The following is a 222,303-nucleotide window of genomic DNA, read 5'->3' on the forward strand; positions in this document are numbered from 1 at the left end:
ATGCTGTCCGAGATGACGCGGGATATGATCAGGGCCGGGTACAAATCCGTAGGCGGGACCTGGATCGCGGATGAAAACGCCGCCAGCCTGCGGCAAACGGAAAAAGCGGGGGCCGTGGCGCTGCACCGGCTCCACCTGTTCTCCAAGGAGTTGTCGTGATGGAACGCGCAGAGTTCGAAGCCATTGTCGCCCTGGCGATGCTGGCACCCTCGGCCCACAACACCCAACCGGCCCGCTGGAGGATGCGCGACGGCGGGATCGAGGTTCTGGCCGATCTGTCCCGGCGTCTGCCGATTGGCGACCCAACCGATCGCGATCTGGAGGTGTCTTGTGGTGCGGCGGTCGAAGGGACGGTGCTGGCATTGGCTGCGCAGGGAATAGGTGCCACGGTGATCTGGGCCCAAGAGGCAGATCAGGCTGGCCTGCGCCCAATCGCCCGGATTGTGCCGGATGGATCTGCGTTGGCCGAAGATGTGGCATTATCGGCTGCGGTTCCAAAACGTCTGACGCACCGCGCGGGTTTTGCGCCTGCGGCCAAGGATGCCTTTGCCGATTGGGCCGCGCCGCATTTGACCTTGGTCACGGACCGGGAACAGATTGCGTGGCTGGCTAAACAGGTCGACATTGCATCTGCCCGTGTCATGCACCCTCGGGCCTTTCGGTCAGAGCTGCTGAACTGGATGCGCCTACGCAGGGACGACCCGCGATACAATCTGGATGGTCTGAACCGCGAAGTTCTAGCCATGGACGCCGTCACCGCGCGTCTGGTTCCGACCGTTCTTGGGGGCAGGTTGTACAGCAGATTGTCCGCGCTGGGCCTTGGCCCACAATTGTCAGGCGAGGCTGCGCGCAGTCAGGGCGCAGGGGCAATTGCGTTGTTTCACTGGCCGGAACAGGAACCGATGACACAGGCGGGGCAGGCGTTTTACCGCAGTTGGTTGCAGGCCACGGCGCGTGGGCTTGTGGGTTGGCCCGCGGCGGCTTTGGCGGATGATGCAGCAACACGCAGGACGATCACAGAAAGGTTCGCGTTGCCCGAGGGCAGGGTGTTGTTCAACGCGTTACGGCTGGGGGCCGCCAACAAAGCCACCCCCAGCCGCGCGCGCCTGTCTGTGCGCGATGTGATCGTTTAAGCGGCGATATTGTCGCCAACTTCTTTCAGAAGTTTCTCGGTCTTCGCATCCTCGATCCGGTTATGCAGACGCTGCGATTCTTCACGGTCCCGCAGGGTTTTGGTGATCGAGACGGTCGTGTGCACCAGCATCAGCGCGGACATCGAGTAAAACCCCTTTGCGGCAAAGCTGGCCTCAAGGAAATAGATACCGCCCGCCATCATCGCAGCGGCGACGATGAATGAGCCGATCGTAAACATGTTCCAAGCGTTCGACTGGGGCAGGTTCAGGTTTTCTTCGGTGTTCATTGGTCTTTTCCTCTCTTGTTTTCAAATGTTTGAATGGGGCTGTTAAGGTTACTTTGATTTCTGTTTTTCAGATTTCGCGGCCTTCTTCTTCAGCCGTTCCAGAACTTCATCAGCGCTGGATCGCAACGGCTTGCCGCAGCCCGCGTCGGCCAGACGATCGCGAATGGTTTCGGCAGACCCGGTGGTTTCCAGCTCGGTCATGGCACGGGCTGTGGCGTCCATTTCGCTTTGGCGCTCCTGCAACCGATGCAAGGTGTCTTCGGCTTCGCGCAGGGTAGAGAGGCCGCTGTCGGGGGCCACTTGTTGCAGGCGCTGTGTCTTGTCCGTGGCCGTGGCCAACCGCTGGCCGCGTTGCAACTGACGCAGCCGGGTTTCGGCCTCACGCAGGACAGTGCGCAGACGGGTGATTTCCGTATCAAACCGGACCTGCGCCTGGGTCGAGACGTCACGCTCGGCCTCAAGATGGGCGATGGTTTCCGCTGCATCCTGCGCCAGATCCTCGCGGTCTTGTTGCAGGGCGGCCAGGGTGCGCACCTCAAGGTCGGCGATTTGCTGGGTCAGGCGGTTGTGCTGTTTCTTTTCCTGTTCATTCTGGGCCATCGCAACGGCCACCGCCTTGCGCGACATCTGGACGGCGTGGGCGCAATCGCGGATCTGCTGGCGTAAAATCGGCAGCGCATGGCGGTCGGTGACAGCGGTTGCTGCCTCATAGCTTCGGCCGCGTAACAATGTGGCAAACTGTTTGAACATCTTTGGCTCCTCGTTTATGAACATTGTTCATGAGGTGAATATGTGCGATTTGTGAACGGCGTTCAATATTAAAAATGAACATTGTTCAACAAATATCGCTGGCGGAGGATCAAGTGGCTAATAACAAAAGAGAAATTCTGAAAAAAAATCTTCTGACGGCTGCCGAAAAGAGGATCGAGGCCGATGGTTTGGCCGCTTTGCGGGCCCGTGATGTGACCAAAGATGCGGGATGCGCTCTGGGTAGCCTGTACAACGCCTATGAGGATTTGGACCTGCTGATTCTGGCCGTGAACTCGAAAACCCTGGCCAGATTGCATACTGAGTTGCAGGCCGCATCCGCCGCGCAGAAAACGCCCGAGGATCAGCTGCAAGCGCTGGCGCTGGCTTATCTTGATTTCGGAACACGCAATCCGAACCTCTGGGCGGCTTTGTTCGATCACCGCATGCCGCCGGGCGTTCCTGTGCCGGATTGGCATCTGGAAGAACACGCCGTTCTGATTGCCGAGGTTATGACCCCGCTTGCCGCGATCAGCCCGGCGTTGGACCAGCCCACCTTGGCCTTGCGGGCGCGCACGGTGTTTTCGGCGGTGCACGGCATTGTCAAACTGTCGCTTGAGGGCCGGTTCGTTGCCCTTGACGCAGATGCGCTGCGGGTTGAGCTGTCGGGTTTTCTCCGTCAGTTTTTGCGGGGGTACAAATCCGAGCAACAGGGGTAAGGACGAAAAACCAATGGCTACGCAATCCGACGCAAAGGCGGTTTTTCTGACCGGCAGCCTGATGGGGCATGTCACCCGCATGTCCCTGACCACCAGCATTGGCCTGATGGCCATCTTTGCCGTGGATTTCGTCGACATGATCTTCATCTCGATGCTGGGCAATGACGCGCTGGCGGCGGCGGTGGGGTATGCCGGGACGCTGCTGTTCTTTACCAACTCGGTCAATGTGGGCCTGTCAATCGCGGCGGGGGCCTTGGTGGCGCGCGCCCTGGGTGCCGGACAGCCCGAACAGGCCCGCCAATTCGCAACCAGCGTTGCGGTGTTGGGGGCGTTGATCGGCTTGGCGGTTTCAATGGCGGTGATGTTCAACCTTGAGCTTTGCCTGTCCCTGCTGGGGGCCGAGGGAGAGGTGCTGCGTCTTGCCGCGCGTTACATGTCGATCATCCTGCCGACCATGTGGGTGATGGCGATTGCCATGGCTGGTATGGCGGTATTGCGGGCCCACGGGGATGCGCGGCGTTCGATGCAGGCGACGATTTACGGCGGAGTGGCGAATGCGGTTCTGGACCCGATTTTGATCTTTGCCGTTGGGCTGGGGCTGGACGGGGCAGCCATTGCGTCGGTCATTGCCCGGATATGTATGCTGATCGCCGCCATCCGGCCCGCGGTACGGGTCCACGGGGGCTTTGGCAAACCATCCCTGCCGCAACTGGCCGCGAATGTGCGCCCCGTGGCGTCGATTGCTGTTCCCGCTGTCCTGACCAATATCGCCACGCCCATCGGCAACGCCATTGTCATTCGCGAGGTGGCGCAATTCGGAACCGACGCCGTGGCCGGAATGGCTGTGATCGGGCGGCTGATGCCCGTGGCCTTCTCGGTGGTCTTTGCGCTGTCGGGGGCCATCGGTCCGATTGTGGGCCAGAATTTCGGAGCAGGGCAGTATGATCGGGTTCGGCAGAGCTTTGTGGCCGGGGTCAAGTTCACTGCGGTCTATGTCTGCCTGATGGCTGCCACGTTGTTCCTGTTACGCGCACCGATTGCCGACCTGTTTCAGGCGCAGGGAGAGACACGGGCGCTGATCTATCTGTTCTGTGGTCCGCTTGCGCTGGCGTCGTTCTTTAACGGGGTGATCTTTGTTGCGAATGCCAGTTTCAACAATCTGGGCCACCCGGTCTATTCGACCTGGGTGAACTGGGGGCGGCACACTTTGGGCACTTGGCCCTTTGCTGTTGCCGGAGGCTTTATCGCAGGCGCGCCGGGCGTGTTGCTGGGGCAGGCGTTGGGCGGGATCATCTTTGCCGGGGTCTGCTGGGTTCTGGTTCGCCGGGTCGTGTCCAACCTTGCGGCACCGCAACCGGTTGATCCCTTTGCGGGTCAGACCCGGTTGCAGGCTTTATTCGGGCGTCGGGGCTGGTAGATCAGTTGCCCTGATTGCGCGCTTCGAGCCGTTCGAGGTTGACCACGGTGGACAGCATCAGCCGGTCATGGCTCCAATCCTCGGTCTGCTGGACCGAGGCCGCGCCGAATCCCAGCATCAGAGCAAAAATCAGCGCCAGCCCCACGAACAGAACCGGCTGCGTTGCCTGAGTTGACGGTGCATCGGCCAAAGCAATCACGCGCTGACGCAACACACGTTTGGCCTTGCCGCCCGTTACCAGAGCCACGTTCAGGACACGCGGGCTGCCACGGGTGACGGTGCGCGCGCAATAGTCCAGCAGGCAGGTGGTGTAGTCCCGCGCATCAATCCCCTTGCGCGCCACGACCGATTGGTCGCAGGCCAGTTCCCGCAGCCGGTCGAACTGATACTTCAGCGCAATGTAACCCGGGTTCCAGAACAGCAGGGGGCGCAGCAGTTCAAAGCCCAGTTCCCACTCAACATCTCCGGCGCGGATATGTTGCAGCTCATGCGCAAGGGCAAAACGCAGCTCGCGCGGGGTGTCCAGCAGGTGGCTGGGCAGAACGACATGCCGACGGCGCAGGCCACGCACGGCGAAGGGCACTGAGATCCGATCTGACAGACGGATATCGACCTTGGCGGACTGACGCCAGAGAAAGCTGGATTGAATGGTCTGCCGGATCGCCAACCCGTCGCGAAGGACGCGCAGCAGGTAAACCGCAGACACAAAGGCCAGCAGCGCCGCTACTGCCGACACAAGGGGATATGCACCCGCCAGCAGCACTTCGACCCAGCGTTCGCGGGTGTTCAGAAGGGCTTCGAACTGGGTGGCTGGCATCGCGATTTCACCGCGCAGATAGGCGGCGACGGCAATGTCTCCGATCGCGATGGTGCCATGGGCCGAGGTCAGGGTCGCAACCGCACCGATAGCCACGGCCAGAACAGGGCTGAGCAGAACGCACAGGCACAACAGTTTGAGCACCCTGAGCTGCGCAATGAACCCATATTGCATTGAGGTCTTGGTCAGAACACCCCGAACCGCCAGCCATATCATGGCCGCAAGGCCAAGTACGATGTTCAGTTCGAGATACGCATCGAGAACCGGTTTAACCGCCGTCATTTTGCAGTCTCCTCTCTACCAGTGCCCGAATTTCCTCCAGATCGGCTTCGCTCAGGCCCGCATCGTCCACCAGACGCGCCACCAATGAGGCGGGCGTGTCATCGAACAATGTACGCGAGAGGTTTTGCAGCGACCGCGCCTGATACCTGTCTTTCTCCAGCAGCGGCGAATAGATCAGTGTCTTTCCGTCCTTGCGGCTTTCGACGAAGCCTTTGTCGTCAAGAATCCGCAGGATGGTCGCACCGGATGTATAGGCCAGATTGCGTTCTGGTGGCAGGCGATCAAGCACGTCACGGACCGAGCCCCGACCCAGTGCCCAGAGTTCATTCATGAACTCAAGTTCAACCTCGGTCAGAAGGTTTGTTGTCTTTTTCTTTCGCATCGGTCTTTCGTGTCGCATTTTTTAGTATGCCTGACAGACAAGCATCCTTTCGCTGTTTCGCAAAGCTCAAACTTTCCAGAAGACGAAAATACCCCAGCCAATAGACAGGAATAGCGGTGTCCAGACGGGTTGCCCGACGATCCCAAGCCAGGCGAGGAAGATATAAGCCGATCCCAGCAGGGTGATGAACAGCCGGTCGCCCAGGGTGGTCGTCAGGCCAAGCACGCCGCGCCGTTCGATCCCGTCGCGGAATTTGAACCCTTCGAGCACGCCAATCAGGGCGATGGCCGAAAAGATGCCCACAAACAGCGCCAGCGTTGCGGGCGTCCAGGCCATCCAGAAATCGGGCCACAAGGGGTCGGTCCAGGAAAACCCTTTTTCCTCTTGCTGGCCGACACTGCCCCAGCCCGCCTGTTGGGCAAACGCCATCGAAGGAAGGAAGGGGAGGGTGAGAAGGAGTTTACGCATATCGAACCTCACACACGGCCCATCGCGAAACCACGCGCGATGTAGTTGCGGACAAACCAGATGACGATGGCACCGGGGATAATGGTCAGCGTCCCGGCGGCTGCCAGCAGGCCCAGCTCATACCCCGCGCTGGACGCAGTACGGGTCATGACGGCGGCGATGGGTTTCGCCTCGACCGCAGTGAGCGTTTTGGCCAGCAGCATTTCGACCCATGAGAACATGAAGCAGAAGAAGGCAGCGACACCCACGCCCGCTTTGATGTTGGGCAGGAAGATCGTCACGAAGAAGCGCGGGAAGGAATAGCCGTCAACATAGGCGGTTTCGTCCAGTTCCTTTGGGATGCCGCGCATGAAGCCTTCCAGAATCCACACCGCCAGCGGCACGTTGAACAGCGTATGCGCCAGAGCCACGGCCAGATAGGTGTCGAACAGGTGGATCGACGAATAAAGCTGGAAGAACGGCAGGGCAAACACCGCCGCCGGAGCCATCCGGTTGGTCAGTAGCCAGAAGAACAGCTGCTTGTCGCCCAGAAACCGATAGCGCGAGAACGCATAGGCCGCAGGCAGGGCGACACAGACCGACAGTACCGTGTTCAGAGTCACGTAGGAGATCGAGTTGATGTATCCCCAATACCATGTCGGATCGGTGAAGATGGTGATGTAATTTTCCAGCGTAAAGGTCTGGGGAAACAGGGAAAAGCCCGACAGAATCTCGTTCGTGGTCTTGAAGGACATCGCCACCAGCCAATAGATCGGCAGCATCAGGAACGCGATATAGAGGATCGGGATGATGGACCGCTTTTTCATTCTGCGTCATCCTTTGTCATCAGAGTGTAGAATAGCCACGACACAAGCAACGTGATGGCGAAATAGATCAGGCTCATCGCGGCCGCAGGGCCAAGGTCGAACTGCCCCAGCGCGATCTTCACAAGGTCGATCGACAGCAAGGTGGTTGAGTTGCCGGGGCCGCCGCCCGTCAGCACGAAGGGCTCGGTATAGATGTTGAAACTGTCCATAAAGCGCAGCAGAACGGCGATAGTCAGAACGGTTTTCATCTTGGGCAACTGGATATAGCGGAAGACCGACCACGGGCTGGCCCCGTCGATCTTGGCCGCCTGATAGTATGCGTCGGGGATCGACACGAGGCCCGCGTAGCACAGCAGTACCACCAGCGAGGTCCAATGCCAGACATCCATGACAATGACCGTGATCCAGGCGGAAAGCGGCTGTTGCGTCATGTCATAGTTGATGCCCAGCACGTCATTCAGAAAGTATCCCATCAGACCGATTTTCGGCAGGGTGAAGATGTTCCACATCGATCCCACCACGTTCCACGGGATCAGCATCGGCAGGGCCATCAGCACCAGACAGACCGGCACCCAGAAGCCTTTGCGCGGCATGGACAGGGCGACGATGATGCCCAGCGGCACCTCGATCAGCAGGATCAGGAAAGTGAACAGGAACTGTCGTCCAAGGGCGGCCTGAAACCGGTCAGATCGCAGGATCTGTTCGAACCAGCCCAGACCTTCCCAGAAGAACTGATTGTTCCCAAAAGTTTCCTGCACCGAGTAGTTGACCACCGTCATCATCGGCACCAGCGCGTTGAACGCGACCAGCGCCAGCACAGGCAGGACAAAGAACCACGCTTTTTGGTTTTCTGTTCTCATCAGCTGCGCTCCTCGGTTGCGATCCAGCCGTCGCGATAGACGCGGGATTGTTCTGGTTTGAATTGCAGGAAGACCTCTGATCCGGGCTCGGGTACCTCATGTTCCGTGACAGCCTTAAGGGCGGTATTGCCGACCATAGCGCTGACCACATAGTGGCGACCGATGTCGGACACTTTGGTCACATGTGCCGGGATGCCGGTGTCGCCAAAGCCCACATATTCCGGGCGGATGCCCAAGTCGGTGCGACCACCGTCGCCATGGGTTGGGCCTTCCAGCATGACCTCGTGGCCTTCGAACACCGCCCGGTCGCCTTTAGCTTCACACGGCAAGACGTTCATGCCCGGTGAGCCGATGAAATGGCCGACGAATGTGTGTTGAGGCCGCTCGAACAGTTCAACCGGCGTGCCGATCTGCACCACTTCGCCCTCTTGCATCACCACCACTTCGTCGGCAAACGTCAGTGCCTCGGTCTGGTCGTGGGTCACGTAGATCATCGTGGCTTTGACGCGCTGATGCAGCTCTTTCAGCTTGGACCGCAATTTCCATTTCAGATGAGGGTCAATCACGGTCAGCGGTTCGTCGAACATCACCGCGTTCACGTCATCACGCACCAGACCGCGCCCCATCGAGATCTTCTGCTTGTTGTCCGGGCTCAGTCCCGAGGCACGAGTGTTCAGCATATCCGTGACGTCCAGCATCTCGGCGATTTCATCGACGCGACGCTTGATCGTTGCCGGGTCAACGCCGCGGTTTTTCAACGGAAAGGCCAGGTTTTCACCCACGGTCATCGTGTCGTAGATCACCGGGAACTGGAAAACCTGCGCGATGTTGCGCTGATCGGGGGGCAGGGCGGTGACGTCCCGGTCATCGAACAGGATTTGCCCTTCGGACGGGGTCAGAAGGCCCGAGATGATGTTCAGCAAGGTGGACTTGCCGCAGCCCGAGGGCCCTAGCAGCGCGTAAGCCCCGCCGTCGCGCCACGTCACGTCGATTTCCTTGAGCGCATAGTCATCCGGGCCTTGCGGGTCAGGCATATAGCTGTGTCGCAGGTTCGAAAGCTTAATCTGTGCCATGTCAGGCCACCCTTTGGCCGTCTTGGCCGAAATACCGGCAATGGGCCGGGTTCATGTAGAAACTGTGATCCTCGCCCACCTGATAGGGATGCACGCCAACAGCCAGCGAGACCCAGTCATCTGATCCATGCCGGAAATGCGCACTGGAGTCTGATCCCGACAGCTCGGTCACGATCACGCGGCCCGTCAATTCGACATCGGCGTCCGAGGTGCGGAACGGTGTAACCCGGTGCGGGCGCACGGCGACCATGTAGTCTCCGTCGGCCATGTTCGGGACAGCCCAGCCTCCGCCACCTGCCAGTTGCGCCTGCGCGCCTGAAACGGTGATCCGGGCCACGTTGATCGGCGGGTCTGAAAACACGCGCGCCGCGGCGATGTTTTCGGGGTTGCGGTAGATGTCGGCGGTGGGGCCGAATTGAGTGACGCGACCGTCCTCCATCAAGGCAGTGTAGCCGCCCAGCAGAAGCGCCTCTTCGGGTTCCGAGGTCGCATAGACCACCACAGCCCCGCGCCCTGCAAACAGATCGGGCAGCTGTTCGCGCAATTCTTCGCGCAGTTTGTAGTCAAGGTTGGCCAGCGGTTCATCCAGAAACACCGCGCGGCTTTCCTTGGCAATCGCCCGGGCCAAAGCCGTGCGCTGTTGCTGCCCGCCCGACAGCTCATGCGGGCGGCGATGCAGCATCGGGCGCAGTTGTAAAAGGTCGGCGGCCTCTTCGACGCGACCTTCGATCTCGGATTGCGCCATGCCCGCGACGCGCAGGGGTGAGGCAATGTTGTCGAAAACGGTCATATGCGGGTAGTTCACGAAGAACTGGTGCACCAGGCTGATCTGCCGTTTTTGCGTGTTCAGCCGGGTCACATCCTGCCCGTCCATCAGCACCTTGCCCGACGCGATCGGGTCCAGCCCGGCCATCATCTTGATCAGCGAGGTCTTGCCTGCCCCTGTGGCGCCCAGCAGCACATTGAAATGGCCGGTCTGCAGCGTCAGATTGGTAGGCTTGATATGAATTACGTTGCCAACCCGTTTGGTGGCATCTTGAAGTTCGATCATGTCCGTGGGTTCCGGTCCTTCAGTGCCGCGCACTGGTCGTAGGGTGGGGATGCCGCGCACGGCACCCCCGGTTGCATTGGCTTAGTTGGCCTGCCAGCGCGCCACCAGCTCGTCATAGTTGACGGTCTGGCCCTGCGGCTTTTCGTTTTCCAACTTGGCCTTGGGCGAGCCTGCTTTTTCCAGCCAGAAGGCGGCGTCCTGCGGCTCGTTCAGGCGGGGACCACAGCCGCCATAGACGTTGGCGGCCTCATCCGCGGCCTGCATCCGGGCCATGGTGATGTCCATTTCCTCGGCCAGACGGTCCATTGCCTCTTGCGGGGTGAACGCGCCCGAGTTCACGTCACCGATCTGCTGCCACCAGATCTGGGCCAGCTTCGGATAGTCCGGAACGTTGATGCCGGTCGGCGACCATGCCACACGATCAGGCGAGCGGTAGAACTCGACCAGACCACCCAGCTTGGGTGCGCGTTCGGTGAACGACTCGTGGTTGACCGAGCTGTCGCGGATGAAGGTCAGACCCACATGGGACTTCTTCACATCGACAGTTTTCGACGTCACGAACTGAGCATACAGCCACGCGGCCTGCGCACGATCCGAAGGCGTGGATTTCAGGAAGGTCCAAGACCCCACGTCCTGATAGCCAACCTTCTGGCCGTCTTCCCAATAGGGGCCGTGCGGGCTGGGCGCCATCCGCCACAGCGGCGTGCCTTCGTCATCCACGGTGTTGTTGCCTTCGGATTTCGGCTTCACCATGTCGGCGGTAAAGGCGGTGTACCAGAAGATCTGCTGGGCCACGTTGCCTTGGCTAAGCGCCGGCAGCGACTGGTAGAAGTCATAAGACGCCGCACCCGGAGGCGCATAGTTGCGCAGCCACTCATCCCATTTGCGGATCGCATAGACCGCAGCCGGACCGTTGGCCGCACCACCGCGCGACACGGAGGCACCAACAGGGTTACAGGTGCCCGCTTCCATGCGGATACCCCATTCGTCGACGGGAACGCCGTTCGGCTCACCCACGTCACCGGCACCGGCCATCGACAGCCACGCGTCGGTCATACGCCAGCCAAGGTCAGGCGCGCGCTTGCCGTAATCCATGTGGCCATAGATCGCGACGCCGTCGACTTCCTTCACGTCGTTGGTGAAGAATTCAGCGATGTCCTCATAGGCCGACCAGTTGACCGGAACACCCAGATCATAGCCGTACTTTTCTTTGAACGCGGCTTTGTTGGCCTCGTCGTCAAACCAGTCCTTGCGGAACCAGTAGAGGTTCGCAAATTGCTGGTCAGGCAGCTGGTACAGGTTACCGTCCGGGCCGGTTGTGAACTGAATGCCCATGAAGTCATCCAGATCCAGCGTCGGCGATGTGGTCGCCGCCCAGTCACCACCCATCTGTTCGGTCAGGTTATAGGCCAGTTGCAGGCGCGAGTGCGTACCGATCAGGTCGCTGTCATTGACGTAGCCGTCATAGAGGTTCCGGCCGGTCTGCATCTGGGTCTGCACCGCCTGAACCACTTCGCCCTCACCGAGGATCTGGTGGTTTACCTTGATGCCGGTGATTTCCTCGAACGCCTTGGTCAGAACCTCGGATTCGTACGAGTGGGTCGGGATACCTTCCGACAGGACGTTGATTTCCATGCCGGCATAGGGTTGTGCAGCTTCGATGAACCACTTCATCTCACCCATCTGTTCGTCTTTCGACAGGGTCGATGGCTGGAATTCGTCGTCAATCCAACGTTGTGCTGCGGCTTCGTCGGCCCAAGCGGACCCGTGCCCCGCAATGACGGCAGCCGCCGCCACTGCGGAAAGTAGATGTCTCCGCATCTGTCTCCTCCCAAAGATTATGGTTTCCGGCGTGAACCGGATGCCGGACAGCATCGGCGATTTTTTGCATATGTGTCAAACTAAATTTTTAGTAAATGAAAAATTCCTGCGTCGCTAACGATGAAGACGCCCTCGGTTGCCAATTTTTGAATTCATTGTAAGCTGCAATGAAGATTATAGAATTTGCCGCTGACCGCTGCGGCGCTGATTATCTAAAATCACCTGGACGCATGAGGATAGCCAATGTCCCGTAGTCTGTTGAAATACACGCGTGTACTGGAAATTGTGGGTGACACGATCAAGGTCAGGGTGCCGGTGGACGGGACCTCGGACGCTGCGGTTCGATTCAATGATCTGGCGGTGATCGAGACGGTTGACGGCCATAAAACCTTGGCTCAGGCGATCTTCATCGACCGGGACGTGGTGACGTTGCAGGTGTTTTCCGGGACCAAGGGAATCTCGACCGAGGCGACGGCCACCTTTCTGGGCCATCCCATGCAGACGCCATATTCGGCCAACATTCTAGGGCGCGTTTTTGACGGGGCAGGACAGGCGATCGATGGTGGTCCGGACCTGTCATCCGAGCCGCGGATCGAGATTGGCGGGCCAACCGTGAACCCTGCGGAACGGGCGGTTCCGAACAAGATGATCCGCACCGATGTGCCGATGATCGATGTGTTCAACACGCTGGTCGAAAGCCAGAAAATCCCGATCTTTTCCGTCTCGGGCGAGCCGTTCAACGCGTTTCTCAGCCGAATCGGTATTCAGGCGGATGCCGATATTGTCGTCTTTGGTGGGCTGGGCTTGATCTTTGACGACTACCACACGTTCCGCACCTCGTTCGAGGATGCGGGCGTGTTTTCCCGCACCGTGATGTTCGTCAATCAGGCGATGGACCCTCTGGTCGAGCGGCTGTTGGTGCCCGACATGGCGCTGGCCGTGGCCGAGAAATTCGCGGTGGAAGAGGGCAAGCGCGTGCTGGTTCTGCTGACCGATATGACCGCCTATGCCGACGCAATGAAAGAGGTGGGGATCAGTCAGGAGCGCGTGCCCTCGCAGCGCGGCTATATGGGCGATCTCTATTCCCAACTGGCGCGGCGGTATGAAAAAGCGTGCGATTATGCCAAGGGAGGATCAGTCACGGTGCTGACCGTGACGACCATGCCCGGCAATGACGTGACCCACCCGGTGCCGGACAACACGGGCTATATCACCGAGGGGCAGTTTTATCTGCACTCGGGCGTGATTGATCCGTTCGGCAGCCTCTCACGCCTCAAGCAGAACGTGATCGGCAAGACCACGCGCGAAGATCACGGGCAGATCATGAACACGATGATCCGATTCTATTCCGAAAGCCGCGATGCGGCGCAGAAACAGGCGATGGCCTTTGATCTGTCAGACTATGATCACCAGTTGCTGAAATTCGGCGCGCTGTTCCGGGCGCGGTTCATGGACATCAACGTCTCAATCCCGCTGGAAGACGCGCTGGATCTGGGCTGGAAAACGCTGGCCGAGTGTTTCAAGCCCGAGCAGTTGTTGATGAAGCAAGCCCTGGTCGACAAGTATTTCCCAAAGGACAGTGATGGCGCGGTTGCAGCTGAATAAATCGTCGCTGGCCCGCCAGCAGACGCAGCTGAAAAGCTATGAGCGGTTTCTGCCGTCGCTGGACCTGAAGCGCCAGCAGTTAATGGCCGAACGCGCCAAGGCCCGCGCGGATGTACACCGGCTGGAACAAGAGGTTGCGAACCTGGCCCAGCAGGTCGGGGCCAAACTGCCCATGCTGGCGCAGCAGGGCATTGATCTGGATGGTCTGGTTGAACTGAAGGACTACAAGGTCAAAGAGGTCAACGTTGTGGGCGTCAAGATGCCCGCGCTTGACCGGATCGAAGTTGCCGTGCGCCCTTATTCCAGACTGGCCAAGCCGCATTGGGTCGATGCGGCGGCGCAGTTGCTCCACGATATGATCGAGGCACGTTTGCGCGTCAAAGTGGCCGAGGAACGGGTTAAGATTTTCGACAAGGCGGTTGCCACAATTACCCAACGGGTCAACCTGTTCGAAAAGGTTCTGATCCCGCGTGCCAAGGCCAACATCAAGAAAATCCGCATCTATCTGAGTGATGAGCAGATGCAGTCTGTTGTGCGCTCGAAAATCTCCAAACGCAAACATGCGCAGGAGGCCGTGTCATGAGTGTTGCCCGCCTCAAAAAACTGTCGCTGGTCGGGCCTGCCGCTGAAAAGACCCCGACACTTGAGGCGCTGCAAAGGCTTGGCTGCATGCATGTTCTGCCGCTCGCGCCACCCCCGGCCGAGCCGGAAAAGATCAGCGAACGCGGTGCAAAAGGCGCTTATAAAGCATTGCGATTCCTTGCGGATATTGTCGACCCCCGACGCCAGATTCAGCGTGATCCAGTGTTTGATATGGACCAGTTCGTCACCGATGTGCTGGACCTGATGCAGCGCACGCGCGATATGACCGACCGGCGCGATTTTCTGGCCCATCGCATTACGCAGGTGCGCCCATGGGGCGATCTGGATTTCCCGCCCGGAGACGTTCTGGCGGGCAACCGGCTGTGGTTCTATCAGTTGCCCCTGAAACACCGCGATGCGTTGCAGGGTCTGACGGTGCCTTGGGCCATTCTGGAACAAGACCATCGCTTTGTTTACGCCGTGCTGATCGCACCGGATGAACCCGCAGATGACATCCTGCCGGTTCCGCGCACGCATACCGGATCGCTGCCCATCCACGAACTTGAAGCCCAACTGGAAGAGGCCGAAATCGCCATCGAAGCGCTTGAGGCCGAACGGGTTGCGCAGACCCGCTATCTGACGCTGATGCGCCGCAATCTGGCGGTTGCGGAAAGCGCGGCGGAACTGGCTCATGCGACGCAGAAGGTGCGCGATGAAGGGGCGATGTTCGCCCTGCAAGGCTGGGTGCCCGAGGACCGAGTGGACGCGGTACTGGATATGGCTCAGGCCAAGGGTGCCGCCGTTCTGATCGAAGAACCAGGACCTGACGACACTCCGCCCACATTGTTGGAGCAGCCGGAAAAACGCAGTGCGGCCGTGGACTTGGCGCTGTTTTATCAAGTGCCCGGTTACAAGGATTGGGACCCCAGCGTGATCGTTGCGGCCTCGTTCGCGTTCTTCTTCGCGATGATCGTGGCGGATGCGGGGTATGGGGCCGTGATCCTGCTGGGTCTGCTGCTGTTCCGGAAGCGGATGGACAAGACGGCCCAGCAAAGATCATGGCGGCGCTATGGGCTGGTCGTTTCAGGGGCCACGGTCGTGTATGGGGTTCTGGTTGGCAGCTATTTCGGCGTGGCTCCGGCGGATGGATCGATCCTTGGGAAACTTAAACTGCTCGACCTGAACAATTTCGCGGCGATGATGATGGTCTCGATTGTGGTTGGCGTGCTGCATCTGGTGCTGGCGAATGCGCTGGCCGCCCGCGCGGCGTGGGGGCAGCGAAAGGCCATCGCAAATCTCGGGTGGATCGCGGCGCTGATTGGCGGGTTTGTTCTGTGGCTTAGCTATATGAAAGGGGATAGCCCGACACCGGGCGCGGCCCTTCTGATCATCGGCATCCTGACGATCTTGTTGTTCTCAAGCGAGCGGGCGATCAAGAAACCCACCGACTGGCTGTGGCGTCTGATCGACGGCATTCAGGCGCTGGCCGGGGCGATGGGCGCGTTCGGAGATGTCCTCAGCTATATGCGCCTGTTTGCGCTGGGGTTGGCCTCGGCCTCGTTGGCGATCACGTTTAACGATCTGGCGATGTCGGTGATTCACGCGCTGAAAGGGCCGGGCATTCTGTTCGGTCTGCTGATCCTGATCATTGGCCATATTCTGAACTTCGCCCTCGCGATGATGAGCGGCGTCGTCCACGGATTACGTCTCAATTACATCGAATTCTATAAATGGGGTCTGCCGGATGAAGGCATCGTCTTTCGCCCGTTCGCCCGCAAGGAGGTTCAGGAATGAATGAGCTTGTTCTGACATTGGGTTGGCTGGGGATTTATGCACCCATGGCATTGGGTGCGGCGGCCAGTGCGATTGGCTGCTCGATCGCGGGGATGGCCAGCATCGGCGCGATGACCGAGACCGAGGGCGGCTATGGCCGGTTTGTCGGCGTCTCGGCCTTTCCCTCGACCATGGTGATCTATGGGATCGTCATCATGTTCACCCTGAACCGCGACGTAACCCCCGAAAACGCAGGTGGGTTGTTCGGGATCGGCATCCTGTCGGGCATCGCTTTGATGTATTGCGGCATATGGCAGGGCCGGGCCTGTGCAGCGGCGATCAACGCGACCAAGGAAAAGCCTGAAATCTTCGGCTTGTCGCTGGCCCCTGCGGCGATCATCGAAGGCTTTGGTGTGTTCGCCTTTGTCTTTGCCCTTGTCATCAGTGCGGGGATCAGCTGATGGCTCAGGATGGGATGATCTCTCATGGCGTTGACGCGCTGATCGACAAGCTGCGCAACGATGGGGTGGCCGCCGGTCAGGCCGATGCGGAAAAGCTGCGCGCCGAGGCCAAGGCAGAGGCGGCAAAGATACTGGCCGACGCCAAGCGCGAGGCGGATGAGTATCAGAAAAAGGCCCGTAGCGACTCCGACAGCTATCGTGCGGCGGGTGAAGAGGCGCTGAACACCGCCATGCGCGACGCGGTTCTGACCATGAAGGCCGGTCTGACGGATCGGTTTCGTCAGGATGTCGAACGGCTGGTGACCAAGGAAATGGCGGACCCGGACCTGTTGAAACAGATGATCCTTGAGGTGGTCGGCCGTGCCGCCACCGAGGCAAAGCTGGACGGTCCGGTACAGGTCATCTTGCCCGCCAGGATCGCCACGCAGGAAGAGATCAAGCAGAACGCCGATGACATTCAGTCGGGCAAGCTGACGAAATACGTGCTGGGCCTGACTGCTGATATGTTGCGCGAACAGGTCGAGTTGCACGCCTCGGACGACGCGCAGGATGGTATCCGCGTCCGGGCCGAGGATCAGGGCGTGGTGCTGGACCTGACGGACAAGGCCGTGGCTGCTCTGTTGATGGAGCACCTGCAACCCCGCTTCCGCGCAGTATTGGAGGGGGTGATCCGCTGAGATGCCCAACCCCGACGCGTATATCGCGCTGATCAGCAGCCTGCCGGGTTCGGAACGGTTGTTTGTGGCCAAACAGCCGCCGCTGTCCCGGTTGCGGCTGGATCGCCGACTGACCGCGCTGACCGCTGAGGATGCGCGGGTTTTGAAGGTGTTGGAACACGCTCTGAACTGGAGCGATTATGACATGGACGTCACCGACGCTCAGGCGATTGAACGGTGCAAAAGGGCACTGGCGGACATTCCGCAACCAACCCTGCGACGGGTTTGCACAGAGCGGATGGACCTGCGGACAGCCGTTGCCGCGCTGCGCCTGCGCAAGCAGGGGGGCAGCCCGCCGACCAGTACATTCGGCATGGGCCGATGGAGCCGCCACATTCCGGCCAATTGGGGCGACCCGACCTTTAGGCTGGACGGGCCGATGCCCTGGATCAAAGAAGCGAAACAGTTGTTGGATGCCGAAGACCCCTTGGGGCTGGAACGGCTGCTTTTGTCCGTCAGTCACAAGCAACTGAAACGGCACGCCTCGCGCCACTATTTCGATTTTGAGGCGGTGGCGATCTATGTGCTGATCTGGAACATTTTCGACCGCTGGGCGCAAAGCAATGCGCAGGACGCGGCCAAGCGATTTGAACATCTGGCGCAGCAGGCCATGGCCGATTTTGACTTTGAGGGAGCCTCAGCATGACCGCCCCAACCCCAGCCGACCAAACCACCACCGCCCGCGTTGTTTCGGTGCAGGAGGGGTTGGTACAGATACAGGCCAACACGGACGCATCAGGCCAGCCCGGGCAGTTGGTCAAGAACGAGGTGGTCTTTATCCTACCCACGCGCCCGGGTCCCGGTGGCCGTCAGGAACGTCTGAAGGCCGAAGTGCTGCGCGTGCGCAGCGATACCGCTGATGTGCAGGTCTACGAAAGTACCGACGGGGTGGCCGTGGGCGACCCTGTGGAACAATCGGGGCAGTTGCTGTCGGTTGAGCTTGGCCCGGGGCTGCTGGGGCAGGTGTTTGACGGGCTGCAATCGCCTTTGCCCAAGGTGGCCGCTGAGTTTGGCACTTTCCTGCCGCGCGGGGCGGATGTGGCCCCGCTGGATACGCAGGCCAAATGGTCGTTCACGCCCTCGGTCAAGGTCGGCGATACGGTCACCGCAGGCGACAGTATCGGTACGGTCCCCGAGGGTCATTTCAGCCACAAGATCATGCTGCCCTTCAACTGGGTCGGTGAGTACAAGGTGGTCTGGGTCCAGAAAGGCGCCGCCACCATCCACGATATCGTGGCACGGCTTGAGGACGTGCAGGGCGGTGAGCATACGCTGACCCTGTCGCAGAAATGGCCGGTGCGGCGGCCTCTGCCCGAAAGCATCCTGAAACGTGCTTTGTCCGAGCGGCTTTACCCGACCGAGCCAGTGCTGACCTCGCAACGTCTGATCGACACGTTCTTTCCCATCGCGCGCGGCGGAACGGCCTGTATTCCCGGCCCGTTTGGCGCCGGTAAAACCGTTCTGCAAAACCTGATCGCGCGCAACGCCAAGGTGGATATTGTGATTGTTGTGGCCTGTGGTGAACGCGCGGGCGAGGTGGTCGAGACCATCCATGAATTTCCCAAGATGACCGACCCGACCACCGGCGGCAGCCTGATGGACCGGACAATCATCATCTGCAACACATCCTCAATGCCCGTCGCCGCGCGTGAGGCGTCGATCTTCACCGGCATCACATTGGGCGAATATTACCGCCAGATGGGCTATGACGTGCTGCTGATTGCCGACAGCACCAGCCGCTGGGCTCAGGCCATGCGCGAAACCTCTGGTAAGCTTGAGGAAATTCCGGGCGAGGAGGGCTTTCCCGCATATCTGGAAAGCTCAATCAAGGGCCTGTATGAGCGCGCAGGTGCGATGAAAACCAACGATGGCGCCTTGGGCAGCCTGACCTTGATCGGCACCGTCTCGCCCGCGGGCGGGAATTTTGACGAACCGGTCACGCAGTCGACACTGTCTACTGTGAAATGTTTCCTCGGGCTGTCATCCGAGCGTGCCTATAAACGGTTCTATCCGGCGGTCGATCCGATGCTCAGTTGGTCGCGCTACACTGATCAGCTGTCGGACTGGTATGACAAAAACGCCGAACCCGACTGGACCGGAAAGGTGCGCGATCTGATCGAACTGATCGAAAAGGGCGAACAGGTCGACCAGATGATGCAGGTCACTGGCGAAGAGGGCGTGACGATCGAAGACTTTGTAACCCAGCAAAAGGCGCTGTTCGTCGATATGGTCTACCTGCAGCAGGACGCGTTCGACAAAGTGGACGCGACCGTGCCACTTGAACGGCAGAGGATGACCTTCAAGCTGGTTTATGACGTAACCCAATCGACGGCCAGCTTTGCGGACAAGGCCGACGTTCGGCAGGTCTTTACACAACTGACGGGTTTGATGAAGAATTTTCACTATGCAGCCGAAAACACACCGGAATTTAAATCCTCATGGGACCAAATTCAGGACCTGTGCCGCGAGAAATTCGGAGTGTGACGGAAATGGTAGCCCGTAGGGGAATCGAACCCCTCTTTCCAGGTTGAAAACCTGGCGTCCTAACCGATAGACGAACGGGCCATTTAGGCCAAACAAGCACAAGTGGTAGCCCGTAGGGGAATCGAACCCCTCTTTCCAGGTTGAAAACCTGGCGTCCTAACCGATAGACGAACGGGCCACGCTGGCTTGTGGAGGGCCTTTTACGGTTTACCTCTGACCCCCGCAAGCCGAAAAATGCAAGGATGTGAAAGTTTTTTGGACCCCCGGAAGGCGCCTCATTTGGCCTCAGCCGCATCCTCTAGTCTAAGTTGCACCGATTGCCGCCCGCCCCATGTATTCACCTCAAGCCGTCCGGCGAAATGAAACCGCGCGCCGCCATGGTTGGACAGTTTTTCCCCCATCGGCCCGTCGAATGCGCCAAACGCAATAGCGTCCAAGCCGCCGCCCATCCCATCGGCCAGCGAGAGCTTCAGATGGGATTCGCCGACGCGCTTGGCGAATCTGATCTGAAGGTCTGGCAGAGCATAGCGCGGGGCAGGGGCGCTGGCCCCGAACGGACCGGCCTGTTCGATCTGTTCGATCAGGTCGATCGTGGCGGCCCCCGGCATCAGGGTGCCGTCCAGTTTCAGGTCCGCCGGGCCACCTTCACCCGCGCCCTGTTTGGCCAGCAATTCACCAAGTCGCTCCATCGCCGGCTCCAGTTTGTCGCGCATAACGGTCAGACCGGCGGCCATCTTGTGGCCTCCGCCCTTGACCAAAAGCCCCTCAGCCGCCAGACGCTGGATCGAGGCCCCCAGATCGACCCCAGTCACAGATCGGCCCGAGCCCTTGCCCTCATCCCCATCAAAGCCGATGACAATCGCGGGGCGGTTGGCGTTTTCTTTCAGGCGCGAGGCCACGATGCCGACCACGCCGGGATGCCACCCTTCGCCCGCCGCCCAGACCAATGGCGCGTCCAGCCCGCGTTCTTCCGCCTGTTCCAAAGCGGCTGCGCGGACAGCATTCTCAATGTCGCGCCGCTCGGTGTTCAGTTCGTCCAGCCGCTGCGACAGAGCCTGTGCTTCGTGGACCGATTCCGTGCTGAGCAACCGCGCACCCAAATCAGCCTGACCAATGCGCCCTCCGGCATTCACACGCGGCCCCAGCATGAACCCAAGGTGATAGCTGTTGGGGGCTGAATCCATTCTCGCCACATCAGACAGGGCGACTAGCCCGGGTCGCTGCCGCTGGGCCATCACCTTCAACCCCTGCCGCACCAGCGCCCGATTTGCGCCGATCAGCGGCGCGACATCCGCCACCGTTGCCAAAGCCACCAGATCCAACAAAGAGATCAGGTTGGGGCCTTTGGCCCCAGCCTCACGCAATTGCCGCCCGGCCTCAACCAGCATCAAAAAGACTACACCCGCCGCGCAGAGATAGCCCAGATCGCCGCTCTCATCCTGCCGGTTCGGGTTCACCACGGCCACACAGTCGGGCAGGGTCTCGGCGCCCAAATGGTGATCCAGTACGATTACATCCGCCCCCTTTGCAGCAGCAATGGGTTCGTGGCTGAGTGTCCCGCAATCCACGCAGATGATCAGATCGTGGCTGGCCGCCAGCTCCTGCATGGCGGGAACGTTGGGGCCATAGCCTTCGTCAATCCGGTCGGGGACATAAAGCGTCGCCTGCAGGCCCATCTGCCGCAGCCAGACCAACAGCAAGGCCGCCGAACTGCCCCCATCTACATCGTAATCCGCAAAAACCGCGATCCGCTGCCTCGCGCGCACCGCCGCCAGAAACCGCGTCGCAGCGGTCTCCATATCCTTCATGTCACGCGGATCAGGCAGCAGCTCTTTCAGTTTGGGCTCCAGAAACCCCGCAGCCTCCATCGCCGGAACACCGCGCCGTGCCAGCACCTGACAGACCGCGCGCGGCAGCCCTGCCTGCTGAATCAGAACCTCGGTTGCGCGTTCCACATCCGCCGAAGGACCAACCCAGCGCCGCCCGGACAAAGACTGTTCAACTCCAAGAAAACCCATGACCCGCCTCTGATATGACAAGGCCGGACCCTGCGCGGACCCGGCCCTTCTTCTCGTTTAAAATACGGCCGCCGGAGGCAGCGGCGCAAGCCGCTAGTTGTCGTGCGACCACATCGGCGTGCGGTAAGACATGCGACGCACCGAACCAGTTTTCGACCGCATCAGCAGGGTGGTGGTCTCAAGCCAGCCCGGCTCGCGCTTGATACGCGGCAGCAGCGATCCGCCGGTCACACCGGTTGCGGCAAAGATCACGTCGGCTGTCACCATCTCGTCCCGCGCGTAGATGCGGTCCAGATCGGTAATGCCCGCCTTGGCGGCGCGGCCGCGCTCGTCATCGTTGCGGAACAACAGACGGCCAAAGATCTGACCACCCATGCATTTCAGCGCCGCAGCCGCCAGAACACCCTCGGGCGCGCCGCCTTGGCCCATATACATGTCGATCCCGGTGACTTCGCTTTCGGCGCAGTGCATCACACCGGCCACGTCGCCATCGGTGATCAAACGGATCGAGGCACCGGTTTCGCGCACTTCGGCAATCATCGCTTCATGGCGGGGGCGCTCCAGAATGCAGACGGTGATGTCGGCAGGCGCGCAGCCTTTGGCTTTGGCCAGCGCTTCAACCCGTTCACGCGGACTCATGTCCAGGCTGACGACACCTTCGGGAAAGCCCGGGCCCACGGCCAGCTTGTCCATGTAAACGTCGGGGGCATGCAGCATCGAGCCGCGCGGGCCCATCGCAATCACGGTCAGCGCGTTGGGCATATCCTTGGCGGTCAGCGTGGTGCCTTCCAGCGGGTCCAGCGCGATGTCCACGCCGGGGCCATTCCCGGTGCCGACCTCTTCGCCGATATACAGCATCGGGGCTTCGTCCCGCTCACCTTCGCCGATGACCACGACACCGGCAATATCCAGCAGGTTCAGCTGTTCGCGCATGGCGTTCACAGCGGCCTGATCGGCGGCTTTCTCATCGCCGCGACCGACCAGAGAGGCCGAGGCCAATGCAGCCTGTTCCGCAACCCGCGCAAGCCCCAGGGACAGCAGGCGGTCGTTGAAATCTACTTTGGCAGCACTCATTTTGGCATCCTCAGGTCAGTAAAGGCGTTTTATTCGGCATAGCTTGCGTTTTGGGCGGGCTGCAAGGGTTAAACCTCTTCGATCCGCAATGCGACGGGGTCTCCGTCCACCACATCTGTCTCGCGCAGACCGTTCAAGGCGATGTCCAACGTGGCGCGCGTGGTCTTGTGGGTCACGATCAGCACTGGGGCGGTGCTGTCGGAATGCCCGTATTGACGCATCCGGTCGATCGAGACACCGGCATCGCCCAGAATGGCGGCGACTTTGGCCAGCGCGCCGGGTTTGTCCAGCAGGGCGAGGCGCAGGTAATACGGGGCGGGCAGGCCGGTGATGGCTGGGGCCGCGTCTTGGAGCGATGTGGCGGGGCGTCCGAAGGTCGGGATTTGCAGGCCACGGGCCAGATCACAGACATCGCCCATTACGGCGCTGGCTGTCGGGCCCTCACCGGCACCGGGGCCGCGCAGGACAACCTGTTCAACCGCGTCACCTTCGATCACGACCATATTGGTGCCGCCTTCCAACTGACCCAGGGCCGAGCCGCTGGGCACAAGGCAGGGCTGCATCCGCTGTACTAGACCGCGCGCGGTTTTCTGCGCCACGCCCAGCAGTTTGATGCGATAGCCCATGTCGTCGGCCTGATGGATGTCATCCAGACTGATCTGCTGAATGCCCTCAATCTCGATCCCGTCGAAATTCGGCTTGGTCCCAAAGGCGATCGAGGACAGCAACGCCAGTTTGTGCGCGGCATCGATTCCGCCCACATCCAGATTCGGGTCGGCCTCAAGATAGCCAAGCTCTGCGCATTCTTCGAACAGCGCGTTATAACCCAGCTCCTGCGATTGCATACGGGTCAGGATGTAGTTGCAGGTGCCGTTCATCACGCCCATGACGCGGGTGATCTCATTGCCTGCAAGCCCCTCGGTCAGGGATTTGATCACCGGGATACCGCCTGCGACGGCGGCCTCAAACCGGATCACGCGACCGGCGGCCTCGGCCTTTTCAGCGAGCTCTTGACCGTGGATTGCCAGCAGTGCTTTGTTCGCGGTGATCACATCCTTGCCACTGGCCAGCGCCGCCTCGACCGAGGATTTGGCCGGGCCGTTCTCGCCCCCGATCAATTCGACGAAAACGTCGATGTCATCGCGCTTTGCCAGCGCAACCGGGTCCGTCTCCCAGGCATAATCCGAAAGGTTCACGCCACGGTCCTTGCTGGCATCGCGGGCCGAAACTGCAACGATTTCGATGGACCGGCCGGTGCGTGCCTGCAACAGATCCGCATGACGCCGTACGATCTTGACGACACCCACGCCGACCGTTCCCAAGCCCGCAATTCCCAGCCGCAGCGCCTGTGTCATCCCGTGGGTTCCTTTCGCTCGAAAATCTCATGGTATCGGGCCTGTCGCCCGTTCAGCGCTGCCTTAGCGGGTTCGGCGCGAGGGTGCAATGCGTCGCAGACCCGGACAGGGCCTTATTCGCAAAGGGTCAGTTGATTTCAGCGTCCTGAAGCTCTTGCGCCTTTTTCTCAAGCGCTTCGCGTCGTGTGTTCAGGTCTTCTTCGACGGCGGTGGCCTCTTCCACGGGATCAACCGTCGGACCGAGCGCTTCTTGAAGGGGAACCAGCTTGGGAAAGCGGGTCGTCTTGACGTCGGCCAGCTCTCGCCCTTCGAGCTCGGGGAAATTGGTGCATCCGGCACAGGCGAGGACAATAAACAGCAATTGCAGGGGCTTCATGCAGAACCCTTTCAAACTCGGTTGCATCGGTGATGCACCTTTTGGCGCGTTGGTTCAAGCGGGGTTCTATCTGAACAGACGTTCAGATACAGTGGGGCCATGGCACGCACGCAAGGTTCCCATTCCGATATTACAGGTCCCCGCATCCGCAAGGCGGCGCTGGCGCTGTTTGCGCGCCACGGGTTCGCCGCGGTCTCGATGCGTCAGATCGCGTCCGAGGTTGGCGTGCAGGCCGGTGCGCTGTACAACTATACCCCCGACAAGCAAAGCTTGCTGTTTCGGTTGATGCACGACCACATGCACGAGCTTTTGGCGGCCTATGTCGAGTTGCCGGAGGCCAAGAATGCGTCGGACGCGTTGCGGCAATTCGTGGGGTTCCACATCCGCTTTCACCTACAGCGCCCCGATGAGGTGTTCATCGCCTATATGGAGCTGCGCAATCTCACGCCTGAAAACTTCGCGGAAGTCGAAGCCTTGCGCCGCCGCTATGAGGACGCGCTTGAGGCAATCCTGCGCGCAGGGCAGGGGAATGGGGTTTTCGATATAACGGATACCAAAATCGCAACGCTGGCGGTCATCGCCATGCTCAACGGTGTCATGACTTGGTACCGCGCTGGCGGACGTCTGTCGCTGGATGAGGTTGAGCAGGTTTATTGGGACATGGTCCGCCGGTCGGTCTCGGCCTGACTGGTTTAATGCGCGGGGCGGATGAAGGTCCCGTTGCGCAGCTCACGAAAGGCTTGCTCCAACTCGGCCCGCGTGTTCATGACGATGGGGCCGTGCCAGGCGACAGGCTCATCAATCGGCGCGCCCGAGATCAGCAGAAACCGCACGCCCTCAGACCCGGCCTGAACCGTGACCTCATCCCCGGTGCCGAACCGCACAAGGGTTCTGTCCCCGGACATGTCGCGGATGTTGACCTCTTGCCCGGCGACCTCTTTTTCCAGCAGGATACCAGCGGGTTGCGAAGCGTCTGCAAAGGCGGCCTGGCCCTGAAACACATAGGCAAAGGCGCGGCGGTGCGTGTCGATCCGAAAGGTCTTTTTGACCCCGGCGGGGATTGAGATATCCAGATATTGCGGATCGGCAGCGATCCCGTCCACGGGGCCGGTCTTACCCCAGAACTCACCCACGATCACCCGCACGGTGGTCCCGTCATCATCGGTGATTTCGGGAATATCCTTGCTTTGCACATCCTGATAACGCGGCGCGGTCATCTTTTGGGATGAGGGCAGGTTGCCCCATAACTGGAACCCGTGCATCTGGCCGGTAGTGTTTCCGCTTGGCATTTCCTGATGCAAAATGCCGGACCCTGCAGTCATCCACTGGACGTCCCCGGCCCCTAGCGTTCCGCTGTTGCCCAGCGAGTCCGAATGCTCGACCGACCCGGCCAGAACATAGGTGATCGTCTCAATCCCGCGATGCGGGTGCCAGGGAAACCCGGCCTGATAATCCTGAGGCCGCTCATTCCGGAAATCATCAAACAGCAGGAACGGGTCCAACTCGGACGGGTCCTGAAAGCCGAACGCGCGGTGGAGTTTGACGCCGGCACCCTCCATCGTGGCGATAGCTTTGCGGGTTTCCAGTACGGGACGTAGGGACATGATCGGCTCCTGTGCTTACGCAGCAGCATCTAAGGGGCACAGGCGATCCGTCAATCCGCAGAAAAGAACGGGGTATGTGCGAAAATCCGTGACAGATTCGGCCTCTGTCCTTTTGCGGGTAAAGCCGCTAAACCAAAAGAAAATCAGCAGGGGGTCCCATGCAGGAAGATGTTCTGGCCGTCATTAAGCCGTCGCCCGCCCGACGTGGTCTGGGTGTGGCGATGCTGGGCTTTGTGGGCCTTATGGTCTTCTATGTTGTCCTTGCGCAGCCACCTGCGTTTGGGTGGCAGGTTTTCCTGATCGCGGTCGGTGGCGCGGCATTCTGGTTGGCCTACCGCATGTGGACCGCGACAAACGACTGGATCGAACTGACTCGATCCGAGCTGAGAACCGGGGCAGGGCAGGTCATTGCCAAAATCGAAGATATTGAGGGTATCGACCGTGGTGTCTTTGCTTTCAAACCATCAAACGGGTTTTTGGTGAAAACACGTAAGCCGGGCCCGAACAGTTGGGCGCCGGGCCTTTGGTGGCGTCTTGGACGCCGCATTGGTATCGGCGGAATGACAAACGCCGCCGAAACCAAATTCATGACCGAAGTGCTTCAGACTATGTTGGCAGATTAACCTGCCGTCGCCACGGCGACTGAACCGTTGTCACAAAACACGGGCGACACATTTCCAGGGACCAAGGGAACAAAACGCGGTCGGGTATATACGAACGTGTCGAAGGTTTGATCCGGTTCCAGCCAGGTCGTTGTGAGCGACGGAATATAGTCGTTTGTGGTTTCAACAAGGATCAAACTGTCCAATTCCGCCATCGGAGGCAGCCTGTTGCTCAGTTGATCAACGTTGTCGTTGGTCCAGTTTTCGTCGTACCCACACCGTGTCGCCCATTCCACAAAGTGACGCGGCTCGTCGCTATTAGAGCTTTCGTCCTTTTTGAACGTGATGGAGGTCAAACGCATTTCCAGCGGCGAATTGTTGTCCAGAATGCGATAGAACAGCAGATACATCGACGCGGCATAGGCGTCATTGATCGGGACTTCACCGCCTTCGCGCGAGATCAGGTCGCCCACCGTGTAGGCCGCCTTGAGGTTTATGGTGCTCTCGCGGAAGGCATCGAAATACGTGTAAGTTAGCGTAATGGCCCAGACAAAAATCGGAAACGTCAGCACGGCTTCCAGTGACAAGCTGCCATGCTCACGTCGTTTGAAACGGCTCAAGAAGCGTTTTATTCTTATTGCTGTAAGCATAATCAAGGCTCCTGAACAAAGGCGGTCGTCGCGGTGAGCTGGACAAATCCATCGTCGCCACTCACGGCGCGACCCATGTTCGTTGTCGGAAATACCGGGTCAACTTTTGCACATGCACGCAGGACCATAAGTTTGTTTGAACCACCGGTTTGGAAGTCGCGGACCGGCGTTACCTCTTCTGCCCTGTCCACACAGTCCGGGGTGGGCGGCAGGTTGATACCTGCATAAGGGTCCTGAACAATCATTTCCAACTGCAAGTTTTGCGAGCAGTTGCGGACCACGACGGTTCTGTTGCAGATGGCATCCTTGATGTCATCATGCGTCACGCTGGGTGCCGTCCCCAAGCGTATGTCACGCACGACCACATCCATGGAATGTTCGATCATCGCCTGCTGAATTGTCACCAAGGCATACTCGACGACACTCAGGATAAAGAAGGCGTATAGAGGGAAGATAATAACGAATTCGACTGTCAATGAGCCGTCTTCAGAACGTTTGAAACGCCTTATTCTCCGGAACATGTTGCGGATCATTGCGTGAGCCTCAGGCGCTTGATGTTTGTGGCGATGACCTCGAAGACCTGCGTGAGGGAAAGGTTGTCTTCACCCAGATTGCCATTGGCGTTGACTTCGAAAAAGAACCCCGCTCCGCTTGAACAGTTTCTCATCGCAGTCACGCCAACATCCGGCGCTTCGAAAGCGATACCATAGACTTCAACATCCCGGCCCTTGATCGCAGTACAGGTTTGTTGCAACCGCGTGTCTTTGTCTGTCCTGCTGGTCGTGGAAAACGCGTTTGAGTACCAGTTGGTATTGTTGTTGGGCTCCTGGGACATGTTGTATGCCGCATTCCAGTCTAGGCTCACCATATTCCACAGTTGCGGATAGGTCAGACGTACAGATTGGTCAGCAAATTCACCTCCAAAAGGTTCTGCGTGCCCTCTTGTGTTTCGCCGGGTGTAGTAGAACTCGCGTGGGTTCTCTGCGACAAGAACACTGAATTCACCGGAGCGGGTGATGTCTCCGAAACGTTCACAACCCCACCACCTTCTTCTTACGCATTCGCGCCGGGTATGTTGACCTGCGTTGGGGTTGAACCAAACATCTGACAGACCGTCCCGCAAAGATTCGTCCAGAATCCAGTTTTCGGTGTTTTCACCATCGGTCATCACAATCATGATCTTTTTGACGTTGCCTTCGTAGGCCACCGGACGGTTGTCAAAAATCGCGGGAACGACTTTTTTGGGTTTCTGGTCCGTACCAGCGACGTTGCCAGTATCTGGGTCAATGACTTCGTTCGGGTTGGCGTTCTGTCTGGACAGTTGGTCGATGACCGACTGAAACTGAGGATCAAGCAGAGCAGCACCCCATTTCACGCCAATATCAATCGATGTGTTGCCACCGGGACTCATGGCATTGATCTGATCATGCAAATCCGAAATGACGTTCGTTACGGGCGTAATATCGCTGCCTGCGCGGGTGGGGCAGACTGAGGTGCGATGAAATTCGTCCGCGTAGTCGTCCCCATAGTTGCGATTGTCGAAGTGCGCAGTACGATTCAGGCTTGCCGATGGGTTAACCCCCGGCTCGCGGAACTGAGAGTCCCGGAAGTCCACACAATGCGAATAGCTGTGTTCGGTTGTGACACCCGACATTTGGTTCAGGATATTTGCGCCCGCACTCACCTGATTGTTGTATGGCACGATTGAGATCGAAATCTTGTCGGGGTTTTCCTTTTCATACATCGTATTGACGAATTGAATGGCTGCTTCTTGAAGTGCGGCCATCTTTGACTTGTTCTCGGTCGCCGATGGCCAACTCATTGAACCTGACATATCCAGAACAAGAGATATCTCGATCGAGCCGACGGACTCCTCCGCAACGCTGGTCACATTGGCCGTCAGCGAATCCGTCCCAAAGAACCGCATGAAATGAGTTCTTACTTCGACTTCGGCATTTGCGGTCACCTTGCGCGAGCCGATGTCCTCGACGACAATCGGCTCTTTCGTCAGGTCACCCCGGACCCCGGACTTTTCGATGTAGGCTTTCACAACGTCTTTGGGTGGCAGCGTCTGCTTGACGTTCGCCGCGGCAAGCACGGCGCGGTCCAGCGTCGCCTGCAGGTCTGCGCGGTCGCGCTCAAAGTTCATAATGTCCACGCCGATGCCAGCGGTGCCCAGAATAACGATGAACCCCAGAACGACAAAAATCGTGAACACGCCGCCATCTTCATCGCGGGAGAATTGACGCGCGAATGCGACGGTGCTTTTGAGTTTCGTAATGCGGCTTTTAAAAACGCGCGTAATCATAGTGCCGACCTCGCTGAGCAGACATCCAAACTGCTAAGGAAATATTAACTCTCAGAAAATTAACGCCGAATCATGGCGGGATTTAGGCAAAAAAGCCGCTGAGCTGGCCCATTTACAGGAAAAAGCGGGATAATTTTGGGGCGTTGATGGGTTCTGTTGTCGTCTGGGCGACAATCTAAGGCTGGTCCTGAAACACTGGCGACTCACAGTGGTTTGAAATCTTTCTGCCTGAGTTTTCGAGTTTTTTTTGTGCTTAATTATTGATCGTTAACGCATAGGGTGCGACAAAACGGCAGAACGCAAGTCGTTCGTCGGCACGGAGGTTTAAATGACGGCCAAAAATGAACCCAGCTTTCGCGAGAGTGTGGACCTGATGTTTAACAGGGCGGCGTCCCTGATGGATCTGCCGCCCGGGCTGGAGCAGAAGATACGCGTTTGCAACGCCACTTACACCGTGCGTTTTGGTGTTCGCTTGCGCGGTGACATTCATACTTTCACCGGGTATCGCTCGGTCCACTCCGAGCATATGGAGCCGGTCAAAGGCGGTATTCGTTACGCTTTGGCCGTGAACCAGGATGAAGTTGAAGCGCTAGCAGCGCTGATGACTTACAAATGTGCCCTGGTCGAAACGCCGTTTGGCGGATCGAAGGGCGGGTTGTGTATCGATCCGCGCCAGTATGAAGAGCATGAGCTTGAGCAGATCACGCGTCGCTTTGCCTATGAGTTGGCCAAACGCGATTTGATCAATCCCTCGCAAAACGTGCCGGCCCCCGACATGGGTACGGGTGAGCGCGAGATGGCCTGGATGGCCGACCAATACGCCCGGATGAACACCACGGACATCAATGCGCGGGCCTGTGTCACGGGCAAGCCGCTGAATGCGGGGGGCATCGCCGGGCGGGTCGAGGCCACGGGCCGCGGTGTGCAATACGCGCTGCGTGAATTCTTCCGTCACCCGGAGGATATCCAGAAAGCGGGCCTGTCAGGCAAGCTGGATGGTAAGCGCGTCATCGTTCAGGGGCTCGGCAACGTGGGCTATCACGCTGCCAAATTCCTGAGCGAAGAGGACGGCGCGATTGTGACCGGCATCATCGAATGGGATGGCGCGCTGTATAATCCGGACGGTATCGATGTCGAATCCGTTCGGCAGTGGATCGTCAAACACGGGGGTGTCAAAGACTATCCCGACGCGACCCATTCTGCCGAGGGTGCAGCCGTGCTTGAGGAAGAGTGCGATATCCTTATCCCTGCGGCGCTTGAAGGGGTGATCAACCTGTCCAACGCGGATCGCATAAAAGCCCCGCTGATCATCGAGGCCGCGAACGGCCCGGTGACGGCTGGCGCCGATGAAATCCTGCGCAAGAAGGGCACGGTGATCATCCCCGACATGTATGCCAATGCGGGCGGTGTTACAGTGTCCTATTTCGAATGGGTCAAGAACCTGAGCCATATCCGCTTTGGCCGGATGCAGCGCCGTCAGGAAGAAGCGCGGCACGAGTTGATCGTCAGCGAGCTTGAGCGTCTGGACCGCTACCTGGGCGATGCGTGGTCGATGTCTCCGGACTTCAAGGCAAAGTACCTCAAGGGCGCGGATGAGCTTGAACTGGTGCGCTCGGGCCTCGATGACACGATGCGTATTGCATACCAGTCCATGCGCGAAGTCTGGCACAGCCGGGACGATGTCGAAGACCTGCGGACCGCGGCCTATATCGTGGCCATCGACCGGGTCTCGAAAAGCTACCGCGCCAAGGGTCTTTGAACACAGGCCGGGGCGGGTGGCATCATCTGCTCGCCCCGGTGCAACACGATGGCGCGAGGTGCAAAACGGGAATGGAAGGGGCGTCGTGCTGCGAGTAAGCTGCTGCGAAAGACATGATTCCCGGAGTTCCCAATGTTGCGTATCGCCCTTGCGGCCGTTTTTCTGGCCACCCCTCTGGCCGCTCAGGAAACCAAAGAGCAAAGCTGCCAATTTCAGGCCGAAGTTGTCGCGGCGATTCAGCAGGCGCGTCTGGACAAGGTCAAAGAGCGGGACGTACCGCAAGCGGTCGCAGATACTGGCCCGACCTGGCCCGAAAACTATAATGCCGCCATTCCACTGATTACGCCTTGGGTCTACGAGCAAAAGATGCGCGACGTCCGTAAGAAAGACCTCGGTGCCGCTTGGCTGGAGCTGTGCTTGCAGCAATAATCCACAGATAGGCCAATTCCCTGTGGACAACCGCGCGCCATCCCCTTGGCGTGCGTTTTCATTTCTGGCAGGTTTAAGCCATGTCTTTGCCCCCCGGATTTCTTGATGAGCTGCGCACCCGTCTGAGCCTGTCTCAGGTCGTTGGCCGAAAGGTCATGTGGGATCAGCGCAAGTCCAATCAGGGTAAGGGGGACATGTGGGCGCCATGTCCGTTTCACCATGAAAAGACGGCCTCGTTCCATGTGGATGACCAAAAGGGGTTTTACTACTGCTTTGGCTGCCACGCCAAAGGGGATGCGATCAGCTTTGTGAAAGAGACCGAGAATGTCTCTTTCATCGAAGCGGTCGAGATACTTGCGCGCGAGGCCGGGATGCCCATGCCGCAGCGCGATCCCAAAGCGCAGGAAAAGCAGGATCGCCGCACGCAACTGGCTGAGGTGATGGAGCAGGCGGTGCAGTTCTTCCGCCTGCAACTCAAAACCGGGGCAGGGGGGGCTGCACGTGACTACCTGACCCGTCGGGGCCTGGACGCGCAGGCGCTGGACCGGTGGGAGATCGGTTTTGCCCCCGATGGCTGGCAGAACCTGTGGGATCATCTGACAGGCAAGAACGTGGCCGAAGACCTGATCCTGGGGGCCGGTCTGGCCAAGCCCTCGAACAAGGGTAAGAAACCTTATGACACGTTCCGCAACCGGATCATGTTCCCGATCCGCGACCCGCGCGGGCGCTGTATCGCGTTTGGCGGGCGGGCGATGGACCCCAATGACAACGCGAAATACCTGAACTCACCCGAGACCGAGTTGTTCGACAAAGGCCGCAGCCTCTATAATCACGGCCCCGCGCGACAGGCGGCGGGGAAGGGGCAGCCGCTGATCGTGGCCGAAGGGTATATGGACGTGATTGCATTGGCCGAGGCCGGGTTTGGTGCCTCGGTTGCGCCACTGGGTACCGCGATCACCGAGCATCAATTGCAATTGCTCTGGCGGGTTTCAAACGAGCCAATCATCGCGCTGGATGGCGACACGGCGGGCCTACGCGCGGCGATGCGGGCGGTTGATCTGGCGCTGCCGCTTCTGGAGGCGGGCAAGTCTCTGCGCTTTGCCCTGATGCCCGAGGGCAAAGACCCCGATGATCTGCTGCGCGCCGAAGGGCCGGGGGCCGTTCAAGCCGTACTGGAAGGCGCGATGCCCATGGTCAAGCTGCTGTGGCAGCGCGAGACCGAGGGCAAGGTGTTCGACAGCCCGGAACGTAAGGCTGCACTGGACAAGGTACTGCGCGACAAGATCAAATTGATCCGCGACCCTTCGATCCGGTCGCATTATGGACAGGAAATCAAAGACCTGCGCTGGCAGCTGTTCCGCCCGCAACGCCAGCCGCAGAACCGCCCCTGGCAACCGCGGGGCAAGTGGCAGCCCAAACCCGCGGCAACTCCGGGCGCGCGCGCCTCGTTTCTGGCCTCGTCCGAAGGGGCGGAAATTCAGCTGCGTGAGGCGGCGATTCTGGCCATCGCAGCCCTGAACCCCGAGGTCGTGGTTCAGTTCGAACAAGAACTGGATGACATGGAATGTCGCGATCCCGATCACGCGGCCCTGCGGGATGCTATCTTGCGCCACGCGATTGACGACCCCGAGAACCTGAAAGACCACATTGCAGAAACTTTGGGACCCGAGGCCCTTGAAAACCTGCTGGCCCTTCGCCATGTCGCAGTGATCCCTTGTGTGTATAAACCGGGCGATGTCGAAAAGGCGCAGATGACTCTGGCCGAGGAACTCGCAAAGATCAAAGCTCTCAGGGGGTTGGACGCAGAGATTGCCGAAGCCGAGGAGGAACTGTCCGAGCTGGCAGATGAGGCGCTGACATATCGGCTGGCCCAGGCCGCCGAAGAGCGCAATCGCACAAGCCGAAGCCAGAACGAAGACAGGGCGATATTCGACGTGGCCGACAACGGTGCGCGAATCAACCGCGACGAGAAAGACGCGTTTCAGGCAATCATGTCCGGTATCAATTTCGAGCGGAAACGCCGGTAAAGTGGTGTTTTCGTAAGGCACTGGAAAAGAAAAACGGGTAAACGGGTGGCCGAATCACTTCTACGCGCTAATGATTCGGACCTAACGAATCACCCATCCCTGCAGGAGCATTGAATGGCCGCCAAGGATACCAACGAAGACCGCAAATCCGACGAGCAGGAACAGGAAATCTCGCTGGACATGAGCCAGGCCCAGGTCAAGAAGATGATCGCCGAGGCCCGCGAGAAAGGTTACATCACCTACGACCAGCTCAATCAGGTTCTGCCGCCTGATCAGGTCAGCTCGGAACAGATCGAAGACGTGATGTCGATGCTGTCCGAGATGGGCATTAACATCATCGAAGATGAAGAGGCCGAAGAAGAGGAGAACAAAGGCTCGACCGAACTGACCACGACCGAAAGCAACCGCGAGGTTGCGCTTGCCGGGGCGGCGACCGAAAAGCTGGACCGTACCGACGACCCTGTGCGCATGTATCTGCGCGAGATGGGGTCGGTCGAACTGCTGAGCCGCGAGGGCGAGATCGCCATCGCCAAGCGGATTGAGGCTGGCCGGAACACCATGATTGCCGGTCTGTGCGAAAGCCCGCTGACCTTCCAGGCGATCACCATCTGGCATGACGAATTGTTGTCCGAAGACATTCTGCTGCGTGACGTCATCGATCTGGAGGCCACTTTTGGCAATCAGTTGGACGAAGACGGCGATGTGGAAGAGCCTGTGGTCGACACGTCAGCTGTACAGTCGAACAAGCCCGCCAAAGAGGACACGGGCCCTGAGCTGGATGCCGACGGCAACCCGCTGAACACCGACGATGACGACGACGAAGACGATCAGGCCAACATGTCGCTGGCCGCGATGGAAGCTGCGCTGAAAGATCAGGTTCTGACGACGCTGGAGCGGATCTCGACCGATTTTGCGATGCTGTCGGAAATGCAGGACAGCCGGATTTCGGCCACACTGAACGAAGACGGCACCTTCAGCGAAAAGGACGAGGCGACTTATCAGAAGCTGCGCGCCGAGATCGTGGAACTGGTGAATGGTCTTCACCTGCATAACAACCGGATCGAAGCTCTGATCGACCAGCTATACGGCATCAACCGCCGTATCATGTCTCTGGACAGCTCAATGGTGAAGCTGGCGGATCAGGCGCGGATCAACCGCCGCGAGTTCATCGACGCCTATCGTGGCCGCGAGTTGGACCCGAACTGGCTGTCGGATATGGCGGAAAAGCCGGGCCGGGGCTGGCAGATGTTCATCGAACGCTCGACCGCCAAGGTTGAGGAACTGCGCAACGACATGGCTCAGGTCGGTCAGTATGTCGGGCTGGATATCTCTGAGTTCCGCCGCATCGTGCAGCAGGTTCAAAAGGGCGAGAAAGAGGCGCGGCAGGCCAAGAAAGAAATGGTTGAAGCCAACCTGCGCCTGGTGATCTCGATTGCCAAAAAGTACACGAACCGCGGCCTGCAATTCCTTGATCTTATTCAGGAAGGTAACATCGGCCTGATGAAGGCGGTGGACAAGTTTGAATACCGCCGCGGCTACAAGTTCTCGACCTATGCGACCTGGTGGATTCGTCAGGCGATCACGCGGTCTATCGCGGATCAGGCACGCACGATCCGTATCCCGGTCCATATGATCGAAACGATCAACAAGCTGGTTCGGACTGGCCGCCAGATGCTGCACGAAATCGGCCGCGAGCCGACGCCGGAAGAACTGGCCGAAAAGCTGCAAATGCCGCTGGAAAAGGTCCGCAAGGTGATGAAAATCGCCAAGGAGCCGATCAGCCTCGAAACGCCGATTGGCGACGAGGAAGACAGCCAACTGGGCGATTTCATCGAGGACAAGAATGCCGTGCTGCCTCTGGACAGCGCCATTCAGGAAAACCTCAAGGAAACCACCACACGGGTTCTGGCCTCGCTTACCCCGCGCGAAGAACGGGTGCTGCGGATGCGGTTTGGCATCGGCATGAACACCGACCATACGCTGGAAGAGGTGGGTCAGCAGTTCAGCGTGACCCGCGAACGTATTCGTCAGATTGAGGCGAAGGCGCTGCGCAAGCTGAAACATCCCAGCCGGTCGCGAAAGCTGCGGTCTTTCCTGGATCAATAAAACCAAGGGCGCCTCGACCGAGGCGCCTTTTTTCTTTCGATTACGCTGTTCACAATGACCGGTTTGGCGATGACTTTGGCGCGAAATCACAAGTCATGCACCCAGCCTGTCCTTATATCACCATCGTCCACTCATGGGACAGGCCGGGGCGAGGTTGTGCCACTGATGACCCCCGGCCACCCGCATCCATCAGTCAATCAAAGTCCAACCGGGTGCGGAATGTACTCGGGGCCTTGCCGGTCCAACGTTTGAAGGCGGTAGAGAAGGCCGGCTGATCAGCATATCCCAAGGAAAACGCGATCTCGGACAAGGGCATGCCGTTTGTGATGAAGGTTTGCGCCAGATCGCATCGAAGATCATCGACGATTTCGCGATAGGTGATCCCTTCGTCTTTAAGACGGCGGGCAAAGGTGCGCGCGCTCATCCCCAGCGCGGTGGCGGCCTCGTCCGCAGTGATGATCGTTCCTGGCAAAGAGCGGGTGATCAACCCTTCGACCTGACCACGCAGTTTTTGTTTGGGGGAACGCCGCTCGGACAGAACACGCTCGGCATATTCTAACAGATGCGTCCGCAGGTTTGCATCGTAGGTGGGGACGGGCATGTCCAACGCCGAGGGGGCCAGAACGATTTCCATACGCTCTGCGCCGAACACAACCGGGCATCCGGCCAGTTTCTGAAACAGGGCTTGGTTTTCTCCGACTTCGTGCTGAAATCGAAGCTCGATTGGAAAAAAGGTGGTCTGCGTCAGGGCGCGCATGCGGGCAAGGCCCGAGAACAGCAGAAACTCGGTCCTGCGATGGTATCGGGCGAAACTGGCATCCTTCCAATCGGCTTCGATCGTGGCAAAGTTTCCCGCGAGCCGCAGGCTGAACATCAGCGCGGGGTCAATCATTCTGTGAAAATACGATGTGTTTTCCATCACCTGCCGCAGATCGCGGGAATACTTACTGATATAGGCCGTCAGGCTGGAAGAGGATCGGAATTGCAGCCCAGCCTGGGCCGCAAAGGTTATGTCGCCAAGGGCGTCGCAGGCATAGCGTACAAATAGGGCTTCTTGATGAGCACTGTAGGCTGCTGCAGGCGGCGCGATGCTGTCCCTGCTGAGGTCGCATTTTCGCAGGATACGGTCACTCAGCCCGGAGTCATGGCTTTTTTGATCAAGCGCTTTGGTCAGCAATCGGATGCGGGCAATATCAACTTCCATAACTCATCATACCCTAAACCTGATGCGCAAACGCGTCTGAAATCGGATGTATTGAAAACATGAATTGTCCGGAATTCGAATGGTTTTGGCAGATGAACACAAGACCAAAGCTTGGCACATTCCTATTTTTCGGTTGTTGTCGGGTCTGTGCCTTTTTTTGGGGATGAGGTCCGAGCCCCGGAAACCCACCTACCCCCGGAGGCTCCCCGACACGCCCTTTCCTTTGTTCAACGCCGGATGTCCTCTTGTCGCATTGTGCAGGGTGCAGGGGGATGGAAAGGTCCTGGCAAGGAAGGGGTGAGCCCGAAAGACATGCAGGACACCGAGCTTATTCACTTGAAAGATATCCGCGATGCCATTGTTTTCGATGGGGAGTGTGTTTTGTGTTCCAGCTTCTTCAGGTTCATGCTGAAGCATGACGCCGCGCATCGGTTCCAGTTTGCCACGGCGCAATCGCCACTGGGGCAGCGCCTGTATCATGAACTTGGCCTGCCCACGCAGGAGTTTGAAACCAATCTGGTGATCGTGGATGGCCAAGTTTACCAGCACTTGGATGCCTTTGCCGCGGCAATGCGAAACCTGCCCGGGATCTGGCCCGTTCTGTCTGTGTGCAAGCTGTTGCCGCAATGGATCAAGATGCCGCTCTATAAATCCATCGCCAGAAACAGATACGCGGTCTTTGGCCGTACTGAAACCTGCCTGGTACCGGATGAGGCGCTGCAATCCCGGTTTCTTCCCATGGGGTTCTGAGTGCTTTCTGACCCGTTTCTGCAATCTCTGCCTGATGGGGCGGAGGCCCCCATGGCGGTCAGGACGTTGCATCAGACCACGGGGCGCTTTGCTGGCCGTTGCAAAATAGCGCGCGGGCAGGGTTGGATGGTCGCAGTCGCGCTGCGCCTTGGCCGGTTTCCCTCCAACGCTGAGGACATCCCGGTCAGTGTGGAAATCAAACACCTGGGGGGCGTGTGGACGTGGCGGCGCGATTTTGACGGTCATGTCACCGAATCCCGGATAACCTATGATCACAGCGCCGCCTGCGTTCGTGAGCAGCTGGGGTGCATTACCCTCTGGCTGACCGTCCAACCGACAGAGGGTGGTCTGTCTATACACATCAGGCAGCTAAGCGTTCTGGGCATTCGCTGCCCCGCATTTCTGCTGCCAAGGTCCGCAACAACAGAATGGCAGGGTGAAACGGGGCAGTTTTGCTTTGATGTGTCAGCAGATATGCCGGGGCTGGGGCGGTTGATCCGGTATCGCGGCTGGTTGAAACCTGTTCACGAGACGCGCCATCCGGACTAAATTCATCGTGAAGCGGCTTTGTCACGTTATAAAGTAAACTAGGTCGACACTTACCTTGTAACAGGAAAGAGTATGATCATGAAAAAGCTTATGACTTGCGCAGCCCTTGCTGCAATTGTGCTGAGCACTCCGGCCTCGGCGACCTTTGCCCGGTTTGGTTACCAGACCGCTGGTCTGAACAGCACTGATTTTGAGGTGATCCCACGCGGACGCACCGATATTGACGGGTACTGGTGTGCGGCGTCCGATTTTGCGCGCAGAACACTAGGGGCCAGCTGGAAGCAACCCATCTACGTCAAACGTGGCTATGGCCCAAGCGAAGCAACAGGGCGCAAAACGGCCGTGCAGTTCACACTGAAGGCTCCTGCAGGCGCGCCCCAGCAAAAGGGCGGGTTCAATACCTATACCTTCCAGCCGGGTAATAGCCTGTCTGTGTCGGCCGCCAATGCGCGCTGCAGCACACGGCAAATCTTCGACTGATCCGGACCAACGCCTGATGCAGACCGAGTTTATTATTTCGACGCAAGGTGCGGGGCTCTATGAATTCACCCCGGATGTGCGCAACTGGCTTAACTCGGTCCAAGGCGATGGATTGTTGACTTTGTTCGTGCGGCATACGTCATGCTCGTTGGTGATACAGGAAAACGCGGACCCTGAGGTGCAGACGGACCTGCACGCCTTTTTCAACCGGCTGGTGCCGTCGTCAGATCACCCTTCCATGGCATATCTGCGGCACACCTATGAAGGACCCGACGATATGCCAGCCCACATCAAGGCCGCGCTTTTGCCTGTATCCGTGTCGATCCCGGTTGCATCCGGACGGCCCGTTCTGGGCACGTGGCAAGGGATATACCTGTTCGAACACCGAACGGCGCCCCATCAACGCAAGGTCGCGGCGCACTTTGCATAGAGTCATTATCTTGCGGTTAAAAATTCCGACTACCCAAATCCTAGCGTCTGCCCTATAGTTGTGGATAAGTAGGCCACAGCGCTTACAAAAAGAGGCGGAACAAGGGACGAGGAGACGGCGGATGCGCTGCCCGTTTTGTGGGAATATCGACACTCAGGTCAAAGATTCACGTCCGGCAGAGGATCACGTCGCGATCCGTAGGCGCCGGTTCTGCCCCGCGTGTGGTGGGCGATTTACCACCTATGAGCGCGTGCAACTGCGTGATTTGGTGGTGATCAAGACCAACGGAAAACGTGAGGATTTCGACAGGGACAAGCTCGAACGCTCTATCCGCATCTCGATGCAGAAACGCCCGATTGAGCCAGAGCGCATTGATCAGATGATTTCGGGCATCGTCCGCCGGCTCGAAAGCATGGGCGAAACCGACATCCCCTCAAACAAGATCGGCGAGATCGTCATGGAAGCTCTGGCGCGGATTGACACCGTGGCTTATGTTCGCTTTGCAAGCGTGTATAAGAATTTCCAGGCGGCCGATGATTTCGAGGAGTTTGTCCACGAACTGCGCCCGCCGCAGCCTTCGACGGACGAGTGAGCGAAACAGATAAGCGATATATGGCGCTGGCCTTGTCTTTGGGTCGGCGCGGTCAGGGGACGTGTTGGCCAAACCCTGCTGTGGGCTGCGTTATTGTGCGCGATGGCCGCATTGTCGGTCGTGGTTGGACGCAACCCAGTGGTCGCCCGCATGCCGAACCGCAAGCCTTGAACCAGGCTGGTGAGGCCGCGCGGGGTGCGACGGCCTATGTCTCGCTAGAGCCGTGTTCCCATCATGGAAAAACACCTCCTTGCGCCGAAGCATTGATCAAGGCGGGCGTGGCGCGGGTGGTGTCGGCGGTCGAAGACAGCGATCCGCGGGTGGCTGGGCAGGGCTTTGCCATGCTGCGTGAGGCAGGGATCGACGTCACCACAGGTGTTCTGGCCGAGCAAGCCGCGCGGGACCATGCGGGATTTTTCCTGAAGACCGAACAGGGACGCCCCTTTGTGACGCTCAAACTGGCCAGCAGTTTTGATGGGCGGATCGCAACCGCCACCGGGCACAGCCAATGGATCACGGGGTCGCAAGCGCGTCGGGCGGTGCACGCCATGCGAGCGTGCCACGATGCGGTGATGGTCGGGGCAGGGACAGCGCGGGCGGATGATCCGTCGCTGACGGTGCGCGACCTGGGGATCGCGACGCAGCCGGTTCGGGTTGTCGTCTCACGCCATCTGGATATTCCACTTATGGGGCATCTGGCCCGCACGGCGGCTGATGTTCCGGTCTGGCTCTGCCACGGCCCGTCCCCCGATGCCGACCGCGCCCGCGCTTGGGAGGGGTTGGGCGCAAAGCTTATCCCTTGTGCGTTGCGGGATCATCATATTGATGCGGCCGACCTGCTACAGCAGCTGGGGAATGCAGGCTTGACGCGCGTATTCTGCGAAGGCGGTTCGGCACTGGCGGCGTCTTTGCTGGCCGAGGATCTGGTGGATGAGCTGGTCGGTTTCAGCGCCGGTCTGACCATCGGGGCAGAGGGGTTGCCCGCCATCGGCGCTCTTGGCCTGGATGCGCTAGAAGCAGCGCCCCGGTTTGAGCTGATGGAAACCCGCGCTATCGGACCGGATGTCTTGCATCGCTGGTCGCGGGCGCTGCGCTAAAGCGTCTCGGGTTTAACTTGAGACACGAATACCCTGCCACGCCTGCGGCGTTCTCGGGACATTCGTGTCGCAGAGTGACTCAGGTAAAACCCGGAACGCTCTAGGTGCGACGCCACAGATGCGCGTGGGTTGCCAGCGCCCCCTGCAGTTTGGACAACAACCGAAGTGACGGGCCACTGTTGTTTGCAGTGCCGTCAATCAGGCGATCCACGGCAACTTCCACCGGGCAAGGCTGTCGCGTGAGCGGGTCCAGATAGCGCGGATAGTCGATCAGGGCTGCGTGTACCAATCCCAACATGGTCGGTTGTGCTCCGCGTCTGGCGGGCACTGATCCCAAATCCTGTGTCAGGCCCCAACCTGCGTAGAAGGGCGCCCCCAAGGTCGTGACCCGCACCCCGCGCATCAGCGCCTCGAACCCCAAAAGCGATGTCATGGTCCAGACCTCGTGCACCTGTGACAGCAGCGATGCGGGATCGGTGCCGGTCACAACCAGATCGGCCAGACCGTCCTCGACCGCGCCTTCGCGCAGACCGGCTTCGACATCCGGGTGCGGTTTGTAGATCAGGATTGCATTCGGATTGGCCTCGCGCGTGGCGCGCAGCAGGTCAGTGTTCGTGCGCACCGCCGTTGTTCCCAGCAGGACCGAGGCATCGTCCTGCACCTGTCCGGGAACCAGAATGCGATGCCCGGCAGGAAGATCAGGGGCCTCTGCGCCGGTGTTATACTTGCTCAGATGGCTGTCGATGATCCGGGCGACCAGCCGTTCGGCCCGCAATTCCTGATCCGGCCGCAAATGCGCCCGCGCGGCGATCATGTCTTCAATCTGGCTGGGATGGGTGGGATCGTAATAGATGCCCACCGTGTCGGTCGCAAGGGACAGGGGCGGGACAAGATCGGCACCCAGCCCGCGCGACCGCAGAAATCCGTCTTCGATCCGAACCGCGTTGTCCATATCCCGCGCCTGGTTTGCCCAAACCATATGGGGGCGGTCCGCGTCAGCCGGGGGTAGATCCGTGAACCTGACCTTTTCGACACTGCCGAACATCTGCTGCAGATGCTTGCGTTTCCATAGGCGCATGCCAGAGGCGGTCCACCCTTTGTGGTCCTGCCGCCATGCGCGCGTCTGTGCCTCTAGCGTATCCAGCACCGTTTCTAGGGCGCAAAGCTGGTCCCGAAAGGGATCGTACCACGTGGGATAAAGGATCATGCACGCGGCAAACAACTGCGCGCGGGTCAGGTTGCGTTGACGGCGCGCCACGGGGTCTTCGTCATTGGTCAGGCCCCAACCGGCATAGAAGGGCTGGCCAAAGACCCGCGGTTTATGTCCGGACAGGATGGCCTCAAACCCCAACTGAGACGACAGGGTGTAAACGCCCGTCGCCCCTTCGAGCAGGGTCCAGGGGCTGATCTGGCTGTCAATAATCGACACGCGGGCCGAGGCGTCCTGATCTGAGAAGTAACCGGTGCGATGCCCCGATGTGGTTTCCGGGTGTGTTTTGATCAGGATGTGGGCACCGCGGTTTTCCTCTTGTGCGATGACCAGCATCTCGCGAAAGCGCGCGTCATTGCCCTTGCTGGCCGTGACCGAGGCATCGTCGCGGACCTGATCCACCACCAGCACATAGCCAGGATCGGGGGCAGGCAGGGCTGGATCAACGGCTGAATATTTGCTGAGGTGAAGCTCGCGCATGCGGTCCATACAGTAGCGTGCGCGATTCAAAAGCGCGGTGTCGTCCAGTGGATGCGTGGCCAGCAACTGTTCAAGATCAGATGGGTGCGAGGGGTCGAAATGCACGCCGGACCGGTCAAGCAGAAGGCCCAGAGGGGGCTCTCCGTTACGGCCTGGATTTAAGGAGCGGAGAAAGGCATCTTCGACCCGCAGGAGTGGTGCGTTGTGCCTGGCGGCCATGGTCAGACCGCGATGTGCGGTCGGGCTATTGCCCCAAATGCCGACCATATCCCCTGTCCGGGGAATGCCCAGACGAATGTCATAGCCGGACAAATCCAGAATGCGCCGAAGACGCCGTTGGGTCAGAAAGCCACCATTATAGACGCACAGCCGGGTACGTTCAGGGCCGGCTGAAGCGTCGTCGGTCTGCATCAGCCGCCCGTCAGCGTCGCAACGTTTGCAACCGGAGTCAGACCGCCCGCAATCAGAGAGATCGATTTGCTCCACTGTGCATAGGGCGCTTCGGTGACATAGATCGTGTCGTCATCGCGGATCACGAAGTCGCGGGCCACAAACAGACCGTTGGGCTCGGTCAGATTCAGCAGGTAGATCATGCGCTGATCGCCCTGCAGGTCCTGCCGCCCCATGACGGTGCGCGCGATGTCCTGCCGCTCTTTGCGCAGGACAAAAATGCCGGTCGGGTCCGAAGACAGGGATTGTAGACCGCCCACCTGGGCCAGCGCCTCAAGCGCGGACAGGTCTTGTGTGTCAAAAGCCACGCGGGACTGGCCTGTCGCCCCCAGCGCGATGTAGGACCGGCTGTCGGCTTCGACCAGAATGCGGTCTCCGCCGCGCAAGGCGACATCCAGACCGGGGTTGCGGAACAGGTCATCATACCACACGGTGCCGCGATCATTGCCCCGGATCAGCGTCACCTGCGCAATATCGGACCCAACAGCGACGCCACCGGCCTGGGAGAGCATGCCCAACAAGGTGCGGCTGGGGGATTCAATCGGATAAACGCCCGGCGCGCCGATCTCACCGGTTAGCGAAACGGTCGAGCCATTGCCCGCCTGACGACGCACTTCGACCTGCGGGTCAGGTGTCTGATCCTGCAACTTGCTTGTGATCAGTTGGCGCAACTGTTCCGGCGTGTTTCCAGCGGCATGAATACGTCCGGCATAGGGGACAAAGATGAACCCGTCGCTGTCCACCTGCATCTGTTCCAGTGCCGTGGCACCCGAGAGCTCACCAGACAACAACCCATCATCGACATTTTCCCAAACCGTCAGGCCCAGAACGTCGCCCGGACGCACCGTGTCAGCGGTCAGTTTTGGCGCATTACGGAACGTGCTTGAGAACCCGAATTGCTGGATCGCGGATGTGGCGCGCGCAACCCGGTCGTCCACTTCGACCACAAACGCATTGCCGCCTTTGGTCGTAGAACCTGCCAGAATCTCATTCTTGTTGGGCCCGGCCTTAGGCAATTGGCAGGCCGCCAACAGGCCGATTGTGACCGCAAGGGAAAGGCCCCTCATCCATCGGATTGGAAAGCGCTGCACTGCCGAATATCCTCAGTCATTCTTGTTTAGTTTTTTCTTTTGCGCAGGCTACCCGTTTAGACGGGCAACTTCCAGTTCCAACGCGCTCAAATCACTCAACCAACCGCAACTGTGGCGTCTGCGCCTCTGATGCGGTGAGAACGGATTGGTAGGGATCGCTGGTGCTGAGCATTCTGTCAGCCACCCCGCGCAAGAGTTGCCGCCGCCCACGGCGCGAGTAAAATCCACCTGGAAGCTGGCTGGTTTTCAGCAAAAACTGGCGGTAGCGCTGATAGGCCTCCTGATCCGGCAGCATCGGGTCCGAGAAGAAGGCAGGCAAGGGCTGGTGCGAAACGAATTCGGGCTTGTCATAGACCGACCGGCCAAAGATGCGCAGCGGGATACCGCGCCACAGCACCTGCTGCCCGGCTGTGGAATTGATCGTGACGGCCGATCGTGCGTTGTCCAGCAGATTGGCGAGCTTGCCGCCGGGCACATAGTGGACCCGATCCGAGACGCCGTAGGTTTTTGCCAATTGCTGCACCCGCCATTGAAGCGGCTCGCGATGATTTTCAAGCGGATGCTCTTTGACGACCAGCCTGTGGTGGGATGGGGCACCTGTGGCGAAGCCTTTGAAGACGTCTTCCAGAAAATCGGACATGCAGGAATAGTCCGAATGGGATTGCACCGACGTGTCATGGCCCAGTTGAAGCAGCACCAGATGATAGGGATGGCCGCCGCCAAGAACCCGCGCTGTTGCCCAACCCCGTTTGATCCGGTGAAACGGCATAAGCATCAGGCGTTTAAAATAAAGCTGGAATTCTTTCGAGACGGGCAGTGCCCTGTGTCTGCGGAAATTGCGATAGCGCTGGTTCAGAAACAGGACGAACCAGTGGTACAGTGCCCCGTAAAAGATATGCTGCCGCATGTCGCCCCAGTGTGACGGGGGCGGAACCTGAGCGCCGCTTTCCTCCAGCGCGCGGTCCATCTGTGCGACATCCAGTGACATCAGGCGGGAATTTCCGTTCGAGCCGAACCTCTCATACGTCACCCACCAGGGGCGCAGGTAACCCTCTTCGAAGACGTGGACCGTGACACCTTTGGTCCGGGCAATCTCAATGGCGTTGGCATGGACGGGGCGCGTATCGCCATAGAGCACGATGTCGGTGACACCGCGCCTGTCAATCAGGTTGGCCAGGGAATCCGGCCAGCGTTCGATCGCGTCGCGAAATGGGATGTAAGAGGTTTTGTCGAACCAGAACGCCCGATCCCCAGCATTGAAACCAACACGCCAGACCGCAGCTCCGGTATCCCGCAATCTGCGGGCCAGCCTGTAAAAGAACGGGCCATGCGGTCCTTGGAGAAACAGAAAAACGCGGCGTTTCTGATCCATGGTTGGGGATGATTTCACTGCTGTTCTTGCCTTTTGTTGATGAAATTATGCCTGTTTCGGTCATTCGCGGCAAGGTTGGGCTTGTTCGTTCGGCTGGTTGGCCTTACCTCGGCGTGGAACACTGGGCCAAGGTATAAGACAGGGGTTAGCGGAATGTTTACAGGGATCGTCACCGATGTCGGCATCGTTACTGAGCTTGATCAACAAGGTGATCTGCGGGCCCGGATCAAAACCGCCTATGACACGGCGGGTATCGATATCGGCGCGTCCATTGCCAGTGACGGCGTCTGCCTGACCGTGATTGCATTGGGCGATGACTGGTACGACGTTCAGATCAGCGCCGAGACCGTGTCAAAGACCAATCTGGACAGCTGGCAGCTGGGTAAACGCGTCAACCTTGAGCGCGCGCTCAAGGTCGGGGATGAGCTTGGCGGCCACATCGTATCCGGTCATGTCGACGGCGTGGCCGAAGTGGTCGGCTTGAAGGATGAGGGCGACAGCACGCGCGTTACCCTGCGTGCGCCCAAGGATTTGGCAAGGTTCATTGCGCCCAAGGGATCAGTCGCTCTGAACGGCACGTCTTTGACCGTCAATGACGTGGACGGGTGCGATTTCGGCATCAACTTCATCCCCCACACCAAAGAGGTGACGACCTGGGGTGATGTCTCTGTCGGGGACAAGGTAAACCTTGAGATCGACACGCTGGCCCGCTACGTGGCCCGTCTGGCCGAAATGTCCTGATTTAAACGCCGCGTTCTGACCGGTTCGCGGCGTTTGCAGACTGGCCTTTGCGCGCGCGGTGGTCTATCCACCCGTGCAAACTTGCTCAGCGAAAGGCTGCCCAATGAGCTTTGAAACCCCCGGACCCGTCGAGGCGCAATTGCGCGACGCGATCAGCCCGATTGAAGAGATCATCGAAGAGGCGCGCAAAGGCCGGATGTATATTCTGGTCGACCACGAAGATCGCGAGAATGAAGGCGATCTGGTCATCGCGGCCGAGTTTGCGGATGCTGAGGCAATCAACTTCATGGCCACCCATGGGCGCGGGCTGATCTGCCTGCCGATGACGGCAGAGCGGGTGGATGCGCTGGGCCTGCCGATGATGGCGGTGAACAACTCGTCACGTCATGAAACTGCGTTCACCGTATCGATCGAAGCCCGCGAGGGTGTCTCGACCGGGATTTCTGCCGCAGACCGTGCGCTGACCGTGGCGACGGCGATCAACGAACAGAACACGATGGCGCATATCGCGACGCCGGGCCACATCTTCCCCTTGCGCGCCAAGCGGGGTGGGGTACTGGTGCGCGCGGGTCATACCGAGGCCGCCGTGGATATCTCTCGCCTCGCTGGGCTGAACCCCTCGGGTGTCATCTGCGAGATCATGAAGCCCGACGGCACCATGGCGCGTCTGCCCGATCTGGTCGAATTCGCCAAAACCCATGACATGAAGATCGGCACGATCAGCGACCTGATCACGTATCGGTCCCGCAATGACAATCTTGTGGTTGAAACATCGCGCGAAACCGTCACCTCGGAATATGGTGGCGAGTGGGAGATGCGCCTGTTCACCGATCAGCTTCATGGCATCGAACACGTGGTCATGATCAAAGGCGACATTACCACGCCTGAACCTGTCCTGACCCGCACCCACGCCCTGCACGAAGCGCCCGATATTCTGGGCCTCGGGCCCAAATCCTCGCGCGAACTGCCCCGCGCGATGGAGAAGATTGCCGAGGACGGTCGCGGCGTCGTCTGCCTGTTCCGCCAACCTCGGAATTCGCTTTATGCGGTCGAGGATGAAGGCCCGCGGACAATCAAACAAACCGGGCTGGGGTCTCAGATCCTCTCAAAACTGGGCATTCAAGAGCTGGTTCTGCTGACCGACTCGCCCGAAACCGTATATCTGGGGCTCGACGCCTTTGGTCTGTCCATCGTCGGCACCCGTTCCATCCTCAAGGAAGACTGATCGTGGCTGAACAAGACAAACACGGCGTCCTGCCGACCCCGACCTTCGACAAACCGGTGAAACTGCTGCTGGTGGTGGCCCCGTTCTATCGTGCCATAGCCGACAATATGGTCGCCGGTGCCAAGGCCGAGATTGAAGCCGCTGGTGGTAGTTGCGACGTGGTCGAAGTTCCCGGTGCGCTGGAAATCCCGACGACCATCGCCATGGCGGATCGTCAGTGCAATTACGATGGTTATGTCGCGCTGGGCTGTGTCATTCGCGGCGAGACGACGCATTATGAAACCGTGTGTAACGATTCCAGCCGGGCCATTCAGTTGATGGGCCTGCAGGGCCTTTTGATCGGTAACGGCATCCTGACGGTCGAGAATGACGAACAGGCCGAGGTCCGCGCCAATCCAGAAAAGATGAATAAAGGCGGCGGAGCGGCCGCTGCGGCCTTGCATCTGATCGCGCTCAGCCGTAAGTGGGGCTCTTCCAAAAAGGGCGTGGGTTTCAAGCCCCCGTCCGAGTCCATCCTGGTGGCGGGCGACAGCAACGGATCCACGACAGCATGACCCAGACAGACGCGCCGAAACCGGCCAACCAGAAACGCCTTATGAAATCCGCCGCACGCCTCTATGCCGTGCAGGCGCTGTTCCAGATGGAGCAGTCGGGCCAGACGACTGAACAGGTTGTGAATGAGTTTCTGGATCACCGGTTTGGCGCCGTCTACGAGGGCGAGGAAATGCTGGACGGCGACATCCGCCTGTTCCGCAAGCTGGTTGAGGATGCGGTAAACTACCAGGCCGCCATCGACCAGATGACCGACCGCGCGCTGGTGGCCAAATGGCCTATCGCGCGTATCGACCCGACCCTGCGTGCCACGTTCCGCGCGGCAGGGGCTGAACTGACCCAAAGTGACACGCCCCCCAAGGTGGTCATCAATGAATTCGTCGATGTGGCCCGCGCCTTTTTCCCTGAAGGTAAAGAGCCTAAATTCGTCAACGCCGTTCTGGACCACATGGCGCGCGAGGCCCAGCCCGAGGCGTTCTGACGCCTTTACTCGGGCCTTACATGCGCTAAGCTGAATGTCAGAGCGCAAGGAGGCCCGTCATGCCCAAACTCATCCGCCTTTACATCACTCAGGTCGCCTGGGGATTCGTGATCTCAGCCGTGTTTGTCGGGGTGCTTCTGGCGCTGAACGTCGCGAACCTGCGCGGCCTGATCTGGGGCTCGGATGTGGGTCTTATCGCCTTGGCGATGATCTGGTTCATGAACGGGATTGTGTTTGCAGGGGTCCAGTTCGCCTACAAGATCATGAGCATGGCGGAAAAGCCGGGCGGGCCGCGTCGTGGGTGGCCGGTGGTGAACATGTTCAAACCTGCGGTGGCCAAGCAAGAAGCCCGCGCAGAGCGCTGAATTTTATGGAAAATGTGGCGGGACCACCAGTCAACCGTGCGGTGTGATTCCCGAGGACCTGTATGTACAGGTGGGCGCCAGGTAATCAGGCCAGGACCTGAACAGAGCCAGCCCCCTCGGAATTGCTTAAGGCCACCAGAATGCTACCAGTCACAAGAAGGGCAGAACCCGCCACGGGTTTAACTAGGGCGTGTGATCGGGTTTCACAAGGGGCTGCGCTCAGAACACGTCCTGAAATCGCTCGGGGATTTCAAATGTCCATTTCTTGCGCGTGCGCGCATGCCGCCACAAACCACGTGCATTCTTCGACCAGGTTTTCTTGATCTGGTTCCGCACGCGACGGAAATTGAGGTCCACCTGACGTGGCGGGCCCGATTCAGCCAGCACCTGCAACTGATCGGAAATTTGGTCCAGAGTCTGATACCAGCCTTCACCCGCGATCCCCGGCACCATCTGCGCGTCTGAATCGCTGATCTGATGCAGCCGATGCCTTTGCCTGTCCTTGAGCATGTCGTGATCGATGAATTTCAGGTGGAACAGGAACAGCTTATCCGACAGCAATCTGTCAGGGTTAGATGAGAAATGCTGCCCCAAGCTCCATCTCACCGGTTTGCGGATGATGCTGGGCTTGCAATAGAAGGTGTTGACGCGCCCATAAGACCGCTGAGAAAGGATGCCACGCGATGAATCGAGCCGTTCCTCCAAGTCGATGCGGTGGATGATCTCGATTGCGAACGGGGCGATAACGTCTTCGGTTGTTTCGTTCAGAATAAACGCAATAGGGTCTGGCCCATATTGCGGGTCCAGCGTGATCAGTTCATCCACGTCGCCACCCAGCACCACGTCGAAACGCATGGTCAGCGAACTGGCGAATTGTGACAGGAAATCCCACCTGCGCCGGTCCCAACCGATGGTCGCCTCGTCGCGGGGCAGGGTGATGATCTGACATCCTTCGGTGTTTTGCGGAAGAGAGCTGTCTTTTCCATCCACCAGAATGAACAGGTTCTCGCGGGGCACAAAGCGTGAATAGTAGTCGATCCAAAGCTTCAGAAAGAAGTCCTCATTTCGGATCATGGTCCAGATTGCGACGTTCGAATGCACCCGAGGCAAACCCTTTTTCCAAAGCTTTCGATTGGATAGCGCGACAGGGTTACGTTGTCCACAACAGCCATCGTGACGGATGACCTCTGAGCAGCAAACGCGACACCTGTATGTACCTGAGGATCAATGAGGGAAAAATCTTGAGATTTGTTCCCGTATTGTTCACATTGATAGCATGACTCTTGATCTGCAACCCGGACAAAAACTGGCGCGTGGTGTGTCCCGCCACTTGCTGACGCATGGATTTGTTTCCGTTGAGGAATTCGTTCCAGCCCGTGGTTTGCGTGTCGATGTGATGGGGCTGGGTCCAAAAGGCGAACTGTGGGTGATCGAATGCAAATCCAGCCGGGCTGATTACCAGTCGGATTCAAAATGGCAGGGGTATCTTGAGTGGTGTGATCGGTTTTTCTGGGCTGTGGATACCGATTTTCCCACCGAACTGCTGCCCGAAGAGACCGGGCTGATCATCGCCGATGCCTATGACGCTGAAATCATACGTATGGCGCCCGAGGACAAGCTGGCCCCGGCCCGGCGCAAGAAGATGGTGCAGAAGTTTGCCTGTGACGCTGCGCGTCGGTTGCAGGCGCTGCGGGACCCCAGGATTTAGCTTTTGACCGCAAGCGCGGCCTGAACAGCTGCGCGGATTTCCTCGGCGATTTCTTCGGCCTCTTCGGGTTCGAAATCCATGGGAATTTCGACGCCATCCGCCTCGATGAACAACCGCACCATGCCTTGATCGGTGGGACCGATCTGCAAATTGGCCTGAATGTCGCGTTCGGTGTTGATGCCCATATGCGCCTCCGGAGATGAGCATTTGTGCTAACGCGCAAAGGGTTGAGAATCAAGCTGCCTTTGCGCTCAGATACGGTATGGATGATATTCGGATCAGAGCGTTTCACGCCGGGGATGTAGCCTGGCTGGTTGAGCAGCACGGCTTTTACTATGAACGTGACGAGGGGTTTGATTCCAGCTTTGCCGAATTGGTCCAAAACATCCTTCGCGGTTTTGTCGAATACCATGACACCAATACCGAACGCGGTTGGATCGCGGAACGGCAAGGCCGAAGGCTTGGCAGCATCTTTTGCGTCAGGCTGAATGACAACACTGCAAAACTGCGCCTGTTTTTCCTATTGCCCGAAGCGCGTGGACTTGGCCTGGGACAACGTCTTTTGGATACGTGCACAGGCTTTGCCCGCAGCGCTGGTTACTTGCAGATGCAGCTCTGGACACATGAAAGTCACCGCGCCGCCTGTGCGCTGTATCGGCGCAATGGTTGGCAGTTATTGGACAGTAAACCCGTGCGTTCCTTTGGGGTCGATCTTGTCGAACAAAGCTGGAAAATTCGGCTTTAATCCTCTTGCAATCCCCCGGCGCGTTCGGTACATCGCCCCTCACGAGTGCCGCCTTAGCTCAGTTGGTTAGAGCGCTGGATTGTGGATCCAGAGGTCCCCTGTTCAAGCCAGGGAGGCGGTACCATCTCCTTCAAATCGGTCACTATACAGCGCGCAGATTGAGTTGTTGGGCGTGTTGGTGTGTTTCTATTGGAAAACCCAATAGCGCGCCAAAAAATCAGCGCGCCAGGTTCAGTTTCAGCTTCATTTTGCTTCGCTTGGCCGTAGGCAGATGGCGGTTTAACCGCTTGTTGACCAGTCCAAACAGCCCGATCACTGCCAGAGTCAGCAGGATGAAATAAAAGGCCAGAATCGGGTAGGGTATGAACGGGTTGAACGTCTTGTCCGCAAAATAGCCCGCGTAATACAACGCATCGCCCCGTTGCTGCCAGACCGGAAAGGCCGAGAAGAAGACCAGCGTGGTGGCGTGGAACAGAAAGATTGCCTCATTGGTGTAAGCAGGCCAGGCCAGCCGCAGCATGGTGGGCCAGACGATGCGGCGGAATCGCGCCCAACCGGTCATGCCATAGGCGTCTGCGGCCTCGATATCGCCCTTGGGGATCGACCGCAGGGCGCCATAGAAGATTTCTCCTGAATAGGCGGCCGTGTTGCAGAACAGCACGATCAGAGCGCCCAACCAGGCCGAGGTCAGCGCGTCGAGAAACGGAAAGCTCTGTTTCAGCGACAGGAAGAAAAAATAGGCAAAGAAGAACTGGATGAACAAGGGTGAACCACGGAACAGAAAGATGAACCACTCGGACGGCTTGCGAAGCCACTTGTTCGTGGATGCCTTTCCAACGGCCAGTGCGGTGGCCAGAAAGAACCCGGTCGCTAGCGCCATGATCCCGAAATAGATGTTCCAGATCATGCCCGATCCGATCAGGGTGAACTGCTCGCACAGGGTATAGTCATTGCGGGGCAGAAGACGCTCGCCAATGCCGATGGACCGCAGGGCATAGTCCTGAATGGTCTGGATGCAGCTCATGCCGTTGTCTCCTTGCGCAGCAGTTCCCCGCCCGAGGTCGCCTGACCGTGGGCGAGGCGGCGCATCAGCCTTTCAAGGCCGATCTCTGAGACACGGGTCATGCCCAGGTAAAACACGAGCAGGGCAAGGAAATACCACATGCGCCAGTCGCCATGCGGGTATTGGGTGAATTTCGGGTTCTTGAACGATCCCAATTCGCGCGCCCAATAAACGATGTCTTCGATGCCCAGCAGAAACAGCAGCGGTGTGGCCTTGATCAAGACCATCCACAGGTTCGACAGGCCGGGCAGGGCATAGACCCACATTTGCGGCACCAGAATGCGCCAAAAGGTCTGGCGGCGGGTCATACCGTAGGCCTCGGCGGTTTCCAGCTGTGCATGTGGCACAGCGCGCATGCCACCAAACAGAACGTTTGCGGCAAAGGCCCCGAACACGATGGAAAACGTCACGACGGCCAGAAAGAAGCCGTAGGTTTCATGCACCCATTCGGGCGCGCTGCCCAAGGGCAGCTTGGCCGCCTGACAGACGATAAAGTCATTTCCCTGCCGGATCGGATCGGTCCATTCCGGGCACAGGATCTGATGCCGCGTCCATTCAAACGCCTGATCCAGCGCAATGACAAAGAACATGAAAAACGCGATGTCAGGCACCCCGCGCACAATGGCGATATAGCCTTTGCCCAACAGGGCCACCGGCGGGAAATGCGACCGGGCGGCCATTGCCCCCAAAAAGCCGAACCCCAGCGCCACCGGTGCTGTAATCGCCAGCAACAGCAGGACCTTGAAGAAGGATAGGTAAAACAGCCAATGAACGCCGTTGGTCAGGTAACAGGAAAACCAACGGACGGTGCCGAGCGTTTCGGGATCAGTGCAGAACGAGAAAATGGCGGGCCTCTTTGACTTGCAAGGGCTCTGAGGCGGCGCGCCCTAGGGGAGGCGCGCCGCAGAGTTATCAGAAGGTCGAGGACACTTCCCACTTGGTGATCAGCGTGTTCAGGCTGCCATCGTCCTTCATGGACTGGATCGCCGCGTTGAACTTCTCTTTCAGCTCACCATCGGATTCACGGATGCCCATGCCGACGCCACCGCCCAGCGGAACTTCGTCACCCACGAAGACCAGGCCCGAGCCATCTTCGGTGAAGGGGGCGAGGAAGGATTTGTCAGCCAGAACCGCGTCAGCTTCGCCGTTGCGCACAGCGGCGATGGTTTCTTCGGGGCTGGCAAACTCGACCAGAGTTGCACCGGAATCGGCAACATAGCCGGCCTGAATGGTACCGGTTTGCGCGGCAATCACGCCGCCTGCCAGATCAACGCCGTCGGACATGGCGATATAGGCCGACGGATCCGGCGGCGTGTAGTTTTGGGTAAAGTCGATGACCTCGTCCCGCTCATCCGTGATCGACATGCCTGCGATGATGGCGTCGTAGTTGCCCGAGACCAGGTTCGGGATGATCGAATCCCAGTCGTTCTTGACCCATTCGCAATCCAGGCTGGCACGCTTGCACAGCTCATCGCCCAGTTCACGTTCGAACCCGTCGATCTCGCCTGCGTCGTTGACGAAATTCCACGGCGCATAGGCGCCCTCGGTGCCCAGACGGACGGTGTCCGCCATGGCCATACCAGCGCCAAGCGCCAGGGCCGCAGTGGTCAGAATCAGTTTTTTCATTGGATACTCCCCAGTTTGTTTTCTGTCCTGAAGTTAAGCCGCCTGAGTGGCGGATAGAAAGCCCCGAAGCCGTTCGGATTCGGGGGAAGTGAAGATATCTTCGGGCAGACCTTCTTCCTCGATCAAGCCCTGATGCAGGAACACGACATGGCTGGAAATATCGGCCGCCATTTTCATGTCGTGGGTTACGATGATCATGGTGCGGCCCTCAGCCGCCAGATCCTTGATCACCTTGATCACCTCTTGCTCAAGCTCGGGGTCCAGCGCCGAGGTCGGCTCGTCGAACAGCAGCGCCTCGGGTTCCATGCACAGACCGCGAGCGATGGCCGCGCGTTGTTGCTGACCGCCAGACAGTTGCGCGGGATAGACATCGCACTTGTCGCCAATGCCCACTTTGTCCAGATACCGGCGCGCGCTATCCTCAACCTCTTGCGGGTCGCGGCCCAGAACGGTGACCGGGGCCTCCATAACGTTTTGCAGGATGGTCAAATGAGCCCACAGGTTGAATTGCTGAAACACCATCGACAGGTTGGTGCGGATGCGCAGAACCTGTTTGGGGTCTGCAGGGCGGCGGTTGTGCATATCCCCGGACCAGCGCACAGGTTCGCCCTTGAACAGAATCTCGCCCTGCTGGCTGTCTTCCAACAGGTTACAGCACCGCAGCAAGGTCGATTTGCCGGACCCGGACGAGCCGATCAGCGAAACAACATCCCCGCGTCTTGCCGTAATATCGACCCCTTTCAGCACTTCCAGATTGCCGAAACTTTTGTGGAGGTTTTTGATTTCGATTACGGGAGTGGAATCTGTCACGAAGGGCCCATGTGTTAGCGGTGTTGGTGCGGTAATAGGGCTTAAAAATCGGTGCAATGCAATGCGCAATTGACATCATCGCGGGCTGAAACAGTCAAATTGACCAAACGTAGTGCTCAATTTGATCAGCGGTTGGGCCCGGTGGTATAATCCTGGGACGGATTGGGAACCGCAAGATAAGCGCTGGCGGGAATGTCGATCAGGCCGCGCAGATGCAGCGCTGCACGGTCCGCCTGAGACAGATCACCAATCGCTGCCCGCAGGGCTTGGGCGATCAGGGGCGCGTCCTGATCCTTGGCGGTGATAAAGGGCAGGGCGGGGGTCGGCGGTGTTGCGCAGACTTCGCGCAAATCCGTGCCAAGTGTGCTGTGCTCTTTCAGCAGTTCCCAGGTCAACGCGTCCAAAGCCGCGACATCAGCCCTGCCCGATGACACCGCACAGGCCGATTGTGCATGGCTGCCTGTGGCGAGAAAGGCAGCAGGGCGCTGCCCCGCCTGTTCCAAGTGCACGATCGGAGCGGCCCAGCCGGATTGGGACAGGACCTCATTATAGGCGAAACGACCGGCGATCAGCTGATTCAAATCGCGCGTATCGTCCTGACGGACAACGAAAATCGATCTGTAATAGCCCGGTGGGCAACCTGCCAGACCATAATCGGGTGTTCCGACCAGTCGCACTGTGCTGTGCAACCGGGTGCGATAAGGCATTCCGCAGGTTTGGGCCAGAACAAGCGCGGGGTGTTGCCAGATTTGCCATGGATCTGCGTCGCGGGTCAGAGACTCTGGCCCATAGCCCAGATGGCTGCGCACCAGTGACCAGAACCGGTCATTCACCGGCTGTAGCGCGGGCATGTCATACATGCCCAGCGCAGCTATCACGATTTTGCAGCCTTTTGCCGGGCCAGCGCCGAATCCACGTCGCTTACACCCAAAAGGCTGACCACCAGCCGCAGCAGCGAGTCCTCTTCGCCGGTGCGCTGCCCATCGGCCAGCGCGACCGACCACATGGCCTGTACGACGGCGAGACGGTCGTCATAGGGAACGGCCTCTTTTATGGCGCGGGTAAAGCGGACGGTGTCGGGGGCCTCGGCCTCAAGATCTTCGGCGCGGGCGCGCAGGGCTGCGGCTTCGAACGGCGACAGGCCATAGCGTTCGGCCGAAATCTTGTCGATTCGGGCCATTTCCGTATCGGCGTAATCGTTGTCGGACCGGGCGATACGGACCAGCAGGGCCGTCAGGGCAAGGCGGGCATCATCATCGGCAAGTGGGGCGGGGGCGGGCTGTGTCAGCCGGGCCAGAAAATCACTGAACATGAGTTAGATATAGAGGGGCTCTAACGCTCTTCCAAGCTTCTTTGCACACGCTCGCGCGCGGCCTTGCTGTCGTTAAAGCTCAGGCCCATGGCGATACGGGCCTCTTCCACGATCTCCATCTCGCCCTCGTCGGAATTGCCATCGGCCAGCACCACCTCCCACAGGGCGTCCAGTGCGGCAAGACGTTCATGCAGATCGGTGGTCTCGCGGATCAGCTTGCCGAACGTGTCGGTATCCGGAGCCGCCGCATGCAGCTTTTCACAGGTTGCGCGGACCTTGGCGGCCTCAATCGCGTTGTGCTGGTACAGCCGCGCCAGAATGCGGTCGATCAGGCTGATTTCTTCCAGCTTGTAGTCCCGGTCTGCCTGCGCCACGCGCACCATCAGCGCCCCAAGCGCCAGTTCGGCGTCCGGGTCCGGCAGATTGTCGTGTTGCGGTGGGCGAAAAGCCTGCAAGAATTTCTTCAACATACCGTGAGGATATTCCATATTTTGTAGCCCGCCAAGCGCGGACTACCCCTCATAGGTCCAAATTGTCGGTCTTTGGCCGGGCAAGGCGAAAACACGCCTAACGCGATCCAAAGGTGCAGGCATCAACCGCCCTGCAAGGCTTGCGCGGCCTGTTCCTGCAACCATCCCAGCATTTGACGATAGGGAACCGGGCCGTAACTGATCCGCGCGACGCCCAGCGACGCCAGCGTCGCGGTGTCGGGGGTGCCGGGCAGGGCGATGATATTCACCGGCAGATCGGTCGATTCGCACAGCCGGGCGATCATCGCCTCATTCTTGAGGCCGGGCGCAAAGAACCCGCTGGCCCCGGCGTCGGCATAGGCTTTGGCCCGCGCGATGGCCTCATCCAGCATCGCGTCACTATGGGTTTCCGGCTTGGCCTTCAGGAAGATATCCGTGCGGGCGTTGATAAAGGCGGGAACACCGGCCAGATCGCACCCTTCGCGCATGGCGCGCACGCGGGCTTCCTGCGTTTCGATGTCATAGAGATCACTGGTCCCGATGATCTGGTCTTCGAAGTTAAAACCGATCACGCCTGTCTCAAGCGCGCGCTGGACATTGGCGGCAACGCCGACCACGTCGACCGCATAGGCCCCTTCGAAATCCAGCGTTACAGGCAGGTCAACTGCCGCGACGATTCGGCGGACATTGTCCAGCGCGGCCTCCATGGGGATGTTTTGGCCATCGCCATACCCCTGCGCCATGGCCACGGGCGCACTGCCGGTGGCAATCGCTTTGGCCCCTGCATCGCGGACGGCACCCGCGCTGCCTGCGTCCCAGATGTTGTACAGGATGACCGGCTCGCCCTTTTTATGCAGGGCAGCAAAGTCTTCCGCTTGCGTGATTTGATTGGTCATGGCGGTCTCCTGTCACTGGGGTGAGGACAGTTAACCGTGGAAAGGGCGGGCGCTCATAGGTTTTTTTGCGCCCGCCGTCACAATGCAGTGATTGATCGGGGATCAGACCAGACGTGAACTGTCTTTCGCTGCGCGCACAAAGTCGCGGAACAGCGGGTGCGGGTCGAACGGTTTGGATTTCAGTTCGGGGTGGTACTGAACGCCAATGAACCACGGATGATCCGACCATTCGACGATTTCCGGCAACCGCCCGTCCGGTGACATGCCCGAGAAGTTCAGGCCCGCCTTTTCCAGCTTTTCACGGTACTTGATGTCCACCTCATAGCGGTGACGGTGGCGTTCTTCGATCTGAGTGCCACCATAGACATCCGCAACCTTCGACCCTTCGGCCAGAACCGCGTTATAGGCCCCCAGACGCATGGTGCCGCCTTTGTCGTCGCCGACCTTGCGTTCAACCTTGTGATTGCCCTGCACCCATTCCTTCAGGTGATAAACCACCGGTTCGAAACGTTTTTTCCCGGCCTCATGGTCGAATTCCTCGGAGCCAGCCTCGGCAATACCCGCCGCGTTTCGGGCGGCCTCGATCACGGCCATCTGCATGCCAAGGCAAATGCCCAGATAGGGCACTTTGTGCTCGCGCGCGTATTGCGCTGCCTTGATCTTGCCTTCGGTGCCACGCTCGCCGAACCCGCCGGGGACGAGGATGGCGTGGAAGCCCTCAAGATGCGGGGCCGCGTCTTCGGTATCGAAGACCTCGGCATCGACCCATTCGACCTTGACCTTTACGCGGTTGGCCATGCCACCGTGGGTCAGCGCCTCGGCGATCGATTTATAGGCGTCCTCCAGCTGGGTATACTTGCCGACGATGGCAACCTTCACCTCGCCCTCGGCGTTGTGGATGCGGTCACTGACGTCTTCCCATTTCGCCAGATCGGGCTTGGGGGCAGGGCTGATCTGGAACGCGTCCAGAACTGCCTGATCCAGACCTTCGCGGTGATAGGCCAGCGGGGCGTCATAGATGGTGCTGAGGTCCTGCGCCGCGATCACGCTGTCGGGACGGACGTTACAGAACAGCGCGAGCTTCTCACGCTCTTTCTTGGGGATCGGACCTTCCGAGCGGCAAACCAGAATATCCGGGGCCAGACCGATGGAACGCAGTTCCTTGACCGAGTGTTGGGTCGGCTTGGTTTTCAACTCGCCCGACGCTTTGATATAGGGCAGCAGCGTCAGGTGCATGAACAGGCACTGGCCGCGCGGCTTGTCCTGGCTGAACTGACGAATGGCCTCAAAGAAGGGCAGGCCCTCAATATCGCCGACGGTGCCGCCGATTTCACACAGCATGAAATCAACCTCATCCTCGCCGATGGCGATGAAATCCTTGATCTCATTGGTGACGTGCGGGATCACCTGAATGGTTTTGCCGAGGTAATCGCCGCGGCGTTCTTTCTCCAACACATTCGAATAAATCCGCCCCGAGCTGACCGAGTCGGTTTTGCGCGCGGCCACGCCGGTGAACCGTTCATAGTGGCCAAGGTCCAGATCGGTTTCGGCCCCGTCATCGGTGACGAACACTTCGCCATGTTCAAAGGGCGACATCGTGCCGGGATCGACGTTCAGATAGGGGTCCAGCTTGCGCAGCCGGACCGAATAGCCCCGCGCCTGCAGCAAAGCGCCCAAAGCCGCCGAAGCCAGTCCTTTACCCAAGGACGAAACCACACCACCGGTGATGAAAATAAAACGCGCCATGTTGTTCGGCTAGCTCCCGTGAGACGTCAAAATCAGCTGCCCGACGGTTTACAAAAAACCGCTGCATCACGGGACTTCACACATAAAGGATTCGCGCCAATAGCGCAAGAGAACCGCAAGATGCTGTTGCAGTTCTCTTTTGTATTTCTAGGTTTTGTGGATCAGTTGGCCTGAGGGATCAGTGGCGCGTCGTCGCCCTGTGCCGGAGGCAGCAGATCATCCGCCGACGGAACCGCCGGTGCGCTTTCTTCGGTCGCGGCCGGGGCGGGGACGCCCAGACGGTCGATGACCGAGCTGCCCGAGGATTTCTGAGCCGCCAGAATCGTCAGCGTGATCGAGGTGACGATAAAGCATGCCGCCAGAATCCAGGTTACCTTACCCAGGGCCGTTGCTGCCGCGCGGCCGGTCATGGCGCCGCCGCCACCGCCACCCATGCCAAGGCCACCGCCTTCGGATCGCTGCATCAGGACGACGGCGATCAGGCCCAGAGCCAGAAGAAGATGGATGATGAGAACGACGTTTTCCATGGTGGTCCTGTACAGCGTGGCGTGTATCGCGTGGTACTTATGCAAGTTTGCCATCGGGGGCAAGTCACGAGTTTCCATCACGCACTGTGATAGGCCGTATCACGTCAAAGGGACTGGACAGATCGGTGAATGGTAGCGCAACCTGCGCCCATGCCACATGACGATCACGACCACCCGCACGCCCTGTTGCCGCCCGAGCCCGCGCTCCGCGTCAAAGCGCTCGAAACGATTCTGACCCGGAAAGGGCTGATCGATCCGGCGGCACTGGATGAAATCATCGACACCTATCAGAACAAGATCGGGCCACAGAACGGGGCGCGTGTCGTGGCTCGGGCCTGGGCTGATCCCGAATTCAAGCGCGCCCTGCTCGAAGATGCCACGCCGGTCGTCGCCGATCTTGGGTTCTACGGTCGGCAGGGTGAGCATATCGTGGTCGTCGAGAACACGCCTCAGCAGCATAATATGGTCGTCTGTACCTTGTGCAGCTGCTACCCTTGGCCTCTGCTGGGCATTCCGCCCGGTTGGTACAAGTCCGACGCCTACCGCGCCCGCGCCGTGCGCGAGCCGCGCAAAGTGTTGGCTGAATTTGGTGTGATCCTGCCGGCCGAGACCGCCGTCCGGGTGTGGGACTCGACGGCCGAGATTCGCTATCTGATCCTGCCGATGCGACCAGAAGGAACCGAAGGGTTCAGTGAGGATGCACTGGCCGCGCTTGTGACCCGCGACAGTATGATCGGCACCGGTTTGCCAAAGGTGCCCGCATGACCCGCGTGCATGATATGGGGGGGCGCTTTGGCGACGGCCCACTTCACCCCGAAGCCGAAGATGCCCCGATTTTCCCGGAAGAGTGGCACGGTCGGGCACTGGCCGTAACGCTCGCCGCCGGGTTTCTGGGGCAGTGGAACATCGACGTCTCGCGCCACGCGCGTGAAAGGTTGTCGCCCAAGGACTATGCGCGATTCTCCTACTATGAAAAGTGGATTTCGGGCCTTGCCGATCTGTTGGTTGAGTCCGGCGTTTTGACCCGAGAGGATTTGTCGGGGGTGGAAACCAACGATCCGCACCCCTTGGCTGATCGCGTTCTCAAAGCCGAGTCCGTCGCCACCGCCCTTGCCAAGGGCGGCCCGGCAGATCGGCCTTCGGACATCCCTGCGGCTTTCGAGATTGGTCAGACTGTGCGCACGGTACACCCGGCTGCAAATCGTAAGGTCGATGGCGGTCATACGCGCCTGCCGATCTACGCATCGGGTGCAACGGGGCGCATTCTGCGCCTGCACGGCACGCATGTGCTGCCGGATTCCAACGCTCATAGGCTAGGCGAGGCCCCCGAGCCACTCTATGCAGTTGTGTTCCCTGCATCTGAACTTTGGGCCGACCCCGAAAATCCGGGCGACGAAGTCGTTCTGGACCTGTGGCAAAGCTATCTGGAACCGGCATGAGCGAATGCGTCATCCATTCCGCCCCGGAACCCGTGTTTGCCGAGCCCTGGCACGCCCAGGTGTTTGCCGTGACCGTGGCCTTGAACGAAGCAGGCCGATTCGACTGGCCCGATTGGGCGGCTCGGTTTTCCCAAACGCTCAAGCGCCGGGGTCTGGACCGGGAATTGGATGGTGGTGACGACTATTTTCAAGCCTGGCTTGAAACGCTTGAACATTTGCTGCACGAACAGGGTTCTGCGACACCCACCGAGGTCACTGCGTTCAGTTCTGCGTGGGAGGAGGCTTATCTGACAACGCCTCACGGCCAGCCGGTGCATTTGGCACAGGGTTAGGGCAGGGGGCGCTGCCCCCGCCGCCCTTTCCGGGCGACTCCCCCGGGATATTTCTGGACAGATGAAGCAGGGGATCCTTTCTTCATCTGTCTAAAAATATCCCCGCCGGAGGCACCGCGCGCAGCGCGGTTTCTGACTGCGGCGAATTATCGGTTTCCCTGCTGCTTTCTCCTCGCTATACGAGCGAGGTTTGATAACTCAGCGCAAAAGGACCGGATATGGCCAATGTGGTTGTTGTCGGCGCCCAATGGGGCGACGAAGGAAAAGGCAAGATCGTCGACTGGCTCAGCGAGCGGGCAGACGTCATCGCGCGTTTTCAGGGCGGGCATAATGCCGGGCATACGCTGGTTATCGATGGTGAGGTTTACAAGCTGCATGCGCTGCCCTCGGGTGTTGTACGCGGTGGTAAGCTGAGCGTTATTGGCAATGGCGTCGTGCTGGATCCTTGGCATCTGATCAAGGAAATCGGCACCATCCGTGCGCAAGGAGTTGAGATCACGCCAGAGACGCTGATGATCGCAGAGAACACACCTCTGATCCTGCCGTTCCACGGTGAGCTGGACCGGGCGCGCGAGAGCCAGAACTCGGTGGCCAAGATTGGCACGACCGGTCGCGGGATCGGTCCCTGTTACGAAGACAAGGTGGGGCGCCGGGTGATCCGCGTTGCTGATTTGGCTGATGATGCGACACTGGCGCTGCGGGTAGACCGGGCGCTGGTGCATCATAACGCGCTGCGCAACGGGTTGGGCCTGGAGCCGATTGACCGCGATGGCCTGATTGCACAGTTGAAAGAGATTGCACCGCAGATTTTGCCCTTTGCTGCGCCTGTTTGGAAAGTGCTGAATGAAAAGCGCAAGGCGGGTAAGCGTATTCTGTTTGAAGGCGCGCAAGGTGCGCTGTTGGATATCGATTTTGGCACCTATCCGTTCGTGACGTCGTCCAACGTGATTGCGGGACAAGCGGCAACGGGCGTTGGGATCGGACCGGGATCGATCGATTTTGTTCTGGGGATCGTGAAAGCCTACACAACCCGTGTGGGTGAGGGGCCTTTCCCGACCGAATTGGACGACGACGACGGTCAGCGCCTGGGTGAGCGTGGGCACGAGTTTGGAACCACCACCGGGCGCAAGCGCCGGTGCGGCTGGTTCGATGCCTGTCTGGTGCGCCAAACCTGCGCCACCAGCGGTGTGAACGGTATTTCGCTGACCAAGCTGGACGTTCTGGACGGGTTCGAGACGCTGAAAATCTGCGTCGGTTACGATTTGGACGGTGAGCGTCTGGATTATCTGCCCACCGCTGCAGATCAGCAGGCGCGCTGCACACCGATTTACGAAGAGATGCCCGGTTGGAGCGAGTCCACCGAGGGGGCCCGCAGCTGGGCCGACCTGCCGGCCAACGCAATCAAATATGTGCGCCGGGTCGAAGAACTGATCGAATGCCCGGTTGCCCTTTTGTCCACCAGCCCGGAGCGGGACGACACCATTTTGGTGACCGACCCGTTTGCGGACTGATGAGCGGCGGCGACAAGCCCGGCCTCAGCTATAAGGCCCGGCGGCGGTGGTCGCTGGTGCTGTTGCTGATCGGGCTGCCCGCCTACATCGTGGCGGTGGTGACCGTTGTGAATTGGTTGGACCGCCCGCCGATCTGGCTGGAGTTGCTGGTCTATATTGCCCTTGGCGTCATATGGGCCTTGCCCTTCAAGTTCGTCTTCAAGGGTGTTGGCAAAGAAGACCCAGATCAGGGTTCTTGAATATTTACTGGATTGCCCGGCCTCATTGGGCGTGCCAATCGTTTGGGAAATGGCACTTTTTCGGCTTAGAGGCTGGGTGAATATGAAAAAATCGATTTTGGGCGCATCGCTTGCTTTGATGGTCGCGGGGCCCGTGCAGGCCAATGATTGGGAATACACCGTCGTTCCTTATCTCTGGGGGCCGGAGTTTCGCACCTCGCTGGATATTGGGCCCAATCCGCCGGTCGATGGCAACGAATCCATTTTCGACATTCTGGACGGCCTTTTTCTGATTGCGGGTGAGGCGCGCAACGGGCGCTGGGCGATTGGCGCGGAATTCAACTATCTGGACCTGTCCGATACGGTCGGTTTTGGACCGTTTGATGAGCTCGCCGATTGGGAGCTGGAAGGAACCATGTCGTCGATCGTAGGAAGCTATGCGATCTACGCGGATGACCGGTCGAGATTTGAGACCTTTGCCGGGCTGCGCCATTGGGATTTGGATTTGTCGACAACGGTGCTGAACCGAACCGTATCAACGGACCGCAGCTGGACGGATCCGATCATCGGCGGGCGTTACAGCCGGGTTCTGAATGATCGTTGGGCCGTGGGGGCTATGGGTAACGTCGGCGGCTTTGGGTATGGTTCCGACTTCCAGTGGGAGGCCGTCATTCAGGCCAATTGGAAATGGACAGATCGGGTTGATCTGTCAGGGGGATACCGGCATCTGAGCGTTGATTTCGAAGAAGGCCAGGACGTGATCGACCTGATCCTGACCGGTCCATTTGCGGCGCTTGCCTACTCGTTCTGATCTTAATCGCCCTGACGAGACGTCACAGGCCAGGTGAGGACAGCGCGCGCCATGGCGTGATACTCGCCTGACATCTCTTCGGCAAAGCTGAACAGGGTAGGCCATGGTGTTGTCAGCGTGGCTTCGACCTGCCCGGGGACTAGGTTCAGATCGGCCTCGTGTTTGGACGCAAGTCGGCGCATTTTATGGTTTGTGGCCAGGCACAGCATGTGCAGCTCGCGGAAACCACGGTTTCGGGCCGCCGCAATGATCCGCGACAGCAGCGCATCCCCGATCCCGCGATCCTGCCACACAGTCTCGACGGTAAAGGCGGCTTCGGCTTTGTGCGGATGACTGTCCGGCAGGGCCCTCAACTCTGCGACCCCGCGCAGGCAGGAATCCGGGAATGCACCGAACACCAAGGCTGAATGATCAAAAATACCCTCAAGGTAGCCATGGACAAATGCATCACTGACAGGAACCCCAAAACGCGCCGTCAGAGCGTCGGTGTCCAAGCTGTTGAAGTGGCTTTCTATTCTGGCTTTGTCGTAGATTCGAAGACGTCGGATAGGGAGTTCATACATGGCATGGCCTTTGTTTGAACGAGCACTGGAACAGACGTTACCTTAACGGTCAGCCTATCATTTTTCTGCGCTGCAGCATAGAAGTTTCACAGAATTGAGGGCAGGGCGGGCCCCTGAGTGCAAAAGAAATGGGCCGAACAAACGCTCGGCCCATTTTTCCTTAGATTTCTGTGTGGGTTACCCGGCGGCGCGCTTGTCATCCGGGCGGAAGCCGATCTGGGTCGACGCAGCAAAACGCCCACCACCAGCTTTTTCGATCTTGCCATCCCGCAGCAATTGACCAAACGAGCGCAGGCTCTCTTCGCGGTCAAAGTCCTCTTGCTTGAGCGAGCGGATCTTGTTCATCAACTGTGGGCGCGAAAACTGTTCCTGTCCTTCGATAAAAGACAGGTAAGACGCCGCTGCTTCTAGTAGATCGGGCAGGGATTGCGCACCTTGCTTTTGTGCGAATTTGGCAAATCCACCTTCCTCGGCGATTTCGTCGTCACCTTCGGCTTCGGACGTTACGCGGCGGGGTGTTACGGGGCCCGCATCCTGCGCTTGGTTGTCGATGCGCTGTTCAGCCACAAGTTTCAGCGGCGCGCCTTCGTCGATGCGCGGGCGCGCGCTGGTGACCTGAACTTCGGGGCGGCGCGGGCTGACGACCGAGGACAGGTCGCCGCGGTATCCGTCATCATCGTTGCTCGGACGGGCGACACCTTTTTCGTTGCGCTCCGCTTCGGTAACGGCGACGGCGGTCCGCAATTGGGTGTAGGCTTCGCGTGTGCTGCTGCTGTCCGGGTCATCCAACTGTTCGCCGACCTTGTCCATCAGGCGCGACACGTCTTGATCCATATCTGCTGTTTCGGACTTCGATTTGCCCGCACGCTCGGCCAGGATGGATTCGACGCTGGAAATCTCGTCCAGCAGGTCGACCTCATCCTCTTCGGTCAGAACGTTTTCTGCGGCTTCTTCGACCGTTTCATCCTCGTCTACATCCGACAGAATGTTGGTGATCTCTTCGTCGGTATCATCCGCGACCTCGGCCTCAGCTTCGGCCATCAGATCGTCAGAGGCGGCGGTTTCGACCTCAGTCTCTTCTTCTTCGATGACAGGGGCCGGAGCCTCTTCGACGGCGACCGGCGGCGTCGGGGCCTCAGCTTCTTCGACCTCAGGCTGGTCCGGCTCGGCGTCGACAGGGTCGGGTGAGTTGTTGAACGGGGCCGTGACGGCGGGCGCGTCGTCCATATCGGAAGGCTCAAGCGTGCCGGCAGCAAAAGCGGCGGCCACTGCATCCGACGGACCTGCTGTCGATTTCATCAGCGCCGTTTCTTCGTCTTCGCTGTAGATGACCGAGTTTTCCTCGGAATGTGAAACAACGGCCCGGATACGCTGAAGCTTGGCCGCGATGCTGTCAGCAGCAGGGGAAGCGGCCTCATCTACCGGTTCAGCGAAAACAGGCTGCGAGGGGGCAGGGGTGTTGATCACATTCAGATCCGGTGCGCTTTCGGGGGTCTGTTCAGTCGCGCGGATCAGGAAACCGGCCTCGTTTGCGCGCGCCTCAACCTTTCGAGAGGCGTCGCGCTGTGCGATTTTGGTCAACATTTCAGTATCGGGCTGCGGTGGTTCAGAGCCGAAATAACGATCATCTGCGGCGAGATCGCGAAAATACTCGGCAATCGCTTTCATCGTTTCAAAGGAATCATCAAAGCCTTCCAAAGTGCATGAGAAGGTTCCATAGGAAACGGTCAAAACCTTGTTATTCTGTACCATCAGACGCACGTCCTCTACAAACTACCGGAGCCACCAAACCCGAATCCGGACACACCGGTGGCTCGAAACTCTTTGCATTAGCTTATCATTTTGTGGTCTCAATGTGTCCAAAACCGGAAAAAATGATCAATCTTACAAAAAATGCGCCGATTGTACGGTCCCAGAGGCCAATTGCAGTCGTCGGAGGCGGTGAAATCGGCGCTGAGGATCTGAAACTGGCCTTGATTCGTGCCGATACGGTTGTGGCGGCAGATGGTGGGGCAGTTCCGCTCATGGATGCCGGGCGCAATCCTGACGCTGTTATCGGTGATTTCGATTCGCTGGACGCGGGCTATCGGGACCGCATTCCTGCCGACCGGTTGTTTCCCATCGACGAACAGGACAGCACGGATTTCGACAAGGCCCTGCGCAGCGTTGATGCGCCTCTGGTTCTGGGCGTGGGGTTTCTGGGCGGTCGGCTGGATCATCAGCTTGCCGTGCTCAACGCTCTGGTCAGGTTGCAGGACAGGCCCTGTCTGTTGATCGGCGCGCAGGAGATCGTATTCCATGCACCGCCCGAGATTACCCTGTCGCTGCGTCCCGGCGATGTGGTGTCCTTGTTTCCCTTTCAGACCGTGACAGGCCGCAGCCAGGGCTTGGAATGGCCGATCGAAGGTTTGGTGTTGGAGCCGGACGGTCGCGTCGGCACGTCCAACCGGGCATTGGGGCAGGTTCATCTGTCGATAGATTCACCCGGTCTTTTGGTCATGGTGCCCCGTCCCGCGCTGGACGCGGTTATGCAGGCGTTTCTGTCGGGGCAGCCCGCGCGCTGGCCCGCTCGCGCAGGATAACGTAGAGCCCCGCGACCACCGTGATGGCGATCCCAAGTGCTGCAATGCCGTTGGGCAGATCGTGAAAGATGATCCAGCCGAACAGGGTGGCCACCGGGATTTCCAGATATTGCATTGGGGCAAGCGTGGCCGAGGGGGCAAACCGCAGCGACCATGTCATCAATAGATGCGACAGGGTTCCCAACAGCCCGACGCCAAGCAGCAATACATGGGTATCAGCAGGCGGCGCGATCAAGGATGCGCCCCGGACTTCGTTCATCCCGCCAAGGGCAAGGACCGGCAGCAGGATCGCAGTTGCGATAACGCCGGACACGGCCTGTAGCGAAACGGGATCGGTCTGTTTTGCAATCTGGCGGGTCACCAGCATGAAAAGCGCAAAGACCAGCGCGACAAGAAGAGGGAGCAGCGCGGCTGCGCCCACCTGCGCAAAACTGGGCTGGATCACCAGCAGAGTACCGAAAAAACCTACCGCGCAGGCGATCAGACGGCGCAGGCCCACTTCTTCGCCCAGAATGTATTTGCCCAGCAGCAGCAGGATGAACGGCATCACGAAAACGATGGCGATGGCATCCGCAAGAGGCAGGTAGAGCAGAGCGCTGAACATCGCGGCTATCCCGATGACCTGCAGAACGGTACGCAGAACGGCCAGCCACAGAATACGCCCGCGCATGCGCCAGTGCCGACCTGTCAGGGCGACCAGAGGAACAAGAACCAGTACCTGCACTGCAAAACGCACAAACACCAGCATGCCAATCGGGGTCGACGCGCTCAGCAGTTTTGCCAGTGCGTCCCCAAACGGCGCCAAAACGCAAAACCCAAGCATCAACATGATGCCAAGAACCGGTCGATCCTGTATCATGGGCGCGACGCTAATTGTTTTGCCGCTTGGGGCAAAGCGCCAATAGCATCTCAGCAGTTGGGAACATTCACGGCCAGGCCGCCCAGCGAGGTTTCCTTGTATTTATGATGCATGTCCATGCCGGTCTGGCGCATGGTCTCAATCGCGGCATCCAGAGGCACAAAATGCTGCCCATCCCCCCGTAGCGCCAGTGAGGCCGCCGAAACCGCCTTGATCGCGGCCAGTCCGTTGCGTTCGATGCATGGAACCTGCACCAGCCCCGCGACCGGATCGCAGGTCATGCCAAGGTGATGTTCCAAGGCGATTTCCGCCGCGTTCTCTACCTGCTCGGGGGTGCCCCCCATCACTGCGCACAGACCGGCAGCCGCCATGGCCGACGCGCTGCCGACCTCGGCCTGACACCCGGCTTCGGCACCTGAAATCGAGGCGTTAAACTTGACCAGCCCGCCAATTGCGGCTGCGGTCAACAGGAAATCCTCAATGTGGCTTTCCGACGCGCCGGGCACGTGGTCCAGATAATAGCGCAGAACCGCAGGCAACGTCCCTGCAGCGCCATTTGTCGGGGCGGTTACAACCTGACCGCCCGCTGCGTTTTCCTCGTTCACGGCCATCGCATAGACGCTCATCCAGTCGTTGATGGTGTGAGGTGCGGTCAGGTTCATGCCACGCTCGGCCATCAGGGCGTCATAAATCCCCTTGGCCCGGCGGCGTACTTTCAGACCTCCGGGCAGGATACCATCGGCGCTCAGCCCACGCTCAATGCAATTGTTCATGACCTCCCACAACCGCGCCGTGCCCTTGGCAAAGCTGTCGGCGCATCCGCGTGCGATCTCATTCTCGCGTTTCATTTGTGCGATGCTTTTGCCGCTGGACTTGGCCATCTCAAGCATTTCAGCGGCAGAGTGAAAGGGGAACGGGATAGGCGGACCTTCGTTCTTGGCTTTGCCTTCGGCCAGTTCCTCTTCGGTCAGAACAAAGCCGCCCCCGACCGAGTAATAGACCTGACGCAGGATCACGTCCCCCTGTGCATCGGTTGCCATCAGGATCATCCCGTTCGCATGTCCGGGCAGAGTGTCGTCGTAGTCGAAGATCAAATCGGTTTTCGGATCGAATTTCAGGCGGGGCAGGCCCTCGGGCGTGACCGAATGGGTTTCGGCTATTTCTGCCAGTGCTTTCTCGGCCTTGTCATTGTCATAGCTCTCGGGGACGAAGCCTGCCAAACCCAGGATCGTGGCACGGTCGGTTGCGTGGCCGACACCGGTAAAGGCCAGCGAGCCATGCAAGGATCCGCGCAGCCCGGCAAATTCAAAGGGCGAGGCGCGCATCAGGTCCAGGAACCGCGCCGCTGCCACCATAGGACCCATAGTATGAGACGAAGACGGGCCAATACCCACTTTGAACATATCGAACACGGAGAGAAACATATTATGTAGCTGAGCCTTCCTGAGGATTAGCGTAACTGGGTGACGTGAATGGCGTTGGACCCAATCCCTCGGCTGCGATTGCGGCACGCGTTGCGGGGCGGGTTTCTGAGTGCATGAGAATGGCCTGAAGATAGGGGGTGTCCGGCAGTTGATACCAGCTGCGATCAGCCCGCGCGGGGTAAAGGGCCATCCATCGCATCTGACAGGCCAGGTAATAGGTCAGAACCGACGGTTGATCGGGTGACAGCCACACAGGTTTTTTTGCAGCCTCTGCATCCAGAATTGCCAAGTGCTGACGCAGGCGCGGGCGGATGCCAGTACGCAGGGTGTCGGCCTGCGCTTCATCGATATACTTCTCTGCATAAAACAGGATGCGCAGGTCTGCATGCAGCGTGTTGGAGGCAAAAAACAGCCATTTCAGAAAACCCGCACGATCCGGGCTGTCAGGCGCAGGTGCCAGTTGTCCATGCGTATCGGCCAGCCACAGCAGGATGGCTGCGGTTTCAAAGATGGGTCCTTGTGGTGTTTCAAGCACCGGGATCAGGCCGTTGGGATTCAGCTTTCGGTAGGCCGCACTGTTGTGCGCATCCTGACGGCGATCCACCAAAACGGTCTCATAGGGTTGGCCCATCTCTTCCAGCACCAGTCTGATGACCAGTGAGGCATTGTCGGGGGCATAGTGTAGGCGATAGGGCGGTGTCATAAGGATTGTCTATATCGGATCAGGTGGGAAAAATGCGGCGATTGCGACGTTTCCCATCGGAAACACGCAGTTTTCTCCAGTGTTTGCTTGGGGTCGAGGCGATTTGGCTCTCGAAGTTGCGGGTTGCATTCCGTATAAACCCGCCAAGACAAGAGGGGAACGCTGCCATGTCACAAGAAATGTCGTCAATCGATAAGGCCAAATATGTCGCTGCCCGCAGCGCTGCCGACCTGGTGCAGGACGGTATGCGGGTAGGATTGGGGACAGGGTCCACTGCCGCGTGGATGGTGCGTCGCATTGGGGAAAGAGTGCAAGAGGAAGGGCTGCGGATCAAGGCTGTTCCAACCTCGAATCGCACCGCCCAACTGGCCCGCGAGGTCGGGATCGAGGTGGTCTCGCTGGATCAGGCAGGATGGCTGGATATGACCATCGACGGCGCGGATGAATTCGACGGAGAGCTGAACCTGATCAAAGGCGGCGGCGGGGCGCATCTGCAGGAAAAGATCGTGGCAACCGCCAGCGATCAGATGATCGTGATCGCCGATGCGGGCAAAGAGGTCGAAACGCTGGGCGCCTTCCCCTTGCCGGTCGAGGTCGTGCCTTTTGGCTGGCAGACCACGCGCACCCTGATCGAAGAGGCGCTGGACACGATGGATGTGCTTGGCAAGACCTCGATGCTGCGGATGAACGGCGAGGCGCCGTTTATCACGGATGAGGGCAACCACATTCTGGACCTGCACCTGCAACGGATCGGCAATGCGCGGCAGCTGGCCTTTGTTCTGAACCAGGTGCCCGGTGTGGTCGAGAACGGGTTGTTTATCGACATCTGCGACAAGGTTGTCATCGGTCATGGCGACGGTCGGGTCGAGCTGCGCGACCTGAACACGGGCACAACCGAGCTGGACCAGATGGTGGACGGCGGGGAAAATCTGTTTTCCGATCTGGCGGACTAAGGGTTGCAGTCAGGGCCAACTTTCGTGGTCATAGAAACCAGGGCCACACGTGTTTTTGCTTAGTGTTCAGGGGCGGCTGCACTGCTTTGCTGTCGATCGCCCATTTTAGGTAGGATCTGCGTGCAGATATCCATTTGGTTCCGCCATTTGTGCAGTTTTCCCGCCCTGACACAGCACACGGTGGCAATTCGTCTGTTCAAAGGCCGCAGTTCTGCGGACCTTGCGTTGAAACGAATTTCTCAGAGCATATCTGACCAATTCATCGACGCGCTGCGCCATTATTGGCCTGATATGAACAGCCCTTGGGACGAACAGCTGGCCAACCGGAACCCTATGGACAGTGGCGCAAGATAGAGTACACCCCTAAGCAACGCTATGGCGCTTGCTGAAAATTGAAAGAGGCACGGTAAATGAGCTTTGATTATGATCTGTTTGTCATCGGAGGCGGCTCGGGCGGGGTGCGCGCGGCGCGCGTTGCAGCGGGCGAAAACGGTGCCAAAGTAGCGCTGGCCGAAGAGGACCGCTATGGCGGCACCTGCGTCATCCGGGGCTGTGTGCCCAAAAAGCTGATGGTCTTTGCCAGTGAGTTTTCCGGCATGGTCGGGGATGCGCGGGAATATGGCTGGGATATTCAACCCGGTGCCTTTGACTGGAGTACGTTCCACGGCAAGCTGGTGACGGAACTGGACCGGCTGGAAGGCATCTATCGCAATATCCTCAAGAACAATGGCGTCGAAAGCTTTGACCAGCGCGCGCATATCGTGGATGCGCATACGGTCGAACTGGCCGATGGTACGCGCAAGACGGCCAAGCATATCCTGATCGCCACCGGCGGACGACCGGTTGTGCCTGAGTTTCCGGGGTCCGAGCTGGCCATCACCTCGAACGAGATTTTCCACCTGCCCAAGTTGCCCGAAAGCATCCTGATCGTTGGCGGCGGCTATATCGCCAGTGAATTCGCCGGCATCATGAACGGGTTGGGCGTGAAAACCACGCAGTTTTATCGCGGTGCGCAGATTTTGCGTGGTTTCGACGAAGAGGCGCGCGGTCTGATCTGCGAAGAAATGCGCCAGAACGGCATCGACGTGCGTCTGGGCACCAATGTGCTTGAGATGACCAAAGAGGGCGACAAGATCCGCGTTAAGGCGACCGACGGCACCGAGGATCATTTCGACGTGGTCATGTATGCTACCGGGCGCGCGCCGAACGCGGACAATCTGGGGCTTGAGGCCGTGGGCGTCGAACGCGGCCGCAAGGGTGAGATCATCGTGGATGAATACAGCCAGACCGGTGTGCCCTCGATCTATGCCATCGGGGATGTGACTGATCGTGTGAACCTGACCCCGGTTGCGATCCGCGAAGGGATGGCCTTCGTGGAAACTGTGTTCAAAGCCAACCCGACCCCGGTGGATCACGATCTGATCCCGACGGCGATCTTTACCCAGCCGGAATTCGGCACAGTGGGCCTCAGCGAAGAAGAGGCCGCCGCGCAGGAACCGGTTGAGGTGTATGCAACCTCGTTCAAACCGATGCAAAAGGCGTTTGCGGGGGGCACTCAGCGTGTTCTGATGAAGCTGATCGTATCGCAGGCCACCCGCAAGGTGCTGGGCTGTCACATTGTCGCGCCGGGCGCGGGTGAGATGATCCAGCTGGCCGGCATTGCCGTAAAGATGGGCGCTACCAAGGAAGATTTCGACCGCACCGTCGCCGTTCATCCGGTCATGGCCGAGGAACTGGTGACAATGCGGCAACCTGTTCGCACGGCTTGATTTGCAACCGCGCGCACACAAGTTACAAGGGAACCCGTGATCACACGGTCCAACACAAGGGAACAGAGACATATGGCGGGCAACAGCGGTGGCCCCTGGGGCGGCGGAGGCTCCTCAGGTGGCGGAGGAAATCGGGGCAATAACGGGGACGGGCGCAAGCCTCCCGAAGGCGACAGCCCGCAGATCCCCGAGATCGATGAGCTGATGAAAAAAGGCCAGGAACAGCTGCGCGTCCTTATGGGCGGTCGCGGTGGTTCAGGCCGTGGCGGAAACGGTCAGGGCAGCGGTGGGGGTGGTCCCATCTTTACCAAAGGTACTGTGCTGATCGGTCTTGTAGTTGGTGCAGTCCTGTGGGGCGCGGCCAGCTTTTATACCGTCAAACCCGAAGAACAGTCGGTTGAACTGTTCCTGGGTGAGTTTTCGGCCGTGGGCAATCCCGGCCTGAACTTTGCCCCGTGGCCCTTTGTGACGGCCGAGGTTATCCCGGTCACCCGCGAACAGACCGAAGACATGGGCGGCCGGAGCGCAAGTGACGATGGCCTGATGCTGACCGGCGACGAAAACGTGGTCGATATCGACTATCAGGTCGTCTGGAATATCAACGACCCGGCCAAGTTCCTGTTCAACCTGCGTGATGCGCGTCAAACGATCCGCGCTGTGTCGGAATCGGCGATGCGTGAGATCATCGCGCAAAGCGAACTGGCCCCGATCCTGAACCGCGACCGGGGTATCATCGGTGAGCGCCTGCAAGAGCTGATCCAATCGACCATGGACAGCTACGATTCGGGCATCAATATCGTCCGGGTGAACTTTGACAAGGCCGACCCGCCACAGGACGTAATCGCCGCGTTCCGCGACGTTCAGGCCGCCGCGCAGGAACGTGACCGCCTGCAAAACGTCGCCGACGCCTATGCCAACCGCGTTTTGGCCGAAGCGCGCGGTGAAGCCGCGCAGGTATTGGAAGAGGCCGAGGCGTATCGCGCCCAGCAGATCAACAGCGCACAGGGTGAAGCCAGCCGTTTCAGCGCGGTTCTGGAGGAATATTCCAAAGCGCCCGACGTAACCCGCAAGCGTCTGTATCTCGAGCGGATGGAACAGGTTTTGGGTGATGTCGACAAAATCATTCTGGATGAAAACACCGGCGGGAGCGGGCAGGGTGTTGTGCCCTATCTGCCGCTGAACGAATTGCGACGTAACTCGGGCGAGGAGAGCAACTGATGCGAAAGTCACCCATTATTCTCATCCTTGTCGTAATTCTGGGCGTCGTTGGCCTGTCGTCGATCTTTATTGTTGACGAACGCGAGCGCGCCTTGGTTCTGCAATTTGGTCGTGTTGTATCTGTCAAGGAAGACCCTGGTCTGGCCTTTAAAATCCCGCTGATTCAGGAAGTGGTGCGCTACGATGACCGCATCTTGTCGATTGATGTGCAGCCGCTTGAGGTCACACCTCTGGATGATCGCCGGTTGGTGGTCGATGCCTTCGCGCGTTATCGGATTTCAGACTTGAACCAGTTCCGTCAGGCTGTTGGTACAGGTGGTATTCCTGTCGCCGAGAATCGTCTGGACAGTATTCTGCGTGCGGAAACCCGCGAAGTGCTGGGTTCGGTGTCGTCCCGTGACATCCTCAGCTCGGATCGTGCGGCTTTGATGCTGCGTATTCGCAACAGCGCGATTGCCGAGGCGCGGGCGCTGGGCGTGAACGTGATCGACGTGCGTCTGAAGGCAACCGATCTACCGCAAGCCAACCTTGAGGCAACTTTTGACCGGATGAAGGCGGAACGTGAACGTGAGGCCACCGACGAACGTGCTCGTGGTAACGAGGCGGCGCAGCGTGTTCGCGCGCAGGCTGACCGGACCGTGGTCGAACTTGTGTCGGACGCCAACCGTGAGGCCGAGATCATTCGCGGTGAGGCTGACGCCGAACGCAACGCGATCTTTGCAGAAGCCTATGGCGCAGACCCCGAGTTCTTCGAATTCTACCGCTCGCTTACTGCTTATGAAAAAGCACTGGGTGGCGGCAATAGTTCGATGGTTCTGAGCCCGGATTCCGAGTTCTTCAACTACCTGAAATCGCCCACAGGGCAGAGCGGCCAGTAATGGGTCTGATCTTTCTGGCCTTCGGGCTGGTGCTGATTGTCGAGGGGCTGGCCTATGCGCTGGCCCCTTCGCTTATTGAACGCATGCTTGAGGCATTGCGAAGTTTGCCCGAACAGGCGCGGCGGCTGGCCGGTCTGCTGTGCGTTGTCAGCGGTCTGGTGCTGCTTTGGGCCGCATATCAGGTCGGGTTTTAACACGGGGTTTTCAATTGCCGGTGATTTCCCCGCGATCCTTAGTTGCGGGCTTTGACAAACCGACTACATTGGATGCCAAGCAGGGCCGCTTGCGGGCGATCCACCAAGAATTGACGACAAGGAGTTCCCAAGTGCAGGCACAAGCGCGCAGTATTTCCGTCCGGCGGGACGAGGTTGTTGGTTTCATGCGGCTGATGTGGTTGGCCGTTGCAGGGATGCTTCTTGTGCTGGCGCAGACCGTCGCCGCGCAGGCGCGGGGCGAAAGCCTGGCACCCTTGGCCGAAAAGATCAGCCCGGCGGTGGTTAACATCACCACCTCGACCCTGATCGAAAATCAGACGGGCCCTCAGGGCATCGTGCCCGAAGGCTCTCCGTTCGAGGATTTCTTCCGCGAATTTCAGGACCGCAACGGCGATGATCAAAACCGCCCACGCCGCAGCAACGCGCTGGGGTCGGGATTTGTGATCTCTGAGGATGGCTATATCGTCACCAATAACCACGTCATCGCTGAAGCCGATGAAATCCTGATTGAATTCTTCCCGGGCGATGGTCAACCGGTGAAGGAATTGCCTGCCAAGGTGATCGGCACGGATGAAAAGACGGACATCGCGTTGCTCAAGGTCGAGGCGTCAGGCCCGCTGCAATATGTGCAGTTCGGCGACAGCGACGTGGCCCGTGTGGGCGACTGGGTGATCGCAATGGGCAACCCGCTGGGGCAGGGGTTCTCGGTTTCGGCCGGAATCGTATCTGCCCGCAACCGCGCGCTGAGCGGATCGTATGATGACTACATCCAGACAGATGCGGCGATCAACCGGGGCAACTCGGGCGGGCCGCTGTTTAACATGGATGGCGAGGTGATCGGCGTGAACACTGCGATCCTGTCGCCCAACGGTGGCTCGATTGGCATCGGGTTCTCGATGGCGTCGAACGTTGTGATAAAGGTCGTCGATCAGCTGCGCGAGTTTGGCGAAACGCGCCGCGGATGGCTGGGCGTGCGCATTCAGGACGTGACCGAAGATATGGCCGAGGCGATGGGTCTGGACAAACCCGGCGGCGCGCTGATCAGCGATGTGCCGGACGGACCGGCCAAGGATGCGGGCCTGCTGGCCGGGGACGTGATCCTCAGCTTTGATGGGGTCGAGGTCGAGGATACGCGCGGTCTGGTACGGCAGGTCGGCGAGACGACAGTTGGTAAATCGGTCCGCGTGGTCGTGCACCGCGACGGGGGTACTCAGACCGTTCTGGTGACGCTGGGCCGTCGTGAGGACGCCGAGCGCGCCGAAGATGGGGAAGAGGAAACCCCGGATCAACCGGCCGACGAGAACGCGGATATTCTTGGTCTTACGATCTCACCGCTGACCGATACGCTGCGCACGGATATGGGTCTGGATGCCGAGGCTGAAGGTCTGGTTGTGACCGAGGTGGACGAGGCGTCAGAAGCCTTCGCCAAGGGGCTGCGGGCTGGCGATCTGATCACTGAAGCTGGCCAACAAAAGGTCACCTCGATCGAAGACCTCGAAACCCGCATGGAAGAGGCGCGCGAGGCCGGGCGCAAGTCGCTGCTGCTGCTGGTGCGCCGCGGTGGCGAACCCCGGTTCGTGGCTCTGAGCCTCGGCGAGTAATCAACCGCATCAACACCAAAAGGGCCGGAGCGTGTTCTCCGGCCCTTTTTTGTGCCCTGCAGTCAAGAAATGAGCCACACACCGGGGAAGGTGCGTGGCTCTGATACAGGGAGAGGTCAGTGGACAGATATCGGGGATGATTCTCTGACCTCCTACGGTAACATCTATTAACGTAGTCTTAATTTGAGCTTTGATCTGTGAAGCAGATCACAGGGGTCAGATCAGATCGGATTCGGCCAATTCCCGCAGGGCCTCAAAATCCTGAATCATCAGGCCGCCGCGCGTCGCTTCAACCACGTTATCCCGTTTCCAGGTGGAAATGGTCTTGGACACCGCCTCGCGCGTGGCGCCGACAAATTCGGCCAGCTCACTTTGCGACAGGGTGATGCGATCCGATGGATCGTCCTGCAATTCGGACAGATGAAGCAGTTTGCGGGCCAGGCGGATCGGCATGGGCAGGAAGACCTGCTCATTCAATTGCGAGCCCATCCAGCGCATGCGCAACCCGGCCAAACGGATCAGATCAACGGCAAGATCAGGATGATTGCGCACCTGCGCCATTACATCCCCCTGGCGGACACGCAAGATACGCGAGGGCTCTGCCGCTGAAACCGAAGCGGTACGAGGGCCGCTGTCGAACAGGGCGATCTCACCAAATACCTCTCCGGGGCGCATCAGGGTCAGCGAAAGTTTGCGGCCGCTCATGGCCAGAAACGAGACCTCCAGCGTGCCTTCGAGAATGGCATACAAAGCATCGCCTGCGTCGCCCTGCTCAAACAGGACTTCGCCCCGGTCCAATGAGATTTCGGTGGCCTGAGCGGAAAGCATGGCTTTCAGCCTGTCGGATGCCTCGGACAGAAAGCCGCTGTCAGGGAAAGCCGTCATGAATGTCTTATGCTCCGGCTGTGAGTGGTGTCACAACCTTCCACAGCTTCGGCGTTTAGCCAAGGATTTTTGTCCTGTTTTCCCGGGTTTCACCCCAAACATGCGAAAAGCGCCATAAACGTATGGGGCGAATCCGGTATTTTCGGGTTCACCTATTGGTGGTCCGGATCGTCCATGTAGCTTTGCAGCAGACTGAATTGCAGCATCAGGAATACCATCAGGGCGATTGGAAACCCGAATGTCTCGATTTTGACCCACAGATCGGTCGACATGGTGCGCCAGACGAATTCATTGGCAACAGCGAGAACCGCAAAGCACCCGCACAGGCGCCGGGTCAGGATCATCCAGCCTTCGTGGCGCATGGGCAGCATCTCATCCAGAACGTAGGCGAGGTAGGATTTGCCCTGCAGCAACCCGATCCCAAGGATGACCGAAAACAGCCCGTAGACCAGCGTGGTTTTCATCTTGAAGAACCGCTCGTCATTGAACCAGGCGGTCAGGCCGCCGAAGAAGATGACCATGAAGGCGGTGAAGATCTGCATCCGGCTGAGTTTGCCCGTCAGGTACCAAAGCACACCCATCGCGGCCAACATGAGCGGCACAAAGATGATCGTGGCGACGATAAACCCCGAATACTCGATCCCGCCGATCAGAAAGCTGTCGTCGCGCAGACGCAGGTAGATAAAGAAGAAGGCCAGCGGCGGGCCCAGTTCCAACACCTGTTTCAGAAACGGATTGATCTTTTTTTCGTCTGTCATGTCGAATTCCTGCTGCTCACCCGCCCATTTCAACTATTACAGCGCCTAGTGCAATCAATGCCATCAACGCAATGCGTCTGGGGCCTACGGTTTCCTTCAAAACCAGCCAACCGATTAGGGCGGCAAAGACGGTTGAGGTTTCGCGCAGAACGGCGGCTTCTCCGACTTTGTCCAGACGTGTGGCCAGCATGATGGCGCCAAATGAAAGCGGGGCGATGATGGCCCCCGCCAACCCGCGCAGCATCAGAGGGCCAAGGGCGGGGCGGTGGATCATGGCGCGGTATCTGAGGGCGGCATAGATCGGCATCGCAAAGCCGTCGATCATGAAAAACCAGGCCAGAAAGGTGAACGGGTCGGCGGTGGCGCGGATGCCGTAGGCGTCATAGGTGGTGTAGAGTGCGACGAACAACCCGGTCGCAACCGCCAGCACCAGCGCAATCCCGAGCGTTTCGCGGTTGGTTTCGAGAAAGTGAAAATTGTAGACGGCGAGGCCAAAGATCCCCGTCAACAGGACAAAGACGCCGAACCATTGCAGCCCGGTAAATGTCTCGGAAAACAGCAGATAGGCCCCGATGACCGTGAATAGCGGCCCGGTGCCGCGGACGACCGGGTAGACGACGGTGTAAGAGCCTTTGGTATAGGCCATCGCTTGCAGAATCTTGTAGGTGATGTGGATCAGCCAGACGACGGCAAAGATGGGCCACATGAAGGGTTCCGGCCAGGGGACGACAAAAAGCGCAAGGGGTGCGGCCATCAGGCAATAGCATCCGTCGATTGCGCCCCGGGACATCCAGGGATCGTGACGACCTTTTTGCAAAGCGCCGAAAGCGGCATGCAGGAAGGCAGCCATCAGGGCCAGACCCAGCGCCAGCCGGTGGCCTGCTTCGGTGCCTTCGAGAGAGATCAGCCAGTCGCTCAATGATCGGCCTTTTGTTGGGTGGAGAAGCCGGGGGTTTTCCACCCCCGGACCCCCGGAGGATATTTTTGGACAGATGAAGTTCGGATCAGCTTTGATCAAGGCCGGTGAGAGCGGCGGCAAATTCTTCGGGGTCGAAGGGGGCGAGATCGTCGATTTGCTCACCTACACCGATGGCATGGATGGGCAGGCCGAACTTGTCTGCCAGAGCGACCAGCACCCCGCCTTTGGCGGTGCCGTCGAGTTTTGTCATCACAAGGCCCGAGACATCGGCCAGCTTACGGAAGGTTTCCACCTGGCTGAGCGCGTTCTGGCCCGTCGTGGCGTCGAGCACCAGTAGGGTGTTGTGGGGGGCGGTGTCGTCGACTTTGCGAATGACGCGGACGATTTTGGCTAGTTCCTCCATCAGGTCAGCTCGGTTTTGCAACCGGCCTGCGGTGTCGATCATCAGAAGGTCTGCGCCGTCCTGTTGCGCCCTTGTCAGGGCGTCGAAGGCGAGGCTGGCGGGATCTGAACCTTCGGGCGCGGTCAGAACGGGGACGCCGGCCCGGTCGCCCCAGACCTGCAGTTGTTCGACGGCTGCGGCGCGGAAGGTATCTCCGGCGGCGATGACGACCTTTTTGCCGGCGGATTTGAACTGGCTGGCCAGTTTGCCGATTGTGGTGGTTTTGCCCGAGCCGTTCACGCCGACGACTAGCACCACCTGCGGACGTTTGGGATAGATCGGCAGGGGTTTGGCCACAGGCTCCATCACGCGCGCCACTTCCTGCGCCAGAAGCTGTTTGATTTCCTGGGTCGAGAGTTTGCGGCCATAGCGCCCTTCGGCCATGTTGGATGTGACGCGCAGGGCGGTATCGACGCCCATATCCGAGGCGATCAGCAACTCTTCGAGCTGCTCCAGCATGTCGTCATCCAGCGCGCGCCTCAGGGCCGTTTTGGCCTCGTTGCGGCCAAACAGGCGACCCAGTACGCCCTTTGCAGGCGCAGCTTCTGGCGGAGGAGAGGCTGGCGTTGGGTCAACGGGCGCTGGATTTTGCACTGCAACGGGTTGCGGCGCTGGTGCTTCGGGAACCGGTTGCGGGGTTTCCGGTGCGGGTTCTGGCTGTGGCTCGGGCTCAGGGATAACTGGTTCAGGTGCGGTTGTTTCCTCACCGCCATCCTCGACGATCGCATCCAGCCCCTGTTCGAGGCGGGACGAGGATTTGAACAGCTTGTCCTTGAGCTTTGAGAAAAACGCCATTTTTGGTCTCCGCAGGTGTTCCCCTCACCTAATGCGGATTTGCGGCAGTTGCAAAGGGTCAGAGGAACGCGGCCAGCAATCCGGCCTGTGCGCCCCAGTACAGCGGCCAGACCAGATAGGGGGTCAGCTTTAAGGCCGGATGGTCGGGGGGCAGCAGGAACTTCTCGGTCGCCAGGATCAGGTCGGATGCGATAAAGGCCATCGCGGCAGGCAGAGCCCACCGCAGCGCGCCGGTTTCGGGCAGAGCCAGAACGGTGATCCCCATGCCCAGAATGATCGGGATGTAAGCCAGAACCGGGATTTTCAGATCCCCGGCGCGGGGGGCAAGCAGGGTGGCGGCGATGATGCCGAGGATGATCAGCGACCAGAAATAGCCGGGCTTGTCGAAGATGACAGACATGTCGCTGGCCGGGTGGGTCAGGAACAGGGCGATATAGGCGATGTGCCCGGCGGCAAAGGCCCCGATGCCCGCCATGAAGGTGCTGTCGGTTTCCCGCGACAACAGCGCATCGCCGATGGCACACAGGGCCAGCGCGGCGACCAGCAAAAGCGGCGCGCTTTGCTGAATTGCGATCACCGCCAACAGGGCGACCGAGGCCGTTTTCAGAACCGACCGCATGGCGCTGGCCGGGCGGGGCGACAGGGGCAGATAGGCCAGTGCACAAAGGCCAGCGAGCCCGAACAATAGGGGTGTCATCAAACCCTCCCTCGTTTTTTTCCAGCATGTTACGGGGCGATGCTGTCGTGCAAGCGGTGACGTTGAGGCAGAAATGGTGATTGGCCTCTGACCAGCGCATCTGACAGAATGCGGCCATGCTCAGACGTCTTGCGATTCTTCTGTTGTTGCCTGCGGTGTCCACCTCTGCACAATCCACCTTGTCGGGGGCAGAGTTCGATGACTATACGCGCGGAAAAACCCTGTTTTACGGATTTGAGGGGCAGGTCTATGGGGTTGAGCGGTATCTGCCCAACCGCCGGGTGATCTGGTCGTTTCTGGATGGCGATTGCAAAGAGGGCGTGTGGTATGAACGCGATGAGCAGATTTGTTTCATCTATGAAGACCGGCTGGACCCGCAATGCTGGGTCTTCACCCGTTCCGGGGCGGGGCTGATCGCGCAGTTCGAAGGCGACCCGGCGCAGACGGAACTCTACGAAGCTGAGGATGTCGGGGAAGAGATGGTCTGTTACGGGCCGGATGTCGGGGTTTAGCGCTTAGAACAGCGACCCCTGATCAGGCGCATCCTTTTTCGGTGTTTTCTTTGGCGCAGGCCGCTTGGCCGCAGGCTGGCCTGTTGTCAGCACACCGTCGGCAAATTCGATTTGCAGCGAGCTGTGTTTTTCGGCCTGCTTTTTCGTCGTCACCACCTGATCATCGGCGCGCACCACCGCATAGCCGCGTTGCAGGGTTGCCTTGTAGCTGAGCGTTTCGCGCAACCGGTCCGTGGCGTCCAGCTGTTGCCGCATCCGGTCCAGACGTGTGGTCTGTGCTGTGTTCATACGTTCGCCCAACCGGGACAGGGTTTGGCGCTGCACCTCAATCTCACGCTGGATGGGACGCAGGGACAGGCGTGAGGACAGGTTGCGCACCGCCTCTTGTCGGCTGGAAACCAGATTGCGCAGGGTTGAGGGGCGCAGATGAGCCGAGAGTTTCACCACTTGCAGATGGCGGTTCTGTACGCCGCGTTCCAGTGCGGGTGTCAGGCGATCTGCAATCAAATCAAGCCGTTGTCGGGGGGTGTTCAACAAGCTGTCCGGGCGCGGCAGGGCGCGGGACAGGTCGCGCAGGCGTTGGCTGCGGCGCTGCACGGCATCGGTCGCGGCGCGGGACAGGCGAGCGCCTTGCTCTCCGGTCCAGGCCAGCATTTCCATGCGCACAGGCACGGCCAGTTCGGCGGCGGCGGTGGGCGTGGGTGCGCGGCGGTCCGAGACGTAATCGATCAGCGTTGTATCGGTTTCGTGCCCGACGGCTGAGATCAAAGGAATATCCGAGGCCGCAGTGGCGCGCGCGACGATTTCTTCGTTAAAGCCCCAAAGGTCTTCGATCGATCCGCCGCCCCGTGCGACGATGATCAGGTCGGGGCGCGGCAGCGCGCCTCCGGGGGTTAGCTGGTTAAAGCCGTTGATCGCATTGGCGACCTCGGGCGCGCAGTTCGATCCCTGCACGGCCACCGGCCAGATCAGGACCTTGCGCGGAAAGCGGTCGCGCAGGCGGTGCAGAATATCGCGGATCACCGCACCCGAGGGCGAGGTGACCACGCCGATGATCTGCGGCAAATAGGGCAGGGGTTTCTTGCGTTCGGGCGCGAACAGCCCTTCGGCCTCAAGCTGTTTCTTGCGTTTCTCAAGCAGTGCCATTAGCGCGCCTTGGCCCGCGACGGCGACCTCATCGACGTTCAGATTGTATTTGGACTGCGCGCCAAAAGCCGTCAGGCGACCGGTGACGACAACCTCAAGCCCTTCTTCTGGGACCACCGACAGGCCCGAGACCTGACCCTTCCACGTGGTGCAGGCCAGCACGTTCTTGTCGTCCTTGATGTCATAATACAGATGGCCCGACCGCGCCTTGAACACGCGGCCAACCTCACCACGCACACGGATTCGGCCAAAGCTGCCTTCCAGCGTCCGCTTCACCTCACCCGAGATGTCCGAAACCGTATATTCTGGAGTGTTTTGGCCGGGAATGGGGTCGTCAAGCAGGTCGGACATTTCAGCGCCTTGTGTCAGATGTCCGCGCAGCTTAGAACGCGCGGCAGGCGAGGCCAAGCAGATCGGAGTGCATTCATGAATATCCTCATTCTCGGCAGCGGTGGGCGCGAACACGCGCTGGCCTGGGCGGTGATGCAGAACCCCAAATGCGACCGTCTGATTGTTGCGCCGGGCAATGCCGGGATCGCGCAGATCGCAGATTGCGCCGCGCTGGATATTGAAAACGGCGGGGCCGTTGTCAGCTTTGCCGAGGAAAACGCGATTGATTTCGTGATCGTCGGTCCCGAGGCCCCCTTGGCCGCCGGTGTGGCGGATCGTCTTCGTGAGGCCGGGGTACTGGTCTTTGGTCCCTCAGCCGAGGCGGCGCAACTGGAGGCGTCAAAGAGCTTTACCAAGGAAATCTGCGACGCATCGGGCGCACCGACAGCCGCCTATGCAAGGTTCACCGAGGCCGCGCCGGCCAAGGATTACATCCGGGCACAAGGCGCACCGATTGTCGTCAAGGCGGATGGTCTGGCCGCAGGCAAGGGTGTGATCGTGGCGATGGACGAGCAATCCGCGCTGGAGGCCATCGACGACATGTTCGGCGGTGCCTTTGGCGGGGCCGGTGCCGAGGTCGTCATTGAAGAGTTCATGGAGGGCGAAGAGGCGTCTCTGTTCGTGCTGTGTGATGGTGAAGACATCCTGTCCGTCGGCACCGCGCAGGACCACAAACGTGTGGGTGAGGGCGATACGGGCCCGAATACCGGCGGCATGGGGGCTTATTCTCCGGCTCCGGTTCTGAGCGCCGAGATTGAGGCCCGTGCGATGGAAGAGATCGTCAAACCCACCGTGGCCGAGATGAAAAAGCGCGGCATGCCGTTTCAGGGCGTTCTCTATGCTGGTCTGATGATCAAGGACGGCCAGCCGCGTCTGGTGGAATACAACGTGCGTTTTGGCGACCCGGAATGTCAGGTTCTGATGATGCGGCTGGGGGCTCAGGTTCTGGATCTGCTTCATGCTGCGGCCGAAGGACGGCTGAGTGAGGCGCAGGTGAACTGGGCAGATGATCACGCGCTGACCGTGGTGATGGCGGCGAATGGGTATCCGGGGTCTTATGAGAAAGGCAGCGTGATTGGCGGCTTGGACAGTTTGCCCGAAGACAGCAGCAATATGGTGTTCCATGCGGGGACTAAGGCGGCGGACGGGCAGGTATTGGCATCCGGTGGCCGGGTTCTGAACGTGACCGCACGTGGTGAAACGCTGCAGGAAGCGCGCGACAGGGCCTATACGATGGTTGATGGCATTGATTGGCCGGGTGGGTTCTTCCGCCGCGATATCGGCTGGCGCGCGCTTTAGTCGGAAGGGCTCCCGCGCCCTGTCCTTGCATCGCAGATGCAACGCCAAAGGCCTTGGGCCTGGCAGCCCGCTGTCGCGGGTTGCGTCAGCGCTATTGGCAGGACATGACCTGGTTCAGTCTGTCGCCTGAAAAGGGGCCGAGATTTGTCTGCTGCCAACCCTCGTCATAAGACACGCTGACGATGTTGCGCCAATCCGCGCTGGCAACGACCACCTCTGGGCCTGTTTCGCAGTAACGTAACCCGCCAGTGATGAAAGCCTCACCAATGCGGTGATTGGTCAGGCCGGGCAGGGTTGCAATTTCGCTCAGTGCGCCGTCACGAAACCGCCAGATTCGGAGTGTTTTCGCCAGGTGCGGGCGGTCAACATAGGCGATCTCGACATGTCCATCGTTGTCCAGATCCCAAATAGCGGCCGGGGCGAGCCAGCGAAAGCGGGTGCCGATATGGGGTGTGGCGGCGATTTTTTCTCCGCTTGCGTTATAGATGGCGAGTTGCGCGCCAGTGTCTTGCCGGGATTCAACAACGATAACTTCGTTTGTGCCATCCAGATCGACATCTGCAAGACGAGGAGCCAGATCCTCAAACACCCGATCCTTAGGCAACTGGATGGTCAGGACGGTGCGCTTGTTGCCCGGCTGATCGGCTGCCTGATGAGCCGAAGTGTTTTCTACCGTGATCTCCAATGCACCATATTCGATATTGTCACCCAGAACGCCATGAGCGTAGCGTGTCGTAGGGTCTGTGTAACGTGCAGCGATTACGGTTTCTGCGGCTGTGACGACTTCAGTCCCGGCCAGCCACAAGCTTGATGCCAGTAGCGCGCCGCGTGCCCGACTTTGCCACAGGCGAACGGGCAGGCGCGGCGCTTTGGGGATCATCAGATCTGCTTCTCAGGCAGTTGAACGACCAGACCGTCCAGCGCGTCGGTAACCTTGATCTGGCAGGTCAGGCGCGACCGTTCTGGATCGGGTTCATAGGCAAAGTCCAGCATATCCTCTTCCATGTCGTCCTTGGCCGGAACCTTCTCGACCCAGTCGGGGTGGAGATAGACATGGCAGGTCGAGCAGGCGCAGGCGCCGCCGCAATCGGCCTCAATGCCGGGAATATTGTTGTCACGGGCCCCTTCCATCACGGTCAGCCCGTTGGCGACGTCGACTGTATGTTCGGTACCGCTGTGCTCGACATAGGTGATCTTTGCCATTGCGTGCGTCTTCCTTTTTCGATTGTCGAATTCTTCCTTATTAAACGCATTTAGGTCTTTCCAGCCTCATTTGCGACTTAACACGCCGCGTCTGGACTTTCTTGTCATTTGTTCTATTTTTGTTCCTATGCTTGTCGCCCCTGTTACCCCGGCAGTTTCAAGCCGAGACTGGCCGCACCCACCCGCCTGTTTGCCCTGTGATCGGCTGGGCGACCCGCCCGAGGGCGCGCGCGTGGCTGTGGCCGGGCTGGTGATCCTGCGACAAAGGCCGGGAACGGCAAAGGGTGTGATCTTTCTGACGCTGGAGGATGAGACCGGCATCGTGAACGTGGTGGTCTGGCGCAAGATGTACGACCAATTCCGCCGCGCGGTGATTTCGGGGCGGTTGCTGAAAGTTACAGGCCGGATGCAGAAGGCTGACGCGGTGATCCATGTCATCGCGGAAGAGATCGAGGATATCTCGGGGATGCTGGATGTGCTGGTACGGGGGGAGGGATAGGTTATGTTGCAGAGACAAATTGCAAGCCGATTACATGAAAGAATAGTGTTGATCTGTCAGTCTAATTACAAAAGCTGTCGGGTATCTCACTATCGGATGATGGCTCTACTACAGCTTTGCCATCGAACCAGACAAGGTGTCGGCCCCAGTCTGCTCCAAACGCGTTCACTGGCGCGAAAACTGCCATTTGGGCGTTTTGATCATCACCAATGTAGTGTAAATTGCGGGCTTCTAGTTCAGGGACACGCATCATCCTCGACCCTTCAATTTGGTAAACCCTGTAGGATTGGTGTTTCGTGAGCCAATGCTCAGCCGTGGTTCCGCTATAGAATTGGACGCCGAGTACCGGGCTTCTGAGAACAGATTCCACGGAATCGCCCCTACCGTCGTCCCAACTGTCAAAAAGACGTGGCGAGATCGTACCGTCTTTGCCAAAAATCCAAGTCCCTGACGGCTTGGTAATCTCAATCCAGCCGTTGTCAAAATAACCCCAAATATAGAGGCGACCGCTGTCAGGGTCGTAAGGGCCAATAACCGGTGTCAAGTCGCCGGTTGGTGACCAAGCGTCATGCCCGAGTTCATTCTCATCGGGAAAGAAAAACTGTAACCGGCCCTCATATGCAGAAATAATGTGGGGTTCCAGGCCGGGAACGTTAGCAGGAACGTTAAAGCGCTCTAGCGGCACTGGGCCTTCGGGACGCGTTAGACAATGTTCAGCAGCGCGGATCTCTTCGGAAGCAATCAAAAGCGCGACAAACGCAGAACAGAGACCTAAAGGACGAGAAACAGACTTCATAAGAGTACCCGGAGCTATCAGAGGTATCCTCATCATAGATTTAAGAATCGCAGAACAAGTGCAGTAGATGTGCAGAGGCGGTGCAAAGCAGTTTTCAGGCTACTACTCGTGTATTTCACCGCTTGAACAAAACCCCTTGCGATTGCTTGTCCCTATGATCCCCGCGCAGTTCCGCGTGCAGCGCGCGGCCGGCCTGAACGCCGGGGCGGGCGCTTACAGTCTCCAGCCAGCGGGTGAAATGGGGTTTGTCCTCAAGCACTTGTTGCTGACCTTCCCAAAGGCTGGCCCAGCCCCAGATCGACATGTCGGCGATGGAATAGAAATCGCCCGCGACGTATTCATTCTCGGCCAGGCGGCGGTCCAGCACGCCGTATAGACGTCCGACCTCGATGCGGTAGCGGTCTTGTGCGTAGGGCAGATCCTGCGGCGGGTCCATGTTGGGGGCGTATTTCAGAAAGTGATGCGCCTGACCGGCCATCGGGCCGACGCCGCCCATCTGCCACATCAGCCATTCCTCGACCGCGATCCGGTCACGCTCGGTCTCGCCATAAAACCGCCCGGTCTTGCGGGCCAGATACATCAGGATCGCGCCGCTTTCAAAAACCGAGATCGGCGCGCCGTCGGGGCCGTCGGGGTCAACGATGGCGGGCATCCGGTTGTTGGGCGCGATCTTCAGGAATTCGGGGTCGAACTGATCGCCCTTGCCAATGTTGATCAGGTGGGTGGTGTAGGGCAGGTCCATCTCTTCCAAAGCGATGGACACTTTCCAACCATTCGGCGTGGGCCAGAAATACAGATCGATCATGGTCTCTCCTTGGGTTGGGGGGATCATGCGGGTTTTCACCGGATCAGCAAGGGTTGCTTACGAAACCGTGACCAAAGGCCGGGCTTGACGTCAAACGGCCTTGGGCGTATTGCGCTGCCCAAAGCTACGTGGCGATTTGTTACCGGATTGCGGGCCACGCTAAACAACACCGCTAAAAGGTCAGGATGAAAGACCCCTTTCGCTTGGCCGCGTCTGGGGTTTTTTGTTTGCCCCCCGAGGGCTGAAAGGAATGACATGAGCGAGAGCTGGAACAAACGCACCCAAGCCGTCCATGGCGGCATCCGTCGCAGCCAATATAACGAAGTGTCCGAGGCGATCTTTCTGACGCAGGGCTTCGTTTACGAAAACGCCGAGCAGGCCGAGGCGCGGTTTATCGAAACCGGCCCGGATGAGTTCATCTATGCCCGCTATGGCAACCCGACCGTGTCGATGTTCGAACAGCGTGTTGCCGCGCTGGAAGGCGGCGAGGATGCCTTTGCCACTGCGTCCGGCATGGCGGCGGTGAATGCAGCGCTGACCTCGATGCTGAAGGCCGGGGATCACGTGGTGTCGGCCAAGGCTCTGTTCGGCTCGTGCCTGTACATTCTTGAGAACATTCTGACCCGCTATGGGGTCGAGGTGACATTCGTCGACGGCACCGATCTGGAGGCATGGCAGGCGGCAATCCGGCCCGAGACCAAAGCGGTTTTCTTTGAATCCATGTCGAACCCCACGCTTGAGGTCATCGACATCGAAGCGGTCGCAAAACTGGCCCATGCGGTGGGTGCGCTGGTGATCGTGGACAACGTGTTTTCAACTCCGGTCTTTTCGCGTGCGATCCAGCAGGGGGCGGACGTGGTGGTCTATTCGGCGACCAAGCATATCGACGGGCAGGGCCGCGCGCTGGGCGGTGTGATCATCAGCACCAAGGAATTCATCCGCGGCACGGTCGAGCCATACCTGAAACACACCGGCGGGGCGCTCAGCCCGTTCAACGCCTGGGTCATGCTGAAAGGGCTTGAGACGATGGCTCTGCGCGTCAACGCTCAGGCTGAGTCGGCGCAAACCATTGCCGAGGCACTTGAGGGCCATCCGGCGCTGGAGCGTACGCTGTATCCGGGGCTGAAAACCCATGCGCAGAACGCGCTGGTGCAATCGCAGCTGGGTGGTAAGGGTGGCACTGTTCTGTCGCTGGACATCAAGGGCGGGAAGGACGCCGCGTTCAAATTCCTGAATGCGCTGACGATCCCGGTGATCTCGAACAATCTGGGCGATGCGAAATCCATCGCGACCCATCCCGCAACAACCACCCATCAGCGCCTGACGGACGCCCAAAAGGATGAGCTGGGTATCACCCCCGGTCTGATCCGGTTCTCGGTCGGGCTTGAGGATGCGGGCGACCTGCTTGCCGATATTGAGCGCGCATTGGACGTTTCTCAGCAGTAAACGTGGCGTCAAAGCTGTTAGAAACCGGATCAAAGGACTGTGTGTGGGGTGGTAAATTGCTCATCCCGCACCGAAAATCGATCCGGGCTGTGTTTTCCGGCGTATATGGATAAACTGGAAAACGCGCCAAAGCTGTATATAGTCCGGCGATCAACCCCGAGGAACTGTGATCGATGAACGTGCACCCCCGTGACATTGACGACGCACCCGACCATGACGAAGCCGCTGCCGCGCTGAAAACGCTGCGCAAATGGGCCCAGTCCGCGACCGAGGCCGAGATAAGCCAGCTTGATCCTGCCATCGCCCGTCTGGTGCCGGGTCTGGTTCCAGTGAACTACCCCTCGCTGTCGCGGGACTACCCCGAGGGGTTCGAGGTTGATGCCGCCTATCGCGCCACGCTGCCCGATCTGCAAAACGGTCCTTCCAGCCTGATCCGGGGGGCAAAACAGCAGATTCAGCATGTGGGCATCTCGAATTTCCGCCTGCCGATCCGGTTTCATCGAAAGCAGGGCGAAGACCTGACGCTGGAAACCTCGGTCACCGGCACCGTCAGCTTGGATGCGGAAAAGAAGGGCATCAACATGTCCCGCATCATGCGCTCGTTCTACAAACATGCCGAGCGTACGTTCAGCTTTGAGGTCATGGAGGCCGCGCTGGACGACTATATGACCGATCTGGACAGCTTTGACGCGCGCATCCAGATGCGGTTTTCCTACCCGGACAAGGTCAAAAGCCTGCGCTCGGGTCTGGAAGGGTATCAGTATTACGACATCGCGCTGGAACTGGTTGAACAGAACGGCGTGCGTCAGAAGATCATGCATCTGGACTACGTCTATTCCTCGACCTGTCCCTGTTCGCTGGAGTTGAGCGAACATGCCCGTTCGACGCGGGGGCAACTGGCAACGCCGCATTCGCAGCGCTCGGTTGCGCGGATTTCGGTTGTGGTGGATTGCGATGCCGATTGCCTTTGGTTTGAGGACCTGATCGAACTTTGCCGTCGGGCCGTGCCCACGGAAACGCAGGTCATGGTCAAGCGTGAGGACGAACAGGCTTTCGCAGAGTTGAACGCGGCCAACCCGATCTTTGTTGAGGATGCCGCCCGTCTGTTCTGCGCCCAGCTTTTGGCCGATCACCACGTTGGCGATTTCCGCGTCGTGGCCAGCCATCAGGAAAGCCTGCACAGCCATGATGCAGTCTCGGTCCTGACCGAAGGGCCGACCTTCGTCTCGCCCAGCCTCGATCCGCGTTTGTTCGCGACCCTGTTTCACGTCGGCTGATAGGGCGGGCGCGTCAAAGCCTGAAAATTGAGCTTGGCGGCGAATAATTGCCGCAGCGCAGCAAAAAATGCTGCGAATGCACCGTTTTTCGCGTAATACTGGCTCCGAGTGCAGCCGTGGCGCATGCTGCAAGCCTTTGTGCCACTCTGAAAGGAAGCCGAGACGTGAAACGCTCCGGGACTTCAAACTTTGGCACTTCGCCCGAAATTTCAGGGCGGGGCAGGGGTCTTCTTCCGTTTGAAGGTTGCATCGCTTTCACAGGAGAAATCACTAATGAATCCGATTACCCAACCGCTGGAGTTCCAGGCGGCGGCCATTCGCATGGCCGGCTACGCGGTTAGCAACCAGCTGAAGATCATGCAAATTCTGGCAAGCTCGGCGATGGAGCTGCCCTTTGCTCCGGTACACGCGCTGCATGCGTCGTCCTCGGCGCCGGCACCCGTCACCCCACGCCCCGCGGCCAAACCCAAGGCGGCGACCAAGCCTGTAGCAAAGAAGAAAACGGCGCCTGCGCCGAAGACAAAACCTGTTGTTCGCGCCCGAAAAGCACCCTTGGCAAAGGTCGAATCGCCTAAGGCTGAGGTGGCGAAGGCAAAGCCCGTCGCGGCCAAAAAAACGGCTGAGACCAAGCCTGCCGTGACAAAGCCGGCCGAAGCCGCTAAGCCCGCTTCGCGCACGCGTCGTGCGGCCCCTAAGCCTGCAGCGCAAACTGCACCGAAGGCTGCCGCAGCAAAACCCGCGGCCAAGGCAGCGCCCAAACCTGCGGCCTCGAAACCTGCGCCAAAGACTGCAGAGCCCAGACCCGCGGCCCGTCCGGCCCCGGCCACAGCGGTAAAGCCCGTCGCGGCCAAAGCCCAAACTGCAGCACCGAAAGCGGCGGCTGCCAAACCTGTTGCGCCTAAGGTTGCGGCGAAACCCGCTGCTCAGGCAAAAACCGCTAGCCCGAAGGCTGCGGCGAAGCCGGTCAGCGCTGCGAAAAAACCTGCGAACGCTCAGGCACCGGCAACATCGACCGGGGCACCGAAAGCCGCACCCCCGCAGCGTCGGACACGCGCGCCGTCCAAGCCGCCCGCGATGCCCACACCTGCGGCTAAAACGGACACGTAAACGGGACATCCGCTTGACTCAGTCGTGCAGGCGCGCCAACGCTGCGCCTCATGACGGATATGCGCCCGGTTGGATATGTGATTGGCCTATTGGTCGCCATTCTTGGGGCGACCATGATGCTGCCTATGCTGGCGGACCTCATCGAGGGGCGGGGCGAGTGGCATGTCTTTCTGGAAAGCGGCGTTATCACCATGCTGACAGGCGTTGTCCTGTCGATCAGCTGCTCGAACGGGGTGGGCGAAGGTCTGACGATCCGTCAGACCTTTTTGCTGACCACCGGCGTTTGGGTCGCGCTGCCGTTTTTCGGGGCGATCCCGTTTTTGTTTGGTGAAACCGAACTGCGCTTTGTCGATGCCTATTTTGAGGCGATGTCCGGCCTGACAACCACTGGTTCGACGGTGATATCGGGGTTGGATGAGTTACCGCAGGGCCTGTTGCTCTGGCGCGGGGTGCTGCAATGGCTGGGCGGTATTGGGATTATCGTTGTCGCCATGGTGTTCCTGCCCGAGCTTCGGGTCGGCGGGATGCAGATCTTCCGCTCGGAAGGGTTTGAGACCATGGGGAAAATCCTGCCACGCGCGCAAGAGATCGCGGGGCAGATCTCGCTGATTTACGTGTTTCTGACTGTGGTCTGTGCCCTTGTTTACGCCGGTCTGGGGATGGGGTTCTTTGATGCGCTGGTGCATTCCCTGACCACGATTTCGACCGGCGGATTCTCGAATTATGACGCGTCGTTCGGGACGTTTTCCGGCCCCGCAGAATATGCGGCATCGGTGTTCATGATCCTCGCGGCTCTGCCGTTCGTGCGCTATGTGCAGTTTGCAAATGGCAACACGAGTTCGATCTGGAAAGACAGCCAGATACGCGCCTTTCTGGCGACCATTCTGGTGCTGGTTGTCATCATGGCGGTGTTTCTGACCTCGGTCTTTCCGCATCATTGGGAACAGGCGGTCCGTGAGTCGTTGTTCAACATCACCTCGATCATTTCCGGTACGGGCTATGCCAGCGTCGACTACATGGGCTGGGGCAGTTTTCCGATCATGCTGTTTTTCCTGATCGGGCTGATTGGCGGCTGTGCGGGCTCGACCGCCTGTTCGATCAAGATCTTCCGCTATCAGCTTTTGTTCGCCTCGATCAAAACCCAGATTCGCCGCATCCGCTCACCCCATGGTGTCTTCACACCGCAATATGACGGGCGCCCGATTGGCACGGATGTTCTGACCTCGGTCATGAGCTTTTTCATGTTCTTCGTCGTCTCGCTGGGGGTGCTGGCATGGGCGCTGGCGTTGACGGGGCTCGACTTTATCACCGCTGTTTCGGGGGCCGCGACGGCCTTGGCCAATGTGGGGCCGGGGCTGGGGGACCAGATCGGCCCGGCGGGTAACTTTGCGGGGTTGAACGACACCGCCAAGTGGATGTTGTCGATCGGGATGCTAGTCGGGCGGCTGGAACTGCTGGCCGTTTACGCGCTGTTTACCGCGCAATTCTGGAGAAGCTGATGAAAAGACCTCTGGGTGCCCAGATTTCCCATATGCTGAGGGATCGGGGCGTTGACGTGATCTTTGGCATCCCCGGTGTACATAATCAGGAGATGTATCGGGGGATCGAAGAGGCCGGTATCACGCATGTTCTGGCCCGCCACGAACAGGGTGCGGGTTTTATGGCCGATGGTTATGCCCGTGCAACCGGCAGGCCGGGGGTGGCCTATGTGATCACCGGGCCGGGGCTGTGCAATATCATGACGCCGATGGGGCAGGCTTATTCGGATTCAGTTCCCATGTTGGTGATGTCCTCCTGTCTGGATGAAACGGCGTCCGTACAGGGCCAGTTGCACCAGATGAAAGACCAGCGCGGCGCGGCGGATACCGTGGCGGACTGGTCCTGTCAGGCCAATACCGCACAAGCTGCTTATGGGCTGGTCGAACGCGCGTTTGAAGAGTTCGAGCTGGCGCGCCCACGGCCCAAGCACATACAGGTTCCGATTGCGCAGCTTGAGGCGGATGCCGACCCGGCACCCTTTCCCAATCAGCCCGGCCTGCGGTCCAAAGTGGTGCCGCCGGATGTGGCGCCGCTGATGTCCCTGCTGAATATCTCGAACCGCCCGCTGTTCATTCTGGGCGGCGGGGCGCGGTCGAACCTGTGGAGGCAAATTCTGACGCAACTGGGTGCGGCCTGTTTTTCCACCTATGCCGGGCGGGGGATGGCCGGGCTGGGCTATGCGCTGGATTTCGGGGCCACGCTGCCGCGACCGGGCAGCGCCGATGTCATCGGGTCCGCTGATCTGGTGGTTGCCGTTGGCGCGGAACTGGGTGAGGTCGACCTGTGGCGCGACACGCTGGGGCATTCTTCGCATCTGGTGCGGGTGGATCTGGACCCGCAGGTTCTGTCTGACCGCCACCGCGCCGGGATCAAGTTGCAGGTTGATGGCGAAAGCTTTGCCCATGCTCTGTGGGCTTCGATTGATGCGGTAAAGCCCGCCACCGGCTGGACCCGGGAAGAGGTGGCCGAGGCCCGCCAGCGCTGGCGCGCTGAATCCGATGCTGAACGTCCGGGGATTGTGCCTGTGCTGGACGCCCTGCGCGATGCGATGCCTGCGGACACGATGATCTATTCCGACATGACCCAATTCGCCTATGTCGCGAAAGAGGTCTGGGATATGGCCTTTCCCTATCACTGGCACCACCCCACCGGGTTCGGCACGCTGGGCTATGCACTGCCAGCCGGGATCGGTGGCGCGGTGGCACGGCGGGGCAAACCCACGGCTGTGATCGCAGGAGATTACGGCTTTCACTACACGATGATGGAGCTGGGCGTGGCGGTTGAGCTTGGCCTGTCGCTGCCCATTTTCCTGTGGGACAATGGCAAACTGAAAGAGATCGAGGACAGCATGGTTCGCGGTCAGATCGCGCCCAACGCGGTGGTCGCGCAGAACCCCGATTTCTGCAAATTGGCCGAGGCGTTTGGGGCGCTGTCCGCCACGCCATCCACTCTGGATGAGATGCAAGAGGCCGTGCGCGGGGCATTCGATGCGCCGGTCCCAACCCTGATCCGCGTGACGCCCGACATCCTTTGAACGAAAAACGCCGCCCCGTGGGGCGGCGTATCCTTGGGCTGAGGCCGGTTTTAGTCCCAGCAATGTACCAGAACGGTCATCCCATTGGCGCGGCGGCTCAGCTCATTGGGTGAGACCTCAGTTGCGGCTTGGCCGGGCTGACCGGCAACGCCTGCCTGCTCCAGGGCGGCGTTCAGACGCTCGGCGGTAGCGGCAAGGCTGACCGAGGCGGGCAGGGTGCGCCCCTCGGACGGGGTGGGCAGCAGCATTCCGACAACCTGTCCGTTGCCGTCAAAGACCGGACCGCCCGCATCACCGGGCTGGGCGGCAAGGGCCAGACGTTTGACGCCATCTTCCCCGTTCAAGCCGCGCGCATCGCTGATCTGGCCATAGGTCAGGGTCGGGGCCCCCAGCGCGCCCTGATAGGAAAAGCCTGACACTGCAACTTCGGACTGAATCCGGGGTGTGCTGGCGCTGAACTCGGCGATGTTGATCGGCGCCAGGCTGCGGCGGGGGCGCAGGACTGCGACGCCCAGATCGGTATCTGCCCACGCCACCTGAACCTCTTGATCGTCGTTCAGGGTGATCCGGGTGCAGCTGTCCGTGGCCTCAGAGACGGTCAGGATCGTACCGCTCGCATCGGTGAAAAAGCCCGAGCGGGACAGACGCGGTTTGCGGATTTGCAGGCCGGATACCAGATCAATCCGCTGATCGGCATCCGCGCCGGCCCCAGCATCCAGAACCGCGTCATTGGTTGCAAAGCTGGCCTTGATGGCCGCCAGAACGCGGGCGCGCCGCGCGTCATCGCCTTCGGGCCAGACCAACGTAAAGCCCTTGATCTTGCCGTCGTTCAGTGTGGCCTCGGTATAGGACACGACGCCATTGCCGCGCCCTTCCAGGGTAAAGCGGTCTCTGCCCAGCTGTCGCGGACCGTCCAGAGGCACGATTTCCAGCGATTGCATCACCTCATACAGTGCGCGCAGGGTGTCGCGGTTGCCTTGCTGGCTGATCAGCAGCGCCTTGGCGTCCAGATCGTTGGTGCTGTTGAAATGCGCAAAAGGGGCCTCATAGCGGTCGAACGCCATCACACCCAACGGCAGGTCCAGATCGATGCCCGCCTGCATGTCCGAATGACGGGCCATCCCGACGCTGATCAGCGGTTCGTTATAGTCGTCCATCAGTTGCTGGCGCTGGGCCGTGGTCAGAACGCCGGTGGCTTCAAACCCGTTAAAGCGCTGCCAGTCGCCCATGGACCGGCGCGTGCCCGCACCAAACGCGCCATCGATGGTGGAATTGTAGAACCCGGCGGCTTGCAGGGCGGTTTGCAGGCCGCGACGGTCTTCGGCGGACAAAAGACGCTCGGACTGCAGGGCCTGCGACCGTGTTTCATCCGACGGCTGAGGGGTCAGCCCGGCCGTGTCCGGGTCAGGTTGCGGGGCCGGATCAACAGGCGCGTTCACTGCGCCCTGATTCAGAGAGCTGGTTCCAACCGGCCAGAACTGCTGACCCAGAGAATTCGAAAACGCGATATAGCTGTCTGCGGGAATCTGCCCCTCGGCCCGGTAGACCTGTAGGACCTGCTCAGCATCGCCGCGCAAATAGGGGCCAATAACAATGGCATACCAGCCAGAGTTCAGGCGAAATCCGTTCACATCTGGCAGGACATTCGCGTATGCCTGTGCACGTTCCTGCGCCTCACGCAGGGATGGGCGTGCTTCGACCTGCACCCAGACGCCCGCGTCCTGCTGCGCTGAAACGGCACCGACGCCGATGGAAAATAGAAACAAAATTACAGTGAATATGCGTGTCATTGTCTGCCCGTGTCTGCGGTGTTTTGGCTTTGTGGCAGAGTACGCGAATTGCGGCGCGAAACGCCATGCCCGGAATACGGGGAATTTCCAGTGTGGCGGCGCAGTGACAGATGGGCGGCACTGGCCCGTTGACGCCCCTTGGCCCCTTGCATAGGAAGGGTCAAACCCATCGGAACCGGGCGCGGATGCGTCCAAAGGGAATGTCATGACCGAACCCAACAGCGCACCTCGTTCATTTCAGGAAATTATCCTGCGACTTCAGACCTATTGGGCGTCGAAAGGCTGCGCCATCCTGCAGCCTTATGACATGGAGGTGGGCGCAGGGACGTTCCACCCGGCGACGACGCTGCGCGCCTTGGGGTCCAAAGCGTGGGCTGCGGCCTATGTTCAGCCGTCCCGCCGCCCGACCGATGGGCGCTATGGCGAGAACCCGAACCGGTTGCAGCACTATTACCAGTATCAGGTGCTGATCAAACCCAGCCCGCCGGACCTGCAAGAGCTGTATCTGGGCTCGCTTGCGGCCATCGGCATCGATATGGACCTGCATGACATCCGCTTTGTCGAGGATGATTGGGAAAGCCCAACTTTGGGCGCATGGGGTCTGGGCTGGGAAGTCTGGTGTGACGGTATGGAAGTCAGCCAGTTCACCTATTTCCAGCAGGTCGGCGGCCATGACTGCGCGCCGGTATCAGGCGAACTGACTTATGGGCTTGAGCGTCTGGCCATGTATGTATTGGGCATCGACCACGTTATGGACATGCCGTTCAACGACCCGCAATCCCCCAGCCCACTGACCTATGGCGACATCTTCAAACAGACCGAGGAAGAGTACGCCCGCTGGAACTTTGACGTGGCGAACACTGAAGTGCTGCTGCGCCATTTCGAAGAGGCCGAGGCCGAATGCGCCGCCATTCTGGCGCAGGAACATGACGACCCGAAAACCGGCAAGCGCATTGTCATGGCGCACCCGGCCTATGACCAGTGCATCAAGGCCAGCCATGTCTTTAACTTGCTGGATGCGCGCGGCGTGATCTCGGTAACGGAACGTCAGGCCTATATCGGCCGCGTTCGCGCGCTGGCGAAACAATGCGCGGATGCGTTCCTGCTGACCGAGGCCGCCGGGTTCGAGGTGTAATGGGGCGCTCAGGCCAAACCGGGCAGCAGCACTTTCAGGCCATCAGCGATCATGCTGACGGCGATGGCCGACAGGATCATGCCCATGAAGCGGCTCATGATCACGCGGGCGTTGTCCGACAGGCGTTTGGCCAGGGCCGAGGCGTTCCAGAAGGTGATGAACAGCAAGAACAGCACCGCCAAAAATACCCCCGCGTAAAGAATGGCGTCTGCGGGTTTCGCGATGTGATGTGCATAAAGGATCAGCGTGGTGATCGTACCCGGGCCCACCAGAATGGGGAATGCCAGCGGGTAGAAGGCCACCGTCGCGGGTTCGGGATAGGATTGCTGCTCGCCTTTGGTTCCGTGATGCGGGGTGCTTTCCTTACCGCTCAGCATGTTCAGGCCGATCATCAGAACGACCAGCCCACCAGCGACGCGCAGGTCGTCCACGCTGATGCCGAACAGACCCAGCGCCTTGTTTCCGACCGCCGCAAACGCCGCGCCAAGGATCAGGCAATAGAGGGCCGTTTTCGCCGCCACCTTGCGTTGGTCAACGGGGGGCAGGCCGTCGGTAACGCTCAGGAAAATGGGCAGGTTGGTGATCGGGTTCATGATCGCAAACAGCGCGCCGAAGAACCCAACGGCAAGGGTCATGTCCATTCCAGAAACCTCATTCCCTTCTGTAATGGTTCGGAAACTGGCCTATTTCCCCTAAAGTTGAAAGAGGCCGCGTGATCAGGATGTTGAAAAGATGACGGGAAAACTGCTTGCACTTATCCTTGTGGTGTCCGCCATCGCGGCCGGATTCGGCATGTACTACCTTCAGGTCTACGGGTTCTACTATGATGTTGAGCCGAACCCCGGTCAGGACGTTGCGATACTGGCTCAAGGCGCGACAGATCCGCAGCCGATCCCGTATTCGGCGTTTCAAGCGATTGACGCCGACAGTTCCCCCATCCGCTACCGGGCCTGTTTCCAGACCGATCTGAGCGCCGAGGATCTGGCCGCGTTTCAGCCTGTTGAAAACCCTGAACCGCTGACCGCGCCGGGCTGGTTTGACTGCTACGATGCTGTTGCCATTGCCGACGCGTTGAAAACCGGGCAGGCGCAGGCGTTCATCGGGGCTAAGAATATCCACTATGGTGTGGATCGCATCGTGGCCGTGACCTCGGATGGAAAAGGCTATGTCTGGCACGCCCTGAACAATTGCGGCGAAAAGGCTTATGACGGAACGGTTGTGGGCGAGGAATGCCCACCCCGACCCGAAAGCTGAGGGCCCCATGACTGACGCCGCGCTGCACGTTCCCAATTTCCTGACCGCCACGCTGGGCATCGCGGTCTATCTGATTGGGGCCGAGATCAATGCGCGCGTCGCAATGCTGCGTCAGTTCAATATCCCCGAACCGGTCACGGGCGGTTTGCTGGCCTCGTTCACGCTGTTGTTTCTGTATCTTGTGACGGGCCTTGAGCTGAGTTTCGATCTGTCTGCGCGTGACTTCCTGCTGATCGTGTTCTTTGCGGGGATCGGGCTGAACGCCCGGTTGGCTGATTTGATTTCCGGCGGCAAGCCTCTGTTGCTGCTGCTCATTTTAACGCTGTTGACGATCATAGCCCAAAACGTGGTCGGCGCTGCCGGAGCGGTGGCGTTCGGCTATCCGGCGCAGGCGGGGGTTCTGTTCGGCTCAGCCGCCCTGATCGGTGGGCATGGCACTGCCATCGCCTGGGCACCCGAGGTTGGTGCAGTCACCGGCCTAAGTGGTGCGACCGAATTGGGTGTGGCCGTGGCGACTCTGGGCCTTGTTCTGGCGGCGGTGGTGGGCGGGCCTATTGCCCGCTTTCTGGTTGAGGGTAAGAACCTGACCCCGGATCGCCCTGACGAAGAACATACGGTCGGCCTGCCGGACGAGGCGACCGAGGCCGAGGCCAAGATCGATCACCTCACCATCATGCGCGTTCTGCTGCATCTGAATCTGGCCATCATCTTCGGCTATATGCTGAACGAAGCAATTGATGCGACGGGGCTGAAGCTGCCTCTGTTCGTGCCCTGCCTGATCATGGGGATCGTGATTGCCAATATCCGCGCGGCTCTGGCACCCAACGCGCCGCCCGTATCGCGGACACCATCGCTGGCGTTGATCTCGGAATTCTCGCTGGGCGCGTTTCTGGCCATGTCATTGATGAGCCTGCAGCTATGGACCATTGCCGAACTGGGTCTGGCCATCGTCGTCATCATGGCAGCACAGACGCTGTTTGCCGTGGCTTTCGTGATCTGGGTGCTGTTCCCGGTGATGGGCGGCAACTATCGCGCCGCTGTTCTGTCCGCCGGGTTCGGCGGCTTTGCCCTGGGCGCGACCCCCACCGCAATTGCCAATATGACCGCAGTAACCAAGCGATATGGCCCATCGCCTATTGCCTTTATTGTGCTGCCCCTTGTATCCGCCTTCTTTGTGGACATCGCCAATGCCGTCGTCATTCAGACGATCGTAAATTTCTAAGGACCGAAAATGCCCGACCTGCTGATCGAACTGTTTTCCGAGGAAATCCCCGCCCGCATGCAGACCCGCGCCGGTGAGGACCTGAAAAAGCGGATCACCGATGGTTTGGTCGAGGCGGGCCTGACCTATGCCGGCGCGGCAGCGCTGACCACGCCCCGCCGCCTGACGCTGGCGATTGAGGGGCTGTTGGCCGAAAGCCCCACCATCCGCGAGGAACGCAAAGGCCCCAAGGTCGGCGCGCCGGACAAAGCCATCGAGGGTTTTCTGCGCGGCGCTGGCCTGACCCGCGATCAGTTGGAAGAGCGTGATACGCCCAAAGGCGCGGTCTATTTCGCCACCATCGAAAAGCCGGGCCGACCGGCGGCCGAGATCGTGGCCGAGGTGCTTGAGGCGACCATCCGTAACTTCCCCTGGCCCAAATCGATGCGCTGGGGCAGTGGTCCCCTGCGCTGGGTCCGTCCGCTGCATTCGATCCTGTGTATTCTGTCGGATGAGACAGGCGCGCAGGTCGTTCCACTGGACGTCGACGGCATTGCGTCCGGCGACACCACCGCCGGTCATCGCTTTATGGCCCCGGCTCGGTTCGCGGTGACCTCATTTGATGACTATTCGGCCAAGCTGAAAAGCGCCTTTGTGGTCCTGAACCCGTCTGACCGGGCTGAACATATCTGGAACGACGCCCAGAACATGGCTTTTGCTGCCGGTCTGGAAGTGGTCGAGGATAAGGGGCTGCTGGCCGAGGTTGCCGGGCTGGTCGAATGGCCCGTGGTTCTGATGGGGCAGATCGACGATGAATTCCTGAACCTGCCGCCCGAGGTGCTGCAGACCTCGATGAAAGAGCATCAGAAGTTCTTCTCGGTCCGCAATCCCAAGACCGGCCGGATTGAACGGTTCATCACCGTTGCCAACCGCGAGACCGCCGACAATGGCGCGACCATTCTGGCAGGCAACCAAAAGGTTCTGTCCGCCCGTCTGGCCGATGCGAAATTCTTCTGGGAAAATGACCTGCGGATCGTCAAATCCGACGGGTTCGAGCCTTGGGTCGAGAAGCTGGATGTGGTGACCTTCCACGCCCAGTTGGGATCGCAGGGTGAGCGGGTGGCGCGGATCGCTGCGCTTGCGCATGAGCTGGCAACCGCTACTGGCGCAACGCCCGCTTTGGCGATGATGGCTGCGCAGGGGTGCAAGGCGGATTTGTCATCGGAAATGGTTTATGAATTCCCCGAACTTCAGGGCCTGATGGGTCGCTACTATGCCGACGCCGCCGAACTGCCAGCCAAGGTTGGGAAGGCGAGCGAGGAGCATTACTCGCCCCTTGGCCCGTCGGATGATGTGCCGACTGCACCGGTCTCGGTGGCTGTTGCGTTGGCGGACAAGCTGGACACGTTGACCGGGTTCTGGGCCATTGATGAAAAGCCCACCGGATCGAAGGACCCCTTTGCTTTGCGCCGTGCCGCGCTGGGCGTAATACGGTTAATCCTGACCAATGATCTGCGGCTGCCTTTGAACGCGACCTTCGAAAGTGCGCTGAAAATCCTGCTGAAACTGCCCGAATGGCAGGCCGCATTGCTGGAGGCCAAGGCCAAACAAGCCACAGCCGAAGACGCCGACGCCGCCGCGCAAGAGGTGCACGGTCTGGCCCATCAGGTCGAAGCGGCCAGTGCCATGGTGGCTGCGGCCCCGGCGGACCTGTTGTCCTTCTTCCACGACCGCCTCAAAGTGTTTTTGCGCGATGAGGGCATCCGCCATGACATTATCGATGCCTGCATCGCGATGGACGGGAATGACGATCTGAACCTGCTGGTCAAACGCGCCCGCGCGCTGAACGCCGTGATCGCGACCGAGGATGGCGAGAACCTTGTGCAGGGCTTCAAACGCGCCAACAATATCCTGACCCAGGCCGAGGAAAAGGACGGCGTCGAATACTCCTACGGTGCGGATGTGAAATTCGCCGAGACAGACAGTGAAAAGGCGCTGTTTGCGGCCCTTGATGGGGCTCAGGACAAGATCGACGCAGCGCTGAAGGCCGAGGATTTCCCTGCGGGCATGTCCGCCATGGCCGCGCTGCGCGGTCCGGTCGATGCGTTTTTCGAAGATGTTCAGGTCAATACTGACAATGACATCCTGCGCCGCAACCGCCTGAACCTGCTCAGCCAGATCCGGCAGGTCTGTTCCAGCGTGGCGGACCTCAGCAAGATCGAAGGCTAAGCCAGAACGCCCTTGCGCCAGTGGTGCAGGGGCTTATGCTGCGTGCAAACCAAAAGGTGCCGCAGTGCAGAATAATCCGCATACCACTCTGATCACGACCAACGCGCCCGTGGCCACAACAACCCATGGCGGGCGGGCGAAATGCCTGCAACGTCTGGTCCGGCTGGATTTGCCGGTGCCACGCACGGTGGCACTGTCCTTTGATGCAGTGCAGAAAATCGCCGAAGGGCAGGTGCCCGATATCGCGGCCATTCTGGATCAGTTCGATCAGAGCGCGCTTTTGTGCGTACGGCCCAGCTCCGAAGACCCCGATTGGGGCGGTCCGGGTGCGGTTCTGAACATCGGCATGAATGATGCCCGCTATGTTGACCTGTCGGATTCCATGGGGGCCGAGGCCGCCGCTGCCCTGTATCTGCGCTTTGTCCAAAGCTATGCAATCCATGTGGCGCGTCTGGATGCGGATGTGTTCGATGACATTGACGCCGATGGATGCGAAGGTCTGCGCCTATCCCTGCAGGCCTATGAAGGTGAGACTGACGAGGCTTTCCCCCAGGATCAGGGTGAGCAACTGATTGGCGTGCTCAGATCGATGGCGCGGGCGTGGGATGGCACCTCGGCCCGTTTGTTGCGGCAGGCCAAGGGGGCACCGGCGGATGCCGGGCTGGGGCTGGTCATTCAGGAGATGATCCCGGGCGTTGGGCAGGGTGAGTGCGGCTCGGGTGTGTTGCAACTGATCGACTCGACGACTGGAATGCCTCAGATCACAGGCCGGTATCTGAGCCAGAGCCAGGGGCGCGATGCGCTGGGGGACGACGTTGCCGCTCTCTATCTGGAAAAGGACCCGCGTGGGAAGTCTTTGGAAGAGGTCGCGCCAGACGCCTTTGCCAGCCTCAAAGCGCATGCGGCGCTGATGCGCACCAAGCTGCGCGAGGAAATGCAGGTCGAATTTGTCATCGAAAATGGCCATGTACATATTCTGGACGGTGTGCGCGTGCAACGCAGTGCGCGTGCTGCGCTGCGGATCGCGGTGCGGCTGGCCGAGGATGGCATCATCCCGCCGCAAGAGGCGGTGATGCGCGTGGACCCTCATTCTCTGAATGAGATGCTGCACCGGCAAGTCCACCCCGAGGCGCGCCGCGATGTTCTGACCACCGGGATCGCCGCCAGCCCGGGTGCGGCCACCGGCAAGATCGTATTCACTGCGGCCGAAGCGCAGGCCAGCGCCGCACGCGGTGAGCCCTGTATTCTGGTGCGCCGCGAAACCTCGCCCGAGGATGTGCGTGGTATGCATGCCGCCGTCGCTGTTCTGACCGAGAAGGGCGGCATGACCAGCCATGCCGCTGTGATTGGACGGGGGCTGGGTCTGCCGTGTATCGTCGGTGCCTCTGAGATGCGGTTTCAAACCAAGAAACGTCTGCTTTCTGCCCCTGACGGTCGCGTGTTCAAAACCGGAGATACGCTGACGATCGATGGCACGTCAGGGCAGGTGTTGGCCGGACAGCCCGCCATGCTTGAGGCCGCGCTGGATGATTGCTTCCAGACGTTGATGGGATGGGCGGACAAAGAGCGTGACATCGCCATTCGCGCCAACGCAGACACGCCTGCCGATGCGCAGACTGCGCGCAATTTCATGGCGCAGGGGATTGGGTTGTGCCGGACCGAGCATATGTTCTTTGATCCGGGCCGCCTGATCGTGATGCGCGAGATGATCTTTGCCCAAACCCCATCAGGCCGGGCTGCCGTGCTGGCGCGTCTGTTGCCCATGCAGCGTGAAGATTTTGTGCAGCTTTTCCGGATTATGGAAGGGCAGCCCGTCTGCATCCGCCTGTTCGATCCGCCCTTGCACGAATTCCTACCGACCACGCGCAGCGGGCAGCGTGAACTGGCCGAAGCCTTGGACCTGCCGGTGTCAGACGTAGAACGGCGCGTGGCGGCGATGACCGAATACAACCCCATGCTGGGGCTACGCGGTGTTCGGCTGGGCGTGACCGTGCCGGAAATCTACGACATGCAGGCCCGCGCCATTTTTGAGGCCACGCTTGAGGCCAGCAAAGACGGGGCCCCCGTGGTGCCCGAGGTTATGATCCCACTGGTCTCCGCCAAGCGAGAGGTTGAGCTGGTTAAATCCCGTATCGACTCTGTCGCCGCCGCCGTCGCCAGCGAACGGGGGCAGGAGTTCGAATATCGACTGGGTGTCATGGTCGAGACGCCGCGCGCCTGCCTGCGGGCTGACGAAATCGCGCCGCAAACCGCGTTTCTAAGCTTTGGTACCAACGACCTGACCCAGATGACCTATGGCCTGTCGCGCGATGATGCGGGGCGGTTCATGTCAGCCTATGTGCGTCAGGGTGTTTTTGCCGAAGACCCGTTCCATGTTCTCGATGCTGATGGGGTCGGGGAATTGCTGAAACTGGGATCTGAGCGTGGACGTCAGGCGCAGCCGGAAGTTACACTGTCCGTATGCGGTGAACACGGCGGCAACCCCGAATCAATCGCCCTTTGCCGCGACCTTGGGTTTGACTATGTATCCTGCTCTCCGTTCCGGGTGCCGGTCGCTCGGCTGGCTTCCGCTCAACTGGCGATTTCGTCCAGACTTGGGGGTTGACTTGGGCCAAAAGCCCTAGGATTAGTGGTTTTCAGGTGACCTTGTGGCGAGAGTTTTTTCGCTCACGGGCGGTTTTCCACTTGCTTTTTCTTCTGAACTGGACGTCCTGACCGGATTGCGCTAGATGCCTCGTCGCGCCCGCCGGGGGAGGGTACGGCGCGATAAGTGCCTGTGCGAGGTTATCTGATGCTACGATACATACTGGCTGCTGCCACCATGGCGGCAACCATGCTGCCGAGTGTGTCTTTCGCTGAAAGGGAAGCCACCGATACTGCCAAAAGCGAACTTGTCAGCCGGACCGAAGTTCCCGGCCAAAATTTTCGCGACTATCTGACAATGTTCAAGCCGCGCAAAGCGCTTGAGCCAAAAACTGTTTCCTACTCCAAAGACTGGCTGGACCAACAACCCAAAGCCAGCGGAGATGAGAATTTCAACTGTCTGGCCGAGGCCCTGTATTTTGAGGCGCGGGGCGAAAGCGTGCGCGGACAGTTTGCCGTGGCCGAGGTCATCCTGAACCGTGTCAAAAGCAGCCGTTTCCCGAATTCGCTGTGCGGTGTGATCAAGCAGGGCACCGGCAAGAAATACCAGTGTCAGTTCACCTACACCTGTGACGGCCATAAGGAAGTCATCCGCGAGAAAAAAGCCTATGAGCGTGTGTCCAAAGTGGCGCGTGCGGCGATTGACGGGATCTCGAAAGAACTGACTGAGGGCGCCACGCACTACCACACCACCGCAGTGCGCCCGTCCTGGTCACGCGTCTACAAAGAAACCGCGCGGATCGGTGTTCATATTTTCTACAGGCACAACTATCAAACCGCGAGCAACTGATTGACGCACCCGCGCTGGAAGCTTGCTGGCGCGGGGCGTTCTATGATCTAGATTGCGGGCCAGGAGGCCCGCAATGATATTTTCCCGCCGTGTTTTTCTGAAATCTGCCGCTGCCTTGACGATGCTGCCAAAGGCCTCTTTGGCGAAGCCCGCCCATTTGGTCGCACAAACAGCTACGCAACGGATTGCGCCCGAGGGCTTTCCTGACACGCCGGTCTGGACCTATGGCGGCAGCGTTCCAGGGTCTGAGATCAGGGTGCCGCAGGGCGGGCGCGTTCAGCGCCGGTTGGTCAACGATCTGCCCCAGCCTACAACGGTGCATTGGCACGGTATTCGGATCGATAACGCGATGGACGGTGTGCCGGGCCTGACACAGGACCTTGTCGCGCCGGGGGGAGGTTTCGACTATGACTTTATTGTGCCTGATGCGGGAACTTATTGGTATCACGCACATAATCGCTCGGTCGAACAGGTGGCGCGCGGGTTGTACGGACCTCTGATCATCGAAGAACCCCAAGCCCCGGATGTGGATCAGGACCTGACCCTGATGCTGGATGACTGGCGTTTGGACCCCGAGACGGCGCATATCGTGGAGGATTTCGACAATGGCCACGATCAAAGCCATGCCGGGCGGCTGGGCAATCTGGTGTCCGTCAACGGGCAGTTCGATCCCGTCTTTTCCGTGCAAACCAATGAGCGCCTGCGCCTGCGCCTGATCAACGCGTCGAACGCGCGGATCTATGATCTGTCACTGGACGGGTTAGCGGGATGGATCGTGGCACTTGACGGAATGCCGCTGGAAACGCCGCTGCGGGTTGAGGAGAGCTTTCCACTGGCACCGGCACAGCGCGCCGACCTGATTTTGGATGTTCAGGCCGAGACGACGGCAAGCCTTGTCAGCCTTGAGCGTGAGGGTGGATTTGGCCTCATGCGGTTTGCGGTGTCGGGGCAGGCGGCCCGAACCGCGCGCACGGGAATAACCCCATTGCCATCAAACCCTTTGCCGCGTCTGGAATTGGACGGCACACCCCTGCACCAGATGCGTCTGCAGGGCGGGGCGATGCGTTGGCTGGACTCGGCCAAGCTGGGCGGGACCGACCTGTCCGGTCAGGAACTGGCGCAATTGGGTCGGTTCTGGGCGCTGAATGGTTATGCGGAGCGTCCGCAGACCCCGTTTCTGGATGCGCCTCTGGGGTCCGCTCACAGGATTGAGTTTGTCAACGAAACCGCCTTTCCGCATGCCATGCATCTGCATGGGCACCACTTTCGCCTGATCCTGGCCGATGGCAGCCTCGGGCCCTGGCGCGATACGGTTCTGGTCGGGCGGGGCGAGACGCGGCAAATCGCGTTGGTGACGGACAATCCGGGCGATTGGCTGCTGCATTGTCACATGCTTGGGCATGCCGCTTCGGGCATGATGAGCTGGTACCGGGTGTCCTGACGCCGCATTCGGTGACTAGAATGGCGCGTGAGGCAGTGCTATACGCCCGCGCATCGTTTAGTTTTGGCTGACCAGCCCACCCAGCACGAAAAGGTCCGTTGCATGAGCTCTGAAATCCGTCTTGCCTTTGCGCACCCGTCCGAGCGCTCTGAGGCGACAGCGACGCGCGGCCCGCTGGATCGTATCTCGTTGCGGGATCATATCGTCGAGGTTGAGATCGGCGCCTTTCAGGCCGAGCGCGGCACGACGCAGCGCATCTGTTTCAACATCGTGGTCGAAGTGCAGCCGCTGACCGATCCGATTGACGATGACGTGGATCGCATCCTGTCCTATGACCGTGTGACCGAGGCGATTGCCCATGAACTGGCCGCCGAACGTCTGAACCTGCTTGAGACGCTGGCCGACCGTGTGGCGGAACGTATTCTGCTTGAGCCTCAGGCTGTAAGGGCCTTTGTTCGCATCGAAAAACTGGATCGGGGTCCCGGCGCTCTGGGTGTTGAAATCGTGCGCGGAAAGGACACGGTTCACCATGAAGTGGTCGAGGAAGAACGCCCGCATCCCCGGCTGGTCTTCCTGTCGAATGAGGCGATTGCCTCGGACAATCTGACCGGGTGGATCGATCAGTTGGAAAACCGTCAGCGCCCGCTGATCCTGTGCGTCGGCGCGGCAGAGATGCCCGTTTCGCAAACCGGGCACGCGATGACGCAGCGCCGGATTGACCTGCTGGCGATCGAGCAGAACGCATGGGTTCTGGCCGCCCGCGACCACCGCTGCGTGGTTGTTTCGACCCGGACCGAGCTGGACTGGGCCATGAAGAACGGCCAGATCAGTGTCTGGGCCCCGTCCAAGATCGTGCTGGATGCGGTGGATGGCCCCTCGGCAGCTCCGTCGGATGCGGTTGCATTGGCGGCGTGGTTCGCGGCCACGTTCGAGGCCAGTGAAATGATGGTGATCGGCGGCGCTTTGCCGACCGACCCCCAAACGCCGCTGCGTGCTGTTTCAGTGGATCAGGCACAGTTGTGAGCACCTATTACCGTCCGCTGGTTCAGCATGGCCAGGCCCGACCTGCTGGGGCCGTGCCTCTTGCTGGGCAGGACCTGTGGTTCACCCATGCTGAGCGGATTTCGCGGTCCGCCGCGCCGGTTATTGTGACAGCGCAAGACATTCCTGAGGACATTCTGACCCGTCTGAGCCGCCCAAGGGCCGGTATTGCGGGTTTGGATGTGAACCGCCCGCAGATCATGGGTATCCTCAATGCGACGCCCGACAGTTTCTCGGATGGAGGGCTGCACAATTCAGTCGAGGCCGCGGTCGCATCTGCAGAGCGGATGGTTCAAAACGGTGCCAGCATTCTGGATATCGGCGGCGAGTCGACCCGCCCGGGTGCCTCTTACGTTCCCGAAGACGAAGAGATCGCGCGCACCCAACCCATTATCACAGCGATCCGAGCCAAAACCGATGCGTTGATTTCAATCGACACGCGCAAGGCCAGTGTCGCGCAAGCCGCGTGGGAGGCTGGCGCGGGCCTGATCAACGATGTGTCCGGGTTTACTTTTGACGAACAACTGGCCCCGTTCTGTGCGGGGGTGGGGGCTCCGGTCTGTGTGATGCACATGCAGGGCGATCCGGCGACGATGCAGGATGATCCGCAGTACGCCGACGTTCTGCTGGACGTTTATGATTTCCTCGATGGCATGGTCGCACAGTTGGAACGGCTTGGCCTGAGCCGGGATCAGATCGTTGTGGATCCCGGTATCGGATTTGGAAAAAACCAGGATCACAACCTGGCATTGTTGCAAAACATAAGTCTTTTCCACGGAGTCGGCTGTCCGATTTTACTGGGCGTGTCGCGCAAAGGCTTCATTGGCCATATAGGGCAAGAACCCCGCAAGGATGCTCGGGCACCGGGTTCCATCGCCGTGGCCTTGGCGGGATTGGCGCAGGGGGTGCAGATCCTGCGGGTGCATGACGTGGCCGAGACCTCTCAGGCCTTGCGTCTGTGGGTTGCGGTCCGGTAATCCCATTCGCAAAGAGTTATTTGACGGAGTTTGAAGATGCGCAAACTGTTCGGAACCGATGGCGTGCGGGGTACTGCCAACACGCATCCGATTACGGCCGAGATGGCCTTGCGCATTGGGGCGGCTGTAGGGCGGTACTTCCGGCGGGATCATTCCTCGGCCCATCGGGTGGTGATCGGCAAGGATACGCGCCTGTCCGGGTATATGCTGGAAAACGCGCTGACGGCGGGGCTGACGTCTACGGGCATGAACGTGCTGTTGCTGGGGCCGGTGCCGACACCTGCGGTCGGGCTGATGACCCGCTCGATGCGGGCCGATCTGGGGGTCATGATTTCGGCCAGCCACAACCCGGCCGAAGATAACGGGATCAAGTTCTTTGGCCCCGATGGCTATAAGCTGTCGGATCAGGCCGAGCTTGAAATCGAACGCCTGATCGAAGAGGGCGTTGAGCCGACGCAGGCGCAAAACATTGGTCGGGCACGCCGCGTGGACGATGCGCGTTTCCGCTATGGTGAGCGGATCAAATCTTCGCTGTCGCGCAGTGTGCGGCTGGACGGGTTGAAAGTGGTGGTCGATTGCGCCAATGGCGCAGCCCACCGCACCGCGCCCGAAGTCTTGTGGGAGCTTGGGGCCGATGTCATTCCCGTCGGCGTCGCGCCAAACGGTAAGAACATCAACCTGAATTGCGGATCGACAAAACCTCAGCTGGCGGCCGAGACGGTCGTGGCCCATGGCGCGGATGTGGGGATTTGCCTTGATGGCGACGCTGACCGCGTGGTGATGGTGGACGAGAACGGTCAGGTGGCCGATGGCGATCAGCTGATGGCGCTGCTGGCGACCAGCTGGGCCAAGGCCGATCGCCTGCAAGGCGGCGCGCTGGTTGCGACGGTAATGTCGAACCTTGGGCTGGAACGCCATCTTGAGGCGCAGGGCCTGCGGCTGGAACGCACCGCTGTTGGCGATCGCTATGTGGTCGAACGGATGCGTGAGGGCGGGTTCAATCTGGGCGGTGAGCAATCGGGCCACATCGTCATGAGCGACTACGCCACCACCGGTGATGGCCTTATGGCCGGTCTGCATTTCCTGGCCGAGATGGTGCATTCGGGACGCAAAGCCTCGGAACTGTCCGTGCAGTTCGAAACCGTTCCGCAATTGCTGAAGAATGTGCGCTATCAGGATGGGCAGGCCCCGCTGGAAAACAGCACTGTCAAAGCGGCCATTGCGGATGCCGAATCCCGTCTGACCGGGCAAGGGCGCCTGTTGATCCGAAAGTCGGGCACGGAACCTCTGATCCGGGTGATGGCGGAATGCGAGGATGACACGCTGCTGACTCAGGTCGTTGACGGTATCGTGGCCGAGGTTGAGGCCGTCGCCGGCTAACGCCCGATCAGCATTTTGCGCAGGCTGAACCACTGGCTGATGGCCAGCCCGGTCAGGATCATCACAAGGGCGATGTAGAATCGCAGGGGCAGGGCTTCGGACAGGATCCACGCCCCGAAAATCATTGACCAGATCGGCACCTGATAGTTGACCAGCGTCATGAACACAGACCCCGCGCTGCGAATGATTGATACGCGCAGCAGCGTGGCAAAGGCTGTGGGTAACAGCCCCAGGGCGATGATCGCAAGGCCGGGGCGGGTGCCCTCCCACCGGGGCAGGCCCTCGGTCATCACCATGATCGGCACCAGCAAGGCGGCCCCCACCACCAAGGACAAGGCGGCCAGCGTGACCGGATCAATAGGCGGGCAGCGCCGGGTCAGGATCGAGGCGCAGGAATAGCACAGGGCGGCGGCGATACAGGCCAGCTGCGCCACGGGTTCCGCGCCCTGACCAATCTGCATCAGACCGGGGCCGATCAGAACCAATGCGCCGCAAAATCCCAATGAGACGCCCAGAAAACGGCGAAGGTTCAGCGGCTCATCTGAGAAGAAATGCGCCAGTGGCAGAACCATCAGGGGAATCGCGGCCATCGACAGGCCCGCAAAGGCCGAGGGCACATATTGCTGCCCCCAGCTCAGCAGCATGAAAGGCAGCGCGGTCGATAATACGCCTGTGATGGCGATGTAGAACCACAGTGTCGGATTGCCGGTTGGTATCTTGCGCCCGGTCAGCGCCATCATCGCCAGCAACGTCACCGCCCCCAGCGTGGTGCGTGCGGTGGCGACTGTGACGGGCCCATACCCCTCTAGCGCTATGGCGACCACCATGAACGTCCCACCCCAGATGAGGCCCAGAGTGATGACGCCGCTCCAATCGCGGGATGTGGGTTGGTCAACCATGATACGCCTTGGGAATTGAGGCTGCAGTGACAAAAAAGGGCGGCACAATGGCCGCCCTTTCCGAAAGACCCGTCAGGATCAGTTCTTTTCCTTGTCGACCATTTTACCAGCCGAGATCCAGGGCATCATGGCGCGCAGTTTTGCGCCGGTTTCCTCGATCATGTGCTCGTCATTGGCGCGGCGCGACGCTTTGATGGTCGGCTGACCAACGGCGTTCTCCAGCATGAAGTCGCGAACGAATTTACCCTGCTGGATGTCGTCCAGAACCGCTTTCATGCGCGCTTTGGTCTCGTCGTATTTCAGGATACGCGGGCCGGTGACATACTGGCCGTATTCGGCTGTGTTCGAGATCGAGTAATCCATGTTCGCGATGCCACCTTCATAGATCAGGTCCACGATCAGCTTCACTTCGTGCAGACACTCGAAATAGGCCATCTCGGGCGCATAGCCTGCCTCTACCAGTGTTTCAAAGCCGCAGCGGATCAGCTCGACCAGACCGCCACACAGAACGGCCTGCTCACCAAACAGGTCGGTTTCGCATTCTTCGCGGAAGTTGGTCTCAATAATGCCCGAGCGACCGCCACCGATGGCCGAGCAATAGGACAGGCCGATTTCCAGCGCTTTGCCGGTTGCGTCGTTGTTCACGGCTACCAGGCAGGGCACGCCGCCGCCTTTGACATATTCGCCACGCACGGTGTGGCCGGGGCCTTTGGGGGCCATCATGATGACGTCCACGCCTTCTTTCGGCTCGATCAGGCCAAAGTGGACGTTCAGGCCGTGGGCAAAGGCAATCGCTGCGCCGGGCTTGATGTTGTCATGCACGTATTTCTTGTAGGTCTCGGCCTGCAGTTCGTCGGGCATGGTGAACATGATGACGTCGCACCACGCGGCGGCTTCGGCGATACCCATCACCTGCAGACCTTCACCTTCGGCTTTTTTGGCCGAGGGCGAGCCTTCGCGCAGGGCGATGACCAGGTTCTTGGCACCCGAGTCGCGCAGGTTCAGCGCGTGTGCGTGGCCCTGGCTACCATAGCCCAGAATGGCCACTTTTTTGTCTTTGATCAGGTTGATGTCGCAATCGCGATCGTAATAGACGCGCATGATTTCGGTCCTTTCAGTTGCGGTTGCTGTGCTTTTAGTTCCGTTGATCTTAGATGGCGAGCGGTGAACCATTGAGTATTTGCGAAAAAGATGAAAAATTATTCATCAGATAGCGAGGTTTTGAAAAATTCATGCTTGATGATCTGGATCGGCGCATTTTGCGCCATTTACAACCCGAGCCTACACTCTCCATGGCCGAGCTGGCCGAACGGTGTGGGATCAGCCAGGGTGTTTGCTGGCGCCGGGTGGAAAAGATGCAGGCCGCAGGTGTTATTCAAGGGCAAGAGGCGGTCATCGACTGGGCCGCGCTTGGCTACACGGTCGAGGTCTCGTTGCGGGTGACGTTGGACAAGACCCAACCCCGCGCCTTTGATGAGTTCACGGCCGCCGCGCGGGTTGTCCCCGAAGTGATTGAAATCCAGACCTTTCTGGGGCGTGTCGATGTGCGGCTTTCGGTGCTGGCGCGTGACATGTCCCATTATCAGGAAGTTTACCGCGACCGCATTCTGACCCTGCCGCATATCGCCGACATCGAGGCCCTGATGCATATCGCGCGGGTGAAATCCAACGAGGTCTTGCCGGTATGATCGATCTGGATGACACCGACCGGCACATTCTGCGGGCCTTGGCGCAGGACGCCACCCAAAGCGCGGGGGCTTTGGGGCGCAAACTGGGGCTGTCTCAACCCGCCACGTGGCGGCGTATCCGGCGGCTGGAAACGGCGGGTATCATCCGGGGCCGTCGTCTGCGCCTGAACGCCGAGGCGCTGGGATTCGGTGTCACGGTTTTCCTGGGCGTCAAACTGGCCCGAAAAGGGCAAATCAGCCTTGAGGATTTCGAGCGCGCCGTCAGCGCCATCCCCGAGGTTCAGACCGTCGAACACGTGCTGGGTCTTTACGATTATCGCCTGCGGGTGGTGGCCCGCGACCTGTCTGATTTTGAGCGTGTTCTGCGACGCCGGATCATGACCTTGCCGGGCGCAGGCGATGTTGAGGCAAACGTGCTTCTGAGCGAAGAGAGGCTGCCCGGCCCGATTGGCTAGGGCCGGTCAGTATCTGGTACGGATGCAAAAGCCGGGATGATGCGTCATCCGGGCAAAGGTCATCGGCACGCCGTCTTTCCACGTGGTGCGCTCCAGTTGGATCATCGATGTTCCGGCGGTGGTGCCCATGAACTCGGCCAGACGCCCGTCTGCGGAAATCGCGCAAAAGGCGATCTCAGCCTCGGTAAATGGCGCGACGTTCAGCAGCCATTCATGCGGGCCCTGATCGCTCAGGTCGGCATGCTCGACATCGGGAACCGAGTCGATGTTGATCCAGCGTTCTTCAAGCTGAAAGGGACGGTTATCGGCGTAGTGCATGCAGATGACATGCAGCACCCGTGCATCCGGTGACACGCTGAGCTGCGAGGCAAGCCAGCCAGGGCTGGGCACGATGTTCCGCTCAACCAAGGCATATCGATAAGCTGAGTTTTGGCCCTCAACTGTTTGGCGTGTCAGCGAAAATTCAAGTTTGGCGTGTTTGCTGGGTTCCTTCTTGACCCGCGTGCCGCTTTTGCGCTTACGCTCGACAAATCCCTGTTCAGCCAGTTCGCGCAAAGCCCGGTTAACGGTAGCGCGTGCACAATTGAATTCTTCGGCCAGCTGCGTTTCGGTGGGCAGCAACGATCCCTGTGGCCAAATCCGGTTCTCAATACGACGTTTGACTTCGTCCCGTATGACTTGAAAACTGATCCGCTTTTGAGCAGTCACGAGAAGCAATACCTTTCTTCTACAAAGTGTATGTATCTGTTCAGAAACACCTCAGGGTGTAAAGGGGTGGTGACACTATTTGGCGTCACGTTGAGGTACAATTAATGTTGGAACAGTAAATTTTAGAGGTGGGAAATAAAGTTCCGTTGCGTCAGTTGCTTGCGCAAGATAACTGCCTTACCAATCCCGGAGGCACGAGTCACGTAGCCTGAAAACTGTTTGAAAGGACAATTCATGCCGGCGCTTTTGAATAGCATTGACCCCGATGGGCTTGAGGAGTTTTCGGTCGTCTTCACGGACCGCTCTCTGAACCATATGTCGGCTCGGTTTCAGACCGTCATGCGTGATATCTCAGCGATGCTTAAGGATGTGTATAACGCCGATGGGGTCGCTGTGATTCCGGGCGGCGGCACCTACGGGATGGAGGCCGTGGCCCGTCAGTTTGCGCGCAATGCCAACGTTCTGGTCGTGCGGAACGGGTGGTTCTCTTACCGTTGGAGCCAGATCATCGAATCTGCGGAACTGACGGCCTCGGCCACGGTGCTCAAGGCGCGGCAGACCGGAAATTCCAACCCGTCGCCCTTTGCCCCTGCGCCGATCGAAGAGGTGGTTGCCGCGATCCGTGAACAGCGCCCTGATGTTGTCTTCGCGCCCCATGTCGAGACATCGGCCGGCCTTATTCTGCCCGATGACTACGTGACCGCGATGGCCGAAGCCGCACATGAGGTCGGCGCGCTGATGGTGCTGGACTGCATTGCCTCGGGCTGTGCCTGGATTGACATGAAGGCTACGGGCGTCGATGTCCTGATCTCGGCCCCTCAGAAAGGTTGGAGCGCCTCGCCCTGTGCCGGTCTGGTCATGCTGTCTGAACGGGCTGAGGCGCGGTTGGAGCAGACAAGCTCGGACAGTTTCGCTGTCGATCTGAAGAAATGGCGTCAGATCATGCAGGCGTATGAAAATGGCGGGCATGCTTATCATGCGACCATGCCCACGGACGCATTGCAGGCGTTCCGCGACACCATGATTGAAACCCGCGACTATGGCTTTGAAAAGCTGCGGGATGCGCAATGGGCCTTGGGCAACGGTGTCCGCGCCATGCTTAAGGAAAAAGGCGTTGTGTCGGTGGCCGCAGATGGGTTTGGCGCGCCGGGTGTTGTCGTCAGCTATACCTCGGACGCCGAGGTGCAGAATGGCAAAAAGTTCGCGGCCCTTGGCATGCAGATCGCAGCCGGTGTGCCGCTGCAATGCGATGAGCCCGAGGGATTCAGCACCTTCCGTCTTGGCCTCTTTGGGCTGGACAAGCTGTATGATGTGGACGCCACGATTGCGCGGCTGAAGCGCGTACTGGATCAGGTTCTCTGATCCCCTTGGGCCTCAGCGTACGCCGAGGCCCATCTGCATCAGCGTCTTACGCACAGGCGGCAGGGAATAAAGCGCATTCAGCCCCATCGCCCGCGCATCACGTAGCGGCCGTGCCTCGATCATCGAGGCGCGGTTCAGCAGGTCGATACCCTTCACGCGCATCTCAACCTCGGTATGGCGCGCCTTGTGATAGGCATCGAGCATTTGGACGTCACCCAAACCCTCGGGGCGGGCTTGGGCCAGATCCAGCAGACTGCGCAGATCGCCCAACGACATGTTCAGACCTTGTGCGCCGATGGGCGGCACCACATGGGCGGCCTCGGCCATCAAAGCGATGCGTTCTCCCGAAAGACGCTCGGCCGATTGGCTGATGATCGGCCAGATCGTCCGGCGCGAAGCCAGTTTCAACGACCCGAACAACCCGCAAGAGCGTTCGGTCATCAACGCTTCGAAGTCTTCCGGCGCGGTGTTCAACAGCTCAACCGCACGGGGGCCGCGCTCCATCCAGACAATGGCTGACGACGGCTGACCCTGCCAGTCGGGCAGGGGCACCAGGGTGAACGGCCCGCCCGACCGGTGAATCTCGGTTGAGACATTCTCGTGCGGGACCGGATGTGTTACGGCGAAAGCCAGCGCCTTTTGGCCGTAGCGTGTGGTGTGGACATTGATCCCGGCTGCCTCGCGCATGGGCGAATTCCGCCCGTCCGCCGCCACCACCATTTTACAACGGACACGGCTGCCATCACTCAGGCCCACGCGGGCCTCAGCGGTACGGGTGAACAGGCTGACGGTGCCGGTGCCGGGGCGGAAATCCACGTTGGGCAGTTCTGCCAGACGGGCGACCATCTCGCGCCGCAACAGCCAGTTGGGCAGGTTCCAGCCAAAGGGCTGGTCCGAGATATCGGCGGCGTTGAAATCGCGCACCACGCGGGGTTCGGGCACGTCGCCGCCTGCGTCCACAATGCGCATGATCTGCAACGGTGCGGCGTGGGCGTCCAGACGCTGCCACAACCCGCATTGTTCCAACAGCCCTTGTGCCGGTTGCAGAAACGCCGTGGTCCGCAGGTCGGACCCGTCCACGTCACGCTCGGTGATGGGGGGGGTGGGGTCGACACAGATCACGTCGAACCCAGCGCTTCCAAAGGCCGCCGCAGCGGTCAGCCCGGCGATTCCTCCGCCGGAAATCAGGATGTCACAGCTGTCTTTCATGACCTTGGCCTCCGTTTTGGCAAAACCTAGTGCGGTTCCGCGCAAGGTGCCAAGTGACATCCTGTCCCGTGCATCAGCCGCGTGAAATCAGGATGAGGATCAGGAACATCACCGGAACCATCATCACGGCGGGGATATAGAGACCCGGAAGCCCGAACAACAGGGTCGAACAGCCCCACATGCTGACGATGGCAAGGGCGGTATAACCCCAATCATCACCTTCGGCGTGGGCGGCATCCTTGGCCATCCAGCCGAACAGGGGGATTGCAAACAACAGGCGCTGCCAAATGGGCAGGCGCCGAGGCATCTCGATCGCGCTCATGGGGTCTCCGATTCTGTTCGTCGCTGAGGCGCATATAGGGGCGTTGCTGCAGCTGCAGAATGTGCAGATCGTCGCAGTGTGACAGCCTATCGCAGACGCGCCAGAAACGCGGTTAGATCATCGGTGTGGTGGTGAATATGATCGGCCTCATGCGGCTCGGGCGCGACGTGAACTGTGCGCATTCCCATAGCGTGGGGGGCGGCCAGATTGCGGGGGTCATCCTCGAACATCGCGGCACGCGCTGTGTCGATTCCATCCTGCGCAAAGATCGCCTCGAACGCGGCTTTTTCCGGCTTGGGGCGATAGCCCGCATGTTCAACCCCATAGATCGCGTCAAACAGACCACTCAGGCCGCGCGCCTCAAGCACACGTTCTGCATAGGGGGCGCTGCCATTGGTATAGACGATCCTGCGGCCGGGCAGGGAACGGATATGGTCGGCCAGCTCGGCATCGGGGTCCATATGGCTCAGGTCAACCTGATGCACCGCGTGCAGATAGGGATCGGGGTCCAGATCGTGTTCGGCCATCAGCCCGGCCAGCGTGGTGCCGTATTCCCGCCAATAGTGCGAGCGCAGCCGGTCGGCTTCGGCCCGGTCCACACCGATGGTCTGCACTACGTACTCCGTCATCAGCACCTCGATCTGGTCGAACAGGCGCATGTGGGGCGGGTAAAGGGTGTTGTCGAGGTCGAACACCCATTGAGTGACGTGGGAAAAGGCCGGTTTCACCATGCCTTGGGTTTAGGGCGCGAACGCCCGGTTTTCAATGGCGCTCTTGATCCGGGGGGCAGGTGACGGATAGACATGACCGAACGAGGAGACAAACCACCCAATGCCCCAATCCAGACAGCCGTCCAAAGACGCGTACAGCCTGATACTCGAAGCGATTGACGTCGGTGTTTACCGACCCGGTGATCGCCTCGTCGAAAGCGAGCTGGCCGAGCGGTTCGGTGTCTCGCGCACTCCGATCCGCGAGGCGCTGCAGCGGTTGGAAACCCAGTCTCTGCTGGAACGGGACGGCCGGTCACTGATTGTTGCCTCGCTGACCCATAACCAGATGGCCGAGCTTTATGTGGTGCGGCGTGAGTTGGAGGGGCTTGCCGCACGTCTGGCCGCCAAACACGCGACGGATGAAGAGATCCGGGTGCTACAGGAAATGGTCGCCGAAGATGATGCTTTGGTGAACGATCCCTCAGCCCTGTCGCGCGCGAACAGACGCTTTCACGAGCAGATTCATCTGGCTTCGCATAACCGCTATTTGGTGCAGCAGCTGGATCTTGTGCATCGGACTATGGCGCTGATGGCAACGACATCACTGGCCGTCGAGGGCCGCGGGGAGGTTGCCCAAAGCGAGCACAAGGCGATAGTTGATGCGATCGCCACCCATGACGAGGATGCGGCAGAACGGACCCTGAAAGAGCATATCTCGGTCGCTTTCATGACCCGTTTGAAACAGGATGCGACCCGGCGCGAAGGCTGAACGCTAGGAGACCGGGGTTTCTTCACTGGCCTGGCCATGCTGTGTCTTGTCCCAAAAGAACGGGTCAAGTGCCAGTTCCCACAGGGCTTTGTACGCGGCCAGCACGCCCAATGGGAAGTAAAGCGGCATCGTCACGAGCCACGGCAGCAAGAACCGTCTTTCCTGTGCTGCGACGGCCAGCACTCCGGCCAATAGGTTGACGAATTCGGCAAACAGGAACAGGCCGATCAGAGCAGCCATCCCCGCCGCAGGCAGGATCGGATCAACCGGACTGCTGAGACCAAAGGTGGTCAGCCAGAACAGCCACAGGACCGGGGCCAGTAAAAACTGCCCCAGCGTCCCCAGAAAAAACGCCTGAACCCCCAGAAAGCGCCAGAGGCCCAGATCCCGCAGCAACCTGACGGGCGAGCGCATGTGCACAAGATAGGTGACCATGAAGCCCTTAAGCCATCTCGAACGCTGACGAACCCAGGGCCAGGCGCGAAAGTTGGCCTCTTCGTAGGTTGCTGTGTCGACCATCTCGGTACGATAGCCCGCACGGGACAGACGCACGCCAAGATCGGCGTCTTCGGTCACGTTATGGGCATCCCATCCGCCCAGTTCCAACAGCTTGTCGCGGCGAAAGAAGAAGGTTGTTCCGCCCAGGGGCACAACCAGACCAAGCCGTGCGATGCCCTGCAGAACCACCCGGAACCAGCTGTTGTATTCGATGGTAAAACAGCGTGACCGCCAGTTCGTGCGAGGATTGTAGTAATCCAGCACCCCTTGCAGGCAGACCACGTCCGGCGCGGCCTGCGCGAAATCACGCACGACCCGTTCGATCTGATCGGGTTGCGGGGCATCTTCGGCGTCCCAGACACCGATGATGTCCCCATGACAGAAATCCAGCGCATAGTTCATCGCCCGGGGCTTGGTGGTCAGACCGTTGCGTTCCGGTACTTCGACGGTTCTGATCCAACTGGGCAGGTTGACCTTGGCCAACGTGGATCGTGTCAGATCATCGCTTTGTTCGAGGACCAACACGACGTCCAACAGCGCTTTGGGGTAGGTCAGCCGCTTCAACCGGCGGATAAGCGCGCCTGCAATTTCTTTCTCTTTATACAACGGCACCATGATCGAGACTCGCGGCAAAGCCTGCGGCGGGGTTGGTGCCGGTGGGTGTTTCCCCTCAATCATTCTCTGCCAGAGGTAGCTCATCACCCCGGCAAGGCGCAGTGACAGGAACAATAATAGGCTTAGAACTGCGGCACCCACCAGTACGGCCACGCCGGCCAGAGGGAAAAGGGCCAGTAGTGCAGCGGCAAAAACGACCGCGAAGGCCGGACCGATACGAGACCGCAAAGTCCAGGATCGACAGCTTTGCTCAATATCCACTCGGGTCTCGGCGGCTTTGGCCAAATCGTCAGAAAACACGTTTGCGATGGCGGTCTCGATCTGGTGGGCCGACGCAAGGACGGGAATTATGACCAGGCCTGTGTCCTGCAGTTCATCTCGCACGGTTGTGAATAGATCGGTCCGTTCTGTTGCAACCAGTAGGATGGGACCAATACGCTGCCAGGGAATGACACTGTGGGTCAGCCAGAACGTGGCCGGTTTGATTGCGCATAGTTCGGGGTCTGGGGGGACGTTGCCAAGATCGGCGATTTGCAAGCCAGATTGTTCGGATACGGCATCCAATACATCCTGTCGGTCGACCCATCCTTCGGCCACAAGGATTTCACCCAAAGGGGCGCGTTGCCACGTTTGCAGAAACAGCGCTTCGTCCAGTTGGGATTGGGTGATCAGACCGCGATCAAGCAGGCACACCCCCAATGGTTTGCGATGCCGTGCAGGGATTGGCGCGGCATGCGCGAAATGCTGCAGGCTATGCTGAACCATAAAGAAACAACCCTGAAACGGTGACCCGTTGTCAGGGTTGCTCAACTTAGGTTAACAGCCGGTTAACCATGGCCGGTCTTCGTATTAAGCCTGTGCTTTTTGCGCGGCCATCGCATCGGCAAAGCGTTCGAACAGATAGAAACTGTCCTGTGGGCCGGGCGAGGCCTCGGGGTGGTACTGAACCGAGTACACGGGACGTTCGGTCATGCGGATGCCGCAGTTCGAGCCGTCAAACAGCGACCGGTGGGTTTCCACTACACCGTCGGGCAGGGACTGGGCATCCACTGCAAAACCATGGTTCATCGAGGTGATCTCGACCTTACCGGTGTCCAGATCCTTGACCGGGTGGTTTGCTCCGTGGTGGCCGTGATTCATCTTGACGGTCTGACCGCCGAGGGCCAACGCCAGCATCTGGTGTCCCAGACAAATGCCAAAGACGGGCAGGTCGGTGGTGCCAAGAACCTCTTTGATCATCGGAACGGCATATTCCCCAGTGGCCGCCGGATCACCGGGACCGTTGGACAGGAAGACGCCGTCAGGGTTATGGGCCAGCACCTCGGCCGCGGTCGCTGTGGCAGGCAGGACGGTCACATCGCATCCGGCCGAGGCCAGACAGCGCAGGATGTTGCGCTTGGCACCATAGTCAATGGCGACAACCTTGTGCGCCGGGGCCTCCTGACGGGTATAACCGTCGGGCCAGGCCCACCGCATCTCATCCCAGCGATAGCTTTGGGCGCAGGTGACCTCTTTGGCCAGATCCATTCCTTCCAGCCCGGCAAAACCGCGCGCGGCGGCAACCAGAGCTTCGATATCGAAATTACCCTCGGGGTCGTGGGCCAGGGCCACATGCGGTGCGCCTTGCTGGCGGATGGCACGGGTCAGGCGGCGGGTGTCGATGCCGCCAATGGCGATGCGGCCACGACGCGTCAGCCAGGTTTTCAACTCTTCGGCCGAGCGCCAGTTCGAAGGCTCGGTCGGGTCCCATTTGACCACCATGCCAGCGGCAACAGGGTCGCCTGTCTCGTCATCCTCGGGGTTCACGCCGACATTGCCGATATGGGGGAAGGTAAAGGTCACGATCTGGCCCGCATAGGACGGGTCGGTCATGATCTCCTGATACCCGGTCATTGCGGTGTTAAAGCACAGCTCGGCGACGGTCTGACCGGTGGCACCAAAGCCCATCCCGTAGAACAATGTGCCGTCGGCCAATGCCAGACATGCGGTGGGCTTGGACGGGGCGTTCTGGGCCATGGCGCGACTCTCCTGCAAGGTAAACCGGCGCATACCTAAGGGGGTTCCGCCTTTGGGTCAAGCCTGTTCAAATTTTGGGCTATTGTTATATTTCAATGACTTAGAGATATTCGCTTCCGGTTGTGTCGCGCTTTTTGTTTCGATATGGTCGGGGTTCCTTTTTCCATGGGGATGGACAGATCATATGGATATGCGATCACGGGTGAACACCGCCCTGAAGCAAGCAATGAAAGACAAGGAAGCCGAGCGTTTGTCGACGCTGCGGCTGATCAATGCGGCCATCAAGGACCGCGACATCGCCTCGCGCGCGTCGGATAACGAAGAGGCCAAGGGCTGCGGCGATGCCGAGGTTCTTGAAATCCTTGGGAAAATGACCAAGCAGCGCAAGGAAAGCGCCCGCGCCTATGAAGAGGGCGGACGGCTGGATCTGGCCGAGCGTGAGCTGCGCGAAGTTGAGGTGATCGAGGAATTCCTGCCCAAGCAATTGGATGAGGACGAGGTCTCGAAAGCCATTCTGACCGCAATCACGGCGACCGGAGCAGGCTCGATCCGCGATATGGGCAAGGTGATGGGTGAGCTTAAGACCCGGTACACCGGCCAGATGGATTTCGGCAAGGTCGGCCCGATGGTCAAAGACCACCTATGCGCCGCCTCCAGCGGCAGTTGCTGAGACCTTTGGAAATCTGAAACGGCTACGACTGCGCGACCGGTTCGCGCAGTTTTTTCATGAGGTCATCGTATAGCGCGATCCGTTCATCCTCGGACAGGAACGCGCCGATCTCGACCTCGCGACCGTCGCCTGTCAGGGTGACATAATTCGGCACGGGTCCACCGCGTTCATGCATTTCAGGCCGGGCCCAGTATCGGTTGCAGGTCCATTCCTGCTGACCGCTGCGCGGATCGTGATGCACCAGATGCGCCTGTGTGCCGGTCAGGGTCAGAACTTCGAACACGCTGCGCGCGCGGTAGTTGGTCTGGATCGCCAGCCAAAGCCCCAGCACCGTCAACAGCAGGAAGGGCAGCAGCCCCCACAACACCACCGATCCCAGCATCGCCAGCACCGGGATCAGCCCAAACAGAAACACCGACAGGATCACATACATCGCCCCGCGCGGTGGCAGCGAGTTATGCGGCCAAAGGCGCAGTTCCTGTTCCGTGTCAGAGGTCTGATTCCAACGATAGGGCATGGCGGAAAACTAGCGTATTGCAGGTTCGAGTCTAACGGAAATGATCAGGCCACGTGGCCGACCCGCGCCCAGGACAGCGCATCGTCCAGCCGGTCGTCGCCCCAGAAAACCTCTCCGCGGACAACAAGGCTTGGGGCGCCGAATATGCCCAGTTTTATCGCCTGATCCGTTTGCGCCTCAAGCGCGGCCACCGTGTCGGGGCTGCGGGCGCGTGCCAGGATCATGCGCGGGTCTTGCTGGCACCTGTGCAGGGCCTCGGTGATGGCGGTTTCGCTGCCGGCCTCGACGCCTTCTTCGAACCAGATGCGATAGAGTATTTGCGTAAATGCCTTGCCCCAGCCATCCCCCATCCCCAGCAGCGCCACCTGATTGGCCAGTGCAAGGTCCGAGATCGGGTAGGGCGCAGGCAGGCGGGCATGGATGCGATACTTGGCGGCGCGGCGCTCAATATCGCGCCACATATAGGCGGATTTGACCGGTTTCCCTGCAAAAGGGATGTTCTGCTGGTCCTGCATCACACTGCGCACATTGAAGGGCCGCCAGTGGACCGAGGCGTCTTTTTCAGCGCACCAGTCATCCAGTCGCATGATGGTCAGAAAGCTATAGGTGCTTCCGATCGAGTACCAAAAGTCAATTTCAGGCATGAGAGACCCCCGGACTGCCGGTTGTGTCATCACCCACAGGATACCCGATTTTTGGGCATCTGGCGAATGCCTGCGTCACAAAGAAAAAACCCCGCCGGTTTGGCGGGGTTTTCTTTGGCTTTGGCGGGATCAGTGCGCGTGGCCCTTGTCCCAGTCTTCCTGCTTTGGCAGCTGCTCGAACGTGTGCTCGGGCGGCGGCGAGGGCAGGGTCCATTCCAGCGTATCCGCATATTCGTTCCACGGGTTCGGACGCGTCTCTTTCGCGCCGCGGAACAGCGCATAGAAGACAATGCCGAAGAACAGCAGGAACGAAGCGAACGAGATGAACGCGCCAATTGACGACACAAAGTTCCACTGCGCGAAGGCCTCAGGGTAGTCGATGTAACGGCGCGGCATGCCCTGACGACCCAGGAAGTGCTGCGGGAAGAAGGTCAGGTTGGCGCCAATGAAGAACAGCCAGAAATGAACTTTGCCCCAGAATTCCGAGTACTGACGGCCCGTCATTTTGCTGAAGTAGAAGTATACGCCCGCAAAGATCGCGAACACGGCACCCAGCGACATCACGTAATGGAAGTGTGCCACCACGTAGTAGGTGTCGTGATAGGCACGGTCGATACCGGCCTGCGACAGCACCACGCCGGTCACACCGCCAACGGTGAACAGGAACAGGAAGCCGAAGGCGAACAGCATCGGCGTCTTGAACTCGATGGAACCGCCCCACATGGTCGCGATCCACGAGAAGACCTTAACGCCTGTGGGCACCGCGATGACCATCGTGGCCAGCATGAAGTAGGCCTGCTGACGCAGCGACATGCCAACGGTGTACATATGGTGCGCCCACACAACAAAGCCCAGAACACCGATTGCGATGATCGCCCAGACCATCGGCAGATAGCCAAAGATCGGCTTGCGCGCGAAGGTCGCAATCACGTGGCTGATGATGCCGAACCCGGGCAGGATCACGATATACACTTCCGGGTGTCCAAAGAACCACAGGATGTGCTGATACAGGATCGGATCGCCGCCACCGGCCGGGTCAAAGAAGGTGAAGCCAAAGTTGCGATCCATCAGCAACATGGTGATCGCGCCTGCCAGAACCGGCAGCGACAGCAGAATCAGCCACGAGGTGACGAAGATCGACCAGCTGAACAGCGGCACTTTGAACAGGGTCATGCCCGGGGCACGCATGTTCAGGAAGGTGGTGATCATGTTGATTGCGCCGAGGATCGAGGAGGCGCCCGATACGTGCACGGCGAAAATCGCAAGGTCCATGGACATGCCGCCCTCGGTCGTGGACAGCGGCGGGTAAAGAACCCAACCAACGCCCGAGCCGAGCTGGTCATTCCCGCCCGGAGACAGCAGCGAGGCCACACCCAGCGAGGTACCAGCCACGTACAGCCAGAAGGACAGGTTATTCATCCGCGGGAACGCCATATCCGGCGCACCGATCTGCAACGGCATGAAATAGTTGCCAAATCCGCCGAACAGGGCAGGGATGACCACAAAGAACATCATCAGAACACCGTGATAGGTGATCATGACGTTCCACAAGTGTCCGTTGGGGGTGCACGGGTCGGCCATGAAGCCTTCGAGGCACATGTACTGAACGCCGGGGTGCATCAGTTCAAGGCGCATATAAACAGTCATCGCAACCGAGATCAAACCGGCCAGCGCCGAGACGATCAGGTAGAGAATGCCAATGTCCTTGTGATTGGTCGACATGAACCAGCGCTGGAAAAAGCTGCGCTCGTCCTCATGGTCGTGACCATGAATGGCTGCGTCTGCCATTATTAGGTGCCTCCTGTTGCATATGCAGCGCGCATTCGGACCTCTCCGACGCGCGGGTTTCCTGCTGGTTTTAGAATGCGAAAGGGACGCCTTCAATGGTCGAGTTTGATCTGGATCAAGAATAATTGTCGCGGGTCGGAGGAAAACCCGCGAAATCTTGGCCATCAACAGGGTGTATCTGGCAATGAGCCTCTGATTTTCAAGAGGCCGATCTGGCGGTACGCAAGGTCGTTGGCAGAGTTCCGCCTTGACCCTTTGGGGTGGGGGTCGCAGAACTGTGCGCAACAGCCGACATTCGGAGACAAAAAATGGCCGCTTACGATCCCGACAACATCTTTGCCAAGATCCTGCGCGGAGAAATCCCCTCGACCCGCGTGTATGAGGACGAAGACACGCTTGCTTTTATGGACATCATGCCCAGGTCCGACGGACATTTGCTGGTGATCCCCAAAACGCCCTGCCGTAATCTGCTGGATGCGTCACCCGAACAACTGGCGGCCGTGACCGCGACAGTTCAGAAACTGGCCAAAGCGGTGGTCAAAGCATTTGACGCGGACGGTGTCACCGTCCAGCAGTTCAACGAGGCCGCAGGCGGACAAGAGGTGTTCCACCTGCATTTCCACATTCTGCCGCGTCACGAAGGCGTATCGATGCGCCCGCCTGGCAACATGGGAGATTTCGACCTGATTGCGGCTCATGCGGAAAAGATCAAAGCGTCTCTGGGCTGAATTCGGGTCAGGCATGGGCCTTGAAATGGAATTGCCGTTCCGATTTGGGGTCGGAACGGCAGACTCGTAACCAAACACTTGTCCGAATACCCGGTTTACCCAGGATCACCGGTTTAACACACCACTCACTCTAGAACGGTAGTTATAGGATAACGTGAAAGACGCGGCTTGTATCGTTTTGAGTCTGCTTTTCGACGATTTTGCGCAATTTTATTGAGACGGCGGGCGCATTACGGCCAGCTTAGGAAACAAAAGGGTTTTAAGGGCGCGGATTGTTACAGCCTCTTTCGGAGTGTAGCGATTCGATGCTGTCTCAGGCGGTGATGGGCTGGAAGTTTTCGGCAAAGGTTTTTTGCAAGGCAACATCAACATCGTCCAGTGTCACCGGCAACCCAAGGTCAATCAGCGAGGTCACCCCGTGTTCGCTGATGCCGCAGGGAACGATGCCCGAGAAATGCTCAAGTTCAGGTTCGACATTGATCGAGATGCCGTGAAAGCTGACCCATTTGCGCAGACGCAGGCCGATGGCCGCAATCTTGTCCTCGGCGGGCTGGCCAGATGCAGTCAGCGGTTTGTCATGGCGCTGCACCCATACGCCCACACGCCCGTCGCGGATTTCGCCCTGAACGTTGAACTCGGCCAATGCGGCGATCACCCAATTCTCAAGCTGTTTGACGAATCCCCGCACGTCCTTGCCGCGCTTGTTGAGGTCCAGCATCACATAAGCGACGCGCTGACCGGGGCCATGATAGGTGTACTCGCCACCGCGCTTGGCCTCATAAACCGGAAAGCGGTCTGGATCAGTCAGATCCTCGATCCGGGCCGATGTGCCTGCGGTATAAAGCGGTGGATGCTCCAGCAGCCAGACGCATTCATCCGCTTCGCCCGCAGCGATCGCGGCGACCCGCGCCTCCATAAAGGCGATGGCGTCGGGGTAGTCGACAAGCCCTTCGGTGATCTTCCATTCCATGGCGGTTCCATATCGCGCGGGATCGGCAAGGAAAAGGGGTCAGGCGGCCTCGGCCAGACAGCGCTGCAGGATCTGGGCATAGGCATCCGCACCTTGCGCGCCGGTCAGCAGGTACTTGCCGCCAAAGACCATCGAGGGCACGCCCGAAATGCCCCGGCTGGACCAGAACTGTTGCTTTTCCCGCACCGGCGCGACGTGTTCCCCTGAGCTGAGCGCGGTTTTGGCAGTCTCAGGGTCCAGACCCGCAGCCGCCACCGCCTCGAACAGAACATCGTGTTCAGAGACATCCTTTTGGTCGGTGAAGTAAGCATCGAACAACGCCAGTTTCAGCGGGTGCTGACGCCCCTGGCTTTCGGCCCAATCCAACAACTGATGCGCCGCAAACGTGTTCACGATCCGGCTGTCCTCATCGAAATTGAAGGTAAAGCCCATTTCCGCTCCAATGGCCGTCAACCTTTCGCGGGCCTCCTGGCTTTGTTCCGCGGTCGAGCCGTATTTCTCCATGATATGCTCGCGCAGGTTTTGACCTTCGGGCGGCATGGTCGGGTTCAGCTCAAACGGGTGCCAGCGCAGCCGCGCCAGCACGTTTTCCTGCTGCAAGGCCTGATCCAGCTGCCGGAACCCCACGATGCACCAGGGGCAGACCACATCCGAGACAACGTCGATCTGCACAACAGGGCGAGGGTCGGGGGTGGTCATGATTGATCTCCTGGCGTGGGGAAAGGGGTGGAAGACATCCTTACAGATATGAACGTTGGATGGGAATTCAAACCGGCGTGTTTTTGCCTCTTCACATCCGGATCATCACCGTCTATACGCCCCTCTACCAAGTCACAGGCAGTGCGGTCGTGGCGGAATTGGTAGACGCGCAGCGTTGAGGTCGCTGTGGGGTAACTCCCGTGGAAGTTCGAGTCTTCTCGACCGCACCATTTCACATTTTGATGTGAAATCCGCTAAAAAATCAAAAATTACAGACGTTTGCGGAGTTCGATATCCGTTTTCGCGATCGTATGCCAATGGGGCTTTGAAAGCCGCTTTTATGATGGTTTTCTTAACGATGAGCGATCCGTTTTCATAGATATTCCAAGGGCTTGAGGGGAAGTCTCGCAAGAGTTCGATAATTTCACCTATAGTGCGTGTGGGCTTCGTGGTGTGGGACAGCTTATCGGTCAGCAGCAGCTTGTCTTCTTCCAGCTTCGCGATTTTGCTTTCAAGCGCGGCCATTACTTTTGGATTCGAAATCTCGATCATGCGCTCAACAAGTGCGTCTTGTTGTTTGTCCAACTCTTTGTGTTGACGTTTGATTTCGGCCCTCGCTTGCTTGGCTTGGTCGCCGCGTTGATCCCATGCGTCTTTCAACATGGACATCGCGATATCGAGCATGTTTTTGCTCGGCGTCAGAGAGCGTAAGATCGCCTCAAAGCCTGTGTCAATTTTCTCGGCACGAATACCCTTGCGATACTCTGAGCAGCCTTTCGTCTGGCAGTTGTAGTAGGGGTAGCGTCTGCCAGTGGCGCTCCGTGCATGGTAGGCGGTCATGGGCTTATCGCAACACGCACAGTTCACCGCGCCGCGTAGTGGGAAGTCTTCGTTGATGTCAGGGCGCTTGGCCGCAACACCTCGGCCAGTTCGTCGCTCTTGGATAGCCTCGAATGTTTCCAGTGAGATCAGTGGTTCATGATGACCTTTGCGGCGCGTGATGCCCCATGGCTCATGCTCGACATAGCCCGCATAGATCACTCGGTTCAGCATGTCCGTTACTTTCTGCTGGCGGATTTTCCCATCCGGTAGGTCTTTGGGAAAGTCAGGCTGGCTCTCCAGAAAGCGCCGCACATCCGCCTGTGCTGAGAACCGGCCAGAGGCATAACCCTCCAATGCTTCCTTGATGATGGTGGCGATGGGTTCAACACGGGTGAGCAGTTTGCCGTGTGAGCCTGTTTTCTTGTACTCGTATCCGATAGGGGCGGCGAAGACGGAATAGCCGTTCATCATGCGACCCTTCATCCGGTTGGAGGTTTGTTCCGCATTCTTCTCGCGTTGGTGTTGCGCGACCGAGGCCAGCATGTGTTCTACAAGACGCGAGTCGCTATCTTCGCCAAATTCAATGGATGGGCTTTCCAAGATACCACCCGCATCGCTGAGCGTTTCGCGCAAGGCAATATGGGCCTGCACATTGCGGGCAAAGCGGCTGATGTCGTCAATGATGACAACAATGCTGTCTTTGGGATGCAGGCGCAGGAAGGCCAGCATCCGATCCATTGCGGGACGGCGTTCGAATTTGCCGGACATATCGTCCATGAATACCTCAACCACATCATAGTCTTTGTAAGTGGCGTATTCCCGACAACGGTTCTCCTGAGAGGCCAGACCATCTCCTTCGCGCACCTGCTTGGCCCCAGACACGCGGGCATAGATCACGGCCTTTGTTGGTTTTGATGCTACTCCTGCCATTGGTCCTCCTCTGCGCGGGTCTGCGCCCATTTGTTGTTCAACAAGGATACCAAATCCGTGGAATCCTGATCCAATGCTTCTTCATTTTCTCCACAGATTTGCGGGATGGGGTGCAGGTCGTAACCGAGATCGACAAACATCACGACGATGGACCATAGAGTTTCGATCATTTCCTGTTGCTGATCCAGCGGCATGTCGCTGTCTTCCAGCATGGCTGCATAGACTTCCCAATCCACGGAGAGGCTGGGTCGAATAGGCATATCTTTTTTATCTGGCGGACAGGTCATGCACGCGCTCCTTTCTCTAAAATGTTTTGGTGATGGGTTCGTTCCACTATGGTCTCGCCATAGGCTGGAATGAGAACAAATATAGAACATATAACCACATCATCTTGCCCCACGCAAGAATAATTCTTCAATTATCCTATGCGCTTAGATGTGACCTTACCGTGGCAGGCCCACGGTCATCTCAGGTGAAAGGAGGGTGCAAACGGGTGATCGAGAGTGCTGAAACGATTACCCAATGGGGTTTTCGGGCCAGTTCTCACGGCCATGACGCACACGCAAAATTCTGACCATCCGGTTATCGTCAACCAGATAGATGATTACATGCGCATGCACCGGATGGATGCGGACGGGTGGGGTGATTTCATCTCGCAGACGTGCCATCTCTGGATTGTCGGCAATCAGTTCAATGGTTTGGTCGATCTTGTCCTGATAGGCTTCGGCCTGCACGACGCCAAAGTCTTGAACGCCATCAATATAGATTTGGATCAGATCGGCTTCCGCCTTTGCAGAAAGGCGGTAGTTCATTCTGAGGCTGTAATTCCTGCCTGTTGTCGGGCAATGGCGCGGATTTCGGCGAGGGATTTACTGCTGTCCTCACTAGCCATCGCTTCATCGACCAGACGTTGCATGGCAGCAATCTTGGAGGCACGATCCTGATCATGGCGGATGAGGTCACGCATGTACTCACTGGCGTTGTCGTAACGTCCGGATTTCATCTGCTGCTCCACCCAGTCCCGCATTGGATCAGGGAGGGAAATATTCATGCTGGCCATATCTGGTCCTCCTACGCATAGTATGTCAGAAAATGACAAATATTGCCATAGGAACATAATCCTCATGTCATTTGATCCAAAGAGCAAGCCGCGTAAAGCGAAGCTTTACAAAGCTCTAGTAGCGGCAGCGGAACTGGCAAATGAATCGTTTGATCAGTTCCTACAAACGCCGTTCAACCCACCATGGAGCTTGGCGGATAACTATCGGCGCAATCTGCAACGGGGAGAGTATTCAGCAATTCGGGCGAAGGTGCTGTATGAATTCCTGCTCAATCATCACTTCAATGTCGCGCATCTGGAAGCACCCGAGATATTCCCTGAGACGCCAGAGATGCTGTGGCGGGAGATTTTGGACGCGCGCGCGATATCGGATCGGTTTCGATTGGCCATGGTGTCCACGGCGATGGGGATCATTGAGCGTGAAAGCCAGTTGAAATCAGCGGACTCTGCTATTCGGCTTGGTGAGCGATTTTGCTTCGAGCTAGATAGTGAGGCTGATGGGCACGTGGTTGCATTCCAAGGTGTGAGGGGTCAATGGCATAACATCCCGCTCGGCTCAGACTGTGAACCATGCGCTGAAATTCAAGCAGGTCAAAACCGTCTGCCAAAAACGATGGAAGGGAAACTTGATCCCTTGAGAGAAAACCACGATGAGGGCCTGCACGATTTTGTATTAGTCACTGCGCAGACAGACGACATCCCAACTGATCTAAAAAACCTCATCACTTGGGTTGCTGACAACCCGTGCAACTTGCACCGCGTCACGGTTCAGGTGGTAGGTGGATTGACTGATATCAGTTAACCGACGCCGAATGTTCACAAGACGGTCTTGCCCTCAGTCTGACCATCAATTTGAAGAGTACCTACGCATGTATGTGAGATTTGCACATATCAACTGAGGTCGGCTAAGCTCCTCGATTGCTCATTCTAAGTGTAAGATTTAAAGGAAGAATAATGCCAGATAGTAGGGTGCAGGAAAAAGAACTGCTAAAGCGATTTGAAGTCAAAGCCATAGCTGTTTTAGTGATACTGCTGGGGAGTGTCGGTTTCGCTTTTGATTTCCTGTTGCGGGCCAAGGAATACCCGCAATTAGCGCTGGTGATGCTGGGAACGATTGGTTTGGTTATCGGCTTTGTCTGCTTGATTTCCGCCTTCTATATGGCTTTCGTTCTGAAAGTTAGCCTTGATGAAGCCGACGAGGCCACTAACGAAAATACTCGTTTTATCAAGCTCAAGCGGGGCATCTGGCGCGGCTTCGTGATCGCGCTTGGTTTGTGTTTTCTTGTCGCTGGCTATCTGACATGGGATGTAGCATTCCAGAATTTCGGGAAGCACTTAAAAGCTCTACGAGTGCATATTGAAGATCAAATTACTGACTAGAGGCCGCTATGGGTACAAAACAAAAATCAGAGCATTTTCTAACTGTCAAAAACCATATGGAGCGCGACTCAAGGCTCGACGTATGGAGCGTTCATGGTATCGGCCCTTATACCCATCCAACCGAGGAATGGGTCAGGATGTTTCTTTCGGTGACGATTGATGTTGAACTTCCTGAATACTTGCAGGAGATGTTTGACCGTGCTCAAGCTTGTATTGTGTATGGCTGCTATCACTATCCCCTTTTTACACTTGGTATCGAAGAACTGCTCCGTTTTGGCGAAAGTGCTTTTCGCGAGGCGATCAAGGAGACTCGGCCGTCAAAGTCGGTTCTCAGAAGAACTTATGCTGACTTGCAGAAATGGGCATACGAACAAGGGATACTTGATGATGTTGCCGTCAAACGCTGGGGCGCATCGCGTGATTTGAGAAACTCAGTCAGTCACAAGGACGGACCACACTTACAGGGACCCAATGATGCTTGGTCTCAACTGACGGTCACTAAAGAAATGACCGAAGCGCTCTTCCAAAGCTGTCAGGATCACGCAAACAGAAACCGCGTGTCCCAAAGCGTAGGGTAGACAGAGGCTCTAAGTTCTATAGTGACCGCCCAAGATCGGTTTGAGAGCTTCATTGCAAGGCCAGAGCTTTGCCCATTCCTGAGCACCTTGGGTTTTAAGTTCGCCATATCGTGAAGGATCGCCCAGTTTGGCGATTTCCAAGTCACTGAAGAAATCCTCAGAACGACCAAGATCACTTGCAATGGAAACGGCACCCGTCGCTTGGGCTAAATGAACCGCATCAAAGAAACACGGAATGGTCACGTCATGCGCGAACGCTTGCCGTTCTTCTTTAGTTGGAATGAGAGATGCATCTTGCTCAATCTGCGCCCGAACCAGTGGCAACTCTGCCAGATGCCCCAAAAGTTGGAAAATCCGTGTCGCGGCCTTTGGATGTGTGGCATGATTGATGCTGTTTTCTTCGTCTATTTGTTCGATCACAACCATGATGGCGGCAATACTAACTATTTTGGTCCTAAGTATCTCCCAGCCTTCGCTAGAGTACCAAAGCGGGCATGAAAGCCGCCAAGGAGCGCGGTGTGCATGTCGGACGGCCCAAAATGTCAGACACGATGGAAAGGGCGCTTGATGAACTAGCCGAGTTGCACGTTGCATAGGCACGATTTGCGTTGTTCCTTTGCCTGCGCGTGTGGGTGCGACCGTCAGCAGATGGCGATCTCCTTTATAGGAGATCCATTCCATTTTCCGAGCGTAACCATCTCGTCGAAGCGATCAGAGCAGGTGTGCCGCGTAAGGTCTGGGGTGTCGATTTCAAATCCGCTTCTGATCTCGAAACAAAGCTCGGAAGAGCTGGTATTGAAGACAGGTTTCGTTTGTTTCACCAAAGATCATCCGTCACTTTTTCCATGCCCAACGCTGACGGCACTTACTCCGGTGCCGGGGTCGGCATTGGCTTCGAAGATACCGGCCCTCAATTCCTCAAAAGACTGTCCGAATCCGGTGGCGCATTCGCCGTCGCCTCTTTTGCCGCTTATGCGCAGATGCTCGCCCTTTCAAAGAAAACAGGACGCACGTCCCCGTTGTCGCGACGCCAAGCGGAAATATTACAGCTTCTGGCAGCCGGATATCGTCTGGCCGACATAGCAGACAGGCTCAAGATCAGTGACTCAGCCGTCAATCTGTATCTCGCCAATCTGCGCAACAAACTGAACGTCAAAACCAAAGAACAAGCGTTGGCGATGGCCATCTCCAACGGATGGATTGAGCCCTGAGACGTGACCAATATGGAGAATTCTCCATATTGAAGTCATACGCTTTGAAGCCTTTTCTGGAAGCCACGTAAGGTCTTAGCGAGAGGTTCGGTCAACCTTTGATGCAGAAAACTCAACTGCTATCTCTGCCGTTTCCTTTCGCGTTCTTCGTGAAGAAACGCCTTATTTCCTTACAGTTTTCAAAGAACGGAACTCTCTATGTTTAATTCCGGTTACCTGCTGGAACGCTTGCTTGATCTCGCGTGGGTCAAGATTCTGGTGTTTAGCTTGCTGCCATTCTTCCAATGTGAAGTTTAGGGGGGACTTGTTCCCATAGGTTGCCAAACCATCAGGCAAGTTCCATCCATGATCCAGAAACAGGTCTCGCGACACATCCCGCAGCTTGTTCTTGAAATGGGGCAAGTTGATTGCCTTCATTTCGTCCGCGTCAATGCGTGACCACACCACATGAGCGTGGCGGCGGCCTTCTTTATCATGGAGGATGATTGCGCGGGGTTGGTTGCTCAGGCCAAGCTGTTCTTCGGCGCGATCCGCCGCGTTGATAAACGCATCCTCAGTGACGTCATGCCCAGTAGGTGGGTTTAAACTCAGTGAAAACATAAATTGCTTGCATTGGGTTGCTTTGGAAATCGCGTGTGTCTCGGACAAGGCACCATGAAGTTGTTCAGATAGAAATCCCCTCAACTCTAAGCAAAAGACATGATCATTGTCACGGTCGTTCATCAGATGATCGGCCAGAGCTATAGCGCCACCGCGTTGGGAGCCTTTGAGGATCATGATTTGACCCCCAATGCTTCAATCAACCTAGCCCGCATCCACGCGACCTCAGCGACGGCGCGCTTGAGGTCATCCTCCAATTCCTCGTCAAGAATCAAAGTCCCTTGGTTCAGATGTTTGGCGATTTGATTGAGGTTGCTGGATGTGCGGGTTTGGCCAAGACGTGCAAGAACCTCGGCCAAGAGCTGTTGCTCCGCAACAGGTGGTTTTTTCCGCCTACGGTATTTGGGGGCCTCGTCGGCAAAAACCACAGACTTGATGTATGATGCCAGCGGCATAGACCCAGCTTGGGATTCCAGTCGCTTGCGTTCAGCATGGGTCAATCTCAAAGAAAACGGGGCAGGGCGTGTCATGGGCGCGGCCCCCGCAGAAACGATTTGTCGTGATCTTTCAGGATGTCATGCCAGCGCTCTAGCTCGTTGAATACCTCATCCAGATCAGGGGTGTTTTTGTCATCAGAACAGTTCGAAGTCGCTCTTTTCGAGCGCACCATTTTCCCGAAAGCCGAAGTTTCGCCACAGCCTTCTGGGGCTGTCCTGCACCAGTTAGTGTGCTGTTGACGATAGACGCAATTCCGATCTCGCCCCTTCCGAATAGGTTGTGTATGACGAAGGGCAACGAAAATCGGGAAATATCGATGTCGCAGGCCATTACCGTATTCACCACGATGAAAAACGAAGGCCCCTATATGCTCGAATGGGTCGCGTTTCATAAGACGTTGGGGGTCGATCATTTTGTGATCTTCACCAATGACTGCGATGACGGCACCGATGATATTGCCCTCCGGCTGCAAGAGTTGGGGCTGGCCACGCATGTCTCGAACGAAGTGAAAGAGGGAGGCAACCCGCAGCATCAGATGCTGCGCCGGGCAAGGCGTCAGCCAAAGGTGAAAGAGGCTGATTGGTTGCTGTGTCTGGATGTGGATGAGTTCTGGAACATTCGGCATGGGGATAACAGTTTCCACGCACTGATCGACGAGGTTGAACACCGGGCAGGGCAGCCTGTGGACGCGATCTCATTCGCTTGGAAACTATTCGGCAGCGCCGGGAATATCAGCTTCGAAGACCGGCCCGTGACCGAGCTGTTCGGGATGGGTGATCAGGAATTTCCCTATCACTCAAGCCGGGCCTTTGGGCTGAAGACACTGTTTCGCAATAACGGAAAATTCACGCGTTTCGGGCCTCATCGACCGAAAGGGATCGAAGAGGGCAAGGAAGGCGACATCGCCTGGTCGGATGCAGGCGGCAAATTGTTTCCGGCCCAGGATGTCGGATGGCGGGCCTGGCGCGGGTTTGACCACTCGTTGGGGCGGTTGCATCATTACTCGGTGCGCTCGATGGACGGGTTCCTGATTAAGCGGGACCGGGGGCGGACAAACCACATCAAGGTGGATCAGGGACAGTCCTACTGGCTGGACATGAACGTCAACAAAGAGGCCGATAGCTCCATCCAGCCCATTGCCGGGCGCGCGGCCCCGCTGCTGGCGGAGTTGAAGGGCGACCCGAAACTGGGCGAGTTGCATGCGCGAGCCTGTGACTGGCACAGGGCCAAGGTTGCTGAAATCAAACTGCGTCGGGATTGGGTGGATTTTCGGATGTGGCTGGCGGATAATCTTATCTGAGGACCATGGCAAACGACCTATCGAAAGAACAGCTGAAGCCCGAGCACCCTGATCGCAAGACAGGGTATGAGCGTATTCTGACCGACCCCGCGCCGCCGTGGTTTGTCGAGCTGTATCCCGGTGGGGACGGGGCCGGGTTTCTGCAAAAGCTGGAGCGGCATTCGGTTCTGTTTCACCAGCGGGCAACCTCTCAACTGGTTGTCAGTTTTGACAATATCGCTAATGCGAACGACCTGTCCTTTGCCCGCGAACCCTGGGGGTGGAAGTTCTTTCGCGATGAAGGTTGGTCACATATGGGGGTCTTTGCGCGCACAAAGGCCTGGTATCGCGACCCCGAAATTATCTCATATTTACAGAATCGCGCGGCCGAAGGGTTTTTCGATCAGTTCGATCAGGTTGCATTTGCTGGCGCCTCAATGGGTGGCTTCGGGGCGTTGACCTTTTCCGCGCTTGTACCCGGTTCAACGGTCGTCGCCTTCAATCCGCAGACATCATTGGATGAGCGTTTGGTGCCGTGGGAAACCCGCTATCGCTTTGGGCAGGTTCAGGATTGGGATCTGCCGCTGAGCGACGCCGCCCAGACGGTCAGAAAGGCGGGCAGGGCCTATGTGTTTTATGATCCGCATTTTGAATTGGACCGGATGCAGGTCCAACGCCTGCAAGGGGACAATGTCCTTTTGCTCAAGACCTGGCATGCCAATCACTTTGCGGCCCCCATGTTGCGCAAGATGGATATCCTCAAGCCGGTCATGAAAACAGCAGTCAAGGGTGAACTGGAGGCCACGGATTATTACCGCATGGCCCGCGCGCGTCGCGGTTTGCCCATGGTGATGCGCGGCATCGAGGCGCTGGCAGGTGAGCGTCATCCTACGCTGACACAACAGGCGCGCCGAAGGTTCCGCCGTATGCGCCGGGCCGCGTTGGCCGAGGCCGAGAAATCCTCATGACGGGGTCAAAGGGCGTGTTCATCGGGCAGCGCAAAGACCGAATGGGCGCGCGCCTGCTGATGATGCTGACCTGCATCCGTCTCGCCGAAGATTTTGACACCGGCTACAAGGTGAACTGGTTTCCGCAGGGGGCGGATGCGCCCGAGTTGGACGAGCCTCGGGAATTGTTCACGCAAAGCTGGATGGACGAGCATTTCCTCGGCGGTAAGGCCTTTGACAAGCTCACCAAGGGTGCGCTGCCGATCTGGTCCTTTCAGGGGGACAAGGCCCCCGACCGCCTGATCGCCCATTTGAATGCGGGCCGCTCGGTTTTGGTTGAGGAAGGATTCGAGGTTCTGGCTTTTCCGTGGGAGGATATCGAGGCCATCCGCCCGCGTTATCGCGATTTCATTCACCAGATCGGGTTCACGCCCGAGATTCGGTCGATCATGGATCGTGCCGATGAAAAGCTGTCGGGGCAGGGCGTGTCGGCCTACCACATCCGGCGCGGTGATATTTTGAACACGGCCCCGTGGAAGCACACCACCTGGCCAGCCAAGATCGAACCAGAAGAGCTGTACGAAGCCCATCTTGCGAAAAACGCGGGGCAAACAGCGATCATGTTTTCTGATCAGCCGGAACTGATCAGCCGGTTTCAGGAAAAGTTCCCGCAATTGCTTCGGATGTCGGATATTGCCGATGTCTCGGGCATGACCCGCGCAAAGCGAGACTTTCTTGAACTTTATACGATGTCGCGGGCAGATCAGGTCATTGCGCCTTTCATTTCAGCGTTTTCAATGGCCGCGGCACGCATCTCGGGGCGACAACGCTTTGTTTTCAGGGATGTGTTATCCGAGGAAGAAATGGCGCAAGCCAATGAGCGGATGATTGATCGCTTGCGGGACGGGCCAGATAGGTATTTGAACCCGTCAGAAGCCGCCCATGTATACTCAAAGGCTGCTTTTGTTCTGCACGGTCTTGGTGCTGGGGATCGGGCTGAGGAGGCACTGAATCTTTTACAGCCGATTCTGGAGACGGGTGCCGATAACTCGTTTCTGCCTTTGCTGCAGGCGCTGAACTACTTCTATCTCAGACGCTGGCCCGAGGCGCTCGGGTTGATTGATGAAGCGCTAGCCAACCCTGGGCTTTGGCCCGAGGATTACGCGGTCGCCACTGCTATTCGGGCAGCGGTTTTGGGCGGCATGAAAAAACGTTGGATCGCTGCTCAGACCTTTAGTCGGGCGTATTGGACAAAACCGATGCGCCCTGATGTTATCATCTTGGGTTCAAGACTGGTCTATCGCGATCAGATTTCCCATCGCGCGTTGCCTCCTGTTGATTGGGTTATGTTGAAGAGCGTTCGGCGACCCTGGTTCAACTACAATGCGCATATTGCACAGCGAAAGGTTCTTGTGCGGCTGCCCTGCAACTTTGATTTGATATTGTTGGATTGGTCGTCGCTGTCGATTGACCAGAAAGCAAAGCGGCTGACGGCAAATTCTGCGCGAATGTCCACGCTTTTGGATGGGCTGCACAGCTCAACCCAACTGCCCGAGGATGTGGCCCTTTCGGAAGATTCTCCGGGATTTCAAAGCGTGAAGTCACTTTTGAAACTAAGCATTGGCGAGATTCCGGTTCACAACGCGATAGATACCGCCAGACATGCAGTGCGGGCGGTTCCAGATTATCCTCTTTTTCACAAACGGCTGGCAGAGATGTATGAAAAGGAAGGGGATTTTGCGAAAGGACGGCTGGCCATGGCTGATGCTTTGTCTTGCGATCCGGGCAATCCGTTCTTGGTCTTTGCCATGGGCGACTTCCTCGCGCGAAATGGGGCCGAAGATCAGGGGCAAACTCAAATCATTCAGGCTGCGGATATGGATGATGGCACCGCTGCAATTCAGGGTGAGGCCGGGCGAGTCCTGTTGCAGAGGGGCGAAAAGGAAAAGGCGAGGGGCTATCTTCAAAAAGCGCGCGACCTGTGCCCCACCTACAAGCGCTTTTCAAATCAGTTAGAACGGGCAGGTGGATAAGCGGTGGAATTTACTTGGTTGCGCGGGCAAAAGAACGTAATTTAGCCGCGATATTCGAGCGTTATCCTCCGTTGGTTTGGGGGCAACAACAAGACGGACAGAGCAGTCAATCATGAGCGAACAAGACCCCCGATATATCAGCGTGACCCCGATGAAGAACGAAGGTCCTTTCGTTCTGGAATGGGTCGCCCATAATCGCGCCATCGGTGTCGATCAGATCGTGGTGATGACCAACGATTGCACAGACGGCACGGATGCCTTGCTGCAGCGGTTGGATGAGCAGGGGATCGTCACCCATGTCGACAACAACTCGCGCCGCCCCACGAGCCCGCAAAAACGTGCCTACAAGAAATTCCTCAAGATGGAGGTCGCGCGGCCTCAGGACTGGGTGGTTGTGATCGACGCGGATGAGCATATCAACATCAAGACGGGTGATCATACGCTGCGTGCGCTGACCGATGCCATCCCGGATGCAAAAACGATCTCGATGACATGGCGTTTGTTCGGAAACGCGGGCGTTGTTCGCTATGAGGACCGTTTTCTGTCAGACCAGTTCCGCCGTGCCGCCGAAGAGCAAAAATACCGCCCTCCGCAGGCCTGGGGTTTTAAGACCATGTTTCAGCAAGAGGTTTGGGGTGCGCTGGGCGTTCACCGCCCCAAACGCCCGACGGTTGAAACCATGGCAGAATGCCATTGGTACAATGGATCGGGGCAACTGATGCCCGAGCGGTATTTCAACGCCAGCTGGCGATCGGCGCGGGATTCCATCGGGTATGATCTGGTGCAGGTCAATCATTATGCGCTGAAGTCCTGTGAAAGCTATCTGGTCAAGAAAATGCGCGGGCGGGCCCACCATCTGGGGGAAAGCCTGGGCATGGACTATTGGAACATGATGAATCACAACGCCGAAGAGGACAGCTCGATCGACGTTGTGCTCGATCGCAAGCGTGAACACTATTACGACATGCTGTCCGATCCTGAAACGGCTCGTCTGCATCATGCGTGCTGCGACCTGCATAGACAAAAGATCAAGGACCTGCGCGAGCAGCCCGAGATGCAGACCCTGATGCAAGAAATGACAGCAGGTTTCGCGGCCAGCCATCAGGAATGAGCGCGACCCGATCTGATACAGGAGACCTCTGATGCTTTGGCTGCATATGGGCATGCCCAAGACCGGCACGACCGCGCTGCAGGCATATGTGCGCAAGAACAAGGACCCGCTTGCCAATAGCGGTCTGCGCTATCTTGAGGCCGGCCGGCGCAGGCTGGGGGGTAAGGGACGGTTGGCGATCAGCCACAACATCATCGCCTTTCACATCAACCAGACAGACGAGCCCATGGACACGCTGCGCGAGGCTGTGGCCCTGGAATATGACGCGCATAGGGACCAGAACTGTCTGATGTCATCCGAGATGTTTCTGTCGTGCGACCTGAACAGGCTGGCTGAGGTTTTTGCCGAGATTCCCGCGCGCGACTTGAGGATTCTGTTCTATTGCCGCCGGTATTCCGATTTCTTTGAGGCTGATTACAAACAGCGCGCCAAGAATGGGCGGCTAAAGGTCGGCGCTTCGGAATATGTCCGGGATCGGCTGTCCCGCATAGAAAGCGATCCCTCATCATTTTCTTTCACTGAGAAAACCCATCGCATTCGGCAGGCCTTTCCCGGCGTTCAAGTGATACCGATGCTGTATGATCGATCCTCAATGGTGAACGGACATGTGGTTGACGATTTCATGTCTCATATCGGGGTGTCTGTTCCGCAGGACGCTCAGGCGGACCGGCCCGCGAACACGTCGCAATCCCGTGCGGCCAGCGAAGCGTTTGGCATTGTCTCTCGCGCGATGGGTCGCAAGGAAAGCCGCAGGCTGCGCCGTATAGTCAGTGATGATCCGGTGATGATCCGACGCCGCGACGTTCTTGAAGCGGATGAGAGGGTCTGGCTGGATTCGCATATGGCAGTCCATGATGCCCCGTTCCAGCAGGAGTTCTTTCCTGATCGCCCCCAGCTTTTTACCCCTGTCGATCTGAGCGACGACGATCGCGCGTTCCGCCGCGACACAGCAGAGGAATACTTAGCCCTGCAGCGCGCCACCGAGATCGTTTTTCGAATGGCGCTGTCCGCCTAGATTTCAGGGTGCGATCTGGACTTCCTGACGCTGGCGGCCGGTGGTTTTATCAAAGATCAGCACACGGTTGTCATCCGTGACCACCGCATACCAGTTGCTTCCGATCGTCACTGCCTGTGCCTTGGCGCCATCGGGCAGCTGGATCTGATCGGGCAGGGTGGGGGTTCGGTCCGATAGCCGGATGACAATCAGTGCGAATGTCACTAGAACCCCGCCAATCATCACCGCGGTCAGCAACATGACCATGCGCCGCAGCAGTCGAAGCTGTGGCGTTTCCTGCGGTTCTTGGGGTTCGGAAGGGACAGTCATGGGCACCCGTCAGATTGAGTTTCAGATCGCGGCCGATCCGCCGCCACGCCTTGATAAGGCGCTTTCGCGGGATGTGCCAGCGGATGAGAACCTGTCGCGCACACGTCTGGCCCGGCTGATCGAAGAGGGCGCTGTGCAGATCAACGGCGCGGTGGCAAGCGATCCCAAGGCAAAGGTGGCCGAGGGCGTGTCTGTCACAATCACCGTGGCCGAGGCTGAGGACAGCCATATCGGCCCTGAAGACATCCCCTTGGAGGTGGTCTACGAGGATGCCGATCTGATCGTCATCAACAAACCGGCGGGTATGGTGGTGCACCCCGCGCCGGGCTCGCCGAACGGGACGCTGGTCAATGCGCTGCTGCATCATTGTGGCGCGGATCTGTCGGGGGTTGGTGGGGTAAAACGCCCCGGCATCGTGCACAGGATCGACAAGGAAACCAGCGGACTTCTGGTGGTGGCGAAATCGGATGCCGCGCATCACGGGCTGGCTGCCCAATTCGAAGCGCACACGGTCGAACGCTATTACCGCGCGATCTGCTATGGTGTTCCCGATGCGAATGACCCGCGCTTGCGTGGGGTGAAAGGCGTCAGCTTTGAACCGGGCAACATCATGCGCCTGACGACCCAACTGGCCCGGCACAAGACGGATCGGCAACGACAGGCAGTTTTGTTCCATGGCGGGCGCCACGCGGTCACGCGCGCGCGGTTGGTTGAGACGTTCGGCAACCCAGCCGGGCTGGCCCTGATCGAATGTTGGCTGGAGACCGGGCGCACCCACCAAATTCGCGTGCACATGGCCCATGCCGGGCACGGGCTGGTCGGCGATCCGGTCTATGGCGGCAAGCGCAAACTGGCGGGCAAAGCCTTTGGTCCTGTTACTGCCGAGGCGGTTCGCGCGTTTCCAAGACAGGCGCTTCATGCAGCGGTTTTGGGGTTTGAACACCCGGTGACAGGTGAAAACCTGCGCTTTGAGGCCGCTCTGCCAGAGGATATGCACAATCTGATTGATCAGCTGCGCGCGCCGCTGACATAATGTGCAAAGTTACGTGAATAAGATTTTCTTAGGTTTCCTTTATCTATCGTTAATCTCAAACTGTTAACGGTACCTCTTGAACGGAATGGGACGGCTTCCCATATCCATGTTAACGACTTAAACATTTGTCGGAGGGACATGAAACATGGCAAATTACGCAAATCTCCCCGCGCCGACGCCGGAAGGCGGCCTGAACCGCTATATGCAGGAAATTCGCAAGTTTCCGCTGCTGGAACCGGAAGAAGAATACATGCTCGCCAAGCGTTGGGTGGAAGAGCAGGATACTGAGGCCGCGCATAAAATGGTCACGTCGCACCTGCGTCTGGCGGCCAAGATCGCCATGGGCTATCGCGGCTATGGCTTGCCGCAGGCCGAAGTGATTTCCGAGGCCAACGTGGGTCTGATGCAGGCGGTCAAACGGTTCGATCCGGAAAAAGGATTCCGGCTGGCCACCTATGCGATGTGGTGGATTCGTGCCTCGATTCAGGAATATATCCTGCGGTCCTGGTCGCTGGTGAAACTGGGCACGACCTCGGCGCAGAAAAAGCTGTTTTTCAACCTGCGCAAGGCCAAGGCCCGTATTGGCGCGCTGGAAGAGGGTGATCTGCGCCCTGAAAACGTTGCCAGAATCGCCAATGATCTTGGCGTGACCGAAGAGGAAGTCATCAGCATGAACCGCCGGATGTCCGGTGGTGATGCCTCGCTGAACGCGACCGTCGGGTCCGAGGGCGAAGGCACCATGCAATGGCAGGACTGGCTTGAGGATGAAGATGCCGATCAGGCGGGCGACTATGAGGCGCGCGATGAGCTGGACGCGCGGCGCGAATTGCTGGCGGCGGCCTTGGACGTTCTGAACGATCGCGAAAAGGATATCCTGACCCAGCGCCGTCTGATGGATCAGCCCGTCACGCTGGAAGAGCTGAGCACGCAATACAATGTCAGCCGCGAGCGTATTCGCCAGATCGAAGTGCGTGCGTTTGAAAAGCTGCAAAAGAAGATGCGCGAGCTTGCCCGCGAAAAAGGTATGCTGGGCACCGTCTGACGGGCCGCGCTTTGAACCGAAAAGCCCGCCAATCCGGCGGGTTTTTTTTTATTGCGCCAGTTGCTGTCTGAAAACGCGCACCATGTTTTCGCCCATCACCTTGCGCACCTGCGCCCCAGTCAGCCCCTCGGCCAGCAGGGCAGAGGTCAGCGCCGCAAGCTCTGACGTATCAAAGGCAGTCTCAACCGATCCATCATAGTCGGACCCCAGCGACACGTGATCTTCGCCCACCGTGGCTATGGCGGCCTTGATCATCTGCGCGATCCCGGCCGGAGAGGTGTTTCCGCATGTCACATCCGCCCAGTACCCCATGCCGATCACGCCGCCGGTTGCGGCGATGTCTTGCATCAGATCATCGGGAAAGTTGCGTTTGACCGGGCAAAACCCGTGCAGACCGCCATGGCTGACGATCAGGGGCACGTCGGTCATTGCGATAACCTCGCGCGCGACCCGGGGGCTGGAATGGGCCAGATCGATGACAACGGGGCGCTGGTTCAGTTCGGTGACAACCTGACGGCCAAACTCGGTCAGGCCGGTATCGCCCAACCCGTGCAGAGAGCCACCCAACTCGTTGTCAAAGAAATGATGCAGCCCGTATACACGGTGGCCCGCATCGAACAGCGCATCCAAATTGGTCAGATCGCCCTCTAACGCATGGGCCCCTTCGATACCCAGAATCCCGCCGACCATGGGCTGGCCTGCGGCGCGGGCGGCTAAGACCGCCTCCAGATCGGACCGGGATTTGACGACCTTCAGCTGCCCGTCTGACGCGGCCTCGAACTGGTGCAGTTTTTCAGCCTGATAGAGCGCGCGCTCTTTCAAACTGTTCCAGGTGCGCAGGGGCCAAAGCTGCCCGATGGCCAGCAGGGTGATGTTGTCAAATGCCTCGGCCGAGTTTGCCTCATAATTCTGACCGGCAGGGGATTTTGTAACAGCAGTAAAGACTTGTAGTGCGACGTTGCCTTCGACAAGGCGCGGAATGTCGACCTGGCCCCGGGTGCCGCGTTCGGTCAGATCCCGGCTCCAGAGCAGCGGGTCCGCGTGCAGATCACCGACGATCAGGGTGTCGTGCAAGGCGGCGGCGCCCTCAGATACCTCGAACGGGTCATGTGCGATAACGTTGTTGCGCTGCGCTTCGATATAGGGTGGCAGAACGCCAAAGAACACAACCGCGCCCACAACCAACGCCAGGGCCAACAGGCCCCCGATCCACTTTAAAACCCGTTTCATTCCCGCTCCCTCGCAAAGTGTTGAAGGCAGGCTAGAGGGATTTCAGGGGGATAAAAGCCTGACTTAACGTCGGATGGCTGTTAGAAGGTCATCAACAGAATCGTTAGCGTTAACGGGGCAGGGCAATACCCTGCCGAAGTGGGAGGATCACATGCAGAAACCGGTTCAATGGGGCGTTCTGGGCGCCGCTAACTTCGCGCGCGGTATCATGGCCCCGGCGATCCATGCAGCCCACGGGGCCCGGTTTGCCGGGCTGGCGACATCGAACCCAGCCAAGGCCGAGCCCTTTCAAGCATTTTGCCCGGATTTGACTGTGTATGACAGCTATGACGCGCTGTTGGCAGATCCCCAGATTGAGGCGGTCTATATCCCGCTGCCCAACCATCTTCATGTGGAATGGAGTCACAAGGCGCTGGATGCCGGTAAACATGTGCTGTGCGAAAAGCCCATGACCATGACTGCCTCGGAATTCGACGGGTTGATCGCAAAACGGAATGAAACCGGTCTGTTGGCTGCCGAAGCTTACATGATCGTCCACCATCCACAGTGGCAGTTGGCACAGAAACTGGTGGCCGACGGGGCGATTGGCAAGCTGCTGCATGTGACCGGGGCGTTCAGCTATGACAACCGCACTGATACCGGCAATATCCGCAACCGGGCCGAGACGGGCGGCGGAGCGCTGCGCGACATTGGTGTCTATGTGATTGGCGGTGCGCGCTTTGTCTCGGGTCAGGAACCCGAGCAGGTTGAGGCTTCAATCCGCTGGGAAAACGGTGTCGACGCCTTTACCGAAATCCGCGCGCAGTTTCCGGGCTTTACCTACACCACCTATGTCTCGACCCGCATGCATCCGCATCAGGAAATGGTATTTCACGGCGAAGGCGGAGTAATCCGCCTGACGGCCCCGTTCAATGCCCGCGTATTTGGCGAGGCGCGGGTCGAGCTGCACCGCCCGGGGCTAGAACTGCAGGTGACGCGCTTTCCCGGCGATGATCAGTACAAACTGCAGGTCGAGGCGTTTGGCCGTACAATCCGCGAGGGGGCAGACTACCTATGCCCGCTGGAATTCTCGCGCGGGACACAAGAGATGATCGACCGGGTGTTCGACATCGCCAAACCACTGCCCTGACTTGTCAGGCCCCGGTCGGGCGCGCTAGTCTGACCGGCACCTGATCAGGAGGACGGCCCATGGCAGGCGGTTGGGCGCGCGATGGCGCGGTGAGCGAACAGATCGAAGCATCGATCTCCGATGAACTGGCCCGCATGCAGGCGCAAAAGCGCCCTGTAGGGGACAGCCTGACCCATTGTGCCGAGTGCGAAGAACCCATCCCTGAAAAGCGACGCCTGGCCCTGCCGGGGGTCAAGCTATGTCTGGACTGCCAGCAAGAGCGCGATGGCACGTTCAAGGCGCGCAATGGCATCAACCGGCGGGGATCGAAGGACAGTCAATTGAAGTAGTATTGATCTGTCTGGAATCCGGGCAACAGACAGGATCAGGTCATCAGCGAACGGTCACACACATCACAATTATGATATTTGTAATGATTCTAATTTAGAATTGATCTAAATCAGAAAATCCAATTCTTTTCTCCCCTACAGAAAGGGTGCGCGCGAGCGTCGTAGGAGAAAAAAATGCTCAAACCACTGACACTAGCAAGTGCCTTCCTTGTTTCTGTAGCGCAGATAGCGGTTGCACAGGACTTGCGAACGGATGCCCTTGATATATTCAAACCGCTTCCGTCAACCGTACCAGCGGTCAACGACAACCCAATTACTGAAGCCAAAATCGAACTGGGCAAAGCGCTGTTTTTCGATCCGCGGATGTCGGCGTCGGGGGTCTTTTCCTGCAACTCCTGCCACAACCTTGCGACCGGAGGGGATGACAACCTTGAAACCTCGATTGGTCATGGCTGGCAACGGGGGCCGCGGAATGCGCCAACGGTGCTGAATTCGGTTTTCAATGAGGCTCAGTTCTGGGACGGGCGCGCGGCCGACTTGGCCGAGCAGGCAAAGGGGCCGGTTCAGGCGGGCGTCGAAATGGCCAATACCCCAGAGAACGTTTTGGCGACGCTGAATTCTATGCCGCAATATGTCGATTGGTTCGGCTCTGCTTTTGAGGGAGAGGCAGAGCCCGTGACCTTCGACAATTTCGCCAAGGCGATTGAGGCGTATGAGGCCACGCTGATTACCCCGGCACCGTTTGACGCCTGGTTGAACGGGGACGAAAAAGCGATGACCGAACAGCAACTGGCAGGCTTGCAAAAATTCATGGATATTGGCTGCGCGGCCTGCCATTCCGGGGTTAACCTTGGAGGCACCGGGTACTACCCATTTGGTTTGATTGAAAAACCGGGCGCGGATGTCTTGCCCGAGGGGGACAAAGGACGGTTCGCCGTGACCGAAACCGTGGATGACGAATATGTATTCCGGGCCGCCCCTTTGCGAAACATTGCGGTGACCGCGCCTTATTTCCATTCCGGCAAGGTCTGGGATTTGCCCGTGGCCGTTCAGATTATGGCCGAGTCGCAGCTGGGCGAAGAGTTGGATGACCAGAGCGTCGCCGAACTCGTCGCGTTTCTGGAAAGCCTGACCGGCGCGATGCCCGAAGTTACCTATCCGGTGTTACCTGCTGAAACCCGCACAACGCCCCGCCCTTCGAGTGAGGTTGTCTCAGAAGGTTAACTAACAGGAACAATAAAATGAAAACGGGCTGGAGGTTCCAGCCCGTTTTCCTTCCTATTCATGGTAAAGACGGGAAAGCCGTCAATCTTCCATCGCTTCCAACTCGTCGATGAAGCCCGAGATCATCGACAGGCCCTTGTCCCAGAATTTCGGGTCGCTGGCGTCCAGCCCGAACGGCGCCAGCAGGTCTTTGTGGTGCTTCGACCCACCTGCGCGCAGCATCTCGAAATACTTGTCCTCGAACCCTTCAGCACCGGCCTCGTAGACCGAATAGAGCGCGTTTACTAATCCATCGCCAAACGCATAAGCATAGACGTAGAAGGGCGAGTGGACGAAGTGCGGGATGTAAGACCAGAAGGTCTCATACCCGTCCATGAATTCAAATGCGGGGCCAAGGCTTTCGGCCTGAACGCTCATCCACAGGGCGTTGATGTCGTCGGGCGTCAGCTCACCTTCGCGGCGGGCGGCGTGCAGCTTGCATTCAAAGTCATAGAACGCGATCTGGCGGACCACCGTGTTGATCATGTCCTCGACCTTGCCGGCCAGCAGAACCTTGCGTTGTTCCTGCGTTTCCGCCTGATCCAGCATTTTGCGGAAGGTCAGCATCTCACCGAAGACCGACGCCGTTTCGGCCAGGGTCAGCGGGGTCGAGGACAGCATTTCACCCTGATCGGCGGCCAGCACCTGATGGACGCCGTGGCCCAGCTCATGCGCCAGGGTCATCACGTCACGCGGTTTGCCCAGATAGTTGAGCATCACGTAGGGGTGCACGTCGGTGACGGTCGGGTGGGCAAAGGCTCCGGGCGCTTTGCCGGGTTTCACCGCCGCATCGATCCAGCCTTTTGTGAAGAACGGGGTCGCGATCTCACCCATGCGGGGATCGAAGGCGTTGTAGGCGTCCATCACGGTCTTTTCGGCCTCGTCCCAGCCGACGACCCGCGTGTCCTCCATGGGCAGCGGTGCGTTGCGGTCCCAGACCTGCATTACGTCCAGACCCAGCCACTTGCGTTTCAGTTCGTAATAGCGGTGGCTCAGCTTGGGGTAGGCGGCGACCACCGCGTCGCGCAAGGCCTCGACCACTTCGGGCTCAACGTCGTTTGACAGGTGACGTCCGGTTTGCGGCGTAGGCACGTTGCGCCAACGGTCGACGATTTCCTTTTCCTTGGCCTGTGTATTGTGAACACGGGCAAAGGTTTTGATGTTGTCCTGAAAGACGCGGGCCATCTCGCGCGAGGCGGCCTCGCGCACGGAACGGTCCTGTTCCGTCAGCAGGTTGGCGGTGGCCTCAAAGTTCAGCTCTTCACCGTTCACGGTAAAGGTCAGCCCGGCGATGGTTTCATCGAACAGCCGTTCCCAGGCATCGCCGACCACGCCCAGATCATGCAGGAACTTCTCAAGCTCATCGGACAGTTGATAGGGCTTCATCGCACGGATACGACGGAACACCGGGGCATAGCGGGCCAGATCGGCATCCGCATCAAAACGCGCTTTTAGGGCGTCGTCGTCCAGACGGTTTATTTCAAGCGTGAAGAACACCAGCGGCGTGGTGAAGATGGTGATTTTTTCCTGCATGTCCGACAGGAACTTGGCGCGTTCTGCATCGGTGGTCAGCTGGTAATAGCGCAGCCCGGCAAAGGACATGATGCGGCCCGCGATGGCATTGATCTTTTCGTTGCGCTGCACGCAGGTCAGCAGGCCCGCCGCATCCAGATCGGCCAGTTTACCTTCGTAATCTGCGGCGAAGGCGGCGCATTCGCCCTCAAGCCACTCAAGATCGCGCGCCAGCTCGGGCGCGTCTTCCGAGGTATAAAGGTCGGTCAGGTCCCATTCCGGCAGGTTGCCAAGGTTGTCGGCCCCGCCAATTGCATTTGCGTCACGGACGGGAAAGGGAAGGTTGCGCATGGATCACCTCGGAATATCTGCTTTGGCAAACATCTAGGCGCGGGTGGACCGGATCACAAGCCGCCTTTGCGCAGGTGCAGGGTGGCGGCAGGAAATGCCGCCTATTGCGCTGCCAGAAAATGGGCTTCTAGCTGATCATAGACGGGGCCGCGCACGTTGGGGGGCTCCATCAGAACTTCGTGTTCGCCGTCGGGAATTTCGACCAGCGTGCCACTGGGCCAGTTGGCCATGCGGGACCGGATCGCTTTGCGGTCGACGATTTGTTCGTGGCTGCCCAGGAAGGTCAGGGCGGGGGTCGCCGGTGCGGTCTGATCCATCAGCCAGGCGCATTCATCCAGCGCCTCGCGCAGCCAGATCGTCGACGGCGCGCCAAGGGCAAGCTCGGGGTGGGCGGCCAGTTGATCTTTCATCATCTGATACATAGCCGGATCACGGGTCAGTACGTTGCCCTCAAAAGGCTGAGATACAACATAGCTTTCCAGTGACGTGGTCGGAGGGGTCTTTTCCCCCAACCCGATCCGCGGCCCCCAATAGGCCGTCAACCGGCTGAGCGGCTTCATGATCGGCGTAAAGAAGATGCCCCACATCGGCCCGGAAAAGGCGCAGGCGGCAAAGCAATCCCGTTCCAGCACCGCGCGCAGCCCGATGGCGCCGCCCATTGAATGGCCAATCACGAACCATGGCTTGGGCAGGTTCAGCTGTTCCGCCAGATCAAGCGTCGCCTGCACATCGTGCTGATAATCGGTGAACTGTTCCACATGCCCGACGCGCGGGTCGTCCAGCAGGCGGTCGGCCAGCCCCTGACCCCGCCAGTCAACCGCGGCAAAGGCGAAACGGCGGCGCAGAAACTCTTGCGCTGCATCGCCGTATTTCTCGATATATTCCGTGCGCCCCGGGAACATCAGCACTGTTCCGTTTTGGGCGTCTTCGGGATGCCAAAGGCCGACACGTATGCGGACATCATCCGCTGTGGTCAGCCAAAAAGCCTTCCCGCCGGCTGGTACGCCGACCGCATCTTCGAACAAGGGGGCCGGCGACACGTCCATCAGGCCAGCGCCGACGCCAGTTGCATGGCGACGCCCATATCGCCGTCCACGGTCAGTTTGCCGGACATGAAGGCACCTGTCGGGTTCAGCTCACCGCTGAGGATCTGCTCGAACGTATCGGCATCCGCGCTCATGGTGACGTCGGCATCATCATCGCTGACACGCGCGCCGCTGCCATCCAGCACAATCGCGCCCAAACCTTCGATGGCAAACTTGGCAGATGCGCCAAAGCCGCTGTCGGCCAGTTTCTCGTTCAGCGCCGCTGCGGCTTTTTCCAAAGTGTCGCTCATGTCTTTCCTCATTTTGTTAGTGCGCCGTGAATGGACATCCCCGGTCGCAACGCTACACTGAACATTGTTATGGGCATTGCAACAAACAATCTCAAAGGTACCGTTGCGGCATTTTTTGTCACGGTCATGTTTTCCACCAGTTCCGCCGCGCAACAGGCGGACCTGCGGGACGAGGCCGCGCTGCTGCAGCAACTGGCGCAATCAACGCCGGAACAGGCGACCAGTCTGGAACGGCAGCTTAAGGCGCTGTGGTCGCAATCCGGTTCGGCCTCGGCCGATTTGTTGCTGGAACGCGGGCGTGAGGCGTTGGATGATGGCGATTCCCTTGCCGCTATCGAGCATCTGACCGCACTGACCGACCATGCGCCCGGTTTTGCCGAAGGCTGGCACCTGCGGGCCTCGGCGTTCTTCGGGATTGATCGCTTTGGTATGGCGGCGGCGGATCTTGAGCACGCGCTGACGCTGAACCCCAATCATTACGAGGCGATCTATGGTCTTGGCCTGATCCTTGAGATCACGGAACAACATGACAAGGCGCTTGAAGCGTATGAGCGCGCATTGGCTATACATCCTCATCATGAAGAAGTAACCAATGCGGTGAATCGACTGAAGCCTCAGGTCGAGGGCTCGGCCCTCTAAGGGGCAGGGGGCAAAAGGTGAGCGGGTCATCCCGAATCGTGGCCGTACTTGGCCCGACCAACACAGGCAAAACCCATTACGCGATTGAGCGGATGCTGGGCCACCGGACAGGCGTGATCGGCCTGCCGCTGCGTCTGCTCGCGCGTGAGGTTTATGATAAGATCGTCGCCATTCGCGGCCCGTCCGTCGTGGCTCTGGTCACGGGTGAAGAACGGATCGTGCCGCCGCGCACCCAGTATTGGGTCTGCACGGTTGAGGCGATGCCCGAGGGCATGGGCGCGGATTTCGTGGCTATCGACGAAATCCAACTGTGTACCGATCCCGAACGAGGCCACGTCTTTACCGACCGCCTGCTGCGGTCTCGCGGCACCAATGAGACGTTGTTTCTGGGCTCGGACACCATGCGCGGCCCTATCGCGGCCCTCGTGCCCGAGGCGCAGTTTGTCCGGCGTGAGCGGATGTCGCAACTGGTTTATGCGGGATCGAAAAAGATCAGTCGCATGCCCCCGCGCAGTGCCATCGTCGGGTTCTCGGTCGACAGTGTTTACGCCATCGCGGAACTGCTGCGCCGTCAAAAGGGCGGGGCGGCTGTGGTTATGGGCGCGCTCAGCCCGCGCACTCGGAATGCGCAGGTGGACCTCTATCAGAATGGTGAGGTGGATTATCTGGTCGCCACCGATGCCATCGGCATGGGCTTGAACCTGGATGTGAATCACGTGGCGTTTTCCTCGCTGACCAAATTCGATGGTCGACGGATGCGTCCCCTGGCCCCCAACGAATTGGCCCAGATCGCCGGTCGCGCCGGGCGCGGCATGTCTGACGGCACATTCGGTGTCACCGGTGAGGCGCCGCCGCTGGACGAGGGCGTGGCGCAGGCGATCATGGACAGCCGCTTTACGCCGATGAAAAAGCTGAACTGGCGGAATGCTGCCCTTCGGTATGGCTCGATCGAGGCGCTGATAGACTCGCTTGAGGTCAGCCCCAATGACGAGCACCTGATCAAGGCGCGCCCCGCCGACGACCTGAACGCGCTGAAATCGCTGTCGCAAGTGACCGAGGTGATGGCCCGCGCCAGCGACCCGCAATCGGTTCGTCTGCTGTGGGATGTGTGCCGAATCCCCGATTTTCGGGGTATCAGCCATGCCGAACATGCCAGCCTGCTTGAGGTGATCTACGGTCATTTGCACGAACGCCAGTCCATCCCGGATGACTTCATGGCGCGGCAAATCCGCCGGATTGACCGCACGGATGGGGATATAGATGCACTCTCCAAAAGGTTGGCATATATTCGCACCTGGACATATGTTGCGCAGCGAAATGGCTGGGTGCGTGACGAATCACATTGGCGCGCGGAAACGCGCACTGTAGAAGACAGGCTGTCGGACGCTCTGCATGACCGTTTGACTCAAAGATTTGTGGACCGGCGCACATCTGTATTGCTGCGCCGGCTCAAACAGAAGGAGGCCCTTTTGGCCGAAGTAAATGACAAGGGTGAAGTGACCGTCGAAGGCGAATTCGTCGGTCGTCTGGAAGGGTTCCGGTTTATCCCGGACAAAGCTGCGCAGGGGACTGAGGCGAAAGCGCTGAAATCGGCCTCACTGCAAGCCCTCGCGCCGCAATTCCATCTGCGTGCCGACCGCTTCTATAACGCGCCCGATACCGAAATTGATTTCACCGAACAGGGCGGCCTGATGTGGGGCGAATATGCCGTCGGCAAACTTGTTGCCGGGGCAGAGCCGCTCAAACCGATGGTCGAGGTTTTCGTGGACGAGGCCGCCGGGCCGGATGTCGAACAGAAAGTGCAGCGCCGGTTGCAGCATTTCATCGACCGCAAGGTCGCCGCGCTGTTTGAGCCGCTGTTGAACCTGTCGCGCGACGAAGAACTGAGCGGCCTGGCCAAGGGATTTGCCTTTCGCATGGTCGAGGCGCTGGGCGTGTTGCCCCGCGCTGGTGTCGCACAAGAGGTCAAGGATCTGGATCAGGACGCCCGCGGCGCGCTGCGCAAGCATGGTATCCGGTTTGGCCAGTTCACCATCTTCATGCCGCTGCTGCTGAAACCCGCACCGACGCGCCTGCGTCTGGTCCTGTGGGCTCTGGCGAACGGCCTGCAGGAATTCCCCGAGGCACCGCCTCCGGGTTTGGTGACGGTGCCTGTCGCCAAGGATGCGCCGCAGGGCTATGATACCATGTGCGGCTACCGCGATGCGGGCGAACGTTCGATCCGGATCGACATGTTGGAACGTCTGGCCGACATGCTGCGCGCCGAAGACAGCCGTGGCGGGTTCGAGGCCAAGCCTGACATGCTGTCCATCACCGGCATGACGCTGGAACAGTTTGCCGATCTGATGCAGGGTCTGGGCTACAACGCCGAACGTGGTGAGCGTGAAAAGGTCAAGGCCGCGCCGGCCGAGGCCACTGAAGCGCCCGAGCAAGCGGTGAGCGAAGTAACTCCCGCGCCCGAAGCCACACCGTCAGAGGATGCCACACCCGCCGAGGCGTCAGCCGAGGCCACCGAAAGCACCGAGGCGGCAGCCGAGGCTCCGACAGCGGAAGAGCCCGAGGTTGAGGTGTTCTATACATTCACCTGGGGGCGTCAGCGCCAGCAGAACCGTGGCCCGCGCCGGGAACAGCGGCAGGGGCAGGGCAAGGGTAAACCGCGTGGCAAACCTCAGGATGGACGCAAGCCGCAAGGCAAGAAGGGTGGCAAGCCGCAGGGCGCAAAGTCCTTCTCATCACGTCCGCCCAAGAAAGAAAAAGCCATCGATCCCGACAACCCCTTCGCTGCGGCGCTGATGGGTTTGAAGGACGGTAACTGATCCTCGATGGCCGAGGCCAAGCTGCGGATCGACAAATGGTTGTGGCAGGCGCGGTTCTTCAAGACCCGTAGCCTGGCCGTCAAACAGGTCGGCGGCGGCCACGTCCGCCTGAACGGAAACCGGGTGCTTAAACCGGCGCAGACCGTCGGCCCCGGTGATGTTCTGACCTTTCCACAGGGACGCATCGTGCGTGTGGTTCGGGTCGAAAAACTGGGGGAACGCCGCGGGCCAGCCCCCGAGGCGCAAACACTTTATTCGGATTTGACGGAAAAAAGGGACGCCCCTCCGAAAAATCCGGGTTTTGAAGGAAAAGGTCGTCCGACCAAGAAGGATCGGCGCGCGCTTGATCTTTCTCGCACCCAAAGCGACGACTGACCTTGAAGCCGGACCCTGACTGAATTAGCTAAACGCCAAACCTGAATGGGAATCTGAATATGACCTACGTCGTCACGGACAACTGCATTGGCTGCAAATACACCGACTGCGTCGAAGTATGCCCGGTAGATTGTTTCTATGAGGGCGAAAACACGTTGGTCATTCACCCGGATGAATGCATCGATTGCGGCGTCTGCGAACCAGAATGCCCAGCCGACGCCATCCGCCCTGATACTGAGCCGGGCATGGACGAGTGGGTTGAGTTCAACCGGAAATACTCGGAAATGTGGCCAGTGATCGTGACCAAGAAAGATCCTTTGCCCGAGGCCGAAGAACGCGACGGCGAAGAGGGTAAGTTGGAGAAGTATTTCTCAGAAGCCCCCGGCGAGGGCGGCTAAGCGATTCGCACTCTGAACCCTTTGGTTCACCTGTATGGGGCTCTTGTATCGACCTGAAAAACAAAGGCTTTTGCGTCCTTTAAAGAGGTCGATCTTTCAGGTGTCGCAATTTTGTGATATACTCTCTAACTGAATGATGAATGAGATGGGGATGTGCTCCGTAAGTATGATTGCTTTGGAGTTCTGATTTTTTGACAAACCAGCCACCTGACGGTGCCGATTGAGGCTCCGGCTTGGGTGTTTTTGTTGTCCCGAATCTCGCTGTCGTAACCAAGGATGAACCTGTATGTCTAAGTCGAAAAAGCTTGAGTTCCGCCCGAATGACTATGTGGTCTACCCGGCGCATGGCGTGGGTCAGATCATCTCGATCGAAGAGCAGGAAGTCGCGGGATATTCGCTTGAGCTGTTCGTTATTTCGTTTGAAAAAGACAAGATGACCCTTCGGGTGCCGACCAACAAGGTGACCGAATCCGGCCTGCGCTCGCTCAGTTCGCCTGATGTGATCAGCCAGGCGATGAAGACCTTAAAGGGCAAAGCCAAGGTCAAACGCGCCATGTGGTCCCGCCGGGCGCAGGAATACGAACAAAAGATCAACTCGGGTGATCTGATCTCGATCGCCGAAGTGGTTCGCGACCTGCATCGCACCGACGACCAGCGTGAACAAAGCTATTCCGAGCGTCAGCTGTATGAGGCCGCTCTGGAACGCTTGACCCGCGAAGTGGCCGCCGTGTCCGGCGCGGGCGAGGTTTCGGCCGCAAAGCAGGTGGATGAGGTTCTGACCTCGCGCGCTGCCTGATTTCTGACAACAGCATTTTCTGGGCCGCTCCTGCAGGGGGCGGCCTTTTTCGTTTGTGGTCTTGGTGCGCGCGGCGTTTGCGGCTAATTTCCTTGCAGTCAGAGGCAGATAGATGGTCAGGATAAAGCAAGCTGTTAAGTTTCTGTACGTCGCCCATGAACCGGTTTCGGTCTGGTTCCGCTATGGTCTGATCCTGTTTGATGCGGCGTCGATCGTGTTTTTTGTGGCCACAGCCAATGTCCCGCATGGACCAGGGCTGACGCTTGCCAGCCTGTGCGTGGGCTTTGTCATCCTGCTCGATTTCCTTGCCCGTCTGTGGATCGCGAAAGATCGGGGCAAGCTGCTGCGCCAGATCTACACGCTGGCCGATATTGTGGTGATACTCTCATTGCTGCTAGAGCCGTTCTTGCCGGGCAATCTGGCCTTTGTTCGAATATTGCGGGCCTTGCGGCTGATCCATTCCTATCACCTTCTGCGTGATCTCCGGCGCGACAGTCAGTTTTTCCGCACCCACGAAGACGCGGTCATCGCAGCGATCAACCTGCTGGTTTTCGTGTTTGCAACGTCGACCGCGGTTCTGGTGTTTTTCATGCCCGAAAACAGCCAGACCGCCTATATCGACGCGCTCTACTTTACTATGGCGACGCTGACCACGACCGGGTTTGGGGACATCACCCTGACAACACCGGGCGGCAAGCTGTTTTCGGTGTTTATCATGGTCGTCGGGGTGGCCTTGTTCGTGCGCTTGGCTCAGGCGATCTTTATGCCACAGAAAGTCCGCCACAAATGCCCAAGCTGCGGTCTTTATCGGCACGACCCCGATGCGGTGCATTGCAAACACTGCGGCGAGACCCTGCGGATCGAAACCGGCGGCACGACCTAAAGCGCCGCCGCTATGGCTGCGAGAAAGACCAATTCGGCCACTTGCTGCGATGCGCCCAGGATATCACCTGTCTGACCGCCGATTTTCACCTTGGCCACGGCGGCTAGTGCAGCGACAGACAAAGCAGCGACCAGCACCGACAGGATGGCTTTGGCCCCCAGCAAGAGAAGGGCGCAGACAAGGGCCAGCGTCAAACCTGTGATCACCGACGCGCCCGGGGGGCCTCCGACCGAGTGGCTCAGGCCGCTTTTGCGTGCGTTGGGCAGTGCGGTCATCAGAACCGGCATAAAGGCGCGGGATGTGATGCAAGCGGCAAGGATTGCGGCGAAGGCCCCGGCAGACAAAAGGGCGGCGATCAGGGCCACCCGCAGCAATTGGCTGAAGATCAGAGCAAGAACGCCATAAGCCCCGATGTGGCTGTCCTTCATGATCTCAAGCCGACGCTCGCGCGTGAACCCGCCCCAAAGACCGTCGGCCGTATCGGCCAGCCCGTCCTCGTGCATCGCACCAGTGGTGACGACCAGCGTGACGGTGACACACACGGCGGCCGCCATTGGGGGCAGGCCGACGGCCATGGCGATCCAGCCCACTGCACAGGCCAGCGCGCCTACCACCAGCCCGACAATGGGAAAGGCCCAGGCCGCATCCGCCTGCCGGGCAAAGGACTGCTGGGGCAGGCGTGGCAGCGGCAGACGCGTCAGCAGGACCAAAGCCAGCGGAATATCCCGTGCGGAAATCAGTTTGGTGTCGTTTTTATGCACTCCCGCGCCTTTCGGGGTCTTGTTGGATCGGTCGCTTCGGTTAAACACGCAGGACCACTCTGATGCAACGAGGCTTTGGATGCTGCCCGAACTTAATGATCTGAAAACACTCCGTGATGCTCTGACACAGGCACCGGGACCGGATGAGGCCGCGCTGACCGGGGCGGCTGACCGCAATGGACAATTGACCAAACCTCCGGGCGCATTGGGGCGGCTTGAGGATCTGGCGATCTGGTACGCAGGCTGGCGCGGGGATGCCCGCCCACAGATCGCGGCACCGCAGGTCATCGTGTTCGCAGGTAATCACGGTGTCACCGCGCAGGGCGTTTCGGCCTTTCCCCCGGAAGTGACCGTGCAGATGGTGATGAATTTCGAACATGGTGGCGCGGCGATCAACCAGTTGGCCAGGGCCGCCGGTGCCACGATGGATGTGCACGCGCTGGATTTGGACCGCCCCACTGCCGATTTCACCGCAGGTCCGGCCATGTCCGAGGACGAACTGTTGCAGGCCCTGCGCACCGGGTGGCAGGCCGTCGACCCCAACGCTGACCTGTTGGTCGTGGGTGAGATGGGGATCGGAAACACCACCCCCGCAGCGGCCATCGTCTGCGCCCTGTTCGGAGGTGAGGCCGCCGACTGGACCGGGCGTGGCACCGGGGTGGATGACGCCGGGCTTGCCAATAAAACCCGCGTTGTGGCCGAAGGTGTGGCCCTGCACGCAGGGGCAGGTGACGGGTTGGATGTACTGCGGTGCCTTGGCGGGCGCGAGATCGCGGCCATGGCAGGTGCTATCGCCGCCGCGCGGGTTCTGCGCATTCCGGTCATTCTGGATGGCTTTATCTGTTCAGCCGCTGCGGCCTGTCTGGCGAATGTGTCGGACGGGGCGCTGGATCACGCTGTTGCCGGGCACCAAAGCGCCGAGGGCGCGCATGGCGCGGTGTTGCAGAAACTGGGCAAAGAGCCGCTGTTGTCGCTTGGCCTGCGTCTGGGCGAAGGGTCAGGCGGGGCGCTGGCCATCAACATCCTGAAAAGCGCGGTGGCCTGCCATTCCGGCATGGCCACCTTTGCCGAGGCGGGCGTCTCGGACGGGTAAACCCAAGGGCCTGATCCAAACGCTGGATCAGGCCGATTTCTTGGCGTGTTTCTCAGCCAGTTCCAACAGCTCGGTCTCAAGCTCTTTTTCGAATTGCTGCGCGCGTTCGATGTATTTCTTGTTCTCTGCGGTGGGCATGCCCGGTATCCACAGCTCGGCCAGCTCGCGAATGGAGGCCCGGTCGTGTTGATAAAAGGTCTGCTCGGCCTGTGCGGCCTCATACTCGCTGAGGCCGATGTTTTCGAGCACATAGCGCCCGGCCCGCAGCGAGCTGTCGAACATCTCACGCACGATGTCATTGGCCCCGGCCTGATACAGCTCGTACACATGGGTTCGGTCATGGGCGCGGGCGATGATGTGCAGATCGGGGCGTTGTCGGCGGGCAAAGCTGACCAGACGGGTGACCTGCTTGGGGTCATCCATTGCGGCGACCAGAACCGACGCTTTTTCAAGCCCCGCCGCGCGCAGCAGTTCGGGCCGGGTCGGATCGCCCAGAAAGCCCTTGACCCCAAAGCGGCGCATCAGTTGCACCGTTTCGATATTGTGATCCAGTACGATGGTCTTGAAACCGCTGGCGCGCACCAGACGGTTCACGATCTGACCAAAGCGGCCGATACCGGCGATGATCACCGGGCCTTGTTCATCAATCTCATCGGGTTCAGGTTGCGCGCTGCTGTCGCCCATCTGGCGGGACAGGACGTCATAGATGATGAACAGAAGCGGCGTGATCAGCATCGTCAGCGCGATGATCATCAGCAGCTTTTGCGACAGGTCCGGCGGGATGACGTTTTGCTGCGTGGAAAACGCCAGCAGGACAAAGCCAAACTCACCTGCCTGTGCCAGACCCAGCGTGAACAGCCAGTGATCGCGGCCTCGCAGTTTAAACGCCCGCCCGACCAGAAACAGGATGATCCCTTTGGTCAGAATGACCAGCAGGGCCAGCCCGATCAGTTCCAGCGGATCGTTAAAGAAATAGGCCACGTCGATCCCGGCGCCGACCGTGATGAAAAACAGGCCAAGAAACAGCCCCTTAAAGGGTTCAAGGTCGCTTTCCATCTCATGCCGGAATTCCGAGCTGGCCAGAACAACGCCCGCCAGAAACGCACCCAAGGCGGGTGACAGGCCAACAAGCGTCATGAGAAAGGAAATCCCCACGACGATCATCAGCGCCAGCGCCGTATACATCTCGCGCAGGCGGGTGGCGTGGATAAAGCGGAACAGGGGGCGGGTCAGATAGACGCCTGCCAGGATCACAAAGGCAATCGCGCCGAGTGTGACCAGCGTGACGGCCCAGCCCGGCAACCCTTCGACCAGCGACAGGCTGTGATGGGCGGCACCGTGCAGATCATGGCTGCCCCGGTCGATAGACCCGTCGCTGGACAGGTGCGGGACCACGGGCAGCGCCAGCAACGGCAAGAGCGCCAGAATAGGGATCACCGCGATATCCTGCGTCAGCAGAACCGAGAAGGTCGCGCGCCCGCCATTTGTCTGCATCAGGCCCTTTTCAGACAGCGTCTGCAAAACGATCGCGGTCGAGGACAAGGACAGCGTCAGCCCAACCGCCAACGCCACGGACCACGGGTGGTTGGCGTAGATGGCCACGCAGGCAATGGCCGCAGTCGACAGACCCACCTGCAGCCCGCCCAGCCCAAGCAGCCTGTCCCGCATATCCCAAAGCGCGCGGGGCTCAAGCTCTAGCCCGATCAGGAACAGCATCATGACGACGCCGAACTCGGCCACGTGCTGCAGGCTTTCAGTTTCTGCACCAACCAGTCCCAGCACAGGCCCAATGACAATGCCGGCGGCCAGATACCCCAGCACGGACCCCAGACCCAATCGCGCCGATAAAGGCACGGCGATCACGGCAGCAGCCAGATAGATCGAAGCCTGGTAGAGGAAATCGTCCATTTTTGTCCTTTCGGTCGCGTTAGGTGGGCAAAGGGGCGTCGCGCTTAAGCTGGTCCATCACGATCTGGCTTTGGACCCGAGCAACAGCAGGATGCGGCAGTATCACTTGATGAAGCAAGCTGTTGAGCGCTGATAGATCATCACAAAAAACATGCAGTAGGTAATCTGCCTCTCCGGTCATCGTCCAGGCGCTTGTGATCTCGGGTCGCGCATCGACAAGGCGGGCAAAGCTTTGGGACTGATCGGGTCCGTGGGTGCCCAGATGCACCTGAACGAATCCCTGCACATGCAGTCCCAGCTTTAGCGGATCCAGCCGCGCGGCATAGCCGGTAATATAGCCTTCGGCCTCAAGCCGCTGCCGCCGCCGACCGGCCTGACTGGGCGACAGGTTCAGCATCTCACCCAGTTGATGCGCCGTCAGATGTGCATCCTTTTGCAAGGCGGACAGCAGGCGCGTGTCGGTGGCATCCAGCATGTGCGGCATTTCTCCGGAAAATGGCGGTGTCGTGCGTGATTTGCGCGTGCGATCCTAGTTTACACGAAAACAATGCGCAGAAACAGCGCCATTTAAGGCGTATTTTGGAATCAGCAAAGAAATTCCTGTTTTGAGGAGACGCGCCATGGGTCCTTTCCCGCATACCGCCCCGAAATCCGTCATCAGCAAAGAGAATCCCGCCGGTACAGACGGGTTCGAATTTGTGGAATTCGCGCATCCTGAACCGCAAGAGCTGCGCGATCTGTTCGCCAAGATGGGTTTCGAATGTGTGGGCCACCGTGCGGACAAACCCACAATCGAACTGTGGCAGCAGGGCGATGTCACCTACATCCTGAATTCCGACCCCGACAGCTTTGCCGCGCGCTTCGTCGAGGACCACGGGCCCTGCGCCCCTGCGATGGGCTGGCGTGTCGCGGATGCGCAGAAAGCGTTTGACCACGCTGTGGCAAAAGGGGCCGAGCCCTATGAGGCGGCGGACAAGACGATGAATGTGCCTGCGATCAAGGGGATTGGCGGGTCGTTGATCTATTTCATCGACCAGTACCATGACACCTCGCCCTATAATCAGGAATTCACCTGGACCACGCAATCCAAGCCGCGCGGTGACGGTTTCTATTACCTCGACCACCTGACGCATAACGTCTATCGCGGAAATATGGACAAATGGTTCAAGTTCTACGAGGACCTGTTCAACTTCCGCGAAATCCGTTTCTTCGACATTCAGGGCAAGTTTACAGGGCTTTACAGCCGTGCCCTGACGTCGCCCTGCGGTCGCATCCGTATTCCGATCAACGAAGACCGGGGCGAGACCGGCCAGATCGTGTCCTACCTGAACAAGTATAATGGTGAGGGCATTCAGCACATCGCCGTAGGCAGCGAAGACATCTATGCCTCAACCGATGCGATTGCTGAAAAGGGGCTCAAGTTCATGCCGGGCCCGAACAAGGCTTATTACGAGATGTCCCGCGACCGTGTGGCCGATCATGATGAGCCTTTGGACCGTATGATGAAGCACGGCATCCTGATCGATGGCGAGGGCGTTCTGGACGGCGGCGAAACGCGCATTCTGCTACAGATATTCTCAAAAACTGTGATCGGACCGATCTTTTTCGAATTCATTCAACGCAAAGGCGATGATGGATTTGGCGAGGGCAACTTTCAGGCCCTTTTCGAATCCATCGAGCGTGAACAGATCGAAAGCGGTGAAATTTCAGCGGCTTGATCTTCTAAGCTCATTCGGTCAGGGCGGGCAGTCTGCCCTGATCATCAACCGCGTGGCATTTTCAGCGTCAGGTTCCGGCCCTTTTTCTGATATCGCAATTCGCTGTCACTGATGGCGATGACTTTGCCGCCATCCAGCCGGTCGCCCACTTTCAGCTTTTTGTAGCGGCCACTGGGCAACCGCACCAACGCCCTGCGGTCCGCCGGTGCGCCATAGACACCAATCAGGTTCAGTTTGCGCAGGTTCAGTGCGTTGTCGATCGTGGCCTGCCGCGCGACCGAGGCCGACGACGGGATTTTCGGCGCAACGGCCTTGGGCTGGAACGATCCGGTTTCAACCTGTTCAATGGCTGCAGTCGAGCCCAGATTGGCCGCGCGTGCAGTGGATGAGGGCGCAATCCCCGCCGGTCGCGGTTTAGGGCGCGGAACGCGCACAACGGCTAAAGCGGTCGGCGTTTCATCAATCTGCGGTTGCTGTTGCAGCGAGGCTGGGCGCAGTTTGGGCCGCAGCACCGCAAGTTCCTGACGTGTGCGACCGCCAAGCTGGAGGCGTTCGAACTGTTCAATCAGATTGTCCGGGCGCACTCTGGCGCGCCGTTCGGCCAGCCTGTCTGTGGGCTCTTCCAGCGTCGGTTCCTCTTCGAACCGTACGGGTGGTTCCGGTGGAACCTTCGAGGGGCGACCCAGATAGACAACCACACCATCGGGATTCAGCGTACCCTCGGTGCTGGGGGTCACAAGGCCGCGCTCATCCAATTCAAACCGGGTGCCTGACGTGCCGGGCAGGGCCACCTGTTCCAAGGGCGCATCTGTAGCAAAGCTTTCGATCGGGGGCAGGGCGATCGCATCTGTCGACAGATTGGAATTGTCGACCGAGGCCAGATAGAGGTCATCCTGCTCAGGTTGGTCGGGGGGCACCAGAGGCTCAGGCGTTGTGATTGTGATCCCCGCTTGCGGCGGAGTGTCCTGCGGATCGGGCGCGCGCGTGATCTCTTCCACCGGTGTCGGGGCGACGTTCAGCGCCTCAAGAATTGCGGCATCTGTTGGCGATAAGGCCGGATTGTCCTCGGTGGTCCCGTCTTCTGCAGGCTCGACCTTCTCGGGCTGCTTGGCTTCGGGCTCTATAGCGGCGATGTCCGTCGGCTCTTCCGGTTCTGCGGGAACGATGTCCGCTGGCACCTCCGGCTCTGATATCTCAGGCTCGGCGAGGTCGACCAACGCTTCGGGTTCGATCCCCACGTCGGATTTCACGGCCTCTACGACTGTTCCGTCGTCGCCGCCAGAGGGATTCAGAGCCCATGCGCCCAGCACCAATGCGACAGCAACACAAGCCGCAATGGGGATTGTGAGTTGCCCGCCGCGCTTTGCAGGGTTTTGGGGCGCGCTCGCAGGGGCAGGGGGCGCTCGGAACACATCGGGGGCCGCTGTGTCGGCTATGGCATGAACACTTGACGGAGGCTCTTTCGGCGCGTCCTCTGCCTTCGCGTTTTCATCTAGCTCTGCGGCAAAGCGGGGTTCAGCGGGGAATTGATCCGGATCAGTCTGAGCGGTGACCAGAACTGGTATGAACCCGTGGCTGATTGCAAAGGTTCGGGCCTCGTCCAACGTCTCTTTGGCGATGGCGGCGACATAGGTGGTCGGTCCGTCCGTTGCCGTGTCAAAAATCAGCTCCTGCAGGGAATAGGGCGTTTCATCCGCCAGCGCCTGCTGCGCCGACTCGGCGTCGGTTTCGGTCGTCAGGAACCGCACCTGCTCTGTCGGAATCACCAGCTTGCAGCTCAGGTTGTTTTCCAGCGCAAAGGCCCGGTCACGCAGGGCAAAAAGTTGATCATTCAGGTCCGGCGCATCCAGCGCAACCTCACCAATACAGAACCAGTCATCATCCGACTGGTGATGCACAGTTATTCCGGTCGCAGAGAAAGACAGCGCAAAGGCGGGTTTCATATTCCCGAGGAACCATATTTGTCAGCATCAATGCAAACGACGTGTCGTCCGCAGACCGACATTAAAGCAGGTTCCCGCCGAGGGAAAGAAAAAGCCGGGGGTTCCTCTTGCCGTAACACCCCTTTGATCACCATGTTGGCAGTGAAAAGACCGGAGGGAAGACCTTGAAGAAAATCGCTTTTCTGGCCGCACTGCTGGCCGTGACAGCCGTTGGCATGGCCCATGCGGAAGAACGTCGCATCACGGTGGATGCCGTCGGAACCGTTCAGGCCGCGCCTGACATGGCGACCATCACACTGGGCGTGACAAACGAAAATGCCGAAGCGTCGAACGCGATGCAGGCAACTTCTGATGCGGTCGCGCAGATCCTCAAACGCCTTGAGGATATGGGCGTCGAATCCCGAGATGTGCAAACCCGGGACGTGTCCCTGTCGCCGGTTTGGACCGGACGCAACGGGAACAATGGCCAACGCCCCGAGATTTCGGGATTTGTCGCATCGAACAACGTGCAGGTGCATGTGCGTGACCTGACCAAGCTGGGATCGATCATGGATGCGGTCATTCAAGACGGCGCCAACGATTTCGGTGGTTTGCGGTTTGGCGTACAGGATCAGGCCCCGCTACGGGCGCAGGCCCGGGCCAAAGCGGTGGCTGAGGCAACGGCTAAGGCAGACCAGCTGGCGCAGGCTGCCAACGTAACCTTGGGCCCGGTTCAGACGATCAGCGAACAGACAGGCGGCAGTTTTCCGGTGGCGCAGATGCGGGCTGCGGCCTTTGATGAAGCGGGCGGTGTGCCGGTTGCGGGGGGCGAGATCTCAGTCTCGGTCAACGTGACGATGGAATTCGGGATTTCCGACTGATCCAGTCCCATCAGCACGGGCTTGCAGCACTTGGCGCTGCTGGCCCGACGCGTCGAAATTCTCCGGTGACAGCCAGCTTTCGAATGCGGCCTTGATATGCGGCCAATCGGTATCGAGGATCGCATACCACGCGGTATCCCGGTTGCGGCCCTTGTAATGGGTTGCCTGACGGAAGATGCCTTCGAACGTGAAGCCCAACCGCTCAGCCGCACGACAGGACGCGGCATTCAGCGCATCGCATTTCCATTCATAGCGGCGATAGCCCAGCTCCTCGAACACGCGGCGCATCATCAGATACATCGCTTCGGTCGATTTGGGGCTGCGCTGCAAGAGGGGTGAGAAGTGGATGTGGCCCACCTCGATCACACCCGCCGCAGGTTGCAGCCGCAGGAATGAGGCCATGCCAATCGGGGTATCGTCGCTGTCCAGAACGGTGTGGAACATGGGATCGGCATCCATGCAGGTCGCGCGGACCCAATCGTCAAACTCCTGTTCCGAGTTGAACGGCCCATAGGGCAGGTAGGTCCAATTGCGACCGTCCGTGTCATTGGCATACGCCCGGAACAATCCGGGCGTGTGTCTGTTCACATCCAGCGGCACGACGGAACAATACTGGCCCTCCATCGGCGTGTAGGGCGGTGTCGGACGCGGGAAATCGCCCTTGACCGGCTGGCCGATGGGTTGGCCCAGATCGTTGGTGTCGTGCCCGGCCATCCCTTAGGCTGAGGCTTTGGCCAGCGCCTGATCCAGATCGGCGATCAGGTCGTTTGCATCCTCGATCCCGATGGATACACGCACAACGCCCGGACCTGCGCCTGCAGCCTCTTGCTGCTCCGGTGTCAGTTGGCGGTGCGTGGTCGAGGCCGAGTGGATGATTAACGACCGCGCATCGCCGAGGTTGGCCACGTGGCTGAAAATCTCAAGCGCGTTGACCAGCTTGATGCAGGCGTCGTAGCCGCCCTTAACCGCAAAGGTGAACAGGGCACCGGCGCCCTTTTTGTACTGCGACTTGACCCGGTCGTGATAGGGCGATGAGGGCAGGCCCGCATAGGTCACGTAATCCACGCGATCATCGGCCTCCAACCACGCGGCGATTTTCTGAGCATTCTCGACGTGGCGCTCCATCCGCAGCGACAGGGTCTCGATCCCCATCAGCGTGTAATGCGCCGCTTGTGGGTTCATGGTCATGCCCAGATCGCGCAGACCGATGGCGATGCCGTGGAAGGTAAAGGCCAGCGGGCCGAAGGTCTCATGAAACTTCAGGCCGTGATAGGCGGGCTCAGGCTCGCTGAGCGAGGGGAACTTGTCATTGGCTGACCAGTCGAACTTGCCCGAATCCACAATGCAGCCGCCGGTGACGGTGCCGTTGCCGGTCAGGTATTTGGTGGTCGAATGCACCACCAGTGTTGCACCCTGTTCGATGGGACGGCACAGATAGGGCGTGGCCGATGTGTTGTCGACGATCAGGGGAATACCCGCCGCATCGGCCACATCCGCCAGCGACCGGATGTCGGTGACATAGCCGCCGGGGTTGGCAATGGACTCACAGAACACCGCGCGGGTGTTTTCGTCGATCGCGTCCTTGACGGCGTCCAGATCGTCGGTGTCCACAAATTTGGCCGACCAGCCGAACCGCTTGATGGTCTGGCTGAACTGGGTGACCGTGCCGCCATACAGCCGGGTCGAGGCCACAACGTTGCAGCCCGGTCCCATCAGCGGGAACAGCGCCATGATCTGCGCCGCGTGACCCGAAGAACAGCAAACCGCGCCCACGCCGCCTTCCAGCGTGGCAACGCGTTCTTGCAGCACAGCCACGGTTGGGTTGGTCAGGCGGGAATAGATAAAGCCCACCTCTTGCAGGTTGAACAGCGCTGCCGCGTGATCGGCGTCGCGGAACACATAAGCGGTGGTCTGGTAGATCGGCGTCTGACGCGCGCCTGTTGCCGGATCGGGTCGCGCGCCCGCGTGAATTTGAAGCGTGTCAAAACCGTAGGTTGGGCCGTCAGACATCGTTGAAATCTCCTGTTGGAATGTTTGTTGGCAGAATCTCTAGGCGATCCGGCGCGTGGGCACAACAATCCTGTCAGCGCATCCAAAGGCCCTTGCTGCGGATCGTATTGCGAATGGCCTGCTCGCGCTGGGGCAGGTTGTTGCGGTCGAACAGGTCCCTGATCTTGTGGCCCTTGCGCTGCAGAACCAGCTTTTTGATCGGGTCATAACCTTTGAGCACCTTCTTGACCCGATTAGGCGCAACGACCGTTTCCAGCACCTCGACCACATGATCGCTCTCGCGGGCATAGAGCAGGGGGAACAGGCGGTAATGACAGCTAACCTCATCATCCAGCAACCCACCTGGCAGCGCATCCCGACTGCCGCCAAAGGAATGGATCACCAGCGGCAGAGCGGCCTGATCCAGCCAGGGATCAAGGTTTTGTCCGGCAAGTTCGGGAATCTCTCCGTCCCGTATCGTGCGGGCGTAGTCCAGAAACCGCTCTCCGAACCTGCGGGGGCAGGAATAGAAGAAATAGCCAGCATTGAAATACAAATACCGCCGCCAGTAATCCTTGGGCTGGCTGGTATCCAACGAGCTTTCGAAATCCAGCCCAAAGCGGTCGTAAAGCGCGCTCCAGATGCCGTCAAAACCGGGGCCGTACAGGGTGGGCTTGGGCCATGTGCCTTCGACCTTCAGCGACGCGCCGGGTCGGTCGAAATCGAAAGGGACCGAGGACACGTCGCCAGTGATCAGCGTATCGCTGTCGAAGAACACAAAGGGTTCCCCCTCGGGCAGGGTCAGCAGGGCTTCGATCTTGTTGCCGTAAGGATAGCTGCTGCCGAACACAGTGTTGTCAAAGGGCAGTATCTCGGCATCCAACTGGTGGAGCGCCTTGAGTAGATCCTCGTTCTGGATGCTTGGGTCTTTCGGCCAACAAGGACCGGGCTGTGGCACAGCTACAAATAGCCGACCGCTGAATTCCGGCGCGCTATGGCGCAGGGAGGCCGCGAACAAAAGCGCCTCATATTGCAGGCGGTTGTTCTGTCCGATGATGACAATATTGAACTTGGACGGGGTGGCCTGCATCGTTTAGCGCTTTCTGATCGGGCCGGTATTTGGCACCTGCCTGAACTTGACGTACAACAAGCCGTGAAGGGCGTCAAAACCCCAATAAGCGAACGGTTTGAAAATCGTGGCTGCGGACCCATGTAGATATCCAACAGCGCAGGAGGATAGCAGATGCGGGTCAACGCGGATTTCAGCCAACGGGTCGCCGTTCACTTCAAAGATACCGAATGGGTCGCATCCCCCGCCGCAGGGGTCGAGCGGAAGATGCTGGACCGCATTGGTGAGGAAGTCGCGCGGGCGACAACAATTGTCCGCTTTGCCCCCGGCAGCGCCTTTGCCGCCCATACCCATGATGGGGGAGAGGAGTATCTGGTACTCGACGGTGTGTTTCAGGACGAAACCGGCGATTTCCCGGTTGGCAGCTATGTGCGCAACCCTCCGACCTCATCGCACACGCCCTCGGCCAGTGAAGGCGCGACCATTTTGGTCAAGCTCCATCAGTTCGATCCCGAAGACCGTACCGAAGTGCGACGCTCAATCAACGGCGGCGGGAATATCGATTTGTTCCGCGATGCGCATGAAGATGTCAGGGTGCAAAGCTGGGCTGCCGGGGAAATCGTTGATCTGGACGCCAGCCGGGGGCTGGAGGTATTCGTGATCGAAGGCAGTTTTACCGAAGCGGGTGAGGATTTTGGTGTCTGGGATTGGCTGCGCTTGCCGCCCGGTGCGCGTTCTAAGGCGACGGTCGGCGAGGGCGGAGCCCGCGTATGGGTGAAATCCGGACACCTGAACGGGATGATCTGACACCTCGGTTGCTGGGAAAACATGCAGTTTCCAGAGAAATCCGGGTCAATCGCCCGGATTTTGCATTTTTTGGCGTTTTTCTAAATTTTACCAATTGATAAAAAATTTGATTGTGGCAAGCTGAGACCATAACGAACATATCTACAGGGAGTAGAGCGATGGCACAGGGCCAGATGGTCCCCGGCATTGTTTCCGGGCGGCTTTCCAGCGATGAGCTGACCTCGAATTTCACGGATCTGCATCCACCACTGGCCGCGCATGAGGCCGCAGTTGCCGCAGATCGGTGCTATTTCTGTTATGACGCGCCATGTGTGACGGCCTGTCCGACGGATATCGATATTCCGCTGTTCATGCGCCAGATTCAGGCGGGCCAGCCCGAAGCTGCGGGCGAAACGATCCTGACGCAGAACATTCTGGGCGGTATGTGCGCTCGCGTGTGCCCGACTGAGACGCTGTGCGAAGAAGCCTGCGTGCGTGAGGCTGCCGAGGGCGCCCCGGTCGAGATCGGCCGGCTGCAGCGCTATGCGACCGACAGCGTGATGGTGTCCGGGGATCATCCCTTCCAACGTGCCGCGCCAACGGGCAAGACTGTGGCCGTGGTGGGTGCAGGGCCTGCGGGTCTGGCCTGCGCGCATCGGCTGGCAATGCTGGGGCATGACGTGGTTATCCACGAAAGCAAGCCCAAGCCCGGCGGTCTGAATGAATATGGAATTGCAGCCTATAAATCGACCAATGATTTTGCGCAGGCCGAGGTGGACTGGCTGCTGAAAATCGGCGGTATCACGATTGAGACCGGCTCGGCGCTGGGCGAGGGGCTCTCGCTTGAGGGGTTGGTTGAGACCTATGATGCGGTGTTTCTGTCTATCGGGCTGGCTGGGGTGAATGCCCTGCGCGCAGGCGGTGTGGATAAGGACGGGGTGCGTGCCGCGGTCGATTTCATCTCGGACGTGCGGCAGGCCAGCGATCTGTCGGATTTGCCGGTTGGCCGGAACGTGGTTGTGATCGGCGGCGGCATGACTGCCGTGGATGCAGCTGTCAAATCCAAGCTGCTGGGGGCCGAGAATGTGACCATCGCCTACCGTCGGGGACGCGATGCCATGGGGGCCAGCCGGTATGAACAGGATCTGGCGGCCTCGCACGGCGTCAAGATCATGACAAACGTGCAGCCCGTGGCCGTGCACGGGAATGGCGCGGCGGTGGAAATTGAGTTGGAGTATACGTCCAGCCAGAATGGGCAACTGGCCGGTACAGGCGAGACGATCCGCTTGGCTGCGGATCAGGTGCTCAAGGCGATTGGTCAGAAACTGGAAGGCGCGCCCGAGGGGCTGGAACTGGATGGTAACAAGATCGCTGTGAGCGGGGCCGGGCGGACCTCGGTGGCCGGTGTCTGGGCCGGGGGCGATTGCGCGGCGGGCGGGGAAGACCTGACCGTGACCGCAGTGGCCGAGGGCCGGGATGCCGCGATGGACATTCACGCGACTCTGAGCGCGTGACACTCATGATAAAGATGCTGATCTGCATCAGGGAGGCCGGATAAATGGCTGATTTGAAGACAAACTTTCTGGGCATTGAAAGCCCGAACCCGTATTGGCTGGCCTCGGCGCCGCCGACCGACAAGGAATACAACGTGCGTCGCGCTTTTGAGGCAGGATGGGGCGGCGTGGTCTGGAAAACACTAGGGGCCGAAGGCCCTCCGGTCGTGAATGTGAACGGGCCGCGCTATGGTGCGATCTACGGGGCGGATCGGCGGCTGCTGGGTCTGAACAATATCGAACTGATCACCGACCGGCCATTGGAGGTGAACCTGGAAGAGATGGCGCGGGTCAAGGCCGACTACCCGGACCGCGCCCTGATCGCGTCGATCATGGTCCCGTGCGAGGAAGAGGCATGGAAAGCCATCCTGCCGCGCGTGGCCGAGACGGGTGCGGACGGGGTCGAACTGAACTTCGGCTGCCCGCATGGCATGAGCGAACGCGGCATGGGCTCTGCCGTCGGGCAGGTGCCGGAATATATTGAGATGGTGACCCGCTGGTGCAAGCAGTACTATGACCGCCCGGTCATCGTGAAGCTGACGCCCAACATCACCGATATTCGCAAGCCGGCCGAGGCCGCAAAGAATGGCGGGGCGGATGCGGTGTCGCTGATCAACACAATCAATTCGATCACCAGCGTCAATCTGGACACGTTCAGCCCCGAGCCTTCGATTGATGGTAAGGGCAGCCATGGCGGCTATTGCGGCCCGGCGGTGAAACCGATTGCGCTGTCGATGGTGTCCGAGATTTCACGTGCACAGGCGACGCATGGCTTGCCGATCTCGGGTATCGGCGGTGTGACCACGTGGCGTGACGCGGCAGAATTCATGGCTTTGGGCTGTGGTACCGTGCAGGTCTGTACGGCTGCGATGACTTATGGGTTCAAGATTATCGACGAACTGACTGCGGGCCTGTCCAAATGGATGGATGAGAAGGGCTATAAGGATGTGTCGGAAGTTGTTGGTCTTGCGGTTCCGAACGTGACGGATTGGCAGTACCTGAACCTGAACTATGTGGCCAAAGCCAAAATCGATCAGGACCAGTGCATTAAGTGTGGACGCTGTTATGCCGCCTGCGAAGACACCAGCCACCAGGCGATTTCGATGTCCGAGGATCGCGTGTTCGAGGTCATGGATGACGAATGCGTCGCCTGCAACCTATGTGTGGATGTCTGTCCGGTGGATGGATGCATCTCGATGGTGCCGATGCAAGCGGGAGAAGTTGATCCGCGCACCGGACGCGAAGTTCAGCCGGATTATGCGAATTGGACGATGCATCCGAACAACCCAATGGTGAAAGCGGCGGAGTAAGAGATTTTTCGACGAAAAATCTCGCTAGAGAAAATTCGTCGAATTTTCTCAGAACGGGATGTCGATCGGGCCGCTGTGGCAGATTACGATGTACTGGTTGGCAGTGCGGATCAGGTGATACCCGCGCTGCCTTATTTCTTTTTGGAAGCGTTCATGCCCAACTTCGCGCTCGACCCAGGAGATTGAACGCCGAACCACCGCGCCGCGCCGCGCGGATTTGGTCGAGAACATCTGAGCAATCCAGGGTTCAGGGTTGGGGCGCAAAGAAACCATGCGGCGACTTTGCTGCGTTCAAGGTTAACAGAGGCTTAAGGGGTAAGCAGTTTGCGATACAGCGTATCGATGAATGTCTCTGCGCCCTCAAAAGGATCTTCGTCGCCCAGCACTGCGCGGACCTGTACATCGAAATCGGCATAGTGCTGAGTGAGCGCCCAGATCGAAAAGATCAGGTGATACGGGTGAATTTGGGCGATCCTGCCGGTCTCCATCCAGTGTTTCAGAATGTCGGTTTTTTCGTCCACCAACTGTTTGAGGTCCTGCGACAGAGCGTCGTGAATGCGGGGCGCACCCTGGACAAGCTCATTGGCGAAGAGGCGGCTTTCGCGCGGCAATTCGCGGCTCATCTGCAGCTTGCGGCGAATATAGCTGAGGATTTCCTCCATCGCGTCGCCGTCCGCATCCAGATCGTGCAGCGGCGCCAGCCAGACATCCAGAAGGCCGGACAGAAGGGCGGTGTGAATCGCCTCTTTGGACGGAAAATAATACAGAAGGTTCGGCTTGCTCAGGCCCGCTTCGGTGGCGATCTGGTCGACCGTGGCACCGCGAAACCCGTGGGCCGAGAACACGTTCAGGGCGGCCTCAAGAATCGCGGCGCGGTTCTTTTTCTGAATTCTGGTCGGAGCGCGATCTTTGGGCATGTTTCCTGACTGTCTTATTTTCCGGCAAGCTGGCGCCGTTTAGGCCAAAAATTCCAACGGCGTCTCGCAATTTCTTGACTGATGACCAACCCGTGATAGCGTGAGTTTGACCAGATGGTCAAATCAAGACACCAAAAGCGAGCCAAATCGCAAGCGACAGGGAAAGACATCATGGCAGCTCCGGCGCAGAACCTCATGATCAATGGCGACAGGTTGTGGGACAGCCTGATGAAGATGGCCCAGATTGGCCCGGGTGTTGCGGGCGGAAACAACCGGCAAACGCTGACCGATGAGGATGCGCAGGGTCGTGCGCTGTTTCAAAGTTGGTGCGAGGAGGCAGGGTGTTCCATGGGCCTCGACCAGATGGGCAACATGTTCGCCCGCCGCGAGGGCACAGACCCCGAGGCGCTGCCGGTTTATGTGGGTTCTCATCTGGATACGCAGCCGACCGGCGGGAAATATGACGGTGTGCTGGGCGTTTTGGGCGGGCTTGAGATTCTGCGCACTCTGAACGATCTGGGCATCAAGACGAAACACCCTATCGTGGTCACCAACTGGACCAATGAAGAGGGGACGCGGTATGCCCCGGCCATGCTGGCCTCGGGCGTTTTTGCCAGTATTCACACGCAGGACTGGGCCTATGCGCGCGAGGACGCTGAGGGTAAGGCCTTTGGCGATGAATTGCAGCGAATTGGTTGGCGCGGCGAAGAAGAGGTCGGTGCCCGCAAGATGCACGCTTTCTTTGAGCTGCATATTGAACAGGGTCCCATTCTTGAGGCCAAAGGCAAAGACATCGGCGTGGTCACTCATGGACAGGGGCTGAGCTGGACCCAGATCACGGTCACCGGCAAGGATGCGCATACCGGATCAACCCCGATGCCGATGCGCAAGAATGCCGGTCTGGCCATGGCGCGTATTCTTGAGAAAGTGGATGAGATCGCCTGGTCTCATGCGCCGCACGCGGTGGGCGCGGCGGGACATATCGATGTGTTCCCGAACTCTCGCAACGTGATCCCCGGCAAGGCGGTGTTCACGGTCGATTTCCGCTCGCCCGATCTGGAGGTGATCAAGGACATGGAGGCGCGCCTGCACGTGGCGGCCGAGGATATCGTCGAAGAGATGGGCCTGCAGATCGAGTTTGAGAAGGTCGGCGGGTTTGATCCTGTGGAATTCGACAAAGTGTGCGTTTCGGCGGTGCGGAATGCGGCTGAGCGGCTGGGGTATTCGCATACGGATATCATCTCGGGAGCGGGGCACGATGCGTGCTGGATCAACCGCGTGGCGCCGACGGCGATGGTGATGTGCCCATGTGTGGACGGGTTGAGCCATAATGAGGCCGAAGAGATCAGCAAGGACTGGGCGGCTGCCGGGGCGGATGTTCTGTTTCATGCGGTCGTCGAGACGGCGGAGATTGTGGGCTAGGGGGCGCTGCCCCCGTCGCCCGATGGGCGACCCCCCGGGGATATTTTGGCCAGATGAAGCAAGCGGCGCAGACCGCAACAGGGAGATTGTGATGAGCACTGTTATCAAGAACGGCACGGTTGTGACCGCAGATTTGTCCTACAAGGCGGATGTGATGGTCGAGGGCGGCGTGATCACCGAGATTGGGATGGATCTAAAGGGTGACAAGGAGTTGGATGCGACCGGGTGCTATGTCATGCCGGGAGGGATTGATCCGCATACCCATCTGGAGATGCCGTTCATGGGCACCTATTCCAGCGACGATTTCGAAAGCGGGACGCGGGCGGCTTTGGCCGGGGGAACCACGATGGTGGTGGATTTTGCGCTGCCCAACCCGGGCGAGAGCCTGCTGGATGCGTTGAAGCGCTGGGACAACAAATCGACGCGGGCGAATTGTGACTACTCGTTCCACATGGCGGTGACGTGGTGGGGCGAGCAGGTTTTTGACGACATCAAGACCGTGATCGAGACGCGCGGGATCAACACGTTCAAGCATTTCATGGCCTATAAGGGCGCGTTGATGGTGAATGATGATGAGCTGTTCGCCTCGTTCAAACGTCTGGCTGAGTTGGGCGGGATCGCCATGGTGCATGCTGAGAACGGTGACGTGGTGGCTGAGCTGAGCGCCAAGCTGCTGGCCGAGGGCAATACCGGACCCGAGGCGCATGCCTATTCCCGCCCGCCGCAGGTTGAGGGAGAGGCGACCAACCGCGCCATCATGATTGCCGACATGGCGGGTGTGCCTTTGTATGTGGTGCATACTTCCTGTGAAGAGGCGCATGAGGCCATTCGCCGGGCCAAGATGAATGGCAAACGGGTGTGGGGGGAGCCTCTGATCCAGCATCTGACCCTGGATGAGAGCGAGTATTTCCATCCCGATTGGGATCACGCGGCGCGGCGGGTCATGAGCCCTCCGTTCCGCAACAAGCAGCATCAGGACAGCTTGTGGAACGGGCTGCATTCTGGAACGCTGAGCGTGGTGGCCACCGACCACTGTGCCTTTACCACCGATCAGAAACGCTATGGCGTGGGCGATTTTACCAAGATCCCCAACGGGACCGGAGGGCTGGAAGATCGGATGCCGATGCTGTGGACCTATGGGGTAAACACCGGGCGTCTGACCCCGAATGAGTTTGTGGCTGTTACTTCAACAAACATCGCCAAGATATTGAATTGCTATCCGAAAAAGGGTGCAATTCTGGTTGGCGCGGATGCGGACATCGTGGTTTGGGACCCGGAGAAAACCAAGGTGATCAGCGCGGAAACGCAGCAATCGGCCATCGACTACAACGTGTTCGAAGGCAAAGAGGTCAAAGGTCTGCCGCGTTTTACGCTGACATGCGGTCAGGTGGCGATGCATGATGGGGAAATCCGCACGCAGGAAGGCCATGGTGAGTTTGTTGCGCGTGAGCCAAACGGTCATGTGAACCGGGCGCTGAGTACGTGGAAAGAGTTGACCGCGCCGCGTCCAGTCGAGCGGACGGGTATTCCGGCGACGGGGGTTTGATCGCTGCTGATGGGGCTGGAGTTCTGGCTGGATATCTCGGCGGATGTCGCGGCAATTCTTGCCGCGCTTGCTGTTATGGTGACCGCAGCCTTTGTCTGGCGACAAATGCGCTTGCAAGCACGCGGTCAGGACAAAGATGAGCGCAGGTTTCTTCGAGAGTCGATCCACGTGATCCACGAAACGTTGCAAGCCGCTCAGTTTCGCGAAGCGCGCCAGCACTTCTTTGGTGGTCCGCATCAGCGGGGCTATGATGACTTGGAAAGTGAGGAGCGCGGCTTGGCCCGTTATATCCTGAGTGTCTACGGACTGATGGCCCGGATGATCAAACATGGCGCGATTGACGAGGAAATCCTGCGAGATTATTGGCGCACTGCGCTCTATCGCGATTGGGACAGGCTTGAGAACTTTGTCAGTGGGGAACGCTTAAGAGCGAAGAACGGAAACCTTTTTGCTGCTACCGAGCAAATGGTTTCCCGCTGGAAGACAACGGGAAAAGAGAAATGAACGAAGCGGGCAAAGCTGTAGTTGAAGCCGAAAACCTCGACCTCACCTTCCAAACCAATGACGGTCCGATCCACGCGTTGAAGGACGTCAACCTGACCATCAACAAGGGGGATTTCGTTAGCTTTATCGGCCCCTCGGGCTGTGGCAAGACCACCTTCCTGCGCTGTGTCGCGGCGCTGGAAACCCCGACGGGCGGGACTCTGACCGTCAATGGTATGACCCCGGATGAGGCACGGCGGAAGCGGGCCTATGGCTATGTTTTTCAGGCGGCGGGGCTGTACCCGTGGCGGACCATTGCCAAGAACATCAAACTGCCGCTTGAGATCATGGGGTACTCGGCTGCCGAGCAGGAAGAGCGGGTGAAAAAGGTTCTGGAACTCGTTGATCTGGAAGGGTTTGGCGGCAAGTTCCCGTGGCAGTTGTCGGGCGGGATGCAGCAACGGGCCAGCATCGCGCGGGCGCTGGCGTTTGATGCGGATATCCTGCTGATGGATGAACCCTTTGGCGCGCTGGATGAGATCGTGCGCGATCACCTGAATGAACAGCTTTTGGCGCTGTGGGCGCGGACGGGCAAGACCATCGGGTTTGTGACGCATTCCATCCCCGAGGCGGTCTATCTCAGCACCAGGATCGTGGTGATGAGCCCCCGGCCCGGACGGATCACCGATGTGATCGACAGCCCCTTGCCGAAAGAGCGACCCTTGGACATCCGCGACACGCCGGAATTCATCGAGGTCGCCCATCGCGTACGCGAGGGGCTGCGGGCGGGGCATTCCTATGACGATTGAGACACCCGTGATGCAGGACGCGCCATGAAGAACCTTGTTCCTATATTGGTTGTGCTCGCCGCGATTGTCGCGCTTTGGTATGCGGCCGTGGCCCCGATGAACATCCGTATTTCGCTGGATCAGGCCCAGCGGGCAGGCGAAAGCGTCACCCCCGAGACGGCGTTGGAGCGTCGGGATACCTCGGTCTGGGTGCTGATGGCCTCGAACCCCGGTGCGATCGCGGGCGGGTATGCTCTGGACCGGCCACGACTGCCGACGCCGGGACAGGTGGGGCAGGAATTGTGGAAGACGACCGGGGAAATGGTGGTCAAGGGACGGGCCTTTTCCAAACGGTCCCTCATCTACCACGCGGGTGTGACGCTGAAATCCACTCTGTGGGGCTTTTTGCTGGGCACAACGCTGGGCATTCTGGCCGCCGTTGCCATCGTCTATTCGCGTGTCGCGGATATGAGCCTGATGCCCTGGGCGATCATCAGCCAGACCATTCCCATCGTGGCGCTGGCCCCGATGATCATTGTCGTCAGCTCTCAGATCGGGATCGAGGGGCGCGGGGTGCCCAAGGCCGTGATCTCGGCTTATTTGTGCTATTTCCCGGTGCTGGTGGGGATGGTCAAAGGGTTGCGGTCGCCGTCCTTGCCGCAGCTGGATTTGCTGAAGACGTATAACGCATCCGGGACGCAGGGGTTTTTCAAGCTCAGGCTGCCGTCTTCACTGCCGTATCTGTTCACCTCGCTCAAGGTCGGGATCGCGGCTGCCTTGGTGGGCACCATTGTGGGTGAGCTGCCAACCGGTGCGGTGGCGGGTCTGGGTGCGCGCATCCTGATCGGAGACCAATTTGGCACGCCATTGGCCATCTGGGCCGCGCTTTTGGCTGCCGCTATTCTGGCCGGGTTGTTGGTGACCCTACTGGATCTGTTGCAAAGGCTGGCCCTGCGCCGGATGGGGTTGAGCGCATGACGTGGTTGTCCTTTGCACTTCTGTTCTGGGGTCTTGCCTGGCTGGTCAATTACCGTCTGGCGATTTCCAAACACCGTAAAACCCGTATGGTTCGCATTGTGGTGCCCGTTCTGTTCGGCGTCACGCTGCTGGTCCTGTGGGAGGGGCTGGTGCAGGGGCTTGGTGTTTCGCCCGTGATCCTGCCGCCACCATCCAGCGTGGCGGGAGAGTTCGTCGGTTCGGCAAACCTGCTGTGGGAGGATTTCAAGCAGACCGTCTTCAAGGGCGCGCTGACCGGCTTTGTGATTGGGTGCGCTGCGGCGTTTGTGTGTTCGGTTGCCATTGACCGCTCGGCCTTTCTGACGCGGGGGCTATTGCCCATCGGCAACTTTGCGGCGGCTCTGCCGATCGTCGGGATCGCGCCGATTCTGGTCAGTTGGTTCGGGTTTGACTGGCACTCGAAGGCGGCGGTCGTCGTGGTGATGGTGTTCTTTCCGATCCTGGTCAACACGGTTCAGGGATTGCGTGAGGCGGACGCGATGCAGCGCGATTTGATGCGCACCTACGCAGCCAGCTATTGGCAGACCTTGTGGAAACTGCGACTGCCTGCGGCGATGCCCTTTGTGTTCAACGGGTTGAAGATTGCGACAACCCTTGCTTTGATCGGTGCTATCGTGGCCGAGTATTTCGGATCACCCACGCGCGGGATGGGGTTTCGTATTTCGACAGGTGTCGGCAGCCTCAATATCGGGCTTGTCTGGGCCGAGATCGCCGTTGCCGCCCTGGCGGGGACGGTTTTCTATGGTCTTGTCGCAGCAGCCGAGAAGGCGGTGACATTCTGGCACCCGTCACAACGCGGATAAAAAGAATTCAACAGACCCCGAAAAAGGGGCACACACAGCAACTAGGAGACATGAAGATGAATAAGATTTTCAGTGGGGCGGTCGCCGCCTTTACCCTGGCAGCCAGTTCGGTGCTTGCGGCGGATGAGGTGACTTTGCAACTGAAATGGGTCACGCAGGCGCAGTTCGCGGGGTATTATGTGGCCAAGGACAAGGGGTTCTACGAAGAAGAGGGGCTGGACGTCACGATCCTGCCGGGTGGTCCGGATATAGCGCCGACGCAGGTGATTGCCGGGGGCGGGGCCGATGTGACCGTCGAATGGATGCCCGCCGCGCTGGCCGCCCGTGAAAAGGGGCTGCCGCTGGTGAACATCGCGCAGCCGTTCAAAAGCTCGGGCATGATGCTGACCTGCTGGAAGGATGCGGGCATTGCCTCGCCCGAGGATCTGAAGAACCGCACGCTGGGCGTCTGGTTCTTTGGCAACGAATTCCCGTTCATGAGCTGGATGAGCCAGTTGGGCATCGACACCGGCGGCAAAAGCGAGAACGGGGTCGAAGTTCTGAAACAAGGGTTCAACGTCGACCCGCTGTTGCAGCGTCAGGCCGATTGCATCAGCACCATGACCTATAATGAATACTGGCAGGTGATCGATGCGGGCGTGAACCCCGATGAGCTGGTAACCTTCAAATACGAAGATCAGGGCGTCGCTACGCTGGAAGACGGTCTGTACGTTCTGGAAGAAAACCTGAGCGACGCCGCGTTTACAGACAAGATGGAGCGGTTCGTGCGCGCCTCGATGAAAGGCTGGAAATACGCCGAGGAGCATCCTGACGAAGCCGCCGATATCGTGCTGGAAAATGACGCGACCGGTGCCCAGACCGAACAGCATCAAAAGCGTATGATGGGTGAGATCGCCAAGCTGACCGCCGGGTCCAACGGCGCGCTTGATCCGGCTGATTTTGACCGCACCGTCAGTACCCTGCTGGCCGGTGGCTCTGATCCCGTGATCACCGCACAGCCCGAGGGCGCGTGGACCCACCAGATCACGGATGCGGCGTTGAACTAGAGCGTTTCGGGTTTTACCTGAATCACTCTGTGACACGAATGTCCCGAGAACGCCGCAGGCGTGGCAGGGTATTCGTGTCTCAAGTTAAGCCCGAAACGCTTTAAGCCAACTGCCATTACCTGCGCATGCGCGGCCCCAAAGGGGGCCGCGTTTTCTTTTTCGAATGTCGGAAACGTGTCTGTACTTGGCAGCAGAAACGGTTAGTATTTCCCTGTAATTACGCGCATTTCATACGAAATTGCGGAAAGTGGGAAAATAATGCAGGGATTTGCATCAGAATTCAGCTCAGCTTTTGCTCTGATCCTAAACGGGGATGCCGAGCTGTGGGCGATAGTGTTGCTGTCTCTCGAAGTCTCCCTGTTTGCTGTGCTGATTTCTGCCCTGATTGGCATGCCGGTTGGGGCCGCTTTGGCGGTTGCGCGCTTTCCGGGGCGGCGAGCGCTGATCGTGTTGATGAACGCGCTGATGGGGTTCCCGCCTGTGGTTGTTGGCCTGCTGGTCTATCTGATGCTGTCCCGGTCGGGGCCATTAGGGGTTCTGGAGCTGCTCTATACGCCAACCGCAATGATCATCGCGCAGGTGGTTCTGGTCACACCTATCGTGGCCGCACTGACCCGGCAGGTAATTGAGATGCTGGCCGAGGAATACTCGGAACAACTCCGTTCGCTTGGGGTGTCGCGGCTGGCGTCGGTGCCGGTGCTGTTGTGGGATGCCCGGCTGGCGTTGGTGACAGCCTTGCTTGCCGGGTTCGGTCGCGCCATTGCCGAGGTGGGGGCCGTGATCATTGTGGGCGGCAACATCAATCACGTGACACGCGTGATGACGACGACCATCGCGCTTGAGACGTCCAAGGGCAATCTGGCCCTGGCCCTGGCGCTTGGGGCCATCCTGATTGGGATCGCGGTGGCAGTGAACGCCATGGTCAGCGCGCTGAGCCTGCGGGCCGAACAAGAGGGGCTGCGCCATGCGTGATCTGATTTGCGAAATGACAGGCAGTCTGACTGTGGATGGTGTGAAGATCGTCCGCAAAGGCAGGACGCTGCTGGACGTTGCGCAGCTGTCACTGGATGGCCCCGGACCGACCTTGATCCTGGGGCCAAATGGGGCGGGCAAAAGCCTGTTGCTGCGCTGCTTGCACGGGCTGATCATACCGGATCAGGGGCGTGTCTGTCAGGACGGCGAGGTTCTGAATGACGCGCACAAGGCGCGGCAGGCGATGGTGTTTCAGCAGCCTGTGCTGCTACGCCGCTCGGTCGCGGCAAATCTGGATTTCGTGCTGAAACGGCAGGGCCTGAACCGCAGCACCCGCAAGGCCCGGATCGAAGATCTGCTGGCCGAGGGCGGGCTGGACGGCAAAGCCCGGCAATCCGCACGGTCCCTGTCGGGGGGTGAGGCGCAACGGCTTGCCATCCTGCGTGCGCTCGCTTTGGAGCCGGAAACCCTGTTTCTTGATGAACCAACTAGTGCGCTGGACCCAAGTGCCACCCAGATGATCGAACGCATGATCCAGCGCGCCTCGCGCCGTGGGGTGCGAATTGTCATGGTTACGCATGACATAGGTCAGGCGCGGCGGTTGGCGGCTGATATTGTGATGATGCAGGGCGGTCATGTGGTGGAACACGGCGTGGCCAAACAGGTTCTGGATGCCCCGGACAGCGATGCGTCGCGCCGTTACCTCGCCGGTGGGCTGGTGACTTAATTCAAAAGAATGGAGATCGAAATGATCCGTAATATTGCGCGGGCAGCGCTGGTGTCTCTTGGCCTGATGGCGAACCCAGTAAGCGCCGAGGCGCCGTTTATTGTCTTGCAATCCACCACATCAACGCAGAACTCGGGGCTGCTGGATTACATCCTGCCGGGCTTTGAAGCCGAAAGCGGGATCGATGTGCGTGTGGTCGCGGTTGGGACAGGGCAGGCGATCCGTAACGCCGTCAACGGTGACGGCGATGTCTTGCTGGTGCATGCCAAACAGGCCGAAGACAAATTCGTAGCCGATGGCTGGGGTGTTGAGCGTTTTGACGTGATGTATAACGATTTTGTTCTGGTTGGCCCGAAATCGGACCCGGCACAGGTCAAAGGCGACACGGATATTGTCGCGGCTATGGCCGCCGTGGCCGACGCCCAGGCCCCATTTGCCTCGCGCGGGGATGACAGCGGCACCCATAAGGCCGAGATGCGCCTGTGGGAGTCTTCCGAGATCGACCCGACCGATGCGTCGGGCGAGTGGTACCGCGAGACCGGCTCGGGCATGGGGGCGACGCTGAATGTGGCCAGCGGGATGGACGCCTATGTCCTGACGGATCGCGCAACCTGGCAGTCCTTTGGCAACAAGGGCAATCTTGAGGTGCTGGTCGAAGGCGATCCGCGTCTGTTCAATCAATATGGCGTCATCCTTGTGAACCCCGAAAAACACCCGAACGTGCGCGCGGCTGCGGGTCAGCGGTTCATTGACTGGCTGGTTGGACCCCACGGACAGGCGGCGATCGAGTCATACAAACTGGATGGGCAGCAATTGTTCTTTCCCAACGCCAAGTGACCAGATTTAACCGCTCGCGCCGTTGTGGTGGATGGTGCCCAAACCGGAAATTTCATAGCCGCCGAATTCGGCGGCGCGGGTGGCAAAGCGATCAGATTGCAGAAAGCCCAGCAGTTTGAGCATCGGATCATCGAAATAGGCCCTTCGCCAGATGGCAAGGTCCAGGCGTTCGGAATGGGTGGCCATGAAGCCGAGCGTGTAGAGCCCTGCCAGCGCGCCCAATCCGAACCCGACCTCGGCCTTGCCGTCATGCAGGGCGATGGCCAGTTCCTCTTCGGTGCGGGCGCAGGTGGGCAGGGCATCAAGATCGTCGCGCGTGAGGCCGTGGGCCTCAAGCTGCGTCTCAAACAGGCGCTGGCTGGCGGCACTGTCCTGTCGCAGGATGACCCGGCGTCCCTTGAGGTCGGCAAAGCCGCTGATTTCGGTGACGTTCGGGGCCAGCAACAGCCCGCGCTGGCGTTGCGCGACCTCGTACAGAACGACCGGGGCTTCGCCCAGATGGTCACGCAGGGCGCCTGCGTTGAACCCATCCTCTTCGTGGATATGCAGGGCGGCGGCCTGTGCGCTGCGGTCCTTCAACCGGGTCAGCCCGTCGAAAGAGCCGTCATAATAGGTGGCCAGCCCCGAGCCGCTTTCCCGCAAGGCCCAGTCCAGCAGAGGATCGTGGCTGCCGGCGACAATCGGGGGCAGGGGCGGTTCAGCCACGTGCGGGCCCGAGCGTGAGGCGTTCAGCCAGGCCACGACCTCGGCCCGGGGGAACAGCAGTTTGCCCATGGCGCGCACGCATGGCACCTCGCCCGATGAGGCAAGATCATAGGCCTTACGCTCGCCAATGCGCAGCAGGTCGGCCAGTTCCTTTGTGGTCAGGTATTCGGGCATTCAGTCGAGGCGCACGGCCGCTCCGGACCCGGCATCCGCAGCGCTGAACCCGATCTGTTTGAGCGTGAAGGGCGCGGCTATGGTGATCACAACCATGACGGCCGCAGCAGCAAGAAAGGCTTTCATTGGTCTCCTCCGGTTCCGTTCGTTTGTGCCGTGGCGCTGCGCAAAAAGGCGATCAGATCGTCTCGGTCCTGCGCTTGGGTAATCCGCTGCATTGGCATCTTTGATCCCGGAATGTAATGGTCTGGCCCTTCGTCGAAAAGGGCATTTATCGTCTCGTCATTCCAAATGATATCAGAGTCTTGCAACGTGTCCGAGTAGAAATATCCCGGCAGCGTGCCTGCCTGCCGGCCAAAGATGCCATGCAAGGTCGGACCCGCGCGCCGTTGCCCATCAGGCGTCAGGCTGTGACAGATTGAACATTTGCGGGCGAACTGACGCTCACCATTGCTCATCTGGTCGGGGTTTTTCAGGAAACTGGGCTCGGCAGCGGCCATGCGTTCCTGATCGCCCAGTGCCGCAACGGGCCAGCTATACATGGCCTCATCGATGCCGCCTGCATGGATGTTGTCACCATCGGCGGAAAAGGCCAGCGCCCAGACCGGCCCGCGCAGGGTGGCGCGGAAATCCTGTGCGATGCGCCAATCCTGCGTGTCGATCAGCATGATGTAGCCTTCGCCATCCCCCACCGCCAGAAGTCTGCGGTCTGGGCTGAGCGCCAATGCCAGAATTGGGCGGCGTTCCAGCGTGAAATCCCGCTCAGATCCGGTTTCAAGGTCGCGGATGCGGGTCACGCCATCCACCGCGCCGTAGGCGATCCAACCGTCCTGTTCGTTCAGGACCAACTCATTGATGCCAAACCCATGCTCAATGATACGCTGCGTTTCCTGACCGCTGGCCACGTCCCAACGGCGCAGAGAGCCATCGACCCCCGCCGAATAGAGCGCCGTCCCGTCCGAGGAAAACGCCACCGCATTTACGCCGCTGCCCGTGGGGCCCAGCGTCATCGGATCGGAGCCATCCACCGGCCACAGACCAATCGTGCCATCCCAACTGGCGGTGGCCACATGAGTTTTCGAGGCCGCGATGCTGACGATCTTGCCTTTGTGCTGGCCGACAATGTCTCCGCCCGGCCACCGGCGCAGGGTAAAGTCGTCGCCTGCGGAATAGATCGCGGTTCCGTTGAAGGCGACGCTGTTCACCGCCGCTTCGTGCCCTTCCAGCCATTCGGGCGTCTGATCCGACCACAGCCCGACCGAGTTGTCGAAACTGGCCGTCGCGATCCGACCATCGGGCGCGGTGGCGATCCCCATGATCGGCCCGCCGTGACCTTTGAGCGTAAAGAACTCGGCCAAAGCGGGCAGGGGAACCAGCGCCAGTGCCAGAACCAGTGCGCGCATTTACTCGGCGGGTGAGGCTGCGGCTTTGCTGGCCTCTTTTTCCTGCACCTCTTCCAGCCAAAGAGAGTGGTGCTCACGCGCCCATTGCTCTTCGACCTCGCCGGTGCCCATGGCGTCAAACGCGCCTTCCATGCCGACCGATCCCAGATAGATATGCGCGATGATGATGGCGATAAAGACATAAGCGACCATCACGTGCCAGACCTGTGCGTACTGCATTTCCTCCTGCGGGGACATTTGCACCGGCAGGTTCAGGCCCATTGCCTGCGGGATGCCGGTGGAATTGGCAATCTCAAAGGTCTTCGCGAACATCGGCAGTTCGAAGGGGAACAACAGCGACAGGCCAGACAGGCTGATCGATACGCCCAGCAACACGCAAGCCCAGAAGATCACCTTTTGACCGGCGTTAAACTTTTTCGCGGGGGGATGGCTGTTCTTGGTGAACAGACCCCCTCCGGCTGCCAACCATTTCAGGTCGGTCTTGTTGGGGATGTTGTGGACGATCCAGTTCAGGGTGATGATGATCAGCCCCAGCATGAACGCCCAGGCCAGGTTGTTGTGCAGCCATTTGCATCCTTGCGCGATGGTGGCAAAGCCCTCTTTCCCGAAGATCGGGATCAGGAAATCGCGGCCATAAAGGCTGAGCAGACCAGTAATTGCCAGCACGATGAATGATCCGGCAAACAGCCAGTGACCAAAGCGTTCAAACCCGTTGAATCGCAGAACAGTGCGGCCGGTTTTTTCACCATCGATGCGGATTTTCCCGCGGATGAGGAAGAACAGCAGGATAATCGCGGCCATGCCTGCAATGATATAGGTCCCATATTCCCGCAATGGCCCGGTGCGGAAGTTCCACCACCACATGCCGCCGTCCTGAATCAACACGCCCGCTGCGGGGCCCTGAGAAGACACGGTGGTATTGGCCGACCCATAGCGGATCGCGCGGTACACGTCGCTGTCAGATGCAATGCCCCGTGTGCCAAACTGACCCAGCAGCCCTTCGACATTACCTTGGCCCGTGTTTTCCGAGCGATAGGTATTGTCCACTTGCTCGCCACGCTGACGCGCAAGGATGTCTTCCAGCGTTGTTGCACCGCCGGTGGTGGCCCGGTCCGGCGCAGGTGGCGGGGTGGTTTCCTGAGCCCATGCGGCGCCGGTCAGGAAAAGTGAGACGAGCAGAAATTGAATCAAACGCATGGGGGAAACTCTCCGAATATGAGTATGGGTCAGCGGTCAAAGCCGCCGATCTGCCGATGAAAGACCGCGCCAACGGGTCCGAGCGCGGCGCGCAGGTCATCTTTTGCGGGGCCATAGACGTCGAGTTGGACCGGGGTCAGCAAAGACAAAAACCGATCCGCGAAATTTGCCCCAAAATTCTGCATGTGGATCATGGCGTCGTCAGAGCTGGCATAACGTTCATAGATGTGCACGGACCCATCGCTTTGGTGCCACTCATAACTTTTGGCACCGCTTTCCTGCAGGGTCGCATTGACCATTTCGGTCATCAGGGCTTCGAACTCAGACTGTTTTTCGGTGTTTAAATCCAGCTTCAACAGCCAATAGACATCGTTGGTCATGTTCGCTCCAGCAGGGTCAGAAATTGCGGCGGCTGACCAGCAGCCACCGGCAAAAGTGGAACAACCCCCAACGCGTGGGGGTTGTCTTTCTTGGTTAAGACCTTAGCCGTCTTTCTGATCGTAGGCCGTGCCCCAACCCCACGCGCCCGAGCCAAAGCCGCGGGCAACGACGCGCTCGCGGTAAATGGCCGAGACCACGTCGCCGTCACCGGCAAGCAGGGCCTTGGTGGAACACATCTCGGCGCAGATGGGCAGTTTGCCCTCGGCGATCCGGTTGCGACCATATTTGGCGAACTCTGCGGTCGAGTGCGTTTCCTCGGGGCCACCGGCGCAGAAGGTACATTTGTCCATCTTGCCGCGTGATCCGAAGTTGCCCGCCTGCGGGTATTGCGGCGCACCGAACGGGCACGCGTAAAAGCAATAGCCACAGCCAATGCACAGGTCCTTGGAATGCAGGACGACCCCTTCTTCGTTCTGATAGAAGCAGTCGACCGGGCACACCGCCATGCAGGGCGCATCCGAGCAATGCATACAGGCCACCGAGATCGAGCGTTCGCCCGGGTCACCGTCATTGATCGTCACCACCCTGCGGCGGTTCACGCCCCACGGCACCTCGTGTTCGTTTTTACACGCGGTGACGCAGGCATTGCACTCGATGCAGCGTTCGGCGTCGCAGAGAAATTTTGCTCTTGCTGCCATGTTCTCTTCTCCTCCTTACGCTGCCCAGATTTTGCAAAGAGTCGCTTTCGTCTCTTGCATCTGGGTCACTGAATCGTAGCCATAGGTCTGGGCGGTGTTGGAACTTTCACCCAAGACATAGGGGTCTGCACCGGCGGGGTATTTGTGCCGCTGATCTTCACCCTGGAAATGGCCGCCAAAGTGGAACGGCATAAAGGCCACACCGGCACCGACCCTGTTGGTCAGCATCGCCATCACCTTGACCTTGCCGCCTTCTGGACCTTCGACCCAGACCTGTTGCCCGTCACGGATACCAAGGTTGTTGGCATCGCGCGGGTTGATCTCGACGAACATGTCCTGCTGCAGCTCGGCCAGCCACGGGTTCGACCGGGTTTCCTCGCCGCCGCCTTCATATTCGACCAGACGACCCGACGTCAGGATTATCGGGTAATCCTTTGAAAAGTCGTTCTTTTGGATCGAAGCATAAAGGGTGGGCAGGCGATAGGCATGCCGGTCCTCATAGGTCGGATAGTCCTCGACCAGATCGCGCCGGTTGGTATAGAGCGGCTCGCGATGCAGCGGGATCGGGTCCGGGAAGGTCCAGACGACCGCGCGGGCCTTTGCGTTCCCGAAGGGCGCACAGCCATGCTTGATCGCAACCCGCTGGATGCCGCCCGACAGGTCGGTTTTCCAGTTGGTTTCCGGCCCCGCAACAGCGTCGATTGCTGCGCGTTCCTCGGCGGTCAGGTCGCCGTCCCAGCCAAGGTCCATCAGCATTTGCATCGTGAATTCCGGATATCCATCCTGAATTTCCGATCCAACGCTATAGACCCCTTCGGCCAGCAGGTTGTCACCATCACGCTCCACACCGAAACGGGCGCGGAAGGTCAGGCCACCTTCGGCCACCGGCTTGGACATATCATACAGGTTCGGTGTCCCCGTATGACCCATCTCGGCCGTTCCCCAGCAGGGCCAGGGCAGACCGTAATACTCGCCGTCGTTGGGTCCACCAATGGCTTGCAGCGTGGTTCTGTCGAACGTGTGCTGGTTGGCCATATGGCTTTTCAGACGTTCCGGCGACTGACCGGTATAGCCGATGGTCCAGAGGCCCGAGTTGAATTCACGCGTGATGCTTTCAACATTCGGGGTTTCGGGGTCGTCCATCTCGATATTGCGGAACAGCCGATCTGCCCAGCCGAACTTATTCGCGAACTTGGCCATGATGACCTCGTCCGGCAGGCTTTCGAACAGGGGCTCGACGATCTTGTCGCGCCACTGCAGCGACCGGTTCGAGGCCGTGACAGAACCACGGGTTTCGAACTGTGTACAGGCCGGCAACAGATAGACGCCATCGGTGCGGTCATGCAGAACGGCGGAAACGGTGGGATACGGGTCGATCACGACCAGCATGTCCAGCTTTTCCATCGCCGTCTTCATTTCCGTCATCCGGGTCTGCGAGTTGGGCGCGTGGCCCCACAGAACCATGGCACGGACGTTATTGTCCTGATCCATGTTGGCCGGGTCTTCGAGAATGCCGTCGATCCAACGAGAGACCGGGATGCCGCGCTCATTCTGAAGCGGTTTATCCTTGCCCTCCTTGTCCTTGATCGTGGCAAACTGACCCGCCAGCCATTCGGGGTCTTCACCCCAAACACGCGACCAGTGACCCCATGCCCCCTTGGACAGGCCATAATAGCCGGGCAGGGTGTGGGACAGAACACCAAGGTCCGTCGCGCCCTGCACGTTGTCATGGCCACGGAAGATGTTGGTGCCACCACCCGAGGTGCCCATGTTGCCCAGCGCAAGCTGAAGCACGCAGTAAGCGCGGGTGTTGTTGTTGCCGTTGGTGTGTTGCGTACCACCCATGCACCAGACGACGGTGCCGGGGCGGTTGTTCACCATGGTCCGGGCGACGCGGCGCAGCTGCGAGCCGGGCGTACCAGTGACGCGCTCAACCTCTTCGGGGTTCCACTTGGCAACCTCTTCGCGGATCTGGTCCATACCCCAGACACGGGTGCGGATGAACTCTTTGTCCTCCCAGCCGTTGTCGAAGATGTGCCACAGGATACCCCAAACCAATGCAACGTCGGTGCCGGGGCGGAAACGGACATATTCATCCGCATGGGCCGCGGTGCGCGTAAAGCGCGGGTCGCAGACGATCAGAGGGGCGTTGTTCTGCTCTTTCGCACGCAGGATATGCAGCAGCGAGACGGGGTGCGCCTCGGCCGGGTTACCACCGATGATAAAGATGGCCCGGCTGTTGTGCATGTCGTTATACGAGTTGGTCATGGCGCCGTAGCCCCATGTGTTCGCAACGCCCGCAACCGTGGTCGAGTGGCAGATACGGGCCTGGTGGTCCACGTTGTTCGTGCCCCAGTAGGCGGCGAACTTGCGGAACAGATAGGCCTGTTCGTTGTTATGTTTCGCGGAGCCCAGCCAGTACACGCTGTCCGGCCCGGATTCCTGACGGATGTTCATCATGCCGTCGCCGATCTCGTCGATCGCCTGTTCCCAGCTGATGCGCTTCCACTCTCCGCCTTCCTTTTTCATCGGATATTTCAGGCGGCGCTCGCCATGAGCGTGCTCGCGGACGGATGCCCCCTTGGCGCAGTGCGCACCCAGGTTGAACGGGCTGTCCCAGCCGGGTTCCTGCCCGACCCAGACGCCGTTAGACACTTCGGCCACAACGGTACAGCCGACCGAGCAGTGTGTGCAGACGGATTTTACAAGATCAACCGCGCCCGTTGCCGAGGCGGCTGCACTGGCCTGTGTCACGGTTCCGCCCGTGGCGCTGATCGCGGCAAGGCCGCCGATCGTCAGGCCTGATCCGCGCAGGAATGCGCGGCGATCGACGGTTTTCTCGCCGACCTGGGACAGGATACTTGTCCGCTGGGGGCGTCTCGCAACCCCGTTGGTCTTTTTCCTAAGCATTTCTTTCCTCCCTTGCGCGCCGTGTCAGCCACGGCTGGCTTGGTACTGTGCAAACCGACGTCAGGGCCAATCGCAACCGTCAGTCGGGGGTGACAACGTCCGGGTCAGAACCGGGCGCTCTCCAGATAGGCGCGGGTATGCGCGGTGTCCTGCATCCGGGTTTCGTCCGTAGGCAGCTCGGCTGCTTCGGCCTGTCCGGTCAGGCTGGCGGCGGCGACGGCAGCGGGTGCTGCGGTTCCGGCCAGTTTGAGGAAGTCGCGGCGCGTCGCGCCTTCTTCCTTGGTCTTGCTCATGGGGGTCTCCTTTCCCATTTGCTGTTTGGCACCTGTCGGGCACCGGCGAGTGGCGGGTTACGCCGTCATCCGAAAGGCTTCGCGTTCGATCTCCATAAAGACCCGACCGGCAGTGCCGATCGAGGCATAGAGGACCGAGTTTTCGGCACCTTCCAAATCCGAGTAAAAATGCGCGGCCCAGGGGCCGATATGCTTGTTCCAGAACGTTTTCTGATCGTCCAAGGTGGCAGGTGCACGGAAGCGGCCAACGATCATGCCTGCCATCATCTCCATCAGTGAGGCGATGTTGTCTTCGGGTTCAAACACGTTCCTGGCGCGGGTGATGCCGCGCAGGGCCATGTCATTGCGCAGTTGCGCCAATGGTTTTTCGTTCAGGAAGCCGGTCAGGTAAAAACTGGCGTAAGGCAGCAGCTCACCCCGGCCCAGCCCGATGAACAGCGCGTTAAACTCACGCTCGGCCGCAGCGGGTTTGGTGACTTTGGCCACCCGCGCCATTGCCTGAATGGCCTGACCCAGATCGGTTTCATCGCCGCCAAGACCCGCCACCTGATCCAGCAACAGCTGATCGGGCGGGGCGGACAGCAGCAGCCCCAGGAAATTGTAGAAATCCGCGCGCAGACGATCCTCGGCCGAGACATCCAATTTTTGCGCTTCGCTTGCGGTCATTGCGTTATCCTTCGAATTCAAATTTCATGCGACGCGGGGACGGGGGGTGGGCGTCTTCTTCTTCCGGCTCTTCGATCTGGGCCATCTGCACCGGTTCGGGCTCGGGCGTGGGCTCTTCGACGACCTCTGGTTCCGGCAACAGTTCTTCGACCGGTGCCTCGCTTTCGTCTTCCTCGGCCTTCGCGGCCAGGGCTTCGACATGCGCCAGCATCCCCTTGCCAACCTGATAGGCCGTTTGAAGGTTTTCGATGACACAGGCCGCGTCGGTATAGTCTTCGCCATAATCGACCAGCCCGTCGACATTGGCCAGCACCGGGTTCAGACGCCACAACCGCCGCAGGGCACGGCGGCGCAGGCGGTCGGGCACGGCCTTGGCCATAAAGCCCGAGACATCATCGCCCGCCTGCAGCTGATCGGGGTCGGGCAGGTTGAACTCGGCCAGAATCTCGGCGTCTGTCTTTTCCTCCAACTCGGCGCGCTGTTCGGCAACGGCCAGTTCCTCGGCGGCGATCACCTCTGCTTCGGCCTCGGCCTGAACGGCGGCCTTGCGGCGAGACCAGAAATCGCGCGGCTGGGTCATTGGATGATCCTCCGCGGTGCACGATACACGTCCGAGTCCTGCCGGATGCGCGCATCGCCTTTGCCATCCTCGACCAAGTCGGTGCGCTTTTTGTCCCGGCGACGTTTGACAAAGACCTCGTCGCGGTGATGTTCCAAAGCGAAATCCCGAACCCAGGCGATCAGCCCTTCGGTCATGGGGATTTTCTCGACAATCTCTTCGCCGGTATCCGCGTAATCCTGCCCCTCGAACGGAGAGGCGGTGACCAAAACCGCATCCATCGGGCGCTGCCCATCCAGCGCATCCCGCAGAACAAGATAGATCGAGGGCTGACCGTCAGACAGGTTCACCATGTAAGCCTCGGTCTCATCCGCCCACAGGGTCAGGGGCAGGGTGGCTGCGTGGTATTCAACAGCCTCACCTTCGCGCCGCATCTCATGCCAATCCGCCGGGCCTGCGCCCGGCAAAACGGCGACGGCACGCCAGTTCCATTTCGCCCAGCGGGTTACACCGGGTGTTTTGCGCACGACGACGCCGATTGGCATTTCAATCTGGTTTGCGGCCTCCGCCACGTAGTCCTCCCCTGAAGGCTCTCCCCTGCCTTCTCCAAGTCCACTATGGTACACAATTTGATCTTCTGCCAAGTCCTAGCACTACGACTTTAGTCGTACATGGTGGTAGCGTGTTCGTGAGGGGGCTTGCCCGGCGCCATCAAATAAGGGCTTTTGAGCGGCGTCGGGATGAAAATCGGTGGCCTTTACATTGCCGCCCCCGAAGGACAGCCTAATGTGCGAGGGATGGACCGCGTTCGGGGAGGGACTATGGGCACCAAGATTCTGCTGTGTGATTGCGAAGGAACGCAGTCGCTGGATGCCGAACAGATCGCATCGACCTGTGGCACAAGCTGTTCCAAGGTGCATACAGCGTTGTGCACGCGCGAGCTGAACAGCGCCGCAGCGCTGATGCAAGAGGGCGACACGATCATCGCCTGCGGGCAGGAACAAGAGGTGTTCTCGGCACTGGCCGAAGAATTGCAGATCGAAACGCCGGGTTTCGTTGATCTGCGTGACCGCGCCGGATGGTCTGACCAAGGGGATGATGCAACGCCCAAGATGGCGGCACTGGCGGCCGAGGCGCTGTTGCCGCAGCCCATCACGCCCAGCGTGGATGTGTTCAGCGAAGGCACCTGTTTCATCATCGGCGCAGGTGAGGTCTGTTTTGATCTGGCCCAGCGGTTGGCCGCAACGCTGGCCGTGACCGTCTTGGCGACCGATGACAGCCAGCCCCTGTCGCGTGACTTTGATGTTGTGCGGGGGCGCGTGCGATCGGTGAATGGGGCCTTGGGAGGGTTCTCGTTACAGCTGGACGCGCTGCAACAGGCCCAGCCCGGTGGGCGCGGGGCCTTTCAATGGTCCGAGCCGCGCGATGGGGCAAAATCCACCTGCGACATCGTGATTGATCTGGCGGGTGACATGGCCTTTGTACCGGCCCCGGAAAAGCGCGAAGGATACCTGAGGGCGGATCCCAAAGATAAGGTGGCGGTCGAACGTCTGGCCTTTGACGCGGTGCAACTGGTCGGTACGTTCGAAAAACCGCTTTATGTGCGGATGGAGGAAACGCTGTGTGCCCATTCGCGAGCCGAACAGGTGGCCTGCACGAACTGTCTGGACATCTGCCCGACCGGCGCGATCTCGCCGGATGGCGAACATGTGTCGATCGACCCGATGGTCTGTGCGGGATGCGGGGCCTGTGCTGCGGTCTGTCCGTCTACGGCAATCACTTACGAAGATCCCCAGATTGCGGCCATTGTATCGCGTATGCACATTCTGGCGCGAACCTATCGGCGCGCGGGCGGAACTGCGCCCCGGCTGCTGGTGCATGATGCCCATGGGGCTGAGATGATCCGGCTTGCCGCCCGCTTTGGGCGCGGCCTGCCTGCGGATGTCATCCCCATGCAACTGAACGTAATTTCGGGCTTTGGCCATGCCGAGATGCTGGCTGGTCTGGCCCATGGTTTCGCCCGTGTCGATGTCTTGCTTGCACCCACGACCGAACGCGATGCCCTGGACCGAGAGCTTGCGCTGGCGCAGGCGATTGCCGGGTCGGGGAGCTTGGGCCTGATTGACGAGGCTGACCCGGACGCCATGGCCGAGCTGCTCTATGCGCAAGAGGTGCCTCAGCCGCTGGCCGATCCGGTTCTGCCGCTGGGCAACCGCAGGCAAATCACGCGGCTGTCGGCGCAGGCGCTGAACCCGCAGGCCGAAGACCCTCTGCCGCTGCCCGAAAACGCGCCATACGGTGCGTTGGCGATTGATACCGATGCCTGCACACTGTGCCTTAGCTGCGTGTCGCTGTGTCCGTCGGGCGCTTTGGTGGACAACCCCGACAAGCCTCAGTTGAACTTCCAGCAGGATGCCTGTCTGCAATGTGGCCTGTGCAAGAACATCTGTCCCGAGGACGCGATTGCGCTGGTTCCGCAACTGGACCTGAGCGATGCGGCCCTGTCACAGCGGGTGCTGAATGAGGAAGAACCCTTTGCCTGCGTTGAATGCGGGGCGCTGTTCGGGGTGAAATCCACCGTGGAACGCATTATGGAAAAACTGTCGGGTACGCATCCGATGTTCGCCACCTCGGACAAGGCACGGATGATCCAGATGTGCGACAATTGCCGGGTGAACGCGCAATTCCAGCACACGGATAACCCGTTTCAGTCAAATCCCAAACCGCGCGTCGTCACGACCGAGGATTATTTCTCGAAGCGGAAGGATCATTGAAGCTGCAACGGCGCCCCAAGATCGGCGGCCTCAAGGGCCGACACGAATGCCAGAATGGCCTCCAACTCGTCCAGTGTCATTTCCACCGGCTGGATGGGCGAGGGGCGTTCAGGGTCAAACGGTGCCGTCAGCCCGTCGATCTGCGTGAAAGCCGGGTGGGGGTTCAGAACAAAAAACGCCTCGAACCGTTCCGACCAGTCGGACATTGCGCGCAAGACCCCAAAGGACGGGGTAGAGCCCAGACCGTTCATCCGGTTCTTCGGCCCGATCACATGACAGCGACCGCAATGGGTCATCGAAAGTTCCTCACCCCGGATGACATCGCCGTCGATTGTGGTGTCTTCCGATGCCGTCGCGATTTCGAAACTGGCCGAGAAGGGCGCGCCCTGATCCGGCGTAAACCCTTCGACGGTGCGCTTGCCGATATCCGACAGCAGCCAGTCGCGGAACCGTTCCTGTTTGGCGTCATCCCCGATCTGCAGGTGATAGACCACATCACCGCGCGCAAAGACCGGATCGCCCGGAGGGGCCGGGTTCAGCACCAGAACGCCACCATCGTCTGCAACAATCCGAATACCGGTCTTGAGTGAGAAGCGCGGAAGAATATGTTGCAAAAGACCAGAGTCTTTCACCTCGGGCGGAGCGGCAAGGCCAAGCGTCTCTTGCGACCAAGAGGGGGTGGCACACAGCGTCAGGCTCAGGCACAAAAGGACAAAACGCATGGCTCAGCCTACCGGCCCGATCCCACATGCGTCAAATAAACTGAACGGGATCGAGAGAAGTACAATGAAAAACAACCACATGGTTGGATAGAATAGTAGGGGAAAGGCATGAGTGTCCGCGACGCGGTTCTTGCGAATCTGAAAAAAATCACCGACCCGGTTTCCGGTCAGGACATTGTCAGCGCCGGTGTTGTGCGGGCGCTGAATGTCGAGGGCGATACCGTGCGTTTCGTGCTCGAGATCGACCCCAAACATGCCGAGAAGATGGAGCCCGTGCGCGCGACCGCTGAGCAAGCCGCGCAAATGGTGGATGGTGTCGCCAAAGTGTCCGCGATGATGACCGCGCATTCGGACAAGGCGCCACCGGAATTGAAACCCAAGCCCAAGCCATCGCAAACCGGCCCGCAGGCTGTGCCGGGGGTGGACCGGATCATCGCCGTTGCCTCGGGCAAGGGGGGTGTGGGCAAGTCGACCGTGTCCGCCAACCTCGCCTGTGCGCTGGCAGCCGAAGGGCGGCGCGTGGGTCTGCTGGATGCGGATGTCTACGGCCCCTCGCAGCCCCGGATGCTGGGTGTCTCGGGCCGTCCGGCCAGCCCGGATGGCAAGACCATTTTGCCCCTGCGCAACCACGGTGTCACCATGATGTCTATGGGTCTGATGACCAATGAAGGGCAGGCGGTTGTCTGGCGCGGGCCGATGCTGATGGGCGCGCTGCAACAGATGATGAACCAGGTGCAGTGGGGTGCGCTGGACGTGCTGATCGTCGACCTGCCGCCCGGAACCGGGGATGTGCAGTTGACGCTGAGCCAGAAGTTCCAGGTGGACGGCGCGATTGTCGTCTCGACCCCGCAGGATGTGGCCCTGATCGACGCCCGCAAGGGGATCGACATGTTCAACCAGCTCAAGACGCCCATCGTTGGGATGATCGAAAATATGTCCACGCATATCTGTTCGAATTGCGGCCACGAAGAACATGTCTTTGGACATGGCGGTGTCGCGGCCGAGGCGGCAACGCTGGGCGTGCCACTGCTGGGGGAAATCCCATTGAATCTGGACATTCGTATTGCGGCTGATGAAGGCGCGCCGATTGTCGTCAGCAAACCCGACAGCCCGCAGGCCGAGGCGTTCCGCAAGATTGCCCGCGACCTGATCGCCAAAGGAAACGCATGACCGAGCCGGTATTTCCGCCCTTGCTGACAGGCCACCCCGTCCAGCACGGGGAGGACCCGTTTGAGCGTGCGCTCGCCATGGCCGCGCTGGGATGCGATGCGGGGTCGGTCGTCTACAACATTCAGGCAGACCGGCTGCGCGTGGCGATTGTTTTCGCCCCCGAGGTGCCGCTGCAGGATGCGATGGCGATGCTGCCCTTGTGTTCTGTGGGATTTCAGAACGCGCTGGGCGCGCTGGCCCCGCCCGAGGTGGCCGTACATCTGGGCTGGGACGGGGTGATTTGCGTGAACGGCGCGACCTGCGGCCGGTTTCGGACCGCCGCATCCGACACCACGCCCGAAGCACAACCTGATTGGCTGGTCATCGGGTGGGAACTGGCTCTGCTCCAAACCAGCGATGCGCCGGGCGAAAACCCGGATGTCACCGCGCTCTATGACGAAGGCTGTGCCGAGGTATCGGCGGTACAGCTGGTCGAAAGCTGGTCGCGCCACATGCTGACCTGGCTCAACCGCTGGCAAGAGGACGGCAATGCGCCCCTCCATACCGAATGGATGGGCCTTTTGCGGGGCGTGGGTGAGCCTTACGACTCGGGGGTTTTTCTGGGAACGGATGAGCGGTTTGGCATGCTGATCCGCGACGGTTCCGAGACCCGACTGCGCCCCCTGACCGAACTGTTGGAGAACGACACATGAAACTGGCCCGCGCGATCCATTTCGATGAAAGCGACATGAATGTCTTTCATTCTCCGGCCCGAACAGGGGAGTGGTGCATCTCGGGCGGTTTCGAGTTTTCGAACTGGGGCGAGGGCGATCTGGACGGCAAGGCGCGGCAGGCTTTTGCCAATGGCTGGCTGGGGGTTGAGACCTTCGGGCGCGTCACCTTTGTCGCCGTCACTCAGATCGAACAGGCCGAATTGGATCAGATTGCGCAGAATCTGGCCCAACATTTCACGCAGCTTTATGGCGCGCCGTCGATTGAGGCTGCAATGGGTGTGGCACAAGCCGAAATCGCCCATATGTCAGAGCTGTGCGAGGAACATGCGCCCAACACTCTGCTGACCGTCGCGCGTGAGCTGTCCGAGTCAGGTGTGCGCGAAGCCTTTCGCATCATCACGCCGCAGGAAACCCAGCTTGAGGCGCTGGCGGTGCATGGTTCTCTGGACGAGTGACGCCTAAAGCAGATCGGCAAACCCGCCGAACTGACCGCGTTTGAAGATCAGACCCTTGCCGGTGCGGTACATCACCTGTTCGACTTCGCCCACCAGGATCAGGTGGTCGCCTGCTTCGTGCCTAGCATCCAACTTACAATCGAACCGGGCCAGACATTTGGCCAGTTGCGGGCGGCCTTTGTGGTCGGATACCCATTCAGCATGAGAGAAATCCAACCCGTCGCGGGCGAATCTCAGCGCCTGATCCTGCTGTTCTTCGGCCATCACATGGATCGAATAGTGCTGGCAGGCATTGAACGCATCAAACCGATATGAGTCTTTGGCAAGGCACCACAGGACCAACGGCGGGTCCAGTGATACGGACGAAAAGGAATTGACGGTGATGGCACGCGGTCCATTTTCGGTCTGTGTCGTGACAACAGTGACACCGGTGCCAAAGCATCCCAACGCTTCGCGATAGGCAAGGGTGTGGTCCGGAGTGGGGGTGAAGGTCTTTTCCGTCATCGCGCGCTCATGCAGTGGTCGCGCCTCAGGTGCCACGGCCCGCCGGGATTGTCCATGAAAAGCTGGACGCAATCCGCACATTTTGGGGCTCAGTTCAGGTCTTCCAACAGACGGCCATGTTGGCGCGTCGCCTCGATCACGGCCCCAAAGGTGGTCATGCCGCGCGCTTGCAACATCGGCAGCATCTTGACCAGCGCCTCTGCGGTCGCGACAGCATCCCCCAGCGCGGTGTGGCGCAGTTCATGCGGGATGGTGATCTCCAGCCTGTCGCAAAGGGCGTCCAGCGTATGTTTGTCGCTGGCACCGAACAAAACAGCTGACAGCAGCACCGTATCCAGAATGGGGTGATCCCACTCAACCCCCATGCTTTTGGCGTGACGCCGCAGAAAGGCCATGTCGAATGGTGCGTTGTGGGCGACAATCACTGCATCACGGGCGAATTGGTGAAAAGCGCGCCCTGCCGTGGCAATGTCCGGAGCATCCTGCACCATAAGGTCGCTGATCTTGTGAACCTTGGTCGAGGCAGGCGGAATCGGCATGCCCGGATTGACCAGCTGGTCCATCTGTTCGCCCTCGACAATCCGGCCATTCACGACACGCACCGCGCCGATCTGAACAATCTCATCCTTATGCGGCAGCAGGCCGGTGGTTTCGGTGTCAAAGACGACAAAACACAAATCCTGCAGGGCGAGGGTTTCGAACTGCCCGTCCGAGGCGTTGTTCAGCAGATCGAAATCATAGACCAGAGGCCGGGCGGATTCGGGTGAGATATTGGCCGCGCTTTCGTCAAAAATCAGCAGGTATCCCGGCGCGTCGCCCAGCGGCTTCATCCGCGCCGTGTAAGATTGCGCGCCGTCGATGCTGGTCAGCGTGCAATCAACCTCTAGCCCGGTTTTGATCAGCTTTTCATAGGCGTCCTGCAGGGCGTTGGGTTGCAGATACTCAAACAGCGATGCGTTCAGTCGGGGATGTCCGATCTGGGCCAGAACCCCGGCGGCCTGACCATCATAAAGAACGATCTTATGCGTCGGGCTGGCCAGTACCATCGCGACCGGTATCTCGGTCAACAGCGCGGTCAGCCTTTGTTTTTCTGCGGCCAGATGGGCGGTTTCTGTGGCGACTGCCTCGGCAACATCCATAGTCTTTCCCGACAACTGATCGGCCAGACCAGCCGCGGCCGGGGCCAGGTCGCCCAGATAACGCGCCGCCTGCATGTCGACATCCGTGCTGACGCCCGCATGCGCGCGCGCGCGCAGCTGCGCGGACAGACGTTCAATCGGCTTTGCCACGTTGTCATCAAACAGCAGCCAGACCGCGACGATCAGGGCGACAAAGCCAAACCCCATGATGATCTCGGCAAACAAGAACGCATTGATCAACTCGGGGTCTGCAATACGCCGATAGCTGATCCACAGCGCCAGAGAGCTGACCAGCAGCGCGCCCACCGCCAGCAGGCAGAAGAACAGGAATATGCGCAGTCGCAAACTCAGCCGGTGTAGCATTTTAAGCTCCGCAGGTTGCCTTGATGACAGGATCGTCCGAAGCCGCGTTGATCCAGTCGGCATCGACAATGCGGCCGTCGTCAGTGAACTCGACCCCGTCCGCCAGGTTGGCGCGGCTAAAATCGGCGCAATTCACGGCCACGGGCACCATGGATCGGGGGGCCCAGCGTCCAAAGAAATAGAGATCGACCAGACGTTGTTCCGGCACTTTTTCATTTGTGCGCACCGACACGGTGTCAATCGCGGCAAATCGGTCAACAAAAGGCACCGCATAGGTCCACGGGCGGTAGAACGTCCGGCTTTCGACCTCCTGTACGATCTCCAACCCTTCGGGCAGGGTCTCAACGGTGCGCCCGTACCAGGAATACTCACTGGCGATGGTCATGCCGATCATGCCCAGACCTGCCGCCACAGGCATGGCCCAACGGGGCAGGCGGCCACCGGTCAGCTTGTTCACGATCATCGCCACGCCTGCAAATGCAATCCCTGCGAATATCGTGCCGATCAGCTCAATAAACATGTGAACCTTCCTCCGTTCCGGCGCGTGTCGCCGCTTCTTCTCGTTCCAAATACGGTCGCCGAAGGCGATCCTCCGCTCTCCGCGCGCACGATGCTAGCCCAGCATACCTTTGCCATGCCCCACAGCTGATTGCATCGTTTTTACAACAACAAACGCATCGCGCAGATGGCTGCGCTCAAAGTCCGACAAGGCCGAGGGTGGCAAGTAATTGTCCGGCTTTTCGCCGGATTTCACCAGCCGCACCTGATGTTCCAGCCGGGTTTCTGCAATCAGATCATAGGCATCCAGAATATCGCGTGCGCCGGATGGGCTCAGCACTCCAGCCGCCTCGGCGGCTTTGAGACGGGCCCGGGTGTTGGCCTCGGTCAGCTTGCCCTGCAGGCTGTAGACACGCGCCAGATCGACAATGGGCACAACGCCATTATGCTTTAAATCCAGCGTATTACGATGCTCGCCGGACCGGATGGTGGCGAACCCGCGCAGCAGCCCCAACGGAGGCGTGTGTTTCAACGAATTCGAGATCATATGCGCGACAAAGATCGAATTCGCATTTGCCGCGGCCAGCGTATCGGTTTGAAGGTCCTCAAACAGTTCGAACGTGCCGCCAATGGGGCGCAGATCGAACATGACCGAGGCCAGCATCTGTGCCTCGGGGTTCGGCTTGGCGATCCAGCCGTTGAAATAGTCGCGCCAGACGCGCACGGGCTGACACCAGCGCGGGTTGGTCGCCATCATGTCGCCGGGGCAATAGAAATACCCGCAGACATCCAACCCGTCCGAGACGAACTTGGCCAGCTCGGCGAAATAGGGCATCTGCGCTTCGGTCACGCTGTCATCCAGCACGAGGCAATTGTCCTGATCCGATACGCCGGTCTGCTCCTGACGCCCCTGCGATCCGCAGGCCAGCCACAGATAGGGCACGGGCGCGGGGCCCAGTTTCTGTTCGGCCAGGGCCAGCAGGCGCCGGGTCGCGGTGTCGGCGATGTCGGTGATCAGACGGGTGACAATCTCGTGCCGGTTGCCACCTGCAACCAGCTGCACCAGCAGTTGCGGTATTTCTGCTGTGACCAATGCCATTTCGGCCGCGGAATTGGCATGTGCAATGCGGCGCACCAGTTCGGCCGAATTGACGGCCTGATAATGGGTCAGGTCGGTCTGGGTCACGATGCCGACCAGCTTACCACCTTCTGAGATCGGAATGTGTCCGATCCCGCGCTCCATCATCACATGCAGCACGTCCGAGCCGATGTCGGACGGCGACAGGGTCACGGGATCAGCGGTCATGATGTCTGAGATCGGCGTGCTGTCGGGCAGGCCATCGGCCACAAATTTCCCGGCAATATCGCGCAGGGTCGCGATCCCAAGGAAACGATCCCCTTCGGTGATGCACAGAGATGAGATATGGCGGTCGCGCATCAGCCGGGCAGCCTCGCGCACGGGTAGGGCAGGCGGGCATGTGGCGGGGTTGCGGGCCATAAGCACGTCAATCGCACTGGTGGCCAGACTTTGCGGGCCGGCTTTCTCTCCGCGCGTTCTGTTGAAGAATTTGGCGACAACATCGTGGTTGTCGATCAGCGCGCGAACCAGAGCCGGTGGCAGAATGAGCAAAATGGACGGCGCGTCAGCATGCGCATGGGTCGCGGCCTTACCATCCCTGAGCAGACCGCGCTCGCCAAAGGAATTGCGCAATCCCAGATGAGAGACGACTGCGCCGTTTTCATCGGTGACTTCGACCTGTCCCTCATAGATCAAGAAGACGCCGGGCAGATCGTTGCCCAATTCGTAAACTGGGGCACCCGTTTCCAGCTCGCGCACTTCGATCTGTTCGGCCAGATCCGCCAGCGTATCGTGTGGCAGGGCATCATACGGATGTACGGATTTCAGAAACCGGGTGATCTGGTCTAGGGGGAGGGGCATCAGACGACCTCGTATTTCTGGTTAAAAAATCCCGCCCGGTGGTGTGCCGGGCGGGGACAGTCGATCGAAAAACGCGGCATATGGAAGTTGACCATATGCCGCATCATAACTCAGTGATCCTGAGCTGCGCCCGCACCACGGGGAATGCGGATGCTTTCGACCATATCCTTGATCTCCTGCGGGGTCTCTTTGGTCATGCCTGCAACGACGTAGGCGACGCCGAAGTTGACCATCGCACCGATCGCACCGAACGAGGTCGACTTGATCGGACCCAACAGCGGATCAGCATCGGTGAACGAGTTGGTGCCCGGAATGAACAGCCAGCCCTTGTGCAGGAAGATGTAGACCAGGGTCACAACCAGACCAGCCAGCATACCCGCGACCGCACCGGTGTTGTTGATGCGGGTCGAGAAGATCCCCATCATCAGCGCCGGGAAGATCGAGGCTGCCGCCAGACCAAAGGCCAGGGCCACTGTCTGCGCCGCGAAGCCCGGAGGATTCAGACCCAGATAGGTCGCCACAACGATGGCAACGGCCATTGCGACACGGGCCGACATCAGCTCGCCTTTTTCCGAGATCTGCGGATTGATCGCGCCCTTGATCAGGTCGTGGGACACAGCCGACGAAATCGCCAGCAACAGGCCCGCAGCGGTCGACAGAGCGGCCGCCAGACCACCGGCAGCGACCAGACCGATCACCCAACCCGGCAGGTTGGCGATCTCGGGGTTGGCCAGAACCAGGATGTCGCGGTTGAACTTGGTCAGCTCATTGCCAACCCAGCCTTTTTCTTCCGCGATTGCGTTCATGGCTTCGGACTTGTCGTTGTAGTACTGGATTTTGCCGTCGCCGTTCTTGTCTTCCCAGTCCAGCAGACCGGTTTTCTGCCACGTGGCCATCCAGTCATAGCGCGGATCGGTGTCGATTTCCTCGACCGAGACAGCACCACCTTCGATGCCACCATTGGGCCACATCATGTCGGTGATGTTCAGACGGGCCATTGCACCAACAGCAGGAGCGGTCAGGTACAGCAGCGCGATGAAGACCAGCGCCCAGCCAGCAGACCAACGCGCGTCAGACACTTTCGGCACCGTAAAGAAACGCATGATGACGTGGGGCAGACCCGCTGTACCGATCATCAGCGACAGGGTGAACAGCACCATGTTCAGCGTGTTCGAGTGGTGGGCGGTGTAGTCGTTAAAGCCCAGCTCGGTCACGATGGCGTCCAGTTTGGTCAGCAGCGGCTCACCACCGGCGGTGTCACCGAACAGACCCAGTGCCGGGATCGGCGTGCCGGTCAGCTGCAGCGAGATGAAGATCGCCGGGATGGTGTAGGCGGTGATCAGCACGCAGTACTGAGCGACCTGAGTATAGGTCACGCCTTTCATCCCGCCGAACACCGCGTAGGCAAACACAACCGCAGCACCGATCAGCAGACCCGAGGTGTTGGAAACCTCAAGGAAGCGGCCAAAGGCAACGCCAACGCCGGTCATCTGACCGATCACGTAGGTCACCGAGGCCACGATCAGACAGATCACCGCCACGATACGCGCGGTCTGGCTGTAGAAACGGTCGCCGATGAATTCCGAGACGGTGAACTTGCCGAACTTACGCAGGTAAGGCGCAAGCAGCAGAGCCAGCAGCACGTAGCCACCGGTCCAACCCATCAGGAAGGTCGAGTTGTCATAGCCGGTAAAGGCAATCAGGCCCGCCATCGAGATGAACGAGGCCGCAGACATCCAGTCCGCCGCTGTCGCCATACCGTTGGTGACCGGGTGAACGCCGCGACCGGCGGCGTAGAATTCAGATGTGGAACCCGCACGGGCCCAGATCGCGATGCCGATGTATAGCGCGAACGACGCGCCAACAAACAGCAGGTTGATGGTAAACTGATCCATGTTTCCCGCTCTCCCTTATTCTTCTTCTACGCCGAACTCAGCGTCCAGCTTGTTCATGCGCCAGGCGTAGTTGAAGATCAGCACCAGAAAGACCAAGATCGATCCCTGCTGAGCGAACCAAAAGCCCAGATCGGTTCCGCCGACGGCGATACCCGACAGCAGCGGACGCAGCAGAATGCCGAATCCAAACGACACCAGAGCCCAGATCACCAGGCTGATGTAGATAAGGCGCAGGTTGGCCTGCCAATAGCCCTTGTCGGACTCGGCAGTCTGCGCGGAGTTTGTTGAATGATCCGCCATTGCGGGTTCCTCCTTCGCTTTCTCGTTGGCGGCCCATTGCCCAACTCCTCCAGTGCGTTGGACCGCTTCTCGACTGTGCCAGACGCCCCGTGACGTCAGGCAAAACTCCTCCGGTCCGCCAGGGCGGGTCCATTGAAGTATTCTGTTTTAGGATCAAAGCCCTGTGGGCTTATCTCCTCCCCTTAATTCATGACCTCGCGCACCAGCCCTTGCAGGTCGGTTGCGATGTCGTCGATCTGACCCATGGCATCGATGCCCTTCAGCACGCCCTGGGCCTGGTAATAGTCAATCAGCGGTGCGGTCTGCGCGTGATACGCGCTCAGCCGCGATGCAACGGTTTCGGCGTTGTCATCTGCACGGCGCTTGAATTCGGTGTGGCCACACTTGTCGCACGCACCCTCTGTCGCGGGCTGTTTGAACGTGTCGTGATACCCTTCGCCACATCCGGCGCAGGTGTAGCGCCCCGAGATGCGGGTCACCATTTCGGCGTCCTGAACCTCAAGGCTGATGGCGGCGCTGATCTTTTGACCAGATGTAGCCAGCAGCCCGTCCAGCGCCTCGGCCTGAACCGTGGTGCGGGGAAAGCCGTCAAGGATGACACCTTTCTGGCAATCCGGTTGGGCCATTCGGTCGCGCAGGATGGCGATGACGATCTCATCACTGACCAGATCGCCTGCTTCCATGACGGCCTTGGCGGCTTGGCCAGCCTCAGTTCCGGCAGCAACCGCGTCGCGCAGCAGGTCACCGGTGCTGAGTTGAACCAGACCGAACTTGTCTTCCAGCATACGGGCCTGGGTGCCCTTCCCAGCGCCCGGGGGGCCGAGAAGGATCAGAACAGCGGGGGTGGTGGTAACAGCAGCGTCCATCATTCCCTCACTTATTCGCGCGGTTTGCAATCAGGTCATCGACCACCGACGGATCAGCCAGAGTCGAAGTGTCACCCAGCGAGCCAAAGTCATTCTCGGCGATCTTGCGCAGGATACGGCGCATGATCTTGCCTGAACGTGTCTTGGGCAAGCCCGGGGACCACTGGATCACGTCCGGGCTGGCGATCGGGCCAATCTCGGTCCGGACCCAGCTGCGCAGCTCTTTGAGCAGCTCATCGCTGGGCTCGCGGTCATTCATCAGAGTGACATAGCAATAGATGCCTTGCCCTTTGATTTCATGGGGATAGCCAACCACGGCGGCTTCGGCGACGGCGGCATGCGCCACCAGCGCGCTTTCAACCTCGGCAGTGCCCATACGGTGGCCCGAGACGTTGATCACGTCATCGACGCGGCCGGTGATCCAATAGTCGCCACCTTCGTCGCGACGGCAGCCGTCACCGGTGAAGTAGTACCCTTTATAGTCCGAGAAATAGGTCTTCTCGAACCGTTCGTGATCGCCCCAGACGGTGCGCATCTGGCCGGGCCAGCTGTCCTTGATGCACAGCACGCCTTCGACACCGTCGCCGCTGATCTCAACGCCGGACTGAGGGTCAAGAACCACAGGCTGGATGCCAAAGAACGGCTTCATCGCGGCACCGGGCTTCAACGCATGCGCGCCGGGCAGGGGGGTCATCAGATGCCCGCCGGTTTCGGTCTGCCACCAGGTGTCAACGATGGGACATTTGCCTTTGCCGATCACGTCATTGTACCAGTTCCAGGCTTCGGGGTTGATCGGCTCACCCACGGTGCCCAGCAGACGCAGATCGCTGAGATCGTGCTTTTCGACAAATTCATTGCCCTGACCCATCAGCGCGCGGATCGCTGTGGGGGCGGTGTAGAACTGGTTGACCTTGTGCTTGGCGCACACCTCCCAGAAACGACCTGCGTCCGGATAGGTTGGCACGCCTTCGAACATGACCGAGGTCGCGCCATTGGCCAGCGGGCCATAGACGATATAGCTGTGGCCCGTGACCCAGCCGACATCGGCCGTACACCAGTAGATATCGCCTTCGTGGTAGTCAAAGGTGATCTCATGGGTCATCGCCGCATAGACGATATAGCCGCCGGTGGTGTGCACCACGCCCTTGGGCTGACCAGTCGAGCCCGAGGTGTACAGAATAAACAGGGGGTCTTCGGCGTTCATTTCGGCGGGCGCGCAATAGTCGTCCGCTTCCAGCGCCATTTCGTTGTAGTCATAGTCGCGACCGTCGATCCAGGTGGTCTGACCACCGGTGCGTTTGACCACCAGACATTTCACAGTGTCCTTGCAGTGCAGCAGCGCCGCGTCGGCATTGGACTTCAGCGGGGTCTTGCGGCCACCACGCGGGGCCTCATCTGCGGTGATGATGACTTTGGCGTCGCACCCGTTGACCCGCGCCGCCAGAGCGTCAGGTGAGAAGCCCGCGAAAACGATTGAATGGATTGCACCGATACGGGCGCAGGCCAGCATCGCATAGGCGGCCTCGGGGATCATGGGCAGATAGATGACAACACGGTCGCCTTTGCGAACGCCCATCGATTCCAGAATATTTGCCATCCGGCAGGTGCGGCGGTGCAATTCGGCATAGGTGATATGTTGTGCGGCGTCCTGCGGATCATCCGGTTCCCAGATGATGGCGGTCTGATCGCCACGGGTTTCCAAGTGGCGGTCCAGGCAGTTGGCGGAAACGTTCAGCGTACCATCTGCGAACCAGTTGATTTTGACCGAACCGAAATCGTAGTTGACGTCTTTGACCTGAGTGTAGGGCTTGATCCAGTCGATCCGTTTGCCCTGTTCACCCCAGAACGCAACGGGATCTTCGATCGAGGCCGTGTACATCGCATTGTACTTTTCGGCGTCGACATGCGCGCGTGCAATGGTGTCAGCGGACGGCGGATATACGTTAGCATCTGCCTGGGCAGCGGTTGTCATTCTGAGGCTCCTCCCTCTGGACTGAAATCATCGGATCAATCTGTGCCCCCAAAAGCAGACTCTGTCGATCCTGTTCCTCCCCAATACGGATAATACGGAGAACTGAAAACAATGAAATAAATTACCGAAATCACAGCATTTGTTTGTAAACAAATTTTACGCCCGCCGGGAAAACTGTAAATAAAATCAGAAGAAGGTGAAATAACGAAATAAAATCAACATGAAAAATGTCACTAAGTATCTCGCGTAGTCTCAGGGCGGAATTTCTCAGGTTGCTATCAGCTTTTGGTTGTTAGCGCCCACAGTCGCCCCGGTTGCCGCATGTCCGGGGTTGGCAGGTTTTGATGTTGGCGCTAGCTTTGGCTGCAAGCGCTTGGACAAGAAGCGCATCAAAGGGAGAAACCATTATGAAAAAATTGTTCAGCGGCGCAGCCGCCGCAGCGTTGTGCGTGGCCTTCGTGTCCGAGGCCGCCGCCACAGAATGGAGCGCCTCGGTCTGGGGCAAGCGCCGCGCCTTTACCGAGCATGTTGAGAAACTGGCTGAACTGGTCAGCGAGAAAACCAATGGCGAATTCACCATCAATGTCAGCTATGGCGGCCTGTCCAAGCCGCGTGAGAATCTGGACGGGATTGAGATCGGCGCCTTCGAGATGGCCCAGTTCTGTGCAGGCTACCACCGCGACAAGAACCGCGCCATTACCGTTCTGGAACTGCCGTTTCTGGGCGTGAACACTCTGGCAGAAGAGGTGGCCGTCAGCCATGCGGTCTATGATCACCCGGCGGTTCAGGATGAAATGGCGCAGTGGAACGCGCGGCTGCTCATGACCTCGCCCATGCCACAGTACAACATTGTCGGCACAGGTGATCCGCGCGATGAACTGGCCGATTTCGACGGTATGCGCGTCCGGGCCACTGGCGGTTTGGGTCAGGCGTTTGAGGCCGTGGGCGGCGTGCCGACCTCGGTCCCGGCGACCGAAGCCTTCAATGCGATGGAATCAGGTGTCGTCGATACAGTCGCCTTTGCTCAGCACGCGCACCTGTCCTTCGGCACCATCAATGAAGCCGATTGGTGGACCGCCAACCTGAACCCGGGCACGGTGAACTGCCCGGTCGTGGTGAATATCGACGCCTATGAGGCACTGCCCGCCGACCATCGCGAGGCGTTGGACAGCTCGGTCGCTGAGGCGATTGATCACTACCTCGCCAACTATGACGGTTTGCTGGAACAGTGGGACAGCGTCTTGTCCGAGAAGGGCGTGCAGAAGGTCGAAATCGACGATGCCGTGATCGAAGAGTTCCGCACCAAGGCCGCCGATCCGATCCGCGAGCAGTGGATTGCGGATATGACCGCTCAGGGTCTGCCTGCGCAGGATCTCTATGATCTGGTTCAGGCAACACTTGAACAGCAGCGCAGCGGCAACTGAATGCCCGATCCGGGTGCCTGACCGGGCACCCGGACACTAATCATAAAAACAGGGGATCACCGGGATGGCAGGACAGGCCACGGTGCTTGAGGACAGCAGTCGCCTAAGTCGGCTGGACCGTCATCTATTAAAACTGGAACAGTTTCTGGCCCTGATCAGCGGGATTGCCGTCTTTGGACTGATGGTCTTGGCGGTGGTCTCGGTCAGTGGGCGCAACGCGATCAACGCACCGCTGCCGGGCTACGTGGACTGGATCGAGCAGATGATGCCGCTGATTGCGTTTCTGGGCATCTCTTACGTTCAGCGCAGTGGCGGCCACATTCGCATGGACATTATGATTGCACGCCTGCACGGTCGGGCGCTTTGGCTGTTCGAGCTGATCTCGGTCGTGTTGATCCTTGTGCTGATGCTGGCGCTGGTTTGGGGCAGCTGGTCCCATTTCGACCGCTCCTTCGACTTTGGCGCGCCGCTGTGGAGCCGGGATAGCTCGATCGATATCGGCATTCCCCTCTGGCCCGCCAAGCTGCTGGCACCGGTCGCTTTCTCGGTCCTGTGCGCGCGGCTAGTCCTGCAAATCTGGGGCTACGGCCGGGCGTTGGTTCTTGGGTTGGAGCACCCGGTGGCGGTGCCTTTGATTCAGGATGCCGCCGCACAGGCCGCAGCTGAGGCCGAGCAATTCGAAGGGCAGGACTAGCGCATGGACACGATAGACATCGGCCTTTGGGTCACAGCTGGCCTGCTGGTTCTGGTGGTCACGGGCATGCGCGTGGCCTTCGCGGCGGGGTTGGCCGGATTGGTTGGGCTGGTCTGGATTTTCTGGGCCAAGTTCGGATATGACCCGGACCGTTTCGGCAAGGCCCTGACAGTGGCCGTCAAAACAGCAGGGCAGGTGCCCCATTCCAAAGTGGCGGCCCATACGCTCAGCCTGATCCCGACCTTTATCCTGATCGGCTACCTTGCCTATTACGCGGGCCTCACGCGGGCTTTGTTCGAGGCCGCCAAACGCTGGGTCGCCTGGGTTCCGGGTGGGCTTGCGGTCTCGACTGTTTTCGCAACGGCGGGTTTTGCAGCAGTCTCTGGCGCATCGGTCGCTACATCGGCTGTGTTTGCGCGGATCGCCATCCCCGAGATGTTGAAGGTCGGCTATAACAAACAATTCGCGGCCGGAGTGGTGGCCGCAGGGGGCACGCTCGCCTCGCTGATCCCGCCCTCGGCGATCCTTGTGATTTACGCCATCATCGTTGAACAGGACGTGGGTAAATTGCTGCTGGCCGGGTTCATTCCGGGTGCGTTCTCGGCGCTGATCTACGGGTTGCTCATCGTCGGCATCGCCGTGTTCTTCAAAACCGTCGGTCCTCCGGTCACTGGCTTTACATGGAAACAACGCTTCGCGGCCTTGCCCGGAGCCTTCCCGATTGTCGCCGTGATCCTGATCATCATCTGCTTTGTCTACAACCCGTTCGGTGAAAAAGCCTGGGGCACGCCCACCGAAGGCGGCGCCATCGGGGCCTTCATCGTCTTCTGCTTTGCCCTGTTTCACGGCATGCGGTGGAAGGAACTAAAGTCAGCCCTGCTGGAAACAGCCAAGCTGACGGCGATGATCTTTTCGATCATCTGGGGCGTTCTGATTTATGTGCGGTTCCTGGGCTTTGCTGATCTGCCGGGTGCATTCTCGGACTGGATCACCTCGCTTGAAATGTCGCCCATGCTGATCCTGATCTGCATCCTGCTGGCCTATGCGGTGCTGGGCATGTTCATGGACGCCATCGGTATGCTGCTTTTGACATTGCCTGTGGTCTACCCGGCGGTGATGGCCCTGAACGGTGGTGAAGCGGTCAGCGCGGCAGACAGCGCCTTTGGCATGTCAGGGCCGATGTGCGCCATCTGGTTCGGTATTCTGGTCGTCAAAATGGCCGAGTTCTGTTTGATCACGCCGCCCATCGGCCTGAATTGCTTCGTGGTGGCGGGCGTGCGCCCGGACCTGAGCGTTCAGGATGTGTTCAAAGGCGTCACGCCGTTCTTTATCGCGGACGCGGTTACAATTGCGCTGCTTGTGGCGTTTCCGGGGATTGTTCTCTATCTGCCGTCCTTGGCAGGTTGAGGGGATCATTGCGAGGCTCTGCCTCGCGCTCCGGGATATTTCTGGCCAGATGAAGAAGCGGATCCAAACTTCATCTGGCTGTAAATACCCCGGGGGAGGCGCGCAAAGCGCGGCGGGGGCAGAGCCCCCTTTATCCCGCCCGCATCAGCATTCCGTACAGATCGCGCGGATCGTCAGGGTCGGCCAGCATATCCAGAGGTTCAAAGAAATCGGTGCCTTCGATGGCCGACTTGATGAAGCGCAGGGCTGAGAAGTCCTCGATCGCAAAGCCTACGCTGTCGAACAGAGTGATCTGGCGGTCGTCGCGGCGTCCTTTTGCCTGTCCGGTCATGACCTGCCACATCTCGGTCACCGGGTGGTCAGCCGGAAGGGCCTGAATTTCCCCTTCAATGCGTGTTTGTTCGGGGTATTCGACAAAGATGTCCGAGCGTAAAAGAATGTCGTGGTGCAGTTCTGTCTTGCCGGGGCAATCGCCGCCAATGGCGTTGATGTGGACGCCGGGGCCAACCATGTTGTCAGTCAGGATCGTGGCGTTCTTCTTGTCTGCGGTGCAGGTGGTTATGATCTCTGCGCCCTCAATGGCGTCTTCGGGCGTTTTGCACAGAACCACCGTCAGGCCCGAGTTTTTCAGGTTCGCCGCGCATTTCTCAGTTGCGTTGGGATCGGTGTCATAGAGGCGCACGGCCTTGATCCCACACATCGCCTTGAAGGCAAGGCACTGGAATTCCGACTGTGCCCCGTTGCCAATCATCGCCATAGTCGTCGCGGATTTCGGTGCAAGATAGCTGCCGACCAATGCCGAAGTTGCAGCCGTCCGCAAGGCTGTCAGCAGGGTCATTTCGGTCAACAGGGTCGGGTAGCCGGTATAGACATCGGCCAGCAGACCAAAGGCGGTAACGGTCTGCAGCCCTTCGGACGTGTTTTTGGGGTGGCCGTTGACGTATTTGAAGCCATAGGCCTCGCCATCCGAAGTAGGCATCAGTTCGATCACGCCATGGGGTGAATGGGCGGGGATGCGCGGGGTTTTGTCGAAGCTTTCCCAACGTTTGAAATCAGCTTCGATCTGCGCCGCGATTTGCGTGATCATCCGCTCGACGCCCACGTGATGCACCAGCCTCATCATGTTGTCGACGGATACGAAAGGCACCAGCGCCTTGTCAGAAGGTTGGGTCATCAAAAGCTCCGGGTTGGGCGGTCAAAGATGCGGCGGCCCAGCAATGAGGCGGCCAGATCGACCATGAGTTTCGCGGTGCGGCCGCGTTCGTCGAGGAAGGGGTTCAGCTCAACAAGGTCCAGCGAGCAGACAAGACCGCTTTCATGCAGCAGTTCCATGACCAGATGGGCCTCACGCTCGGTGGCACCACCGGGGACGGTGGTGCCGACGGCAGGCGCGATGGAGGGGTCGAGGAAATCCACGTCCAGCGAGACATGCAGGATGCCATCTGCCGCCCGGACCCGGTCCAGAAACGCCATCAGGGGGGTCTTGATCCCGTGTTCGTCGATGCTGCGCATATCGGCCAGCATGGCGTGATCCTGTTCCAACCGCGCGCGCTCGGCTGGATCGACCGAGCGCAGGCCGATCATCCCCACTCGGTCGGTTGGGACAGGTGTCGGTACAGGGGGAAAGGCGTCGAAACCGGGCTGGCCGGTGAAATAGGCCACCGGCGTGCCATGCAGATTGCCGCTGCCGGTGCTGTCGGGGGTGTGAAAGTCGCTATGGGCGTCCAGCCACAGCACGAACAGGGGGCGTCCGAGCCGGTCCGCGTGGGCGGCCATGCCTGCAACGGTTCCCATCGACAGCGCGTGATCGCCTCCCATGAAAATCGGCAGACCCTTCGGTGCCGTATCCTGTGCAGCGCGGCTGAGGGCGCTGGTCCAGCCAACGACCTGAGGCAGAGCGAACAAATGCGCATCCTCGGGGGTTTGCGACGGGTCCGGAGTGATATCGCCCAGATCGGTCACCCGGTGACCCAGATCGCCCAGGGCCTGATCCAATCCGGCTACCCGATAGGCATCCGGCCCCATGCGGCAGCCCTGACGTCGCTTGCCTGCATCCATCGGGGCACCGATCAGTATTACATGTGTTTTGTCCATATGCTGATTTAGGATCAAACCTTGGGTTGCTAGAAGACATCAAAATGTTCAAAATGAAACTGAACTGATCGATATGGCGGTAATACATGGACGATTTGGATAACAGGCTGCTCAGCGCCCTTCACCGCGACGCGCGCGCGTCTTTATCAGAACTTGCGGAGTCGCTGGGCGTGACCAGAACAACGGTGCGCAGCCGGTTGCAGAGGTTGAAGCAATCCGGTGAGATTGTCGGCTTTACCGTGCTCACCCGGCGGGATGTGGCGGAAAGCCCGGTGCGGGGGCTGATGATGCTGGAAATCGAAGGCCGCGGGACCGAGCGGACAATGGCAAGGATCGCGGCCTTGCGTCAGGTGCGGGCGGTGCACACGACCAATGGCAGCTGGGACCTGATTGCTGAAATCGGCACCGAAACGCTTGCTGAACTGGACGAAGTTCTGTTCCAGATTCGCCGGATGGAGGGCATAACCCGATCCGAAACCAATCTGCTGCTATCCACGCGCAAAGGGCGGGTCTGATCGGGCCATAGCGCTTTGAGGTTCAACGAAATTGTGCGACAGTCGCGCAGCGCATGAGGCCTCAGCCGTCCCTCAGTTCAGGAAAGCCATATGACCCAAGAGACAGACACAGACCTTTGGGCTGTACGATGGGCGCAGCGGATCACCGGGCTTTTGGAAAAGCCTGCGGTGCGGATTGCCATTCCAATTCTGGTGACCCTGATCGCGCTGATGGTGCTGCACGAGCTGTCGCAGCACGTCAAATGGTCTGACGTCCAGACTGACGTGGCGAATATGTCGTGGAAGCTGATGTTCTTCGCCTTTTGCTGGACCTGTTTCAGTTTTCTGTCCCTGTCGATGTATGACGTGCTGGCCGTGCAGAGCGTGGCAAAGGGTGAGGTGCCTCTGACCGTCGCGGGAATGGCCGGGGCCAGTGGCTATGCGGTGTCGAATTGTCTTGGGTTTTCCTACATCACCGGCACGGCGATCCGGTATCGCATATACGCGTCGTTGGGGCTGGACCTGAGCCGGGTTGCGGGGGTTATTGCGACCTCGTGGATCGCGTTCTGGTCAGGGTTGGTCTTGTTGCTAGGGATCTTACTGACCCTGCATCCTGACGGGATATCCAAGGTTTTGCCGATCAGTGATACCACCGAGACGGTGATCGGGCTGTGTCTGCTGGCCGCTTTGGTAGCGCTGTTTGTCTGGCTGGCACGTGGCGGGCGCAAGCTGGCCTATGGCGGGTTTGGCTTTAACCTGCCCGGCGGCAAGCTGGCGGGGCTGCTGACCGTGGCCGCGATTGGCGACCTGTTTGGTGCGTCGATGGTTCTGTACACCTTGATGCCCGACGACCTTGGGGTCGGGTATCCCTATTTCTTCACGATCTTCATTGGCGCAATTGCGGTTGGCATCCTCAGTCACGCGCCGGGCGGGATTGGCGCCTTTGAGGCCACCGTGATCGCGGGGCTTGGGGCCTCGGGCCGGTCTGACGTGATCGCGGCGCTGCTGCTTTACCGGCTGGTCTATACCTTCTTGCCATTTGTCATCGCCAGCCTGTCGATTGCCGTCGCCTCGGCGCTGACCCATCGCCACCACATCAGCGGGGCTGCGACATGGGTGTATCGCGCGATCCGGCCGATTGTGCCGATGGTGGCCGCCGGTGTCACAGCGGCGGCCGGGATCATTCTGCTGGTGTCGGGGGCCTTGCCGTCCAGCAGCCAGAATCTGGGCGTGTTGCGGGATTTTCTGCCGCTGTCTTTCATCGAAGCCTCACACCTGACCGGCAGCGTGGTCGGCGTATTGCTGATCCTTGTGTCGCGCGGGCTGTTTCGCAAACTCTACCGCGCGTGGATCGTGGCGATGTTGCTGATGGTGGCGGGGTTCTTTGCCTCGTTGACCAAGGGGCTGGACACGCATGAGGCCATCGGCATGTTGGCCGCGATCGCCATTCTGGCCACGTTCCGGGGGGCGTTTTATCGCGTCAGCGGCGCGTCGATCTTCCGCCTGAACATCCCGTGGCTGGTCAGCGTGATGGCCCTGATGCTGGTGATTTTCTGGGTCGGGCTGTTCTCATATTCTCATGTCGAATACCAAAATTCCCTGTGGTGGGAGTTTGCCTGGAATGGCGACGCCTCGCGGTTCCTGCGGTCCAGCCTTGTGGTCGCGGTCATTCTGGGTGTGGTCGCAGTGAATTCGTTGTTCGGTCGTGAAATCCCCGAAGTGGCCCGCACCGTGATCCCCGAAGCCGTCGAACGCCTTGCGCTTGAGGCCGAAGATACCGAGGCGCAGATTTCCCTGACCGGGGACAAGCAGTTTCTGATCGCACCTGATGACAGCGCGTTTTTGGCCTATGCCGATACGGGCAATGCCCTGATCACCAAGGGCGAACCGGTGGGTGACGAAAAGGCAGGCCAGCAACTGATCTGGCAATTGCGCGAAATGGCCGACCGCGAAGGCAAGCTGTGTGCGTTTTACAGCGTGTCCACCAAGTATCTGCCGACCTTCCTGGACCTTGGCCTGTCGATCCTGAAAATAGGTGAGGTGGCGCGTGTGCCGCTTGGTGATTTCTCGCTGGACGGTAAATCGCGCAAGCGGTTCCGTCAGGCCAAGAACCGGGCCGAGCGGGAAGGCTATGTGTTCGAGATTATCCCGAAGGAAAACCTTGCCCCGATCCTGCCCGAGCTGCGTAAAATCTCGGATGACTGGCTGCAGAACAAGGCGGGCGCGGAAAAGGGCTTTGCCCTTGGCGGATTTGATGAAGAATACCTGTCCTACTTCGATCATGCGGTTCTGAAAAACGGCGAGACAGGCCAGATCGTGGCCTTTGCTAACCTGTTTCAGGGCGGCCACAAGTCCGAGCTGTCGCTGGACCTGATGCGATATGAGCCCGACAGCCCCAGTTTCGTGATGGACGCGCTTTTTGCCGAGATGATGGCCTGGGGGGCCGAGCAGGGGTTCCACTGGTTTTCGCTGGGCGCTGCGCCGTTTTCCGGGATCGAAAACCGGCAGCTGGCCTCATTCTGGAACCGGGTGGGCGGGTTCGTCTATGAACATGGTGAACAGTTCTATCACTTTGAGGGGCTGCGCAGTTTCAAACAGAAATTCGACCCGGAATGGAGCCCGAACTATCTGGCCAGCCCCGGTGGGTTTGCGGCCCCACGCATTCTGTATGAAGTGAATATCCTGATCTCGGGCGGGCTGCGGGGCCTGACCAAGTAAGGCTTAGTTCAGGCTGGCCTGCGTGGGGTCCTGTTGCAGCAGGTCGCCCCAATCGGTGCGATAGGCCATCTCGGCCAGTACCGTATCAGGCAGGAATTCCCGGTTCTGACGGATTTGCCAGCCGCCACCCAACCCCTTGTAGACAGCAACCAGATTGCTTGAGACTTGCTGGCGCGCATCGATCAGGTTCGCTTGTGAATTCAGCAGCGCGGTTTGCGTGTTCAGGATGCGGGAATAATCTGCGATGCCGTCGCGATACTGATCCACCGCGATGTCCGCCGCCTTGCGCGAGGCGGCGACGCTGTTTTCATAAAACGCCACCTGTTTGCGCGATTGTGCATAGGCGACCATGGCGCTTTCGACCTCGGAATAGGCGGTCAGGACGGTGTTCTGGTAATTGGCGATCAGCGCCTGATAAGCCGCATCCTGCGCGCGCACATTGTTTTTGATGCGCCCGTAATTCAGCACATTCCAGACGACACCGGCATTGGCCAACCCCGTTGAGCTTGCCGACGAGAACAAATCGCGCCCGCCCGACGCCTGCAGGCCGATGGACCCCGACAGAACAAATTGCGGATAGAGATCGGCCATTGCAATGCCAACCTCAGCCGATTGCGTGGCGGCGGCCAGTTCTGCGGCGCGTACATCCGGGCGGCGGCGCAGCAGCTCGGCCGGGACGCCCACAGCCACATTCGCGCGGGCCGAAGGGATACGCCCGGAATTGCCCAGCAGGCTGGTCATCCGCGATGGCGTTGTACCCAGCAGAACCGCCAGCGCGTTCTTGGCCTGTTGCAGATCGCTCTCCAACCCCGGCACCAGCGCTTTGGTGTTGTTGAGCAGGGCGGTGGATTCCTGCACGTCCAGCTCGGTCGTCACGCCATTGTCGAACCGCAGCTGTGTCAGATCGGCGGATTCCTGTTGCAGCTGGATGTTTTCCCGGGCAACGACCAGCGCCTCTTGCAGGGCGCGTATGTTAACATACAGCGCAGCCACATCCCCGGTCAGGGTCACAAGCGCGTCGTCATAGTTCGCGACCTGCAGCGCAAGGTTGGATCGCGCCGCCTGAACACCGCGCCGCTGCTGGCCCCAGACGTCCAGCTCCCACTGGGCGTCAAAACCCACTTGCGAGGTCGAAAACTCGGTATCCAGCGGTATGATCTCGCGGACATCCGCAATCGGCCCCAGATTGTCGCTGACCTGACGGCGTTCGATCGAGGCACCGACCGCCTGCGACTGGGGGTAAAGCTCGCCGAAGGCGATGCCCAATTGCGCGCGGGCTTGCAGGACACGGGCCCCGGCGACTTGCAGGTCAAGGTTCTGGGCATAGGCCTCATTGACCAGCTTGTTGAGGGTGGGGTCGTTGAACGTCTCCCACCATTTGACCACGGGCGCGCTGCGCGAAGTCAGGCCGCTGGGCCCGGCGCTGGGGTTGTTGACCTCAATCCACTCCTTCACGACCGGAGAGTTCGGGCGCACGAAATCCGGCCCGACCGGGGCGCATCCGATCAACAGGGCTGCGCTGACCACGGTGCCTGTCAATCCGCGTAAAAATCTGGCCCGGGTCATGTCATGTGTCCTCAGATATTCAGGGGTCGGATGAAGTTGGCAAAGGAATAGAGGCGGATATTGATGCGGCGCAGAAATTCAAAGCTTTGGCCCTGACCGGTATAGATTGCCACCGCCGCATGCCCACCGGCGGGAAAAGTGTGCCCCTCGGGCACATCGACCGAGATTTGCACCGCGATGCGTCCGGGCAGTTTTGGCAACTCAAAGCCGGGCAGGCGGCCTGAGGGCAGGTATTGCCCCTGACGAGTGGCCCACCAGATCGCCTCGACCTTGCCGGTCAGAATCTCGCCGGGATACAGGTCGAGCGCGACCTCAACCTCTTGGCCCGGTTCGACAAATTTCAGGTTCTGCTGGCGGTACGTGGCCAGAATATATGGGTTTTCCTTGGTGACAAAGCTGGCAATCGCGCCCAGTCGTATCTCGCCCACAACCATACCCGGACGGGCCTGTTGAGACACGATCATGCCGTCCTCGGGGGCGTAGATGGTGGTGTTTTCCAGAAAATACTCGGCCTTACCAAGCTGCGCCTGCGCCTGAAGGATACCCGTGTTCACCCCGTCAATCTGCGAATCCAGCGCCAGTTCGGCCTTTTCAAGATTGGCTTCGGCCTCTTTCACCAGCGCTTCGTCTTCGGTGACCTGTTCGTTCCAGCGATCCAGCTCATCCTGGCGGGCGCCGCCTGCGGGCACAAGGTTCTCATAGCGGGCCTGCTGGGTCAGGGCATAGGCCAGCTGCGCATTTGCGCGCTCAACCGCCTCTGACGCGGCGATCACGTCTTGCTCAAGGATCTTGGCGTTCTGCTGGGCCGCCACCAATTGCGCGGTGGCCTCTTCAACCTCAAGCGCAAAGACCGTGTCGTCAAACCGATACAGCGGGTCGCCCTTCTTGACCTCGACATTGGGTTCGACCAGCACCTCTTTCAGGATGGTGGGCTGTGTCAGGCGCGGCACGATCTGGATGGTCGAACGAACCACGTGGCTGTCGACCGAGAAGGGTTGGAAGAACCGAAGCGCGACGAGGAAAATCAGCAGAAGATGCGCACCGACCCAGAACGAGACGATGCCCCAGGTGATGTTGAATTTCAGCCATTTCGCTTTGAAGAAAATGAACCAGACAAAGATGAGGTAGAACAGCGTAATGCCGAGGGCGACAAACATAGTCTTGGATTTCCTTTGGCCTTAGCTTTTCTGCGTCTCGTCCGGGTCAAGCGGATCACGGTATTCTTCATTCACAGTACCGCCCAAGCGCTTGATTTCCTTTCGGATTGCGTCTTTCTCATCGTCGGGATTGCGGCGAATGTCGACGGTGACGCCATCATGAAAGGCCCACATGAAGGCGTGCACCCACGGCACCACGGCCAGAAAGCCCATCCAGCCCATGATTTTGACGGCCTCGGCATGCGGGTGATTGCGCTTGATCGCGATGCGCCCCGGCAATCCCATGATGAACAGAAACAGAGCCATCACCGCTGCCAGCAGCAAAATCAGCGCTACAAATGTCAGATAGTCGTAAAAGCCAAGCGGCTGTCCTATGAGTCCCACGCTCGTGCCTCCTTTTTTGGAAGGTTGCCCTATCCTTTGCGGTTGCCGTGCGGTTCGTCAATCAATTTGTAGTTGGGCGCAGTGTCCGACAGCAAGAGCGCCAAGTTCCCAGCGCGGCTTTTGCCGCGTTGGGGCCTCAGCTGCTCAAAGCGACCCTTGTGCGCCATTGCTGACATTTGGTTGCCAAGGGTTGGGGCAGGGGTTGATCCGTATAGAACACATCCACATCCGACAGCGACGCGATCCGCGCCGGGGCCGAGCGTTGGAATTTTGAGTGATCCGCCACAAGGCATGTCCGTCGTGCCTGCGCGATGATGGTTTGGCTGACCCGGACCTCCTGAAAGTCGAAATCCAGAAGGTCGCCCTGCATATCCAGCGCCGAGCACCCGATGACGGCATAGTCGAATTTGAACTGCTCAATGGTCGATATGGTCAGGTTCCCGATCAGCCCCCCATCTGAACGGCGCAACACGCCGCCCGCCACGACGATCTGACAATTGACGTTATCGACCAGAATATTGGCCACGTTCATATTGTTGGTCACGACCATGAGGTCCTTGTGGTCCAGTAACTGCCGGGCCACGGCCTCGGTCGAGGTGCCGATATTCATGAAAACCGACGCACCGTCGGGGATATCCTGCGCGCAGGCTTGCGCGATGCGCGTCTTGGTGTCGGCATTCAGGGCGCGGCGGTCCTCGTACCCGATATTCGACACGCCGGATCGCAAAACCGCGCCGCCGTGCACACGGTCCAGCTTGCCCATATCCGCCAGTTCGGACAGATCGCGCCGGATGGTCTGAACGGTCACGTTAAACCGCGCCGCCAGATCGTCGACCATCACCCGGCCGTCCTGTTTGGCGATGTTCAGAATGTCGGACTGGCGAAAAGATAGGGACAAATCTACGCTCCTGCTTGGGTTTGTTCGTTTTTGTTCTTTTCGGGCGACATTTCAATGGAAACCAGAGTTTTTCGACAGGTTTTTGGTTGTATATGTGATAAAACGAACATAAACGAACATCAGTACGCGCGAAACGAGGGTTCGCAGCGCTGTCACGTGCATTTTCAACAACGGAGGCTTTGCCGGTCATGGAACAGTCACAGGATCAGGCCGTCGATCTTTTCATCATCGGTGGCGGCATCAATGGCTGCGGCATCGCGCGCGATGCGGCGGGGCGGGGGCTGTCGGTGGCATTGGCCGAGATGAATGATCTGGCCTCAGCGACGTCTTCGGCCTCGACCAAGCTGTTTCACGGCGGGCTGCGGTATCTTGAGTATTTCGAAATCCGTCTGGTGCGCGAGGCGCTGATCGAACGCGAAACCTTGTTGCGGGCGATGCCGCATATCAGCTGGCCGATGCGGTTTGTGTTGCCCTACCACAAGGATATGCGGTTTGACTCCGACACGCCGACCTCACGGCTGCTGAGCACGGTGATGCCGTGGATGAAGGGCCGCCGCCCGGCCTGGCTGATCCGGTTGGGGCTGTTCATGTATGACAATCTGGGTGGGCGCAAGGTCCTGCCCGGGACGGCATCCCTGAACCTGAAGACAGCGCCCGAGGGGCGGCCGCTGCAGGACAAGTTCGAAACGGCCTATGAGTATTCGGATTGCTGGATTGAAGACTCGCGCCTTGTTGTCCTGAACGCCCGCGATGCTGAGGCGCGCGGCGCGGACATCATGGTACGCACACAAGTTATTGCGGCCAGACGCGTGGACGAGCTGTGGGAAATCACCGTTCAGGATCGCGACACGGATGAGGTGCGCGTGATCATGGCCAAGATGCTGATCAACGCCGGTGGGCCATGGGTCGGGGACATCATCCAGACCAAAATCCACGTGAACTCGCGCGAGGGCGTCCGGTTGGTCCGAGGCAGCCATATCGTGACCCGCAAGCTGTTCGACCATGACAAATGCTATTTCTTTCAGGGCGAGGATGGCCGCATCATCTTTGCCATTCCCTATGAGCGTGACTTTACGCTGATCGGTACGACAGATCAGGACCATCCCGATCCTGCCGAACCCCCGATCTGCACCGAGGCAGAGCAGGATTATCTCTGTGCCTTCGCCAGCAAGTATTTCGAAACGCCGGTGACCCGAGACGATGTCGTCTGGACCTATTCCGGTGTGCGGCCGCTTTATGATGACGGGGCCAGTAGCGCGACGGCGGCAACGCGGGATTATACGCTGAAGGTCGACGCGCAGGGCGGGGCGCCGGTGCTGAACGTCTTTGGCGGCAAGATCACCACCTATCGACGTCTGGCCGAAAGCGCGCTTGAGAAAGTGGGCGAACACTTCCCGAACCTGCCCGGCCCTTGGACCGCAGGGGTTGCCTTGCCCGGTGGGGATTTCCCGGTGGATGGCGTACAGGCGCTGGTGAGCGGGCTTGAGGCGGATTTCGCGTTTCTGGATCGGGCGTGGGCGGAACGCCTTGTGCGCGCCTACGGGACCGAGGCGCGGGTGATCCTTGGCGATGCGACCTCAGCCGCCGATATGGGAGAGGATTTCGGAGCCACGCTGACCGAACGGGAACTCAACTGGTTGATGGATAAGGAATATGCCCGCAGCGCCGAAGATGTGGTGTGGCGGCGCAACAAGCTGGGCCTGCGCCTGTCCGGGGACCAGATTGCCCGGATACAAGAGGTGATGGAACAGCGTCGCGCGCAGGCCGTTGGTTAGAAAAAGCCCCGCCGTTCTGGCGGGGCTTTTTGTTGGATCAGGCCGCTTCCTTGGCAGGGCCGGGATCGTTCTTGGACCCTTTGAGCCATTCCCTGAGGCTCTGCATCAGGGCGTAGAGCACGGGCACCAGAATGACGCCGACCAAAGTGGCCGCCAGCATACCGCCGAACACGGCAACGCCGATGGCCTTTTGGCTGGCCGCCCCCGCACCGCTGGCCGCCAGCAGCGGCACAACGCCCAGCAGGAAGGACAGGGCGGTCATCATCACGGCGCGGAACCGCTGATAGGCGGCCTCGGCCGCGGCATCCTTGATCGACAGGCCCTTGGCCCGCTGCTCCATCGCGAACTCGACGATGAGGATGCCGTTCTTTGAGGCCAGACCCACCAGCATGATCATCCCGATCTGCGTATAGAGGTTGATGTCACTGCCCACGATGGCCACCGCAGCCACGGCACCGAACAGGGCGACGATCACCGACAGCAGGATCGACACAGGCATCGACCAGCTTTCATATTGCCCCACAAGGAACAGATAGCCGAACAGGATCGCCAGCCCCAGAATGATGATCACCAGACTGCCCGAGGCCAGCTGCTGCTGCGCGGTCCCGGTCCACTCAAAGGCGTATCCGGGGGGCAGGGCGGTGGCCGATTCCTCGGTCATCACGCTGATCGCATCGCCGGTCGATAGCCCCGGTGCCGGCACCGCTGTGACCGTGGCTGAACGGAACAGGTTGTGGCGTTTCAGCAGGACCGGGCCCAAGACGTTTTCCACATCGATCAGCGTGCCCAGCGGCACCATCTCACCCTGTTCCGAGCGGACATAGAGGTTCGAGATATCCTCAACATTGTCGCGATAGCTGCCATCCGCTTGGATCATCACGCGATAAACCCGTCCGAACAGGTTGA

Annotated in this window: 226 protein-coding genes, 4 tRNA genes, 1 pseudogene and 1 riboswitch (2 of these 232 only partly in view); of the genes and pseudogenes, 117 read left to right on the forward strand and 114 right to left on the reverse strand. The window is 59.4% G+C overall.

Annotated features, from left to right (window positions below; translation table 11 throughout):
* Together ACR0J5_RS03335 and ACR0J5_RS03340 are read left to right on the forward strand one after the other, a co-directional pair.
* Window positions 1-159 carry the end of a hypothetical protein gene (locus tag ACR0J5_RS03335; RefSeq protein WP_480650429.1) on the forward strand. Its footprint begins 942 nt before the window's first position, so 159 of the gene's 1,101 nt are visible here — the last part of the coding sequence; its start codon lies beyond the left edge, outside the window; its stop codon occupies window positions 157-159.
* Window positions 159-1,133, forward strand: a complete 975-nt coding sequence (locus ACR0J5_RS03340) for a hypothetical protein (protein ID WP_480650430.1) — start codon at window positions 159-161, stop codon at window positions 1,131-1,133. Before ACR0J5_RS03335 ends, ACR0J5_RS03340 begins: the two co-directional genes overlap by 1 nt.
* Here ACR0J5_RS03340 and ACR0J5_RS03345 read toward each other — a convergent pair.
* Both ACR0J5_RS03345 and ACR0J5_RS03350 read right to left on the reverse strand, forming a co-directional pair.
* Window positions 1,130-1,420, reverse strand: coding sequence for a YiaA/YiaB family inner membrane protein (locus tag ACR0J5_RS03345; RefSeq protein ID WP_480650431.1), 291 nt, complete (start codon window positions 1,418-1,420; stop codon window positions 1,130-1,132). The two genes, ACR0J5_RS03340 and ACR0J5_RS03345, sit on opposite strands and share 4 nt — an antisense overlap.
* 48 nt (window positions 1,421-1,468) lie before the next feature.
* Window positions 1,469-2,170 carry a PspA/IM30 family protein gene (locus ACR0J5_RS03350; protein WP_480650432.1) on the reverse strand — a complete coding sequence of 234 codons (702 nt, stop codon included), beginning with the start codon at window positions 2,168-2,170 and terminating at the stop codon, window positions 1,469-1,471.
* Between the two features lie 113 nt (window positions 2,171-2,283).
* Here ACR0J5_RS03350 and ACR0J5_RS03355 point away from each other — a divergent pair, with 113 nt between their 5' ends.
* Together ACR0J5_RS03355 and ACR0J5_RS03360 are read left to right on the forward strand one after the other, a co-directional pair.
* Window positions 2,284-2,886, forward strand: a complete 603-nt coding sequence (locus ACR0J5_RS03355) for a TetR/AcrR family transcriptional regulator (protein WP_480650433.1) — start codon at window positions 2,284-2,286, stop codon at window positions 2,884-2,886.
* A gap of 13 nt (window positions 2,887-2,899) precedes the next feature.
* On the forward strand, window positions 2,900-4,303 hold the full coding sequence (locus ACR0J5_RS03360; protein WP_480650434.1) for an MATE family efflux transporter: 1,404 nt from the start codon (window positions 2,900-2,902) through the stop codon (window positions 4,301-4,303).
* Between the two features lies 1 nt (window position 4,304).
* Here the strand turns inward: ACR0J5_RS03360 and ACR0J5_RS03365 are convergent, their stop codons facing one another.
* The 8 genes from ACR0J5_RS03365 to ACR0J5_RS03400 all read right to left on the reverse strand — a co-directional run bounded on the left by ACR0J5_RS03365 (window position 4,305) and on the right by ACR0J5_RS03400 (window position 11,863).
* Window positions 4,305-5,402, reverse strand: a complete 1,098-nt coding sequence (locus ACR0J5_RS03365; protein ID WP_480650435.1) for a M56 family metallopeptidase — start codon at window positions 5,400-5,402, stop codon at window positions 4,305-4,307.
* Window positions 5,389-5,784, reverse strand: coding sequence for a BlaI/MecI/CopY family transcriptional regulator (locus ACR0J5_RS03370; RefSeq protein WP_480650436.1), 396 nt, complete (start codon window positions 5,782-5,784; stop codon window positions 5,389-5,391). The genes ACR0J5_RS03365 and ACR0J5_RS03370 overlap by 14 nt, the downstream gene beginning before the upstream one ends.
* 66 nt (window positions 5,785-5,850) lie before the next feature.
* A complete protein-coding gene (locus ACR0J5_RS03375; RefSeq protein WP_480650437.1) occupies window positions 5,851-6,252 on the reverse strand; it encodes a DUF2160 domain-containing protein in 402 nt (133 codons plus the stop codon).
* A gap of 8 nt (window positions 6,253-6,260) precedes the next feature.
* The gene (locus ACR0J5_RS03380) at window positions 6,261-7,058 is read right to left on the reverse strand and encodes a carbohydrate ABC transporter permease (protein WP_480650438.1); all 798 of its coding nucleotides are present in this window, start codon (window positions 7,056-7,058) and stop codon (window positions 6,261-6,263) included.
* Window positions 7,055-7,918 (reverse strand): carbohydrate ABC transporter permease, encoded by an 864-nt coding sequence (locus ACR0J5_RS03385; protein ID WP_480650439.1) that lies wholly within the window; start codon window positions 7,916-7,918, stop codon window positions 7,055-7,057. Before ACR0J5_RS03385 ends, ACR0J5_RS03380 begins: the two co-directional genes overlap by 4 nt.
* Window positions 7,918-8,991, reverse strand: coding sequence for an ABC transporter ATP-binding protein (locus tag ACR0J5_RS03390; protein ID WP_480650440.1), 1,074 nt, complete (start codon window positions 8,989-8,991; stop codon window positions 7,918-7,920). Before ACR0J5_RS03390 ends, ACR0J5_RS03385 begins: the two co-directional genes overlap by 1 nt.
* Window position 8,992: 1 nt before the next feature.
* Window positions 8,993-10,042 (reverse strand): ABC transporter ATP-binding protein, encoded by a 1,050-nt coding sequence (locus ACR0J5_RS03395; protein WP_480650441.1) that lies wholly within the window; start codon window positions 10,040-10,042, stop codon window positions 8,993-8,995.
* An 81-nt stretch (window positions 10,043-10,123) separates the two neighbouring features.
* On the reverse strand, window positions 10,124-11,863 hold the full coding sequence (locus tag ACR0J5_RS03400; protein ID WP_480650442.1) for an ABC transporter substrate-binding protein: 1,740 nt from the start codon (window positions 11,861-11,863) through the stop codon (window positions 10,124-10,126).
* Between the two features lie 243 nt (window positions 11,864-12,106).
* Here ACR0J5_RS03400 and ACR0J5_RS03405 point away from each other — a divergent pair, with 243 nt between their 5' ends.
* Genes ACR0J5_RS03405 through ACR0J5_RS03435 form a run of 7 tightly spaced genes read left to right on the forward strand, consistent with a single transcriptional unit; the run spans window position 12,107 to window position 19,484 of the window.
* Window positions 12,107-13,468, forward strand: coding sequence for a V-type ATP synthase subunit B (locus ACR0J5_RS03405; protein WP_480650443.1), 1,362 nt, complete (start codon window positions 12,107-12,109; stop codon window positions 13,466-13,468).
* On the forward strand, window positions 13,446-14,051 hold the full coding sequence (locus ACR0J5_RS03410; RefSeq protein ID WP_480650444.1) for a V-type ATP synthase subunit D: 606 nt from the start codon (window positions 13,446-13,448) through the stop codon (window positions 14,049-14,051). The genes ACR0J5_RS03405 and ACR0J5_RS03410 overlap by 23 nt, the downstream gene beginning before the upstream one ends.
* Entirely contained in the window at window positions 14,048-15,844 is a 1,797-nt protein-coding gene (locus tag ACR0J5_RS03415; RefSeq protein WP_480650445.1) for a V-type ATP synthase subunit I, read from the forward strand. Before ACR0J5_RS03410 ends, ACR0J5_RS03415 begins: the two co-directional genes overlap by 4 nt.
* Window positions 15,841-16,284, forward strand: a complete 444-nt coding sequence (locus ACR0J5_RS03420; RefSeq protein WP_170324458.1) for an ATP synthase subunit C — start codon at window positions 15,841-15,843, stop codon at window positions 16,282-16,284. Before ACR0J5_RS03415 ends, ACR0J5_RS03420 begins: the two co-directional genes overlap by 4 nt.
* Window positions 16,284-16,961 (forward strand): hypothetical protein, encoded by a 678-nt coding sequence (locus tag ACR0J5_RS03425; RefSeq protein WP_480650446.1) that lies wholly within the window; start codon window positions 16,284-16,286, stop codon window positions 16,959-16,961. Before ACR0J5_RS03420 ends, ACR0J5_RS03425 begins: the two co-directional genes overlap by 1 nt.
* A 1-nt stretch (window position 16,962) precedes the next feature.
* Complete coding sequence (locus ACR0J5_RS03430; RefSeq protein ID WP_480650447.1) at window positions 16,963-17,646, forward strand: hypothetical protein; 684 nt, start codon at window positions 16,963-16,965, stop codon at window positions 17,644-17,646.
* Window positions 17,643-19,484: a V-type ATP synthase subunit A gene (locus tag ACR0J5_RS03435; RefSeq protein ID WP_480650448.1), complete on the forward strand. Its 1,842-nt coding sequence runs from the start codon at window positions 17,643-17,645 to the stop codon at window positions 19,482-19,484. The genes ACR0J5_RS03430 and ACR0J5_RS03435 overlap by 4 nt, the downstream gene beginning before the upstream one ends.
* Before the next feature lie 6 nt (window positions 19,485-19,490).
* Here the strand turns inward: ACR0J5_RS03435 and ACR0J5_RS03440 are convergent.
* The 6 genes from ACR0J5_RS03440 to ACR0J5_RS03465 form a co-directional block, all read right to left on the reverse strand.
* Window positions 19,491-19,565: transfer RNA gene (locus tag ACR0J5_RS03440), tRNA-Glu, on the reverse strand.
* A gap of 22 nt (window positions 19,566-19,587) precedes the next feature.
* Window positions 19,588-19,662: transfer RNA gene (locus tag ACR0J5_RS03445), tRNA-Glu, on the reverse strand.
* Window positions 19,663-19,759: 97 nt separating this feature from the next.
* Window positions 19,760-21,502: a single-stranded-DNA-specific exonuclease RecJ gene (gene recJ / locus ACR0J5_RS03450; RefSeq protein ID WP_480650449.1), complete on the reverse strand. Its 1,743-nt coding sequence runs from the start codon at window positions 21,500-21,502 to the stop codon at window positions 19,760-19,762.
* Between the two features lie 93 nt (window positions 21,503-21,595).
* A complete protein-coding gene (gene glpX, locus ACR0J5_RS03455; protein WP_480650450.1) occupies window positions 21,596-22,576 on the reverse strand; it encodes a class II fructose-bisphosphatase in 981 nt (326 codons plus the stop codon).
* 68 nt (window positions 22,577-22,644) lie between these two features.
* Window positions 22,645-23,931, reverse strand: coding sequence for a homoserine dehydrogenase (locus tag ACR0J5_RS03460; RefSeq protein WP_480650451.1), 1,287 nt, complete (start codon window positions 23,929-23,931; stop codon window positions 22,645-22,647).
* Between the two features lie 127 nt (window positions 23,932-24,058).
* The gene (locus tag ACR0J5_RS03465) at window positions 24,059-24,334 is read right to left on the reverse strand and encodes a hypothetical protein (RefSeq protein ID WP_480650452.1); all 276 of its coding nucleotides are present in this window, start codon (window positions 24,332-24,334) and stop codon (window positions 24,059-24,061) included.
* Window positions 24,335-24,406: 72 nt separating this feature from the next.
* Here ACR0J5_RS03465 and ACR0J5_RS03470 point away from each other — a divergent pair, with 72 nt between their 5' ends.
* The gene (locus tag ACR0J5_RS03470; RefSeq protein ID WP_480650453.1) at window positions 24,407-24,994 is read left to right on the forward strand and encodes a TetR/AcrR family transcriptional regulator; all 588 of its coding nucleotides are present in this window, start codon (window positions 24,407-24,409) and stop codon (window positions 24,992-24,994) included.
* Window positions 24,995-24,999: 5 nt separating this feature from the next.
* Here the strand turns inward: ACR0J5_RS03470 and ACR0J5_RS03475 are convergent, their stop codons facing one another.
* On the reverse strand, window positions 25,000-25,911 hold the full coding sequence (locus ACR0J5_RS03475; RefSeq protein ID WP_480650454.1) for a pirin family protein: 912 nt from the start codon (window positions 25,909-25,911) through the stop codon (window positions 25,000-25,002).
* A 158-nt stretch (window positions 25,912-26,069) separates the two neighbouring features.
* On the opposite strand from ACR0J5_RS03475, the gene ACR0J5_RS03480 reads away from it, so the two are divergent.
* Window positions 26,070-26,534 carry a hypothetical protein gene (locus tag ACR0J5_RS03480; RefSeq protein WP_480650455.1) on the forward strand — a complete coding sequence of 155 codons (465 nt, stop codon included), beginning with the start codon at window positions 26,070-26,072 and terminating at the stop codon, window positions 26,532-26,534.
* Here ACR0J5_RS03480 and ACR0J5_RS03485 read toward each other — a convergent pair.
* The 3 genes from ACR0J5_RS03485 to ACR0J5_RS03495 are packed head-to-tail and all read right to left on the reverse strand — an operon-like array spanning window position 26,531 to window position 29,471.
* Window positions 26,531-27,163, reverse strand: coding sequence for a TadE/TadG family type IV pilus assembly protein (locus tag ACR0J5_RS03485; protein ID WP_480650456.1), 633 nt, complete (start codon window positions 27,161-27,163; stop codon window positions 26,531-26,533). The two genes, ACR0J5_RS03480 and ACR0J5_RS03485, sit on opposite strands and share 4 nt — an antisense overlap.
* 2 nt (window positions 27,164-27,165) lie before the next feature.
* Window positions 27,166-27,696, reverse strand: a complete 531-nt coding sequence (locus ACR0J5_RS03490) for a TadE/TadG family type IV pilus assembly protein (RefSeq protein WP_480650457.1) — start codon at window positions 27,694-27,696, stop codon at window positions 27,166-27,168.
* Entirely contained in the window at window positions 27,693-29,471 is a 1,779-nt protein-coding gene (locus ACR0J5_RS03495) for a TadE/TadG family type IV pilus assembly protein (RefSeq protein WP_480650458.1), read from the reverse strand. Before ACR0J5_RS03495 ends, ACR0J5_RS03490 begins: the two co-directional genes overlap by 4 nt.
* A gap of 328 nt (window positions 29,472-29,799) precedes the next feature.
* On the opposite strand from ACR0J5_RS03495, the gene ACR0J5_RS03500 reads away from it, so the two are divergent.
* From ACR0J5_RS03500 to rpoD, 4 genes are all read left to right on the forward strand, one after another.
* Window positions 29,800-31,230, forward strand: coding sequence for a Glu/Leu/Phe/Val family dehydrogenase (locus tag ACR0J5_RS03500; protein WP_480650459.1), 1,431 nt, complete (start codon window positions 29,800-29,802; stop codon window positions 31,228-31,230).
* 132 nt (window positions 31,231-31,362) lie between these two features.
* On the forward strand, window positions 31,363-31,659 hold the full coding sequence (locus ACR0J5_RS03505) for a hypothetical protein (RefSeq protein ID WP_480650460.1): 297 nt from the start codon (window positions 31,363-31,365) through the stop codon (window positions 31,657-31,659).
* A gap of 80 nt (window positions 31,660-31,739) precedes the next feature.
* Window positions 31,740-33,686, forward strand: a complete 1,947-nt coding sequence (gene dnaG / locus ACR0J5_RS03510) for a DNA primase (RefSeq protein WP_480650461.1) — start codon at window positions 31,740-31,742, stop codon at window positions 33,684-33,686.
* 114 nt (window positions 33,687-33,800) lie between these two features.
* The gene (gene rpoD, locus ACR0J5_RS03515) at window positions 33,801-35,792 is read left to right on the forward strand and encodes an RNA polymerase sigma factor RpoD (protein ID WP_480650462.1); all 1,992 of its coding nucleotides are present in this window, start codon (window positions 33,801-33,803) and stop codon (window positions 35,790-35,792) included.
* Window positions 35,793-35,985: 193 nt separating this feature from the next.
* On the opposite strand, the gene ACR0J5_RS03520 is transcribed toward rpoD, so the two are convergent.
* On the reverse strand, window positions 35,986-36,996 hold the full coding sequence (locus ACR0J5_RS03520) for a helix-turn-helix domain-containing protein (protein WP_480650463.1): 1,011 nt from the start codon (window positions 36,994-36,996) through the stop codon (window positions 35,986-35,988).
* Window positions 36,997-37,308: 312 nt separating this feature from the next.
* Here ACR0J5_RS03520 and ACR0J5_RS03525 point away from each other — a divergent pair, with 312 nt between their 5' ends.
* The 6 genes from ACR0J5_RS03525 to ribD all read left to right on the forward strand — a co-directional run bounded on the left by ACR0J5_RS03525 (window position 37,309) and on the right by ribD (window position 40,894).
* Entirely contained in the window at window positions 37,309-37,746 is a 438-nt protein-coding gene (locus ACR0J5_RS03525; RefSeq protein WP_480650465.1) for a thiol-disulfide oxidoreductase DCC family protein, read from the forward strand.
* A gap of 51 nt (window positions 37,747-37,797) precedes the next feature.
* The gene (locus tag ACR0J5_RS03530; protein WP_480650467.1) at window positions 37,798-38,295 is read left to right on the forward strand and encodes a DUF4166 domain-containing protein; all 498 of its coding nucleotides are present in this window, start codon (window positions 37,798-37,800) and stop codon (window positions 38,293-38,295) included.
* Window positions 38,296-38,373: 78 nt separating this feature from the next.
* Window positions 38,374-38,775, forward strand: a complete 402-nt coding sequence (locus tag ACR0J5_RS03535) for a hypothetical protein (protein ID WP_480650469.1) — start codon at window positions 38,374-38,376, stop codon at window positions 38,773-38,775.
* 16 nt (window positions 38,776-38,791) lie between these two features.
* Window positions 38,792-39,205, forward strand: coding sequence for a secondary thiamine-phosphate synthase enzyme YjbQ (locus tag ACR0J5_RS03540; protein ID WP_480650470.1), 414 nt, complete (start codon window positions 38,792-38,794; stop codon window positions 39,203-39,205).
* Window positions 39,206-39,326: 121 nt separating this feature from the next.
* The gene (gene nrdR, locus ACR0J5_RS03545; RefSeq protein WP_480650472.1) at window positions 39,327-39,797 is read left to right on the forward strand and encodes a transcriptional regulator NrdR; all 471 of its coding nucleotides are present in this window, start codon (window positions 39,327-39,329) and stop codon (window positions 39,795-39,797) included.
* Window positions 39,794-40,894, forward strand: a complete 1,101-nt coding sequence (gene ribD / locus ACR0J5_RS03550) for a bifunctional diaminohydroxyphosphoribosylaminopyrimidine deaminase/5-amino-6-(5-phosphoribosylamino)uracil reductase RibD (protein WP_480650474.1) — start codon at window positions 39,794-39,796, stop codon at window positions 40,892-40,894. Before nrdR ends, ribD begins: the two co-directional genes overlap by 4 nt.
* Before the next feature lie 100 nt (window positions 40,895-40,994).
* On the opposite strand, the gene ACR0J5_RS03555 is transcribed toward ribD, so the two are convergent.
* From ACR0J5_RS03555 to ACR0J5_RS03565, 3 genes are all read right to left on the reverse strand, one after another.
* Window positions 40,995-42,995, reverse strand: a complete 2,001-nt coding sequence (locus tag ACR0J5_RS03555) for a capsular polysaccharide biosynthesis protein (RefSeq protein WP_480650476.1) — start codon at window positions 42,993-42,995, stop codon at window positions 40,995-40,997.
* On the reverse strand, window positions 42,995-44,101 hold the full coding sequence (locus tag ACR0J5_RS03560) for a polysaccharide biosynthesis/export family protein (protein WP_480650478.1): 1,107 nt from the start codon (window positions 44,099-44,101) through the stop codon (window positions 42,995-42,997). The genes ACR0J5_RS03555 and ACR0J5_RS03560 overlap by 1 nt, the downstream gene beginning before the upstream one ends.
* A gap of 115 nt (window positions 44,102-44,216) precedes the next feature.
* Complete coding sequence (locus ACR0J5_RS03565) at window positions 44,217-45,497, reverse strand: capsule biosynthesis protein (RefSeq protein ID WP_480650480.1); 1,281 nt, start codon at window positions 45,495-45,497, stop codon at window positions 44,217-44,219.
* Window positions 45,498-45,505: 8 nt separating this feature from the next.
* Between ACR0J5_RS03565 and ACR0J5_RS03570 the strand changes: the two genes are divergently transcribed.
* From ACR0J5_RS03570 to ACR0J5_RS03595, 6 genes are all read left to right on the forward strand, one after another.
* Window positions 45,506-45,634 carry a hypothetical protein gene (locus ACR0J5_RS03570; protein ID WP_480650482.1) on the forward strand — a complete coding sequence of 43 codons (129 nt, stop codon included), beginning with the start codon at window positions 45,506-45,508 and terminating at the stop codon, window positions 45,632-45,634.
* A gap of 16 nt (window positions 45,635-45,650) precedes the next feature.
* Window positions 45,651-46,238 carry a riboflavin synthase gene (locus ACR0J5_RS03575; protein WP_480650484.1) on the forward strand — a complete coding sequence of 196 codons (588 nt, stop codon included), beginning with the start codon at window positions 45,651-45,653 and terminating at the stop codon, window positions 46,236-46,238.
* A 103-nt stretch (window positions 46,239-46,341) separates the two neighbouring features.
* Window positions 46,342-47,463 carry a 3,4-dihydroxy-2-butanone-4-phosphate synthase gene (gene ribB, locus ACR0J5_RS03580; protein ID WP_480650486.1) on the forward strand — a complete coding sequence of 374 codons (1,122 nt, stop codon included), beginning with the start codon at window positions 46,342-46,344 and terminating at the stop codon, window positions 47,461-47,463.
* 2 nt (window positions 47,464-47,465) lie between these two features.
* Entirely contained in the window at window positions 47,466-48,017 is a 552-nt protein-coding gene (locus ACR0J5_RS03585; RefSeq protein WP_480650488.1) for a 6,7-dimethyl-8-ribityllumazine synthase, read from the forward strand.
* The gene (gene nusB / locus ACR0J5_RS03590; RefSeq protein ID WP_480650489.1) at window positions 48,014-48,496 is read left to right on the forward strand and encodes a transcription antitermination factor NusB; all 483 of its coding nucleotides are present in this window, start codon (window positions 48,014-48,016) and stop codon (window positions 48,494-48,496) included. Before ACR0J5_RS03585 ends, nusB begins: the two co-directional genes overlap by 4 nt.
* 59 nt (window positions 48,497-48,555) lie before the next feature.
* Window positions 48,556-48,861, forward strand: a complete 306-nt coding sequence (locus tag ACR0J5_RS03595) for a hypothetical protein (protein ID WP_480650491.1) — start codon at window positions 48,556-48,558, stop codon at window positions 48,859-48,861.
* A 219-nt stretch (window positions 48,862-49,080) separates the two neighbouring features.
* On the opposite strand, the gene ACR0J5_RS03600 is transcribed toward ACR0J5_RS03595, so the two are convergent.
* A complete protein-coding gene (locus ACR0J5_RS03600; RefSeq protein ID WP_480650493.1) occupies window positions 49,081-49,935 on the reverse strand; it encodes a hypothetical protein in 855 nt (284 codons plus the stop codon).
* Window positions 49,936-50,137: 202 nt separating this feature from the next.
* Here ACR0J5_RS03600 and ACR0J5_RS03605 point away from each other — a divergent pair, with 202 nt between their 5' ends.
* Window positions 50,138-50,569 carry an MmcB family DNA repair protein gene (locus ACR0J5_RS03605; RefSeq protein ID WP_480650495.1) on the forward strand — a complete coding sequence of 144 codons (432 nt, stop codon included), beginning with the start codon at window positions 50,138-50,140 and terminating at the stop codon, window positions 50,567-50,569.
* Here the strand turns inward: ACR0J5_RS03605 and ACR0J5_RS03610 are convergent.
* Complete coding sequence (locus ACR0J5_RS03610) at window positions 50,566-50,754, reverse strand: DUF6324 family protein (RefSeq protein ID WP_480650496.1); 189 nt, start codon at window positions 50,752-50,754, stop codon at window positions 50,566-50,568. The genes ACR0J5_RS03605 and ACR0J5_RS03610 overlap by 4 nt on opposite strands.
* Before the next feature lie 77 nt (window positions 50,755-50,831).
* On the opposite strand from ACR0J5_RS03610, the gene ACR0J5_RS03615 reads away from it, so the two are divergent.
* Window positions 50,832-51,314, forward strand: coding sequence for a GNAT family N-acetyltransferase (locus tag ACR0J5_RS03615; RefSeq protein WP_480650497.1), 483 nt, complete (start codon window positions 50,832-50,834; stop codon window positions 51,312-51,314).
* A 47-nt stretch (window positions 51,315-51,361) separates the two neighbouring features.
* Window positions 51,362-51,438, forward strand: a tRNA-His gene (locus ACR0J5_RS03620).
* A 93-nt stretch (window positions 51,439-51,531) separates the two neighbouring features.
* On the opposite strand, the gene ACR0J5_RS03625 is transcribed toward ACR0J5_RS03620, so the two are convergent.
* The 10 genes from ACR0J5_RS03625 to secG all read right to left on the reverse strand — a co-directional run bounded on the left by ACR0J5_RS03625 (window position 51,532) and on the right by secG (window position 59,764).
* Window positions 51,532-52,338, reverse strand: a complete 807-nt coding sequence (locus ACR0J5_RS03625) for an ABC transporter permease (protein ID WP_480650499.1) — start codon at window positions 52,336-52,338, stop codon at window positions 51,532-51,534.
* Window positions 52,335-53,222: an ABC transporter permease gene (locus ACR0J5_RS03630; RefSeq protein WP_480651431.1), complete on the reverse strand. Its 888-nt coding sequence runs from the start codon at window positions 53,220-53,222 to the stop codon at window positions 52,335-52,337. The genes ACR0J5_RS03625 and ACR0J5_RS03630 overlap by 4 nt, the downstream gene beginning before the upstream one ends.
* 67 nt (window positions 53,223-53,289) lie before the next feature.
* Window positions 53,290-54,003 carry a transporter substrate-binding domain-containing protein gene (locus tag ACR0J5_RS03635; protein ID WP_480650501.1) on the reverse strand — a complete coding sequence of 238 codons (714 nt, stop codon included), beginning with the start codon at window positions 54,001-54,003 and terminating at the stop codon, window positions 53,290-53,292.
* A gap of 33 nt (window positions 54,004-54,036) precedes the next feature.
* On the reverse strand, window positions 54,037-54,813 hold the full coding sequence (locus ACR0J5_RS03640; protein WP_480650503.1) for an ABC transporter ATP-binding protein: 777 nt from the start codon (window positions 54,811-54,813) through the stop codon (window positions 54,037-54,039).
* Window positions 54,814-54,938: 125 nt separating this feature from the next.
* Complete coding sequence (locus tag ACR0J5_RS03645) at window positions 54,939-55,691, reverse strand: phosphate/phosphite/phosphonate ABC transporter substrate-binding protein (protein WP_480650505.1); 753 nt, start codon at window positions 55,689-55,691, stop codon at window positions 54,939-54,941.
* Window positions 55,688-56,125, reverse strand: coding sequence for a tellurite resistance TerB family protein (locus ACR0J5_RS03650; RefSeq protein ID WP_480650507.1), 438 nt, complete (start codon window positions 56,123-56,125; stop codon window positions 55,688-55,690). The genes ACR0J5_RS03645 and ACR0J5_RS03650 overlap by 4 nt, the downstream gene beginning before the upstream one ends.
* A 20-nt stretch (window positions 56,126-56,145) precedes the next feature.
* Window positions 56,146-56,595, reverse strand: coding sequence for a tellurite resistance TerB family protein (locus ACR0J5_RS03655; RefSeq protein ID WP_480650509.1), 450 nt, complete (start codon window positions 56,593-56,595; stop codon window positions 56,146-56,148).
* Between the two features lie 122 nt (window positions 56,596-56,717).
* A complete protein-coding gene (locus ACR0J5_RS03660; RefSeq protein ID WP_480650511.1) occupies window positions 56,718-57,491 on the reverse strand; it encodes an isocitrate lyase/PEP mutase family protein in 774 nt (257 codons plus the stop codon).
* A gap of 102 nt (window positions 57,492-57,593) precedes the next feature.
* On the reverse strand, window positions 57,594-59,237 hold the full coding sequence (locus tag ACR0J5_RS03665; protein WP_480650512.1) for a CTP synthase: 1,644 nt from the start codon (window positions 59,235-59,237) through the stop codon (window positions 57,594-57,596).
* A gap of 161 nt (window positions 59,238-59,398) precedes the next feature.
* Entirely contained in the window at window positions 59,399-59,764 is a 366-nt protein-coding gene (gene secG / locus ACR0J5_RS03670) for a preprotein translocase subunit SecG (RefSeq protein ID WP_480651433.1), read from the reverse strand.
* 150 nt (window positions 59,765-59,914) lie between these two features.
* Between secG and nthA the strand changes: the two genes are divergently transcribed.
* The 6 genes from nthA to ACR0J5_RS03700 all read left to right on the forward strand — a co-directional run bounded on the left by nthA (window position 59,915) and on the right by ACR0J5_RS03700 (window position 64,075).
* On the forward strand, window positions 59,915-60,529 hold the full coding sequence (gene nthA, locus ACR0J5_RS03675) for a nitrile hydratase subunit alpha (RefSeq protein WP_480650514.1): 615 nt from the start codon (window positions 59,915-59,917) through the stop codon (window positions 60,527-60,529).
* The gene (nthB, locus tag ACR0J5_RS03680) at window positions 60,526-61,203 is read left to right on the forward strand and encodes a nitrile hydratase subunit beta (protein ID WP_480650516.1); all 678 of its coding nucleotides are present in this window, start codon (window positions 60,526-60,528) and stop codon (window positions 61,201-61,203) included. Before nthA ends, nthB begins: the two co-directional genes overlap by 4 nt.
* Window positions 61,200-61,535 carry a nitrile hydratase accessory protein gene (locus ACR0J5_RS03685; RefSeq protein ID WP_480650518.1) on the forward strand — a complete coding sequence of 112 codons (336 nt, stop codon included), beginning with the start codon at window positions 61,200-61,202 and terminating at the stop codon, window positions 61,533-61,535. The genes nthB and ACR0J5_RS03685 overlap by 4 nt, the downstream gene beginning before the upstream one ends.
* A gap of 218 nt (window positions 61,536-61,753) precedes the next feature.
* Complete coding sequence (locus ACR0J5_RS03690) at window positions 61,754-63,046, forward strand: adenylosuccinate synthase (RefSeq protein ID WP_480650520.1); 1,293 nt, start codon at window positions 61,754-61,756, stop codon at window positions 63,044-63,046.
* A complete protein-coding gene (locus ACR0J5_RS03695; protein WP_480650522.1) occupies window positions 63,046-63,285 on the forward strand; it encodes a DUF2842 domain-containing protein in 240 nt (79 codons plus the stop codon). Before ACR0J5_RS03690 ends, ACR0J5_RS03695 begins: the two co-directional genes overlap by 1 nt.
* Window positions 63,286-63,367: 82 nt before the next feature.
* The gene (locus ACR0J5_RS03700) at window positions 63,368-64,075 is read left to right on the forward strand and encodes a porin family protein (protein WP_480650524.1); all 708 of its coding nucleotides are present in this window, start codon (window positions 63,368-63,370) and stop codon (window positions 64,073-64,075) included.
* A 2-nt stretch (window positions 64,076-64,077) separates the two neighbouring features.
* Here ACR0J5_RS03700 and ACR0J5_RS03705 read toward each other — a convergent pair whose 3' ends face one another.
* Together ACR0J5_RS03705 and ACR0J5_RS03710 are read right to left on the reverse strand one after the other, a co-directional pair.
* Window positions 64,078-64,638, reverse strand: a complete 561-nt coding sequence (locus tag ACR0J5_RS03705; protein ID WP_480650526.1) for an N-acetyltransferase family protein — start codon at window positions 64,636-64,638, stop codon at window positions 64,078-64,080.
* Window positions 64,639-64,815: 177 nt separating this feature from the next.
* A complete protein-coding gene (locus tag ACR0J5_RS03710; protein WP_480650528.1) occupies window positions 64,816-66,390 on the reverse strand; it encodes a hypothetical protein in 1,575 nt (524 codons plus the stop codon).
* Between the two features lie 122 nt (window positions 66,391-66,512).
* Here ACR0J5_RS03710 and ACR0J5_RS03715 point away from each other — a divergent pair, with 122 nt between their 5' ends.
* Window positions 66,513-67,220 carry a thiamine diphosphokinase gene (locus ACR0J5_RS03715; RefSeq protein ID WP_480650530.1) on the forward strand — a complete coding sequence of 236 codons (708 nt, stop codon included), beginning with the start codon at window positions 66,513-66,515 and terminating at the stop codon, window positions 67,218-67,220.
* Here ACR0J5_RS03715 and ACR0J5_RS03720 read toward each other — a convergent pair.
* The 3 genes from ACR0J5_RS03720 to ACR0J5_RS03730 are packed head-to-tail and all read right to left on the reverse strand — an operon-like array spanning window position 67,165 to window position 70,206.
* Window positions 67,165-68,079, reverse strand: a complete 915-nt coding sequence (locus ACR0J5_RS03720) for a DMT family transporter (protein ID WP_480650532.1) — start codon at window positions 68,077-68,079, stop codon at window positions 67,165-67,167. The two genes, ACR0J5_RS03715 and ACR0J5_RS03720, sit on opposite strands and share 56 nt — an antisense overlap.
* Before the next feature lie 50 nt (window positions 68,080-68,129).
* Window positions 68,130-69,503: an L-serine ammonia-lyase gene (locus ACR0J5_RS03725; RefSeq protein ID WP_480650534.1), complete on the reverse strand. Its 1,374-nt coding sequence runs from the start codon at window positions 69,501-69,503 to the stop codon at window positions 68,130-68,132.
* Window position 69,504: 1 nt separating this feature from the next.
* Window positions 69,505-70,206, reverse strand: coding sequence for a glutathione S-transferase family protein (locus tag ACR0J5_RS03730; RefSeq protein WP_480650536.1), 702 nt, complete (start codon window positions 70,204-70,206; stop codon window positions 69,505-69,507).
* Between the two features lie 167 nt (window positions 70,207-70,373).
* Here ACR0J5_RS03730 and rpiA point away from each other — a divergent pair, with 167 nt between their 5' ends.
* The 6 genes from rpiA to ACR0J5_RS03760 all read left to right on the forward strand — a co-directional run bounded on the left by rpiA (window position 70,374) and on the right by ACR0J5_RS03760 (window position 76,840).
* Window positions 70,374-71,159, forward strand: a complete 786-nt coding sequence (gene rpiA, locus ACR0J5_RS03735; RefSeq protein ID WP_480650538.1) for a ribose-5-phosphate isomerase RpiA — start codon at window positions 70,374-70,376, stop codon at window positions 71,157-71,159.
* Between the two features lie 410 nt (window positions 71,160-71,569).
* Complete coding sequence (gene gor, locus ACR0J5_RS03740) at window positions 71,570-72,928, forward strand: glutathione-disulfide reductase (protein ID WP_480650540.1); 1,359 nt, start codon at window positions 71,570-71,572, stop codon at window positions 72,926-72,928.
* A gap of 72 nt (window positions 72,929-73,000) precedes the next feature.
* On the forward strand, window positions 73,001-74,146 hold the full coding sequence (gene hflK / locus ACR0J5_RS03745; protein WP_480650542.1) for an FtsH protease activity modulator HflK: 1,146 nt from the start codon (window positions 73,001-73,003) through the stop codon (window positions 74,144-74,146).
* Window positions 74,146-75,024 (forward strand): protease modulator HflC, encoded by an 879-nt coding sequence (gene hflC / locus ACR0J5_RS03750; protein ID WP_480650544.1) that lies wholly within the window; start codon window positions 74,146-74,148, stop codon window positions 75,022-75,024. The genes hflK and hflC overlap by 1 nt, the downstream gene beginning before the upstream one ends.
* Window positions 75,024-75,218 carry a DUF2065 domain-containing protein gene (locus ACR0J5_RS03755; RefSeq protein ID WP_480650545.1) on the forward strand — a complete coding sequence of 65 codons (195 nt, stop codon included), beginning with the start codon at window positions 75,024-75,026 and terminating at the stop codon, window positions 75,216-75,218. Before hflC ends, ACR0J5_RS03755 begins: the two co-directional genes overlap by 1 nt.
* 185 nt (window positions 75,219-75,403) lie before the next feature.
* Window positions 75,404-76,840: a Do family serine endopeptidase gene (locus ACR0J5_RS03760; RefSeq protein ID WP_480651435.1), complete on the forward strand. Its 1,437-nt coding sequence runs from the start codon at window positions 75,404-75,406 to the stop codon at window positions 76,838-76,840.
* 216 nt (window positions 76,841-77,056) lie between these two features.
* Here the strand turns inward: ACR0J5_RS03760 and ACR0J5_RS03765 are convergent, their stop codons facing one another.
* The 5 genes from ACR0J5_RS03765 to ACR0J5_RS03785 all read right to left on the reverse strand — a co-directional run bounded on the left by ACR0J5_RS03765 (window position 77,057) and on the right by ACR0J5_RS03785 (window position 81,336).
* Complete coding sequence (locus ACR0J5_RS03765) at window positions 77,057-77,725, reverse strand: Crp/Fnr family transcriptional regulator (protein ID WP_480650547.1); 669 nt, start codon at window positions 77,723-77,725, stop codon at window positions 77,057-77,059.
* Window positions 77,726-77,877: 152 nt separating this feature from the next.
* Window positions 77,878-78,483: an inner membrane-spanning protein YciB gene (locus ACR0J5_RS03770; RefSeq protein WP_480650549.1), complete on the reverse strand. Its 606-nt coding sequence runs from the start codon at window positions 78,481-78,483 to the stop codon at window positions 77,878-77,880.
* A gap of 16 nt (window positions 78,484-78,499) precedes the next feature.
* A complete protein-coding gene (locus ACR0J5_RS03775; protein ID WP_480650551.1) occupies window positions 78,500-79,402 on the reverse strand; it encodes an EamA family transporter in 903 nt (300 codons plus the stop codon).
* 85 nt (window positions 79,403-79,487) lie between these two features.
* Window positions 79,488-80,639 (reverse strand): signal recognition particle-docking protein FtsY, encoded by a 1,152-nt coding sequence (ftsY, locus tag ACR0J5_RS03780; protein ID WP_480650553.1) that lies wholly within the window; start codon window positions 80,637-80,639, stop codon window positions 79,488-79,490.
* Window positions 80,640-80,697: 58 nt separating this feature from the next.
* Window positions 80,698-81,336, reverse strand: a complete 639-nt coding sequence (locus ACR0J5_RS03785) for a lysoplasmalogenase family protein (RefSeq protein WP_480650555.1) — start codon at window positions 81,334-81,336, stop codon at window positions 80,698-80,700.
* Window positions 81,337-81,452: 116 nt separating this feature from the next.
* Between ACR0J5_RS03785 and ACR0J5_RS03790 the strand changes: the two genes are divergently transcribed.
* Window positions 81,453-81,848 carry a hypothetical protein gene (locus ACR0J5_RS03790; protein ID WP_480650557.1) on the forward strand — a complete coding sequence of 132 codons (396 nt, stop codon included), beginning with the start codon at window positions 81,453-81,455 and terminating at the stop codon, window positions 81,846-81,848.
* A 3-nt stretch (window positions 81,849-81,851) separates the two neighbouring features.
* On the opposite strand, the gene xseA is transcribed toward ACR0J5_RS03790, so the two are convergent.
* On the reverse strand, window positions 81,852-83,345 hold the full coding sequence (gene xseA, locus ACR0J5_RS03795; RefSeq protein ID WP_480650559.1) for an exodeoxyribonuclease VII large subunit: 1,494 nt from the start codon (window positions 83,343-83,345) through the stop codon (window positions 81,852-81,854).
* 75 nt (window positions 83,346-83,420) lie between these two features.
* Here xseA and purD point away from each other — a divergent pair, with 75 nt between their 5' ends.
* A complete protein-coding gene (gene purD / locus ACR0J5_RS03800; protein ID WP_480650561.1) occupies window positions 83,421-84,683 on the forward strand; it encodes a phosphoribosylamine--glycine ligase in 1,263 nt (420 codons plus the stop codon).
* Between the two features lie 91 nt (window positions 84,684-84,774).
* Here the strand turns inward: purD and ACR0J5_RS03805 are convergent, their stop codons facing one another.
* On the reverse strand, window positions 84,775-85,563 hold the full coding sequence (locus ACR0J5_RS03805) for an FG-GAP repeat domain-containing protein (protein ID WP_480650563.1): 789 nt from the start codon (window positions 85,561-85,563) through the stop codon (window positions 84,775-84,777).
* The gene (locus ACR0J5_RS03810) at window positions 85,563-85,886 is read right to left on the reverse strand and encodes a 2Fe-2S iron-sulfur cluster-binding protein (protein ID WP_480650565.1); all 324 of its coding nucleotides are present in this window, start codon (window positions 85,884-85,886) and stop codon (window positions 85,563-85,565) included. Before ACR0J5_RS03810 ends, ACR0J5_RS03805 begins: the two co-directional genes overlap by 1 nt.
* Window positions 85,887-86,013: 127 nt before the next feature.
* On the opposite strand from ACR0J5_RS03810, the gene ACR0J5_RS03815 reads away from it, so the two are divergent.
* Window positions 86,014-86,385, forward strand: a complete 372-nt coding sequence (locus tag ACR0J5_RS03815; protein ID WP_480650567.1) for an OB-fold nucleic acid binding domain-containing protein — start codon at window positions 86,014-86,016, stop codon at window positions 86,383-86,385.
* 61 nt (window positions 86,386-86,446) lie between these two features.
* On the opposite strand, the gene ACR0J5_RS03820 is transcribed toward ACR0J5_RS03815, so the two are convergent.
* A complete protein-coding gene (locus ACR0J5_RS03820) occupies window positions 86,447-87,181 on the reverse strand; it encodes a hypothetical protein (RefSeq protein WP_480650569.1) in 735 nt (244 codons plus the stop codon).
* Between the two features lie 115 nt (window positions 87,182-87,296).
* Window positions 87,297-87,986 (reverse strand): glutathione S-transferase N-terminal domain-containing protein, encoded by a 690-nt coding sequence (locus ACR0J5_RS03825; RefSeq protein WP_480650571.1) that lies wholly within the window; start codon window positions 87,984-87,986, stop codon window positions 87,297-87,299.
* Window positions 87,987-88,104: 118 nt separating this feature from the next.
* A riboswitch (SAM riboswitch) is annotated at window positions 88,105-88,182 on the forward strand.
* Window positions 88,183-88,241: 59 nt separating this feature from the next.
* Here ACR0J5_RS03825 and metZ point away from each other — a divergent pair.
* From metZ to ACR0J5_RS03850, 5 genes are all read left to right on the forward strand, one after another.
* A complete protein-coding gene (gene metZ / locus ACR0J5_RS03830; protein ID WP_480650573.1) occupies window positions 88,242-89,432 on the forward strand; it encodes an O-succinylhomoserine sulfhydrylase in 1,191 nt (396 codons plus the stop codon).
* Window positions 89,433-89,605: 173 nt separating this feature from the next.
* Window positions 89,606-90,709 carry a GTP cyclohydrolase FolE2 gene (gene folE2, locus ACR0J5_RS03835; protein ID WP_480650575.1) on the forward strand — a complete coding sequence of 368 codons (1,104 nt, stop codon included), beginning with the start codon at window positions 89,606-89,608 and terminating at the stop codon, window positions 90,707-90,709.
* Window positions 90,710-90,898: 189 nt separating this feature from the next.
* The gene (locus ACR0J5_RS03840) at window positions 90,899-91,816 is read left to right on the forward strand and encodes a hypothetical protein (RefSeq protein ID WP_480650577.1); all 918 of its coding nucleotides are present in this window, start codon (window positions 90,899-90,901) and stop codon (window positions 91,814-91,816) included.
* Window positions 91,817-91,866: 50 nt separating this feature from the next.
* Entirely contained in the window at window positions 91,867-93,315 is a 1,449-nt protein-coding gene (locus ACR0J5_RS03845; protein ID WP_480650579.1) for a TrkH family potassium uptake protein, read from the forward strand.
* Window positions 93,315-94,889, forward strand: a complete 1,575-nt coding sequence (locus ACR0J5_RS03850) for a thiamine pyrophosphate-binding protein (protein WP_480650581.1) — start codon at window positions 93,315-93,317, stop codon at window positions 94,887-94,889. The genes ACR0J5_RS03845 and ACR0J5_RS03850 overlap by 1 nt, the downstream gene beginning before the upstream one ends.
* Window positions 94,890-94,939: 50 nt before the next feature.
* Here ACR0J5_RS03850 and ACR0J5_RS03855 read toward each other — a convergent pair whose 3' ends face one another.
* Window positions 94,940-96,679 carry a serine protease gene (locus ACR0J5_RS03855; protein ID WP_480650583.1) on the reverse strand — a complete coding sequence of 580 codons (1,740 nt, stop codon included), beginning with the start codon at window positions 96,677-96,679 and terminating at the stop codon, window positions 94,940-94,942.
* A 205-nt stretch (window positions 96,680-96,884) separates the two neighbouring features.
* Here ACR0J5_RS03855 and ACR0J5_RS03860 point away from each other — a divergent pair, with 205 nt between their 5' ends.
* Complete coding sequence (locus ACR0J5_RS03860) at window positions 96,885-97,814, forward strand: glycine--tRNA ligase subunit alpha (protein WP_480650585.1); 930 nt, start codon at window positions 96,885-96,887, stop codon at window positions 97,812-97,814.
* Window positions 97,815-97,822: 8 nt separating this feature from the next.
* Here the strand turns inward: ACR0J5_RS03860 and ACR0J5_RS03865 are convergent, their stop codons facing one another.
* Window positions 97,823-98,449 (reverse strand): MarC family protein, encoded by a 627-nt coding sequence (locus ACR0J5_RS03865; protein WP_480650587.1) that lies wholly within the window; start codon window positions 98,447-98,449, stop codon window positions 97,823-97,825.
* Between the two features lie 97 nt (window positions 98,450-98,546).
* Here ACR0J5_RS03865 and ACR0J5_RS03870 point away from each other — a divergent pair, with 97 nt between their 5' ends.
* The 9 genes from ACR0J5_RS03870 to glmM all read left to right on the forward strand — a co-directional run bounded on the left by ACR0J5_RS03870 (window position 98,547) and on the right by glmM (window position 110,770).
* Window positions 98,547-99,068 carry a DUF6446 family protein gene (locus ACR0J5_RS03870; RefSeq protein WP_480650589.1) on the forward strand — a complete coding sequence of 174 codons (522 nt, stop codon included), beginning with the start codon at window positions 98,547-98,549 and terminating at the stop codon, window positions 99,066-99,068.
* Between the two features lie 7 nt (window positions 99,069-99,075).
* Window positions 99,076-100,290, forward strand: coding sequence for a sodium/glutamate symporter (gltS, locus tag ACR0J5_RS03875; protein ID WP_480650591.1), 1,215 nt, complete (start codon window positions 99,076-99,078; stop codon window positions 100,288-100,290).
* A 9-nt stretch (window positions 100,291-100,299) separates the two neighbouring features.
* On the forward strand, window positions 100,300-102,498 hold the full coding sequence (gene glyS / locus ACR0J5_RS03880) for a glycine--tRNA ligase subunit beta (RefSeq protein ID WP_480650593.1): 2,199 nt from the start codon (window positions 100,300-100,302) through the stop codon (window positions 102,496-102,498).
* Window positions 102,499-102,562: 64 nt separating this feature from the next.
* Window positions 102,563-105,103 carry a putative PEP-binding protein gene (locus ACR0J5_RS03885; protein WP_480650595.1) on the forward strand — a complete coding sequence of 847 codons (2,541 nt, stop codon included), beginning with the start codon at window positions 102,563-102,565 and terminating at the stop codon, window positions 105,101-105,103.
* 186 nt (window positions 105,104-105,289) lie between these two features.
* Window positions 105,290-105,931 carry a cell wall hydrolase gene (locus tag ACR0J5_RS03890; RefSeq protein WP_480650597.1) on the forward strand — a complete coding sequence of 214 codons (642 nt, stop codon included), beginning with the start codon at window positions 105,290-105,292 and terminating at the stop codon, window positions 105,929-105,931.
* A gap of 73 nt (window positions 105,932-106,004) precedes the next feature.
* The gene (locus ACR0J5_RS03895) at window positions 106,005-107,372 is read left to right on the forward strand and encodes a multicopper oxidase family protein (RefSeq protein ID WP_480650599.1); all 1,368 of its coding nucleotides are present in this window, start codon (window positions 106,005-106,007) and stop codon (window positions 107,370-107,372) included.
* A 102-nt stretch (window positions 107,373-107,474) separates the two neighbouring features.
* Window positions 107,475-108,395 carry a dihydroneopterin aldolase gene (locus ACR0J5_RS03900; protein ID WP_480650601.1) on the forward strand — a complete coding sequence of 307 codons (921 nt, stop codon included), beginning with the start codon at window positions 107,475-107,477 and terminating at the stop codon, window positions 108,393-108,395.
* Window positions 108,392-109,390 (forward strand): dihydropteroate synthase, encoded by a 999-nt coding sequence (folP, locus tag ACR0J5_RS03905; protein WP_480650602.1) that lies wholly within the window; start codon window positions 108,392-108,394, stop codon window positions 109,388-109,390. The genes ACR0J5_RS03900 and folP overlap by 4 nt, the downstream gene beginning before the upstream one ends.
* A gap of 36 nt (window positions 109,391-109,426) precedes the next feature.
* Window positions 109,427-110,770, forward strand: a complete 1,344-nt coding sequence (gene glmM / locus ACR0J5_RS03910) for a phosphoglucosamine mutase (RefSeq protein ID WP_480650604.1) — start codon at window positions 109,427-109,429, stop codon at window positions 110,768-110,770.
* Here the strand turns inward: glmM and ACR0J5_RS03915 are convergent.
* Both ACR0J5_RS03915 and ilvC read right to left on the reverse strand, forming a co-directional pair.
* Window positions 110,767-111,669, reverse strand: coding sequence for a DMT family transporter (locus tag ACR0J5_RS03915; RefSeq protein ID WP_480650606.1), 903 nt, complete (start codon window positions 111,667-111,669; stop codon window positions 110,767-110,769). The genes glmM and ACR0J5_RS03915 overlap by 4 nt on opposite strands.
* 78 nt (window positions 111,670-111,747) lie before the next feature.
* Window positions 111,748-112,770 (reverse strand): ketol-acid reductoisomerase, encoded by a 1,023-nt coding sequence (gene ilvC / locus ACR0J5_RS03920; protein ID WP_480650608.1) that lies wholly within the window; start codon window positions 112,768-112,770, stop codon window positions 111,748-111,750.
* A gap of 131 nt (window positions 112,771-112,901) precedes the next feature.
* Here ilvC and ACR0J5_RS03925 point away from each other — a divergent pair, with 131 nt between their 5' ends.
* Together ACR0J5_RS03925 and ACR0J5_RS03930 are read left to right on the forward strand one after the other, a co-directional pair.
* Window positions 112,902-113,357, forward strand: coding sequence for an Lrp/AsnC family transcriptional regulator (locus tag ACR0J5_RS03925; RefSeq protein ID WP_480650610.1), 456 nt, complete (start codon window positions 112,902-112,904; stop codon window positions 113,355-113,357).
* A complete protein-coding gene (locus tag ACR0J5_RS03930; protein WP_480650612.1) occupies window positions 113,354-113,812 on the forward strand; it encodes an Lrp/AsnC family transcriptional regulator in 459 nt (152 codons plus the stop codon). Before ACR0J5_RS03925 ends, ACR0J5_RS03930 begins: the two co-directional genes overlap by 4 nt.
* A gap of 6 nt (window positions 113,813-113,818) precedes the next feature.
* Here ACR0J5_RS03930 and ACR0J5_RS03935 read toward each other — a convergent pair whose 3' ends face one another.
* On the reverse strand, window positions 113,819-114,433 hold the full coding sequence (locus ACR0J5_RS03935; protein ID WP_480650614.1) for a GntR family transcriptional regulator: 615 nt from the start codon (window positions 114,431-114,433) through the stop codon (window positions 113,819-113,821).
* A 321-nt stretch (window positions 114,434-114,754) separates the two neighbouring features.
* On the opposite strand from ACR0J5_RS03935, the gene ACR0J5_RS03940 reads away from it, so the two are divergent.
* Window positions 114,755-115,882, forward strand: coding sequence for an aminotransferase class V-fold PLP-dependent enzyme (locus tag ACR0J5_RS03940; RefSeq protein WP_480650616.1), 1,128 nt, complete (start codon window positions 114,755-114,757; stop codon window positions 115,880-115,882).
* 12 nt (window positions 115,883-115,894) lie between these two features.
* Here ACR0J5_RS03940 and ACR0J5_RS03945 read toward each other — a convergent pair whose 3' ends face one another.
* The 3 genes from ACR0J5_RS03945 to ACR0J5_RS03955 all read right to left on the reverse strand — a co-directional run bounded on the left by ACR0J5_RS03945 (window position 115,895) and on the right by ACR0J5_RS03955 (window position 118,144).
* A complete protein-coding gene (locus ACR0J5_RS03945; RefSeq protein ID WP_480650618.1) occupies window positions 115,895-117,091 on the reverse strand; it encodes a UbiH/UbiF family hydroxylase in 1,197 nt (398 codons plus the stop codon).
* Window positions 117,092-117,164: 73 nt separating this feature from the next.
* Window positions 117,165-117,413, reverse strand: coding sequence for a hypothetical protein (locus ACR0J5_RS03950; RefSeq protein ID WP_480650620.1), 249 nt, complete (start codon window positions 117,411-117,413; stop codon window positions 117,165-117,167).
* Window positions 117,414-117,499: 86 nt separating this feature from the next.
* Window positions 117,500-118,144 carry a pyrimidine 5'-nucleotidase gene (locus ACR0J5_RS03955; RefSeq protein WP_480650622.1) on the reverse strand — a complete coding sequence of 215 codons (645 nt, stop codon included), beginning with the start codon at window positions 118,142-118,144 and terminating at the stop codon, window positions 117,500-117,502.
* 100 nt (window positions 118,145-118,244) lie between these two features.
* Here ACR0J5_RS03955 and ACR0J5_RS03960 point away from each other — a divergent pair, with 100 nt between their 5' ends.
* A complete protein-coding gene (locus ACR0J5_RS03960) occupies window positions 118,245-118,892 on the forward strand; it encodes a GntR family transcriptional regulator (protein ID WP_480650623.1) in 648 nt (215 codons plus the stop codon).
* 3 nt (window positions 118,893-118,895) lie between these two features.
* Here the strand turns inward: ACR0J5_RS03960 and ACR0J5_RS03965 are convergent, their stop codons facing one another.
* Together ACR0J5_RS03965 and carA are read right to left on the reverse strand one after the other, a co-directional pair.
* Window positions 118,896-120,770: a glycosyltransferase gene (locus ACR0J5_RS03965; RefSeq protein WP_480650625.1), complete on the reverse strand. Its 1,875-nt coding sequence runs from the start codon at window positions 120,768-120,770 to the stop codon at window positions 118,896-118,898.
* A gap of 84 nt (window positions 120,771-120,854) precedes the next feature.
* Complete coding sequence (carA, locus tag ACR0J5_RS03970) at window positions 120,855-122,021, reverse strand: glutamine-hydrolyzing carbamoyl-phosphate synthase small subunit (RefSeq protein ID WP_480650627.1); 1,167 nt, start codon at window positions 122,019-122,021, stop codon at window positions 120,855-120,857.
* A 184-nt stretch (window positions 122,022-122,205) separates the two neighbouring features.
* Between carA and ACR0J5_RS03975 the strand changes: the two genes are divergently transcribed.
* On the forward strand, window positions 122,206-122,691 hold the full coding sequence (locus tag ACR0J5_RS03975) for a GatB/YqeY domain-containing protein (protein WP_480650629.1): 486 nt from the start codon (window positions 122,206-122,208) through the stop codon (window positions 122,689-122,691).
* Between the two features lie 22 nt (window positions 122,692-122,713).
* On the opposite strand, the gene ACR0J5_RS03980 is transcribed toward ACR0J5_RS03975, so the two are convergent.
* The 3 genes from ACR0J5_RS03980 to ctaD all read right to left on the reverse strand — a co-directional run bounded on the left by ACR0J5_RS03980 (window position 122,714) and on the right by ctaD (window position 125,640).
* Entirely contained in the window at window positions 122,714-123,208 is a 495-nt protein-coding gene (locus ACR0J5_RS03980; protein WP_480650631.1) for a DUF2244 domain-containing protein, read from the reverse strand.
* A gap of 44 nt (window positions 123,209-123,252) precedes the next feature.
* Entirely contained in the window at window positions 123,253-123,852 is a 600-nt protein-coding gene (locus ACR0J5_RS03985) for a DsbA family protein (RefSeq protein WP_480650633.1), read from the reverse strand.
* A gap of 129 nt (window positions 123,853-123,981) precedes the next feature.
* On the reverse strand, window positions 123,982-125,640 hold the full coding sequence (ctaD, locus tag ACR0J5_RS03990) for a cytochrome c oxidase subunit I (RefSeq protein WP_480650635.1): 1,659 nt from the start codon (window positions 125,638-125,640) through the stop codon (window positions 123,982-123,984).
* Between the two features lie 308 nt (window positions 125,641-125,948).
* Here ctaD and ACR0J5_RS03995 point away from each other — a divergent pair, with 308 nt between their 5' ends.
* On the forward strand, window positions 125,949-126,368 hold the full coding sequence (locus ACR0J5_RS03995) for an HIT family protein (RefSeq protein WP_480650637.1): 420 nt from the start codon (window positions 125,949-125,951) through the stop codon (window positions 126,366-126,368).
* 313 nt (window positions 126,369-126,681) lie between these two features.
* On the opposite strand, the gene lipB is transcribed toward ACR0J5_RS03995, so the two are convergent.
* Both lipB and ACR0J5_RS04005 read right to left on the reverse strand, forming a co-directional pair.
* Window positions 126,682-127,338 (reverse strand): lipoyl(octanoyl) transferase LipB, encoded by a 657-nt coding sequence (gene lipB, locus ACR0J5_RS04000; RefSeq protein ID WP_480650639.1) that lies wholly within the window; start codon window positions 127,336-127,338, stop codon window positions 126,682-126,684.
* 39 nt (window positions 127,339-127,377) lie between these two features.
* On the reverse strand, window positions 127,378-128,037 hold the full coding sequence (locus ACR0J5_RS04005; RefSeq protein ID WP_480650641.1) for a DsbA family oxidoreductase: 660 nt from the start codon (window positions 128,035-128,037) through the stop codon (window positions 127,378-127,380).
* Window positions 128,038-128,180: 143 nt separating this feature from the next.
* On the opposite strand from ACR0J5_RS04005, the gene ACR0J5_RS04010 reads away from it, so the two are divergent.
* Window positions 128,181-128,267 (forward strand) — tRNA-Leu (locus tag ACR0J5_RS04010).
* 223 nt (window positions 128,268-128,490) lie between these two features.
* A complete protein-coding gene (locus tag ACR0J5_RS04015) occupies window positions 128,491-128,748 on the forward strand; it encodes a hypothetical protein (protein WP_480650643.1) in 258 nt (85 codons plus the stop codon).
* 69 nt (window positions 128,749-128,817) lie between these two features.
* On the opposite strand, the pseudogene ACR0J5_RS04020 reads toward ACR0J5_RS04015, so the two are convergent.
* The 4 genes and pseudogenes from ACR0J5_RS04020 to ACR0J5_RS04035 all read right to left on the reverse strand — a co-directional run.
* A pseudogene (locus ACR0J5_RS04020) lies at window positions 128,818-129,819 on the reverse strand (recombinase family protein); the annotation flags it as partial.
* Entirely contained in the window at window positions 129,777-130,076 is a 300-nt protein-coding gene (locus ACR0J5_RS04025) for a hypothetical protein (protein WP_480650644.1), read from the reverse strand. The pseudogene ACR0J5_RS04020 and the gene ACR0J5_RS04025, both read right to left, overlap by 43 nt.
* Before the next feature lie 228 nt (window positions 130,077-130,304).
* Window positions 130,305-130,601: a type II toxin-antitoxin system RelE/ParE family toxin gene (locus ACR0J5_RS04030; RefSeq protein WP_480498687.1), complete on the reverse strand. Its 297-nt coding sequence runs from the start codon at window positions 130,599-130,601 to the stop codon at window positions 130,305-130,307.
* The gene (locus ACR0J5_RS04035) at window positions 130,598-130,849 is read right to left on the reverse strand and encodes a type II toxin-antitoxin system ParD family antitoxin (RefSeq protein ID WP_480650647.1); all 252 of its coding nucleotides are present in this window, start codon (window positions 130,847-130,849) and stop codon (window positions 130,598-130,600) included. The genes ACR0J5_RS04030 and ACR0J5_RS04035 overlap by 4 nt, the downstream gene beginning before the upstream one ends.
* A 64-nt stretch (window positions 130,850-130,913) precedes the next feature.
* On the opposite strand from ACR0J5_RS04035, the gene ACR0J5_RS04040 reads away from it, so the two are divergent.
* From ACR0J5_RS04040 to ACR0J5_RS04050, 3 genes are all read left to right on the forward strand, one after another.
* Entirely contained in the window at window positions 130,914-131,651 is a 738-nt protein-coding gene (locus tag ACR0J5_RS04040; RefSeq protein ID WP_480650649.1) for a hypothetical protein, read from the forward strand.
* Between the two features lie 167 nt (window positions 131,652-131,818).
* Window positions 131,819-132,229 carry a hypothetical protein gene (locus ACR0J5_RS04045; RefSeq protein ID WP_480650650.1) on the forward strand — a complete coding sequence of 137 codons (411 nt, stop codon included), beginning with the start codon at window positions 131,819-131,821 and terminating at the stop codon, window positions 132,227-132,229.
* A gap of 8 nt (window positions 132,230-132,237) precedes the next feature.
* A complete protein-coding gene (locus tag ACR0J5_RS04050) occupies window positions 132,238-132,807 on the forward strand; it encodes a hypothetical protein (RefSeq protein ID WP_480650652.1) in 570 nt (189 codons plus the stop codon).
* A gap of 9 nt (window positions 132,808-132,816) precedes the next feature.
* Here the strand turns inward: ACR0J5_RS04050 and ACR0J5_RS04055 are convergent, their stop codons facing one another.
* Window positions 132,817-133,233 carry a hypothetical protein gene (locus tag ACR0J5_RS04055; RefSeq protein ID WP_480650654.1) on the reverse strand — a complete coding sequence of 139 codons (417 nt, stop codon included), beginning with the start codon at window positions 133,231-133,233 and terminating at the stop codon, window positions 132,817-132,819.
* Window positions 133,234-133,415: 182 nt separating this feature from the next.
* On the opposite strand from ACR0J5_RS04055, the gene ACR0J5_RS04060 reads away from it, so the two are divergent.
* On the forward strand, window positions 133,416-134,018 hold the full coding sequence (locus tag ACR0J5_RS04060) for a helix-turn-helix transcriptional regulator (protein WP_480650656.1): 603 nt from the start codon (window positions 133,416-133,418) through the stop codon (window positions 134,016-134,018).
* Between the two features lie 162 nt (window positions 134,019-134,180).
* On the opposite strand, the gene ACR0J5_RS04065 is transcribed toward ACR0J5_RS04060, so the two are convergent.
* Together ACR0J5_RS04065 and ACR0J5_RS04070 are read right to left on the reverse strand one after the other, a co-directional pair.
* Entirely contained in the window at window positions 134,181-134,795 is a 615-nt protein-coding gene (locus tag ACR0J5_RS04065) for a relaxase/mobilization nuclease domain-containing protein (protein WP_480650658.1), read from the reverse strand.
* Window positions 134,792-135,148: a hypothetical protein gene (locus ACR0J5_RS04070; RefSeq protein ID WP_480650660.1), complete on the reverse strand. Its 357-nt coding sequence runs from the start codon at window positions 135,146-135,148 to the stop codon at window positions 134,792-134,794. The genes ACR0J5_RS04065 and ACR0J5_RS04070 overlap by 4 nt, the downstream gene beginning before the upstream one ends.
* Before the next feature lie 284 nt (window positions 135,149-135,432).
* On the opposite strand from ACR0J5_RS04070, the gene ACR0J5_RS04075 reads away from it, so the two are divergent.
* The 5 genes from ACR0J5_RS04075 (at window position 135,433) to ACR0J5_RS04095 (ending at window position 141,501) form a co-directional block, all read left to right on the forward strand.
* Window positions 135,433-136,416: a glycosyltransferase family 2 protein gene (locus ACR0J5_RS04075; RefSeq protein WP_480650662.1), complete on the forward strand. Its 984-nt coding sequence runs from the start codon at window positions 135,433-135,435 to the stop codon at window positions 136,414-136,416.
* A 5-nt stretch (window positions 136,417-136,421) separates the two neighbouring features.
* Complete coding sequence (locus ACR0J5_RS04080) at window positions 136,422-137,363, forward strand: hypothetical protein (RefSeq protein WP_480650664.1); 942 nt, start codon at window positions 136,422-136,424, stop codon at window positions 137,361-137,363.
* Window positions 137,360-139,375: a tetratricopeptide repeat protein gene (locus ACR0J5_RS04085; protein WP_480650667.1), complete on the forward strand. Its 2,016-nt coding sequence runs from the start codon at window positions 137,360-137,362 to the stop codon at window positions 139,373-139,375. The genes ACR0J5_RS04080 and ACR0J5_RS04085 overlap by 4 nt, the downstream gene beginning before the upstream one ends.
* Before the next feature lie 112 nt (window positions 139,376-139,487).
* The gene (locus ACR0J5_RS04090; RefSeq protein ID WP_480650669.1) at window positions 139,488-140,486 is read left to right on the forward strand and encodes a glycosyltransferase family 2 protein; all 999 of its coding nucleotides are present in this window, start codon (window positions 139,488-139,490) and stop codon (window positions 140,484-140,486) included.
* 31 nt (window positions 140,487-140,517) lie between these two features.
* Window positions 140,518-141,501, forward strand: a complete 984-nt coding sequence (locus tag ACR0J5_RS04095) for a hypothetical protein (RefSeq protein WP_480650671.1) — start codon at window positions 140,518-140,520, stop codon at window positions 141,499-141,501.
* Between the two features lie 3 nt (window positions 141,502-141,504).
* On the opposite strand, the gene ACR0J5_RS04100 is transcribed toward ACR0J5_RS04095, so the two are convergent.
* Window positions 141,505-141,810, reverse strand: coding sequence for a DUF6476 family protein (locus tag ACR0J5_RS04100; protein WP_480650673.1), 306 nt, complete (start codon window positions 141,808-141,810; stop codon window positions 141,505-141,507).
* On the opposite strand from ACR0J5_RS04100, the gene ACR0J5_RS04105 reads away from it, so the two are divergent.
* Together ACR0J5_RS04105 and rpoH are read left to right on the forward strand one after the other, a co-directional pair.
* Window positions 141,809-142,843 (forward strand): RluA family pseudouridine synthase, encoded by a 1,035-nt coding sequence (locus ACR0J5_RS04105; protein ID WP_480650674.1) that lies wholly within the window; start codon window positions 141,809-141,811, stop codon window positions 142,841-142,843. The two genes, ACR0J5_RS04100 and ACR0J5_RS04105, sit on opposite strands and share 2 nt — an antisense overlap.
* A gap of 145 nt (window positions 142,844-142,988) precedes the next feature.
* Window positions 142,989-143,885 (forward strand): RNA polymerase sigma factor RpoH, encoded by an 897-nt coding sequence (gene rpoH / locus ACR0J5_RS04110; protein WP_480650676.1) that lies wholly within the window; start codon window positions 142,989-142,991, stop codon window positions 143,883-143,885.
* A 48-nt stretch (window positions 143,886-143,933) separates the two neighbouring features.
* Here rpoH and ACR0J5_RS04115 read toward each other — a convergent pair whose 3' ends face one another.
* Window positions 143,934-145,115, reverse strand: a complete 1,182-nt coding sequence (locus tag ACR0J5_RS04115) for a dipeptidase (protein WP_480650678.1) — start codon at window positions 145,113-145,115, stop codon at window positions 143,934-143,936.
* 151 nt (window positions 145,116-145,266) lie between these two features.
* Here ACR0J5_RS04115 and ACR0J5_RS04120 point away from each other — a divergent pair, with 151 nt between their 5' ends.
* The 3 genes from ACR0J5_RS04120 to ACR0J5_RS04130 all read left to right on the forward strand — a co-directional run bounded on the left by ACR0J5_RS04120 (window position 145,267) and on the right by ACR0J5_RS04130 (window position 147,797).
* Complete coding sequence (locus ACR0J5_RS04120) at window positions 145,267-146,244, forward strand: Gfo/Idh/MocA family protein (RefSeq protein ID WP_480650680.1); 978 nt, start codon at window positions 145,267-145,269, stop codon at window positions 146,242-146,244.
* Between the two features lie 59 nt (window positions 146,245-146,303).
* On the forward strand, window positions 146,304-146,573 hold the full coding sequence (locus ACR0J5_RS04125) for a DksA/TraR family C4-type zinc finger protein (RefSeq protein ID WP_480650682.1): 270 nt from the start codon (window positions 146,304-146,306) through the stop codon (window positions 146,571-146,573).
* A gap of 174 nt (window positions 146,574-146,747) precedes the next feature.
* Entirely contained in the window at window positions 146,748-147,797 is a 1,050-nt protein-coding gene (locus ACR0J5_RS04130; protein WP_480650684.1) for a cytochrome-c peroxidase, read from the forward strand.
* Window positions 147,798-147,878: 81 nt separating this feature from the next.
* Here the strand turns inward: ACR0J5_RS04130 and ACR0J5_RS04135 are convergent, their stop codons facing one another.
* The 3 genes from ACR0J5_RS04135 to ACR0J5_RS04145 all read right to left on the reverse strand — a co-directional run bounded on the left by ACR0J5_RS04135 (window position 147,879) and on the right by ACR0J5_RS04145 (window position 151,035).
* On the reverse strand, window positions 147,879-149,699 hold the full coding sequence (locus ACR0J5_RS04135) for a M3 family oligoendopeptidase (RefSeq protein ID WP_480650686.1): 1,821 nt from the start codon (window positions 149,697-149,699) through the stop codon (window positions 147,879-147,881).
* A gap of 101 nt (window positions 149,700-149,800) precedes the next feature.
* Entirely contained in the window at window positions 149,801-150,745 is a 945-nt protein-coding gene (locus tag ACR0J5_RS04140) for an alpha/beta fold hydrolase (protein ID WP_480650688.1), read from the reverse strand.
* Window positions 150,745-151,035, reverse strand: coding sequence for an SCP2 sterol-binding domain-containing protein (locus ACR0J5_RS04145; protein WP_480650690.1), 291 nt, complete (start codon window positions 151,033-151,035; stop codon window positions 150,745-150,747). The genes ACR0J5_RS04140 and ACR0J5_RS04145 overlap by 1 nt, the downstream gene beginning before the upstream one ends.
* A 30-nt stretch (window positions 151,036-151,065) precedes the next feature.
* Between ACR0J5_RS04145 and ACR0J5_RS04150 the strand changes: the two genes are divergently transcribed.
* The 6 genes from ACR0J5_RS04150 (at window position 151,066) to ACR0J5_RS04175 (ending at window position 156,942) form a co-directional block, all read left to right on the forward strand.
* Entirely contained in the window at window positions 151,066-151,674 is a 609-nt protein-coding gene (locus tag ACR0J5_RS04150) for a tetratricopeptide repeat protein (protein WP_480650692.1), read from the forward strand.
* A gap of 17 nt (window positions 151,675-151,691) precedes the next feature.
* On the forward strand, window positions 151,692-154,490 hold the full coding sequence (locus tag ACR0J5_RS04155; RefSeq protein WP_480650694.1) for a helicase-related protein: 2,799 nt from the start codon (window positions 151,692-151,694) through the stop codon (window positions 154,488-154,490).
* Between the two features lie 6 nt (window positions 154,491-154,496).
* A complete protein-coding gene (locus ACR0J5_RS04160) occupies window positions 154,497-154,865 on the forward strand; it encodes an RNA-binding S4 domain-containing protein (protein ID WP_480650696.1) in 369 nt (122 codons plus the stop codon).
* A gap of 59 nt (window positions 154,866-154,924) precedes the next feature.
* Window positions 154,925-155,263, forward strand: coding sequence for a ferredoxin FdxA (fdxA, locus tag ACR0J5_RS04165; RefSeq protein ID WP_480650698.1), 339 nt, complete (start codon window positions 154,925-154,927; stop codon window positions 155,261-155,263).
* Window positions 155,264-155,549: 286 nt separating this feature from the next.
* On the forward strand, window positions 155,550-156,059 hold the full coding sequence (locus tag ACR0J5_RS04170; protein ID WP_170381457.1) for a CarD family transcriptional regulator: 510 nt from the start codon (window positions 155,550-155,552) through the stop codon (window positions 156,057-156,059).
* Between the two features lie 112 nt (window positions 156,060-156,171).
* Window positions 156,172-156,942 carry an ion channel gene (locus ACR0J5_RS04175; RefSeq protein WP_480650700.1) on the forward strand — a complete coding sequence of 257 codons (771 nt, stop codon included), beginning with the start codon at window positions 156,172-156,174 and terminating at the stop codon, window positions 156,940-156,942.
* Here the strand turns inward: ACR0J5_RS04175 and cobS are convergent.
* Window positions 156,939-157,703, reverse strand: coding sequence for an adenosylcobinamide-GDP ribazoletransferase (gene cobS / locus ACR0J5_RS04180; RefSeq protein WP_480650702.1), 765 nt, complete (start codon window positions 157,701-157,703; stop codon window positions 156,939-156,941). The two genes, ACR0J5_RS04175 and cobS, sit on opposite strands and share 4 nt — an antisense overlap.
* Window positions 157,704-157,782: 79 nt before the next feature.
* Here cobS and cobT point away from each other — a divergent pair, with 79 nt between their 5' ends.
* Window positions 157,783-158,796 carry a nicotinate-nucleotide--dimethylbenzimidazole phosphoribosyltransferase gene (gene cobT / locus ACR0J5_RS04185; RefSeq protein WP_480650703.1) on the forward strand — a complete coding sequence of 338 codons (1,014 nt, stop codon included), beginning with the start codon at window positions 157,783-157,785 and terminating at the stop codon, window positions 158,794-158,796.
* A gap of 27 nt (window positions 158,797-158,823) precedes the next feature.
* On the opposite strand, the gene ACR0J5_RS04190 is transcribed toward cobT, so the two are convergent.
* The gene (locus ACR0J5_RS04190) at window positions 158,824-160,704 is read right to left on the reverse strand and encodes a monovalent cation:proton antiporter-2 (CPA2) family protein (RefSeq protein WP_480650705.1); all 1,881 of its coding nucleotides are present in this window, start codon (window positions 160,702-160,704) and stop codon (window positions 158,824-158,826) included.
* A gap of 19 nt (window positions 160,705-160,723) precedes the next feature.
* The gene (locus ACR0J5_RS04195) at window positions 160,724-161,179 is read right to left on the reverse strand and encodes an Lrp/AsnC family transcriptional regulator (RefSeq protein ID WP_480650707.1); all 456 of its coding nucleotides are present in this window, start codon (window positions 161,177-161,179) and stop codon (window positions 160,724-160,726) included.
* A 145-nt stretch (window positions 161,180-161,324) separates the two neighbouring features.
* On the opposite strand from ACR0J5_RS04195, the gene hppD reads away from it, so the two are divergent.
* Window positions 161,325-162,422, forward strand: coding sequence for a 4-hydroxyphenylpyruvate dioxygenase (gene hppD, locus ACR0J5_RS04200; RefSeq protein WP_480650709.1), 1,098 nt, complete (start codon window positions 161,325-161,327; stop codon window positions 162,420-162,422).
* A gap of 44 nt (window positions 162,423-162,466) precedes the next feature.
* Here hppD and ACR0J5_RS04205 read toward each other — a convergent pair whose 3' ends face one another.
* Window positions 162,467-164,365, reverse strand: coding sequence for a hypothetical protein (locus ACR0J5_RS04205; protein WP_480650711.1), 1,899 nt, complete (start codon window positions 164,363-164,365; stop codon window positions 162,467-162,469).
* A gap of 164 nt (window positions 164,366-164,529) precedes the next feature.
* Here ACR0J5_RS04205 and ACR0J5_RS04210 point away from each other — a divergent pair, with 164 nt between their 5' ends.
* Window positions 164,530-165,225: an SIMPL domain-containing protein gene (locus tag ACR0J5_RS04210; RefSeq protein ID WP_480650713.1), complete on the forward strand. Its 696-nt coding sequence runs from the start codon at window positions 164,530-164,532 to the stop codon at window positions 165,223-165,225.
* Here the strand turns inward: ACR0J5_RS04210 and ACR0J5_RS04215 are convergent.
* From ACR0J5_RS04215 to ACR0J5_RS04225, 3 genes are all read right to left on the reverse strand, one after another.
* On the reverse strand, window positions 165,181-165,939 hold the full coding sequence (locus ACR0J5_RS04215; RefSeq protein WP_480650715.1) for a GNAT family N-acetyltransferase: 759 nt from the start codon (window positions 165,937-165,939) through the stop codon (window positions 165,181-165,183). The two genes, ACR0J5_RS04210 and ACR0J5_RS04215, sit on opposite strands and share 45 nt — an antisense overlap.
* Before the next feature lie 3 nt (window positions 165,940-165,942).
* The gene (locus ACR0J5_RS04220) at window positions 165,943-167,235 is read right to left on the reverse strand and encodes an O-acetylhomoserine aminocarboxypropyltransferase/cysteine synthase family protein (protein ID WP_480650716.1); all 1,293 of its coding nucleotides are present in this window, start codon (window positions 167,233-167,235) and stop codon (window positions 165,943-165,945) included.
* 73 nt (window positions 167,236-167,308) lie between these two features.
* Entirely contained in the window at window positions 167,309-168,304 is a 996-nt protein-coding gene (locus ACR0J5_RS04225) for a hypothetical protein (RefSeq protein ID WP_480650718.1), read from the reverse strand.
* A gap of 153 nt (window positions 168,305-168,457) precedes the next feature.
* On the opposite strand from ACR0J5_RS04225, the gene ACR0J5_RS04230 reads away from it, so the two are divergent.
* From ACR0J5_RS04230 to preA, 3 genes are all read left to right on the forward strand, one after another.
* Entirely contained in the window at window positions 168,458-169,090 is a 633-nt protein-coding gene (locus ACR0J5_RS04230; RefSeq protein WP_480650720.1) for a cupin domain-containing protein, read from the forward strand.
* Window positions 169,091-169,248: 158 nt separating this feature from the next.
* The gene (locus tag ACR0J5_RS04235) at window positions 169,249-170,583 is read left to right on the forward strand and encodes an NAD(P)-dependent oxidoreductase (RefSeq protein WP_480650722.1); all 1,335 of its coding nucleotides are present in this window, start codon (window positions 169,249-169,251) and stop codon (window positions 170,581-170,583) included.
* 44 nt (window positions 170,584-170,627) lie between these two features.
* Window positions 170,628-171,932 carry an NAD-dependent dihydropyrimidine dehydrogenase subunit PreA gene (gene preA / locus ACR0J5_RS04240; RefSeq protein ID WP_480650724.1) on the forward strand — a complete coding sequence of 435 codons (1,305 nt, stop codon included), beginning with the start codon at window positions 170,628-170,630 and terminating at the stop codon, window positions 171,930-171,932.
* Window positions 171,933-171,980: 48 nt separating this feature from the next.
* On the opposite strand, the gene ACR0J5_RS04245 is transcribed toward preA, so the two are convergent.
* Both ACR0J5_RS04245 and ACR0J5_RS04250 read right to left on the reverse strand, forming a co-directional pair.
* Window positions 171,981-172,205, reverse strand: coding sequence for an N-(5'-phosphoribosyl)anthranilate isomerase (locus tag ACR0J5_RS04245; protein ID WP_480650726.1), 225 nt, complete (start codon window positions 172,203-172,205; stop codon window positions 171,981-171,983).
* A gap of 35 nt (window positions 172,206-172,240) precedes the next feature.
* The gene (locus tag ACR0J5_RS04250; RefSeq protein WP_480650728.1) at window positions 172,241-172,849 is read right to left on the reverse strand and encodes a TetR family transcriptional regulator C-terminal domain-containing protein; all 609 of its coding nucleotides are present in this window, start codon (window positions 172,847-172,849) and stop codon (window positions 172,241-172,243) included.
* A 171-nt stretch (window positions 172,850-173,020) separates the two neighbouring features.
* On the opposite strand from ACR0J5_RS04250, the gene ACR0J5_RS04255 reads away from it, so the two are divergent.
* The 10 genes from ACR0J5_RS04255 (at window position 173,021) to ACR0J5_RS04300 (ending at window position 182,490) form a co-directional block, all read left to right on the forward strand.
* Window positions 173,021-174,271, forward strand: a complete 1,251-nt coding sequence (locus ACR0J5_RS04255) for a Zn-dependent hydrolase (protein ID WP_480650730.1) — start codon at window positions 173,021-173,023, stop codon at window positions 174,269-174,271.
* Window positions 174,272-174,362: 91 nt separating this feature from the next.
* A complete protein-coding gene (hydA, locus tag ACR0J5_RS04260; protein WP_480650732.1) occupies window positions 174,363-175,817 on the forward strand; it encodes a dihydropyrimidinase in 1,455 nt (484 codons plus the stop codon).
* 9 nt (window positions 175,818-175,826) lie between these two features.
* On the forward strand, window positions 175,827-176,321 hold the full coding sequence (locus ACR0J5_RS04265) for a DUF4760 domain-containing protein (protein WP_480650734.1): 495 nt from the start codon (window positions 175,827-175,829) through the stop codon (window positions 176,319-176,321).
* Window positions 176,318-177,109, forward strand: a complete 792-nt coding sequence (locus tag ACR0J5_RS04270; RefSeq protein WP_480650736.1) for an ABC transporter ATP-binding protein — start codon at window positions 176,318-176,320, stop codon at window positions 177,107-177,109. Before ACR0J5_RS04265 ends, ACR0J5_RS04270 begins: the two co-directional genes overlap by 4 nt.
* A gap of 24 nt (window positions 177,110-177,133) precedes the next feature.
* Complete coding sequence (locus ACR0J5_RS04275) at window positions 177,134-178,066, forward strand: ABC transporter permease (protein ID WP_480650738.1); 933 nt, start codon at window positions 177,134-177,136, stop codon at window positions 178,064-178,066.
* Window positions 178,063-178,908, forward strand: coding sequence for an ABC transporter permease (locus ACR0J5_RS04280; protein WP_480650740.1), 846 nt, complete (start codon window positions 178,063-178,065; stop codon window positions 178,906-178,908). Before ACR0J5_RS04275 ends, ACR0J5_RS04280 begins: the two co-directional genes overlap by 4 nt.
* Window positions 178,909-178,964: 56 nt before the next feature.
* Window positions 178,965-179,954 carry an ABC transporter substrate-binding protein gene (locus ACR0J5_RS04285; protein WP_480650742.1) on the forward strand — a complete coding sequence of 330 codons (990 nt, stop codon included), beginning with the start codon at window positions 178,965-178,967 and terminating at the stop codon, window positions 179,952-179,954.
* Between the two features lie 258 nt (window positions 179,955-180,212).
* Window positions 180,213-180,926, forward strand: a complete 714-nt coding sequence (locus ACR0J5_RS04290; protein WP_480650744.1) for an ABC transporter permease — start codon at window positions 180,213-180,215, stop codon at window positions 180,924-180,926.
* Window positions 180,919-181,653, forward strand: coding sequence for an ATP-binding cassette domain-containing protein (locus ACR0J5_RS04295; protein WP_480650746.1), 735 nt, complete (start codon window positions 180,919-180,921; stop codon window positions 181,651-181,653). The genes ACR0J5_RS04290 and ACR0J5_RS04295 overlap by 8 nt, the downstream gene beginning before the upstream one ends.
* A 21-nt stretch (window positions 181,654-181,674) precedes the next feature.
* Window positions 181,675-182,490 carry an ABC transporter substrate-binding protein gene (locus ACR0J5_RS04300; RefSeq protein WP_480650748.1) on the forward strand — a complete coding sequence of 272 codons (816 nt, stop codon included), beginning with the start codon at window positions 181,675-181,677 and terminating at the stop codon, window positions 182,488-182,490.
* Window positions 182,491-182,496: 6 nt separating this feature from the next.
* Here the strand turns inward: ACR0J5_RS04300 and ACR0J5_RS04305 are convergent, their stop codons facing one another.
* From ACR0J5_RS04305 to ACR0J5_RS04355, 11 genes are all read right to left on the reverse strand, one after another.
* On the reverse strand, window positions 182,497-183,369 hold the full coding sequence (locus tag ACR0J5_RS04305; RefSeq protein WP_480650749.1) for a substrate-binding domain-containing protein: 873 nt from the start codon (window positions 183,367-183,369) through the stop codon (window positions 182,497-182,499).
* Window positions 183,370-183,495, reverse strand: a complete 126-nt coding sequence (locus ACR0J5_RS04310; RefSeq protein WP_480650751.1) for a hypothetical protein — start codon at window positions 183,493-183,495, stop codon at window positions 183,370-183,372. It lies immediately after the preceding gene.
* Window positions 183,492-184,772 (reverse strand): c-type cytochrome, encoded by a 1,281-nt coding sequence (locus ACR0J5_RS04315; protein ID WP_480650753.1) that lies wholly within the window; start codon window positions 184,770-184,772, stop codon window positions 183,492-183,494. Before ACR0J5_RS04315 ends, ACR0J5_RS04310 begins: the two co-directional genes overlap by 4 nt.
* Complete coding sequence (locus tag ACR0J5_RS04320; protein WP_480650754.1) at window positions 184,773-185,969, reverse strand: formate dehydrogenase subunit gamma; 1,197 nt, start codon at window positions 185,967-185,969, stop codon at window positions 184,773-184,775. It abuts the gene before it with no gap.
* A gap of 29 nt (window positions 185,970-185,998) precedes the next feature.
* Window positions 185,999-186,349, reverse strand: coding sequence for a putative quinol monooxygenase (locus tag ACR0J5_RS04325; RefSeq protein WP_480650756.1), 351 nt, complete (start codon window positions 186,347-186,349; stop codon window positions 185,999-186,001).
* Window positions 186,350-186,451: 102 nt separating this feature from the next.
* Window positions 186,452-187,048 (reverse strand): formate dehydrogenase FDH3 subunit beta, encoded by a 597-nt coding sequence (gene fdh3B, locus ACR0J5_RS04330; protein WP_039530246.1) that lies wholly within the window; start codon window positions 187,046-187,048, stop codon window positions 186,452-186,454.
* Window positions 187,049-187,063: 15 nt separating this feature from the next.
* Window positions 187,064-189,958, reverse strand: coding sequence for a formate dehydrogenase subunit alpha (locus ACR0J5_RS04335; RefSeq protein ID WP_480650758.1), 2,895 nt, complete (start codon window positions 189,956-189,958; stop codon window positions 187,064-187,066).
* Between the two features lie 104 nt (window positions 189,959-190,062).
* Window positions 190,063-190,251, reverse strand: coding sequence for a ubiquinol-cytochrome c reductase iron-sulfur subunit N-terminal domain-containing protein (locus ACR0J5_RS04340; protein WP_480650760.1), 189 nt, complete (start codon window positions 190,249-190,251; stop codon window positions 190,063-190,065).
* Window positions 190,252-190,308: 57 nt separating this feature from the next.
* Window positions 190,309-190,917, reverse strand: a complete 609-nt coding sequence (locus tag ACR0J5_RS04345; protein WP_480650761.1) for a TorD/DmsD family molecular chaperone — start codon at window positions 190,915-190,917, stop codon at window positions 190,309-190,311.
* Window positions 190,918-190,921: 4 nt separating this feature from the next.
* On the reverse strand, window positions 190,922-191,497 hold the full coding sequence (locus ACR0J5_RS04350; protein WP_480650763.1) for a DUF3306 domain-containing protein: 576 nt from the start codon (window positions 191,495-191,497) through the stop codon (window positions 190,922-190,924).
* Complete coding sequence (locus tag ACR0J5_RS04355; protein WP_480650764.1) at window positions 191,494-192,048, reverse strand: DUF3305 domain-containing protein; 555 nt, start codon at window positions 192,046-192,048, stop codon at window positions 191,494-191,496. The genes ACR0J5_RS04350 and ACR0J5_RS04355 overlap by 4 nt, the downstream gene beginning before the upstream one ends.
* 249 nt (window positions 192,049-192,297) lie before the next feature.
* On the opposite strand from ACR0J5_RS04355, the gene ACR0J5_RS04360 reads away from it, so the two are divergent.
* Window positions 192,298-194,250, forward strand: a complete 1,953-nt coding sequence (locus ACR0J5_RS04360) for a 4Fe-4S binding protein (RefSeq protein WP_480650766.1) — start codon at window positions 192,298-192,300, stop codon at window positions 194,248-194,250.
* Here ACR0J5_RS04360 and ACR0J5_RS04365 read toward each other — a convergent pair.
* Entirely contained in the window at window positions 194,244-194,972 is a 729-nt protein-coding gene (locus ACR0J5_RS04365) for a c-type cytochrome (protein ID WP_480650768.1), read from the reverse strand. The two genes, ACR0J5_RS04360 and ACR0J5_RS04365, sit on opposite strands and share 7 nt — an antisense overlap.
* A 108-nt stretch (window positions 194,973-195,080) precedes the next feature.
* Between ACR0J5_RS04365 and ACR0J5_RS04370 the strand changes: the two genes are divergently transcribed.
* Genes ACR0J5_RS04370 through ACR0J5_RS04380 form a run of 3 tightly spaced genes read left to right on the forward strand, consistent with a single transcriptional unit; the run spans window position 195,081 to window position 197,310 of the window.
* Window positions 195,081-196,142, forward strand: coding sequence for an Mrp/NBP35 family ATP-binding protein (locus ACR0J5_RS04370; protein WP_480650770.1), 1,062 nt, complete (start codon window positions 195,081-195,083; stop codon window positions 196,140-196,142).
* Window positions 196,139-196,834 (forward strand): biotin/lipoate--protein ligase family protein, encoded by a 696-nt coding sequence (locus ACR0J5_RS04375; protein ID WP_480650772.1) that lies wholly within the window; start codon window positions 196,139-196,141, stop codon window positions 196,832-196,834. The genes ACR0J5_RS04370 and ACR0J5_RS04375 overlap by 4 nt, the downstream gene beginning before the upstream one ends.
* Window positions 196,831-197,310 carry a DUF6505 family protein gene (locus ACR0J5_RS04380; protein WP_480650774.1) on the forward strand — a complete coding sequence of 160 codons (480 nt, stop codon included), beginning with the start codon at window positions 196,831-196,833 and terminating at the stop codon, window positions 197,308-197,310. The genes ACR0J5_RS04375 and ACR0J5_RS04380 overlap by 4 nt, the downstream gene beginning before the upstream one ends.
* A 3-nt stretch (window positions 197,311-197,313) precedes the next feature.
* On the opposite strand, the gene ACR0J5_RS04385 is transcribed toward ACR0J5_RS04380, so the two are convergent.
* From ACR0J5_RS04385 to acs, 8 genes are all read right to left on the reverse strand, one after another.
* Window positions 197,314-197,814 (reverse strand): flavin reductase family protein, encoded by a 501-nt coding sequence (locus tag ACR0J5_RS04385; RefSeq protein ID WP_480650776.1) that lies wholly within the window; start codon window positions 197,812-197,814, stop codon window positions 197,314-197,316.
* Window positions 197,815-197,903: 89 nt separating this feature from the next.
* Window positions 197,904-199,316 (reverse strand): 3'-5' exonuclease, encoded by a 1,413-nt coding sequence (locus ACR0J5_RS04390; protein ID WP_480650778.1) that lies wholly within the window; start codon window positions 199,314-199,316, stop codon window positions 197,904-197,906.
* A gap of 1 nt (window position 199,317) precedes the next feature.
* Window positions 199,318-199,836 (reverse strand): hypothetical protein, encoded by a 519-nt coding sequence (locus ACR0J5_RS04395; RefSeq protein WP_480650780.1) that lies wholly within the window; start codon window positions 199,834-199,836, stop codon window positions 199,318-199,320.
* A gap of 93 nt (window positions 199,837-199,929) precedes the next feature.
* On the reverse strand, window positions 199,930-201,753 hold the full coding sequence (locus ACR0J5_RS04400) for a DUF294 nucleotidyltransferase-like domain-containing protein (protein WP_480650782.1): 1,824 nt from the start codon (window positions 201,751-201,753) through the stop codon (window positions 199,930-199,932).
* Window positions 201,754-201,863: 110 nt separating this feature from the next.
* Window positions 201,864-203,648 carry a sodium:solute symporter family protein gene (locus ACR0J5_RS04405; protein WP_480650784.1) on the reverse strand — a complete coding sequence of 595 codons (1,785 nt, stop codon included), beginning with the start codon at window positions 203,646-203,648 and terminating at the stop codon, window positions 201,864-201,866.
* A gap of 15 nt (window positions 203,649-203,663) precedes the next feature.
* Window positions 203,664-203,948 carry a DUF4212 domain-containing protein gene (locus ACR0J5_RS04410; protein WP_480650786.1) on the reverse strand — a complete coding sequence of 95 codons (285 nt, stop codon included), beginning with the start codon at window positions 203,946-203,948 and terminating at the stop codon, window positions 203,664-203,666.
* 182 nt (window positions 203,949-204,130) lie between these two features.
* Complete coding sequence (locus ACR0J5_RS04415; protein ID WP_480650788.1) at window positions 204,131-204,814, reverse strand: adenylate kinase; 684 nt, start codon at window positions 204,812-204,814, stop codon at window positions 204,131-204,133.
* A 7-nt stretch (window positions 204,815-204,821) separates the two neighbouring features.
* Window positions 204,822-206,786: an acetate--CoA ligase gene (gene acs, locus ACR0J5_RS04420; protein WP_480650790.1), complete on the reverse strand. Its 1,965-nt coding sequence runs from the start codon at window positions 206,784-206,786 to the stop codon at window positions 204,822-204,824.
* A 407-nt stretch (window positions 206,787-207,193) separates the two neighbouring features.
* On the opposite strand from acs, the gene ACR0J5_RS04425 reads away from it, so the two are divergent.
* From ACR0J5_RS04425 to ACR0J5_RS04435, 3 genes are all read left to right on the forward strand, one after another.
* Window positions 207,194-208,210, forward strand: coding sequence for a C4-dicarboxylate TRAP transporter substrate-binding protein (locus ACR0J5_RS04425; RefSeq protein ID WP_480650791.1), 1,017 nt, complete (start codon window positions 207,194-207,196; stop codon window positions 208,208-208,210).
* Window positions 208,211-208,274: 64 nt separating this feature from the next.
* On the forward strand, window positions 208,275-208,904 hold the full coding sequence (locus ACR0J5_RS04430) for a TRAP transporter small permease subunit (RefSeq protein WP_480650793.1): 630 nt from the start codon (window positions 208,275-208,277) through the stop codon (window positions 208,902-208,904).
* Window positions 208,905-208,907: 3 nt separating this feature from the next.
* The gene (locus tag ACR0J5_RS04435) at window positions 208,908-210,311 is read left to right on the forward strand and encodes a TRAP transporter large permease (RefSeq protein WP_480650795.1); all 1,404 of its coding nucleotides are present in this window, start codon (window positions 208,908-208,910) and stop codon (window positions 210,309-210,311) included.
* Between the two features lie 130 nt (window positions 210,312-210,441).
* On the opposite strand, the gene ACR0J5_RS04440 is transcribed toward ACR0J5_RS04435, so the two are convergent.
* Together ACR0J5_RS04440 and rocF are read right to left on the reverse strand one after the other, a co-directional pair.
* A complete protein-coding gene (locus ACR0J5_RS04440) occupies window positions 210,442-211,485 on the reverse strand; it encodes an ornithine cyclodeaminase (RefSeq protein WP_480650797.1) in 1,044 nt (347 codons plus the stop codon).
* On the reverse strand, window positions 211,485-212,405 hold the full coding sequence (gene rocF, locus ACR0J5_RS04445; protein ID WP_480650799.1) for an arginase: 921 nt from the start codon (window positions 212,403-212,405) through the stop codon (window positions 211,485-211,487). The genes ACR0J5_RS04440 and rocF overlap by 1 nt, the downstream gene beginning before the upstream one ends.
* Window positions 212,406-212,491: 86 nt before the next feature.
* On the opposite strand from rocF, the gene ACR0J5_RS04450 reads away from it, so the two are divergent.
* Together ACR0J5_RS04450 and mprF are read left to right on the forward strand one after the other, a co-directional pair.
* Window positions 212,492-212,920 carry an Lrp/AsnC family transcriptional regulator gene (locus ACR0J5_RS04450; RefSeq protein WP_480650801.1) on the forward strand — a complete coding sequence of 143 codons (429 nt, stop codon included), beginning with the start codon at window positions 212,492-212,494 and terminating at the stop codon, window positions 212,918-212,920.
* Window positions 212,921-213,010: 90 nt separating this feature from the next.
* Window positions 213,011-215,617 carry a bifunctional lysylphosphatidylglycerol flippase/synthetase MprF gene (gene mprF, locus ACR0J5_RS04455; protein WP_480650803.1) on the forward strand — a complete coding sequence of 869 codons (2,607 nt, stop codon included), beginning with the start codon at window positions 213,011-213,013 and terminating at the stop codon, window positions 215,615-215,617.
* Window positions 215,618-215,620: 3 nt separating this feature from the next.
* Here the strand turns inward: mprF and ACR0J5_RS04460 are convergent, their stop codons facing one another.
* The 4 genes from ACR0J5_RS04460 to ACR0J5_RS04475 all read right to left on the reverse strand — a co-directional run bounded on the left by ACR0J5_RS04460 (window position 215,621) and on the right by ACR0J5_RS04475 (window position 219,622).
* A complete protein-coding gene (locus tag ACR0J5_RS04460) occupies window positions 215,621-217,183 on the reverse strand; it encodes an efflux transporter outer membrane subunit (RefSeq protein WP_480650805.1) in 1,563 nt (520 codons plus the stop codon).
* A gap of 11 nt (window positions 217,184-217,194) precedes the next feature.
* On the reverse strand, window positions 217,195-218,340 hold the full coding sequence (locus ACR0J5_RS04465) for an HlyD family secretion protein (protein WP_480650807.1): 1,146 nt from the start codon (window positions 218,338-218,340) through the stop codon (window positions 217,195-217,197).
* Window positions 218,341-218,361: 21 nt separating this feature from the next.
* Entirely contained in the window at window positions 218,362-218,724 is a 363-nt protein-coding gene (locus tag ACR0J5_RS04470; protein ID WP_480650808.1) for a DUF3302 domain-containing protein, read from the reverse strand.
* 136 nt (window positions 218,725-218,860) lie between these two features.
* Window positions 218,861-219,622: a DeoR/GlpR family DNA-binding transcription regulator gene (locus tag ACR0J5_RS04475; protein ID WP_480650810.1), complete on the reverse strand. Its 762-nt coding sequence runs from the start codon at window positions 219,620-219,622 to the stop codon at window positions 218,861-218,863.
* Between the two features lie 188 nt (window positions 219,623-219,810).
* Here ACR0J5_RS04475 and glpD point away from each other — a divergent pair, with 188 nt between their 5' ends.
* On the forward strand, window positions 219,811-221,397 hold the full coding sequence (gene glpD, locus ACR0J5_RS04480; RefSeq protein ID WP_480650812.1) for a glycerol-3-phosphate dehydrogenase: 1,587 nt from the start codon (window positions 219,811-219,813) through the stop codon (window positions 221,395-221,397).
* A 37-nt stretch (window positions 221,398-221,434) separates the two neighbouring features.
* Here glpD and ACR0J5_RS04485 read toward each other — a convergent pair whose 3' ends face one another.
* A protein-coding gene (locus ACR0J5_RS04485) for an efflux RND transporter permease subunit (protein WP_480650814.1) crosses the window boundary here: on the reverse strand, window positions 221,435-222,303 show its final stretch. 2,269 nt of this gene lie beyond the right edge of the window; 869 of the gene's 3,138 nt are visible here — the last part of the coding sequence; its start codon lies off the right edge, out of view; it ends in the stop codon at window positions 221,435-221,437.

The sequence above is a fragment of the Ruegeria sp. BE1 genome (assembly GCF_056538885.1).

Bases quoted from the DNA above. Each gene is read 5' to 3' on its own strand.
- ACR0J5_RS03340 (WP_480650430.1), top strand. From the start codon at position 159: ATGGAACGCGCAGAGTTCGAAGCCATTGTCGCCCTGGCGATGCTGGCA.
- ACR0J5_RS03345 (WP_480650431.1), bottom strand. From the start codon at position 1,420: ATGAACACCGAAGAAAACCTGAACCTGCCCCAGTCGAACGCTTGGAAC.
- ACR0J5_RS03350 (WP_480650432.1), bottom strand. From the start codon at position 2,170: ATGTTCAAACAGTTTGCCACATTGTTACGCGGCCGAAGCTATGAGGCA.
- ACR0J5_RS03360 (WP_480650434.1), top strand. From the start codon at position 2,900: ATGGCTACGCAATCCGACGCAAAGGCGGTTTTTCTGACCGGCAGCCTG.
- ACR0J5_RS03365 (WP_480650435.1), bottom strand. From the start codon at position 5,402: ATGACGGCGGTTAAACCGGTTCTCGATGCGTATCTCGAACTGAACATC.
- ACR0J5_RS03370 (WP_480650436.1), bottom strand. From the start codon at position 5,784: ATGCGAAAGAAAAAGACAACAAACCTTCTGACCGAGGTTGAACTTGAG.
- ACR0J5_RS03375 (WP_480650437.1), bottom strand. From the start codon at position 6,252: ATGCGTAAACTCCTTCTCACCCTCCCCTTCCTTCCTTCGATGGCGTTT.
- ACR0J5_RS03380 (WP_480650438.1), bottom strand. From the start codon at position 7,058: ATGAAAAAGCGGTCCATCATCCCGATCCTCTATATCGCGTTCCTGATG.
- ACR0J5_RS03385 (WP_480650439.1), bottom strand. From the start codon at position 7,918: ATGAGAACAGAAAACCAAAAAGCGTGGTTCTTTGTCCTGCCTGTGCTG.
- ACR0J5_RS03390 (WP_480650440.1), bottom strand. From the start codon at position 8,991: ATGGCACAGATTAAGCTTTCGAACCTGCGACACAGCTATATGCCTGAC.
- ACR0J5_RS03395 (WP_480650441.1), bottom strand. From the start codon at position 10,042: ATGATCGAACTTCAAGATGCCACCAAACGGGTTGGCAACGTAATTCAT.
- ACR0J5_RS03400 (WP_480650442.1), bottom strand. From the start codon at position 11,863: ATGCGGAGACATCTACTTTCCGCAGTGGCGGCGGCTGCCGTCATTGCG.
- ACR0J5_RS03405 (WP_480650443.1), top strand. From the start codon at position 12,107: ATGTCCCGTAGTCTGTTGAAATACACGCGTGTACTGGAAATTGTGGGT.
- ACR0J5_RS03410 (WP_480650444.1), top strand. From the start codon at position 13,446: ATGGCGCGGTTGCAGCTGAATAAATCGTCGCTGGCCCGCCAGCAGACG.
- ACR0J5_RS03415 (WP_480650445.1), top strand. From the start codon at position 14,048: ATGAGTGTTGCCCGCCTCAAAAAACTGTCGCTGGTCGGGCCTGCCGCT.
- ACR0J5_RS03420 (WP_170324458.1), top strand. From the start codon at position 15,841: ATGAATGAGCTTGTTCTGACATTGGGTTGGCTGGGGATTTATGCACCC.
- ACR0J5_RS03425 (WP_480650446.1), top strand. From the start codon at position 16,284: ATGGCTCAGGATGGGATGATCTCTCATGGCGTTGACGCGCTGATCGAC.
- ACR0J5_RS03430 (WP_480650447.1), top strand. From the start codon at position 16,963: ATGCCCAACCCCGACGCGTATATCGCGCTGATCAGCAGCCTGCCGGGT.
- ACR0J5_RS03435 (WP_480650448.1), top strand. From the start codon at position 17,643: ATGACCGCCCCAACCCCAGCCGACCAAACCACCACCGCCCGCGTTGTT.
- recJ (WP_480650449.1), bottom strand. From the start codon at position 21,502: ATGGGTTTTCTTGGAGTTGAACAGTCTTTGTCCGGGCGGCGCTGGGTT.
- glpX (WP_480650450.1), bottom strand. From the start codon at position 22,576: ATGAGTGCTGCCAAAGTAGATTTCAACGACCGCCTGCTGTCCCTGGGG.
- ACR0J5_RS03460 (WP_480650451.1), bottom strand. From the start codon at position 23,931: ATGACACAGGCGCTGCGGCTGGGAATTGCGGGCTTGGGAACGGTCGGC.
- ACR0J5_RS03465 (WP_480650452.1), bottom strand. From the start codon at position 24,334: ATGCAACCGAGTTTGAAAGGGTTCTGCATGAAGCCCCTGCAATTGCTG.
- ACR0J5_RS03470 (WP_480650453.1), top strand. From the start codon at position 24,407: ATGGCACGCACGCAAGGTTCCCATTCCGATATTACAGGTCCCCGCATC.
- ACR0J5_RS03475 (WP_480650454.1), bottom strand. From the start codon at position 25,911: ATGTCCCTACGTCCCGTACTGGAAACCCGCAAAGCTATCGCCACGATG.
- ACR0J5_RS03480 (WP_480650455.1), top strand. From the start codon at position 26,070: ATGCAGGAAGATGTTCTGGCCGTCATTAAGCCGTCGCCCGCCCGACGT.
- ACR0J5_RS03485 (WP_480650456.1), bottom strand. From the start codon at position 27,163: ATGCTTACAGCAATAAGAATAAAACGCTTCTTGAGCCGTTTCAAACGA.
- ACR0J5_RS03490 (WP_480650457.1), bottom strand. From the start codon at position 27,696: ATGATCCGCAACATGTTCCGGAGAATAAGGCGTTTCAAACGTTCTGAA.
- ACR0J5_RS03495 (WP_480650458.1), bottom strand. From the start codon at position 29,471: ATGATTACGCGCGTTTTTAAAAGCCGCATTACGAAACTCAAAAGCACC.
- ACR0J5_RS03500 (WP_480650459.1), top strand. From the start codon at position 29,800: ATGACGGCCAAAAATGAACCCAGCTTTCGCGAGAGTGTGGACCTGATG.
- ACR0J5_RS03505 (WP_480650460.1), top strand. From the start codon at position 31,363: ATGTTGCGTATCGCCCTTGCGGCCGTTTTTCTGGCCACCCCTCTGGCC.
- dnaG (WP_480650461.1), top strand. From the start codon at position 31,740: ATGTCTTTGCCCCCCGGATTTCTTGATGAGCTGCGCACCCGTCTGAGC.
- rpoD (WP_480650462.1), top strand. From the start codon at position 33,801: ATGGCCGCCAAGGATACCAACGAAGACCGCAAATCCGACGAGCAGGAA.
- ACR0J5_RS03520 (WP_480650463.1), bottom strand. From the start codon at position 36,996: ATGGAAGTTGATATTGCCCGCATCCGATTGCTGACCAAAGCGCTTGAT.
- ACR0J5_RS03525 (WP_480650465.1), top strand. From the start codon at position 37,309: ATGCAGGACACCGAGCTTATTCACTTGAAAGATATCCGCGATGCCATT.
- ACR0J5_RS03530 (WP_480650467.1), top strand. From the start codon at position 37,798: ATGGCGGTCAGGACGTTGCATCAGACCACGGGGCGCTTTGCTGGCCGT.
- ACR0J5_RS03535 (WP_480650469.1), top strand. From the start codon at position 38,374: ATGAAAAAGCTTATGACTTGCGCAGCCCTTGCTGCAATTGTGCTGAGC.
- ACR0J5_RS03540 (WP_480650470.1), top strand. From the start codon at position 38,792: ATGCAGACCGAGTTTATTATTTCGACGCAAGGTGCGGGGCTCTATGAA.
- nrdR (WP_480650472.1), top strand. From the start codon at position 39,327: ATGCGCTGCCCGTTTTGTGGGAATATCGACACTCAGGTCAAAGATTCA.
- ACR0J5_RS03555 (WP_480650476.1), bottom strand. From the start codon at position 42,995: ATGCAGACCGACGACGCTTCAGCCGGCCCTGAACGTACCCGGCTGTGC.
- ACR0J5_RS03560 (WP_480650478.1), bottom strand. From the start codon at position 44,101: ATGAGGGGCCTTTCCCTTGCGGTCACAATCGGCCTGTTGGCGGCCTGC.
- ACR0J5_RS03565 (WP_480650480.1), bottom strand. From the start codon at position 45,497: ATGGATCAGAAACGCCGCGTTTTTCTGTTTCTCCAAGGACCGCATGGC.
- ACR0J5_RS03570 (WP_480650482.1), top strand. From the start codon at position 45,506: ATGATTTCACTGCTGTTCTTGCCTTTTGTTGATGAAATTATGCCTGTT.
- ACR0J5_RS03575 (WP_480650484.1), top strand. From the start codon at position 45,651: ATGTTTACAGGGATCGTCACCGATGTCGGCATCGTTACTGAGCTTGAT.
- ribB (WP_480650486.1), top strand. From the start codon at position 46,342: ATGAGCTTTGAAACCCCCGGACCCGTCGAGGCGCAATTGCGCGACGCG.
- nusB (WP_480650489.1), top strand. From the start codon at position 48,014: ATGACCCAGACAGACGCGCCGAAACCGGCCAACCAGAAACGCCTTATG.
- ACR0J5_RS03595 (WP_480650491.1), top strand. From the start codon at position 48,556: ATGCCCAAACTCATCCGCCTTTACATCACTCAGGTCGCCTGGGGATTC.
- ACR0J5_RS03600 (WP_480650493.1), bottom strand. From the start codon at position 49,935: ATGATCCGAAATGAGGACTTCTTTCTGAAGCTTTGGATCGACTACTAT.
- ACR0J5_RS03605 (WP_480650495.1), top strand. From the start codon at position 50,138: ATGACTCTTGATCTGCAACCCGGACAAAAACTGGCGCGTGGTGTGTCC.
- ACR0J5_RS03610 (WP_480650496.1), bottom strand. From the start codon at position 50,754: ATGGGCATCAACACCGAACGCGACATTCAGGCCAATTTGCAGATCGGT.
- ACR0J5_RS03615 (WP_480650497.1), top strand. From the start codon at position 50,832: ATGGATGATATTCGGATCAGAGCGTTTCACGCCGGGGATGTAGCCTGG.
- ACR0J5_RS03625 (WP_480650499.1), bottom strand. From the start codon at position 52,338: ATGAGCTGCATCCAGACCATTCAGGACTATGCCCTGCGGTCCATCGGC.
- ACR0J5_RS03635 (WP_480650501.1), bottom strand. From the start codon at position 54,003: ATGAAAAAACTGATTCTGACCACTGCGGCCCTGGCGCTTGGCGCTGGT.
- ACR0J5_RS03650 (WP_480650507.1), bottom strand. From the start codon at position 56,125: ATGTTCAGTGATTTTCTGGCCCGGCTGACACAGCCCGCCCCCGCCCCA.
- ACR0J5_RS03655 (WP_480650509.1), bottom strand. From the start codon at position 56,595: ATGTTGAAGAAATTCTTGCAGGCTTTTCGCCCACCGCAACACGACAAT.
- ACR0J5_RS03660 (WP_480650511.1), bottom strand. From the start codon at position 57,491: ATGACCAATCAAATCACGCAAGCGGAAGACTTTGCTGCCCTGCATAAA.
- ACR0J5_RS03665 (WP_480650512.1), bottom strand. From the start codon at position 59,237: ATGGCGCGTTTTATTTTCATCACCGGTGGTGTGGTTTCGTCCTTGGGT.
- secG (WP_480651433.1), bottom strand. From the start codon at position 59,764: ATGGAAAACGTCGTTCTCATCATCCATCTTCTTCTGGCTCTGGGCCTG.
- nthA (WP_480650514.1), top strand. From the start codon at position 59,915: ATGCCACATGACGATCACGACCACCCGCACGCCCTGTTGCCGCCCGAG.
- nthB (WP_480650516.1), top strand. From the start codon at position 60,526: ATGACCCGCGTGCATGATATGGGGGGGCGCTTTGGCGACGGCCCACTT.
- ACR0J5_RS03685 (WP_480650518.1), top strand. From the start codon at position 61,200: ATGAGCGAATGCGTCATCCATTCCGCCCCGGAACCCGTGTTTGCCGAG.
- ACR0J5_RS03690 (WP_480650520.1), top strand. From the start codon at position 61,754: ATGGCCAATGTGGTTGTTGTCGGCGCCCAATGGGGCGACGAAGGAAAA.
- ACR0J5_RS03695 (WP_480650522.1), top strand. From the start codon at position 63,046: ATGAGCGGCGGCGACAAGCCCGGCCTCAGCTATAAGGCCCGGCGGCGG.
- ACR0J5_RS03700 (WP_480650524.1), top strand. From the start codon at position 63,368: ATGAAAAAATCGATTTTGGGCGCATCGCTTGCTTTGATGGTCGCGGGG.
- ACR0J5_RS03705 (WP_480650526.1), bottom strand. From the start codon at position 64,638: ATGTATGAACTCCCTATCCGACGTCTTCGAATCTACGACAAAGCCAGA.
- ACR0J5_RS03710 (WP_480650528.1), bottom strand. From the start codon at position 66,390: ATGGTACAGAATAACAAGGTTTTGACCGTTTCCTATGGAACCTTCTCA.
- ACR0J5_RS03715 (WP_480650530.1), top strand. From the start codon at position 66,513: ATGATCAATCTTACAAAAAATGCGCCGATTGTACGGTCCCAGAGGCCA.
- ACR0J5_RS03720 (WP_480650532.1), bottom strand. From the start codon at position 68,079: ATGATACAGGATCGACCGGTTCTTGGCATCATGTTGATGCTTGGGTTT.
- ACR0J5_RS03725 (WP_480650534.1), bottom strand. From the start codon at position 69,503: ATGTTTCTCTCCGTGTTCGATATGTTCAAAGTGGGTATTGGCCCGTCT.
- ACR0J5_RS03730 (WP_480650536.1), bottom strand. From the start codon at position 70,206: ATGACACCGCCCTATCGCCTACACTATGCCCCCGACAATGCCTCACTG.
- rpiA (WP_480650538.1), top strand. From the start codon at position 70,374: ATGTCACAAGAAATGTCGTCAATCGATAAGGCCAAATATGTCGCTGCC.
- gor (WP_480650540.1), top strand. From the start codon at position 71,570: ATGAGCTTTGATTATGATCTGTTTGTCATCGGAGGCGGCTCGGGCGGG.
- hflK (WP_480650542.1), top strand. From the start codon at position 73,001: ATGGCGGGCAACAGCGGTGGCCCCTGGGGCGGCGGAGGCTCCTCAGGT.
- hflC (WP_480650544.1), top strand. From the start codon at position 74,146: ATGCGAAAGTCACCCATTATTCTCATCCTTGTCGTAATTCTGGGCGTC.
- ACR0J5_RS03755 (WP_480650545.1), top strand. From the start codon at position 75,024: ATGGGTCTGATCTTTCTGGCCTTCGGGCTGGTGCTGATTGTCGAGGGG.
- ACR0J5_RS03760 (WP_480651435.1), top strand. From the start codon at position 75,404: ATGCGGCTGATGTGGTTGGCCGTTGCAGGGATGCTTCTTGTGCTGGCG.
- ACR0J5_RS03765 (WP_480650547.1), bottom strand. From the start codon at position 77,725: ATGACGGCTTTCCCTGACAGCGGCTTTCTGTCCGAGGCATCCGACAGG.
- ACR0J5_RS03770 (WP_480650549.1), bottom strand. From the start codon at position 78,483: ATGACAGACGAAAAAAAGATCAATCCGTTTCTGAAACAGGTGTTGGAA.
- ftsY (WP_480650553.1), bottom strand. From the start codon at position 80,639: ATGGCGTTTTTCTCAAAGCTCAAGGACAAGCTGTTCAAATCCTCGTCC.
- ACR0J5_RS03785 (WP_480650555.1), bottom strand. From the start codon at position 81,336: ATGACACCCCTATTGTTCGGGCTCGCTGGCCTTTGTGCACTGGCCTAT.
- ACR0J5_RS03790 (WP_480650557.1), top strand. From the start codon at position 81,453: ATGCTCAGACGTCTTGCGATTCTTCTGTTGTTGCCTGCGGTGTCCACC.
- xseA (WP_480650559.1), bottom strand. From the start codon at position 83,345: ATGTCCGACCTGCTTGACGACCCCATTCCCGGCCAAAACACTCCAGAA.
- purD (WP_480650561.1), top strand. From the start codon at position 83,421: ATGAATATCCTCATTCTCGGCAGCGGTGGGCGCGAACACGCGCTGGCC.
- ACR0J5_RS03805 (WP_480650563.1), bottom strand. From the start codon at position 85,563: ATGATCCCCAAAGCGCCGCGCCTGCCCGTTCGCCTGTGGCAAAGTCGG.
- ACR0J5_RS03810 (WP_480650565.1), bottom strand. From the start codon at position 85,886: ATGGCAAAGATCACCTATGTCGAGCACAGCGGTACCGAACATACAGTC.
- ACR0J5_RS03815 (WP_480650567.1), top strand. From the start codon at position 86,014: ATGCTTGTCGCCCCTGTTACCCCGGCAGTTTCAAGCCGAGACTGGCCG.
- ACR0J5_RS03820 (WP_480650569.1), bottom strand. From the start codon at position 87,181: ATGAAGTCTGTTTCTCGTCCTTTAGGTCTCTGTTCTGCGTTTGTCGCG.
- ACR0J5_RS03825 (WP_480650571.1), bottom strand. From the start codon at position 87,986: ATGATCGATCTGTATTTCTGGCCCACGCCGAATGGTTGGAAAGTGTCC.
- metZ (WP_480650573.1), top strand. From the start codon at position 88,242: ATGAGCGAGAGCTGGAACAAACGCACCCAAGCCGTCCATGGCGGCATC.
- folE2 (WP_480650575.1), top strand. From the start codon at position 89,606: ATGAACGTGCACCCCCGTGACATTGACGACGCACCCGACCATGACGAA.
- ACR0J5_RS03845 (WP_480650579.1), top strand. From the start codon at position 91,867: ATGACGGATATGCGCCCGGTTGGATATGTGATTGGCCTATTGGTCGCC.
- ACR0J5_RS03850 (WP_480650581.1), top strand. From the start codon at position 93,315: ATGAAAAGACCTCTGGGTGCCCAGATTTCCCATATGCTGAGGGATCGG.
- ACR0J5_RS03855 (WP_480650583.1), bottom strand. From the start codon at position 96,679: ATGACACGCATATTCACTGTAATTTTGTTTCTATTTTCCATCGGCGTC.
- ACR0J5_RS03860 (WP_480650585.1), top strand. From the start codon at position 96,885: ATGACCGAACCCAACAGCGCACCTCGTTCATTTCAGGAAATTATCCTG.
- ACR0J5_RS03865 (WP_480650587.1), bottom strand. From the start codon at position 98,449: ATGACCCTTGCCGTTGGGTTCTTCGGCGCGCTGTTTGCGATCATGAAC.
- ACR0J5_RS03870 (WP_480650589.1), top strand. From the start codon at position 98,547: ATGACGGGAAAACTGCTTGCACTTATCCTTGTGGTGTCCGCCATCGCG.
- gltS (WP_480650591.1), top strand. From the start codon at position 99,076: ATGACTGACGCCGCGCTGCACGTTCCCAATTTCCTGACCGCCACGCTG.
- glyS (WP_480650593.1), top strand. From the start codon at position 100,300: ATGCCCGACCTGCTGATCGAACTGTTTTCCGAGGAAATCCCCGCCCGC.
- ACR0J5_RS03890 (WP_480650597.1), top strand. From the start codon at position 105,290: ATGCTACGATACATACTGGCTGCTGCCACCATGGCGGCAACCATGCTG.
- ACR0J5_RS03895 (WP_480650599.1), top strand. From the start codon at position 106,005: ATGATATTTTCCCGCCGTGTTTTTCTGAAATCTGCCGCTGCCTTGACG.
- ACR0J5_RS03900 (WP_480650601.1), top strand. From the start codon at position 107,475: ATGAGCTCTGAAATCCGTCTTGCCTTTGCGCACCCGTCCGAGCGCTCT.
- glmM (WP_480650604.1), top strand. From the start codon at position 109,427: ATGCGCAAACTGTTCGGAACCGATGGCGTGCGGGGTACTGCCAACACG.
- ACR0J5_RS03915 (WP_480650606.1), bottom strand. From the start codon at position 111,669: ATGGTTGACCAACCCACATCCCGCGATTGGAGCGGCGTCATCACTCTG.
- ilvC (WP_480650608.1), bottom strand. From the start codon at position 112,770: ATGCGCGTCTATTACGATCGCGATTGCGACATCAACCTGATCAAAGAC.
- ACR0J5_RS03925 (WP_480650610.1), top strand. From the start codon at position 112,902: ATGCTTGATGATCTGGATCGGCGCATTTTGCGCCATTTACAACCCGAG.
- ACR0J5_RS03930 (WP_480650612.1), top strand. From the start codon at position 113,354: ATGATCGATCTGGATGACACCGACCGGCACATTCTGCGGGCCTTGGCG.
- ACR0J5_RS03940 (WP_480650616.1), top strand. From the start codon at position 114,755: ATGCCGGCGCTTTTGAATAGCATTGACCCCGATGGGCTTGAGGAGTTT.
- ACR0J5_RS03945 (WP_480650618.1), bottom strand. From the start codon at position 117,091: ATGAAAGACAGCTGTGACATCCTGATTTCCGGCGGAGGAATCGCCGGG.
- ACR0J5_RS03950 (WP_480650620.1), bottom strand. From the start codon at position 117,413: ATGAGCGCGATCGAGATGCCTCGGCGCCTGCCCATTTGGCAGCGCCTG.
- ACR0J5_RS03955 (WP_480650622.1), bottom strand. From the start codon at position 118,144: ATGGTGAAACCGGCCTTTTCCCACGTCACTCAATGGGTGTTCGACCTC.
- ACR0J5_RS03960 (WP_480650623.1), top strand. From the start codon at position 118,245: ATGCCCCAATCCAGACAGCCGTCCAAAGACGCGTACAGCCTGATACTC.
- ACR0J5_RS03965 (WP_480650625.1), bottom strand. From the start codon at position 120,770: ATGGTTCAGCATAGCCTGCAGCATTTCGCGCATGCCGCGCCAATCCCT.
- carA (WP_480650627.1), bottom strand. From the start codon at position 122,021: ATGGCCCAGAACGCCCCGTCCAAGCCCACCGCATGTCTGGCATTGGCC.
- ACR0J5_RS03975 (WP_480650629.1), top strand. From the start codon at position 122,206: ATGGATATGCGATCACGGGTGAACACCGCCCTGAAGCAAGCAATGAAA.
- ACR0J5_RS03980 (WP_480650631.1), bottom strand. From the start codon at position 123,208: ATGCCCTATCGTTGGAATCAGACCTCTGACACGGAACAGGAACTGCGC.
- ACR0J5_RS03985 (WP_480650633.1), bottom strand. From the start codon at position 123,852: ATGCCTGAAATTGACTTTTGGTACTCGATCGGAAGCACCTATAGCTTT.
- ctaD (WP_480650635.1), bottom strand. From the start codon at position 125,640: ATGGCAGACGCAGCCATTCATGGTCACGACCATGAGGACGAGCGCAGC.
- ACR0J5_RS03995 (WP_480650637.1), top strand. From the start codon at position 125,949: ATGGCCGCTTACGATCCCGACAACATCTTTGCCAAGATCCTGCGCGGA.
- lipB (WP_480650639.1), bottom strand. From the start codon at position 127,338: ATGGAATGGAAGATCACCGAAGGGCTTGTCGACTACCCCGACGCCATC.
- ACR0J5_RS04005 (WP_480650641.1), bottom strand. From the start codon at position 128,037: ATGACCACCCCCGACCCTCGCCCTGTTGTGCAGATCGACGTTGTCTCG.
- ACR0J5_RS04025 (WP_480650644.1), bottom strand. From the start codon at position 130,076: ATGACCTGTCCGCCAGATAAAAAAGATATGCCTATTCGACCCAGCCTC.
- ACR0J5_RS04030 (WP_480498687.1), bottom strand. From the start codon at position 130,601: ATGAACTACCGCCTTTCTGCAAAGGCGGAAGCCGATCTGATCCAAATC.
- ACR0J5_RS04035 (WP_480650647.1), bottom strand. From the start codon at position 130,849: ATGGCCAGCATGAATATTTCCCTCCCTGATCCAATGCGGGACTGGGTG.
- ACR0J5_RS04040 (WP_480650649.1), top strand. From the start codon at position 130,914: ATGTCATTTGATCCAAAGAGCAAGCCGCGTAAAGCGAAGCTTTACAAA.
- ACR0J5_RS04050 (WP_480650652.1), top strand. From the start codon at position 132,238: ATGGGTACAAAACAAAAATCAGAGCATTTTCTAACTGTCAAAAACCAT.
- ACR0J5_RS04055 (WP_480650654.1), bottom strand. From the start codon at position 133,233: ATGGTTGTGATCGAACAAATAGACGAAGAAAACAGCATCAATCATGCC.
- ACR0J5_RS04065 (WP_480650658.1), bottom strand. From the start codon at position 134,795: ATGATCCTCAAAGGCTCCCAACGCGGTGGCGCTATAGCTCTGGCCGAT.
- ACR0J5_RS04070 (WP_480650660.1), bottom strand. From the start codon at position 135,148: ATGACACGCCCTGCCCCGTTTTCTTTGAGATTGACCCATGCTGAACGC.
- ACR0J5_RS04075 (WP_480650662.1), top strand. From the start codon at position 135,433: ATGTCGCAGGCCATTACCGTATTCACCACGATGAAAAACGAAGGCCCC.
- ACR0J5_RS04080 (WP_480650664.1), top strand. From the start codon at position 136,422: ATGGCAAACGACCTATCGAAAGAACAGCTGAAGCCCGAGCACCCTGAT.
- ACR0J5_RS04085 (WP_480650667.1), top strand. From the start codon at position 137,360: ATGACGGGGTCAAAGGGCGTGTTCATCGGGCAGCGCAAAGACCGAATG.
- ACR0J5_RS04090 (WP_480650669.1), top strand. From the start codon at position 139,488: ATGAGCGAACAAGACCCCCGATATATCAGCGTGACCCCGATGAAGAAC.
- ACR0J5_RS04095 (WP_480650671.1), top strand. From the start codon at position 140,518: ATGCTTTGGCTGCATATGGGCATGCCCAAGACCGGCACGACCGCGCTG.
- ACR0J5_RS04105 (WP_480650674.1), top strand. From the start codon at position 141,809: ATGGGCACCCGTCAGATTGAGTTTCAGATCGCGGCCGATCCGCCGCCA.
- ACR0J5_RS04100 (WP_480650673.1), bottom strand. From the start codon at position 141,810: ATGACTGTCCCTTCCGAACCCCAAGAACCGCAGGAAACGCCACAGCTT.
- rpoH (WP_480650676.1), top strand. From the start codon at position 142,989: ATGGCAAATTACGCAAATCTCCCCGCGCCGACGCCGGAAGGCGGCCTG.
- ACR0J5_RS04115 (WP_480650678.1), bottom strand. From the start codon at position 145,115: ATGAAACGGGTTTTAAAGTGGATCGGGGGCCTGTTGGCCCTGGCGTTG.
- ACR0J5_RS04120 (WP_480650680.1), top strand. From the start codon at position 145,267: ATGCAGAAACCGGTTCAATGGGGCGTTCTGGGCGCCGCTAACTTCGCG.
- ACR0J5_RS04125 (WP_480650682.1), top strand. From the start codon at position 146,304: ATGGCAGGCGGTTGGGCGCGCGATGGCGCGGTGAGCGAACAGATCGAA.
- ACR0J5_RS04130 (WP_480650684.1), top strand. From the start codon at position 146,748: ATGCTCAAACCACTGACACTAGCAAGTGCCTTCCTTGTTTCTGTAGCG.
- ACR0J5_RS04135 (WP_480650686.1), bottom strand. From the start codon at position 149,699: ATGCGCAACCTTCCCTTTCCCGTCCGTGACGCAAATGCAATTGGCGGG.
- ACR0J5_RS04140 (WP_480650688.1), bottom strand. From the start codon at position 150,745: ATGGACGTGTCGCCGGCCCCCTTGTTCGAAGATGCGGTCGGCGTACCA.
- ACR0J5_RS04145 (WP_480650690.1), bottom strand. From the start codon at position 151,035: ATGAGCGACACTTTGGAAAAAGCCGCAGCGGCGCTGAACGAGAAACTG.
- ACR0J5_RS04150 (WP_480650692.1), top strand. From the start codon at position 151,066: ATGGACATCCCCGGTCGCAACGCTACACTGAACATTGTTATGGGCATT.
- ACR0J5_RS04160 (WP_480650696.1), top strand. From the start codon at position 154,497: ATGGCCGAGGCCAAGCTGCGGATCGACAAATGGTTGTGGCAGGCGCGG.
- fdxA (WP_480650698.1), top strand. From the start codon at position 154,925: ATGACCTACGTCGTCACGGACAACTGCATTGGCTGCAAATACACCGAC.
- ACR0J5_RS04170 (WP_170381457.1), top strand. From the start codon at position 155,550: ATGTCTAAGTCGAAAAAGCTTGAGTTCCGCCCGAATGACTATGTGGTC.
- ACR0J5_RS04175 (WP_480650700.1), top strand. From the start codon at position 156,172: ATGGTCAGGATAAAGCAAGCTGTTAAGTTTCTGTACGTCGCCCATGAA.
- cobT (WP_480650703.1), top strand. From the start codon at position 157,783: ATGCTGCCCGAACTTAATGATCTGAAAACACTCCGTGATGCTCTGACA.
- ACR0J5_RS04190 (WP_480650705.1), bottom strand. From the start codon at position 160,704: ATGGACGATTTCCTCTACCAGGCTTCGATCTATCTGGCTGCTGCCGTG.
- ACR0J5_RS04195 (WP_480650707.1), bottom strand. From the start codon at position 161,179: ATGCTGGATGCCACCGACACGCGCCTGCTGTCCGCCTTGCAAAAGGAT.
- hppD (WP_480650709.1), top strand. From the start codon at position 161,325: ATGGGTCCTTTCCCGCATACCGCCCCGAAATCCGTCATCAGCAAAGAG.
- ACR0J5_RS04205 (WP_480650711.1), bottom strand. From the start codon at position 164,365: ATGAAACCCGCCTTTGCGCTGTCTTTCTCTGCGACCGGAATAACTGTG.
- ACR0J5_RS04215 (WP_480650715.1), bottom strand. From the start codon at position 165,939: ATGGCCGGGCACGACACCAACGATCTGGGCCAACCCATCGGCCAGCCG.
- ACR0J5_RS04220 (WP_480650716.1), bottom strand. From the start codon at position 167,235: ATGTCTGACGGCCCAACCTACGGTTTTGACACGCTTCAAATTCACGCG.
- ACR0J5_RS04225 (WP_480650718.1), bottom strand. From the start codon at position 168,304: ATGCAGGCCACCCCGTCCAAGTTCAATATTGTCATCATCGGACAGAAC.
- ACR0J5_RS04230 (WP_480650720.1), top strand. From the start codon at position 168,458: ATGCGGGTCAACGCGGATTTCAGCCAACGGGTCGCCGTTCACTTCAAA.
- ACR0J5_RS04235 (WP_480650722.1), top strand. From the start codon at position 169,249: ATGGCACAGGGCCAGATGGTCCCCGGCATTGTTTCCGGGCGGCTTTCC.
- preA (WP_480650724.1), top strand. From the start codon at position 170,628: ATGGCTGATTTGAAGACAAACTTTCTGGGCATTGAAAGCCCGAACCCG.
- ACR0J5_RS04245 (WP_480650726.1), bottom strand. From the start codon at position 172,205: ATGGTTTCTTTGCGCCCCAACCCTGAACCCTGGATTGCTCAGATGTTC.
- ACR0J5_RS04250 (WP_480650728.1), bottom strand. From the start codon at position 172,849: ATGCCCAAAGATCGCGCTCCGACCAGAATTCAGAAAAAGAACCGCGCC.
- ACR0J5_RS04255 (WP_480650730.1), top strand. From the start codon at position 173,021: ATGGCAGCTCCGGCGCAGAACCTCATGATCAATGGCGACAGGTTGTGG.
- hydA (WP_480650732.1), top strand. From the start codon at position 174,363: ATGAGCACTGTTATCAAGAACGGCACGGTTGTGACCGCAGATTTGTCC.
- ACR0J5_RS04265 (WP_480650734.1), top strand. From the start codon at position 175,827: ATGGGGCTGGAGTTCTGGCTGGATATCTCGGCGGATGTCGCGGCAATT.
- ACR0J5_RS04270 (WP_480650736.1), top strand. From the start codon at position 176,318: ATGAACGAAGCGGGCAAAGCTGTAGTTGAAGCCGAAAACCTCGACCTC.
- ACR0J5_RS04275 (WP_480650738.1), top strand. From the start codon at position 177,134: ATGAAGAACCTTGTTCCTATATTGGTTGTGCTCGCCGCGATTGTCGCG.
- ACR0J5_RS04280 (WP_480650740.1), top strand. From the start codon at position 178,063: ATGACGTGGTTGTCCTTTGCACTTCTGTTCTGGGGTCTTGCCTGGCTG.
- ACR0J5_RS04285 (WP_480650742.1), top strand. From the start codon at position 178,965: ATGAATAAGATTTTCAGTGGGGCGGTCGCCGCCTTTACCCTGGCAGCC.
- ACR0J5_RS04290 (WP_480650744.1), top strand. From the start codon at position 180,213: ATGCAGGGATTTGCATCAGAATTCAGCTCAGCTTTTGCTCTGATCCTA.
- ACR0J5_RS04295 (WP_480650746.1), top strand. From the start codon at position 180,919: ATGCGTGATCTGATTTGCGAAATGACAGGCAGTCTGACTGTGGATGGT.
- ACR0J5_RS04300 (WP_480650748.1), top strand. From the start codon at position 181,675: ATGATCCGTAATATTGCGCGGGCAGCGCTGGTGTCTCTTGGCCTGATG.
- ACR0J5_RS04305 (WP_480650749.1), bottom strand. From the start codon at position 183,369: ATGCCCGAATACCTGACCACAAAGGAACTGGCCGACCTGCTGCGCATT.
- ACR0J5_RS04310 (WP_480650751.1), bottom strand. From the start codon at position 183,495: ATGAAAGCCTTTCTTGCTGCTGCGGCCGTCATGGTTGTGATCACCATA.
- ACR0J5_RS04315 (WP_480650753.1), bottom strand. From the start codon at position 184,772: ATGCGCGCACTGGTTCTGGCACTGGCGCTGGTTCCCCTGCCCGCTTTG.
- ACR0J5_RS04320 (WP_480650754.1), bottom strand. From the start codon at position 185,969: ATGCGTTTGATTCAATTTCTGCTCGTCTCACTTTTCCTGACCGGCGCC.
- ACR0J5_RS04325 (WP_480650756.1), bottom strand. From the start codon at position 186,349: ATGACCAACGATGTCTATTGGCTGTTGAAGCTGGATTTAAACACCGAA.
- fdh3B (WP_039530246.1), bottom strand. From the start codon at position 187,048: ATGGCAGCAAGAGCAAAATTTCTCTGCGACGCCGAACGCTGCATCGAG.
- ACR0J5_RS04335 (WP_480650758.1), bottom strand. From the start codon at position 189,958: ATGCTTAGGAAAAAGACCAACGGGGTTGCGAGACGCCCCCAGCGGACA.
- ACR0J5_RS04340 (WP_480650760.1), bottom strand. From the start codon at position 190,251: ATGAGCAAGACCAAGGAAGAAGGCGCGACGCGCCGCGACTTCCTCAAA.
- ACR0J5_RS04345 (WP_480650761.1), bottom strand. From the start codon at position 190,917: ATGACCGCAAGCGAAGCGCAAAAATTGGATGTCTCGGCCGAGGATCGT.
- ACR0J5_RS04350 (WP_480650763.1), bottom strand. From the start codon at position 191,497: ATGACCCAGCCGCGCGATTTCTGGTCTCGCCGCAAGGCCGCCGTTCAG.
- ACR0J5_RS04360 (WP_480650766.1), top strand. From the start codon at position 192,298: ATGGGCACCAAGATTCTGCTGTGTGATTGCGAAGGAACGCAGTCGCTG.
- ACR0J5_RS04365 (WP_480650768.1), bottom strand. From the start codon at position 194,972: ATGCGTTTTGTCCTTTTGTGCCTGAGCCTGACGCTGTGTGCCACCCCC.
- ACR0J5_RS04370 (WP_480650770.1), top strand. From the start codon at position 195,081: ATGAGTGTCCGCGACGCGGTTCTTGCGAATCTGAAAAAAATCACCGAC.
- ACR0J5_RS04375 (WP_480650772.1), top strand. From the start codon at position 196,139: ATGACCGAGCCGGTATTTCCGCCCTTGCTGACAGGCCACCCCGTCCAG.
- ACR0J5_RS04380 (WP_480650774.1), top strand. From the start codon at position 196,831: ATGAAACTGGCCCGCGCGATCCATTTCGATGAAAGCGACATGAATGTC.
- ACR0J5_RS04385 (WP_480650776.1), bottom strand. From the start codon at position 197,814: ATGACGGAAAAGACCTTCACCCCCACTCCGGACCACACCCTTGCCTAT.
- ACR0J5_RS04390 (WP_480650778.1), bottom strand. From the start codon at position 199,316: ATGCTACACCGGCTGAGTTTGCGACTGCGCATATTCCTGTTCTTCTGC.
- ACR0J5_RS04395 (WP_480650780.1), bottom strand. From the start codon at position 199,836: ATGTTTATTGAGCTGATCGGCACGATATTCGCAGGGATTGCATTTGCA.
- ACR0J5_RS04400 (WP_480650782.1), bottom strand. From the start codon at position 201,753: ATGCCCCTCCCCCTAGACCAGATCACCCGGTTTCTGAAATCCGTACAT.
- ACR0J5_RS04405 (WP_480650784.1), bottom strand. From the start codon at position 203,648: ATGGATCAGTTTACCATCAACCTGCTGTTTGTTGGCGCGTCGTTCGCG.
- ACR0J5_RS04410 (WP_480650786.1), bottom strand. From the start codon at position 203,948: ATGGCGGATCATTCAACAAACTCCGCGCAGACTGCCGAGTCCGACAAG.
- ACR0J5_RS04415 (WP_480650788.1), bottom strand. From the start codon at position 204,814: ATGGACGCTGCTGTTACCACCACCCCCGCTGTTCTGATCCTTCTCGGC.
- acs (WP_480650790.1), bottom strand. From the start codon at position 206,786: ATGACAACCGCTGCCCAGGCAGATGCTAACGTATATCCGCCGTCCGCT.
- ACR0J5_RS04425 (WP_480650791.1), top strand. From the start codon at position 207,194: ATGAAAAAATTGTTCAGCGGCGCAGCCGCCGCAGCGTTGTGCGTGGCC.
- ACR0J5_RS04430 (WP_480650793.1), top strand. From the start codon at position 208,275: ATGGCAGGACAGGCCACGGTGCTTGAGGACAGCAGTCGCCTAAGTCGG.
- ACR0J5_RS04435 (WP_480650795.1), top strand. From the start codon at position 208,908: ATGGACACGATAGACATCGGCCTTTGGGTCACAGCTGGCCTGCTGGTT.
- ACR0J5_RS04440 (WP_480650797.1), bottom strand. From the start codon at position 211,485: ATGACCCAACCTTCTGACAAGGCGCTGGTGCCTTTCGTATCCGTCGAC.
- rocF (WP_480650799.1), bottom strand. From the start codon at position 212,405: ATGGACAAAACACATGTAATACTGATCGGTGCCCCGATGGATGCAGGC.
- ACR0J5_RS04450 (WP_480650801.1), top strand. From the start codon at position 212,492: ATGGACGATTTGGATAACAGGCTGCTCAGCGCCCTTCACCGCGACGCG.
- mprF (WP_480650803.1), top strand. From the start codon at position 213,011: ATGACCCAAGAGACAGACACAGACCTTTGGGCTGTACGATGGGCGCAG.
- ACR0J5_RS04460 (WP_480650805.1), bottom strand. From the start codon at position 217,183: ATGACCCGGGCCAGATTTTTACGCGGATTGACAGGCACCGTGGTCAGC.
- ACR0J5_RS04465 (WP_480650807.1), bottom strand. From the start codon at position 218,340: ATGTTTGTCGCCCTCGGCATTACGCTGTTCTACCTCATCTTTGTCTGG.
- glpD (WP_480650812.1), top strand. From the start codon at position 219,811: ATGGAACAGTCACAGGATCAGGCCGTCGATCTTTTCATCATCGGTGGC.